This is a genomic window from Brevibacterium sp. p3-SID960 (genome assembly GCF_025144725.1).
Taxonomy (GTDB): Bacteria; Actinomycetota; Actinomycetes; order Actinomycetales; family Brevibacteriaceae; genus Brevibacterium.
Genome location: NZ_JALXKS010000001.1, coordinates 1 through 183,626, shown reverse-complemented (window position 1 = coordinate 183,626; position 183,626 = coordinate 1). Strand labels below are relative to the sequence as shown.

General features: G+C 67.8%; 155 protein-coding genes, 4 tRNA genes, 1 other RNA gene and 2 pseudogenes. 112 read left to right on the top strand and 50 right to left on the bottom strand.

Annotated elements, in window-relative coordinates; translation table 11 throughout:
* Positions 1-19 precede the first annotated feature (19 nt).
* Positions 20-1,852, bottom strand: a complete 1,833-nt coding sequence (locus M3B11_RS00810) for a phosphoenolpyruvate carboxykinase (GTP) (RefSeq protein WP_259874634.1) — start codon at positions 1,850-1,852, stop codon at positions 20-22.
* 330 nt (positions 1,853-2,182) lie between these two features.
* Here M3B11_RS00810 and M3B11_RS00805 point away from each other — a divergent pair.
* Positions 2,183-2,255, top strand: a tRNA-Arg gene (locus M3B11_RS00805).
* A gap of 76 nt (positions 2,256-2,331) precedes the next feature.
* On the opposite strand, the gene M3B11_RS00800 is transcribed toward M3B11_RS00805, so the two are convergent.
* The 5 genes from M3B11_RS00800 to M3B11_RS00775 form a co-directional block, all read right to left on the bottom strand.
* Positions 2,332-3,963, bottom strand: a complete 1,632-nt coding sequence (locus tag M3B11_RS00800; RefSeq protein ID WP_217006644.1) for a cation acetate symporter — start codon at positions 3,961-3,963, stop codon at positions 2,332-2,334.
* The gene (locus M3B11_RS00795) at positions 3,960-4,376 is read right to left on the bottom strand and encodes a DUF485 domain-containing protein (protein ID WP_311197705.1); all 417 of its coding nucleotides are present in this window, start codon (positions 4,374-4,376) and stop codon (positions 3,960-3,962) included. Before M3B11_RS00795 ends, M3B11_RS00800 begins: the two co-directional genes overlap by 4 nt.
* A 187-nt stretch (positions 4,377-4,563) precedes the next feature.
* Positions 4,564-7,413, bottom strand: a complete 2,850-nt coding sequence (locus M3B11_RS00785) for an ExeM/NucH family extracellular endonuclease (RefSeq protein ID WP_311197704.1) — start codon at positions 7,411-7,413, stop codon at positions 4,564-4,566.
* 156 nt (positions 7,414-7,569) lie between these two features.
* Complete coding sequence (locus tag M3B11_RS00780; RefSeq protein WP_259874614.1) at positions 7,570-7,872, bottom strand: cupin domain-containing protein; 303 nt, start codon at positions 7,870-7,872, stop codon at positions 7,570-7,572.
* Between the two features lie 66 nt (positions 7,873-7,938).
* The gene (locus M3B11_RS00775; protein ID WP_259874612.1) at positions 7,939-11,409 is read right to left on the bottom strand and encodes a bifunctional proline dehydrogenase/L-glutamate gamma-semialdehyde dehydrogenase; all 3,471 of its coding nucleotides are present in this window, start codon (positions 11,407-11,409) and stop codon (positions 7,939-7,941) included.
* Positions 11,410-11,555: 146 nt separating this feature from the next.
* On the opposite strand from M3B11_RS00775, the gene M3B11_RS00770 reads away from it, so the two are divergent.
* Positions 11,556-13,220 (top strand): GntR family transcriptional regulator, encoded by a 1,665-nt coding sequence (locus M3B11_RS00770; RefSeq protein ID WP_259874611.1) that lies wholly within the window; start codon positions 11,556-11,558, stop codon positions 13,218-13,220.
* A gap of 90 nt (positions 13,221-13,310) precedes the next feature.
* The gene (locus tag M3B11_RS00765) at positions 13,311-15,308 is read left to right on the top strand and encodes an acetoacetate--CoA ligase (protein WP_259874609.1); all 1,998 of its coding nucleotides are present in this window, start codon (positions 13,311-13,313) and stop codon (positions 15,306-15,308) included.
* A gap of 2 nt (positions 15,309-15,310) precedes the next feature.
* On the opposite strand, the gene M3B11_RS00760 is transcribed toward M3B11_RS00765, so the two are convergent.
* Positions 15,311-16,843 (bottom strand): hypothetical protein, encoded by a 1,533-nt coding sequence (locus M3B11_RS00760; RefSeq protein ID WP_259874607.1) that lies wholly within the window; start codon positions 16,841-16,843, stop codon positions 15,311-15,313.
* Positions 16,844-17,063: 220 nt separating this feature from the next.
* Here M3B11_RS00760 and M3B11_RS00755 point away from each other — a divergent pair, with 220 nt between their 5' ends.
* From M3B11_RS00755 to M3B11_RS00745, 3 genes are all read left to right on the top strand, one after another.
* The gene (locus M3B11_RS00755) at positions 17,064-18,563 is read left to right on the top strand and encodes a malate:quinone oxidoreductase (RefSeq protein ID WP_259874605.1); all 1,500 of its coding nucleotides are present in this window, start codon (positions 17,064-17,066) and stop codon (positions 18,561-18,563) included.
* 228 nt (positions 18,564-18,791) lie between these two features.
* The gene (locus M3B11_RS00750; protein ID WP_259874603.1) at positions 18,792-20,387 is read left to right on the top strand and encodes a PrsW family intramembrane metalloprotease; all 1,596 of its coding nucleotides are present in this window, start codon (positions 18,792-18,794) and stop codon (positions 20,385-20,387) included.
* A gap of 8 nt (positions 20,388-20,395) precedes the next feature.
* The gene (locus tag M3B11_RS00745; protein WP_259874601.1) at positions 20,396-21,622 is read left to right on the top strand and encodes a MarP family serine protease; all 1,227 of its coding nucleotides are present in this window, start codon (positions 20,396-20,398) and stop codon (positions 21,620-21,622) included.
* A gap of 4 nt (positions 21,623-21,626) precedes the next feature.
* Here the strand turns inward: M3B11_RS00745 and M3B11_RS00740 are convergent, their stop codons facing one another.
* The 3 genes from M3B11_RS00740 to upp form a co-directional block, all read right to left on the bottom strand.
* A complete protein-coding gene (locus tag M3B11_RS00740; protein WP_259874599.1) occupies positions 21,627-22,556 on the bottom strand; it encodes an endonuclease/exonuclease/phosphatase family protein in 930 nt (309 codons plus the stop codon).
* A gap of 143 nt (positions 22,557-22,699) precedes the next feature.
* Positions 22,700-23,416, bottom strand: coding sequence for a winged helix-turn-helix domain-containing protein (locus M3B11_RS00735; protein ID WP_259874598.1), 717 nt, complete (start codon positions 23,414-23,416; stop codon positions 22,700-22,702).
* A gap of 400 nt (positions 23,417-23,816) precedes the next feature.
* On the bottom strand, positions 23,817-24,452 hold the full coding sequence (upp, locus tag M3B11_RS00730) for a uracil phosphoribosyltransferase (RefSeq protein ID WP_259874596.1): 636 nt from the start codon (positions 24,450-24,452) through the stop codon (positions 23,817-23,819).
* A 132-nt stretch (positions 24,453-24,584) separates the two neighbouring features.
* Here upp and M3B11_RS00725 point away from each other — a divergent pair, with 132 nt between their 5' ends.
* From M3B11_RS00725 to M3B11_RS00715, 3 genes are all read left to right on the top strand, one after another.
* Positions 24,585-25,130 carry a tRNA adenosine deaminase-associated protein gene (locus M3B11_RS00725; RefSeq protein WP_259874595.1) on the top strand — a complete coding sequence of 182 codons (546 nt, stop codon included), beginning with the start codon at positions 24,585-24,587 and terminating at the stop codon, positions 25,128-25,130.
* A 40-nt stretch (positions 25,131-25,170) separates the two neighbouring features.
* Complete coding sequence (locus M3B11_RS00720) at positions 25,171-25,602, top strand: nucleoside deaminase (RefSeq protein WP_259874632.1); 432 nt, start codon at positions 25,171-25,173, stop codon at positions 25,600-25,602.
* 38 nt (positions 25,603-25,640) lie between these two features.
* Positions 25,641-25,728 (top strand) — tRNA-Ser (locus tag M3B11_RS00715).
* A gap of 155 nt (positions 25,729-25,883) precedes the next feature.
* Here M3B11_RS00715 and M3B11_RS00710 read toward each other — a convergent pair.
* The 4 genes from M3B11_RS00710 to M3B11_RS00695 are packed head-to-tail and all read right to left on the bottom strand — an operon-like array spanning position 25,884 to position 29,801.
* Positions 25,884-26,648 carry a glycosyltransferase family 2 protein gene (locus tag M3B11_RS00710; protein ID WP_259874593.1) on the bottom strand — a complete coding sequence of 255 codons (765 nt, stop codon included), beginning with the start codon at positions 26,646-26,648 and terminating at the stop codon, positions 25,884-25,886.
* On the bottom strand, positions 26,645-27,631 hold the full coding sequence (locus tag M3B11_RS00705; RefSeq protein WP_259874591.1) for a glycosyltransferase: 987 nt from the start codon (positions 27,629-27,631) through the stop codon (positions 26,645-26,647). The genes M3B11_RS00710 and M3B11_RS00705 overlap by 4 nt, the downstream gene beginning before the upstream one ends.
* A complete protein-coding gene (locus M3B11_RS00700) occupies positions 27,628-28,701 on the bottom strand; it encodes a glycosyltransferase (protein WP_259874589.1) in 1,074 nt (357 codons plus the stop codon). The genes M3B11_RS00705 and M3B11_RS00700 overlap by 4 nt, the downstream gene beginning before the upstream one ends.
* Entirely contained in the window at positions 28,701-29,801 is a 1,101-nt protein-coding gene (locus tag M3B11_RS00695; RefSeq protein ID WP_259874587.1) for a glycosyltransferase, read from the bottom strand. Before M3B11_RS00695 ends, M3B11_RS00700 begins: the two co-directional genes overlap by 1 nt.
* 190 nt (positions 29,802-29,991) lie before the next feature.
* Between M3B11_RS00695 and M3B11_RS00690 the strand changes: the two genes are divergently transcribed.
* The gene (locus tag M3B11_RS00690) at positions 29,992-30,978 is read left to right on the top strand and encodes a hypothetical protein (protein ID WP_259874585.1); all 987 of its coding nucleotides are present in this window, start codon (positions 29,992-29,994) and stop codon (positions 30,976-30,978) included.
* The gene (locus tag M3B11_RS00685; RefSeq protein WP_259874583.1) at positions 30,975-32,348 is read left to right on the top strand and encodes a glycosyltransferase family 2 protein; all 1,374 of its coding nucleotides are present in this window, start codon (positions 30,975-30,977) and stop codon (positions 32,346-32,348) included. Before M3B11_RS00690 ends, M3B11_RS00685 begins: the two co-directional genes overlap by 4 nt.
* Here the strand turns inward: M3B11_RS00685 and M3B11_RS00680 are convergent.
* Positions 32,280-33,023 carry a hypothetical protein gene (locus M3B11_RS00680; RefSeq protein ID WP_259874581.1) on the bottom strand — a complete coding sequence of 248 codons (744 nt, stop codon included), beginning with the start codon at positions 33,021-33,023 and terminating at the stop codon, positions 32,280-32,282. The genes M3B11_RS00685 and M3B11_RS00680 overlap by 69 nt on opposite strands.
* Before the next feature lie 131 nt (positions 33,024-33,154).
* Here M3B11_RS00680 and M3B11_RS00675 point away from each other — a divergent pair, with 131 nt between their 5' ends.
* Positions 33,155-33,745 (top strand): isochorismatase family protein, encoded by a 591-nt coding sequence (locus tag M3B11_RS00675; protein WP_259874579.1) that lies wholly within the window; start codon positions 33,155-33,157, stop codon positions 33,743-33,745.
* 73 nt (positions 33,746-33,818) lie between these two features.
* Here M3B11_RS00675 and M3B11_RS00670 read toward each other — a convergent pair whose 3' ends face one another.
* Complete coding sequence (locus tag M3B11_RS00670) at positions 33,819-35,030, bottom strand: PLP-dependent aminotransferase family protein (protein ID WP_259874577.1); 1,212 nt, start codon at positions 35,028-35,030, stop codon at positions 33,819-33,821.
* Positions 35,031-35,192: 162 nt separating this feature from the next.
* On the bottom strand, positions 35,193-36,365 hold the full coding sequence (locus M3B11_RS00665; protein WP_259874575.1) for an alpha/beta hydrolase: 1,173 nt from the start codon (positions 36,363-36,365) through the stop codon (positions 35,193-35,195).
* Between the two features lie 116 nt (positions 36,366-36,481).
* On the opposite strand from M3B11_RS00665, the gene hisC reads away from it, so the two are divergent.
* The 3 genes from hisC to M3B11_RS00650 are packed head-to-tail and all read left to right on the top strand — an operon-like array spanning position 36,482 to position 39,223.
* Complete coding sequence (gene hisC / locus M3B11_RS00660; RefSeq protein WP_259874573.1) at positions 36,482-37,609, top strand: histidinol-phosphate transaminase; 1,128 nt, start codon at positions 36,482-36,484, stop codon at positions 37,607-37,609.
* Positions 37,606-39,093, top strand: a complete 1,488-nt coding sequence (locus tag M3B11_RS00655) for an FAD-binding oxidoreductase (RefSeq protein ID WP_396121508.1) — start codon at positions 37,606-37,608, stop codon at positions 39,091-39,093. Before hisC ends, M3B11_RS00655 begins: the two co-directional genes overlap by 4 nt.
* Position 39,094: 1 nt before the next feature.
* Complete coding sequence (locus M3B11_RS00650; protein WP_259874572.1) at positions 39,095-39,223, top strand: hypothetical protein; 129 nt, start codon at positions 39,095-39,097, stop codon at positions 39,221-39,223.
* Between the two features lie 18 nt (positions 39,224-39,241).
* On the opposite strand, the gene M3B11_RS00645 is transcribed toward M3B11_RS00650, so the two are convergent.
* Complete coding sequence (locus M3B11_RS00645) at positions 39,242-40,072, bottom strand: fumarylacetoacetate hydrolase family protein (RefSeq protein WP_259874571.1); 831 nt, start codon at positions 40,070-40,072, stop codon at positions 39,242-39,244.
* A gap of 179 nt (positions 40,073-40,251) precedes the next feature.
* Here M3B11_RS00645 and tgt point away from each other — a divergent pair, with 179 nt between their 5' ends.
* The gene (gene tgt, locus M3B11_RS00640; RefSeq protein ID WP_259874629.1) at positions 40,252-41,436 is read left to right on the top strand and encodes a tRNA guanosine(34) transglycosylase Tgt; all 1,185 of its coding nucleotides are present in this window, start codon (positions 40,252-40,254) and stop codon (positions 41,434-41,436) included.
* Entirely contained in the window at positions 41,433-42,920 is a 1,488-nt protein-coding gene (locus tag M3B11_RS00635) for a DUF2079 domain-containing protein (protein WP_259874570.1), read from the top strand. Before tgt ends, M3B11_RS00635 begins: the two co-directional genes overlap by 4 nt.
* Positions 42,921-43,230: 310 nt before the next feature.
* On the opposite strand, the gene M3B11_RS00630 is transcribed toward M3B11_RS00635, so the two are convergent.
* The 3 genes from M3B11_RS00630 to M3B11_RS00620 form a co-directional block, all read right to left on the bottom strand.
* Positions 43,231-43,920 (bottom strand): queuosine precursor transporter, encoded by a 690-nt coding sequence (locus tag M3B11_RS00630; RefSeq protein WP_102161760.1) that lies wholly within the window; start codon positions 43,918-43,920, stop codon positions 43,231-43,233.
* A 178-nt stretch (positions 43,921-44,098) separates the two neighbouring features.
* A complete protein-coding gene (locus M3B11_RS00625; protein WP_259874568.1) occupies positions 44,099-44,566 on the bottom strand; it encodes a YbaK/EbsC family protein in 468 nt (155 codons plus the stop codon).
* A gap of 47 nt (positions 44,567-44,613) precedes the next feature.
* Positions 44,614-46,749: a M3 family metallopeptidase gene (locus tag M3B11_RS00620; RefSeq protein WP_259874566.1), complete on the bottom strand. Its 2,136-nt coding sequence runs from the start codon at positions 46,747-46,749 to the stop codon at positions 44,614-44,616.
* Between the two features lie 48 nt (positions 46,750-46,797).
* Here M3B11_RS00620 and M3B11_RS00615 point away from each other — a divergent pair, with 48 nt between their 5' ends.
* The 3 genes from M3B11_RS00615 (at position 46,798) to M3B11_RS00605 (ending at position 50,344) form a co-directional block, all read left to right on the top strand.
* Positions 46,798-48,054, top strand: coding sequence for an MFS transporter (locus M3B11_RS00615; RefSeq protein WP_259874564.1), 1,257 nt, complete (start codon positions 46,798-46,800; stop codon positions 48,052-48,054).
* 173 nt (positions 48,055-48,227) lie between these two features.
* Positions 48,228-49,751 (top strand): aldehyde dehydrogenase family protein, encoded by a 1,524-nt coding sequence (locus M3B11_RS00610; protein WP_259874562.1) that lies wholly within the window; start codon positions 48,228-48,230, stop codon positions 49,749-49,751.
* 134 nt (positions 49,752-49,885) lie between these two features.
* A complete protein-coding gene (locus M3B11_RS00605; RefSeq protein ID WP_259874561.1) occupies positions 49,886-50,344 on the top strand; it encodes a DUF779 domain-containing protein in 459 nt (152 codons plus the stop codon).
* 117 nt (positions 50,345-50,461) lie between these two features.
* On the opposite strand, the gene M3B11_RS00600 is transcribed toward M3B11_RS00605, so the two are convergent.
* Together M3B11_RS00600 and ffs are read right to left on the bottom strand one after the other, a co-directional pair.
* The gene (locus M3B11_RS00600; RefSeq protein ID WP_259874559.1) at positions 50,462-51,952 is read right to left on the bottom strand and encodes an Ig-like domain-containing protein; all 1,491 of its coding nucleotides are present in this window, start codon (positions 51,950-51,952) and stop codon (positions 50,462-50,464) included.
* A 207-nt stretch (positions 51,953-52,159) separates the two neighbouring features.
* An RNA gene (ffs, locus tag M3B11_RS00595) (signal recognition particle sRNA small type) lies at positions 52,160-52,255 on the bottom strand.
* Positions 52,256-52,487: 232 nt separating this feature from the next.
* Between ffs and M3B11_RS00590 the strand changes: the two genes are divergently transcribed.
* The gene (locus M3B11_RS00590; RefSeq protein ID WP_259874557.1) at positions 52,488-52,955 is read left to right on the top strand and encodes a TenA family protein; all 468 of its coding nucleotides are present in this window, start codon (positions 52,488-52,490) and stop codon (positions 52,953-52,955) included.
* On the top strand, positions 52,915-53,181 hold the full coding sequence (locus M3B11_RS00585; protein WP_259874555.1) for a hypothetical protein: 267 nt from the start codon (positions 52,915-52,917) through the stop codon (positions 53,179-53,181). The genes M3B11_RS00590 and M3B11_RS00585 overlap by 41 nt, the downstream gene beginning before the upstream one ends.
* A 134-nt stretch (positions 53,182-53,315) precedes the next feature.
* Here M3B11_RS00585 and M3B11_RS00580 read toward each other — a convergent pair whose 3' ends face one another.
* Positions 53,316-54,809, bottom strand: a complete 1,494-nt coding sequence (locus M3B11_RS00580) for an N-acetylmuramoyl-L-alanine amidase (protein ID WP_259874553.1) — start codon at positions 54,807-54,809, stop codon at positions 53,316-53,318.
* A gap of 277 nt (positions 54,810-55,086) precedes the next feature.
* Between M3B11_RS00580 and M3B11_RS00575 the strand changes: the two genes are divergently transcribed.
* Positions 55,087-55,171: transfer RNA gene (locus tag M3B11_RS00575), tRNA-Ser, on the top strand.
* Positions 55,172-55,371: 200 nt separating this feature from the next.
* Here the strand turns inward: M3B11_RS00575 and M3B11_RS00570 are convergent.
* Positions 55,372-55,812: a hypothetical protein gene (locus M3B11_RS00570; protein WP_259874551.1), complete on the bottom strand. Its 441-nt coding sequence runs from the start codon at positions 55,810-55,812 to the stop codon at positions 55,372-55,374.
* Positions 55,813-56,194: 382 nt separating this feature from the next.
* Between M3B11_RS00570 and M3B11_RS00565 the strand changes: the two genes are divergently transcribed.
* Positions 56,195-56,902 (top strand): DUF1345 domain-containing protein, encoded by a 708-nt coding sequence (locus M3B11_RS00565; protein WP_170273122.1) that lies wholly within the window; start codon positions 56,195-56,197, stop codon positions 56,900-56,902.
* Positions 56,903-56,947: 45 nt separating this feature from the next.
* Here the strand turns inward: M3B11_RS00565 and M3B11_RS00560 are convergent, their stop codons facing one another.
* The gene (locus M3B11_RS00560) at positions 56,948-57,361 is read right to left on the bottom strand and encodes a hypothetical protein (protein ID WP_259874549.1); all 414 of its coding nucleotides are present in this window, start codon (positions 57,359-57,361) and stop codon (positions 56,948-56,950) included.
* 247 nt (positions 57,362-57,608) lie between these two features.
* Between M3B11_RS00560 and M3B11_RS00555 the strand changes: the two genes are divergently transcribed.
* The 3 genes from M3B11_RS00555 (at position 57,609) to M3B11_RS00545 (ending at position 59,993) form a co-directional block, all read left to right on the top strand.
* Positions 57,609-58,451, top strand: a complete 843-nt coding sequence (locus tag M3B11_RS00555; RefSeq protein WP_259874547.1) for an SDR family oxidoreductase — start codon at positions 57,609-57,611, stop codon at positions 58,449-58,451.
* Between the two features lies 1 nt (position 58,452).
* Positions 58,453-59,301 carry a hypothetical protein gene (locus M3B11_RS00550; RefSeq protein WP_259874546.1) on the top strand — a complete coding sequence of 283 codons (849 nt, stop codon included), beginning with the start codon at positions 58,453-58,455 and terminating at the stop codon, positions 59,299-59,301.
* A 104-nt stretch (positions 59,302-59,405) separates the two neighbouring features.
* Entirely contained in the window at positions 59,406-59,993 is a 588-nt protein-coding gene (locus M3B11_RS00545; protein ID WP_259874545.1) for a peroxidase-related enzyme, read from the top strand.
* A 165-nt stretch (positions 59,994-60,158) separates the two neighbouring features.
* Here the strand turns inward: M3B11_RS00545 and M3B11_RS00540 are convergent, their stop codons facing one another.
* Complete coding sequence (locus M3B11_RS00540; RefSeq protein ID WP_311197702.1) at positions 60,159-60,722, bottom strand: hypothetical protein; 564 nt, start codon at positions 60,720-60,722, stop codon at positions 60,159-60,161.
* Positions 60,723-60,773: 51 nt separating this feature from the next.
* A complete protein-coding gene (locus M3B11_RS00535) occupies positions 60,774-61,838 on the bottom strand; it encodes a polysaccharide deacetylase family protein (RefSeq protein WP_259874543.1) in 1,065 nt (354 codons plus the stop codon).
* A gap of 338 nt (positions 61,839-62,176) precedes the next feature.
* Here M3B11_RS00535 and M3B11_RS00530 point away from each other — a divergent pair, with 338 nt between their 5' ends.
* On the top strand, positions 62,177-64,312 hold the full coding sequence (locus M3B11_RS00530) for a VWA domain-containing protein (protein ID WP_259874541.1): 2,136 nt from the start codon (positions 62,177-62,179) through the stop codon (positions 64,310-64,312).
* A gap of 125 nt (positions 64,313-64,437) precedes the next feature.
* Here the strand turns inward: M3B11_RS00530 and M3B11_RS00525 are convergent, their stop codons facing one another.
* Positions 64,438-64,989 (bottom strand): N-acetyltransferase, encoded by a 552-nt coding sequence (locus M3B11_RS00525; protein WP_259874539.1) that lies wholly within the window; start codon positions 64,987-64,989, stop codon positions 64,438-64,440.
* A gap of 46 nt (positions 64,990-65,035) precedes the next feature.
* Between M3B11_RS00525 and M3B11_RS00520 the strand changes: the two genes are divergently transcribed.
* Both M3B11_RS00520 and M3B11_RS00515 read left to right on the top strand, forming a co-directional pair.
* The gene (locus tag M3B11_RS00520; protein WP_259874537.1) at positions 65,036-65,377 is read left to right on the top strand and encodes a hypothetical protein; all 342 of its coding nucleotides are present in this window, start codon (positions 65,036-65,038) and stop codon (positions 65,375-65,377) included.
* 130 nt (positions 65,378-65,507) lie between these two features.
* Complete coding sequence (locus M3B11_RS00515; RefSeq protein ID WP_170273131.1) at positions 65,508-65,978, top strand: SRPBCC family protein; 471 nt, start codon at positions 65,508-65,510, stop codon at positions 65,976-65,978.
* 113 nt (positions 65,979-66,091) lie between these two features.
* On the opposite strand, the gene M3B11_RS00510 is transcribed toward M3B11_RS00515, so the two are convergent.
* The 5 genes from M3B11_RS00510 to M3B11_RS00490 form a co-directional block, all read right to left on the bottom strand.
* Positions 66,092-66,703 (bottom strand): PepSY domain-containing protein, encoded by a 612-nt coding sequence (locus M3B11_RS00510; protein ID WP_259874535.1) that lies wholly within the window; start codon positions 66,701-66,703, stop codon positions 66,092-66,094.
* A gap of 184 nt (positions 66,704-66,887) precedes the next feature.
* Positions 66,888-67,424 (bottom strand): type 1 glutamine amidotransferase domain-containing protein, encoded by a 537-nt coding sequence (locus M3B11_RS00505; protein WP_259874533.1) that lies wholly within the window; start codon positions 67,422-67,424, stop codon positions 66,888-66,890.
* Between the two features lie 304 nt (positions 67,425-67,728).
* Positions 67,729-69,639, bottom strand: coding sequence for a BCCT family transporter (locus M3B11_RS00500; protein WP_259874531.1), 1,911 nt, complete (start codon positions 69,637-69,639; stop codon positions 67,729-67,731).
* A 169-nt stretch (positions 69,640-69,808) separates the two neighbouring features.
* Complete coding sequence (locus M3B11_RS00495; RefSeq protein ID WP_259874529.1) at positions 69,809-69,958, bottom strand: hypothetical protein; 150 nt, start codon at positions 69,956-69,958, stop codon at positions 69,809-69,811.
* A gap of 69 nt (positions 69,959-70,027) precedes the next feature.
* A complete protein-coding gene (locus tag M3B11_RS00490; RefSeq protein ID WP_259874527.1) occupies positions 70,028-70,477 on the bottom strand; it encodes a flavodoxin family protein in 450 nt (149 codons plus the stop codon).
* Positions 70,478-70,546: 69 nt separating this feature from the next.
* On the opposite strand from M3B11_RS00490, the gene M3B11_RS00485 reads away from it, so the two are divergent.
* Both M3B11_RS00485 and M3B11_RS00480 read left to right on the top strand, forming a co-directional pair.
* Complete coding sequence (locus M3B11_RS00485; RefSeq protein ID WP_259874526.1) at positions 70,547-71,467, top strand: Sir2 family NAD-dependent protein deacetylase; 921 nt, start codon at positions 70,547-70,549, stop codon at positions 71,465-71,467.
* Complete coding sequence (locus M3B11_RS00480; RefSeq protein WP_259874524.1) at positions 71,464-72,288, top strand: TIGR03085 family metal-binding protein; 825 nt, start codon at positions 71,464-71,466, stop codon at positions 72,286-72,288. The genes M3B11_RS00485 and M3B11_RS00480 overlap by 4 nt, the downstream gene beginning before the upstream one ends.
* Here M3B11_RS00480 and M3B11_RS00475 read toward each other — a convergent pair whose 3' ends face one another.
* The gene (locus tag M3B11_RS00475; RefSeq protein WP_259874522.1) at positions 72,289-72,582 is read right to left on the bottom strand and encodes a hypothetical protein; all 294 of its coding nucleotides are present in this window, start codon (positions 72,580-72,582) and stop codon (positions 72,289-72,291) included.
* Positions 72,583-72,774: 192 nt separating this feature from the next.
* Between M3B11_RS00475 and M3B11_RS00470 the strand changes: the two genes are divergently transcribed.
* From M3B11_RS00470 to M3B11_RS00405, 14 genes are all read left to right on the top strand, one after another.
* A complete protein-coding gene (locus M3B11_RS00470) occupies positions 72,775-76,098 on the top strand; it encodes a DNA polymerase III subunit gamma and tau (protein WP_259874520.1) in 3,324 nt (1,107 codons plus the stop codon).
* On the top strand, positions 76,095-76,703 hold the full coding sequence (recR, locus tag M3B11_RS00465) for a recombination mediator RecR (RefSeq protein ID WP_259874518.1): 609 nt from the start codon (positions 76,095-76,097) through the stop codon (positions 76,701-76,703). Before M3B11_RS00470 ends, recR begins: the two co-directional genes overlap by 4 nt.
* A gap of 314 nt (positions 76,704-77,017) precedes the next feature.
* The gene (locus M3B11_RS00460) at positions 77,018-77,650 is read left to right on the top strand and encodes a hypothetical protein (RefSeq protein WP_259874516.1); all 633 of its coding nucleotides are present in this window, start codon (positions 77,018-77,020) and stop codon (positions 77,648-77,650) included.
* Positions 77,650-77,892, top strand: a complete 243-nt coding sequence (locus M3B11_RS00455) for a helix-turn-helix transcriptional regulator (RefSeq protein WP_165884519.1) — start codon at positions 77,650-77,652, stop codon at positions 77,890-77,892. The genes M3B11_RS00460 and M3B11_RS00455 overlap by 1 nt, the downstream gene beginning before the upstream one ends.
* A gap of 230 nt (positions 77,893-78,122) precedes the next feature.
* Complete coding sequence (locus M3B11_RS00450) at positions 78,123-79,427, top strand: aspartate kinase (protein ID WP_259874514.1); 1,305 nt, start codon at positions 78,123-78,125, stop codon at positions 79,425-79,427.
* On the top strand, positions 79,424-80,464 hold the full coding sequence (locus M3B11_RS00445; RefSeq protein WP_259874512.1) for an aspartate-semialdehyde dehydrogenase: 1,041 nt from the start codon (positions 79,424-79,426) through the stop codon (positions 80,462-80,464). Before M3B11_RS00450 ends, M3B11_RS00445 begins: the two co-directional genes overlap by 4 nt.
* 351 nt (positions 80,465-80,815) lie before the next feature.
* Entirely contained in the window at positions 80,816-81,844 is a 1,029-nt protein-coding gene (locus M3B11_RS00440) for a metal ABC transporter solute-binding protein, Zn/Mn family (RefSeq protein WP_259874510.1), read from the top strand.
* The gene (locus M3B11_RS00435) at positions 81,768-82,670 is read left to right on the top strand and encodes a metal ABC transporter ATP-binding protein (RefSeq protein WP_259874508.1); all 903 of its coding nucleotides are present in this window, start codon (positions 81,768-81,770) and stop codon (positions 82,668-82,670) included. Before M3B11_RS00440 ends, M3B11_RS00435 begins: the two co-directional genes overlap by 77 nt.
* Positions 82,671-82,684: 14 nt before the next feature.
* Positions 82,685-83,641 carry a metal ABC transporter permease gene (locus M3B11_RS00430; RefSeq protein ID WP_259874506.1) on the top strand — a complete coding sequence of 319 codons (957 nt, stop codon included), beginning with the start codon at positions 82,685-82,687 and terminating at the stop codon, positions 83,639-83,641.
* Positions 83,642-83,672: 31 nt separating this feature from the next.
* Positions 83,673-84,578 carry a metallophosphoesterase gene (locus tag M3B11_RS00425; RefSeq protein WP_259874504.1) on the top strand — a complete coding sequence of 302 codons (906 nt, stop codon included), beginning with the start codon at positions 83,673-83,675 and terminating at the stop codon, positions 84,576-84,578.
* A gap of 200 nt (positions 84,579-84,778) precedes the next feature.
* Entirely contained in the window at positions 84,779-87,091 is a 2,313-nt protein-coding gene (locus tag M3B11_RS00420; protein WP_259874502.1) for a transglycosylase domain-containing protein, read from the top strand.
* 167 nt (positions 87,092-87,258) lie between these two features.
* Complete coding sequence (locus tag M3B11_RS00415) at positions 87,259-87,414, top strand: hypothetical protein (RefSeq protein ID WP_165884527.1); 156 nt, start codon at positions 87,259-87,261, stop codon at positions 87,412-87,414.
* 11 nt (positions 87,415-87,425) lie between these two features.
* Positions 87,426-87,911: a RidA family protein gene (locus M3B11_RS00410; RefSeq protein ID WP_259874500.1), complete on the top strand. Its 486-nt coding sequence runs from the start codon at positions 87,426-87,428 to the stop codon at positions 87,909-87,911.
* A gap of 22 nt (positions 87,912-87,933) precedes the next feature.
* Positions 87,934-88,893 carry a hypothetical protein gene (locus M3B11_RS00405; protein WP_259874498.1) on the top strand — a complete coding sequence of 320 codons (960 nt, stop codon included), beginning with the start codon at positions 87,934-87,936 and terminating at the stop codon, positions 88,891-88,893.
* Positions 88,894-88,959: 66 nt separating this feature from the next.
* Here M3B11_RS00405 and M3B11_RS00400 read toward each other — a convergent pair whose 3' ends face one another.
* Positions 88,960-90,549 (bottom strand): HNH endonuclease signature motif containing protein, encoded by a 1,590-nt coding sequence (locus tag M3B11_RS00400; protein ID WP_259874496.1) that lies wholly within the window; start codon positions 90,547-90,549, stop codon positions 88,960-88,962.
* Between the two features lie 332 nt (positions 90,550-90,881).
* Here M3B11_RS00400 and M3B11_RS00395 point away from each other — a divergent pair, with 332 nt between their 5' ends.
* Positions 90,882-91,658, top strand: a complete 777-nt coding sequence (locus tag M3B11_RS00395) for an MBL fold metallo-hydrolase (RefSeq protein ID WP_259874494.1) — start codon at positions 90,882-90,884, stop codon at positions 91,656-91,658.
* Between the two features lie 229 nt (positions 91,659-91,887).
* Here the strand turns inward: M3B11_RS00395 and M3B11_RS00390 are convergent, their stop codons facing one another.
* On the bottom strand, positions 91,888-92,565 hold the full coding sequence (locus tag M3B11_RS00390; protein ID WP_259832986.1) for a Crp/Fnr family transcriptional regulator: 678 nt from the start codon (positions 92,563-92,565) through the stop codon (positions 91,888-91,890).
* Between the two features lie 383 nt (positions 92,566-92,948).
* On the opposite strand from M3B11_RS00390, the gene nth reads away from it, so the two are divergent.
* Both nth and M3B11_RS00380 read left to right on the top strand, forming a co-directional pair.
* Entirely contained in the window at positions 92,949-93,791 is an 843-nt protein-coding gene (nth, locus tag M3B11_RS00385; RefSeq protein WP_259874492.1) for an endonuclease III, read from the top strand.
* 2 nt (positions 93,792-93,793) lie between these two features.
* A complete protein-coding gene (locus M3B11_RS00380; protein ID WP_259874627.1) occupies positions 93,794-94,495 on the top strand; it encodes a CoA pyrophosphatase in 702 nt (233 codons plus the stop codon).
* 150 nt (positions 94,496-94,645) lie between these two features.
* On the opposite strand, the gene M3B11_RS00375 is transcribed toward M3B11_RS00380, so the two are convergent.
* On the bottom strand, positions 94,646-95,053 hold the full coding sequence (locus M3B11_RS00375; RefSeq protein ID WP_259874490.1) for a phage holin family protein: 408 nt from the start codon (positions 95,051-95,053) through the stop codon (positions 94,646-94,648).
* Between the two features lie 224 nt (positions 95,054-95,277).
* Entirely contained in the window at positions 95,278-97,218 is a 1,941-nt protein-coding gene (gene acs / locus M3B11_RS00370; protein WP_259874488.1) for an acetate--CoA ligase, read from the bottom strand.
* Between the two features lie 283 nt (positions 97,219-97,501).
* On the opposite strand from acs, the gene M3B11_RS00365 reads away from it, so the two are divergent.
* From M3B11_RS00365 to M3B11_RS00330, 8 genes are all read left to right on the top strand, one after another.
* Positions 97,502-99,817: a hypothetical protein gene (locus M3B11_RS00365; protein WP_259874486.1), complete on the top strand. Its 2,316-nt coding sequence runs from the start codon at positions 97,502-97,504 to the stop codon at positions 99,815-99,817.
* A gap of 328 nt (positions 99,818-100,145) precedes the next feature.
* Positions 100,146-101,189: a septum site-determining protein Ssd gene (gene ssd / locus M3B11_RS00360; RefSeq protein WP_259874484.1), complete on the top strand. Its 1,044-nt coding sequence runs from the start codon at positions 100,146-100,148 to the stop codon at positions 101,187-101,189.
* Positions 101,186-102,394 carry a TadA family conjugal transfer-associated ATPase gene (locus M3B11_RS00355; protein ID WP_259874482.1) on the top strand — a complete coding sequence of 403 codons (1,209 nt, stop codon included), beginning with the start codon at positions 101,186-101,188 and terminating at the stop codon, positions 102,392-102,394. The genes ssd and M3B11_RS00355 overlap by 4 nt, the downstream gene beginning before the upstream one ends.
* Positions 102,391-103,119 (top strand): type II secretion system F family protein, encoded by a 729-nt coding sequence (locus M3B11_RS00350; RefSeq protein WP_259874480.1) that lies wholly within the window; start codon positions 102,391-102,393, stop codon positions 103,117-103,119. Before M3B11_RS00355 ends, M3B11_RS00350 begins: the two co-directional genes overlap by 4 nt.
* Entirely contained in the window at positions 103,116-103,841 is a 726-nt protein-coding gene (locus tag M3B11_RS00345; RefSeq protein WP_259874478.1) for a type II secretion system F family protein, read from the top strand. Before M3B11_RS00350 ends, M3B11_RS00345 begins: the two co-directional genes overlap by 4 nt.
* 192 nt (positions 103,842-104,033) lie before the next feature.
* Positions 104,034-104,279, top strand: coding sequence for a DUF4244 domain-containing protein (locus tag M3B11_RS00340; RefSeq protein WP_259874476.1), 246 nt, complete (start codon positions 104,034-104,036; stop codon positions 104,277-104,279).
* A gap of 1 nt (position 104,280) precedes the next feature.
* On the top strand, positions 104,281-104,655 hold the full coding sequence (locus M3B11_RS00335; RefSeq protein WP_259874474.1) for a TadE family type IV pilus minor pilin: 375 nt from the start codon (positions 104,281-104,283) through the stop codon (positions 104,653-104,655).
* Entirely contained in the window at positions 104,655-105,029 is a 375-nt protein-coding gene (locus M3B11_RS00330) for a hypothetical protein (RefSeq protein ID WP_259874472.1), read from the top strand. Before M3B11_RS00335 ends, M3B11_RS00330 begins: the two co-directional genes overlap by 1 nt.
* A 3-nt stretch (positions 105,030-105,032) precedes the next feature.
* Here the strand turns inward: M3B11_RS00330 and M3B11_RS00325 are convergent, their stop codons facing one another.
* On the bottom strand, positions 105,033-107,498 hold the full coding sequence (locus tag M3B11_RS00325) for a DEAD/DEAH box helicase (protein ID WP_259874470.1): 2,466 nt from the start codon (positions 107,496-107,498) through the stop codon (positions 105,033-105,035).
* Positions 107,499-107,562: 64 nt separating this feature from the next.
* Between M3B11_RS00325 and M3B11_RS00320 the strand changes: the two genes are divergently transcribed.
* Positions 107,563-109,374 carry a class I SAM-dependent methyltransferase gene (locus M3B11_RS00320; RefSeq protein ID WP_259874468.1) on the top strand — a complete coding sequence of 604 codons (1,812 nt, stop codon included), beginning with the start codon at positions 107,563-107,565 and terminating at the stop codon, positions 109,372-109,374.
* A 125-nt stretch (positions 109,375-109,499) separates the two neighbouring features.
* The gene (topA, locus tag M3B11_RS00315) at positions 109,500-112,382 is read left to right on the top strand and encodes a type I DNA topoisomerase (RefSeq protein WP_259874466.1); all 2,883 of its coding nucleotides are present in this window, start codon (positions 109,500-109,502) and stop codon (positions 112,380-112,382) included.
* A 98-nt stretch (positions 112,383-112,480) separates the two neighbouring features.
* Here topA and M3B11_RS00310 read toward each other — a convergent pair whose 3' ends face one another.
* On the bottom strand, positions 112,481-113,221 hold the full coding sequence (locus tag M3B11_RS00310; protein ID WP_259874625.1) for a lipoyl protein ligase domain-containing protein: 741 nt from the start codon (positions 113,219-113,221) through the stop codon (positions 112,481-112,483).
* Between the two features lie 252 nt (positions 113,222-113,473).
* Here M3B11_RS00310 and tmk point away from each other — a divergent pair, with 252 nt between their 5' ends.
* Both tmk and M3B11_RS00300 read left to right on the top strand, forming a co-directional pair.
* Entirely contained in the window at positions 113,474-115,942 is a 2,469-nt protein-coding gene (gene tmk / locus M3B11_RS00305) for a dTMP kinase (protein WP_259874464.1), read from the top strand.
* Positions 115,939-117,123: a DNA polymerase III subunit delta' gene (locus M3B11_RS00300; protein ID WP_259874462.1), complete on the top strand. Its 1,185-nt coding sequence runs from the start codon at positions 115,939-115,941 to the stop codon at positions 117,121-117,123. The genes tmk and M3B11_RS00300 overlap by 4 nt, the downstream gene beginning before the upstream one ends.
* A 23-nt stretch (positions 117,124-117,146) precedes the next feature.
* On the opposite strand, the gene M3B11_RS00295 is transcribed toward M3B11_RS00300, so the two are convergent.
* The gene (locus M3B11_RS00295) at positions 117,147-118,247 is read right to left on the bottom strand and encodes a M20/M25/M40 family metallo-hydrolase (protein WP_259874623.1); all 1,101 of its coding nucleotides are present in this window, start codon (positions 118,245-118,247) and stop codon (positions 117,147-117,149) included.
* A gap of 177 nt (positions 118,248-118,424) precedes the next feature.
* Here M3B11_RS00295 and M3B11_RS00290 point away from each other — a divergent pair.
* The 7 genes from M3B11_RS00290 (at position 118,425) to M3B11_RS00260 (ending at position 123,509) form a co-directional block, all read left to right on the top strand.
* A tRNA-Thr gene (locus M3B11_RS00290) sits at positions 118,425-118,497 on the top strand.
* 87 nt (positions 118,498-118,584) lie between these two features.
* Positions 118,585-118,929 (top strand): helix-turn-helix domain-containing protein, encoded by a 345-nt coding sequence (locus M3B11_RS00285; RefSeq protein WP_259874460.1) that lies wholly within the window; start codon positions 118,585-118,587, stop codon positions 118,927-118,929.
* Positions 118,930-119,169: 240 nt separating this feature from the next.
* The gene (locus M3B11_RS00280) at positions 119,170-119,355 is read left to right on the top strand and encodes a hypothetical protein (protein WP_259874458.1); all 186 of its coding nucleotides are present in this window, start codon (positions 119,170-119,172) and stop codon (positions 119,353-119,355) included.
* Positions 119,356-119,590: 235 nt separating this feature from the next.
* Entirely contained in the window at positions 119,591-120,637 is a 1,047-nt protein-coding gene (locus M3B11_RS00275; RefSeq protein ID WP_259874456.1) for a YeeE/YedE family protein, read from the top strand.
* 30 nt (positions 120,638-120,667) lie between these two features.
* Complete coding sequence (locus M3B11_RS00270) at positions 120,668-120,892, top strand: sulfurtransferase TusA family protein (protein ID WP_102161239.1); 225 nt, start codon at positions 120,668-120,670, stop codon at positions 120,890-120,892.
* 125 nt (positions 120,893-121,017) lie between these two features.
* On the top strand, positions 121,018-121,905 hold the full coding sequence (locus tag M3B11_RS00265; RefSeq protein ID WP_259874454.1) for a universal stress protein: 888 nt from the start codon (positions 121,018-121,020) through the stop codon (positions 121,903-121,905).
* 83 nt (positions 121,906-121,988) lie between these two features.
* Positions 121,989-123,509, top strand: coding sequence for an RNB domain-containing ribonuclease (locus tag M3B11_RS00260; protein ID WP_259874452.1), 1,521 nt, complete (start codon positions 121,989-121,991; stop codon positions 123,507-123,509).
* A 41-nt stretch (positions 123,510-123,550) separates the two neighbouring features.
* Here the strand turns inward: M3B11_RS00260 and M3B11_RS00255 are convergent, their stop codons facing one another.
* Together M3B11_RS00255 and M3B11_RS00250 are read right to left on the bottom strand one after the other, a co-directional pair.
* Entirely contained in the window at positions 123,551-124,186 is a 636-nt protein-coding gene (locus M3B11_RS00255; RefSeq protein ID WP_259874450.1) for a TetR/AcrR family transcriptional regulator, read from the bottom strand.
* Between the two features lie 116 nt (positions 124,187-124,302).
* On the bottom strand, positions 124,303-124,782 hold the full coding sequence (locus M3B11_RS00250) for a hypothetical protein (protein WP_259874447.1): 480 nt from the start codon (positions 124,780-124,782) through the stop codon (positions 124,303-124,305).
* A 262-nt stretch (positions 124,783-125,044) separates the two neighbouring features.
* On the opposite strand from M3B11_RS00250, the gene M3B11_RS00245 reads away from it, so the two are divergent.
* The 6 genes from M3B11_RS00245 to M3B11_RS00220 all read left to right on the top strand — a co-directional run bounded on the left by M3B11_RS00245 (position 125,045) and on the right by M3B11_RS00220 (position 132,347).
* Entirely contained in the window at positions 125,045-126,658 is a 1,614-nt protein-coding gene (locus tag M3B11_RS00245) for a carboxyl transferase domain-containing protein (protein WP_259874446.1), read from the top strand.
* A complete protein-coding gene (locus M3B11_RS00240) occupies positions 126,658-128,670 on the top strand; it encodes an acetyl-CoA carboxylase biotin carboxylase subunit (protein WP_259874445.1) in 2,013 nt (670 codons plus the stop codon). Before M3B11_RS00245 ends, M3B11_RS00240 begins: the two co-directional genes overlap by 1 nt.
* The gene (locus tag M3B11_RS00235; protein ID WP_259874443.1) at positions 128,667-129,842 is read left to right on the top strand and encodes an acyl-CoA dehydrogenase family protein; all 1,176 of its coding nucleotides are present in this window, start codon (positions 128,667-128,669) and stop codon (positions 129,840-129,842) included. The genes M3B11_RS00240 and M3B11_RS00235 overlap by 4 nt, the downstream gene beginning before the upstream one ends.
* Positions 129,843-129,951: 109 nt before the next feature.
* Positions 129,952-130,623 carry a GAP family protein gene (locus tag M3B11_RS00230; RefSeq protein ID WP_259874441.1) on the top strand — a complete coding sequence of 224 codons (672 nt, stop codon included), beginning with the start codon at positions 129,952-129,954 and terminating at the stop codon, positions 130,621-130,623.
* A 66-nt stretch (positions 130,624-130,689) separates the two neighbouring features.
* Positions 130,690-131,931 carry an amidohydrolase gene (locus M3B11_RS00225; protein ID WP_259874621.1) on the top strand — a complete coding sequence of 414 codons (1,242 nt, stop codon included), beginning with the start codon at positions 130,690-130,692 and terminating at the stop codon, positions 131,929-131,931.
* Between the two features lie 98 nt (positions 131,932-132,029).
* Positions 132,030-132,347, top strand: a complete 318-nt coding sequence (locus tag M3B11_RS00220; protein ID WP_259874439.1) for a putative quinol monooxygenase — start codon at positions 132,030-132,032, stop codon at positions 132,345-132,347.
* A gap of 386 nt (positions 132,348-132,733) precedes the next feature.
* On the opposite strand, the gene M3B11_RS00215 is transcribed toward M3B11_RS00220, so the two are convergent.
* A complete protein-coding gene (locus tag M3B11_RS00215; RefSeq protein WP_259874437.1) occupies positions 132,734-134,425 on the bottom strand; it encodes an AMP-binding protein in 1,692 nt (563 codons plus the stop codon).
* A 219-nt stretch (positions 134,426-134,644) separates the two neighbouring features.
* Here M3B11_RS00215 and M3B11_RS00210 point away from each other — a divergent pair, with 219 nt between their 5' ends.
* From M3B11_RS00210 to M3B11_RS00165, 10 genes and pseudogenes are all read left to right on the top strand, one after another.
* Positions 134,645-137,254: a sigma-70 family RNA polymerase sigma factor gene (locus M3B11_RS00210; RefSeq protein ID WP_259874435.1), complete on the top strand. Its 2,610-nt coding sequence runs from the start codon at positions 134,645-134,647 to the stop codon at positions 137,252-137,254.
* 74 nt (positions 137,255-137,328) lie between these two features.
* Positions 137,329-137,874 (top strand): MaoC family dehydratase, encoded by a 546-nt coding sequence (locus M3B11_RS00205; RefSeq protein WP_259874434.1) that lies wholly within the window; start codon positions 137,329-137,331, stop codon positions 137,872-137,874.
* Positions 137,874-138,692: a CoA ester lyase gene (locus tag M3B11_RS00200; protein WP_259874432.1), complete on the top strand. Its 819-nt coding sequence runs from the start codon at positions 137,874-137,876 to the stop codon at positions 138,690-138,692. The genes M3B11_RS00205 and M3B11_RS00200 overlap by 1 nt, the downstream gene beginning before the upstream one ends.
* Positions 138,689-139,405, top strand: a complete 717-nt coding sequence (locus M3B11_RS00195; RefSeq protein WP_259874431.1) for a peptide deformylase — start codon at positions 138,689-138,691, stop codon at positions 139,403-139,405. The genes M3B11_RS00200 and M3B11_RS00195 overlap by 4 nt, the downstream gene beginning before the upstream one ends.
* Positions 139,406-139,463: 58 nt before the next feature.
* Positions 139,464-140,435, top strand: a complete 972-nt coding sequence (locus M3B11_RS00190) for a hypothetical protein (RefSeq protein WP_259874429.1) — start codon at positions 139,464-139,466, stop codon at positions 140,433-140,435.
* Positions 140,436-141,233: 798 nt separating this feature from the next.
* A complete protein-coding gene (msrA, locus tag M3B11_RS00185) occupies positions 141,234-141,755 on the top strand; it encodes a peptide-methionine (S)-S-oxide reductase MsrA (RefSeq protein ID WP_259854542.1) in 522 nt (173 codons plus the stop codon).
* Between the two features lie 53 nt (positions 141,756-141,808).
* Positions 141,809-142,342: pseudogene (locus M3B11_RS00180) on the top strand (nitroreductase family protein); the annotation flags it as partial.
* A gap of 198 nt (positions 142,343-142,540) precedes the next feature.
* Complete coding sequence (locus M3B11_RS00175) at positions 142,541-143,797, top strand: MFS transporter (protein WP_259874425.1); 1,257 nt, start codon at positions 142,541-142,543, stop codon at positions 143,795-143,797.
* A gap of 215 nt (positions 143,798-144,012) precedes the next feature.
* The gene (locus tag M3B11_RS00170; protein ID WP_259874423.1) at positions 144,013-147,771 is read left to right on the top strand and encodes an efflux RND transporter permease subunit; all 3,759 of its coding nucleotides are present in this window, start codon (positions 144,013-144,015) and stop codon (positions 147,769-147,771) included.
* Positions 147,768-148,550 (top strand): CPBP family intramembrane glutamic endopeptidase, encoded by a 783-nt coding sequence (locus M3B11_RS00165; RefSeq protein WP_259874421.1) that lies wholly within the window; start codon positions 147,768-147,770, stop codon positions 148,548-148,550. The genes M3B11_RS00170 and M3B11_RS00165 overlap by 4 nt, the downstream gene beginning before the upstream one ends.
* Before the next feature lie 46 nt (positions 148,551-148,596).
* On the opposite strand, the gene M3B11_RS00160 is transcribed toward M3B11_RS00165, so the two are convergent.
* On the bottom strand, positions 148,597-149,238 hold the full coding sequence (locus tag M3B11_RS00160; protein ID WP_217006919.1) for a VOC family protein: 642 nt from the start codon (positions 149,236-149,238) through the stop codon (positions 148,597-148,599).
* A 288-nt stretch (positions 149,239-149,526) separates the two neighbouring features.
* Positions 149,527-150,015, bottom strand: coding sequence for an inorganic diphosphatase (locus M3B11_RS00155; protein ID WP_217006920.1), 489 nt, complete (start codon positions 150,013-150,015; stop codon positions 149,527-149,529).
* 160 nt (positions 150,016-150,175) lie between these two features.
* Between M3B11_RS00155 and dacB the strand changes: the two genes are divergently transcribed.
* The 3 genes from dacB to tilS are packed head-to-tail and all read left to right on the top strand — an operon-like array spanning position 150,176 to position 153,845.
* Entirely contained in the window at positions 150,176-151,618 is a 1,443-nt protein-coding gene (dacB, locus tag M3B11_RS00150; RefSeq protein WP_259874419.1) for a D-alanyl-D-alanine carboxypeptidase/D-alanyl-D-alanine-endopeptidase, read from the top strand.
* Positions 151,615-152,775 carry a zinc-dependent metalloprotease gene (locus M3B11_RS00145; RefSeq protein WP_259874417.1) on the top strand — a complete coding sequence of 387 codons (1,161 nt, stop codon included), beginning with the start codon at positions 151,615-151,617 and terminating at the stop codon, positions 152,773-152,775. The genes dacB and M3B11_RS00145 overlap by 4 nt, the downstream gene beginning before the upstream one ends.
* Positions 152,772-153,845 carry a tRNA lysidine(34) synthetase TilS gene (gene tilS, locus M3B11_RS00140; protein WP_259874415.1) on the top strand — a complete coding sequence of 358 codons (1,074 nt, stop codon included), beginning with the start codon at positions 152,772-152,774 and terminating at the stop codon, positions 153,843-153,845. The genes M3B11_RS00145 and tilS overlap by 4 nt, the downstream gene beginning before the upstream one ends.
* Positions 153,846-153,912: 67 nt before the next feature.
* Here the strand turns inward: tilS and M3B11_RS00135 are convergent, their stop codons facing one another.
* Positions 153,913-155,859: an ATP-dependent endonuclease gene (locus M3B11_RS00135; RefSeq protein WP_259874414.1), complete on the bottom strand. Its 1,947-nt coding sequence runs from the start codon at positions 155,857-155,859 to the stop codon at positions 153,913-153,915.
* Positions 155,860-156,125: 266 nt separating this feature from the next.
* Here M3B11_RS00135 and hpt point away from each other — a divergent pair, with 266 nt between their 5' ends.
* The 20 genes and pseudogenes from hpt (at position 156,126) to M3B11_RS00040 (ending at position 176,424) form a co-directional block, all read left to right on the top strand.
* Complete coding sequence (gene hpt, locus M3B11_RS00130; protein ID WP_259874412.1) at positions 156,126-156,677, top strand: hypoxanthine phosphoribosyltransferase; 552 nt, start codon at positions 156,126-156,128, stop codon at positions 156,675-156,677.
* Between the two features lie 165 nt (positions 156,678-156,842).
* Positions 156,843-159,077 (top strand): ATP-dependent zinc metalloprotease FtsH, encoded by a 2,235-nt coding sequence (ftsH, locus tag M3B11_RS00125; protein WP_259874410.1) that lies wholly within the window; start codon positions 156,843-156,845, stop codon positions 159,075-159,077.
* Between the two features lies 1 nt (position 159,078).
* Entirely contained in the window at positions 159,079-159,642 is a 564-nt protein-coding gene (folE, locus tag M3B11_RS00120) for a GTP cyclohydrolase I FolE (protein ID WP_217006924.1), read from the top strand.
* Positions 159,643-159,668: 26 nt separating this feature from the next.
* Positions 159,669-160,571 carry a dihydropteroate synthase gene (folP, locus tag M3B11_RS00115; protein ID WP_259874407.1) on the top strand — a complete coding sequence of 301 codons (903 nt, stop codon included), beginning with the start codon at positions 159,669-159,671 and terminating at the stop codon, positions 160,569-160,571.
* A gap of 66 nt (positions 160,572-160,637) precedes the next feature.
* A complete protein-coding gene (gene folK, locus M3B11_RS00110; RefSeq protein WP_259874405.1) occupies positions 160,638-161,612 on the top strand; it encodes a 2-amino-4-hydroxy-6-hydroxymethyldihydropteridine diphosphokinase in 975 nt (324 codons plus the stop codon).
* A complete protein-coding gene (locus M3B11_RS00105; protein WP_259874403.1) occupies positions 161,609-162,070 on the top strand; it encodes a DUF3180 domain-containing protein in 462 nt (153 codons plus the stop codon). Before folK ends, M3B11_RS00105 begins: the two co-directional genes overlap by 4 nt.
* Complete coding sequence (locus M3B11_RS00100; protein WP_259874401.1) at positions 162,067-162,633, top strand: PH domain-containing protein; 567 nt, start codon at positions 162,067-162,069, stop codon at positions 162,631-162,633. The genes M3B11_RS00105 and M3B11_RS00100 overlap by 4 nt, the downstream gene beginning before the upstream one ends.
* Positions 162,633-164,501 (top strand): PH domain-containing protein, encoded by a 1,869-nt coding sequence (locus M3B11_RS00095; protein ID WP_259874399.1) that lies wholly within the window; start codon positions 162,633-162,635, stop codon positions 164,499-164,501. Before M3B11_RS00100 ends, M3B11_RS00095 begins: the two co-directional genes overlap by 1 nt.
* A complete protein-coding gene (locus tag M3B11_RS00090; protein WP_259874397.1) occupies positions 164,498-165,397 on the top strand; it encodes a Rossmann-like and DUF2520 domain-containing protein in 900 nt (299 codons plus the stop codon). Before M3B11_RS00095 ends, M3B11_RS00090 begins: the two co-directional genes overlap by 4 nt.
* 81 nt (positions 165,398-165,478) lie before the next feature.
* Positions 165,479-167,011: a lysine--tRNA ligase gene (gene lysS, locus M3B11_RS00085; RefSeq protein ID WP_259874396.1), complete on the top strand. Its 1,533-nt coding sequence runs from the start codon at positions 165,479-165,481 to the stop codon at positions 167,009-167,011.
* A 132-nt stretch (positions 167,012-167,143) separates the two neighbouring features.
* The gene (locus M3B11_RS00080) at positions 167,144-167,398 is read left to right on the top strand and encodes a hypothetical protein (RefSeq protein WP_259874395.1); all 255 of its coding nucleotides are present in this window, start codon (positions 167,144-167,146) and stop codon (positions 167,396-167,398) included.
* Positions 167,373-167,606: pseudogene (locus M3B11_RS13350) on the top strand (histone-like nucleoid-structuring protein Lsr2); the annotation flags it as partial. The gene M3B11_RS00080 and the pseudogene M3B11_RS13350, both read left to right, overlap by 26 nt.
* A 111-nt stretch (positions 167,607-167,717) precedes the next feature.
* Positions 167,718-168,158 (top strand): 30S ribosome-binding factor RbfA, encoded by a 441-nt coding sequence (gene rbfA / locus M3B11_RS00075; RefSeq protein ID WP_259874394.1) that lies wholly within the window; start codon positions 167,718-167,720, stop codon positions 168,156-168,158.
* A 144-nt stretch (positions 168,159-168,302) separates the two neighbouring features.
* On the top strand, positions 168,303-169,103 hold the full coding sequence (locus M3B11_RS00070) for a TSUP family transporter (protein WP_259874392.1): 801 nt from the start codon (positions 168,303-168,305) through the stop codon (positions 169,101-169,103).
* A gap of 174 nt (positions 169,104-169,277) precedes the next feature.
* The gene (locus M3B11_RS00065) at positions 169,278-170,183 is read left to right on the top strand and encodes a ligand-binding protein SH3 (RefSeq protein ID WP_259874390.1); all 906 of its coding nucleotides are present in this window, start codon (positions 169,278-169,280) and stop codon (positions 170,181-170,183) included.
* Between the two features lie 102 nt (positions 170,184-170,285).
* The gene (truB, locus tag M3B11_RS00060; RefSeq protein ID WP_259874389.1) at positions 170,286-171,224 is read left to right on the top strand and encodes a tRNA pseudouridine(55) synthase TruB; all 939 of its coding nucleotides are present in this window, start codon (positions 170,286-170,288) and stop codon (positions 171,222-171,224) included.
* Positions 171,225-171,311: 87 nt separating this feature from the next.
* Positions 171,312-172,259 carry a bifunctional riboflavin kinase/FAD synthetase gene (locus M3B11_RS00055; protein ID WP_259874387.1) on the top strand — a complete coding sequence of 316 codons (948 nt, stop codon included), beginning with the start codon at positions 171,312-171,314 and terminating at the stop codon, positions 172,257-172,259.
* Between the two features lie 103 nt (positions 172,260-172,362).
* Positions 172,363-172,632, top strand: a complete 270-nt coding sequence (gene rpsO / locus M3B11_RS00050; protein ID WP_102162614.1) for a 30S ribosomal protein S15 — start codon at positions 172,363-172,365, stop codon at positions 172,630-172,632.
* 281 nt (positions 172,633-172,913) lie between these two features.
* The gene (locus tag M3B11_RS00045) at positions 172,914-175,133 is read left to right on the top strand and encodes a polyribonucleotide nucleotidyltransferase (protein ID WP_259874385.1); all 2,220 of its coding nucleotides are present in this window, start codon (positions 172,914-172,916) and stop codon (positions 175,131-175,133) included.
* Positions 175,134-175,143: 10 nt separating this feature from the next.
* Positions 175,144-176,424 (top strand): pitrilysin family protein, encoded by a 1,281-nt coding sequence (locus M3B11_RS00040; RefSeq protein WP_259874619.1) that lies wholly within the window; start codon positions 175,144-175,146, stop codon positions 176,422-176,424.
* Here M3B11_RS00040 and M3B11_RS00035 read toward each other — a convergent pair.
* Positions 176,384-177,301, bottom strand: coding sequence for an amidohydrolase family protein (locus M3B11_RS00035; RefSeq protein ID WP_259874618.1), 918 nt, complete (start codon positions 177,299-177,301; stop codon positions 176,384-176,386). The genes M3B11_RS00040 and M3B11_RS00035 overlap by 41 nt on opposite strands.
* Before the next feature lie 203 nt (positions 177,302-177,504).
* On the opposite strand from M3B11_RS00035, the gene M3B11_RS00030 reads away from it, so the two are divergent.
* The 3 genes from M3B11_RS00030 to M3B11_RS00020 all read left to right on the top strand — a co-directional run bounded on the left by M3B11_RS00030 (position 177,505) and on the right by M3B11_RS00020 (position 179,640).
* The gene (locus M3B11_RS00030) at positions 177,505-178,131 is read left to right on the top strand and encodes a superoxide dismutase (protein WP_259874383.1); all 627 of its coding nucleotides are present in this window, start codon (positions 177,505-177,507) and stop codon (positions 178,129-178,131) included.
* Positions 178,132-178,429: 298 nt separating this feature from the next.
* Positions 178,430-179,179, top strand: a complete 750-nt coding sequence (gene dapB / locus M3B11_RS00025; RefSeq protein WP_259874381.1) for a 4-hydroxy-tetrahydrodipicolinate reductase — start codon at positions 178,430-178,432, stop codon at positions 179,177-179,179.
* Positions 179,180-179,193: 14 nt separating this feature from the next.
* Positions 179,194-179,640: a hypothetical protein gene (locus M3B11_RS00020; protein ID WP_259874379.1), complete on the top strand. Its 447-nt coding sequence runs from the start codon at positions 179,194-179,196 to the stop codon at positions 179,638-179,640.
* Positions 179,641-179,647: 7 nt separating this feature from the next.
* Here M3B11_RS00020 and M3B11_RS00015 read toward each other — a convergent pair whose 3' ends face one another.
* Entirely contained in the window at positions 179,648-180,871 is a 1,224-nt protein-coding gene (locus M3B11_RS00015; RefSeq protein ID WP_259874377.1) for a DUF1624 domain-containing protein, read from the bottom strand.
* 101 nt (positions 180,872-180,972) lie between these two features.
* Between M3B11_RS00015 and dapA the strand changes: the two genes are divergently transcribed.
* Positions 180,973-181,893, top strand: coding sequence for a 4-hydroxy-tetrahydrodipicolinate synthase (dapA, locus tag M3B11_RS00010; RefSeq protein WP_259874374.1), 921 nt, complete (start codon positions 180,973-180,975; stop codon positions 181,891-181,893).
* A gap of 8 nt (positions 181,894-181,901) precedes the next feature.
* Entirely contained in the window at positions 181,902-183,617 is a 1,716-nt protein-coding gene (locus M3B11_RS00005; protein ID WP_259874616.1) for a ribonuclease J, read from the top strand.
* The last annotated feature ends 9 nt before the right edge of the window (positions 183,618-183,626 follow it).

The following is a 183,626-nucleotide window of genomic DNA, read 5'->3' as shown; positions in this document are numbered from 1 at the left end:
CTCAGTCAGAGGTGCGGCGTCACTGCACGCCGAGGCGCTGGCGGAGGCTGTCGACCTCGGCCTTGAGTTCGGCCGGGACGTGATCGCCGAGCGAGTTGTACCATTCCTCGATCGAGGCGAGCTCCTCAGCCCATTCCTCGGGCTTGATGGCGAGCGCCTTGCGCAGCTGCTCTTCGGTCACGTCGAGGCCCTCGATATCGAGCGAGCCCTCGGCCGGGGTGTGGCCCAATGGGGTCTCGACGGCCTCAGCGGTGCCGGCCACTCGTTCGAATACCCACTTGAGGACGCGGGAGTTCTCCGAGAAGCCCGGCCACAGGAACGAGCCGTCCTCGTCGCGGCGGAACCAGTTGACGTAGAAGATCTTCGGCAGCTTCGCGCCCTCGGTGCGGCCGATCTCCAGCCAGTGGCGGAAGTAGTCGCCGACGTTGTAGCCGATGAACGGGCGCATCGCCATCGGATCGCGGCGCACGACACCGACCTGGCCCTTGGCCGCAGCGGTCGTCTCCGAGGACAAGGTGGATCCCATGAACACGCCGTGGGTCCAGTCCCTGGTCTCGGTCACCAGCGGCATCGTCGTCTTGCGGCGGCCGCCGAAGAGGATCGCCGAGATCGGCACGCCGTTGGGGTTCTCGTACTCATCGGCAAGCGTCGGGGTGTTGGTGATCGGGGTGCAGAAGCGCGAGTTCGGGTGCGCGGCCGGGGTGCCTGACTCCGGAGTCCAGTCATTGCCCTTCCAGTCGGTCAGGTGGGACGGGGTCTCCTCGGTCATGCCCTCCCACCAGACGTCGCCGTCATCGGTGAGCGCAACGTTGGTGAAGACGTTGCCGCCGGCCTCGATCGCGCGCATCGCAGTCGGGTTGGTGGTGTAGCCGGTGCCCGGTGCCACGCCGAAGAGGCCGAACTCCGGGTTGACGGCGTAGAGCTGGCCGTCGGCGCCGAAGCGCATCCAGGCGATGTCGTCGCCGAGCGTTTCGGCCTTCCAACCCTTAAGCGTCGGCTCGATCATCGCAAGGTTGGTCTTGCCGCAGGCGCTCGGGAAGGCCGCAGCGATGTACTTGACCTCACCTTCAGGGCTGGTGAGCTTGAGGATGAGCATGTGCTCGGCCAGCCAGCCCTCCTCGCGGGCGACCGCCGAGGCGATGCGCAGCGAGTAGCACTTCTTGCCCAGCAGTGCGTTGCCGCCGTAGCCGGAGCCGAACGACCAGATGGCGCGCTCTTCGGGGAAGTGGGTGATGTACTTCGTCGTGTTGCACGGCCACGCGACGTCCTCCTGGCCGGGCTCCAGCGGCGCGCCGACGGAGTGGACGCATTCGACGAACTCGCCGCCGTGCTCCTCGATGGCCTTGAGTTCGGCGGTGCCGCAGCGGGCCATGATCTGCATGGACAGGACGACGTAGGCGGAGTCGGTGACCTCGATGCCGAACATCGGCTGGTCGGCATCGGCACGTCCCATGACGAATGGGATGACGTACATCGTCCGGCCCTTCATCGAGCCGTCGAAGAGGTCGTTGAGGATGGACTTCATCTCATCGGGAGCCATCCAGTTGTTCAGCGGGCCGGCGTCGGCCTCATTGCGCGAGCAGATGTAGGTGCGCTCTTCGACGCGGGCGACATCGTCCGGGTCGGAGGCGGCGTAGAACGAGTCCTTCTGCTTGGGCAGCGGCTTGAGGGTGCCGGCTTCGATAAGCTGGTTCTGCAGTGATCGCTTCTGGTCGTCATCGCCGGTGATCCACTCGATGCGGTCGGGAGTGGTGCGCTCGGCGATCGAGCGGACGAAGCTGAGGATCTTCTCGTTGCCGGTCGGTGCACCAGCAAGCAGGTCGTCGACTGAGCCACGGTCGAGGACGGTCATGAGGATCTCCTGATCTGTCGGGGTTTCGGAGTTCTGCTGAGCGGACGTCGCCGCCAAGCGATGCCTCCACCGTACGAACGGTTCTTCGCAGGCACCGGAGATTCGCGGGCCTCGCGCCTGTGCATTGAGTCACAAGCCGAGGACTTATGCTCAAGAGGCGTCAGATAAGAGACGAACATTCCCATTGGTATGACGTATATTCCCAAAGCCTGGTTTCGGCTCCAGGACGCCACGCCCGAGGCGGTGGTTGGCGGATGTGGAAAGACCGCAGGGTGCGGATTTTGGCTTGCGGGCGATCGTGTGTATAGTTGTTCTGGTCATTGCGACAGTGCGCCACTAGCTCAACGGATAGAGCATCTGACTACGGATCAGAAGGTTGGGGGTTCGAATCCCTCGTGGCGCGCGAACTGAAACCGCCGCCCGGCTTTCGGGCGGCGGTTTCGCTATTCAGTCTCTGACCTGCAGAGATGCTGAGTCGCTCAGTGTTCGACGGCTTTCTCAGCGCCGTAGCCGGTCATCGAGCGGACCTCCATTTCAGCTGCGAGCTTCGGATCCTCACCGCGCTTGTCGGTCAGCGATCCGATGAAGCCGAGCAGGAATCCGACAGGAATCGAGATGATCCCCGGGTTCTGCAGCGGGAAGATTGCGAAGTCGATGTTCGGCCCGAGCATCGCGGTCTCCGTGCCGGAGACCACCGGGGAGATCGCGATGAGGCCGACGGCGGTGATGAGTCCGCCGTAGATCGACCATACCGCACCGCGGGTGGTGAACCGGCGCCAGAACAGCGAGTACAGGATCGTCGGCAGGTTCGCGCTCGCCGCCACCGCGAAGGCCAGGGCGACGAGGAAGGCGATGTTCTGTCCCTGCACGCCGATGCCGCCGAAGATCGCGACACCGCCGATGGCCAGCACGGTGATGCGGGCGACCTTCACTTCGGTCTGCTGCGTGGCGGTGCCGCGCTTGATGACCGAGTTGTAGATGTCGTGCGAGAACGATGCTGCTGCGGTGATCGTCAGGCCGGCGACGACGGCGAGGATCGTCGCGAACGCCACTGCCGATATCGTGCCGAGTAGGATCGGCCCGCCGAGTTCGAGCGCAAGCAGCGGTGCTGCCGAGTTCACTCCGCCTGGGGCGTTCTCGATCGCCTCGGAGCCGACCATGGCGGCAGCGCCGTAGCCGAGCACCAGGGTGAAGAGGTAGAAGATGCCGATGAGCCAGATCGCCCAGACCACCGAGCGGCGGGCCTCAAGTGCGGTCGGAACGGTGTAGAAGCGCATGAGCACATGGGGCAGCGCAGCAGTGCCGAGCACGAGGGCGATCGACAGGGACACGAAGTCGATTGGCAGCGCGCCGTACTTGAGTCCGGGGGCGAGCAACGCCTCGGGTGGGTCAGCAGTCGCATTGGCAACGGCATCGCCGAGCAACTGGGAGAAGTTGAACCCGTTGATCGCCAGCACCCAGATCGTCATGATGCCAGCGCCGCCGATGAGCAGGAACGCTTTGACGATCTGCACCCAGGTGGTGCCCTTCATGCCGCCGAACATGACGTACATGATCATGAGGACGCCGACGACGGCGACGACAATCGACTGGCCGGTCTTGCTGTCGATGCCCAGCAGGAGGGAGACGAGTCCACCGGCGCCGGCCATCTGCGCGAGCAGGTAGAAGAAGCACACGGCCAGCGTCGACATCGCCGCGGCCAGGCGCACGGGGCGCTGCTTGAGGCGGAAGGAGAGCACATCGGCCATCGTGAATTTGCCGGTGTTGCGCATGAGCTCGGCGACGAGCAGCAGTGCGACGAGCCAGGCGACGAGGAAGCCGATCGAGTAGAGGAAGCCGTCGTAGCCGGTCACCGCGATGGCGCCGACGATGCCGAGGAAGGAAGCGGCTGAGAGGTAGTCGCCGGAGATCGCAAAGCCGTTCTGCGGGCCGGAGAACGATCGACCACCGGCATAGAAGTCGGAAGCGCTTGCATTGCGCTTGGCGACACGGAAGACGATCGTCATCGTGATGGCGACGAAGACGAGGAAGATCGCGATGTTGAGGACCGGGTTGTTCTCTGCGGTGGGATTGTCCTGGGCCGCCGTGGTCAGTGCGGCTGCGAGCGTCATCGTTCGCCCGCCTCGTTCTCGGTGGGGGTCTCTGCAGCTTTGCCGACGGCATGGGCGCCGCGGGCATCTGCGGGGCGGTCGGCGAAGCCATCGGCCTGCTTCTCCAGCATCAGGCGGATCTCGTTGGCTGCCGGGTCGATGCGCCGGTTGGCGAAGCGCACGTAGACCATCGTGATGATGAAGGTTGTGGCGAACTGGCCGAGGCCGAGCAGGATGCCGAGGTTGATGTTGCCGAGCACCGGGGTCGCCATGAAGTCATGGGCGTAGGCGCCGAGCAGGACATAGGCGAAGTACCAGAGGAAGAAGAACGCGCTCAGCGGCAGCACCAGCGAGCGGTGCTTCTTCTTCAGCGCTTGGAACTCCGGTTGGGATTCGACTTTTTCGAAGTCGATAGCTGCGGTCGGTGGAGACACTGTGACACCATTCCTTTCGCTGCCGCTGGGTTGGACGCGGCTCTGGCGAAACTTTACGCGGATGAAACTGTGACCGGCACCACATATTTCGGTCTGTTATCAAGATGTTGTGATTTTGCACACAGAAAACGCCGGCTGAGGCCTTTCGGTCTCAGCCGGCGTCTGTGTGGCCAGGAGCCTGCGCGTGTCAGCCCTTGCGGCGGCGGGTCAGTGCGACGGCACCCGCGCCGAGCCCGACGAGCACTCCGGCTACGGCCAGGCTGCCGAGCTCCATGCCCGTGCGCGGAAGGCGACGGGCGTCATTGTCCTGACCCTGGCCGTCGTCGTCGCCCTCATCGTCCCTGCCGTCGTCGGAGGGGTCATCGGTCGGGTCAGCCGTGGGATCCCCGGTCGGGTCGGACGTGGGGTCATCGGTCGGGTCAGCCGTGGGATCCCCGGTCGGGTCGGACGTGGGGTCATCGGTCGGGTCAGCCGTGGGATCCCCGGTCGGGTCAGCCGTGGGATCCCCGGTCGGGTCGGACGTGGGGTCATCGGTCGGGTCAGCCGTGGGATCCTCAGTCGGGTCAGCCGTGGGATCCTCAGTCGGGTCATCACCAGCATCGTCGTCGACGTTGAAGCCGACGATGAGCGGATCATGGTCTGAAGAGCGGAAGACCGAATGGTCGTACAGCTTGCGGACGTTGTTGTTGTAGCGGCTGTACTCCAGCCCGATCGACTCACCGGAGTTGATGTTCCACACATCGGCACCGGTGACATCGCCTGCGAGATCTGCGCTGGCGAGGATGTGGTCGAGGCTGCCGACGCGGCCGCCGAACAGGTAGGTCTGCTCGTCGGTGTGCTCCTCACCGAGGTTGGTGTACCCGGCCTCGTAGAACACCTGCATCGGGTCTTCGAAGGTGTAGGAGTTGAAGTCGCCGAGCAGGAACGCCTTATCGGTACCGGTGGCCTTCTTCTGCTCATCGGCGAACCCGACCAGCGCTTTGGCCTGCTTGACGCGGTCAGCGTTCGAAGCGCCCTGGCCGTCACCGGAATCCTCGTTGCCGTCACCGGAGCCGGAGCCCTTCGACTTGAAGTGGTTGACGATCGCGACGAACTCCGCGTCGGTCTCACCGGGCTTCGCGAAAGCCTGCGCGAGCGGGGCGCGGGCATTCGAGTAAGCCGGGTTGTCGAGGATCGCCGGGGAGCCGACCGGCTCGGCCGCAGCCGGCTGGTAGATGAACGCGGTGCGGATGACATCCTCACCGACGGCTGGGACCTGCTCGGGGCTGGCCGCAGCCGCCCACTTCTCAGAACCGGCAGCAGCGTTGAGCGCGTCGACGAGCTGGTTGAGGGCGTCGTCGCGGTCCTTGCCGAAGGCCGCCGACTGCTCGATCTCCTCGAGCGCGACGATCGAGGCGTCGAGGGTGTTGATGCCGTTGACGATCTTGGCCTGCTGGCGTTCGAAGTTCTCGGCGTTGGCCGCACCGCGGGCAGCGCAGCCGCTGCGCACGGTGATCGGATTGCCCTCGCGGTCGGTGTAGTACTGGCAGCCTGAGAGCTCATCACCGGTGGTCGGGAAGTAGTTGAGCACGTTGTAGCTGGCGATGCTCAGCTGCCCGCCCACCGCCTCGGGAGCGGCCGGACGGTTGTCGGCGAACGTCGCCGGAGCGGTCTCCTCCTCGTTGTCACCGGTGACGGTCGCGGTGGGCTGCAGGCGCCAGGTTTCGTGTCCGTAGCCGAGCACCGCCGCCGAGGTGAAGGTCGCCTCAGCGCCGACGCGCACCGGATTGTCGAGGGAGACGTAGGGCACCGGCACGTCGCTGGCCTTGCCGGTGAAGTCGCGGGTCGCGCCGTCGTCGAGCAGGTAGAAGCGATCGTTGTTCTCCGCTTCAAGCTGCTTGGCCTCATCGGTGCCGGGGCGGTGGGCGTCGGTGTGGTGGCGCAGCGGCTTCGTGCCGTTGGTCAGGCCGACCTCGCCGTAGCGGTTGGCGGTGTAGGTGTCGGCCACGGTGATCGGCCCGGCCGGGTGGACGAGCATGCCCTCGAGAGATTCGCGGGCCTCATCGCCGTCCGGCAGCGCGCCGGTGAACGGCTTGGGAGCCTCGGCCGGCTCGCTCAGCTCGGTCAGGCCGCTGCCGGAGACGGTGATCTGGGTCTGGCCGTAGTATTCGCTCACTGTGCCGGTGACCTCGACGTGGGCGCCGGGCTTGACCGTGCCGACGGTCTCCTTCGAGTACACGAACAGGCCCTCCGAGGCGCCGGGCACCTGGTGGGCGTCGCCGCCGCTGCCGGCGGTCTGGATGAAGTATCCGTCGAGGCCGCCCTCGGGATAGGCAGCGGTGACAACACCGCGGGTGCTGACGGTCGTGCCGTCGAGCGGGCTGGTCTGACCGGTGCCCTGGATCTCGGAGATCGGGGTGAGGTTGGCCGGATCCGTCGGGTCGTCGGTCGGGTCCGGGTTCGGCGCATCGTCGGGGAGCTCGCCGGGTGTCGGCGTGCCAGCGCTCCAGCTGCTGCCGGACTTCTGGATCGACTGGCCCTTCGGCGCCGTCTCCCCGGTCGGGGTCGCCTGTTTGCCCTGGACCGCCTCGGGCAGCAGCGTGCTGGAGCCTGCGGTCACACCGCGACCGCCGGTGGTGCCGCCGACCTGCGCGAAGTCCTGCAGCTCGCCGTCGGCGTCGACGACGAAGGCAGAGGAGCCGTATGCGCCATCGGCGGCGCTGCCGGACTTGACCGAGTTGGTGATCGGCACCATCACCGCGTGCGCGCCGGAGTCCGGGGCCGTGGTGCCGGCCGGCAGGGTGACGACGTGGGCGCCGGAGTTCGGGGTGCCGCCGCGGGTGACTGTGCCGACGGTCCAGCCGGAGAGATCGGTGCCGGGGTCAGCGGCGATCTCGATGAAGTCGGTCTCGTCGGCACCGGCGTAGGCGATCTCGGAGATCGTCGCCGTGCCGTCCGGCGCCGCAGCCGCAGGAATGGCGATGAGCGCACCGGAGGTGCCGGCTGCGATGAGCACGGAACCGGCCACAGCCGTTGCGCGGAGGTGGAGGGAGTGCATGGAGGAATCCTTCGGTCGGAGTGCACCCCGGATGACCGGGAGTGCAGATGAGACTCTTCCACGGTATCCAGGATTCACTCAGAAATCGGGAGCCCGGTCCGAAGTTCTGCTGAACAACACGTAACCTGTCAGCAATCTCGGCCGGCCGACTGCGGCTCAGCTGCCGGTGCGCTGCTTGAACTCGACCTCGACGAAGGCGCATTCGGTGTCGGACTTGTTGATGACGTTGTGCGCGCTGCCCACCGGCCGGGTGTAGCTGGCACCGGGGACGAGCACGTTCTCGAACGTCTCCTCCGGTGTCACCACCGTCAGCGTGCCCGGTTCGGTCGGCACGACGACGTAGTCCATCTCATGGACGTGCATCGTCGTCTCGGATCCGGGCGGAAAGCGCCATTCGGTCACGCGGGCGAACTCGTTGTCGATCTGGACGGTCGCAATCGCCTGGGTGAACTCGCTCATGGAGACAGCATAGCCGCGGGCGCATGCGCTCATGCGTCCGCGGCTACAGCTGCGATCGGGCGGGAATCAGCCCATGAGGTCCTTCGCGAGCTCGTGGAAGTCGCTGCTCGGGTTGCCGAACCGGTGCAGCGTCATCGAGATCGCCTGCTCGTGGACGTAGTAGCGCTGCTCGACGCGGGCTGAGCTGACGACGTCCTGGTCGATGAGCGCGACCTCGGGACGATCAACGGTCGCCTCCCGCAGCTCCGGTTCGACCGAGCCGACGATCCGGATCCGGGCGCCGACGGTGTCGTCGTAGTTGCCGTCAGCTACGGCCGAGGCGAACGCGTCTGCGGTCTCGACGACCACCTCTCTCGCGGTGTCCGTCGCCGAGGCGGTGCTCGCCTGAAGTGCGTCGCGGGCCGCTTCGACGAGCTCACGTGAGCAGTCGGAGTGGACCGAGACGAGCAGCGGGGCGCCGACGGTCCAGCCGGCATGGGCGGTGCGGCGCACATGGTCGCCGGCCGCGTCGGGGGTCACACGGATGGTGACCGGACGGGGCAGGTGGCGGAAGATGTTGGCCTCTGCGTGCAGGCCGGTCGGGTCTGCGGGCTGGCCGAAGAACTCCCGGTAGACCTTCTCGTCATCGCCGTAGGCCTTCGCCAGCCAGTCTGAGCCGGTTCCGGCGGTCGCGTGCGCGTCACCGGGCAGTTCGGCATCGCGCCAGTCGCCGAAGAGCATGAGGTAGTTCGGGCCGCCGGCCTTCGAGCCGAGGCCCACCGAGGACAGCTTCCAGCCGCCGAAGGGCTGACGGCGCACGATCGCGCCGGTGATGCCGCGGTTGACGTAGACGTTGCCGGCCTCGACCTCGTCGAGCCACTGGGCGACCTCGGAGGTGTCAAGCGAGTGGATCCCGGCGGTCAGGCCGAAGTCGACGGCGTTCTGCAGCTGCAGGGCCTCATCGAGGTCACGCGCGTGCATGAGGCCGAGCACCGGGCCGAAGCACTCGGTGAGGTGGAAGAACGAGCCGGGCTTCACCCCGTCCTTGACACCGGGGCTCCACAGGCGGCCGGAGTCATCAAGCATCTTCGGCTCCACCAGCCACGATTCGCCCTCGTCGAGCTGGGTGAGCGCACGCTCGAGCTTCTCGGAGGGCTCCTCGGTCAGCGGTCCCATCTCGGCGAACAGGTTCGTCGGATAGTCGACGACGAGCGAGGACGCAGCATCGACGATCTGTCGGCGGTAGCGCTCGGAGTCGTACACCGAACCGACGAGGATGCCCAGCGAAGCTGCCGAGCACTTCTGCCCGGCATGGCCGAAGGCTGAGGCGACGAGGTCGGCGACAGCGAGGTCGCGGTCGGCGGCCGGCGTGATGACGAGGGCGTTCTTTCCCGAGGTTTCGGCGTTGATCTCGAGGTCGGGGTTGAAGCTCTTGAACAGCGAGGCCGTCTCCGAGGCGCCGGTGAGGATGACGCGGTCGACGTCGGGGTGGGACAGGAGCGTCTTGCCGATGTCGCCTTCGCTCGGGGCGACGATCTGGAGCACCTCGCGCGGCACACCGGCCTGCCACAGGCATTCGACGAGCAGGGCCGAGCAGTGCGGGGTCGGTGAGGACGGTTTGTGGATGACCGAGGCGCCGGCGGCCAGGGCGGCGACGGTCGAACCGGTCGGGATCGCGACCGGGAAGTTCCATGGCGGGGTCACGACGACGAGCTCATCGGGTTCGAACCGGGCGCCGGGGATCTGCTCGACTTCGAGGGCCTGAGATGCGTAGTAGCGGATGAAGTCGATCGCCTCGGAGACCTCCGGATCGGATTGTGCGAAGGTCTTGCCGGCCTCGGCGGCCATCGTCGTGAGGAACTCTCCGCGGCGGTTGGCGAAGATGTCGGCGGCAGCCAGCAGGATCTTCCCTCGGCCGGCGGCACCGAGCTCCCGCCAGCCGGCGGCAGCCGACCTGCCCGCAGCGATCCGGGACTCCATGTCCTCAACCGACTCCACCGCCTCGGGAACAGGGCGGCCGGCCAGCCAGTTTCCGGCGCGTACCGGTTCGATGAGCTGTTCGGCCCACCGCTGGTTGGCCGGCAGTGCCGGGTCGGTGTCGGGTTCGTTGACGAACTCGCCGAGGCGGTGTTCGCCGCGGTAGGTCCGGGTGCGGTCCTGCGTGCGGTTCGGGCGCGGGGCCGACTCGCCGTCAGCGGCGAGGATCTCCTCGAGGTCGGCGACGGCGGCGCGGAAGCGCTCCTCTTCCTGGCGGAAGGCGGCGTTGCCGTTGCGCAGCTCGAAGATCGTCGACATGAAGTTCTCCGGCGAGGAGTTCTCCTCCAGGCGGCGGACGAGGTAGGAGATCGCGACGTCGAACTCGGCCGGGTGGACGGCCGGGACGTAGAGCAGCAGCTGGCCGACATCGGCGCTGATCGCGGCCGACTGCTCGGTCGCCATGCCCTGCAGCATCTCGAACTCGACCCGGTCTGCGACCCCGCGGGACAGCGACAGCTCGTGGGCGAAGGCGATGTCGAACAGGTTGTGACCGGCCACGCCGATGCGCAGCCCGGTCATCCGCTCGCGCTGGAACAGCCAATGCAGCACACGCTTGTAGTTGGCGTCGGTGGCCTCCTTCGACGGGCAGGTCGTCAGCGGCCAGCCGGCGATCTCAGCATGCACCTGCTCCATCGGCAGGTTCGCGCCCTTGACCAGGCGGACCTTGATGCCGGCCCCACCATTGGCGACACGCTCATCGGCGAAGGCGGCCAGACGCTGCATCGCGGCCAGCGCATCGGGCAGGTAGGCCTGCAGCACAATCCCGGCTTCGAGGTGCTTGAGCTCCGGTTCGCTCAGCAGGCGGGTGAAGACCTCCAGGGTGATCTCCAGGTCGCCGTACTCCTCCATATCGAGGTTGATGAACTTCGAACCGGCTGGGGCGTTGGCGGCTTCGCGGTAGAGCGGGCGCAGCCGGTCGAGGACGTACTCGACGGTGTCCTCGAAAGCCCACAGGTTGATCTGCGAGGCGATCGAGGAGGCCTTGATGGAGACGTAGTCGACGTCGTCGCGGGCGAGCAGCTCGTGGGTGCGCTCCAGGTGGCGGTCGGCCTCCTCATCACCGAGGACGGCCTCGCCGAGCAGGTTGATGTTGAGGCGGTGGCCATCAGCGGTCAGCGCAGCGACGGCCTTGCCGAGCTGCTCGGGCCGCGCGTCGACGATCATGTGCCCGACCATTGAGCGCAGCCGGGCCCGGGCGGCAGGCACAACGACCTGCGGGGCGATGGGGGCGAGCGCCGAGCCGGCCTTGATCTGGGCGCGGTCGAGAGCCGAGATCGTCGCCGGGGCCATTTCTGCGACCTCGCGCAGCGCCTGGGCTGCGGAGTGAGAGTCCTCGGTGCGGATGACGCGGTCGACGAAGCCGACGGTGAAGTCCAGGCCCTTGGGGTCGGACAGGATCGCGGCGAGCCGTTCGGCGGCCGGGTCCTTGGCCGCAGGCGTGCCGGCCGAGATCCGCAGCCACTTCCGCACGCGGTCGACGGCGGCCTCGGTGATGGCCGTGAGATTGGTGTCCTCGATCATGGTGCCTCCTTGCCAGGCTGCCCCAGGCAGCCGAACCGAGCGATATGCTCTGCGGCGTCCTGCCGCGTGTGCGCTCAGTATGCGGTCGGCCCGCCGGCCACGTCATGCATCTCACAGCGATCTGCCATACTGGTGAGTCAGAAGTATTGATCGGACCTGAGGAGATGGTCGCCCTGGCCGGACGCGCGGTGCCCGCAGCGGTGCGCCTGCGGGCCGTCGAACAGGTGCTGGCTGGGCAGGCCGTCGCCGAGGCGGCGGCCGCCTGTGGAGTCTCGGGCGCCTCCGTGCGGCGCTGGGTGCGCCGCTGGCAGGAATCAGATTCCTCACTGCCGGCAGAACAGCGGCTGGCCGACCTGCCGCGCAGCGGCCGACCGGGTGTGCAGGCGACAGCGGATCAGGTGGTGGCGGCGATCCTCGCCGGTGCCGGTGCGCGGATCGATGCGCGAGCCTACTCGACGCGCGGGATCGCGGAGATGACCGGACTGAGCCAGCCGATCGTCAGCCGGGCGGTCTCGCGCTTGACCCCCGCGGTGCAGCCGCGTGCGGAGGGGTTCCGGGCATGGCTGCGCCTGGAAGCCTTCGCGGTCGGGTTCCCGCTGGCCGTCATCACCGCCAGCCGGCTTTCGCACTCAGCCCGCATCTCCACGCGCGGCCCCCTCGCCCGGTCCCGCCGCGCGGCCGGCGTGACCGCCGGGATGCACGCAGCAGGCCTGGCCGTCTGGGCTCGGCGTCCGGCAGCCGAATCCCGGTTCGGGCCTGTCACCCGGGCGCTCGCCGTCGCTGCGGAGGTGCATGCCGACCGCGTTCTCATCTTCGACCCGCTCGCCGTTGTGGCAGACGACGACAGCCACCTCACGCCAGTGGCATGGCGGAATGCTGCCGTGGAGCGCATCACCGAACTGGAGGAGTTCAGCACCCGGCTGCGAGCGCTGCTGGCCGACTGCGCCGATGTGCCCGGCGACCTGCTCGATGCCCTGGCTCAGCAGGTCACCCGCGGGCTGGAGGGTCTCGCCTGGATCGCTGAGGCCAGGACCGCACATCGCAACAGTTCTGAATCGAAACGACGTGATGGAGGCCGGAGCCAGGGGGCGGATCTGCCGGCTCCGAACGTGTCGGCTTGGCTGCCGCGCGAACAGCCCTCCCTGACCGAACAGCTTGCCCTCGCCCTGCGCGAGGAGATCATCGACTCCGGCTACACCGTCGGCGACCGGATTCGGCCGGCCCAACTGGCCTCCCGCCTCGGCATCGGCAGAGCGGCCGTCGACGTGCCGCTGCGGCGCATGGTCGATGACGAGCTGCTCGACGGCTCGCACGGTGATGTGCGCATCCCGGTCATCACCTCACGCGATGTGCTCGACGTCTACGCCAGCCGGCAGGCACTGGGCATCGTGCTGCTGCGCAGTCTGATCTCCCGCCCGCGCCGTGACCTCGTGGCCGTCCGGTACGCCCTCGACCGGATCCCGGCCGTCGCCCGGTTCGGACTGCGCACCGGACTCAGCGTCGGCGATGCCGATCTGCGCTTCCAGCAGGAGTTCGCCCGCGCAGCAGGACTCGCCCAGACCGCTCGCACCTTCGAGGCGCTCATCCTCCGGCTGCGGATGTACATCTCGGTGCTGCGCGTCGACTACTCGCCGGCAGCGCGGCGCATCATCTACGACAACACCCGCATCTTCGAGGCCCTCGAACGCGGGGACGCAGATTCAGCGATCGACGCGTGGCGCGGCAAACTCGACAACGCCGTCAGGCACATGGCTGGGATGGTCCAGCACCGCAGCTTCGACATCGACCTGTGGGCGCGGCTGACCGGCTGACAGCAGAAGAGACGCCGGCCACATTCGCTGGCACAATGGCTACGGTGATCGCCAGCGACCCGGCAGGCAGGCCGGGAGGACGGAGCAGAGATGAACCCAGAGACTATCGGCAGTGACGCTGTGCTGTGGACACCATCGCGTGAGCGGGTGGAAGCCAGCCGGATGTATGACTACCAGCAGTGGCTGGCACGCACCCGCGGAGTCGAGACCCGCGGCTACCGTCAGCTGCACGACTGGTCGGTGCGTGAGCTCGACGCGTTCTGGGACAGCATCTGGGAGTACTTTGACGTCATCGGCGACCGCGGTGCCGGCCCGGTGCGCACTGGGACCGAGATGCCCGACGTCACGTGGTTCGCCGGGGCGACGTGCAACTACGCTGAGAACATCTTCCGCCACGTGCACACTCGCCCGGATGTTGAGGCGCTCGTCGGGCTGCATGAGGATGAGCGCCGCGAGTCGTTGACCTGGCGCGAGCTCGCCGGACGCGTCGGGGCGCTGGCCGCCTGGCTGCGCGAGCACGATGTGCAGCCCGGTGACACGGTGTGCGCGGTGCTGCCGAACATCCCGCAGGCCGTCGAAGCGATGCTCGCCTGCGCGACCGTGGGCGCTGTGTGGTCGGTCGTCGGCCCGGACTTCGGGCTCACCGGCATCGCTGATCGCTTCGCCCAGCTGGAGGCGAAGGTCCTCATCACCGTCGACGGATACCTCTTCAACGGCAAACACCTCGACATGCGCTCGATCGTGCCCGACCTGCGTCAGGCGCTGCCGAGCATCGAGCACCACATCCTCATCGACCAGCTCGGCTACGAGCTCGAAGTCCGTGAGCCGGCCGAGGGGACCACACTGTACTCGGCGATCGTCGCGGACCCCGTCGATCCGGTCTTCGAGCCCGTCGACTTCTCCCACCCACTGTGGGTGCTGTACTCCTCGGGCACGACCGGTAAGCCGAAGGGCATCGTCCACGGCCATGGCGGAGTGACGATCGAAGCGCTCAAGGCCAACGCGCTGCAGTACGACTTCACTCCAGATGATCGCTGCTATATGGCAGTGGCGACGACGTGGGTGGTGTGGAACCTGCTCGTCAACATCATGACCGTCGGAGCGACGATCGTCACCTATGACGGATCCCCCGTCGCCGGTGTGCCGGACAAGCAGTTCGAGATCCTCGAACGCGAACGCGCCACCTCATTCGGCACCGGGGCGGCGATCCTCACGCTCGTGCAGAAATCGGGCCTGTCACCGGCAGCACGCTACAACCTCTCCGCTCTGCGCAAGATCCTCTCGACCGGGTCCCCGCTGCCGGAGAGCACCTGGGACTGGATCTACCAGCACGTCCACGACGACATCAACCTGGGATCCGATTCCGGCGGCACCGACATCGCCTCCGGGTTCATCGGTTCGAACCCGTATGATCCGGTGGTCCGCGGGCACCTGCAGGGTGCCTACCTCGGTGTCGATGCGCAGGCCTTCGACTCCCACGGCCAGCCGGTCATCGGTGAGCTCGGCGAGTTCGTCGTCACCCAGCCGATGCCCTCGATGCCGGTGTTCTTCTGGAACGACCCGGATGGCAGCCGCTACCGCGAAGCCTACTTCGATGCGTTCCCCGGAGTGTGGCGCCACGGCGACTGGGTCACCCACTTCGACGACGGCAGCTTCATCATCCACGGCCGCTCGGACTCGACGATCAACCGCGGCGGCATCCGGATGGGCTCAGCCGACATCTGCCAGGTCGTCGATGCCGTCGACGGTGTGCAGTCTTCGATGGTCATCGGTGCCGAGCTCGGAGACGGGGACTACTACATGCCGCTGTTCGTCGTCCCGACGACCGGGCAGACACTGACCGATGAGCTGCGCGGCACGATCGTGACAGCCATCCGCAAGCAGATCTCCCCGCGCTATGTGCCCGACGAGATCATCGAAGCTCCGGCTGTGCCGACGACCCGCACCGGCAAGGTGATGGAGGTGCCGATCAAACGGATCTTCCAGGGCGCTGCTCCTGAGTCGATCAACCGGGCGACCGCGGCCGAACCGCAGGTGCTCGACTGGTATATCGAACGAGCCTCGGCCTTCGCCCGCGATCGCCGGTGAGATCAGCTGTCGCGTCTGAGCCCGCGGGCGACGGTGAGTGCTGCGATGCCGCAGCCGAGCAGGAGCAGCGCCGAGCCGAGTGCTGCGCCGGTGCCGACCGGGCCGGTGCGCGGCAGCTCATCTGAGGTGGGCGCCTCCGCCCGCGGCCGCGTCGTCGGTGGCGGCGGGGGTGCCGCGGTGCGGTGTTCGGGGCTGGCCTCAGGCGGCGTCGTCGGTGCCGGTGGGGGAGGAGTCGTGGAGGTCGGCGGCTGCGTTTCTGCCGGCTGCGTCTGCGTCGGCGGTGCCTGGGACTCAGGAGGCTCCTGGGTTTCAGGTGGGGTGGTCGTCTCTGGTGCCGGCGGTGGTGTCGTCTCCTCAGGTGGTTCCTGCGTCGGCGACGGCTCGGTAACAGGTGTTGATTCGATCGGCGGGACGGTGACGATCGGCGGTGTCATGGGTGGAACCGGGGGAGCGGGTTCGATGGTGTGCTCGGCGTTGGCCGATGCGGTCGTCGGCTCACCGGCGGTCACGATGCTCTGCACGCGCGCAGCCGGTTTGCCTGTCTGCGGGTCGATCGGGTCGTAGACGATGACATCGGTGGCCGGCAGTCCGGTCGCGGTGACTGTGACGGCCACCGGTTCGGTGCTCCCGCGGTCGGGGCGGACGCTGAAGGTCAGCGGTTCGGCAGTCGACCGCAGCTCGGTCTCCTCGACCGCACCGCCGGAGACGTCGACCTCCAGCGGGATGCCGTCGAGGGCCTCCCCAGAGGCAGACACCACGCTGACCCGAGCCTGAAGCGGACGGTAGAAGGGGCCACCGGCGGGTTCGGCGGGTTCACCGGCTGGTTCGACGGCAGGTGGGGTGGCCGGCAGCGGGGTCGCCGGCCCGTCGAGGACGAGCCCATCGGCTTCTTCCAGGCTCAGCTCCACCCGATACGGCCCGGCCAGGTCTGCGGCGTCCTTCGTGATGTGCGCATACGCCTCGGCCGCCTGCTTGAACTCTGCGCCGAGCTCACCCGGCTCGGCAGGCGGGATCGCATGATCGTGCTCGAGGTTCTCATCGAGCCGGGCGATGGCGGCCAGCGCCGCCTGGATCCCCGCATCATCAGCCGAGCTGCGTGTTGAGAGCGCCCACGCCGTCTCCGCAGACGCCACCGTCTGCCCGTCGGCCTGTGTGAAGTACTGCGGATACGGCGACTTCAACCCGGCGTCGATGCAGTAGGCAGCGGCATGGGTGAGCGAACTGCCCGGCAAGGAGAAGTACGCGCCGTACCAGGTGCGTCCGGCCGAAGCGCGATGCCACAGCCCAGGCCCGTACATCCCGGCATTCGTGCTGCGGTAGCGCTCCGGCTGCGGGCCCCCGTCGAGCCCGGCGTCCGGGCGCAGGTCCGGCGGGGCGGACAGGTCCGGTGAGGTGGGCAGCGCGGGCGGCCCCTCACCTCCAGCCAGGCCGGTAGCCAGCACAGGTGGCGCGGCGGCCACCGGGCCGATGGCAGCCAGAACGGACACGGTCGTCACTGCGGCGGCCCGGCGCAGCAGCCGGGCGGAAATGCTCACTCGTCTCATGCCCCCAGTCCAGCGGACGCCCGCCAACGACAGAACACCTCGGGCACGGCTGTGGACACACGCTCGCCATCCACAGTCGCCGCAGCACGCGAGAGCAGGGCCTCCCCCATGTTCGGAGGCGGCGTGGACGAGGAGTAAACTGCGTGATGATCCTCCAATTATCAGCGGCGTGCCCCACAGGGCGGCCTGACCTTACGATCCGAGGGATTTCATGACTTACACGAAGGAAAGCGCCGACGTCGTCCTCATCGGCGGCGGCATCATGAGCGCCACGCTGGCGGCGCTGCTGGCTGAGCTTCAGCCGGAGTGGGATGTCCGCGTCTACGAGCGCCTCGACTACGTCGCCCGCGAAAGCTCGGACCCGTGGAACAACGCCGGCACCGGCCACGCCGCGCTGTGCGAGCTCAACTACTCGCCGGCCGATGCCGACGGCCACGTCGACATCACCAAGGCGATCAACATCAATGAGCAGTTCCACGTCTCGCGCCAGTTCTGGTCGCATCTCGTCGACGAAGGCGTGCTCACCGATCCCTCCACCTTCATCAACCAGGTTCCGCACATCTCCTATGGCCGGGGCGAGAAGGGCCGGGACTACATCCGCGCCCGCTACGAGACGATGGTGCGCAACCCGCTGTTCAAGGAGATGGAGTACACCGACGACCCGGCCGTGCAGGCCGAGTGGCTGCCGCTGATGTTCGAGAACCGCGGTCCCGGCCAGGTCAACGCGCTGTCGAAGTTCGACACCGGCACCGACGTCGACTTCGGTTCGCTGTCGCGCCAGCTGCTCACCCACGCGGGTACGAAGAACGCCCAGATCCTGACCGGCCATGAGGTCGCCGACCTCAATCGCACCGCCGAGGGCTGGCGGGTGCACGTGAAGAACACGACCGCTGGTGAGACCTTCGCCGTCGATGCGAAGTTCGTGTTCGTCGGCGCCGGTGGCGGTGCGCTGCACCTGCTGCAGCGCTCCGGCATCGCCGAGGGCCACGGCTACGGCGGCTTCCCGGTCTCCGGTCTGTTCCTGCGCACCTCGAACCCCGAGCTCGTCTCCCGTCACCACGCGAAGGTCTACGGCCAGGCTGCCTTCGGTGCCCCGCCGATGTCGGTTCCGCACCTCGACACCCGCGTCGTGCAGGGCAAGGAATACCTCATGTTCGGCCCGTACGCCGGTTTCACCCCGAAGTTCCTCAAGAAGGGCCGGTTCACCGACCTGCCGTTCTCGGTGCGCGGCAACAACCTGCCGGTCATGCTCAACGTCGCCAAGGACAACTTCGACCTCGTCAGCTACCTGCTCGGCGAGCTCGCCTCGACGAAGAAGAAGCGCTATGAGGCGCTCGCCGACTTCACCCCCGAGGTCAACCCGGCCGACTGGGAGTTCATCACCGCCGGCCAGCGCGTCCAGGTCATGAAGAAGGACAAGGACAAGGGCGGCGTACTCGGCTTCGGCACCGAGCTCATCTCCGCGGCCGACGGCTCGCTGGCTGCCCTGCTCGGTGCTTCACCGGGCGCCTCGACGGCCGCGCCGATCATGTTCAACCTGCTCAAGAAGTGCTTCCCGCGCCAGTACGACGGCTGGGAGGCGCGCCTGAAGGACATGGTGCCTTCGCTCGGCCGCCAGCTGCACGAGGACGAGGCGCTGCTCGACGAACTGTCCGAGTACACCACCCGTACTCTGCAGATCACCCCGCGCGAGAACCGTGACCTGGACTGAGGCTGCGGCGCACGGAGGCCGCCGGGTGCCGCACTCGGCGGCCTCGGCCGTGCCCGAGGCGGCGGTTCGGTTCCGGCACAGCTCTCCTGCGGCCGGAACAGAGGCGGGTGTGGCAGAGTGTGCCGCATCTGCCACACGAGCTGACCAGCGGTGTCCGTGCGCGTGCGTAGACTGAGAAGATACCGAGACCATCGACCACTTGCGATATGGACTGAGAGGGCGCAGCACATGTCTGACCCGCGTTACCCCGGCCCCCAGGGTCAGCCTCCCCAGCGACCTCCGCACGGCCAGCCCTTCCCGCAGCAGGGTCACCCCCGCCCGCAGCAGGGCCATCCTTACCCTCAGCAGGGCCATCCACATCCGCAGCAGCAACCCGCGCACGCCCGGTTCCGTCCCCAGCCGCAGCCCGGCCCGCACGGCTCCGGTCCGGCACCTCGGCAGCCGGGACCGCACGACCATCCGCACGGCCGGCCCTTCCCGCCTCAGCAGCCGGCGCCGCACGGTCAGCCGGTCGGCCCCGGCGGCTACGGCCAGCCGGAGCAGCGCGCCTATGCGCAGCCGCGGTTCTCCCCGACGGTGACCCAGGAGATGCGCATGCGCGCGCAGCTCCAGCCGCACACCGGCGGGCCCTCGGAACAGCCGTGGGTCACGCAGGCGATCCAGCGTCAGCCCCAGCTGGCCAACCCGACCGAAGGCGCCGATCTCGCCCGCACCATCGTGAGCATCGGTCTTGTCGCACTGCTCGGTCTCGGCCTGCTTCTCATCCTCGGCTTCAGTGCTGTTCTGCTGCCGGCCGGGCCGATCGTCATCCTGCTGGCGGCGGTCCCGCTGCTGTTCATCATGCTCATGGTGTGGTGGTTCGACCGCTGGAAGCCGCAGCCTCTCCTGCTGCTCATCGCCTGCCTGCTGTGGGGTGCAGTCGCCTCGATCATCATGACGCTCATCGCGCAGGTCATCGGCATCAGCGCTCTGGCCCTGGTCGGCATCGACGCGTCCGGCGATGTGCTCGGCGCGGTCGTCTTCGCCCCGCTGTTCGAGGAGACGACGAAGGGCATCTTCCTCGTCGTCATCGTCCTCGCCGCCCGCAAGTACTTCGAAGGACCCCTCGACGGCTGGGTCTACGGCTCTCTCATCGGCGCCGGCTTTGCTTTCACCGAGAATCTGCTCTACCTCTCCTCGTCATTCGAAGAGGCCGCTGTCGGCGGCCTGGCGATGACCTTCATCATGCGCGGGGTGCTCAGCCCGCTGCTGCATTCGACCTTCGTCATCTGCCACGGCCTGTCCATCGGCTTCGCCGCCCGCCGCGGCCAGTGGTGGCTCGTCGTGCTCATGTGGATCCCCGGCCTCATCGCCGGCATGTTCCTCCACGCTCTGTGGAACGGCACCGCCACCATCACCGGCTCGCTGGGCATTGTCGGACTCGCCATCATGGTCGTTCTGTCGGCCATCATGTCCGGCTTCTGGCTCGGCAGCGGACTGCTGCTGCGCCGAAATGAGTCGATCCACACCCGCCAGTCGCTCGGCGACTACGCCAACGCCGGCTGGCTGACCCACGGTGAGGTCGACATGCTCGGCACCTGGAAGGGCCGCCGCGCCGGCAAGCGCTGGGCCAACCAGTACCCCGGCGCGCTTCCGGAGATGCGCCGCCTCATCCGCAAGTCCGCCGACCTCGCCAGCATCCGCACCCGGGTGCTCGCCGGCGTCGGCGGGGAGAAGGAACGGCAGGTCGAGAAGTACGAACTCGACCAGTTCGTCAAGATCCGCACGAACATGATGCGCCGCGTCCAGCAGCCGCAGGGCTTCAACCAGGCAATGCGCAGGTAACCCCACCCGTGGCCGCTGTCGACGCCGTCATCGTTCTGCTCGCCATCGGCGCGCTGCTGCTCGGCTGGAGTCGCGGCTTCCTCGTCGGCGCCTCGACGCTCGTCGGCTTCATCCTCGGTCTTGTGCTCGGCCGACTGCTCGCCGGCCCGGTCGCCGAGCTGCTGGTGAGCACCGACATCGTCCACGACCGCAGCCATCCTGCCGCCGAGGTGCTGCTGCCGCTGCTCCTGGCCATCACCTGCTCGGTGGGGCTCGGGCTGCTGGGCGCCTACCTGCGCACCAGGCTCACCAGCCCCAGCGGCCGCGGACTCGACGCCACCGGCGGGGCCCTGTCGAGCGTCATCGCCACCCTGCTCGTCATCTGGCTGGCCGCCGGCTGGATCCGCACCACCCCGTTCCTGCAGCCCAACCGGTGGGTGGCCGACTCGGCGATTGTCGCCGCAATGGACCGGATGCTGCCGATCACCTCGACCGAGGCGCTCGGCACCCTCGGCACCGCCCTGGCCGACAACGGCTTCCCGCAGGTCTTCGAAGGCCAGCGCGAACGCATCCGCGGGGTCGGCGAACCGAACCCGGCGATGGTCGACGTCGGCCGTCAGGTCGACGGTTCGGTCGTCAAGGTCGTGACCTCCCGCACCGAATGCGGCCGGCTGCAGGAGGGCACCGGCTGGGTCTACGGTGACGGGCTCGTCGCCACCAACGCCCACGTCGTGGCCGGCGCTCAGTCGCTGACCGTGCAGATCGCCGGCACCGGCGAACCGTACAGCGCCGAAGTCGTCGCCTTCGACCCCGGCACCGATGCGGCGGTGCTGCGGGTGCCCGCCCTGCCGGCACCGGCGTTGGAACTCGGCTCCGACCTCGGCGCCGGGGCAGACTCCGTGCTCGTCGGATTCCCGGAGAACGGGCCGTACACGATCTCGCCGGCGCGCGTGCGCGAACAGCTCTCAGCCCGCGGTCTCGACATCTACAACGAGGGCAGCGTCACCCGCGACATCTACTCGGTGCGCGGGGTCGTGCGCTCAGGCAACTCCGGCGGCCCCTTGCTCGACGCCGAGGGCCGAGTCGTGGGAATGGTGTTCGCGCGCTCGGCCACTGAGGCGGAGACCGGCTATGCGCTCACCCTCGATGAGATCGACGGCATCCTGCGCCGCGGCCAGCAGGCTGCGGTACCGGTGAACACCGGCCGGTGCGCTGAGCAGGTGCCGCAGTATCAGCAGCAGACGCAGACCGGCTGAACGCTCAGCCGGCCGGGACGTCGAGGTAGCTGATGATCGCCCGGTGATCGCTTGTGCCTCGCGCGAGCACACGGTCGCCGGCCGGGTCGAGTCCGCGGACGAGCACATGGTCCAGGCGCACGACCGGGAACACGCTGGGCCAGGTGAACCCGAACCCGCCGCCGACTGATTCCCGGGTGTCGGTGAGTTCGGAGCTGAGCTCCTTGAAGTAGCGGTCGGAGTTCGCTGAGTTGAAGTCGCCGGCGACGATGACCCGCTGGGCGTCCTCGGACCTGACCCGCTCAGCCAGCTCGCTCAGCGCCGAATTGCGCAGCGACTCCTGACCCGGGCGCACCGAGGGCATATGGACTGAGTACAGGCGCACATTGCCCTTATCGGTCTTCAGCGTAGTGGCGATGGCGCGCGGCCACTGCATGCCAAGGTCGATCTCCTCGGGCTTCGTCATCGGCCAGCGCGACCAGATCCCGATCGTGTCGGTCACCGCAGTGTGCTCGAAAGCCGAGTCGAGCTGCTTTTCGATGATCCTGCCCGACAGCGATTCGATCTCCTGGACGGCCACGACATCGGGGTCGTGGTTGATGAGGTTCTGCGCGGTGGCTGTCGGCTGCGGCATGCGTGCGCCGACGTTCTGGCTGGCGACGACGATATCGGCGTCATCCGGTGCGTCAGCCGGGCGCAGATACGGGTAGAACATGCCACCCCACACGAGCGCGGGGATGAGCACGCCGAGGATGCCGAAGACGGAGAACCGGATGAGTGCGCCGATGAGCAGCAGGACCAGCAGCACCCACGCCCACGGCAGCATGGATTCGACGATGAGCGCGATCCCGCGGGTCGTCGGGATGAGGGTATGCACCGCGAGCAGGGCGGCCAGCAGCAGCCCCACCACGAAGACGACAATGCCCTTGCCGGGCGAAGACTGACGTTTCTGCATCGGTTGAACTATAGGCCGTCAAGCTGATTGAACGCTTAAGGGCACCCTGGTGAGAGCGCCCGGGCAGGGGACTCACAGCAAGGTCTCACAGCGCCTTCGGGCAGCCCGGCGACTGGGGCTTGCGACCGGCGCCGAGGCGGTGGTCACCGAGAGGCAGTCGCCGTCCAGACGGTGACGTCGGGGTGGGCGTCGTAGCGGTAGCCGGCCCCGCGAATCGTGCGCACGATCGAGGAGAAGGCGCCGAGCCGATTGCGCAGCCTCCGGATGTGCACATCGACGGTGCGCTCATCGGGTCGCTCAGGGCTCTCACCCCACAGCGCGGTGATGAGGTCACCGCGCGAGAGCGTCGAACCGGCCGCTGAAACGAGCGTGGCGAGCAGGTCGAACTCCCTGGTCGTCACGGCCGCCAGCTGTCCGTCGACGGTGACCTCGCGGCGCGGGATGTCGATGCGCACTCGGGTCGCGGCCTGCGGCGCGGACTCCTCGCTCAGCTGGGGTGGGCGCACGCGGGCCGGCACACGGGAGCGCACTGGGCCGTGCCGGCCGGCCGGGGTGCCGGTGGCTGCCGGTGAGCCGGTGGCCACGGCCCGCACGGCGTCGAGGTCGCGGTCCGGCCCATCGGGGGCCAGGGCGATGACGGTCTGCGCTTCGGCCTGCGGGGAGAGTGCGCGGATGTGCTCCTGCAGCGACTGGGCGATGGCGGTGAGGTTGGTGCCGTCTTCGGCTGCCTTGTCCTCATCGAGGCCGATGTAGACGATGATGCCGCGGGCCGGCTTGGGGGCCGGGGCGTCGCCGGTTTGGCGGCTGCGACCGGACGGGCCGAAGACGCGGGGCGCGGTGGCGGGATCAACGGGGGTCAATCGGGCTCCCTGGCGGCGTGTGGCTACGGCGCTGCGTGGATGGAACGGAAGGGGTGAGGCAGTCATGTTCGTCGTCCTTGGGAATGAGCAGTGGAGTCAGGCGCATTGTGCGTCACGTCCGCGGCCCAAGCCTGTCGTCACCGCAGGCCGCGGACGCAGCGCATCATGGCGATGGCGCTGCGCGGGAGGCGGTGACAGGGTGAACGGTGCATGGCTGTCATTATTCTTCACAGATTCCGCGCAATGCAATCGGCGGATGCAGATCTGAGACTTCTATGACGTTTTATGACACGAAGGGCGGGTCTACGTCACAGCTTCGCGGGCGCCGCGCTCCGCGGGCCCCGCGCTCTGCGACGGCCCCGCCGAGCGGATCGGCAGGGCCGCACATCGGCGCCCCGGCTCAGACCACGCCGTACATGCGGTCGCCGGCATCGCCGAGACCGGGCACGATGTAACCCTTCTCGTTGAGCTTGTCGTCCAGGGCGGCTGTGTGGACAGTGACATTCGCGATCCCCTCGTAGCGCCCCTCGATGTGGCGCACACCCTCAGGCGCGCTCACGAGGCAGATCGCGGTGACGTCGGAGACGCCGCGTTCGAGCAGGAAGTCAATCGCCATTGCCAGGGTGCCGCCGGTGGCCAGCATCGGGTCGATGACGAAGACCTGCCGGTCGCGCAGGTCGCTCGGCAGCCGGTTGGCGTAGGCGTGGGCTTCGAGGGTCTCCTCATCGCGGACGAGCCCGAGGAACCCGACCTCAGCCGTCGGCAGCATTTTGAGCATCCCGTCGAGCATGCCGAGGCCGGCGCGCAGAATCGGCACGACCACAGGTCTGGGGGAGGCGAGCTTCGTGCCGGTCATCGGGCAGACCGGGGTGGCGATCTCCTTGTCGACGACGCGGATGCTGCGGGTGGCCTCATAGGCCAGCAGCGCGACGAGCTCTTCGGTCAGTCCGCGGAAGCGGCCGGGATCGGTGCGCTCGTCGCGCAGCACGGTGAGCTTATGGGCGATGAGCGGGTGGTCTGCGATGTGGAGCTCCATGCTCCTGAATTTACCGGATCGACTCCTGGATCTACTGGATCGAGCCGCCCTGCGGTCACCCGATCAGATGTCGAGCTCCTGCATCCGGGTAAGAGGCTGGTCTGCTGAGCCGGCATCGGACAGAATGGAGGCATGGCTTATTACACCGAGATTCTCACCGAGAGCGTGGACGGATACCGGCCCATCGACCTCGACATGCGGGATGCGGCAACGTTGGACGATCTCATCGAGATGATGCGCAACGCTGGTGAAGCCGGCGAAGCGGTTGCCGTCATCGAGCACGAGGATGAGTGGTTCGCCCTCGTCAGGCTGCTTGCCGATGACGAGGTGCGCGTGTTCATCTCCGATATCGCCGCCGCTGGGGAGAGCCCGTACGCCGACATCTTCGCCGACTACCTCGACTCCGGCCCGTCCACGCTCGACGAGTCCGAGCACTTCGACGTCGGTCCCGAACACGATGCTGATGACGATGATGCCGACGATGAAGCCGAAATCGACATGTTCGAACCCGAAGCTGACGCCGTCTGGGGCGGAGATGCCGACATCTACGCCGATCGCGACGTCCCCGCCGATGAGCTCTTGGAGCAGGTCAGCCGCTACCAGTCCGATCCAGCTCGGGTCGTCGCCCACGTCGGGGAGAAGGCCGGCTTCGCCGATGTCCTCGGCTCAGCCGGCTGACCGCGGCGGCATCGCCCACCCGGCGGTCTATCGCGAGTGGATGGGCGCTGCCCTCGCCGCCGCCGCCCGCACCGACGCCAGTGCCGATGTGCCGATCGGGGCCGTCGTCGTCGACGCTGCCGGAGAGATCATCGGCATCGGCTGCAACGAGCGCGAGGCGCTGCACGACCCGACCGCCCACGCCGAGATGCAGGCGCTGCGCGAAGCCGGCCGGCACCTCGGGAGCTGGCGGCTGACCGGTGCGACACTCGTTGTGACCTTGGAACCGTGCGTCATGTGCGCCGGTGCGGCTGTGGCCGCCCGCGTCGAGCGGGTCGTCTTCGGCGCCTACGACGACAAGGCCGGCGCCTGCGGTTCGGTGTGGGACGTCGCCCGGGATCGGGCGAGCCTGCACGTGCCCGAGGTGGTGGGCGGCGTGTGTGCCCAGGAGTGCGCGGCCGGGCTGATCGAGTTCTTCGCCTCCCGCCGCTGATTTGGCCGCACCCGGGCAGCCGTTGTAGAGTATTCCGCGGTAGCGTGTCCGAGCGGCCGAAGGTGCAACACTCGAAATGTTGTGTACGGCAACCCCGTACCGTGGGTTCAAATCCCACCGCTACCGCGCATAAGACATGGGCCCTGACCAGCGAGAACATCGCCGGTCAGGGCCCATGTCATTCCCGCCGAGGGCAGGCGGAACTGCGCTCAGTTCAGGGTCAGAGCGCCCTGGCCTCAGCCATGCTGGATGTGCGCAGGGCGGTGCCAGTCTACGGGGAATCACAGCCAGTCCTGCATCGGCCAGTATCCCCAGCGGGAGTGGAACAGCGCGGCATTGGCGCGGATCGCCTCCCGGTTGCCAGCTGCGGTGTGGCTGGGCGGATGCCACTGGTGGAAGGCGTCGGCCCCGCCGGTCCACAGCATCGGGATGCGGTGGGCGCGCAGCTGCATGCCGAAGTCGGTGTCCTCACCGCCGTATCCGCGGTAGTCCACGCTGAACCCGCCGAAGGCCTTCCGGCAGTCCCGCCACAGTCGGGCACTGAGCGCAAACGACAGCGACCAGAACAACTGGTACTCATCATCGGCAGCCGGCTGCACGGCTCCGTCTGCCGGGGCGGGCCGGCCGGGGTGCGGATTGCGGTACCTGGTGAGCGCGTCGAGCGTGTCTGCGGTGGCGGGCTGGTCTGCGCGCAGGTAGGTGACCGGCCCGCAGGCCACCGCGTCCGGGTGATCGGCCAGCGCGGCCGTGTAGCGGTCGATGAGCCGCGGGCCGGGCAGGCAGTCGGCGTCGAGGAATACGATGATCTCAGCGCCGGCATCTGCGGCGTGGTCGCCTGCCAGGTTGCGGGCGCGGGCGAGCTGTAGCCGGCCGGGCCCGGTGGCGTCGAGCACCGTCGACTCAGGCAGCTCGAAGAGCGTCTGGCCGATCGCCGCTGTTGTGTGGGCGATGGCCGGAGCCCAGTGGGCCAGTGCCGTTCGCTGCAGGCGCACGCGGTCGGCCCGGTCAGCTGAGGCGAGGGTGACGACGTGGATGGCGGGCGTCACAGCGCGCCCTCCACCGGCGGGTGGTGTGCCGCGCGGCTGCGGTCGGCAACCGCGAGGATCTCGCGGGCCGCCCGGCCTGCGGCCCCGCCGGTCTGCCAGCGGTTCCACTCCGGCTGCCGGGACCCGGCTTCGGTGACGATCTCAGGCCACACCTCGGGTGCGGGCAGGTGTGTGATGACCTCGGCCAGGCCAGCCTCGGCGAGGACAGCGGCGGTGGCGGCCTGTTCGTCATAGGGCCGCTGCTGGGGCACGATGATCGCCGGGCGGCCGGTGCAGGCGATGTCAGCGATCGCGTTCTGCCCACCGGCGGAGATGATGACCGAGGCACCGGCCAGGTCGGCGTACGGGTCCTCGCGCCACGACGCAGGCCCCAGCAGTCGGCAGCCGGGCCCGAGGCGGTGCTGGACCTGCTGCCAGTAACTGGCCGGGGCATCGGCCCCGCCGCGGCCGAGCAGGATGACCGGCCCGCGCGCTTCGGTCGCCAGTCTGCGGCCGGCGAACCGGGAGACCCCGCCGACAGCAGCGACCTTTCTGGCATGTGTGCGCAGATGATCAGGCAGCTTCACCCAGTCGGGCCAGGCGGCGATGATCGACTCGCACACCTGGTAGCCGAGCCGGTGGGCGGCATCATCGCGGACTCCCGGCATCGCCAGGGTGGTGACCGGCACGCCGAGCAGCCTGAGGAACACGGCGACCTCGACGGACACGTCGACGTGGACGGCCCGCGGCTGGGCGTCTGCCACCCAGGCGGCCAGAGCCGCCATCCGGGTGCGCAGGCCGGGGTGGTCGCGCGGCACCCAGTGCAGTGCCCCACCGGCGGTGACATCGGCCCCGCGCTCCTCGGCCGGGGCGTCGAGCGGCAGGCCGACATCCGCGCGCGGATGCGAGGACAGGATCGTGGTCTCCTCGGGGATTTCGGCGGCGATCGCCTGGCAGCGGAAGAGATGGCCGGTGCCGTGATGGTGGGCGTAGAAGCCGATCATGAGATGAGCTCGGCGGCGATGCGTCCGGTGCCGATGACCTCGCTGTACAGCCGCAGGTAACCGGCGACCATGTGCCGGCGGTCGAACCGGGTCACCGCCAGCCGGCGGGCGCGGGCGCGGTCGAAGCGGCGGGCCCGGCCGATTGCTGCGGCGAGATCGGCGACATCGCCGGGGCGGGCCAGCAGTTCGGGTGCGTTGGCGAGCACCTCGGGAATCCCGCCGCGGGCGAACGCTGCCACCGGAGTGCCGCAGGACAGCGACTCGATCGTCACGAGCCCGAAAGGCTCATCCCAGCAGGGGGTGACGACCGTGACCGCGGCAGCCCCGACCTCGGCGGCGAGCTGCGCGTCGTCGAGATGCCCGACCCACAGAGCGTCATCGCCTAGGCGCGGCTCGATCTCGGTGGTGAAGTAGCGCGGTTCGGCGCAGCGGCCGATGATGCGCAGCGGCACACCGGCGACCCTGCACGCATCGATGGCAAGGTGCAGGCCCTTCTCCGGGGTGATGCGGCCGAACCACACGGCATGATCCCCGCCGGGTCCGGCGGCGAAGGTGCGGGTGTCGACGCCGTTGTGGACGACGGTGGCCGGTTCGGGCAGCTGCCACTGTCCGGCGGTGAAGGCGCTGACCGCAGCGAACGAACCGGCGCTGCTGCCAGCCCGGCTGATCGCCTCATCCAGGGGCGCCTCTGGCGGGACGTGCAGGGTGGTGAGCATCGGCACCCGGCCGGAGGCACCGGAGAAGAACGCCGGGCTGACCGAGTTGTTGTGGATGAGGTCGTAGGGTCCGTGATGCAGGCGTTCGAACAGCTGCCGGTAGGCGGTGTACTCGATGTCCTGGGCGCCGGGCGGGTAGGCATCGTCGCGGGCGATGTGCTCATGCCCGGTCCAGTCGATGCCCGGCAGCTCGAACCCCTGCCGGTGACCGCGTGAGCCGGCCGAGGCGTACAGGTCGACCTGCACGCCCGCCTCGCGCAGCCCGGCGGTCAGCCGGTCGCAGAACGCCTCGAGTCCCCCGCCGAAGGGCGGGGCGATGGGCATGCGGGCAGGACCGACGACGGCGATGCGCATCAGCTGTCGTCCTCGGTGAGGAACATCGCCGGTGTCACCACCGCCGCAGCAGCACTTCTCGGGGTCATGGCCTGTGCATACGCATCTGCGTAGGCCTGCTGGGCTGCCGGCGCCCGGCCGACGACATCCCCGCGGGCGATGATCCCGCGCCGGATCGCCCACACTGCGGCCTCGGCCGCTGCGGCACCGCTGCCGGTGCGATAGGTGCGCACCGCCTCGGGTGCGTCCGCCTGACCGGCATAGTGCCCGCAGTCCGGGGCGATGACGCTCAGGCCCAGGTCGCGGCACATCTCCAGCCAGCCCGAATGCGTCCCATGCGTATACGGCAGCACCGAAACGGCGCAGCCCGAGAGTGCCCGGTAAAGCACGGCATCCGAGAGCCGGGCGGTCAGATGCAGGTCGAGGCCCGGTGCCGCACCGGAGTCGGTGGCGGCCTGCAGGGCGGTCACCGTCGGGTGGGCGGCACTCGACCGGTGCGCCCACACCTCCAGCCACGCCCCGGACCGATGCAGACCCGAAGCCAGCGACAGGTAGAACGCCGGATCGGTGACGACGTTGGTGCGCAGATCCTTGAGGAACACGGCCGCCGAGCGCCCGCGCCGACCGCTGGCGGTCATGATCTGCGCGGCCTGCGCGGCCGGAACGATGGGCGGGTGGGCGATGACTTCGGCGCAGACGCCGTAGTCGGCGGCCAGTTCGGCAGCCGCGCCCGAGGTGAGGGTGAAGACTGCAGCGGCAGCGGCGGTGAGTGCGCGCAGCCGGTTGCGATGTGCACGCTGATCCCGCAGGTGCGGGTTGGCCAGATCGTGGACGGTGACGACGAGCGCGGCGCGCGCCTCAGCGCAGGCGCGGATGAAGTCGCGGATCTGTTCGAGACTGCGATGCTCGAACCCGAAGTGGACGTGGACGATGTCGAACTCGCCGGCGTGCGCCCGGATCCAGTCGGCCTCCAGCCCGGGGTGCGGGTGCCAGCGTTCGCCGGCGGGCAGCTGAGCGGGCCTGACGGGTTCGGCAGTCGGCGGCCAGGTGGCGTCGACGAATGGGTGCTGGGCGGGGATGGAGAGAACTCGGGGGTGAGCGTCGAGTTCTTGAGTCTTCATCGCCGAACCAGCCTTTCCGATGGAGTCAGCTGCATGCGTGCAGCGCGGTCGCCGCAGGAAGCAGCTCGGGCACCTGCGTAAGCGATGACAAGAGAGCTTGTCGGTGCAGAGTAAGGTGACTTGATAGTATCACCGTGCGGCGCCGATCCGGTTCCGCATACATGATTCCGGGTCAGAGTCGAGGTGAACAGTGGACGTACATGCCGTTGAGCACATTCTCACCGGCCCGCCTGCCCACGGTGTGACCCGATTCGGGCGGTATCTGCACCAGGCTCTGGGACGGGGGCTCGTGCGTGAGGCTCCCAACCCGGCGCAGCTGCCGGCCCCGGCTGCCGACGCCGAGCTCGTCCACATCAGCTTCACCGACCACCTCTGCGGCCCCGACCCGCAAACCGCTGTCGACACAGTGCTGCGCCTGGCCGCCGGTCGGCTGCTGAGCCTGACTCTGCACGACATCCCGCAGCCTGGCGAGGGTGCTGATCGCTGCGCCCGCCGGCAGGCGGCCTACCTCAGGCTCGTGCGCGCCGCTGACGTCGTGGTGACGAATTCTGAGTCTGAAGCCCGCCGGCTGGAATCCGCCGGGGCCATCCACGTCGTGCCCCTGCCGATCGAAGCGCCGCGCCCGTTGGCCGCAGCGCCCGGCCCACCGACGGCCGGATCCTCAGACGGGGGCATCCCGGTCATCGGCATCTTCGGGTTCGTCTACCCCGGCAAGGGCTGCGAGGACGTCATCGACGCGGCTCCGGCCGGGACTCGAATTCTGCTGCTCGGAGACGTCGCTGACGGCCACGCCGGCTACCTTGCCGGGCTGCGCTCGCGGGCGGCAGAGCGCGGCATCGACCTGCAGTGCACCGGCTACATCCCCGACACCGAACTCCCAGCCGCCCTTGATGCGGTCACCGTGCCGGTCTGCGCCCACCGCCACGTCTCCGCCTCCGGCTCCCTCAACACCTGGATCGCCCACAACCGGGTGCCGCTGACCACCACCTCGGACTACACGACCGAAGTCGCCGCGCGCTGGCCGGGGCGGCTGCGCCTCTGCACGCCCAGCACCCTTGCCGAGGCACTCGCCGCCGTCTGCCGCACACCCGCGTCGACATGGGCTGACACACCCCCTCCGGATTGGGGCTGGGCTGAGGTCGCCGCCGCCTACCGCCGTATCTGGAGCACCGTATGACAGTCCCGTCCGTGTCCGTCATCATCCCCTACTACGAGAATCCGACAGGGCTGAGCGCGGTGCTCGCCGGGCTCAGCGCGCAGGACTACACAGGCGACATCGAGATCATCGTCGCCGACGACGGTTCGGCCACCGCGCCCGAGGTGCCGGCCGGCGTGCGACTCGTCCGCCAGGACGACCGGGGCTTCCGCGCCGCAGCCGCCCGCAACCTCGGCGCCGCACACGCCAGCGGGACGATCCTCGTCTTCCTCGACGGCGACACGATCCCGCAGCCTGGCTGCATCGCCGTCCTGGCAGAGGCGCTCGTCGCTGAGCCGTGGACGCTGGCCGTCGGCAGCCGGCGCATGCTCGACACCGACACCACTCCGCCGACCGACCTCGGCGAACCTGCCTGGCTCACCCGCGCCTGGGCGGACACGTCGGACCTGCAGCGCGTCGACGACACCGGCTTCCGGTTCATCATCTCTGCCGTCCTCGCTGTGACCCGCGAGCTGTTCGAGACGATCGGCGGGTTTGATGCCCGCTTCATCGGCTACGGCGGCGAGGACTGGGAACTCGCCTGGCAGGCCCGCCTGGCCGGCGCGGGCTACCGGCACCTCCCGCACGCCCTTGCCCACCACCTCGGCGGCGACTGGGCCCACCGCTGGGGTGCGGATACCGCCGGCAAACGGGCGGAGAAGAACGCCGAGTCGATGGCGCTGGCTGCCAGCATCACGCATCCGATCATGCGCCCTGCCGGCATCGTCTTCTCAGTCCCCGACATCCTCGTCCACCTGCCGAGCAGCGGCGACACGGGCTGCGACGTCGCCGCGATTACCGCGCTGTTGGCCGCCGGCGACGTGCACGTCGTGGTCACCGCAGGCCAGGACGCTGCTGCAACCGGCCCCGAGGTGCCGGGCGTCTTCGCCGCCGACCCGCGGGTCCACGATGTGGTTCCGGAATGGAACCGGGCTCGTCCGCGCTTCGATGTCTGTGCACACCGGGCTTTCTGCCCCGGACCGGGCGAGCTGCAGGCAGTGTGCGAAGCAGCCGCCATGGCCGAGCGCTGCGCAACGGTGACCGATAGCACCGGTCAGCTCTACGCTGAGATCCGGCCGGCTCGCGTGGTGGCATTGGCGGCACGCGGCACGTGCGGTTCCGTGCCGACGAGCGAGCCGGAGTTCGGATCCGAACCCGGGCTGCGGCTCGTGCGTCAATGGGCCCTCCCTCCCGCGCTGCTGGCACTCGAGGACACGTGGCGTCAGGCGGCCGAAGAGGAGCTGAAGGGGTGCCAGGCGGGAAACAGCGGGGGTGAGCCTGGGTCAGCTGGTGGCTTTGTCGTAGGCGCTGACCAGCTCAGTGGTGATGCCGACGGACTTCTCAGTCGTTGAGTCGTGCTGGGCAGAGCCGGTGACGAGCCCGTTCTTGACCACGGCTGAGACTGTGTGCTGCTGTGTGCCCGGAGCCATCGGGCTCGTGGTCACGGTCTCGATTGCCTGGTCGGCGCCGGGGATGTCGACGACGTCCACGGACATCTCCATCTCGATGCGCTCTCCAGCCACCGTCATCGTCATATTCTTGCAGGTGGAGCTCGTGTCGATCATGTTCTGCAGTGCCGCAGCGGCATCGTTGTTCGTCTCATATGACGCGATCGCCGCCGTGTAGCCATTGTCGTCGCTCAGCGCCGACTTGTTCGGGGCATCGGCAGAGGGCTTGGTCACGAGCTCGATGAGGACGTCTTGGCAGGCGGCTGGTTCGACGTCGGCCTGTTCGAACTGCTCGATCGCGCTCTGCACCGCCGGCGGCTCCACGTCGATGGTCGCAAAGCTCTTCCCGTCGTACGTCAGCTCGTTGAGCACTGTGGCAAGCTCGTCTTCGTCCAGCTGCTTGAGGGCATCGTCTGCGGGCGCGGAGGCCTCCTCACCGGCCTGCTCAGTGCCGCCCTCGGCCCGTTCGGCGGACTTGCCCGCTGCGCCGGAGCCGCCGGAGCAGGCAGAGAGGACGAGGGCTAAGCCGGCTGCTGCTGCAAAACCGGCGGCCAGCCGGAAGGGGGACGGGTGCTTCATCGCGGTGCTCCTGGTGTGAGGCGGGTGCTGTGATCCTGAGCCTAAAGGGTGGAACCGGGAGGGGACAACGAGGCTCTGTTGCAGTCCTGCGACAGTCGGCTTCCGCTGCTGCCTGCCATACACTGAAGGATATGATTGCCGAACTCAACCGCGAGAGCACCGCTCTGGTCCTCGTCGACATCCAGAACGACTTCTGCGAAGGCGGCGCCCTCGGGGTCGAGGGTGGGACCGAGGTGGCCCGCCGGGTCGCCGACTTCATCACCGCGCATCGGGACGACTACGCCCGCATCGTCGCCACTGCTGACTGGCATATCGATCCCGGCGATCACTTCTCGGACCGCCCCGACTTCATCAGCACCTGGCCGGTCCACTGCGTGGCCGGCACCGACGGTGCTGCTTTCCACCCCGAGCTCAGGCCGGCCATCGACAGCATCGATGCGGTCTTCCGCAAAGGTGAGCATGCGGCGGCCTATTCGGGATTCGAAGGTCATCTCACCGATGACGACTCGGTCATGCTCGCCGACTGGCTGCGGGCAGAGGGCATCCGCTCGATCGTCGTGTGCGGCATCGCCACTGATCACTGCGTGCGCGCCACCGTGCTCGACGGCCGCGATGAGGACTTCGCCGTCCGGGTGCTCGTCGATCTTGTCGCCGGCGTCGATGAGAACCGGTCTGCCGAAGCGCTGCAGGAGATGAACGCCGCCGGCGCCGAACTCTCCTGAGCCGAAAGCTCCAGAAGAAGCAGCGCCAGAAGCTGAGATCCCCCAGAAGCCGCGCGTTGCACCAAGCGGCAGCTCAGCTTCGCGCGCGCTCCAGCACGCCGGCCAGCCGCCTGACGCCCTCGTCCATCCGCTCGGCCGGCGTACGCGAGAACGACAGCCGCAGGTGGTCATCGATGACCCGGTCGACGAAGAACGGGGCTCCGGGCACATAGGCGACTCCCGCCTCAACGGCAGCCGAGGCGAGTGCCTTCGCATCGATGCCGGGAACCTCCACCCAGGTGAAGAACCCGCCAGCGGGCTGCGTCCACGTCGCTGCGCCTTCCAGGTGCGTGGCGAGTGCGGCCAGCAGGGCAGCGCACCGCTGCGCGTAGGCGCGGCGGATGGCCGGCAGCCCGGCGGTGAAGCGGCCTTCGCGGATGTAGGCGTCGAGCATGCACTGCCCGAGGGCGGAGGCGCACTGGTCGGTCGTCGTCTTGACCTCGGCCATCGCCGCGATGATCGCCTCCGGCCCGCACGCCCAGCCCAGCCGGGTGCCGGGCGTGAAGGTCTTGGAGAACGTGCCGATCTGCACCGTGACGTCCGGGCCGAGCTGATAGAGCGAAGGCAGGTACGAGCCGTCGAAGGCGAGATCGCGGTAGGCGACATCCTCAACGAGGAGAATGCAGGCCTCCCGGGCCGCAGCGACGAGCGCAGCACGGCGCGCAGTCGACAGAAGCAGACCCGAAGGGTTCTGAAAGTCGGGGATGACATAGGCGAACGCCGGTTCCGCGCCCTGCTTGCGGGCGGTCTCACACGCCTCGGCGAGGGATTCGGGAACGAGGCCTTCAGCGTCGTTGCGCATCGCCACCGGCGCCGTCTCATTGGTGGTGAATACCGTGCAGGCCCCCAGATACGTCGGCGCCTCGACGAGGACGGCAGCGCCCGGATCGGCCAGCGCCTTCGTCACCAGGGTGAGCGCGTCGACCCCGCCGGAGGTGACGATGAGCTCGCCGTCGGCCGGTGAATGCTCCTGCGTCTGGGCGATGAGGGCGCGCAGGGACTCGCGCAGCGGGGCCAGCCCGCGGTTCGAAGCGTACTGCAGCGCCACCTCGGGCGCGGTGGAGACGGCCTTGGACGCCAGCTCGCTCAGCAGCTGCGCATCGAACAGGCCGGGGTCGGGGAACCCGCCGGTGAAGTCGATGAGATCCCCGCCCTGGGCTGCGAGCGCGAGGATCGCCGAGAGCTCACCGGGTCCGCCCTGGGCGCGGCGGGCAAGAACATGGGACAGGTCACCGTGCTGTGTCATGCCGACACTCTAGAGCGCTTCCGTGCCGGTAACGACACCGTCCCATCTGCCGGGCAGGGCACAGGACTGGCGGACATGGCAGAGGACTGGCGGGCGTGGCCGGGTCCTGGTGGGGAGCGTCGAGACCCGGCGCGGAGGGCAGGCCCCAGCCAGCCGGCCGGTTCAGCCGAGGGTGCCGTAGAGGAACCGGGCGACTCCGTCATAGGCCTGGCGGCGCGGGGTCTCGGCGGACATGAAGACGTCGTGCATCGCATTCGGGATCTTCTCGATCGTCACGGAACGGCCAAGCGACAGCGCCCGGCGGGCGATGACATCGACGTCGAGGATGATGTCGGCGGTCGCCATCGACGGGGAGAAGGAGCCGCCGCGCAGGGTCGCAGCCGAGGTCTGCACGAGCGCTGGGATCATGAGGTCGAGACCGGCGGCGACCTGCTCATGGCCGGCGAAGATCGCCTGCAGCCACGCCGGGTAGATCGGGAACCCGCCCGGCGGCTTGAGCCGGAGGTCATACGGCAGCCGGCCGAGGGAAGCGCTGGCGAGGGTGTAGAAATTCGGCATCCGCACGCTCAGCGGCTTAAGCGACTTCGAGCGCAGGCTCATCCACGCATTCATGAGCTTGCGGGCGGCGGCATCGTACTGGAACTCCAGCCACGGCGAGTTCAGCAGCAGCGCGCTCGCCTCCTCCGGATGCCGTGCCGCCCAGAGCGACAGAATCAGCCCGCCGGTCGAATGGCCGTGCAACAGGATCCGGCAGCCGGGGTTCTCCTCTCGCGCCACCGCCAGTGCTGCGGCGATCTCCTCGTCGTAGTCGCTGAGATCCTCGATATACCCGGCATGGGTCTCATGCCCGGTGAGCACCCGGGCGGGCAGATCGTCCTCGACCTCCTGAACAGCAGCTGCCGCCAGCGCTTGCGCGGCCGCCTCGTCGGTCAGGGCGGCGTCCGCGCCCGAGGTGTCGGGCGCCCAGCGCTCGGGACCGCCGGCTGCGTCGATGAGCAGGCTGCGGCCGTAGCGGCGCAGATCGATAGCGTAGAAGGCGATGCCCAGCGACGCATAGTAGTCGGCCAGCCGGTGGTGGAAGAAATAGTCCGACCAGCCGTGCAGGTAGATGACCGCGGTGGCCGACGGGATCGCCGGGTGCCCGGCGCCTGCGGGCTGCAGTGCCGGCTGCGCCTGCCGCAGTGCTGCCGGAGCCGGGTCGGCAGCGGGTACCGGGGCCGGGTCGGGCACTGTCGGAGCGATGATGACGGCGTTCTGCCCGTCGCCGACGTCGATCGGCAGCATGCGGAACCGGGGTCCGAGGATGTCCTCACGCCACTGCCGCTGTGCTGCCATCTGTCCAGTGTCTCAGATCAGCCCGCACGTCCCACCCAGCCGACTCTCACCTCGGCGGCGGCCGCGGAACCCGGACATCGCCTCGGGCGCGGGGCACGATATGGCACCATGACGCTATGAGTGAAAAGTTCCGCCTGCGCCCGGCCCTGCAGAACACCCCTGCCTATGTGCCGGGCAAACCGCCGAAAGCCACCGAGGGTCTGAAGACCTTCAAACTGTCCTCCAACGAGCACCACATGGATCCGCTGCCGGCCGTCACCGAGGCGATCGCCGCCGGTGGGCGCACCCCGGCCAGCTATGCCGACCCCTCGACCGCTGAGCTCACCGCCGCGCTCGCCGACCACCTCGGTGTCGGCACCGAGGCGGTGCTGTTCTCCGCCGGGGCCTCCGAGATGCTCAAGGCCCTCTTCCACATCACCGTCGACCCCGGTGACGAGGTCGTCTATCCGTGGCCGTCGTTCGAGATGTACCCGCAGCTGGCCAACCTGTGCGGGGCGACCCACCAGCGCATCAGCGTCGATGCTGGCGGCCGCCACGATCTGCCGGCGATGGCGGCTGCGATCAGCGAGCGCACCCGCCTGGTCATCCTGTGCAGCCCGAACAACCCGACCGGCCCGGCTCTGCGGCAGGGCGAGTTCGATGCGTTCATGTCCCAGGTTCCTGCTGATGTCATCGTCATCCTCGACGAGGCCTACATCGACTTCTGCGACGCCGATGACGCCGCAGACGGCCTGGCAGCGCTCAGCCGGCACCCGAACCTCGTGCTGCTGCGCACCTTCTCGAAGTCCTACGGACTGGCCGGGCTGCGGGTCGGCTATGCGGTGGCTGACCCCGAGCTCATCATGGAGCTGCGCAAGTCGATCCTGCCGTTCTCCGTCAGCGCCTCCGCCCAGCAGGCTGCGCTCGTGTCGCTGCAGCACAGCCAGGACATGGAGGTCCGCGCCAAGGAGGTCGCTCGGCTGCGCGATGACCTGGCTGCCGGGCTGCGCGAGCGCGGCTTCGAGGTGTTCGACGCTCACGGCAACTTCGTGTGGCTCAACCTCGCGGAGCGCTCCGATGACTTCGAACGGGCCTGTCTGGAGGCCGGTCTGGCCGTGCGCAACCTCGGCGAGGGTGTGCGGATCTCCGTCGGCCCGGCCGAGGCGATGCAGCGGGTGCTGCAGGTCGCCGGCGACTTCGCCGCCGCCGGCGGTGCGGTCTCTGATGCCGGCGCTCCCACCGAGGCGGAGGGAGCACCGAAGTGACGACCGGTAGCGCAACCACCGCACATCAGGGTGCCGCAGCGGCTGCAGGTTCCCCGACTGAGCCTGCCGCGACTGAGCCTGCCGCGCTGCCGCTCGACGAGCTGGCCGCTGAGCTGAGTGCCGGGGCGCTGGTGACCGACCGGGATGTCATCGGCACCTACTCGAAGGACTGGGCGCTGTTCTCCCACGTCGGCGAGGCCGCTGCCCTGGTGCGCGCCGCCTCGGTCGACGACGTGCAGGCGACTCTGCGGTTCGCCACCACCCACCGCATCCCGGTCGTCCCGCAGGGTGCCCGCACCGGGCTGTCCGGGGGTGCGAACGCCGTCGAGGGCTGCCTACTGCTGTCGGTGGCGAAGATGAACGAGATCGTCGAGATCAACACCGTCGAGCAGACCTGCACCGTCCAGCCCGGCGTCATCAACCAGGACCTCAAGAAGGCTCTGACCCCGTACGGGCTGGCCTACCCGCCGGATCCCGGTTCGGTGGCGATCTCCTCGATCGGCGGCAACGTCGCCACGAACGCCGGCGGCCTGTGCTGTGTGAAGTACGGCGTCACCCGCGACTACGTCCGCAGCCTCACCGTGGTGCTCGCCGACGGGCAGGTCACCCGCGTCGGTCGGCCCACCCAGAAGGGCGTGGCCGGGCTCGAGCTCTCCCAGCTGTTCATCGGCTCCGAGGGCACGCTGGGGGTCATCGTCGAGATCACCCTCGACCTCATCCCGGCCCTGCCCGACCCGCTCACGGCGATCGCGCTGTTCCCCGAGGCCGCCGATGCCGCGAGCACGGTCTGCGATTTCATGGCCACCGGTGCCAGGCCCTCGATGCTCGAGTACCTCGACGGCACCTCGATCGACATGATCAACGACTACGGCGACTTCGGCCTGCCCTCAGGCATGGGTGCCATGCTGCTCGTGCAGTCCAACGGCGACGGCAGCTTAGAGCATGCGACTGCGGAGATGGAGACCTTCACCCGGGTCGCCAACGCCTGCAACGCCGCCGAGGTCGTCTTCAGCGAAGACCCGGCTGACTCCGAACTCCTCGTCGCCGCCCGCCGCGCGGTCGGCCCGGCCGGGGAGAAGTATGCCAACGCCCATGGCGGCGGCGAGCTCATCGACGACGTGTGCATCCCGCGCGGGAAGATGCGCGAGTTCTTCACCTGCCTCGACGACATCCGCGAGCAGTACCCGCATGTGCTCATCGGCAATGCCGGGCACGCAGGCGACGGCAACATGCACCCGTGCGTGTTCTTCGACGCCGGCGTCGAGGAGGCCACCGAGCAGGCACTCGCCGCGTTCGACGCGATCATGGCCCTCGGCCTCGAGCTCGGCGGCACCATCACCGGTGAGCACGGCGTCGGCTATCTGAAGAAGAAGTGGCTGGCCCGCGAACTCGACCCGGTCTCCCGGGCGATGCACCTGAAGATCAAGGGTGCACTCGACCCGCTCGGCATCCTCAACCCCGGCAAGATGCTCGGCGAATTGTGAATTGAGAATGCAGCAGGCGGCGACGCTGCGGGTGGCCGAGGCGCTCGCGGGGCAGCGCCCCGTCGTCACCAGGTACGGCGGCTCGCAGGAGTTGCCCATCCGCGAATCCTGCGATCTCAATCCCTCCTGAGCGGCTCATCGGCGAAGCTCAGATGTACTCGCCGGCGCCGATCCGGTTGCTGATCTCACCGATCCCGGTGATCTCGACCGACACCTCGTCGCCGGGTGCCAGCCACCGCTCATCGGCCATGCCCACCCCGGCCGGGGTGCCGGTGAGGATGAGGTCGCCGGGCTCCAAGGTGATGATCGCCGACAGATACTCCACAAGCTCAGCTGGGCCGAAGACGAGGTCCCCGGTCGAATCCTGCTGCCGCACCTGCCCGTTCACCCGGGTTGTCAGCGTCGCCGCCGCCGGGTCGAACGCATCAGCGGTGACGACGACCGGCCCGACCGCCGAGGAGGCTTCCCACATCTTGCCCTGCAGCCACTGCTGGGTGCGCAGCTGATAGCCGCGCATCGAGAAGTCATTGGCCACCGTGTACCCGGCGATCGCGGCAGCCGCCGCGGCAGCGCTGGCCCGCCGGACGTGCGTGCCGATGACGATCGCCAGCTCGCCTTCGAAGTCGAGCTTCTCGTCCTCTTGCGGGGCCACCACCTCGGCGCCGGGATCGGTGAGCGAGCGGGCGAACTTCGCAAACACCGTCGGAAACTCCGGGGTGTCCATCCCGACCTCGGCGATGTGATTGCGGTAGTTCAGCCCGATGCACAGCACCTTCGCCGGATGCAGCACCGGCCGCAGCGTGCGCACCTCGTGTGCGGGGATCACCGGCGCCGAGGCGGTGCGCGCCTGCTCAAGACCATCGGCGGCGAGCAGCTGGCCGACGTCGGCGAAACCGTGGATCGGCACATAGCCTTCGCCGGTCTGCAGTGCCGCGGTCGTGCCGCCGGTTGCCGTCAGGGTGATCGTCGCCAGTCTCATGGTGTCCTCCGTCGCTCATGCCGCAGGGACTGCGGCGCCGGTGCCGATACTCGCACCATATATTCCGTCGCTAAACTGTTGAGGTGACTTCTCAGCAACAGGACACCGGCGCCTCGGGTGCGGCAGGAACCGAGGCCGTCTGTCAGCGGGAGGACTTCGGATTCTCCGTGGGCACCCGGATGGAGACCGGCGGGCGGACCGGGACGATCCGCACCCCGCACGGTGAGATCCAGACCCCGGCGTTCATCCCGGTCGGCACGAAGGCGACCGTCAAGGCCGTCAAACCCGACGACGTCGCAGCACTGGGCGCGCAGGCGGTGCTCGCCAACGCCTACCACCTGTACCTGCAGCCCGGCGCCGACTTGCTCGACGAGGCCGGCGGGCTGGGGAAGTTCATGAACTGGCCGGGCCCGACCTTCACCGACTCCGGCGGGTTCCAGGTCATGAGCCTGGGCGTGGGCTTCAAGAAGGTCATCTCGATGGACATCCCCGACTCCCCGGACGACTCGGCGATGGCCGCCGACAAGGAGCGCCGGGCGATGGTCGACGACGACGGGGTGACGTTCAAGTCCCACATCGACGGCACCCTGCACCGCTTCACCCCCGAGGTGTCGATGCAGGTCCAGCATCAGCTCGGTGCTGACATCATGTTCGCGTTCGACGAGCTCACCACGCTCATGAACACCCGCGGCTACCAGGAGATGTCCTTAGAGCGCACCCGGCTGTGGGCCGAACGCTGCCTGGCCGAACACGAACGGCTCACCGAAGCCCGTTCTCACCGGCCGTACCAGGCGCTGTTCGGGGTGCTGCAGGGCGCACAGTACGAGGACCTGCGCCGCAAAGCCGCCCGCGACCTCGGGGCGATGGACTTCGACGGTTTCGGCATCGGCGGGGCGCTGGAGAAGGAGAACCTCGGAACGATCGTCGGCTGGGTGTGCGAGGAGCTGCCCGAGGACAAGCCGCGCCACCTGCTCGGCATCTCCGAACCCGACGACCTGTTCACCGCGATCAAAGCCGGTGCTGACACCTTCGACTGCGTCTCGCCCTCCCGGGTGGCTCGCAATGCCGCTGTCTACACTCGGGACGGTCGGTACAACATCACCGGTGCGAAGTACCGCCGCGACTTCGGCCCGATCGACCCGGAGTGCAGCTGCTACACCTGCCGGAACTACTCCCGCGCCTACCTGCGGCACCTGTTCAAGGCCAAGGAGATGCTTTTCTCAACCCTGTGCACGATCCACAACGAGCACTTCATTGTCGCCCTCGTCGACGAGATCCGCGCCTCGATCGAGGACGGCCGGTTCGATGAGCTCGAAGCCGAGGTGCTCGGCCGCTACTACGCCCCGAAGGCGGCCATGCAGTGAGCGACGCGCACCCCGGCACTGGTGCCCACGCTGCCGCCGGCACTGGTGCCTACGCTTCCGCCGGCGCTGGTGCCCACGCTGCCGCCGGCACTGGTGCCCACGCTGCCGCCGGCACCGAGGAGAGTCCCGCCTCGGGCACGGGAGCTCGCGCCGCCCACGCTGACACCGGGCCTACGCTCGGTAGGCTGCTGACTCAGTGGATGCCGGCGATCGGCACCGCTGCGGCTTTCGTGCTGTACACGGTGCTGTCGATCCTCATGTGGCGGGCGAACTACGCGCCGAGCTGGGACCTGGGGATCTTCACGCAGCTGCTCGACCAGTACGCCCGCGGGCAGACGCCGATCGTCGACATCAAGGGCCCTGGCTTCCATCTGTGGGGCGATCACTTCCACCCGATCCTCGTCCTGCTCACCCCGCTGTACTGGCTGGCACCCTCCGGGCTGACGCTCATGATCGCGCAGGCTGCGCTCTTCGCCGCCTCCGTGTGGCCGATCGCCTCGCTCGCCCGCGAACGCCTCGGCACCCGCGGCGGCTGGCTGGTGACGGGCGCGTACGTATTCTCGTGGGGCCTGGTCAACGCCGTCATCGCGCAGTTCCACGAGATCGCCTTCGCCGTACCGCTGCTGGCCTTCGGGCTCGTGTGGTGGATGCGCGGCACACGGCTGCCGGCGCTCATCGCGATCGCGCTGCTCGTCTTCGTCAAAGAGGACCTCGGCATCACCGTGGCAGTGTTCGGCCTCGTCATCTGGCTGCGCAACCGCGCTGAGACACGCGCGGCGATCTTCCTCGCCGCCTGGGGTGTTGCCTGGACGGTGTTCGCCGTGGCGATCTTCATCCCGGCCTTCAACGTCACCGGCGGCTACGACTACTCCGGCCAGCTCACGCTTGCCGAGACGCTGACCGCAGGGCTGACGACGAAGCTCGGCACCGCCGGGTTCCTTGTGCTCGCCGCCGGTGGGATCGGGGTGCGTTCGCCGTTCATCCTGCTCATGCTGCCGACCCTGGCCTGGCGGTTCCTCGGCAGCGTCGAAGGCTACTGGGAGACGGACTTCCACTACTCGGCCGTCCTCATGCCGATCGCTGCCGTGTGCCTCATCGACGCAGCCGCCCGCCGGCACCGCGTGTTCGCACCGTTCATCGCCGCGATCGCGGCTGCCGCGATGCTCTCACAGACCCAGATCGAGCTGCTGTGGCGCTGGCAGGCCTTCGACCTCAATGCTGATCAGGCGATCGCTGAGGCGTGCAGATACGGCTCCGTCGCCGCCGACGTCCGGCTGCTGGCCCACCTTGTACCGTGCACGCAGACGTTCTGGATCGGCAGTGTCGGCGACACCGTGCCCGAGGCGGTGCTGCGCCGGCCCGATGACGTCGGGCAGCCCGTGGAGATCTGGGCTGAGGAGCGCTTCGGCGGTGACTGGACTGTCATGTACTCAGGCGCAGGCTTCGAACTCGTCGAGCGCGGCGCCCACGGCGCGGCAGGTTGAGCGCCAGCACGGCAGGTTGAGCGGCAGCGCGGTGGAGCCAGCACGGCAAGTTGAGCGGCAGCGCGGTGGAGCCAGCGCGAGAAGTGGTGCTCTGGCTTCAGCAGATCACCTGACCGATCGGACCGTCTGGCCCCTGGGTGGTCCGCCCACTGGGAAAGTTAGAAAAGTTATTCATGGTTTGAGGGCTCCAAACCATGAATAGCTTTTCAAACTTTCAGCCACCGGCACGCGTGACCGGTCTCGCCGGTGTGCAGGTATGGGTCCACTGCGTCGCTTGCCGGCCCGCTGTGACGAGCTTCGCCGTCGGCTCCTAGAGCTTTGCGGCGTTGGCGCGCAGGTGCTCGGTCTCGTCGACGTTGCCGTAGCTGGGCTCGTGCCGCTTGAAGACCTTGATGACCTGGTACGTCAGCGGTAGGCACAGCACCTCGACGGCGACCTTGTAGACGAAGCCGACGACTATGTAGACGATGAAGTCGCTGCCGGGGATGACACCGGCGAAGGCGATGGTGCAGAACAGCAGCGTGTCGGCGAACTCGCCCACGCCGGTCGAGCACATGAGCCTGACCCACAGCCGTTTCTCGCCCATCGCCCGCTTGACGCGCACGAGCACATAGGAGTTCAGCAGCTGGCCGACCACGTAGCCGACGAGAGAGGCGAGCACGATCCGCGGGTAGAAGCCGAGCACGGCTTCGAAAGCCTCCTGGCTCTCATAGCCGGGACCGGGCGGTGAGATGAGGACGAGCCAGAAGACGAAGCTGGCGAGGATCTGGAGCGCGAAGCCGGTGATGACGGCCTTGCGAGCGGCGGCGAAACCGTAGACCTCGCTGATGACGTCGCCGAGGATGTAGGCGATCGGGAAGAGGAAGGCGCCGCCGTCGGTGACGATCGGCCCGAAGCCGATGACTTTGGTCGCTGAGATGTTCGAGACGATGAGCACGACGCAGAAGACGGCGAGCACGATCGCGTAGTACCGACCGCGGGAGGTGGCGAAAGCGGCCAGCCGGGCGCCGGCGCCGCCGGAGTCTGCGCCAGCGCCGCTGGAATCTGTGCCTCGGGCGGTGCTGGAATCCGCGCCCGAGGCGGTGGCTGGGTGGCCGAGTGTGGGGGACTGGGTGTTTACCGCCGGGTGCTCGCTGTGCTGACCCGGCTGCCCAGATGCAGCAGGCCTGTCGGTGTTCTCAGGGTTCAACGGAGATCTCCTGTCCATTCGTCAGAGTGATGAGCTGGTCATAGGTCATGGGCATCATCGAGTCGGCGGTGCCGCCGGCGGCCCACAGTTCGGGGTAATCGCGCAGCGCGACGTCGATGTAGGTGCGCACCGGGGCCGGATGGCCGCACGGGGCGACCCCGCCGATCACCTGGCCAGTCGCGGCCTTCACCAGATCCGCGCTCGCCCGGCCGAGTTTCTCCGCGCCGACGATCCCAGCGACATGGTCGGTGTCGACGCGGTGGCGGCCTGAGGTCATGATGAGCACCGCCTCGCCGTCGGCGTCGAAGATGAGGCTGTTGGCGATCGCCCCGACCTCGACGCCGAGGTACGCGGCAGCGGCCTTGGCGGTGTTCGTCTGCTCGGTCAACAGCGTGATCTCCGTGTCGATGCCGGCGGCTGCAAGGTCCCGGGCGACAGCTGCGTTGCGTGCGTGCATGGTGTCCTCTCCTTCAGGGGTCGCAGAGCAGGTCAGTTGCGGGCAGGTCAGGTGGCAGCGTCATGGCGCGGGGCGAAGCCGCGCCGGCGCAGCAGCGGACCGACATCCGGGCGCTGGCCGAAGAAGTCGGTGAAGGTCTCCATCGGATCAGTCGAGAAACCCGGGGCGAGCACGGCGCGGCGGAAGGCGTCACCTGCCTCGGGGTTGAGTCCGCCGTGCTCCTCGAACCATTCGCTGGCGAAGGCCGCGAGCATCTCGGCCTGCAGATACGCGTAGTATCCGGCGGCGTAACCGCTGGCGAAGATGTGCGAGAAGTACGTGGTGCGGTAGCGCGGCGGCACAAGCGGGGAGAAGCCGGCAGCCTCCAGCACCGCGGTCTCGAAGGTCAGCACGTCATCGACGCGCTCGCCGGCTTCCAGCAGGTGCCAGCTCTGGTCGAGCAGTGCGGCGGCGAGGTATTCGATCGTGTCGAATCCGGCGCCGACGTCATCGGCTTCACGGATACGGGCAACGAGTGCGTCGGGAATCGGCTCGCCGGTCTCCACGTGGCGGGCGTAGTGCGGCAGCACCTGCGGGTGCAGCGCCCACATCTCGTTCAGCTGCGAGGGGAACTCGACGTAGTCGCGCGGCACAGCGGTGCCGGCCCGGTCCGGGTAGGTGCTGTCGGAGAACAGCCCGTGGAAGACATGGCCGAACTCGTGGAACAGGGTGCGCACCTCGTCCATGCTCAGCAGGCACGGCTGCCCGGCCACCGGCCGGGTGATGTTCATCGTCATCGAGATGACCGGCAGCTCACCGGTGAGCCGGCCGGGCGAGACGAGCTGGTCCATCCATGCCCCGCCGCGCTTGCCGGCACGGGCGAAGGGGTCGACGCAGATGAGCCCGATGGCCCGGTCGTTCTCGCACGCCTCGTAGACGGTCACGTCCGGATGCCAGGCCCTCATCGGCTCCCCATTCTCGTCACAGGCGGGGCGGAACTCGACACCGTAGAGGTGGCCGGCGGCGTAGAAGACGCCGTCGTGGAGCACCCGGGTGAGCTCGAAGTAGGCGGCGACCTGCTGCGGGTCGACGGAGTAGCGCTCGCTCTGCAGCCGCTGCAGCCAGTAGCGCACGTCGGCCGGGGCGATCTGCTCGGGTTCGAACTGCTCGTAGATCGCTGAGATCTCGGCCTCGAAGGTCTGACGCGCCGGGTGGAGGACGCCGGCGAGCAGATCGCCGACGGCATCGGGGCTGTCGGCGGTCTCATCGTCGATGGTGTATTCGGCGAAGCTGCGGAAGCCCAGCAGCTGGGCGAGCTCGGCGCGCAGCGCGGTGATGTCGCTGACGATCTGCCGGGTGTCATGCTCCCCGCCGCGGCAGCCGCGGGCGATCGAGTGCTCGAAGATCCGCTGACGGGATGCCGGTTCGTGCAGCTGGGCCAGCTGCGGCTGCTGGGTGAAGTTCAGCAGCGGCAGCGCATAGCCGTCCTGCCCGTCCTGTCGTGCGCGCCAACCTGCGGACTCGACGGCCGCCTCGGGCAGCCCGGCGAGAGCGGCGGCGTCGTCGAAGTGCACGGCCAGCGCCGAGGTGTCGGCGGCCAGGTGCCGCGAGAAGGCCTTCTCCAACCGGTCGAGCTCAGCGGAGATCTCAGCGACCCGGGTGCGCTCAGCGTCATCGAGCCGCACACCGGTGCGCACGAAGTCGCGGATGAGCAGCTCGTGATGGCGTTTGTCCTCCGGATTCAGCTCACTCGTCGGCACCGCTTCGAGCCGGGCGAACAGCTGCCCGTCGAGCAGCAGCTGCAGGCGTGAGCGCACCAGCAGCTGGGAGGCAGCCGCCAGTGCGGTGCCGAACTCCTCGGTCTGCAGGTTCGACTCGAACAGCCGCATGAGCGCCTGCAGCCGAAACGCCGGCTCCTTGGCCTGGTCGATGCGGATCGTCGTATTCGTCAGGGACGGCTCGTCTGCCTGCGCGAGGATCGCGGCGACCGCCTGCCGCTGCTCGGCGACCACCGCCTCGGCGGCGGTCGTGAAGTGACCCGGCTCGATCGCAGCGACATCGGGCAGCCGCAGCCCGACCGGGCCGTGGACGTAGTCGAGCACCGGATTCGCTCCCGGCGCGGTCACCGGCGTCGAGGCCAGCGCCGTTCCATCAGCCGGCGACGACGTGGGCTCGGACGCGGCGGGGTGGCCGTCGGAATGCACTGCGGACTCCTTGTTCTGCGCACGAGGCGCGAGCGTATGCTGGGACTGATGAGTGAGGACGACCGGGGCTTCGAGGGTTATCGGCGCGGGGAGCCGATGACGCGCAGGATCGAAATCGGCCTGCTCATGGCGGGCCTGGCGACCTTCACTCTGCTGTACAACACTCAGGCCATTCTGCCGTATTTCGTCCGCGACTACAGCATCTCCCCGACCAGCGCAGCACTCTCCGTCTCCGCTGCCACCGCCGGGCTGGCGCTCGGGCTCATCGTCGCCGCCCCGGTCAGTGAGCGCATCGGCCGGGTGCGGCTGATCCGCTGGTCGCTGCTTCTGGCCTCCGTGCTCGGGATCGGCGTCGCCGTCGTCGATGACTGGGCGCTGTTCCTCCTCGCCCGCTTCGTCATGGGCGTGGTGCTCGCCGGGCTGCCGGCGACTGCCGCAGTGTACCTGCGTGAGGAGATCCACCCGTCCTACGCCACCTCGGCAACGGGCCTGTACATCTTCGGCACGACGATCGGCGGGCTGTCAGCCCGACTCGTCACTACCGGCACCATCGACCTCCTCGACCGCCTCGGGCTCACCGCGGCGATGCCGCTGAGCCCCGCGCACATGGCCCTGGCCGCCACTGCCGTCGTATCGGTCGTCTGCGCGGCCGCCTGCTGGGCGCTGCTGCCCGAATCCCGCGGATTCGAACCCCGCCGGCAGTCCCCACGCGAACTCATCGGCAGCTTCGGCCGGGCCTTCCGCGACCCGGTGCTGCTGGGCCTGTACCTCACCGGCGGGCTCGGGATGGGCGTGTTCGTCGGCGCCTTCAACGTCCTCGGGTTCCGTCTCGAAGCCGAACCGTATCTGCTGTCGATCGGCGCGATCGGCCTGCTCTACCTCATCTATCCGGTCGCCGGCACCGTCAGCGCGCTCGCCGGCCGGGCCGCCGACCGGTACTCGCTGCGCGCGATCATGCCGTTCGGCTCGCTCATCGCGCTCATCGGCATCGGCCTGCTCATCGCCCGCCCGCTGGTCGTCATCATCGCCGGCATGGCAGTGCTGGCGATGGGCTTCTTCATCATGCACTCGCTGGCCTCAGCCTGGGTGGCCGTGCGTGCGAAGGCCTCGGTCGGGGTGCCGGCGCAGGCGGCATCGATGTACATGCTCTTCTACTACGGCGGCTCCTCGATCAACGGCAACCTGGCGCCTGCCGCATGGGAGCTCGGCGGCTGGACCGGGGTGACGATCCTCAGCGGCGCGATGATGGCTGTTGCCTTCGTCATCGCGCTGCTGCTCGGCCGCTCCCGGCCGGTCGTCACCTGAGGTGTGCGGCAGGTTCTCCACCGCTCCCGAGGCGGTGGCCGGGTTGTGTGCGAATCCCCAGCCGGTGCCTGTTGAGATCTGCATCACACCCTCGTAGGGTGAGGGTAAGCAGCGCCCCTGCGGCCTGCAGTGGTGCTGTCGCACCCCTCCAACCGTCTCAAAGAGGAGCATCCATGACTGTCTACGCGCAGCCGGGATCTGAGGGCGCCAAGGTCGCCTTCGAGCCCCGTTACGACAACTACATCGGCGGCGACTGGGTCAAGCCGGTCAAGGGCAACTACTTCGAGAACATCACGCCGGTCACCGGCCGGGCCTTCACCGAGGTCGCGCAGTCCACTGCCGAGGATGTCGAACTCGCCCTCGACGCCGCCCACAAGGCCGCTCCGGCGTGGGGCAAGACCTCGCCGGCGGAGCGGGCAGTGATCCTCAATCGGATCGCCGACCGGATGGAGGAGAACCTCGAGATGCTCGCGGTCGCCGAAACCTGGGACAACGGCAAGGCGATCCGCGAACCGCTCAACGCCGATCTGCCGCTGGCGATCGACCACTTCCGCTACTTCGCCGGCGCGATCCGCGCCCAGGAGGGCGCGCTGTCCCAGATCGACGAAGACACCGTCGCCTACCATTTCAAGGAGCCGCTCGGCGTCGTCGGCCAGATCATCCCGTGGAACTTCCCGCTGCTCATGGCCGTGTGGAAGCTCGCCCCGGCCCTGGCGGCCGGCAACTGCGTCGTGCTCAAGCCTGCAGAGCAGACCCCGGCCTCGATCATGGTGCTCGTCGATCTCATCGGCGACCTGCTGCCGCCGGGCGTCATCAACGTCGTCAACGGCTTCGGCGTGGAGACCGGCAAGCCGCTGGCCTCGAACAAGCGCATCGCCAAGGTCGCCTTCACCGGTGAGACCACCACCGGCCGGCTCATCATGCAGTACGCCTCCCAGAACCTCATCCCGGTGACCCTGGAGCTCGGCGGCAAGAGCCCGAACATCTTCTTCGCCGATGTCATGGCGGACAAGGACGCCTTCTACGACAAGGCGCTGGAGGGCTTTGCGATGTTCGGCCTCAACCAGGGCGAGGTGTGCACGTGCCCGTCGCGCGCACTCGTGCAGGAGTCGATCTTCGACGAGTTCGTCGAGGCTGGGCTCGAGCGCGTCAGGGCGATCAAGCAGGGCAATCCGCTCGATACTGATATGCAGGTCGGTGCGCAGGCATCGAACGACCAGTTCGAGAAGATCAAGTCCTACCTCGACATCGGCAAGCAGGAGGGCGCCGAGGTGCTCGTCGGCGGCGAGGTGCGCGAACTCGACGGCGACCTGGCCGGCGGCTTCTACATCCAGCCGACGGTGTTCAAGGGCCAGAACTCGATGCGCATCTTCCAGGAGGAGATCTTCGGGCCCGTCGTCGCACTGACCTCGTTCAGCGACTACGACAACGCGATGTCGATCGCCAATGACACCCTCTACGGCCTCGGCGCCGGCGTGTGGAGCCGCAGCGGCAACGTCGCCTACCGGGCCGGACGCGAGATCCAGGCCGGACGCGTGTGGGTGAACAACTACCACAACTACCCGGCCCACGCGGCCTTCGGCGGCTACAAGTCCTCGGGCATCGGCCGGGAGAACCACCTCATGATGCTCGATCACTACCAGCAGACGAAGAACATGCTCGTCAGCTACTCAGAAGACGCCCTCGGCTTCTTCTGATTCTGCCATCTGCGACGGGCCGGAGCGGCGCACAGCACCTGTGCCAGCCTGCGGTCAGACCGCTCGCCGGCCTGGCTGCCGGCCCGGCTCGTCGCAGCAGCACAGTGCACAAATATGCACGGAGATGAGGTCCGATGTCCGATGACACCACCATCGCCGAAGGAGCCGCCGCAGCAGCAGCCGATCCGGCCGTGCTCGACTCCGCCCCGACGATCGAGGGGGAGACCCGTTCACGGGTCGCCCTGACGGAGGCGGCCGTCGAGCTGCTTCAGCAGCTCATCGACCAGCACGGGGATCTGATGTTCCATCAGTCCGGCGGCTGCTGTGACGGGTCGACGCCGATGTGCTTCCCCGCAGGGGAGTTCCTCACCTCGGATGCCGACGTGCTGCTGGGCCGGTTCGAGATCCCACGGCCGGCCGGCACCACCTCGGAGCTGGAGTTCTGGATGTCAGCCGAACAGTTCGACTACTGGAAGCACACGCATCTGACCGTCGATGTCGTGCCCGGGCGCGGCGCCGGATTCAGCGTCGAGACGCCGACCGGCAAGCGGTTCCTCATCCGCTCGACCCTGATGGACGTCGACGAGGGCTGAGCGCCGGGCCGGCTGAGCCGCCGGCCGGACCGCCGGAACACGACTGGGGCCAGGAGAGTGAATCTCCTGGCCCCGCGTCAGCTGTCTGCCCGTCCGCTCTGTGCTGTGGCGCTGCGGTCAGTCGAGTGCGGAGAGCTCCTGCCACTCGTCCCAGTCGTAGACCCAGTCGGCGACGTCCGAGTCCTCTTTCGACAGGGACACCGAGGAGCCTTTGACGATGACCGGGTCGCCGTAGATCGCCGAGTCGTAGTACTCCTTGGCACGCTCATTGGTGAGGTTGATGCAGCCGTGCGAGACGTTCGCCGAGCCCTGCGAGCCGGCAGACCACGGCGCACCGTGGATGAACTCGCCGTTGTTGTGGATGCGCACCGCCCAGCGCACCGGCGTCGAGTACCCCCAGCGCTCCGAGGTCATCGTGTAGTTCGCCGCTTTCGACATGACGATGTGGGTGCCGTTGAACGAGGGTGAGCGTGCTGCGCCGAGCGAGGCGGGATAGTCCATGATCGTCTCATCTCCGCGGGTGACGATCATCCGGTGCGTCTTGGCATCGGCGGTCGTGGTCTGCTCTCGGCCGATCGAGAAGTCCAGCGAGACGTCCTTCTCACCGAAGCGCGTCTGCGAGAACGGCACGTCCTCCAGAGCCATCGTCACCTTGACCTTCGAGTGCTCTGGCCAGAACTCCTTGGGCCGGTAGTGCACCCGCGAGATCCCGTCGGTGTCGTACAGCCAGCCCCACGAGCCCTCGACCTCGCGCTCCTTGCCGTCCTCGTCGGTGACCTCGACGGACAGCCGGTGTTCGATGTCATCGCGGTAGGACTCCGGCACGGTCGCGCCGATGTTCACGATGATCGGGGCGGCCACGCCGACCTCCTGGTCATCGCCGATGACGGTGAAGATCCGCGCCGAGCGGCCCTGCGGTTCGGTCGTCGTGATCGTCCCCGAAGCCTCATGCGTGGCACCGTCCGGGGTGACGGTCGTCGCCGTCCACTCGTAGTCGGCGTTGCCGGCCAGCCCGTAGCTGGAGACCCAGCGGGTGCCCTGGCCCTCGGCATCGTCGCTGCTGGGGGCGCCGCCTTCGTTGGGAGTGCTGCCGCCGTTGGTCGTGCTGTCGCCGCTGGGGACGCCACCTTCGCTGGGAGTTGCGTCTGCGCCTGCGGCGCCGCCGCCGACGTTGGCGCTCTCAGTCTCCGTCGCCGAGGCGGTGGCCGGCTCGCTCGGATCGGTTCCCTGGGTGCCGGAGTCGAAGGTGCCGTCGACACTCACCTCAGGGTGGTCGGCATCGGTGACGGTGACCTCGGTGAATTCGCCGCCGGACACGGTCAGCGCGAAATGCCCGCTGGGGTCGAGTTCGATGCTTGCACCATCAGCGTCGGCTGCACCGGTGGTGCTGTCTGCCTCCGGTGTGCCGCTGGCACCTGCCGCCGAGGTGGGTGTAGCTGAGGCGTCGCCATCGTCGACGACCGAGACCGTCACCTCGGGTGCGGGGTGCGGTTCCGCGCTCGGAGCCGCCGCGGATCCGCGCTCAGCATCGGGTGTCGCCGTGCAGGCGGCGAGGGCGATGGCGAGCGAGACGCTGAGGCCGGCAACGAAGGGGCGGCGACGGAGCATGAGGGACCTTTCTCATGGCAGTGAAGACGATGCACAGTCGCAGAACTGCGAGGGCAGGAATGGGAAGGCGACAGCACAAATAATAGGAACCGCGATGTAACGGCCGTGGAACAATGCGCGCCCTCAGCCTGCGGATCGCCGAGCAGATAGCGTGTGACCAGCACAAACAGTGCGGAGGGATGTTGCGCAATTGTGACAGCGCGTCAATGCGAGGACTCCCCGTGCACCCGCCAGAGCTCGCTTACCCTTGCTGCCTTCCGGCCCTGGGGGAGTTCACAAGATGACGCCACACGGGGAGCCGCATAACAGTCTAGACCAGGCAGGGACCGAACCAAAAACGCCTGAGACGACCAGCGCCTCGGGCACGGGAGACGGGCTACAGCGGGTCGTTGACAGGGGAGTGCCGCCAGCGGTACTGAGCCCACACCGCGCCCACACCGCCATCGGGGGACCCTCACCTACAGATCGCGTTCACAACCTCGCGGGGAAGTACACTTAGGAACCTGATCCGGGTGATACCGGCGGGGGAGATCACATGATACAGATTCAGACGACCATTCACGTCCCGGCCGACTCGCCGGTCGGGCGGCTGCGGCTCGGCGACAGCGCCGGGCAGTGGGACGCCGCAGTCGGGCACCGCTTCGTCGACGAGCTGTTCTCAGGCACCATCGAGGATGCGGTGCTCGCCGGCTGCCTCGTGCAGGACTATCAGTTCTTCGACGCGTTCCTCTCGATGCTCGGCGGATGTGTGGCGCACGCCGATCGGCGCGACTCCAAGCTGCGGTTCGCCGCCCAGCTCGGGATGCTCGCGGCCGATGAGGACGGATACTTCCAGCGGGCCTTCCCGCAGCTCGGCGTCGCCGAGGACGACTGGCGGAACCCGCAGCTGTCGCGCGGCAGCCGGGTTCCAGGCCGAGATGTACGATGCGGTCGCGCAGGCCGAGTACGCAGACCTGCTCGTCATGCTCGTCATCGCCGAGTGGCTCTACCTCGACTGGGGTGAGCGCGACGCCCCGCTGCCTGAACGCTATGTCCACTCCGAATGGATCGAGCTGCACCGCGGGGAGGCGTTCAGCTCGTGGTGCCAGTTCCTCGTCGATGAGCTCAACCGGGTGTGGCCGGCTGCCGAGGCCGCGGGCCGGGCCGCGGAGCTCACCGCCCGCTGGGAGCGCGCGGTGGCCCTGGAGCTCGACTTCTTCGATGTCACCTACGAGGGCCGCGACAGCTGACCGGGGGCGTGCGGCGGCTGACCAGGGGCGTGCGGAGCGAGGTCTCGCTGACCGTGCCGCCACAACGCACGGGCGGGCTGGGGATCGCTCCCAGCCCGCCCGTGCGTGACCTGATGTCGGCCAGCCTGCGCGGTTCAGGCGTTGCGGTCGGTGGCACCCGGCTGCAGACCTGAGTCCTTCTCCGAGCCCTTCTCCTCGCCCTTCTTCTCTTCCTTCGGCGGGTCCTTCTTCACCGGCTCGCCGTTCTTCTGGATCTCGGCGATGTCTTTGCGCATCTGCGGCAGCTTCGCATAGAGCGCGTCGCCTGGGCAGTCGGTCTGGCCGAGGTCGCGGTGGCCGGAGACGACGTTGATCTTCGTGCCCTTCAGGGTGGTCTTGCCGTCGGCATCGACACCGGAGAGCGCGAGCTTCCAGGCGATCGCATGATCGACCGCATCCAAGGTCTCCTGCGGGGGCGCGGACTTATCGTAGCTGCCGATGACCGAGATGCCGAAGCTGCCCTGGTTGTAGCCGACGACGTGCGCGCCGACCGGGTTCTTCTTCAGCCCGCCGCCGCGGCCCTCCCACAGGCGGCCGTACTTGTCGGCGAGCATGTTGTAGCCGATGTCGTCCCAACCGCGGCCCTGCTGGTGGTAGTGCTGGATGCCGCGCAGGATCGCCGGAACGTCTTCAGCCGTGTAGTCGTTCGACCCGCCGGTGTGGTGAACGACCGCGGCCTGCACCTTGCCGGTCATCGCCGGATCCGACTTCGGCTTCGCGGCACCCCAGGCCTTGCGGTGCTCGATCTTCGGGGCCTTCACACCGCTGTCCTTGGCGACAGTCTGGGCTGCCGCGTCGCCGGGTGCGTAGGCCATCGTCGCCGTGCCCGAGGCGGCAGGCGCCTGAGCATCCGAGGCGTCGGCAGCTCTGTCGGTCACCGGGGTGTTGAACTCAACGGCGGTCTCATCGCTGCTCCAGCGCTTCGGGTCGACGCTGAGGATCCTCGCCTCGTGCGGGGTGGCGTCACCGAGGATGCGCAGCTGCGCGGCATCGATCCCGGCCAGCGAGTACGGTTCGGTGCCCGAGGCGCCAGGCTGCTCGGGGTCGTTGTCGGTGTCGAGACCCGACCAGGCACTCCACATACCGTCGGTGCGGGTGCGGATCTCGACCTCGGCGTCCTCTGCCCCGCGCCACACGACCCCGACGATGCCCGGGGCATCATCGGCAGGTTCGACGACATCGGATAGGGCGGCGATCGTGCGGCCGTCCTCGGTGATGTCAGTGGCCGAACCGTGGATCGCATCCCTCGGTGAACCGCCGTCCGGCGCCGAGGTGTCGGCCTGGCTGGCAGGGTAGGCAAGCGGTTGTGCCGGGGCGGTGGTGCCGCTGGTTCCGGGTGCCGGTGTGCGCAGCAGGGAGGGCAGGAACGAGAAGTGATCCGCGCTCTGCTGGGCGGCTGCGGATTCGGCTGCCGCTGAGCGGTCGCGGGCGCCGGGGATCCCGATGCCGGAGTCGCTGATCTCAGCGAGGTCGATGGCGTTCATCTCAGGCTGCGGATCCGCGCCGAAGGCGGCGGACGGTGCGAGCCCGAGTCCGGTCAGCATGCTGGCGGCGACCGCCGTCGCAGCCGCAGAAGCGATGTAGCGCATGTATGCCTTTCGAGGAAGGGGAAGACAGGCATTCCGGCGGCGCCGACGCTGGATGCGCAGGACTCGCCGTGTGCCACTATGACACGCATTCGCCCAGATGTCTCGGGTAGGGGTGCGAGAAGTCGGCAGTCGTTGCCGAATCGAGTTCTTCGTACTCTGCGACGGGAATCGCGCTGTGCGCCCCGGTGTCCGCGGCAGCAGCGCGGGAGGACAGGTGCGCCGCCGGTCGCGCGGGCTCGATTTCGCTTAACGTTCGGGTTCCGGTAAGATTTCCTGCGGAGGATTCGCCTAGCGGCCTATGGCGCACGCCTGGAACGCGTGTTGGGTTAACGCCCTCAGGGGTTCAAATCCCCTATCCTCCGCGCGATGGCGAAGGCTCCTGACCCGAGAAGACGTGGTCAGGGGCCTTCGTCTTGTGCTGGTGGAGCGTGTCAGTCCTGATGCTGGGCCGTACATCGGCTCCAGCGCTGCCAGTGTCATCTGATAAAGCGCGAATCGGCGGTCGCGGCCGAGCGCGAAGTCCCCTGACCAGCACGCTTCGGGGGACTTCAGCATCAGCACATCAGGGCTGGAAGTCATCGGGTCCGTGGAATGCGGCACCGAGCTTCGTCTCCAGGATATCCATGGTGTTCTGCTCAGCCAGGTGTGTGTACGCCGTCCACTTCTCGTCATCATGCGTGAAGAAGGCCGCTTCGTAGTCACCCTGCACCGACGGCATCGTCTGGTGGAAGTCGGAGTCGACATCGGCGCTGTCGGTGAAGAAGCGCAGCAGTACGCGTTCCTTGCCGTCGGGATACATCTCTGTCGGGGCCGATCGAACGCAGTCGACGGCCACCAGCGCTCCCTCCAGTGGCCCGAACAGGCCCTCATCCTGAGGTCCCTCGTCGAGTCGGCTCCACTCACTCAGCGGTGTGCCGGGAGTGAACTCTTCTCGCTCACTGCAGGCGCCGCGACCCATCACCGACTCCACTGCCGCACCGACCTTCTGCTCAACGGCGGACATGGGATCAGCCTTCGAACCCGTGCCTGCACCGTCCTTCTGCGCTGGGCCCGTGGCATCCTCAGCAACGGGTTGCTCGCCACCCTCAGGCGCATCCTCCCCGGCCGTGTCCTCGGGGGCAGGGCTTGGAGTGGAATCGGCTGGTGGCTGCGAACTGCTGCCGCAACCAGCCAGCACCATGAGCGATGTCAGGAGGGCGGCGGAGAGGACTGAGGGCGTGCCAGGGCGCATGAGCGGTGCCTTTCCGGTCTCAGAGTGCTGGTGACGGAGTTCACATCGATCCTATGGCACCCGGACTGGTCACGGCCGATCACCGACGCATACCGCATCTGCCTGGCTACACTGTCCTCAGTGCCGAACCCGCGATCCGAGTGAGGGCGAGCCGTTGAAGACTTCGACCGATGTTGTCCGCTACTCCGTTTCGACCGCTGCGGCGACCCTCCTGACCCTGCTGATCGAAACGGCCGGAATCCTCCTGCTGCGCCCAGACTCGACGGACGGATCGCTGCGGACTGAGCTCGTCGTCCTCTTCTACCTGCTGTTCTGGAACCTTTTCGTCCTCATCTACGTCACGTGGACGATACGGAGCTACAAGCTTCTGCGCGGACCGGCGCTCATCGATCAGGTGCGTCGCGAAGTCCGGGTGCAGAGCCGCTGGTGGGCGCGGGCTTTCGGGTTCAGTGGTGCGACGAACTTCGCTGTCACCGCTGCCGCCTTCGCCATCTTCCTCACCGTCGTGCTCGCCCAGACTGAGGTGGTGCGCCAGTCGCTGCTCTACCTCGCACTCGGCGTCCTCGCCGTTGCCGCCTCCTGGGTGTTCATGGTCTTCGCCTTCGCCGCCGCCTACATGCACCTCAACGTGCCGGCCGTCGAGAGGCGCCACATCCGCTTCCACAGCGAACCGCCCGAGGAGTTCGACGACTACCTTACCCTGGCAGTGCTCGCCTCGACGATGGCCGCCGGCATCTCAGCACAGATCCGCACGAAGGCTGCCTGGAGGCAGGTGCGCACCAATGTCGTCGTCGCCTTCGGGTTCAACTCGCTCGTGCTCGCGATGATCGTCTCGGTCGTCATCTCCGCCCTGTCCCGGTGACGGCGCTGCCGCCTAAGGCACCGGGCCCGAGGCGGCGACTGGCGGTCACTTCCGGCGCGGGGTGAACGACGTGGAGCACTTCCACGTCGTCTTGCCCTTCGTCGCGGTGACGGTGATCTTGACTGCACGGTTCGGGGTCGCGCCCGAGGTGTAGTACTTCAGGCTCGCCTTGCCCTTCGTCGAAGCGGTGGCCCGCTTCTTCGTCTTCGTCGTCTTGTAGTGTGCGACGGTTTCGACCTTGGCCTTAGAGCCGACCTTCGAGACCTCGACCCAGGTGTTCGAATACTGGCGCGGCTGGCTGACCGACATCTTCGCTGAGCAGGCCTTCGGCGCGGCCGCAGCAGGTGCGACATCGGTGAAGACGGAGCCGGAGATGAGAGCGAGCGCGGCAAGTCCGGCAGCCAGTGAGCGGCGAGCCGAGGTGGTGGCAGAACCGCGGGTGAAAACAGCAGCAGTCATGGCAGATCCTTGGAAGAGATGTGAATGAGAAGAAGGTGGCACTGCCTGCGCGTTCGGTAGGTCAAGGCATCATCAGCTGTTTCGTTCCGCAGTGCCGGTGATACAGAGCATCATACGCCCACCGGGGTATCGGCAGAGAATCGGGTCGCACGCGTCTGTGTGCCTGTCCGCCTCACTGTGGCCCCGTGACGGCACCGAGCGCCTGTACGCTGAGTCCAGAGCCGCCAAGTGACGGAAGGAGAGGACGATGAAGCACCCCCTGAGCGGACGCACCGTTCTCATCACCGGCGGCGGCAGCGGCATCGGCCGGCTGCTCGCCGAGGGTGCCGCCGCCCGCGGCGCCCGGGTGGTGATCTGGGATCTCTCGCCCACCTCGGGTGCGGCAGCCTGCGCCTCGATCCGGTCCCGAGGCGGTGCGGCGACCTCCTTCGCCGTCGACGTCACCGACCGGGAGGCAGTCGCCTCCGCAGCGGAGGAGACCGGCCCGGTCGATGTGCTCGTCAACAACGCCGGAGTCGTCACCGGCAAGCGGCTGCTCGACGCTGCCGATGAGGAGATCGAGCGGACCTTCGCCGTCAACACCCTCGCCCTGTACTGGGTGGCCCGAGCGTTCCTGCCGGGCATGATCGACCGCCGGTCCGGGCTGGTGGTGACGATCTCGAGTGCGGCGGGCCTGGTCGGGATGGCGAAGCAGACCGACTACTCGGCCAGCAAGTTCGCCGCTGTCGGATTCGCCGAATCGCTGCGCGTCGAACTGGCCAAGGACAACACCGGTGTCGATTCCTTCGTCGTGTGCCCGTACTACATCGACACCGGCATGTTCGCCGGCGTGAAGACGAAGTTCCCCCGCCTGCTGCCGATCCTCAGCCCAGACTATGCCGCTGGCCGGATCCTCGACGCGATCGAGTCCGGGCGCGTCCAGCTCATCATGCCCCGGTTAGTGCGCACCCTGCCGCTCGTGCGGATGCTGCCGGCCGCCTGGTTCGACCAGATCATGAACGCCCTGGGCGTCAACAACACGATGGATGCCTTCACCGGGCGCAGCCAGCAGGCACAACCCGATGTCGCAACAGCAGATCGGCAGGTCTGAGATGAGCTATCCGCCGCACCAGCCGGAACCTCCGCCGCTGCCCGGGCCAGGGCGGCCGCCCTGGCCGCCGCAGTCGCAGCCACCGCCTCCGTTCCGGGCCTCCGAGCCGCGAGTCCCGTACCCGCGCCCCGACAAGACTCCCGGCCCGGACAAGACCCCCGGCCCAGGCCCTGCCGACCGGCGTCAGCCGCGCTGGACCTCCGACGTCGGCCGCTGCGTGGGGATGGCGATCGTGTGGCTCGTCATCGGCACTGTGTTCGTCATCGGTGTGCACTTCAGACTCGTGCGCCACAACAACGGCACAACCGTTGACAGCACGGAAGTCTTCGCGGCGATGTGGCTGGGACTGCTCGGCATGGTGGTGCCGTTGGCCTTCATCGGAGAGAAGCGCGTCGATCGCGGAGTGCGCTTCGACGGGCTCGTCTCGATGTTCACCGTCAGCTCCGTCCTCGTTGCGCTCATGGGACTCATCGCCGCGGTCGCCTGGAAGCCGATCATCGGCTCCGAAGCCGTGCCCGGCAGCGTGCTCGACGAGCTCTTCTCCACCCTCGCGGCTGCGCTCATCATCTTCCTCTTCCTGCTCACGGCGACCGCCGTCGCGATCGCCGCGGCCATTCCGCTGGCGGCTGGTGCGTTTCCGCGCTGGGTGAGCGCCGGGATCGGTCTACCGGTGTGGATCATCGCCGGCATCGCCAGCGGGTTCGCGGCGATCTTCGTCTTCGGCGGCCCGCCGACACTGCTGCGGCTGGTGCTGTGGTTCCTCGCCGCCCTCGTGAGCCTGACGGTCATGTGCCTCGTGCTCGTGCTGGTGCAGCGCTGGCGGGTCAGTCACGGCAACATCCCACGCTGAGACTCTCAGACTCTTCGGCCGCAGGCGCCAAGGCGCTGAGACTCTCTGCTGCTGAGGCGCTGAGACGACGGGCCGGAAGCTGCCGGAGCGCCTATCGTATGAGTATGACGCACACCACAGATCGCTATCCCGCCGCTGAGCTCACCGACCTACCCGCCGATATCCGCACCCGCATCGAAGAGGTCGGTCAGCAGACCGGCTTCGTGCCCAACGTCTTCATACACCTCGCGCGCCGGCCCGCGGAGTTCCGCGCCTTCTTCGCCTACTACGACGCGCTCATGGAGAAGGACACAGGCAACCTCACCAAGGCCGACCGGGAGATGATCATCACTGTCACCTCGGCGGCCAACAGCTGCCTGTACTGTGTGGTCGCCCACGGGGCGGTGCTGCGGATCTTCGAGAAGGACCCCTACATCGCCGATAAGGTCGCGCTGAACTACCGGCACGCCGATCTGCCCGCGCGGCAGACGGCGATGCTCGACTTCGCAATGAAGGTCCAGCAGACCCCGTGGCTCATCTGCGATGACGACTTCGCGACGCTGGCCGTCCACGGGTTCGACGACGAAGATGCCTGGGACATCACCGCCATCACCGGGTTCTTCGGACTGTCGAACCGGATGGCGACTGTCACCGGGATGACCCCGAACCCGGAGTTCTACCTCATGGGCCGGGCGCCCCGCGACAAACGGTGACACCTCAGTCGGCCGGCGGCACCTCAGTCGGCGCCGCCACGGTCGGTGACGGCCCTGTCGGTGACATCTCAGCACCCGCCGAGTCCTGACCAGATATCGCGCACCCGTTCTTCACGCTCGCGCCAGCAGCGCCGGGCGCTGCACATGCGGGTGGGCAGGGCCCAATCAAGAAGATCGAATATGATTCCCCGCTGGTCGAGAGCCGCCTGCATCCGTGCCTGTCGCATCCGCCCCGATCCCAGCCGCACCCGCCCCGATCCCAGCCGCACCCGCCTGCACCCTAGTCACGGCGGGGCTGACGAGTGCGCGGGCCTGCACCCAGGTGAAGGCGGCGAGCACACAGAACAGCGCCGCGTCGAGGGCGATGTAGATGAGGTGCACCGAACTGCCCGCCTCTGCAGTGCCGGCGAGCACGGCTTCGGTGCGCGCATTCAGCAGCGGGCGCACAAGCGCGACCTTGACGATCAGCAGCCCGGCAATCGTCGCCAGCAGCGTCCAGGCCGGGCGAATCTGCCGGGTCATGACGACGGCTGAGATGAGCATGATCGCGAGCACGCCTTCGACGATGTTCATCCCAGTGAACACGAGCCGCCCGATCCCCAGCCCCAGCGGGATCGTGATCCCGGGGGCCTGGAACTTCAGCGGCGCTTCGATGAGGTCGATGGCGATGATGAGGCCCAGCCAGATCGCAGGGATGACGAGCCGGGCAGTCAGGGCAGCAGAGCGCATGACGGCAGTCTACGCCCGGCCGGCGCCACCGCCGTCAGCTGACCAGCATGCTCAACCGATGATCCCAAAACGGTAGCCGGCGTCCTGGTAGTGCTTGATGATCGCCGGCAGCGCCTTGGTCGTCAGCTGCTTGTTCTGCGCATCGTGCATGAGCACGACCTCGACGTTCGGGTTCCCCTCAGCGTCCCGGCGCTGGGTCAGCCGGTCGAGCTGACCGGCCACGTCGTGGGGTCTGCGGCTGGCGGGTTCGGCGTCGCCGTTGACGGTCGACCAGTCGATCCACGTCGCGCCGCGCTGTGCGAGTGCGGCATCGGCAGCCGTGATGTTCTTCCACGACATGTGTCCGCCGGGATACCGGTAGGCCGTCGAGGCGTAGTCCTCCCCGAGCACCCCGCGGACAGCGGCAAGTGCATGGTCGTAGTCCCTGCCGATCTGCTCGGCAGCGGCCTGCTTGCCGGGATACAGCCGCTCGTAGTCATGCGAGTGCGAGTGGATCGCCACCGCGCTGCCCTGCTCGATGACGTCGCGGACGATCGGCGCGGTGGACTCGTCGATCTGCTTTCCCACCTGGAAGAACGTCGCGTGCACGCCGTGATCGCGCACCACCGTCAGGCTCTCCGCCGTCTGTGCCGTCGGCCCGTCATCGAAGGTGAGGAACACGATCTTCTCATCCGGGTAGCCTGGGGCCGTGCTGCCCTCGCGCAGCCATGTGCTGACCTGGGCGGCGGGGTAGGCGTAGTCCTCGGCTGCTGCAGCATACGCCTTGCCCGGTGCCACGTTCGAGGCGGTGGGCGCCTTCTCACCCAGCTGACCCGGCGGCCGGGTCGGGGTCTCCTGCGGGGCGGTGAGCTCAGGCTGCGGAGCCGAGTCCGGCTGCTTCTCATCTGCGTCGCCGAGGTGGGCGTCCGGAGCGGTCTGCGGGCGCGACTCGCGACCTTCGGCAGTGGAGTGCGAGGCCGGCTGGGCCCGGTGCGTCTCGGCATAGTCGGCCGAGACCGTGCGTGCCGACTGCGTATCATGCAGCAGAGTGTGGGCGGCGGCTGGGGCGACGGTCAGGGCACCGAGCCCGACGGCGGTAGAGGCAGCCAGAGTCGCCAGCCGCTGACGCGAAGTCATGGGGAAGTCCTTCCGCGGTTGCGTTCTTCTCCGCATTCAACTCCCGATCCGCCGTGATTGCCAGCACCCAGGCCGATCACACAGCGACTTTCCGTCCGACGCCCCGAACCGGGCCATCGGGGCCGGGGCCATCTGGGCCCGATCGCTGTCATCGGGGCTTCACCGATCGCTGTCATCGGGTTTTCACCACAGTGTCACGAGACTGTCACACGGGTGCGCTGTTCGATCACCTGAGCGTGCGCTGGGGCAGGGTACATTGGCTCCCAACCGCACATCCAGTGCCCGCCCGGCATCGCTGCCGGCAGCGCACAGGCCATGACCGAGACGAAGGACATCCGATGAGACTGCCCACTCGCATCGCAGCCGCACTCGCCGCGTGCGCCCTGACCCTGAGCATCCCGACCGTCGGTTCCGCTGCCACCACCGTCGACAGCGCCGCGGACGCGGCCGCTGCCGAGGCGGCCACCGGTGCGGCCGCTGCCCACATGGCCACTGACGCGACCGCTGCCGAGGAGACCGCCGCCTCGGGCGCGAGCAACCCAACGGCTGGTCCACCTGCCGATCCCGCCACCGCCGGCGGTTCGACCGCCGGCAGCGGCGGCGGCAGCCAGCCGGTCATGCTCATTATCGACGGTTCGGGCTCGATGAAGGCAGCCGACGTCGACGACAAGGGCACCACCCGAATGGATGCTGCGAAGGATGCGGCCAAGGAGGTCATCGACAACCTCAACGACAGCGCCCAGGTCGGCCTGACCGCCTATGGTATGAACACCGGCAGCGCTGATTCGGAGAAGGCCGCCGGATGCAAGGACATCGAGGTGCTCTCCCCGGTCGGGCCGATCGACGCCGACGGGCTGAAGAAGCAGGTCGACTCGATCAAGGCCTCCGGCTACACGCCGATCGGCGAAGCGCTGAAGAAGGCCGCCGCCGAGCTGCCCGGCGACGGATCCGGCGGCATCGTGCTGCTGTCCGACGGTGAGGACACCTGCGCCCCACCGCCGCCGTGCGATGTGGCCAAGGAACTCGTCGAGGACGGCGTCGACCTCAAGATCCACACCGTCGGCCTGCGCGTCGATGAGGAGGCCCGCACGGAGCTCACCTGCATCGCCGATGAGACGCAGGGCACCTACGCTGATGCTGAGGACACCACCAGCCTGCAGGCCTCGATGCAAGCCGCTGCGCGTACCGCGCTGACCGGCTACGAGGCCCAGGGCACCCCGATCACCGGCGGTGAGGACCGCGCGTCCGCCGTCGACATCCAGCCCGGCCAGTACCTCGACAGCCTGCCGACCGGCTCCGGTGAGATCACCGAGTCGACCGGCGTCCGCAGCTACAGGTTCCATCTTGACGAAGGCCAGCGCGGTCTTCTCTCAGCGACGATGATCCAGCCGTGGTCGGACTCCGGCAGGGTCGACTATGACGCGGTGAAGATGGTCGTGAGCTCTGCGCAGAACGAGTACTGCATGCGCAACGACACCACGCTGGCCAGCGCGATGAATCTGGGCGACCTGCCGCCGAGCGCCTTCATCGACACCGGGGCGATCGGCCCGGACAACGCCCGCGTCGAAGGGTCCGATTGCTTCACCGAGGCCGGGGACTACATCGTCACCGTCGAGCGCACCGGCGGCAGCGACCAGACGAAGGACACACCGTTCCCGCTTGAGCTCAACCTCGTCGTCCAGCCCGGAACCGACCCCGCTGACTTCCCGGAGCCTGCGACCGGCCCGGAGCAGCTCGACTTCCTGCCCGCACCCGGTGATCAGGCGAGCCCGCTCGGCGGGGGCACCTCTTTCGGCACCGCCCCGGAGCTCAAGGACCCGGTGGTGACCTCGAGCATCAACGTCGGCGAGGTGCAGTACTTCAAGGTGCCGGTCAAGTACGGCCAGCAGATCCGCGTACGCGCCGACTTCGAAGTCCCCGGCAAGGACAAGGCGGTAACGGGCAACCCGAACCTGTGGATCCTCAACCCGCTGCGCCAGGAGGTCACCTCGGTGCGTCCCGGTGAACCCGGCGCACACGACTTCGACAACCAGGAGGACATCTTCGGCGACGAGGGCCACGCCTATACCGGCAGCCGGCAGGCCACGGTGCTGGCGCTCAACTCCGCGGTGCCGGTCAACCCGCGCAACCTCGACGGCGAAGACGACCCGAAGTTCAAGACCTCACCGGTGAGCTTCGATGGGTTCTACTACTTCGCCTTCAGCTACTCAGACATCCACGGCGAGTCCTTCGGCACACCGGGGGAGTACACGCTGAGCTGGGATGTCGTCGGCGACCCGACCGACGGCCCGGGTGCTGAAGGCGCAGGGGATACCGGTGATGACGGCGACGATCAGGCTGCTGGCGGCGGCCAGTCGGTGTTGATGAGTGCACTCACGTGGGGCGGCATCGCCCTCGGAGCGATCGTGGTCATCGGCGCGGCGCTGGTCACGATCCTGCTGCTGCGCACCCGCCGCGCACGCCTCGGCGGCTGACATACACCGTGCTGAACCGCCTCGGGGCCGGAAGATCCGCGCCCGAGGCGGTTCCTGCGTTCCGCCCGCTGGTGCGGTGGGCGGGTCGTACGGAGACTGGTCGGTGCGGTGGCCGGGCTCTCAGGTCATTGGGCGCCGCGGGTCATGCGGATCTCGGCCAGGTCATCAGCGGCCGCGTCGACCTCGCGGGTGCCGTCGGGTGTGAAGCCGTTGCGGGCGTAGAAGCTGCGGGCGCGCGGATTGTCCTCAGCCACCCACAGGGTGGCCGGCGCAGTGCCGATCGCCGCATCCAAAAGCGCCTGGCCGAGACCGGTTCCGTAGTGGCTGCTGAGGACGTACAGCGCCCACAGCTCCAAGCCGGTGCGGTCGTCATCGCGGGCCTCACCGACGCTCGCGAACCCGATGACATCGGTGCTCGGCAACAGGCCCGGTGCCGTGACCGGGGCGCCGGCATCTGTGCGAACGGCTAGGCGCGTGCGCGCACATGACTCCGGCTGCGTCAGCCACTGTGCCCACTGCTCGGAGCGGGTGGCCAACACCGCATCGTCGTAGAAGCGCTCGTCCAGCAGGTGGCCGTAGGCCTCCCGCCATCCCGCGACGTGCACGCGCGCAATCGCGGCCCCGAGCTCAGCGTCGGGCTCCGGATCGGGCTGTGGGGTGATGATGGCGAACGGCATGACAGCACCCTAGAGGAGGGGCTCGGGCTCGTCTAGACTCAGGGGCATGTCCTTCTCGATCATCGACGTCGGCAACGAGCTGCTCGAACGCGCCGCCGACGAGCCGACGAAGCTGGCAACCAAACGGATCCCCTCGGACAATGCCGCGATCGTGCGCATCCTCATCGCGATGCGCAGCGGCGCGCAGCTGTCCGATCATCCCAACCCCGGTGAGGCAGTCATCACGATCCACCGCGGAGCTGCCACCCTGACCGGCGAATCCGGTGAGGCGACCGCCCTCGACTCCGGCGAGACCGCCGACATCCCGCAGGAGACCCATCGGCTTGATGCCGACCGTGACACGATTGCTGTGCTCACCCTCATCCACCGCAGCCGCCTGCAGTCCTGAACCATCGCCGGTCAGCGCGCCCGTCAGCCGGCAGACGGGCTGGCTGGCCGGTCAGCAGATCCTGGCAATCCGCTCCAGGTGACGGCCAGGTCCCTTGTCCCCGCTGGGCAATGTTGGCAGAGTTGGAGACATGACTGAGAACGCTACGAACATCACCGTCACCCGCACGATCGATGCCCCGGCCAAGGAGATCTTCGACCTGCTGAGCCTGCCGGAGCGCCACCACGAGTTCGACGGCTCGGGCATGGTGCGCTCCGATGACAAGTCGGATCGCATTCAGGCGGTCGGCGAAGTATTCGTCATGAACATGCACGCCGAGCACATGGGTGGGGACTACCAGACGTACAACCACGTCACCGCCTTCGACCGCGACAAGATGATCGGCTGGCAGCCGGCTCCGGAGAAGAACAAGGACAACCCGGACGGCTGGGAGTGGCTGTACGAGTTGCGCCCGCTCAGCGCCGACTCGACCGAGGTGACGCTCACCTACGACTGGTCGAAGATCGACGATGAGAAGCTCGCCTCGATCTTCCCGCTGGTGAGCGAGGCCGAACTCGACGACTCCCTCAATCAGCTCGCAGCCGCCGTCTCCGGAAGCTGAGCCACCGCCTCGGGAGCGGAAACCCCCCTGCATGAGGATCGCCCGGTCGCTGTCAGCGCAGCGCCCGGGCGATCGTCATGCAGGGGCGGCCTCACGGCCGCACGGGCAGCAGATCAGTCCTCGGTAACCTCACCGGTATCGGCATTGACGGCGACCTCTTCTGAGTCGCCGTTCTGCTCGATGTCGAACTGGTACTCCAGGCGGTTGTCGTCCCAGCTGTAGGACCATTCCGTGATCCGGCCGTCACGCACCTCCAGGGCCTTGTCGCGGGCCTCTTCGAAGGTCATCGGATCATTGAGATCGATGGCCTTCTCCTTGTCGTTCGTGCTGTCCTCTTCGGTCTCGACGATCTCACCGGTGTCGGCGTTGACGTCGACCTCGTGGTCGGTGCCGTCGACGAGCGTCGTGACGGTCCAGACCCAGGCGTTGTGGTCGTCCTCCCAATCGATTTCGATGGCATGGACAGTGCCCTCGCCGGCCTCCTGGGCGGCGGCGTCGATGGCATCCTGGGCGCTGGTGGCGAACTCATGGGTGGCCAGGTCGGCGTCCTTGGGGGTGCCGTCACCGGAGTCCGCGCCCGAGGTGTCCCCGCCGGTGGCCTCGGAGGTCGCCTCCGCGCCTGCGGGCTGGGTCGGGCTGTCTTCAATCGCGTCGTCGCCTCCGCTGCAGCCGGCGAGGACTGCGGCGAGGGACACTGTTGCGATACCTACCAGAACTCTGCGCATAAGGTGCTCCTTGGTCGGCGGATTGATTGGCTTCAGGATAACAACGCCGGATCAAGGCGCCTTGTGCAGCCGATGCCGACGTGGGAGCCGTTCTGAGCTGCGCATGACGGTGCCCGGGGCAGCAGAAGCGCTGCCCCGGGCACCGGTGTCACTGCCGCCGGCCGAGCCGGTCAGCAGCTGAGCGTCACTTCGAGAGGGTCTCGATGAGTGCCTTGTTGAAGACCTCCAGATCACCGGGATTGCGAGAGGTGATGAGGTTGCCGTCGACGACGAGTTCGGAGTCTTCCCAGGTCGCCCCGGCGTTCTGCAAATCGACCTTGAGCGACTCGTACGAGGTCAGCCTGCGTCCCTTGGCCAGACCGGTCTGGGCGAGGATCCAGGGAGCGTGGCAGATCGCAGCGACGGGCTTCCCGGCTGCGAAGAATGCCTCGACGAGTGCGCCAGCATCGGCATCAAGGCGCAATGAGTCGGCGTTGAGCGTGCCGCCGGGCAGCACGAGCATGTCGTAGTCATCGGCATCGGCATCGGCGACCGGAACGTCGACGTCGAAGACCTCGGCGTGCTCCCAGTCGCCCTCCATCGCCTGCAGAGTGCCCTCGCTGGGGGACACGATGAATGTCTGTGCGCCGGCCTCGTCAAGCGCCGTACGTGGGCTGGTGAGTTCGACCTGCTCGACGCCGCGCGTGAGCAGGAATGCAATCTTCTTATCGGACAGGGCCATGGTGCTCCTTCCATCGGGTGTGTGATCCACATCTGCATAAACGACGCAGCCCAGGCGAGTATTCCGTGCCCGAGGCGGTGGCGCCCGAGGCGGTGGTGCCCGTGCCCGAGGCGGTGGTGCCCGTGCCCGAGGCGGCGGCCCGACGAGACCAGCCCGCTGCCGCCTCGACCTCGATCGGCTGCTCATCTGCGATGCCCTGCTGGGAGGCCTACGACACTGAGCCGAGGCCGGGCACCACGACGCCCCGCACAGCCGGAACTGTGCGGGGCATGCTGCGTCGATCGCGCAGGTCAGCTCACGGAGCTCACCGTCCGCCCGGCTGCTGAGGGCTGGCCTCACCGGCCCGGCGGGCGACATCGGACTGCCCACGATCGTCTCGGCGGGTGAAGAGATTCTTTGTCGCTGAGAGCCGGTAGTCGATGCGGTTGTCGACGCGGTGATCGACCTTGTCGCCGAGCACATCGTCGAATTCATCAGTGAGGTACTCCGACATCTGCTTGCTCTCGATGATGCGCTTGATCGCGACCTGGCGGGCGTCTTCCTTGCGGAAGGCCCGCACTGTGGCCAGCGCGATGAGGATGAGCACGACTGAGAACGGCAGCGCTGTGGCAAGGGATGCCGCTTGCAGCGCCTCCAGACCGCCTGCCAGCAGCAGACCGATGGCGATGGCGCCTTCGAGCACGCAGAAGAGGATGCGCGACCACAGCGGTGGGTTCGGGTGTCCGCCGGAGGCGAGCATGTCGACGACGAGCGATCCGGAGTCCGATGAGGTGATGAAGAAGACCGTCACCAGGATGATCGCCAGGACGGACATGATCGCACCCATCGGCAGCCCGGAGAGCACGTCGAACAGCGCCTTCTCAGCGACCACGCCCTCCTCCGGGTCGACGAGTCCGCCGGAGCCGAACAGCTCCTGGTGGATGCCGGTGCCGCCGAGCACGGAGAACCAGAAGAAGCCGACGAGCGAGGGCACCACGAGCACACCGGCGATGAATTCGCGCACGGTGCGCCCACGCGAGATCCGGGCGATGAACACGCCGACGAAGGGCGCCCAGGAGATCCACCAGCCCCAGTAGAAGAGCGTCCAGGCCGAATTCCACTCTGCGCCCTCAGCGCCGGTGAAGGCACCGGCATCGAAGGTGAGGTTGAAGAAGTTTGCCAGGTACACACCGAGGGACTCGATGAAGTTCTCGAACAGGAACAGCGTCGGCCCGAGCATGAGCACGGCGATGAGCAGCAGGCCGGCGACGGACAGGTTGATGTTCGACAGCCACTTGATGCCTGCGCCCACACCTGAGACCACCGACAGGGTGGCCAGGAACGTGATGCCGGTGATGAGGATGATGAGGAAGGTGTTGTCGACGGTGTCGACGATGCCGATCTCCTGCAGACCCGAGGAGATCTGCTGGACGCCCAGGCCCAGTGAGGTGGCGATGCCGAACACGGTGCCGAACACGGCGAGGATGTCGATGAGATCACCGGCCCAGCCGCGCACGCGGTCGCCGAGGAGGGGCTCGAGTGCCCAGCGGATCGAGACCGGGCGGCCGCGGCGGTGGATGGCGTAGGCCAGCGCAAGACCGATGACGGCATAGATCGACCACGGGTGCAGTCCCCAGTGGATGAACGTCTGCGCCATCGCCAGATGCTGCTGCTCGACTCCGTCGGTCGGCCAGCCAGGTTTGGGCGTGGTCGTCGCATAGGTCAGCGGCTCGCCGACGCCGTAGAACACCAGGCCGATGCCCATACCGGCAGCGAACAGCATCGCAAACCACGACAGCAGCCCGAACTCCGGCTCCTCGCCGTCGTCTCCAAGCCGGATCTTGCCGAACTTCGAGATCCCGATGCCGATCGAGAAGAACACGAACCCGCCGATGACGAGCATGTAATACCAGCCGAGGTTGTTCACGATCCAGCTCTGGGTGGCTGTGAGCACCGCGCCGGTGGTGTCCTGGAAGACGATCGCCAGGATCGCGATGAGGCCGATGAGGATGATCGACGGCCAGAACACCGCCGGGGCGATGAGCCCCTTCTTGTTGATCCGGACGCCTTGGGCGACGAGCTTCGCAGCGATCCGCGAATCGGCGTCCTCATCCTCGATCTGCAGGTGGTCCGGCAGTCGCAGCTCCTCGGCTTCCTGCACCTCGTCGCGCAGATGGTCGGGGGCCGCGTGGACGGTCGCTGTGCTGCGATCCTGTCCGGTGTTGTCGTCAGTCATCACTGTGGTTCTTTCCGTGTTGTCAGCGTGTCTGCGTATCGAATTCCGTCACTTACCTTCTCGGATTGCCCCAGCAGCGGCAAGTTCTCCTGGCAGTCCAGTGATGTTCCTCATATGTCGCGGCCTGGTTTCAAGGATAGCGTGCCGGCCATCTGCCACTCGTCCGATCTCAGCGGCGCTGCTGGGCATCGTCGGCGCACTCGCCGTCGGCGGACTGGCCGGACTCATCCCGGCCCTCGTCGCCACCCGCATCCGGATCATCGACGCGATCCGCACCCGGCTCGGTCATCGCCTCGGGCACGGCTCCGACCACTGCCACAGGCGCGGCTCCGACCATCGCCTCAGGCGCGGCTCCGACCACTGCCACAGGCGCGGCCCAGCGTCCGCCTCACATCACGGTCGCGGCAACCGTGGCAGCCATCTCGGTGACCTGCTCGAGATGCTCCTCACCGACCCCGCCGGTGAAGGTGACCGGCTCGAAGGCCTTCTCCCACCCGAATCCGCTGGTGATCGCCTCCATCGCCTTCTCGGCACCCGTTGTGTCGTAGCCGCCGTGGATCCAGTAGGAGAACGGCCGCCCGGCGGTCTGCTCGCGGGTCCCGTAGTAGGTGGTATCGAAGAAGTGCTTGAGGGCACCGGAGATGTAGCCGAAGTTCGCCGTCGTCCCGAGCACATAGGCATCAGCTGCGAGCACATCTTCTGCTGTCGCCTCCAGGGCGGCGCGCTCTATGACCTCGACGCCTTCGAGTTCGGGCATATTCAGCCCCTCCCGCGCAGCCGCAGCGAGCTTCTCAGTCGCTGGAGAGGGCGAATGGTGGACGAGCAGCACACGTGCCATACCTCCACTGTAGCGAGCACCGCGCCCGAGGTGAATGCTCGGTTTGCGCGGATCGATAGACTGCCGTGCATGGCAGTCATCCGCGATCCGCTGCGCGGCGCGCGCACTCCGCAGCCGAGTCACAGCGACGAGCAGATCGCCGCAGTCATCGCCGAGCTGGCAGACACTGCGCCGGCTGGTGAGCACCCGTGGACGGTGCTCACCGGAGCCGGAATGAGCACCGATTCCGGCATCCCCGACTACCGCGGTCCCGGCTCCCCGCGCAGGACTCCGATGACCTACCAGGCCTTTCTGTCGCATCCGCGCCAGCGCGCCCGGTACTGGGCGCGCAGCTGGGTCGGCTACCCCCGGATGCGCCTGGCCGAACCGAACCGCGGGCACGAACTCCTCGCCCGCCTCGGGCTCGGACCGCTCATCACGCAGAACGTCGATGGACTGCACATCGCCGCCGGCTCCGATCCGGTCATCGAGCTGCACGGCAGCCTCGCCCGGGTGGTGTGCCTGCAGTGCCGGCGGATCTTCGACCGCAGCTGGCTGCAGGAGGAGATGACGGCGCTGAATCCCGGCTTCGGCGAGCAGCTCGAGGTCGACCTGGCCGATATCGAGACCGCTCCCGACGGCGACGTCGAACTCGATGAGACCGCCGGGTTCCGCTACCCGGACTGCCCGATCTGCCGCGGCATCCTCAAACCCGATGTCGTGTACTTCGGCGAATCCGTCCCGCGTGAGCGCGTCGAGGCCGCCACCGCCGCCGTCGACGCCGGGTCAGGGCTGCTTGTGGCCGGCAGTTCGCTGGCGGTGCACTCGGGACTGCGGTTCGTCCGTCGGGCGGCCAAGGCCGGCAAGCCGATCGTCATTGTCACCGACGGTCCGACGCGCGGCGATGACCTCGCCGATTACCGCTCCACCAGTCGCATAGCGGACTTTCTGCAGACACTCAGCGAGAAATGTGGACGCCCCCGCACAGCAGACGGCAGACTGAGTCTATGAGGAAGAACTACGCACGCGACGAACGGCTCAGCCTTGCTGCGCTGATGTTCGATGTCGGCCCGGACGCACCCACCCTGTGTGAGGGATGGACGGTGCGGGATCTGGCAGTTCACCTCGTCATCCGCGACCGTCGGCCCTTCGCGCTGCCGGGCAACGCCTCCCCGCAGCTGGCCGAGCGCTTCCCGTCGCTGGATCGGTACAAAACCTCGGTCGAGACGGAATTCACCGAGATGCCGTTCGAGCAGCTCGTCGGTCTCATGGCGGAGGGCGCGCCGATCTGGTCGCCGGCGAAGTTGTCGTCGGTCGACCGGTTGATGAACACCGCGGAGTTCCTCGTCCACCACGAGGACGTCCGCCGGGCCGCCGATGACTGGCAGCCGCGCAGCCTGTCATGGGACATGCAGATGAGTGTGTGGCCGCTGCTGAAGATGCTCGCGCTGCCCCAGGCTCTCTCAATCGGCAAGCACCTGATCTTCGACGCTCCTGGGTTCGCCGGCACCACCGCCGGGCCCAAGACCAAGGGCATCATGAAGATCACCGGCAAGCCGCTGGAGATCCTGCTGTGGGCTTACGGCCGCAAGGACCATGCGATCGTCGAGGTCGAGGAGTTCGACCCGCCTGAGGGAACCGATCCCGAGGCGGCAGACGATGTGCGGACCGGTACCCTTCCCGTCGTAGAGCCGTGTCCAGGCGACGTGAGTGCCGACGGCCGTGACGACAGCGAGCACGGTGACACTGCCGGGAGCGGTGATGCTGCCGGGAGCGGTGATGCTGCCGGGAGCGGTGATGCTGCCGGGAGCGGTGATGCTGCCGGGCGCTGATCAGCGCTCGGGCAGCTGATCCTCCGGGCCGTGCGGGCCCCACAGGTCGCGTGGGCTCGTCGCGTCGTGGTCGCCTGTCGCGCTGGCTGGATCGGTCTCGCCCGCAACCGGCGCCGCACCTCCCGCGCTGTCCCGCTCTTGCTGGAGCCGACGCTGCTCCTCAGCGTGCATGCGCGCGCCGATATAGGAATTCGGCCGGTTCATCGTCCGGTAGATGAGGTATCCGCCGCCGAAGAGCGCGATGAAGAAGAAGGCGATGACAATGAGCACCGCCAGAAGCTGCGGCTCATCCATCTTTCGGCCTCCTGACCTGGGGAGAAGAGAACGCGGTTCGGAAGTATGCGCCCTGCGGTGCACGGGCGCCGTTCCGCCACCATGGTGCCACACCTCGTCCTCTGCGCAGCATCCGACCCAGCCACCGCCTCGGGAGCGGGGATCTACAGCGTCAGCTGAGCGATGTCCGCGGTTCGCAGTAGGGTAGGGGATGTGTCTACTGCACTGTACCGCCGCTACCGCCCGGAGACTTTCGATGAGGTCATCGGCCAGGACCATGTGGTCACCCCGCTCATGGCCGCGATCGCCAATGACCGCATCAACCATGCCTATCTGTTCTCGGGTCCGCGCGGCTGCGGCAAGACCACCTCAGCGCGCATCCTCGCCCGCTGCCTCAATTGTGTTGAGGGCCCGACCGCGCAGCCGTGCGGGCAGTGCCCCAGCTGCCGCGATCTCGCCAACGACGGCCCCGGCTCACTCGACGTCGTCGAGATCGACGCAGCCAGCCACAACGGTGTCGATGACGCTCGTGACCTGCGCGAACGCGCTGTCTACGCCCCTGCCCGTGACCGGTTCAAGGTCTTCATCCTCGATGAGGCGCACATGGTCACCCCGCAGGGATTCAACGCCCTGCTCAAGCTCGTCGAGGAGCCGCCGGCGCATGTGAAGTTCGTCTTCGCGACCACCGAGCCGGAGAAGGTCATCGGAACCATCCGCTCGCGCACGCACCACTACCCCTTCCGGCTCGTCCCACCCGAGGTGCTCACCGGCTATCTCGACGAGCTGTGCACGCGGGAGAACGTGCCGGTCTCCAAAGGTGTGCTGCCATTGGTCGTGCGCGCCGGCGGCGGATCCGTGCGCGATTCGCTCTCCGTGCTCGACCAGCTCATGGCCGGCGCCGGAGCTGATGGCGTCGACTACCACACGGCGATCGCACTGCTGGGCTATACACCCGATTCGCTGCTCGGCGACATCGTCGATGCATTCTCCGCCGGGGACGGCGCGGCTGTGTTCCGGGTCGTCGACCGCGTCATCGAGTCCGGTCAGGATCCCCGCCGGTTCGTCGAGGATCTGCTGGAGCGGTTTCGCGACCTGGTCGTCGTCGGTGCCGCTCCCGAGGCGGCGGCCTCGTTCCTGCCGGAGGTCCCGGCTGATCGGCTGGAGCGTCTCGTCCAGCAGGCCCGGTCGTTCGGGCAGGCGGAGCTGTCGCGAGCAGCCGATCTGTTCAATACGGGGCTGTCGGAGATGACCGGTGCGACCTCGCCGAGACTGCAGCTCGAGCTCATCTGTGCGCGCGTGCTGCTGCCGGCTTCCGAGAAGTCCCGGCGCTCGACTCTCAGCCGCGTCGAGCGGATCGAACGCCGCATCGGCATGAGCGGCACCGGAACCCTGCCACCCGGAGCTGTTCCGGCTGCCGCATCCGAGGGCAGTGAGACGGGTGCCGTCGAAACAGGTGCGGGCGGAACCGGCAGCACGGCTGGAAGCGGTGCCGCAGCTGGTGCTGCTGCTGGAACTGGCGTGCCGACCGACAGCGGGCAGCCGGCGAAGCCAGCACCTGCACGCAGCGTCGACGACGATCTCGACGAGTTCGCAGCCGCTGCCGCAGCTGCCGAATCCATGCTCAGCGACGAACCAGACGCAGACAATGCTGCAGAATCCGGTACAGCTGCAGCTGACACGTGGGCGCCCGAGCCGACTGCATCTGAGTCGCCTGCGCCTGAGGCTGTCGCATCCGAGGCGGCCGCGCCTGAACGTGCCGCATCTGAACCGGCTGCCCCCGCTGCCCCGAGCGCCGCGAAATCGGCAGCTCCTGCAGTCGCAGACGCCACCCAGCAATCCCAGCCGCAGCCATCTGCCCGGCGACAGGATTCCGCCCAGCGCGAGCAAGCAGGATCGCACGCAGGTCCGGCAGCCCAGGCCGCGCAGCCGACGCAGGCGCAGGGCTCGCAGCAGCCCTCCCAGCCTCAGCCCGGATCCGGACCGGCACAGCCGCCGACCCCCGCCTCGGGACCGGGGCAGCCAGGAGCGGAGATCGATGCGATCCGCCGCGCCTGGCCCGACATCCTCGACGCGCTCGGCCGCACAGCGAAGCTTGCCCGCGCGATCGTAAGCAACAGCGCGGTGCCCTACGGATTCGCCGACGGAGTCTTCTACCTCGGATTCGACAACCCCGGCGCTCTCAACTCCTTCAACCGCGGCAACAACGCCCAGAAGCTCAGCGAAGCGCTCAACGATGTGCTCGGGATCCACGCCCGCGTCGAGGTCGGACCTGCGACTGGAAACGTGCCCGGCGGCCACAGCGACGGCGCACCAGCAGCCAATCCAGGTAGCCCCGGTGGGGGAGGCGGCGCGCCGCAGCAAGCCCGCGCGCCCGAACAGCAGAGCACGGTCAACCGCCCGCGACCCACGCGGGAGGAAATCGACTCCGTCGTCGGCCCCCGCGAGGCTGACCGCGAGCCGATCGACCATGAGCGCTTCTGGCAGAGCCCCGGCGATACGGCAGCTGCCGAATCCGCTGAGGACGATGCGGAGGAAGGGCAAAGTCTAGACCAGCCCGCAGCTGAGACCCCCGCCACCGCTGGCGAGAAGCCGGACGCAGCGCAGCCCGGACCGGAACCTCAGCAGCGCTCTGAGCGCCAGGCGCCGGTCGCCCACGATGTCGAAGAGCCTGACGACGGGCCCGAACCGCCGCCGGAGGACGACTACTACGCCGGTGCCGCGGCCGGAGATCCCTACGAGGACGGCGGAGATCCCTACGAGACAGACACGAGTGCAGGCTCAGGTGCTGTCGACATGCCCGCAGTCGTGGTGCCGCCGCCGGCGGCCATCGACGATGAGTCTGAGGCATCCGGTGCCGACCGAGACCACCCTGAGACGACCGACGCTGAGGGCTCCGCCCCAGCCGATCTTGGTGAGACCGCAGCCCAGAACGCACCGCCGACCGGCAGTGCGGCTGGCGGTGACGATGACCTTGACTTCCTCGGTGCCTACGCCGACCCGAGCATCGCCTTCACCACCAACGATGGCCCCGACGCCCCGCTGCCGAAAGGTGAGCAGCCGGCGGAATCAGCCAACCCGTATGCCAGCTATGCGCAGCGCTTCGCCCAACGCGCCCAGCAGAACGGCAACGGCAGAACCCCCGGCCACGGCGCGCACTCCGGGGCTCCCGGACAGCCAGCCCATACCTCGGGACCGGCCCACACCTCGGGACCGGCCCACACCTCGGGACCGGCCCACACCTCGGGACCGGCCCACACCTCGGGACCGGCCCACACCTCGGGGCCGGCCGACGGCTTGGGGCCGGCCGACGCCTCAGGCCCAGGACCGGCAGCCGAGAGCGGAGGCGCACCGGCACGCACCGCGAACGGCGACGGGCCAGCGGTCCAGGACCGGCAGACCGACACCGGCCGACCCGATGAGGGATACGAGGACTTCGACCCCGATACGGATATGGACATCACCGAGGCCCCGGACGTCGGCGTGCCCGTCGTTGAGCGCATCCTCGGCGGTGTCGTGATCGAGGAGACCGACGCATGAGCATGCTCTACGAAGGCGCCCTGCAGGACCTGGTCGACGAGTTCGGCAAACTTCCGGGCATCGGCCCGAAGTCCGCCCAGCGCCTGGCGTTCCACATCCTGCAGAGTCCCACCGAGGACGTCTCCGGGCTGGCTCGCGCGCTGACCGAGGTGAAGAAGCGGGTGAAGTTCTGCGAGACCTGCGGCAATGTCGCAGAGGACACCGAATGTGTCATCTGCAAGGACCCCCGTCGTGACCAGAGCGTCATCTGCGTGGTCGAAGAGCCCAAGGACGTCGTCGCCATCGAACGCACCCGCGAGTTCCGCGGGCTCTACCACGTCCTCGGCGGCGCGATCGACCCGATGGCCGGCGTCGGCCCCGATGAGCTGCGCATCAAGAGCCTGCTGCCGCGCCTGCAGAGCGGGGAGGTCACCGAATGCGTCATCGCCACCGACCCGAACCTCGAAGGCGAGGCGACAGCGACCTACCTCGTGCGTCTGCTCTCCAGCCTCGGCATCACCGTCAGCCGCCTGGCCTCCGGGCTGCCGGTCGGCGGTGACCTCGAATACGCCGACGAGGTCACCCTCGGCCGCGCCTTCGAAGGCCGCCGGCCCGTCGCCCAGTGACACCAGGGGCCCAGTGACACCAGGGGCCCAGTGACACCAGGGGCCCAGCCGCAACGGGCGCTGAGCGACAGCAGAAGCTCAGCGCCGGAGCGGGCGCAGCAGCCCCAGCAGACCCGCACGCACAGCCCAGCCCGGCCGGAACCCCGTCCGGGCTGAACTTCTTTTCCGGGGCCTCACCAGGCACAACGCGATTTATCGACTATCGATATGCCCCAGGCTCTTGACTCCTTATCGAGACTCGAGAAACATATTGATTACCGATATATCGAAAGTCGATAAACAGCGAAGGCAGCCCCCGATGAATGGAGAATCCCATGAACACCCAGGGCACACCGCAGAACACAGCACCCGCAACCACCGCCGGCCGCCGCAAGAGCCGCGGAGGCCTGGAACTTCTCAGCCTCATGGCCCTGGCCGTCATCCTCGTCAACGCCGTGACCGGCATCGTGCGGGCGATCATCTCCCATGAGCTCACGGTCTCCCTCGAACTGCCGGACCAGACCGAAGGCCTCATCCCCGGCCTCCCGGCCCGTGCCGACGGAATGATGAGCTTCGTCATCCCCTTCGACGAGCTCAGCGCCTGGGCGATCACCCACGTTCTTATCGCGCAGGTCCTCCTCGTCCTCGGCACCCTCGCCGCAGGCTGGTACCTCAGCCGGGTCATCAGCGTCTTCGCCGAAGGCAAGCCGTTGTCGCAGCGGGCCTCGCGCGACCTGAGCATCGCCTTCTGGATCGCCTTCGGCACCGGAGTGGCCGTCGGGCTCAACCTCATGCTCGGCGGCAACCTCGTGACCCGCGACCTCGACATCTTCGAGGCCGGCTTCGACAACGGCGTCACCACGATGGGCACCTTCGTCTGGCTCGGCGTCCTCGGCCTCATCCAGGTCTTCCGCCAGGCGCTGCTGCGCGGCCAGCGTGCCGAGGATGAGCTCGAAGGAGTCATCTGATGAGCAGCGAGACCACCACCCGCGCGGTGCGCTGCCACCTCGATGAGCTGCTCACCGCCCGCGGCAAGACCCTGACCGAACTGGCGAACGAGGTGGGCGTGACACTGGCCAATCTCTCGGTGCTCAAGAACAACCGCGCTAAGGCCATCCGCTACACCACTCTCGTGGCCCTGTGCGACGCGCTGGACTGCCAGCCCGGTGATCTCTTCACCGTCGCCGAGGTGCCGGTTCCGGCCAGCTGACCTGTCCCCTCGCGGCAGCGGAAGCTCCGCCTCGGGACCGGCGCGCAACCGAAGACCCAGCCCCCGCCTCGGGGCCGGTGCACCCCTCGAGTACCCCGCCCCCGCCTGAGGTGCGGCAGGCCCCGTCATCGTCCAGATGGCGGGGCCCGCCGTTGTGTGCACAGGCCGGTGTTTACAATGGGCCGAGGCGTTGGGAGCAACGCGACTGTACCCGGACGAAAGTGATTGCTGTGAGCCTAGTTGTGCAGAAGTTCGGCGGATCCTCCGTGGCCGATGCCGACTCCGTCAAGCGCGTGGCCAAGCGGATCGTCGAATACCGCCAGGCCGGCCATGATGTTGTCGTCGTGGTCTCGGCGATGGGTGACAGCACCGATGACCTCATCGATCTGGCCAAGGAGATCTCCCCGGTCCCGCCTGCCCGCGAACTCGACATGCTGCTGACTGCCGGCGAGCGGATCTCGATGGCCGTGCTCGCCATGGCGATCGCCAACCTCGGCTACCACGCGCAGTCCTTCACCGGCTCGCAGGCCGGCGTCATCACCGACGAGTCCTTCGGCAAGGCCCGCATCATCGACGTCACCCCCGGGCGCATCCGCTCCGCCCTCGACGACGGCAACGTCGCGATCGTCGCCGGATTCCAAGGCGTGTCCCAGACGACGAAGAACATCACGACGCTGGGCCGCGGCGGCTCGGACACGACCGCCGTCGCCCTCGCCGCAGCACTCGAAGCCGATGTATGCGAGATCTACTCCGACGTCGACGGCGTCTTCACCGCCGACCCGCGCATCGTGCCGAGCGCGCACAAGATCAGCATCATCAGCTACGAGGAGATGCTGGAGATGGCCGCCTCGGGCGCGAAGATCCTGATGCTGCGCTGCGTCGAGTACGCCCGCCGCTACCGGGTCCCCGTCCACGTGCGCTCCTCGTTCTCCCAGCACCAGGGTACCTGGGTGACCGATGCGCCCATTCCCGAGGCGTTCCGCACCGCACAGACAGAAGAAACGGAAGAGAACATGGAACAGGCAATCATCTCCGGTGTCGCGCACGACCGTTCGGAGGCCAAGCTCACGATCGTCGGCGTGCCCGACATCCCGGGCAAGGCAGCCGAGATCTTCCGTACGGTCGCCCGGCAGGAGATCGACATCGACATGATCGTGCAGAACATCTCGACCCGCGATCCCGGCCGCACCGACATCTCCTTCACCCTCCCGATGGACGACGGGGCGAAGGCCATCGAGGCACTTGAAGTCGCCAAGGCGAGCGTCGGCTTCGACCACATCCAGTACGACGACCAGATCGGCAAGCTCTCCGTCGTCGGCGCGGGCATGCGCTCGCACCCGGGTGTCACCGCGACGCTGTTCGACGCGCTGGCCGACGCCCACATCAACATCGACATGATCTCCACCTCGGAGATCCGCATCAGCGTCGTCACGAACGCCGAGCTGCTCGACGACGCGGTGCGCGCAGCCCACACCGCCTACGGCCTCGACGCCGAGGACACCGAAGCGATCGTATACGGAGGTACCGGACGATGAAGGCACTCAACATCGGCGTCGTCGGCGCCACCGGCCAGGTCGGCGAGGTCATGCGCGACCTCTTGGCAGATGATCCCGGCTTCGAGATCGCCTCGATCCGGTTCTTCGCCTCGGCGCGCTCGGCCGGCCGCGAACTCGACTTCGCCGGGCAGACCGTCGTTGTCGAAGACGCCGCGACCGCAGACCCCACCGGCCTCGACGTCGCTCTGTTCTCCGCCGGCGGGGCCACTTCCCGGGCGCAGGCGGCGCGCTTCGCCGAGGCCGGGGTGACGGTCATCGACAACTCCTCGGCCTTCCGCGCCGATCCTCAGGTGCCGCTTGTCGTCAGCGAGGTCAATCCTGAAGCCATCAACGACATCCCCAAGGGCATCATCGCCAACCCCAACTGCACGACGATGGCCGCGATGCCGGTCATCAAGGCCCTGCACGACGCCGCCGGGCTGGAGCGCATGACCGTAGCGACCTACCAGGCGGTCTCCGGCTCCGGGCTGGCTGGGGTCGACGAGCTTGCCGGGCAGGCGCGCGCCGTCATCGACGATGCCGAGCGGCTTGTGCGCAACGGCGCGGCCGTCGACTTCCCCGCTGCCGAGGTGTATACGGCTCCCATCGCGTTCAACGTTCTGCCGATGGCCGGGTCGATCGTCGACGACGGCGAAGGTGAGACAGACGAGGAGAAGAAGCTGCGCAACGAGAGCCGCAAGATCCTCGGGCTGCCTGAGCTGCGGGTGGCTGGGACGTGTGTGCGCGTGCCGGTGTTCTCCGGTCACAGCCTCGCTGTGCATGCCGAGTTCGCCCGTGAGATCACCCCGGAAGCCGCTCGCGAGGTGCTCGCTGACGCCCCCGGCGTCGAGCTGGCCGATGTGCCGACTCCGCTGGGAGCCGCCGGCCGCGATGCCAGCTTCGTCGGCCGCATCCGCGCCGATCAGTCGGCACCTGAAGGGCGCGGTCTCGTGCTGTTCATCTCGAACGACAACCTGCGCAAGGGCGCAGCGCTCAACACCGTGCAGATCGCCCGCCTTATCGCCGAACGCGGCTGACACGACAGACAGCCGCAAAGGCGGCTGTCGTCACCGTGACTGGCCGCACGACGGCTATCGGCCCGGCGGTTGTCAGCACGGCGGCTGTCTGCGCAGGGGATTCAGTCCTCGCGGCTGTCTGCGGGCGGGAGCTCCTGACCGCAGCAGCCGCATGCGGTGGACGCAGCCATCTGCATGCAGTGCATGCGCGCGCGTGGGACGCTCGCGCATGATGCCCGTCTGAACGGCGGAACGCACAGATGAATGGCATCTCAGAACCATAAAGAAATTGCAATAGATCCATTAGTGATGAGTTGATGTGTAGGAGTAACGTTCGACGAGATCGACAATCTTCGCCTGGAAAGGTGTCTTATGCGCTCGCTCCGCACTCCTGTACTTGCGGGTCTCGCCGCTGGTTCCCTCGTCGCGCTGGCCGGCTGCGGTGGTTCCGACAGCTCCGCTGAGGCCAGCGAGGGCTTCACCGTTGTGACCTCCACCAACGTGTACGCCGACATCGTCAAGCATGTCGCCGGTGACGCAGCTGAGGTGACGCCGGTCATCGATGATCCGACGCAGGATCCCCACGACTACGAGGCCACCGCTCAGGACCAGCTCAAGCTGTCGAAGGCCGATATGGTCGTCGTCAACGGCGGCGGTTATGACGCCTTCATGACGGCGATGCTCGAAGCCGCTGATCACAAGCCGGCCGTCGTCGACACCGTGGCCATCTCGAGCCTGCCGGGCTCCGACGGTGGGGCCAACGAGCCGCACGACCACGACCACGGCGATGAAGACAGCCACGATCACGGCACCGAGGACGCCCACGACCACGATGAAGAGGGCCACGATCACGACCATGACCACGGCGCCTTCAATGAGCACGTCTGGTACTCCGTGCCGACGATGACGAATCTCGTCGACGAAGTCTCCTCGAAGCTGAGCGACGAGCTGCCGGACAGCGCCGACGACATCAAGAAGAACGCCGAGGACTACAAGACCGAACTCGGCAAGCTGCAGTCCCAGCTCGACGAGGCGAAGTCCGAGCACGACGGTGAGAAGGCTGCGGCCACTGAGCCGATCGCTCTGTGGCTCTTCCACGACATGGGTATCGACAACATCACCTCCCAGGACTTCCTCTCTGCCGTTGAACACGGCGACGATGTGCCGCCTCTGGTGCTGAAGAAGGCCAAGGAGCAGATCGCAAACAAGGAAGTCGTCGTCCTGGCCTACAATTCGCAGAACGCCGGTCCGCAGGCCGACGAACTGAAGAAGACCGCCGAAAGCGCCGGTGTGCCGGTCGTGGATCTGGCGGAGACCATGGACAATGACGAGAAGTACATCGACTGGATGGGCGGCTGCATCACGGACGTCCAGGAAGCGCTGGCAGGTCACGATCACTGATTCCGATTCACACAGCACCAACCCGGTCCTCGAGCTCAGCGACGCACAGCTGCGCTTCGGGGACCGGGTGCTGTGGCACAACCTCAACATCGACGTCGAGCCCGGCGAGTTCATCGCCATCCTCGGCCCCAACGGCTGCGGCAAGACCTCCCTGCTCAAGGTGCTCCTCGGGCAGTATCAGCTGTATTCCGGCACGGCCCGCGTCAACGGCCACCGCGCCCGACGCGGCGACCCGGACATCGGCTACGTCCCCCAGCAGCGCGGCATCGACGACGACACCCCGATGCGCGGCCGCGACCTCGTGCGCATGGGACTCGACGGCCACCGCTGGGGACCGGGCTGGTTCTCCCGCTCCCGCAGCCAGAAGGTCGACGCGCTGCTCGAAGAGGTCGGCGCCCAGACCTATGCCGACTCCCCGGTCGGAATGCTCTCCGGCGGCGAACTCCAGCGCCTGCGCGTCGCGCAGGCTCTCGGCTCGGATCCGCACCTGCTGCTGTGCGATGAGCCGCTGCTGCACCTCGATATGACCCATCAGCGGCTCGTCGCCCGCCTGCTGCACGAGAAGCGCCAGGCCCGCCGGACTGCGATCCTCTTCGTCACCCATGAGATCAACCCGATCCTGCCCTACGTCGACCGGGTCCTCTACATCGCCGGCGGACACTTCCTCGTCGGCACCCCAGACGACGTCATCAACTCCGCGGCGCTCAGCGAGCTCTACGGCTCACCGATCGACGTCGTGCGCGCCGGCGGGCGCATCGTCATCGTCGGCAGCGACTCCGACCATCACCCGATCCATCACGCCGAGCCCTCGGCCGGGGCGATCTGAGGAGCGCAGGCACCATGACTCATCTGGCAGCGAACATCCTCACCGAGTACTTCACGTTCGAAAACTACGGCGAGCTCATCGTGCTGCTGCAGAACTCCCTGTTCGCAGCCGCACTGCTCGGCGTGGTCGGCGGCCTCATCAGCGTCTTCGTCATGGCCCGCGACATTCCGTTCGCCGTCCACGGCGTCGCCGAACTCTCCTTCGCCGGAGCCTCCTTCGCGCTTCTCATCAGCTTCGACGTCGTCTACGGTTCGATCATCGGCTCACTCGCTGCAGCCCTGCTCATCGGCATCGGCGGTGCACGCAGCAGTGAGAAGAACACCATCACCGGCGTCCTCATGCCCTTCGGCCTCGGCCTCGGCATCCTCTTCCTCGCCCTCTACGACGGCCGCGCGGCGAACAAGTTCGGACTGCTCACCGGCCAGATCGTGGCGATCAACCCTAGCCAGATCCGCACGCTCGTCATCTGCGCGGTCGTCGTCCTCGTCGTCCTCCTCATCATCTGGCGCCCACTCACCTTCGCCAGCATCGACCCGGCCGTGGCCCGCGCGAAGGGCGTTCCGGTCACCGCGCTCACGATCATCTTCATGCTCGCCCTCGGGCTGGCCGTCGCGCTGTCCGTCCAGGTCGTCGGCGTGCTCCTCGTCCTCGCTCTGCTCGTCACCCCGGCGGCAGCCGCCACCCAGATCTCGGCCTCCCCGGTCCTCGTGCCGGTCCTGTCGACGCTGTTCGCCGTCATCTCCTCGGTGGGCGGCATCCTCATCGCGCTCGGCTCACCGGTCGTGCCGATCAGCCCCTTCGTCACGACCATCAGCTTCCTCATCTACCTCATCTGCCGCCTCATCGGCCACCGCCGCAAATCCCGCCACACCCGCGCGCGGATCCGCCGTGAAGCCGATGTCCACCGTCACCCCTCGCTGGTGAGCACCGCTGGCGAGGCGAGGGACGCCTCGGGCACGGACACTCGCTGACCTGTCCGCGGTTGCCGCTAGGATGGGGCAGATGAATCGAACGCTCGCCACTACTCTCGCGGCAGCCGGGGCCGTGTCCGCGGCCGGGCTGGCCGGGGCTGTCTGGGCTGCCGGAATCGAACCGGCGCTGTTCCGCATCCGCCGCAGCACTGTGCCCGTGCTGCCGCCGGGGGCCGAGGACCTGCGCGTCCTCCACATCTCCGACCTGCACCTGTGCGCGTGGCAGAAGCGGAAGATGGCGTTCGTCTCGCAGCTGGTCGAGCTCGAGCCCGACCTCATAGTCAACACCGGTGACAACCTCGCCGCCCCGATGCTCGAGCGGCTGCTGGAGGTCTACGATGAGCTCCTCGACGTTCCCGGGGTGTTCGTTCTCGGGTCGAACGACTTCTTCGCCCCGCAGCTGAAGAACCCGCTGCGCTATCTCGGCGCACCCTCAGAGGTGAAGCATTCGAAGAAGAATGCGACCCTGCCGACGATGGAGCTCGTCGACGCCTTCGCTGAGCGCGGCTGGGCCATCCTCGACAACCGCGGCTCCGAGATCGAGCTACGCGGCACCCGCCTGGCCTTCGCCGGCACAGGAGATGCGCACATGAACCGCGACCGGATCGATGAGGAATGGCCGCGCTTCGACGACCCGACCGCCGATGTGCGCATCGGCGTCACCCATGCCCCGTACCTGCGCGTGCTCGATGCCTTCGCCGCCGCCGAAGCGGACCTCGCCTTCGCCGGTCACACGCACGGCGGGCAGGTGTGCGTGCCCTTCTACGGTGCGCTGGTGACGAACTGCGACCTGCCGGCCCGGCACGCCAAGGGCACCTTCGACTACCACGGCATGACGGTCAATGTCTCGGCCGGGCTCGGGTTCTCGCCGTTCGCCCCAGTGCGCTTCGCGTGCCCACCGGAGGTCTCCCTCATCACCCTGACCGCCCGCAGCTGAGGCCATCTGGGCCTTCCGCATCCGACCGTGCGGGCCATCTGGGCCTTCCGCATCCGACCGTGCGGGCCATCTGGGCTTTCCGCATCCGACCGTGCGGGCCAGGAGGGGCGTCGGCCGCCCCACTTGGACTCCCGTGATTCCCAGGTTCATTTGGCGAATGCTGAGGGAATCGACTTGCGCTCTTCGTTAAAATGATCCGCATGGTGTCATCTGTCTCAGAATCCCCGAACAAGGTCGCGGCGCTGTTCCAGTTCATCGCCGTCAGCGTCATCGCCGGCGTTGTCGGTGCAGGACTGGCGATCCCCTCCGTCGGCGTTGCGTCGATGGGAGCCGACGCCGGCGTGGAGCTTTTCAGCGCGCTGCCTGCCGAGCTCGACGAGCGCCCGCTCGCCGAGCAGTCCCGCATGCTCGCCTCTGATGGCTCGGAGATCGCGACCTTCTACTGGCAGAACCGCAAGGAAGTCGCCCTCGAGGATGTCTCCGAGCAGATGCAGCAGGCGACTGTGGCCGTTGAGGATGAGCGCTTCTTCGAACACGGCGGTGTCGACCTGCAGGGCATCGCCCGCGCAGTGGTGTACAACCTGCTATCCGATGACACTCAGGGCGGTTCGACACTGACGCAGCAGTACGTCAAGAACGTGCTGAGCGAGAACGCCAACGCTGAGGACGAGAGCAACCGCGAAGCGATCGAAGAGGCGACCGAGAGCTCAGGTGCAGCCGGATACGCCCGCAAACTCCGCGAGGCGAAGCTGGCTGCGGCTGTGGAGAACAAGTACAGCAAGCACGAGATCCTCAACCGCTACCTCAACATCAACAACTACTCAGGCACCCCGCGCGTCTACGGTGTTGAAGCCGCGGCTCAGCGCTACTGGGGCATCCCGGCGAAGGACCTGAATATCCAGCAGGCCGCCACACTGGCCGGCATCGTGAAGAACCCGGCTGCCTACAATCCGCAGACCAAGCCGGAGAACGCCATCGAACGCCGCAACACCGTGCTCGGGCTCATGCACAAGCAGGGCAAGATCACGCAGGAGGAGTACGACGAAGCGCGCAACTCCGATCTCGAACTCGACATTCACGAGACCCCCAACGGATGCGCGGCTGCCGGCAACAAGGGCTACTTCTGCGATTACGTCCAGCGTATCGTGGAGAACGACCCGATCTTCGGTGAGACGAAGGAGGAGCGCCGCAACCTGCTGCAGCGCGGCGGCCTGACGATCAAGACGACGCTCGACCCGAAGATGCAGAACGAAGCCGACAAGGCCGTGAAGAAGCAGGTTCCGGTCGGCGACCCCTCCGGTGCCGGTCACACCGTCGTCTCCGTCGAGCCTGGTTCTGGCAAGGTGCTCTCGATGGCGCAGAACCGCAACTACACGGCGTCGGAGGGCGAGAAGGGCTCCGACACCCAGATCAACTTCAACGTCGACAACTCCCACAACGGCGCCAACGGCTTCCAGGTGGGTTCGACGTGGAAGCCGTTCGTCCTGACCGAATGGCTCAAGGAGGGCAAGACCCTCGGCTCGACGGTCAACGCGACCAAACGCGAGTACGCCGCCGGGTCATGGAAGTACCGTGGGTGCGACAACAACGGGGCGAAGTGGAACCCGAACAACGCCGGCGACGGCGGTGGCAGCTCCGCGATGACCGCACTCGACGCCACCCGCAAGTCCGTCAACACCGGTTATGCGGCCATGGCCAACCAGCTCGACATGTGCGGGATCATGAAGACCGCCACCGACCTGGGCGTCAAGTACGGCAACGGATCGCCCCTGGACACGAAGCTCCAGGACGGCACGACCGACGCACTCAAGCCCGCCTCGGTGCTGGGCATCGTGCAGGTCGCGCCGATCGACATGGCCAGCGCATACGCAGTGTTTGCCTCTGGCGGCACCTACTGCCGCCCGACCCCCATCACCGAGATCACCGATTCCGAAGGTGAGAAGGTCGACGTGCCGAAGGCCGACTGCAAGAAGGTGCTCGAGAAGAATGTCGCCGGCTCGGTTGCCTGGGCGCTTTCGCAGACGTTCAACGGCGGCACCACCTCCTCGCTGCGGATCGGCGCCCCGGCTGGTGCAAAGACCGGTACGACGAACTTCGAAGTCGGTTCGACCTGGCTCGTCGGCTTCACCCGGAAGATCTCGACTGCGGTGTGGACCGGTCATCCGGACAAGAACATGGACTGGCGAAAGAACAGCAAGGGCAAGGTCCGCGGCCGGATCTACGGTGCGACCATCTCCGGCAAGACCTGGCAGTCCTACATGAGCAAGGCCGTCAAGGAGACGAAGGGCAACACCGGATTCTCCCGCCCGTCTGGCACCAAGTCCGAAAGCAGCTCCAAGTCCGGTGGCAGCCGCAGCGGAAACAACGGCGGCGGCAACCGCGGCGGAGGCGGTAGCAATAACGGCGGCGGAGGCGGCGGTAACAATGGCGGCGGCAACGGCGGCGGAGATGGCGGCGGCAACAACGACGGCGACGGTGGTGGCGATGACGAGCCGCCATCGCTCGGCGGCTGACGTCTGATGCTGGCTGAGGCGGTGCAGGAACACATTTCCTGCACTGCCTGCCCACACCTCGGGAACGGAGCCCACACCTCGGAAGCGGAGCCCACACCTCGGAAGCGGTAGCCGCGTGTGAGGCGGCTGAACTAGGCTGAAGGCAGTCGAACAGAAAGGGCTCGCACATGCAGAAGTGGGAGTACGTCACCGTACCGCTCATCGTCCACGCAACGAAGCAGATCCTCGATCAGTGGGGCGAAGACGGGTATGAGCTCGTCCAGGTCATCCCTGGTCCCGACGGCAACGGTCTCGTGGCCTACCTCAAGCGCCCGAAGGCATAAGGAGACGACAGATGGCACGCATTGAACAGCAGCTGGACAAGCTCGGAGTCGAACTTCCCGAGGTGGCGAAGCCTGCGGGTGTGTATGTCCCGGCCGTGCGGTCAGGTGACTACGTGTACACCTCCGGGCAGCTCCCGTTCGTCAATGGTGAGCTCAAGGTGACCGGCAAGCTCGGCGGCGGGGTGAGCATTGAGGACGGCTATGAGGCGGCCAAGCTCGCTGCCGTCAACGGACTGGCCGCGGTCAAGGCCGTCATCGGCGACCTCGACGAGGTCGAGCAGATCGTCAAGGTCACCGGATTCGTCAACTCGGCAGCCGACTTCGCCGACCACCCGAAGGTCATCAACGGCGCCTCGGAGTTCCTCGGTGAGGTCTTCGGCGCTCGCGGTGAGCACGCCCGCAGCGCCGTCGGCGTGGCCGCGCTGCCGATGGATACCCCGGTCGAGGTGGAGATGATCGTCAAGGTGCGGCCACCTGAGGCGAAGCCGGGTTTGTGACCACCTGGCTTTCGGAGACTCCGTGAGTCCCCACCGTCTGACACGGCATCGCCCGGCGCGAGAACTTCCGGTTTCGCAGCAGCTGTCCCATCTGCTCAACCTGTTCGCGTCGGGCGAGACCGTGCCCACCCCCTCGGTGCCGATCCCAGCCGCGGCTGTCGTCTGCGTGCGCGACACCCCTGGAGGCATCCAGGTGTTCGTCACGCGGCAGGCTGATGCGCCAGGACTGACCGATAAGAACCGCTGGGCATTCCCATCGGCGGAACTGCATCCCGAGGACATTCATCATCTGCCGCTGGCAGTCTGGGATGCGCACAAGTGCGCGCGGGTGCTGCGGATGGACAACACCACCAAGGCGCTCAACTACTTCGCTACTGCCGCACGTGCGGCACTGGAACTGCTCGGTGTGCTGCTGGCCGAGGATGTCGACGGGCGGATCATCTCGTCGACGGATACCCCGCTGTGGGAGGACAGCCGACATAAGCTGGTGACCGGCAGGGCGCGGCTCGGGCAGCTCGTCGCTGAGCGCGATCTCAAGATGCGCCTGGACCTGCTCTCGCCGTGGATGCGGTGGGTGAACACGCCCTGGCAGCTGCGCCGCCACGACACGATCTTCTTCATCTGCGCTGTGCCGCACGGGCAGACCGTCTCGTTCCGATCGGTCAACGAATCGTGGGGTGGGTGGATGGCTCCGGCGCAGGTGCTGGAGAACGCCGACCCCGAGCATGCCGAGTACATCCCTGCTGCCACGCGGCTGGTGTGTGAGAGCCTCGCCCAGACGCCGACAGTCGGTTCAGCGATGGCGCGGGTGCGCGATGTCTCGCCGATCCTGCCGGAGATCGTCCGGCACGACGACCAGTGGTGGGTCTCGCTGTCCGATCGGGCTGACCCTTCGGAGCGCGGACGCATCCGAGACGTCGGCAAGGTCGTGACGGAATCCGATCTGGAGAAGAGCTCGGGACTGTTCGGCGCCGAGAGCTGACGCTGGTGGAGCCGACGTATCGGCGCTGACGCTGCGGTCGCGGCCCAGACCGGGCCGGCCCGCATGTCACTCGGGGAAGAGCGTGATCGGATCTGCCAGTTCGGCTTGGAACCGAGAGTGGAAGAGAGGTCGCTGCCCTCGATCCAGGGTCTGTGGCGGTATCCAGGCGGGCAAGCCGTTGACCAGCACTGAGCGCCAGCCGTGACGTTCATGCCAGCCGTGGTGGAAGCGGCACAGCAGTGTCAGATTGCTCAGATCCGTCGGCCCGCCGTGGCGGTGGGCGCGCATATGGTGGGCTTCGCACCAGCCAACCGGGATATCGCAGTCAGGGAAGCTGCAGCCGCGATCGCGGGCCTTCAGCAGCGTCATCTGAGTGGCGGTGGCGAAGCGGCTCTCCGTGCGCACCTGCACATCGCGGGTGCCCGGCCCGGTGGCTGAGTAGTAGAACTTGCCACCGGGGGAGAGCTGCAGGACGTCTTCGAGTCGCGTATGTCCGCCGGCGGCTTCAACCTCGCCTTCACCGCGTGCCAGCTGCTCAGCCGTAGCGGTGACGACGAGAGCGTAGGAACCAGCACCGGTCGGTTCGCACGCACCGCGCGTGATGAGCACGGAGAACCGGTCGTGGCGCCGCGCACCGTCGGGACGGCGATCGTCGAAGACCGGCGCGACTGCCGGGCTGCCGTCGCTGGTGGACGCGTTCGGGCGGCAGCCGGTGTCGTCCCAGGTGTTCACGAACGGATCCAGGGCAGGAGGGCCGAACGATGCGCCAGCTGCATCGAGGTATCCAGCACCGACTGCGGTGGAGCCATCCTCATCAGGTGAGCCGGGGGCGTCGTGTGAGTCTTCTGCTGCGGTGCGGGAGGCATTGACGATGTCGGCAGGACCCTGCTGGCGGTTGGTGAGCAGGGCGTTGAGAGTCAGACCGGTCGTCGAGTCGAGCAGTCCGCGCAGGATCCAATCGCCGTTGGCCTTTTGGTTGACGGTGACGAAGTAGTCATCGGGGTGGCCGGGTTCGGCCCCGAGCTTCCCATCAGGATCGAGGTAGTCGAGAATGCGCTTGCCGAGCACACGGAACTCCTCGACCCGCAGGCTCGGGGCGTTTTCGACCAGCACACGCTCGACGGCGGGTTCGTGCTCGGCGCGCACGCGAGGTGGCAGCGCATCAATCTGCTTGATGATCGCCTGGGCCTGGTCGACTGAGATGGTGCCGGCCTGCAGGCAGGCGGCGACCTCCGGCAGCTGGGCGGGGATCGGCTGGCCGGTGGTGCTGTGCTTCTGCGTCAGGCAGCGGGCCATCGAAACCCTGCGGCGGGCCTCGTGGGTGGTGATGCGCATCTTCTGCTTCAGCAGCGCCGGCAGCTTGCGCACACCGTAGTGGCTGGGCTCCAGCTGCTCAGACATGAGGCGCGTGCTGTGCGCGGTGGCCGATTCGAGCTTCCGCCGGACAAGCTCAAGGCCCTTGCCGATGGCGATCGCGGCGGCGCTGTCGAGAGCCGCATTGTGCTGGATGTTCGCTGTTGTCGCCTCCAGTGCCGTGACCGCGGCAAGCAGCTCGGGGCAGTGCGCAGTGAGCTGTGCGATGTCAGCAGCATCGAGGAACTCCGGATGGGCTTCGGCCGGGTGGGTGCCTTCAGCCGGAACGGACTCGGCGGTCATGGCAGATCACCTCCTTTGGTGCATCTGCTTCCAATCTAGAGTGAGGCACGGACGTCGCCACCGCAGATCCGCCCGGAATCGACGCCTCCCGGCACACCGCATACAGGAAAGACGCTGTCGTTCCTGGTCAGCGTGCTGAGAAAAAGTTCGAAGAATTTTTCCCTCGGTGGTGGCTGGGTCGAGAACCAGCCGCCGGATGCGGTGTCCGAGCGTGCCGATAGACTGTCGAGCACACGGGATCCCAGCGCTTTCGGGGTCGCCATACAGTTCAGTCGGCCGAAGCCGCACACGCTCCGGCAGAAGCCGCACACGCTCCGGCAAGGGAGGCAACGATGCCCGCGCGCACGCTGCGGATCACCGCAGACAATCCTTCGGCGATGACGCTAGAGGGAACGAACACCTACCTGCTGACCAGTGCTGACAATGCTTCAGCCCTGCTCATCGACCCTGGCCCGGAGCTCGCCGAGCACCGAGCGAACATCCTCGATGCGATCGCCGGACGGCGCCTCTCCGCCATCGTCTTCACCCACCGGCACGCCGATCACACGGAGATGTTCCACACGGTGGACGAATGGGCTCCGGACACCGCCTGTCATGCCGTGCTGCCAGAGTTCTGCCGTGGAGCGGCCCCGCTCATTGACGGCCAGCAGCTGTCCTTCGGATCCGACCATGGAGATACCGTGACGATCCTCGCCACCCCAGGGCACACCTCGGATTCGGTGAGTCTGCTCTTCGGCTCCTCGCTCTTCACCGGCGACACGGTGCTCGGGGAGGGCACGACCATGATCGCCCACCCGGAGGGCTCGGTGGGGGACTACATGGCCAGTCTCGCGCGCCTGCGCGGGCTCGTGAGCGATGGGGTGGTCGAGCGCATCGAACCGGCCCACGGGCCAGCACGCACGGATCCCGCCGCGGTGCTCGACTACTACATCAGCCACCGCCACGAACGCATCGAGCAGGTGCGCGGGCTGCTGGAGGACGGCCACACCTCGGCGGAGGAGATCTGTGACGTCGTCTACGCTCAGGTGCCCGACTCGGTGCGCCCGGCGGCCCTGCAGATCGTACGGGCGCAGCTGGCCTATATCAACGAGCTCGGCTCGGTCTCGTAACCGGCGACCCAGCCGCGGCCCACCCGCGGCCCACCCGCATCCGAGCCGCAACCCAGCCGCGGCCGAGCCGCAACCCAGCCACATGCGCTCACGGATGCCACGCGCCTCACCGACATCACGCGCCTCCAGGGACAGCTGATCGGCCTCATGGACAGCTGATCGGCCTCATGGACAGCAGAACGCCCGGACGTCATGCCCGGGCGTTCGCAGCTGTGTTCAGCAGCTCAGATCAGTGGGCGCGGTTGCTCAGGCGCTCCTGGTCGAGGATGACGACGGCGCGCGCCTCCAGACGCAGCCAGCCGCGAGCGGCGAAGTCGGCCAGGGCCTTGTTGACGGTCTCACGCGAGGCGCCGACCAGCTGGGCGAGCTCTTCCTGCGTCAGGTCGTGGGCGACAAGCGTGCCGTCGGGGCCCTGCTTGCCGAAGCGCTCGGCCAAGTCGAGCAGCGCCTTGGCCACGCGGCCGGGCACGTCGGAGAACACGAGGTCGCCCACGGTGTCATTGGTGCGGCGCAGGCGCTGAGCCAGCGCGCGCAGCAGGTTCATCGCAGCCTGCGGGCGTTCTTCGAGCCAGGTCATGAGGTCGTTGTGCTCCAGGCTCAGCAGCTCGGTCTGCGACACAGCGGTCACCGTCGTCGAGCGGGAGCCCGGATCGAACAGTGTCAGCTCACCGATCATCTCACCAGGGCCGACGACCGACAGCAGGTTCTCGCGGCCGTCCGGCGATTCGCGGCCGACCTTGAGCTTGCCGGTGGAGACGATGTAGAGCTCGTTGCCGGAATCACCCTCGCGGAACAGCACGGTGCCCCGTCGCAGGCTGCGCGGCTTCATGAATTTCAGCAGCGCACTCGTCGATTCATCATCAAGACCCGCAAACAGCGTGGCATTCCGGACTACTTCGATATCCACAGTTCCTCCTGAGGTCTTCCCTCACATACGTTTGTCGCCGATGTGTCCCACCGCACACTCTACTTGATGCCGGTGCCGGCGTCATGCCTGCGTCATGCCTGTTACCGGCCCGTGGAGCATGTGCGATCCTAACAGGCGCCCGGTTCGCGAGCGCGGGTTTGGCCGCGCTGCGGAACAGAGTTCTCCACAAGCTGAAATGCACCGTGACCGAGGCGGTTGCCACCCCTGCTCCAGAGCCGGTGGACTCCCCGTGCCCGAGGCGGTCCGCACCTCCGCTCGGGCGCTGTGACCCCCGTGCCCGAGGCGGTGGCGACCTGAGTGGGGCGGGCGACCTACGCCTCGGGCGGCAGGGATCGACCGCGGGGATCGATAAGGTGGGAGGCATGCTGAGTGTCGCGGAGAAGAGTGCGCGCCGGTTCGCCAAGGAGACGCCGCTGGGGCGGACGCGGCGGGCGCGGAAGATCCACCGGATTCTGGCCGAGGTGTACCCGAACGCCCGCTGCGAGCTGGACTTCGAGACCCCGTTCCAGCTGCTCGTGGCGACGGTCCTGTCGGCGCAGACGACCGACATCCGGGTGAATTCGGTGACCCCGGGCCTGTTCGCGGCGTTCCCCGACGCCGAGGGGCTGGCCGCTGCCCGGATCGAGGACGTTGAGCAGCTCATCCGCTCGACCGGGTTCTACCGGTCGAAGGCGAAGAACATCGTGCGGCTCGCAGGCGAGCTCGTCGACCGGTTCGGCGGCGAGGTCCCGGCGAACCAGAAGGACCTCGTGAGCCTGCCGGGCACAGGAGTGAAGACGGCCAATGTGGTGCTCGGCAACGCCTTCGATATTCCCGGGCTGACCGTCGATACGCATCTGGGCCGGCTCGCCCGCCGAATGGGGTTCACCACGCATGAGGACCCGGCGAAGGTCGAAGCCGATGTCGTGGCGCTGTTTCCGAAGAAGGACCTGACACTGCTGTCGCACCGGATGATCTTCCACGGACGCCGGATCTGCCATTCGCGCCGCCCGGCCTGCGGAGCGTGTCCGATCGCCAAGCTGTGCCCGAGCTTCGGCATCGGCGAGCTCGACCCCGCCAAGGCGGAGAGGATGCTGCGCTTCGAGATGGCCCCAAGGGCCGAGCCCGAGCAGCCGCGCGTCGACGCTGAATCCGACGGTGATGCCGGCCCCGGGATCGCTGAACAGCCCGCGGCCGGCGCCTCTGACCCCGAGGTGCGGGCGTGAGCATGTGGGTGCCGAGCCCCGGTGACCCGGTCAAGTCCGCGCTCGCGCGGCTGGCCGAATCCGGCGGAAACGAGGAGTGGATGCGGCGGGCGCACAAAAAGGACGATGCACCGGTGCGCGACGCCTCCGTGCTCATGCTGTTCGGCCGCGGGCAGGCCCCGCGCACACTCGCCGGCCGCCGGGAGCAGGACCGGCTCGAACGCCTCGGTGTCGCCGATGTCGACGTGCTGCTGCTGCAGCGCTCAGCGAAGCTTCGTCACCACCCCAACCAGGTCGCCTTCCCCGGCGGCGCGCGCGATCCTGAGGATGCCGACGAGATCGCTGCGGCGCTGCGTGAGGCGGAGGAGGAGACCGGACTCGATCCCGACGGCGTCGAAGTCGTCGGCACACTCGACCCGCTCTACATCCCGGTCAGCTCCTTCGAGGTCACCCCGGTCCTGGCGTGGTGGCAGAACCCCTCGAACGTGTGGGTCGTCGACCACGGGGAGTCCTCCCGCGTCTACCGGGTGCCGGTCGCCGACCTCGTCGCTCCGGAGAACCGCGGCACCTTCACCGCACCGGATCGCTCGTATCGCACCCCGGCTTTCGATGTCGGCGTGCTGCGTGTGTGGGGCTTCACCGCAGCGCTGCTGGAGTTCGCTCTCGAGGAGATGGGCTGGGCACGCGACTGGGATCGCGCCGCCCAGATCGATATCGAGCTCTGACCTGCACCTCAGAGACGACTGAAGCCTGCATCCGTACAGGATGCAGGCTTCAGCCGCAGGCTCTCACAGGCTTACAACGTGGGAGCCGGAACCCGCCTCAGGACCGGGACCGCCGCCTCGAGAGCGGAACCGGCGCCTCGGGAGCCGAACTCAGACGCGGGGGCCCGAGGGGTTGGTCAGAGCGCGCTTGAACGCGTTGAGCGTCGACTTGCCGGAGCTGATCGCCGACTGCGGGGTCGGGTTGCCGTTCTTGAGGAACGGCACGGCGATGCCGACGAGGATGAGCGCGAGCACGAGCAGGATGCCGAAGACGATGAGGGCGCTGAGCCACCACGACAGCCCGACGCCCTCGTGGAAGACGGCTACGAGCAGGAAGGTGACGACAAGCGAGCCGAGGAACAGCAGGAACAGTCCGGCGATCGCCAGACCGGCACCGATGCCAAGCTTCTTGACACCCTCGGTGACCTCGGCCTTCGCGAGGGCCGACTCCTCCTGGACGAGTGCTTGGCCATCAGCTTGGATGTCTTTGATGAGCTGGGAGATCGACCGCTCGGACATGCTGGCTCCTTCATAGATGAGGAATGGGTAACGCTGCTTGTGCTCTAGCCTAATGCGTTCTGCCCGCCTGACAAACGCCGGGACGCGCAGAAATCTGCGAAACCACCGGTCAGCGGCCCGCTCCCAAGGGCTCCGGCGCTGGCGTGCCGCCTTTCGGGCGCGGGCTGGGACCAGCTGCTGCGGTCCCGGCTCCGTGCCCGAGGCGGCGGCTGGCCGGGTAGATCTCAGCCCTCGGCGACGCGGCTGGCGATGACGTCCATGACCGAGGCGTCAGCCAGGGTCGTCGTGTTGCCGATGCCGCGGTTCTCCGCGACGTCCTTGAGAAGGCGGCGCATGATCTTGCCGGAGCGGGTCTTGGGCAGCTCGTCGACGATGAACACCTGCTTGGGCTTGGCGATCGGACCGATCTCGCGGCGCACGTGGTTCTGCAGCGCCTCGGCGGTGTCGTCGTCCTCGGTGGCCTTGCCGCGCAGCACGACGAAGGCGATGACGGCCTGGCCGGAGGTCTCGTCGGCGGCGCCGACGACAGCGGACTCGGCGACGTCGGGGTGGGAGACGAGCGCAGACTCGATCTCTGCAGTCGACAGGCGGTGGCCGGAGACGTTCATGACGTCGTCGATGCGGCCGAGGAACCAGATGTCGCCGTCGGAGTCGAAGCGCGCGCCGTCACCGGCGAAGTACTGGCCTTCGACCTGCGACCAGTAGGTCTCCTTGAACCGCTCGGGGTCCTTGTAGATGCCGCGCAGCATCGCCGGCCACGGTTCGGTGATCGTGAGGAAGCCGGCGGCATCTGCCTCACACGGGTGGCCAGCTTCGTCGACGACCTGGGCGCTGATGCCCGGCAGCGGGCGCTGGGCCGAGCCCGGCTTGAGGTCCAGGGCCCCCGGAAGCGGGACGATCATGTGCGCACCGGTTTCGGTCTGCCACCACGTGTCGACGATCGGGCAGCGCCCGCCGCCGATCACCTCGTGGTACCACAGCCACGCCTCGGGGTTGATCGGCTCGCCGACCGAGCCGAGCAGCCGCAGCGAGGACAGGTCGAACTTCTGCGCGTGCTCCCGACCCCACTTCATGCACGCCCGGATTGCGGTCGGTGCGGCGTAGAAGATCGAGACCTTGTACTTCTCGACGACCTCCCACCAGCGGCCGCGGTGCGGGGAGTCCGGGGTGCCCTCGTAGATGACCTGGGTGGCACCTGCGGCCAGCGGGCCGTAGGCGACGTAGGAATGGCCGGTGATCCAGCCGACGTCGGCGGTGCACCAGAAGACGTCGGTCTCCGGTTTGATGTCGAAGCTCGCCTGCATCGAATACAGCACCTGGGTGAGGTAGCCGCCGGAGGTGTGCAGGATGCCCTTGGGCTTGCCGGTGGTGCCCGAGGTGTAGAGGATGAACAGGGGATGCTCGGAGTCGAAGAACTCGACCTCGTGGGTTTCCGGCTGCCGGCCCATCAGATCGTGCCAGTACTGGTCGCGGCCGGAGACCATCTCGATGTCGTTCTTCGCGCGCTCGACGACGACGACGTGCTTGACAGGGGTGTCACCCTTGGCGAGCGCCTCGTCGACGGCCGGTTTGAGCGAGGACGGCTTGCCACGCCGGTATCCGCCGTCGGCGGTGATGACGACCTCCGCCTCGGCGTCCATGATCCGCGAGTGCAGCGCATCGGAGGAGAACCCGCCGAAGACGACCGAATGGGCGGCGCCGAGGCGGGCGCAGGCGAGCATGGCGATCGTCGCCTCCGGCACCATCGGCATGTAGATGGCGACCCGGTCGCCGGACTTCACACCGAGACCGGTGAGCATGTTCGCGGCCTTGCACACCTCGGCGGTGAGCTCGGCATAGGTGTAGGTGCGCGAGTCGCCGGGCTCGCCCTCGAAGTGGATGGCGACGCGGTCGCCGTTGCCGGCTTCGACGTGGCGGTCGAGGCAGTTGTAGGCGACGTTGAGGCGGCCGCCGACGAACCACTTGGCGAAGGGCGGGTCGGACCAGTCGAGCGTTTCGGAGAAGTCGGTCTCCCAGTCGAGCAGCTCACGTGACTTCTCCGCCCAGAAGGCGAGTGGGTCAGCTGCAGCTCTGTCGTACTCGTCTGCGGTGACGTTGGCGCTGCGCTTGAACTCCTCCGGTGGCGGGAAGGCCTGGTCTGCGTGCTGCGGGCTCTGGTCTGTCATGTGTGCCTCCGACATCATTGGCGAGTTGGAACAAATGCCTCTGTGGTGCACCTTACATCGAATTCTCTCACCGGTTAAGACTGCCGATCTCATTCGGCCACAGTGTGGGAAACGGCAGCAGGCTGGCGTCGACAAGGGGTGATGTCGGTAAGCTAGCCCTCGACATGCTTACGTCCAGCGAAGGACCGCGGGGCGCCGGGAGGCCGAGCAGGCCGGCGGTGGGCCGTGGGACTGAGACTCGGCCACCGTGCCAGGTCACAACGACTGAGGAGAACTTCCGATCATGAGCACCCCCTACCAGCCTGGTGGACAGCAGCAGGATCCGCACCAGCCGGTGTCTGCCTACGGCAGCCAGCCCGGCGCTGGATACGGCGCCGGTTACGGCGGACAGGATCCCGCAGCCTACGGCAGCCAGAACCCGGGCGCGTACGGCAGCCAGGGTCAGACTTACGGCCAGCCGCAGGGCCAGGCGCCGCAGCCCGCGCAGTGGGATCAGCAGCAGGCTGGCTACGGCAGCCAGATGCCGGCCGCCTATGGCAGCCAGCCCGGCGCCGGATACGGCCCTGGAGGCTACCCGCAGCAGAGCGCGGCCCCGCGTCGGCCTGGTGGCGGACTGCTCGGGCCGCTGACGCTGCGCGACATCCTGCTTCTCGTCGGTGCGCTCTTCGGGCTCATCTCGCTCATCACTCCGTTCTGGCGCGATATGTACGGTTTCGGCTACGGGCTTGAGAACACCTTCCTCATGACGAGCAGGTACGGCTGGCAGATCGTTCTCATGTGGCCGCTGCTGCTCATCATCGCCGGGGTCATCACGCTGCTGAATAAGACGGTGCGCGGCTTCCCACAGCGCATCGGCTCGCTCAGCCCCGATCAGCTCATCTCGGTGCTGACATCGGTGGCTTTCGCCACCTGCGCCCTCGAGATCGCACTGACGGTGTTCTCGATGTCTGCCTGGCACATCGGAGCCTACTTCGCCTTCGTCGGAGCGCTTGTGTCCTTCTTCGCCGGTGTCTTCACGATGCTGCCGTTCTTCGCCGCTGAGTTCGCCCAGCGGCCGGACAGTCAGGCACACCCGAAGGCCCGCCCGGTTTCGCGCGATGCCGCGTCGACCGCTCCGGGACTCAGCCAACAGGCCCAGCCGCACGTTCCGCACGTTCAGTACGACCAGTACGGTGCTCAGTCCCAGATGGACCAGCAGGCCGGCCAGGACCAGTCCGGTCAGGGCCAGTTCGGCCAGCAGGACCAGTTCGGCGCTCAGCCAGGCTACGCCGCTGCCGACCAGCAGCAGGCTGGCGCGATGTCCGCTGGCTACGCCGACCCGCAAGCCTACGGTTCGCAGCCGCAGGCCTACGGCTTTCAGCCGGCCGGTTCTGACGCGCAGCAGCAGGCATACGGCTCTCAGCCGGCAGCCGGTGAGGCCCCGGGTGCTGATTCCGGCACCCAGGGCTCTGATGCCATCGCCGGTGCCGTTGGGGCCGGCGCGGCTGGAGCCGCAGCCACCGGCATCGGCATGAATGCCAGTGACACCGACGGGCAGGCCGGTGACTTCGCCGCCGGTGAGGAGCCGCGTCAACAGCAGGTGTCAGGCGACGGCCAGGCCTACCTCGGGAGCCACAGCGCTGATGCTCCTGAGCACGCGCAGAGTGAGCCGACTCAGGCGTTCATGGCCGGTGGCCGCACCCACAGCGCAGACGTCAGTGATGCTGCAGTCGCTGAACCGGCAGCCGAGCACGACGCTGGCGAAGCGGCTGCACAGAGCCCGGCAGGCGCTGACCTCGACGATGCCGATCGCACCGTCGTCGCCGACACCGTCCGCGGTGCTCCCGCTGAGACCGTCAGCGAAGAATCGGCCGCGTCCGTAAGCGAGGCGCCTGCTGAGAGCACGGATCCGACCGAGACCGAGCGCACAGCGGCAGCTGCCGGTGATGAGACCGCAGCGACCGCCGAGTCAGGCGATACTGCTGACCAGACCGAGACCGAGCGCACAGCGGCAGCTGAAGCCGACCGCCAGCCGGTCGACGCCAGCGGCTTCGGCACCGCAGCTGCCGACACCTCGGGCGCGGATACCGCGGTGCCGGCGGCAAGCGAACCGGCAGCCGACCAGCCGGCCACCCGCCGGGAGGCGCGTGTGCGCGGCGAGCAGCAGGCCAGCGATGATCCGAACGAGCCAACCCAGTGGTTCCGGGCCTACGAGCGCGACACCTCGGGTGCGGCAGTGACCGGTTCTGGCAGCACCTCCGGCAGCACCGCCGCCAGCGATCTCGTCGACAGCGAGCAGACCGTTGCTGCAGGTGAGCCTGTCGTCACCGACGATCCGTCGCTCGACCAGCCGACCCAGGCGTGGAGCCCGGCAGCCGAGTCGACGACCGACACCGGCGAATCGGCCCAGGCCGTGCCCTCGGGCCAGGCTCAGCCGTTCTGGTTCGCCGTCCCGGAGCCGCGCGAAGCGATCGACCCGAGCACCGGCCGGCCGCTGTTCACCGTCACCCCCGGTGAGTGGTTCCTGGCGCTGTCGGACAACGGCACCACCTTCACCGTCCGGGATGCCACCGGGCAGGAGGGACTGCTGCGCAACCTGGAGGGCATCCAGCGCGGCTGACCAGCCGCCAGCACCCTGAAGCACACGGCGCGCCCTGGCCTGCATCACCGATGTGGACCAGGGCGCGCAGTCGTGTGTGCAGGACGATGGGCGGGATGCGACGTGCGCGCAGAAGCTGTGGACGCGTGAGCCGATGCTGGCGCGCCGGCGGGTCCTGCACCCGGGTCCAGCGCCGATGAGACCCGCGATTCAGCGGTCTCACCAGCATTGACGCTGACAGCTGTGGACGCCGGTGACCTGTGGTCACAGGCGCTTGGTGTCGCCGTCGTCATCCACAGCCGAGGCGGTCTGCGTCCTGGGGAGAGCCGGCTCGGGTGAGCCTGAGGGCATGTCCCGCATCGCGCTCGTCACCCAGCTGACCAGTCTCGCCGAGCAGTGCGCCGCACTCGCCGACGGCATCGGCATCCGCCTCGACGTACTGGCCCCGCACTCCGGCGGCTGGCAGGACGCCGTGCTCGTCCTGCTCGGTGAGGACGTCACCGACCCGCTGCCGGCACTGTCCGCGCCGACGGTGCTCGTCGCCGTCGACCACGCCGCCGAGGTGTGGCAGCAGGCCGCGAGGCTCGGTACCGACACCGTCGCCGTGCTGCCGGCTGCCGCCGAATGGCTCGCCCAGCGGATGATCCACGCCGTCGAACCACCCGGCAGCCCGGCCACCACGATCGGGGTCGTCGCCGGTTCCGGGGGAGCCGGTGCCTCGGTGCTGGCGTGCGCGCTCGCCCGCCATGCCGCGACCGAGGCGGTCGAGACGGTGCTGCTCGACGCCGACCCGCTCGGCGGTGGCGTCGACCTTGTGCTCGGCTACGAGAACATCGACGGGCTCAGATGGCCTGCGCTGACGACCTCGCGTGGGCGGCTGAGGCCCTCGACGCTGCCGCAGGCGCTGCCGCGCAGTGAGGGACTCTCCGTGCTGTCCTGGGATCGAGAGACCCACGCCGATCTCTCCGGGGACGTCTTCGACGCTGTCATCACCGCAGCTCAACAGGCCTTCGACCTCGTCATCGTCGACCTGCCCCGGCATGCTCCGGTCGAATGGGCCTCCAGCTGCCACCATCTCGTTCTCGTCACCCCCGCCCGCGTGCGCGCGGTCATCGCTGCCTCGTGCGTGGCCAGCCGGCTGCGGGCCGTCCACCCGGCTGTCGGTCTGGCCGTGCGCGGTGTCGACCGGCAGGGTCTCGATCCAGCACTCGCAGCTGAGAGCATCGGGTTGGAGCTGCTCGGCAGCTACCGCGACGACCCGTCGCTGGCCGCCCAGGTCGACCGTGGGGAGGGCATCCCCTATGCGCGCACCCGTCTCAAGCGGTTCGCCGCCGAAGTGCTCGACGGGATCCTCACAGACTCACCGCACTACGCCAGCGCAGGTGGCCGATGAGTGAGTGGCTCGAACCCGGACTCATCAACGATGTGCGCGCTCACCTGCTCGATCATCCCGGCCCGATCACCGCCTCGGCAGTGGCGACGGCAGTCCAGCGCACCGGGCGGGTGCTCGGCTCGGCGGCACTGCTCGAACTTGTCGCCCGGATCTCCGCGCAGCTGGCCGGGGCCGGCCCGCTGCAGCCGCTGCTCGATGAACCAGGGGTCACCGATGTGTTCGTCAACGGTCCGCGCGACATCTGGGTCGACCGGGGCGCGGGCCTGACGCGGGTGCGGCTGTCGCTCGGCGGTGAATCCGATGTGCGCGCGCTGGCCGTCAGGCTGGCAGCTCTCGGCGGCAGGCGGCTGGACGACTCGACCCCTCTCGTCGACGTGCAGCTGCCCGATCGCGTGCGGCTCAACGCCGTCATCCCGCCGCTGTCCGGCGAGCACACGGTCATGTCCTTCCGCATCCCGCGCCCGCGCGGATTCACCCTCGCCGAACTCATCGACACCGGTGCGGTCCCGGCCGCCATCGCCGAGCTGCTGCACCAGATCCTGACCCGGCGGGCGAACTTTCACATCTCCGGTGGCACCGGATCGGGCAAGACTGCGCTGCTCGGGGCTCTGCTGGCCGAATCGGCAGCCGACCAGCGACTCGTCATCGTCGAGGACTCCCGCGAACTCAGCCTCGACCACCCGCACGTCGTGCAGCTCTCGGCCCGCCAGTCCAATGTCGAAGGCGCCGGCACGGTGTCGCTGACCGACTTGGTGCGAAACGCGCTGCGGATGCGCCCGGACCGCCTCGTGGTCGGGGAGTGCCGCGGAGCCGAGGTGCGTGACATGCTCACCGCGCTCAACACCGGCCACGAGGGCGGTTGTGCGACGATCCACGCCAACACCGGCGAAGCGGTGCCGGCCCGGCTGGAGGCCCTCGGCGCGCTGGCCGGGATGACTCCGGCCGCAGTGCGCTCCCAGGTCGCCAGCGCCATCGACGTCGTCATCCACATTCGCCGGCAGCGGACCGGCGAGACAGCCGGGCCAGGTGCGGGTGTGGGTGCATCGCGGCAGGTGAGCGAGCTGAGCGTGCCGCGTGCCGAGCCCGATGGCCGCATCGCCATGCACCCGGTCTGGCACGTCGGCACCGGCTTCGACACCACCGGCCTCGACATGCTCACCACCCTCCTCGCCGAACGCAGCGGCATCACCGGGCCACACCGATGACCGCCGTCGTCCTCACGCTCATCGGCAGCCTGACGGCCGCCGGCTGGTGGCTGCTGAGCGCTGACACGGCAGCCAGGCGGCTCACCCAGCTGCTGCCGGGCAGCCCGGGCCGCAGCCAGACCCCAAACCGGCCGAGACTGTTCGCCCGCTGGCGCGGTCAGGGGAGCACCGCCTCGGACCCGGACGATGAGTCCGCAGCGATCGCGATGATCGACAGGGCCGCCGCGCTGCTGCGCGTGGGTATGCCGCCGGAGGCGATCATGAGCCAGCTCGGCGAGCTCAGCGACGACCCCGTCAGCGCCGAGGTGCTCGGCCGCATGGCACGCTCGCTGCGACTGGGCGAGCGCCCGCACGAGGCGATCCGCCGGCATGCCGGGCAGTTGCCGGCGGCCCAGCATGACATCTTCGATGGAATGGCCGCCGTGTGGTTCGTCGCCGAGACCGCCGGCGCACCGGCAGCCGACATGCTCGCCCGCTACGCGACCTCCTGCCGCGAGAAGGCCGACGCCGCCCGCGAACGAGCAGTGGCGTTGGCCGGCCCGAAGTCGACGGTGCGCGTGCTCACCTGGCTGCCGGTGTTCTCCCTCGGCCTCGGCGCGTTCATCGGCGCCAACCCGCTGCGCCTGGGGCTCACCGTGCCCGGGGCGCTCAGCCTCGGCGGCGGCATCGCATTGCTGCTGGCCGGCCGCGCCTGGATGCGCACGATGCTCAGGAGGGCGCAGTGAGCGGGTTCGTCATCGCTGTCATCGGCGCGCTCGTCGCGGCCGCCGTCGCGCTCTTCGATCCGGGTACCGCCGGCCGGCTTGCGCGGCTGAGCGGCAGCCGCGCCCATCCCCGCACCCGAGGCGGCGGTTGTGATGGCCGTGAGCCAGCCTCGGGCACCGGGTCGGGTGGCAGCGACTCGGCTGTCGACCGGCTGGCCTTCGACTTGGAGCTGGTGGCGATCTGCCTGCAGAGCGGCCTGACCCCGGAGCGGGCGCTGATCCTGGCCGCACAGGCCGCCGGTGACCGAAGCGGGCTCGGCAGACTGGGCCACGCGATCGCACTCGGGCAGTCGACCGAGAACCAATTGACCGAAAAGCAGCCGGCCGACAGCAGGCAGCCTGGGTCCGTGCACGCGGCAGCGCAGGGGGAGGACCGCATCACCGGTGGCGGCTCAACCGGGCCGATCGCCTCACGCCTGCCCGATATCGATGAACGCCTGCGCCCGGTCGTCTCGCTCATCGACTTCAGCCGCCGCACCGGTGTTGCCCTGGCGCCGCTGCTGCGCGGGCTGTCAGCGGATCTGCGCCGCAGCGAGCACCGCCGCCGCCAGCTGGCCGCCGCACGGCTCGGCGTCACCCTCGTCATCCCGCTGGGCGTGTGCATCCTGCCGGCCTTCATCCTGCTCGGCATCGTCCCCGTCGTCCTCACCCTGGTCTCGGACATGGCCGGAGTGTTCCAGTGAGCGCGGCTGTGGATCACGGGATCGCGTCTGCGCACACAGGTGTGGACGCACAACGGCCATCCACACCTGAGAGGCGGTATCTGGAGACAGCCAACCGGTCACCGGAGGCTGGAATCAGCTCGCCGACCCCTGGGTGCTCAGCCCGTGGGCAGCGCAGCTGGAGTCCGCAACGGCACACAGTGAGGAGACACCATGGACACGACACACGACCGCACAGCACCGGCGCGCAGCCTGGACCAGCAGATGACAGGCGGCGAGCAGACCCGCCTGCTGGCCCAGCGCATCAGCTCCGATGAAGGCGCCACGACTGCTGAATACGCGATCACCACGCTGGCGGCCTGCGGGCTGGCGGCACTGCTCGTGACTCTGCTCAAGAGCGAAACGCTGCTCGAGCTCGTCACTGGCGTCATCAGCTCGGCATTCGGGCTCGGCAGCTGATATGACCAGGCCAGCCTGCGAAGCGCGCCTGCGGCGGATCGCCAGCGACCGGGGAGCGGCGACCGCGGAGTTCGCCATGGTGCTGCCGGCCCTGGTGCTGCTGCTGGCGCTCTTCGCAGGCGCGGCCACCGTCGGGATGACCCAGCTGCGCGCCTACGACGCCGCCCGGGCCGCCGCCCGCGAGGCGGCGCGGGGAGAACCGCAGCACTCGGTTGTCGCCGAGGCTGAGAAGCGCGCCGGGCCAGGATCGAAGGTGACGATCAGGACCGACGGCGGATACACCGAGGTCGCCGTCGTCATCAGTCTGCCGCGGCCGGTGAGCGTAGTGCAGCAAGAGGTCGCATCGTCAGCAACAGCGAGGACGGAGGGCGGCTGATGAGCAGTCCAGCTTCAGTTCTACGCGAGTCTGATGCGGGATCGACGAGTGTCGCGGCAATCATGATCGCCGCTGCGGCTTTCGCATTGGTGGCAGGACTCGGATTGGGCGGCAGGGCCTTCCTCATCCACGCCCAGGCCGCCGGGACAGCTGACCTGGCAGCGCTCGCCGCCGCTGATGCCGCACGCGGCATCGCACCGGGGGACCCCTGTGAGACTGCCGCCGCCACGGCCGCGAAGGCCGATCTCAAGGTCACCGAATGCATCGCCCGTTCCGACCTGGGTGCGGCAACCGTGACGGTGAGCGCCCCTCTGCCGGCTCCGCTGCCGGCGATCAAGGTCAAGGCCGTCGCCGGCAGTTCGGGAGGACCGTAGGGATCAGATCCCGCGCAGCAAGGCGGTGAGGATCCGCGCGGCAGCATCTTTGTCCAGTGGGTTGTTGCCGTTGCCACACTTCGGCGACTGCACGCATGACGGGCAGCCGGTCAGGCACTCGCATGCCTCGATCGCCTCGAGTGTCGCGGTCTGCCACTCATCGAAAGCGCTGAAGCCGCGTTCGGCGAAGCCGGCGCCGCCGGGCTGGCCGTCGTAGACGAACACCGTGGTCTTCCCGGTATCAGCATGCCGGTCGGTCGACACACCGCCGATGTCCCACCGGTCGCAGCCGGCGAACAGCGGCAGCAGGCCGATCGAGGCATGCTCGGCGGCATGGACCGCACCGGGCAGATCCGGTGTCACGATACCGGCCTCCTCGACCAGGGACTCGGGCACCGTCCACCACACAGCCGAAGTCCGCAACGTCCGCTCGGGCAGGTCGAGGGTGTGTTCGGAGAGCACGACGCCGGTGCCGTTCTGCCGGATCTGATACCCGGTGACCTGGTCGAGCACCTCGACCATGCCCAGGTGCACGCCCCCGCCTGAGGGCAGCGGGCGAGAGGCGGTGACCGATTCGATGCTGATCTCGGTGACGGACTTCGGCTGGGTGGTGTAGTCGACGGTGCGCGGTTCGACGAGGGCGACCCGCTCATCGAGATCGAGATCGGTGACAACGAAGGTCTGGCCCTGATGGACGTACACGGCCCCGGGATGGGACTGCCGCAGCGCTCCGGCGTCATCGACGGTGCCGAGCACCGTGCCGGTCGCGGCATCGACGAAGCGCACGATGCCGCCGCCTGAGCCGCGGATGTCGGTCAGTGCCGCAGCCGGCTCGCGCTTCGTCCAGTACCAGCCGGTCGGCCGGCGGCGCAGCAGATTCGCAGCCGTCAGCTGCGCGACCGTCTGCTCGGCAGTCGCGCCGAAGAGCGCGAAGTCGTCCTCGGTGAGCGGCCGTTCGGCAGCAGCCGCGCACAGATGCCCGCCGAGCACATACGGGTTCGACGGATCGATGACCCCGCCGTCGACCGGTGAACCGAACACCGACTCCGGATGATTGACGACATAGGTGTCGAGCGGGTCGTCGCGGGCGATGAGGACGGCCAACCACTCCGAACCGGCGCGCCCGGCCCGGCCGGCCTGCTGCCACAGCGAAGCCAGGGTACCCGGCCAGCCGGCCATGACGACGAGATCGAGACCGGCGATGTCGATGCCGAGCTCGAGGGCATTGGTCGAGGCCACCGCCCGCAGCCGGCCGTTGCGCAGACCGGTCTCCAAAAGCCGGCGCTCCTCAGGCAGATAACCGCCGCGATAGGCGGCGACCGTGCGGGTGAGCTCCGGGAACGACCGCGAGACCGCCGCACGCGTCGCCTCAGCCAGTGCCTCGGTGCCGCGGCGGGAGGCGATGAAGGCGATCGCTGAGAAGTCCGAGCACACCGCGTCGGCGAGCAGATCGGCGGACTCGGCGATCGTCGAACGCCGCTGCGGTCCATCGGTGAGCACGCCGAGCGGGTCCCCGGCCTCAGCGCCGAGCCCCTGCGGATCACCATCGGGCCCCACACCGATCCCGAGCGGGCCATCGACACCAAGCGGGCCATCGACGCCGAGAGCGTCGAAGACATCGGCATCCGGGTCCCCGGTGGCATTCGGCACGAGCGGCGGCTCCCACAGCACGAAATGCCCGGCCGCCCGCGGCGACCCGTCCTCGGTCACCGCCGTGCACTCCCGGCCGGTGAGCCGGGTGAAGGCGGTAGCCGGATCGGCCATCGTCGCCGACGCCCCGATCACCACAGGCTGAGCGCCATAGTGGGCGGCCAGGCGCAGCAGCCGGCGCAGCACGAGGGCGACATGCGAACCGAACACCCCGCGGTACCGGTGAGCCTCATCGACGATGATGAACCGCAGGTTCCGCAGCCACCGAGCGAACCGGGCATGCTGCGGCAGGACCGTCCGATGCAGCATGTCGGGATTCGTGTAGATGAGATTGGCGTGCGCCCGGGCCCAGTCCTTCTGCGCCTGCGAGACATCCCCGTCATAGGCCGCCGGGCGCAGCCCCGCGAGCACGAGCTGGCTGACCTTCCCCATCTGATCGTGGGCCAGTGCCTTCGTCGGCGACAGATACACCGCCGTCGCCTGCTGACGGGGCAGTGCATCACGGGTCGCAGCGAAGGCCTCGAGGACCGGCAGCAGGAACCCGAGGGTCTTGCCCGAGGCAGTCCCGGTCGAGATGACCGTATCCTCACCGGCGTGGGCCGCCTCGGCTGCAGCCGCCTGATGCGTCCACGGTCGGGTGATCCCAAGCGACTGCCAGGCCCCGACCACCTCGTCAGGCACCCAGTCCGGCCAGTCGGCGTATTCGGCCTGACGCGCCGGCAGGGTCTCGACATGGCGGATCCGGTCCTCACGCTGACCGAACCCGCCGACCAGGTCGAGCAGCCGCCGTGCCGGCGCCGCATCCTGCCGCTGAGCCATAGGCCCCATTGTCCCACCCGGCCAGGACACCACCGCACCCAGCCGGTCTCGTACAGTGGGGCACGTGAACACCACGCCCACCTCCGCCTCGGTCCCGGTCCCGGCTTCCCACGAGACCACCCTGCGCCGGCTGGCCGAGCTGCTCAGAGAATCCTTCCCGTTCAGCCCGGAGGCCGCGCCGCTGTGGGACACCCACGCCCAGGCGGCGATCGAGCGGTCGAACGCCGCTCCGGCGATCGTACAGACCCAGGCCCGCGTGGCTGCCGGTGAGATCCCCGCGCCCGAGGCGGTGCTCGCCCTGCTCTTCACCCTCGACCAGGCCGTGGACGCCGGTGACGTCGCCGAGGCGTGCGGGCCTGAGCTGTATGGCGCGCTGCGCGCAGACGGCTGGCTCATCGACGCAGGTGAGACGGGCAGCAACGCCTCTGGCAAGACCTCCGGCGAGGCCACCTCCACCGGCACCGGTGGCACCACCGGCGGCGCCAACGGCAGCGGCACCACCGGCACCGGCGGCACCGGTGACGGTCATGTGCGTGCGGCGCTGACGATCACGACCTTCGACGGGCTGCTCATCGCCGCCGACTGGGGCACCCTGACCCGCGGCGAACCGCTGGCAGGTGACCACGTCCTCGGGCTCGGGGGAGCAGGCCGGACGCTGGCGGCGATCACCCCGCGCATGCCCGTCGAGCTGTCCTGCGACATCGGCACCGGCTGCGGTATCCAGGCGCTGCTGCTCGCCGCCCACAGCCAGCGCGTCATCGCCACCGACATCTCCGGCCGGGCGCTCGCCATCGCCGAGCTCAACGCCGGGCTCAACGGCATCGAGTCGATCGAATTCCGGGCAGGCGACATGCTCACGCCGATCGACGAACCGGTTGACCTGCTCGTGGCCAATCCGCCGTTCGTCATCACCCCGCAGGGCCAGACCCAGGCCTTCGAATACCGCGACGGCGGGCAGCCAGGCGACACGATCATGGCCGGGCTCATCGCCGGCATCCCCGAACGGCTGCGCCCGGACGGCAATGCGGTGCTGCTGGGCAACTGGGAGTACCACGCCGCCGGCAAGCACAGCGCACCCGGCGATCCGTCCGGCGGGCTCACCGTGCCCGAGGCGGTGGTGACCGAGGTGCCGGCACCGATCCGCTGGTGCGAGGAGCTGAGCACGCCCGGCAGCCCGGCAGCCGAAACCTCGATGCTGCTCATCGAACGCGAGCACCTCGACCCCGTCGCCTACGCCGAAACGTGGATCCGCGACGGCGGAGTGGCCCGGATGAGCGACCGGTGGCAGGTCGACACCGCCGCCTGGCTGCACGACTTCGGCACCCGCGGGGTCGCACGCATCGGATTCGGGTGGATCCGCATGCACCGAGCACCCACACCTTCGCACCGGGCACCCACACCTTCGCACCGGGCACCCACACCTTCGCAACGGGCGCTGCACCATCTCCGGGAGACCGGGCCGCTCGCCGGCGACACCGCCACACTGGCTGCCGTGCTCGACACCCGGCTGGCCGTCCTCGAATGGCTCGCCGGCACCGACGACGCGGGCCTGGAGCGCACTGCGTTCATCCGCGGCCAGGATCTCGTCGAGCACCGCCACCACACCCCCGGTGAGGACGAACCGCACACCATCACCTATGAACAGGGCACCGGATTCGGGCGCACCATCACCGCCGACACCGCCCTGGCCGGACTCCTCGGCGTCAGCGACGGCAGCCTGACACTCGGCGCCATCAGCGATGCGCTCGCCCAGCTGCTCGACGCCGACCCGGCCGCCCTGCGCGCCCAGCTGACCGGGCAGGTCCGCCGGCTGCTGGCCGACGGATTCCTGTTCCCGGTGCTCGAACCCGGCGATCGGGAGTTGAGCACGCGCTGAGGGTCGCCGTGAGCGGCGGATGCTAAGTTCTGTAAGGTGTAAGCCACTGTGCGGCCAGTCAAGGACCGTCCGGCCGCTGCGGTGCCGCCCGTCGCTCCGCGCACATTCCGTCGAAAGGGAACCTCGTGGCACAAACGGCTGCTCAGCCGCGCCGGCTCGTCATCGTCGAGTCTCCGACCAAAGCCCGCACCATCGTGGGCTACCTCGGGGACGGCTACGACGTCGAAGCCTCGGTGGGCCATATCCGAGACCTGCCGCAGCCCTCGGAGCTGCCTGCGGATATGAAGAAGGGCCCGTTCGGCAAGTTCGCCGTCGATGTCGACTCCGACTTCGAGCCGTACTACCGGGTCGCCCCGGATAAGAAGAAGAAGGTCACCGAGCTCAAGCGGCTGCTCAAGGACGCCGACGAACTCTATCTGGCAACAGACGAGGACCGTGAGGGTGAGGCGATCGCCTGGCACCTGCTCGAAGTCCTCAAGCCCACGGTCCCGGTTAAGCGGATGGTGTTCCACGAGATCACTCCCGAGGCGATCGCACGCGCCCTGGAGAGCACCCGCGAACTGGACTACTCGCTGGTCGACGCGCAGGAGACCCGCCGCATCCTCGACCGGCTCTACGGCTATGAGGTCTCGCCGGTGCTCTGGCGCAAGGTCCGCGCCGGGCTCTCAGCCGGCCGTGTGCAGTCGGTGGCCACCCGCCTCGTCGTCGAACGCGAACGCGAGCGGATGGCCTTCGTGCCTGCCCACTACTGGGACCTCGACATCGACCTGGCTGTGCCCGGCTCGGGCGCCGAGTTCGCCGCCCGCCTGACGACGTATCACGGCCAGCGGGTCGCCGGCGGCCGTGATTTCGACGATGCCGGGCAGCTGAAGGAGAAAGCCGCCTCCGAGGTCGTCGTCCTGACCGAGGACATGGCGACCGAACTCGCCGGCCAGCTCACCACCTCGGCGAAGGACAGCCTGCGTGTCACGGCGCTGGAGACGAAGCCGTACTCGCGCCGCCCGGCTGCGCCGTTCACCACTTCGACCCTGCAGCAGGAGGCCGGCCGCAAGCTGCGGATGACCGCCCGTCAGGCGATGCGCACCGCCCAGTCGCTGTACGAGAACGGCTACATCACGTACATGCGAACCGACTCCTCGGCGCTGTCGACGCAGGCGGTGACCGCCGCCCGGAATCAGATCGCCGAACTCTACGGCCCCGAATACGTCCCGGAGTCGGCCCGGGTGTACGCGCAGAAGCAGAAGTCTGCGCAGGAGGCTCATGAAGCGATCCGTCCTGCCGGTGACTCCTTCCGCACCCCGGCCCAGGTCTCCGGGAAGCTCTCCGGCGATGAGTTCCGGCTCTACGACCTCATCTGGAAGCGCACCCTCGCCAGCCAGATGGCCGACGCCAAGGGCAAGACGGCCACGATGCGCATCACTGCCGACCTCGGTGAGGACAGGACGGCGGGCTTCACCGCCTCGGGCACGGTCATCACCTTCCGCGGCTTCCTCGCCGCCTATGAGGAGGGCCGTGACGCTGAACGCTACGCCGCCAAGGAGGGCGGCCGGCTGCCGGAGGTCGAAGAAGGCCAGGCGATCTCCGTCGCTCGCGCCGAGGCCGACGGCCACACGACTGCACCGCCGCCGCGCTTCACCGAGGCCAGTCTCGTCAAGCGGCTCGAAGAGCTCGGCATCGGCCGGCCGTCGACGTACGCGGCGATCATCTCGACGATCCAGGATCGCGGCTACGTCACCGAACGCGGCAGCGCGCTGGTGCCCAGCTGGCTGGCGTTCTCCGTCGTCCGGCTGCTCGAAGAGCACTTCGGAGGGCTTGTTGACTACCAGTTCACTGCAGCTCTCGAAGCCGACCTCGACGCGATCGCCGGAGGTGCGAAGGAGCGCAGCCAGTGGCTCAGCGAGTTCTACTTTGGCACCGGGGCTGACCACGACGGTCTCAAGCCGACAGTCGACGACTTAGGCGACATCGATGCGCGGGCGATCAACTCGATCGACATCGCTGAGGGCATCGTGCTCAGGGTCGGCCGGTACGGGCCGTATCTGGAGGTCTCGCCGGAGGCAGCTGCCGGGGCTGGGGCGAAGGCCGCAGCCGAGCAGGCCGGTGCGAAGGCTGCTGCCAAGGGTGAGGGGGAGTCTGGGGAGCCGGCACCGATCCGCGTCTCCGTGCCCGATGACCTGGCCCCCGATGAGCTGACTGCCGAGAAGGCCCGTGAGCTCATCGCCGAACAGGGACAGGGCGATCGCGAGCTCGGTGTCGACCCGGAGTCCGGCCACACGATCGTGGCGAAGTCCGGCCGGTTCGGCCCCTACGTCACCGAGATCCTGCCCGAACCGGAGGAGAAGCCCAAGCGCGGGGCCAAGAAGCCCAAGCCGCGCACGGCCTCGCTGTTCAAGTCGATGGACCCGGCCACAGTCGACCTGGCGACGGCGCTGAAGCTGCTGAGCCTGCCGCGCGAGGTGGGAGCCGACGCCGAGGGCGAGGTCATCACCGCGCAGAACGGCCGGTACGGTCCCTACCTGAAGAAGGGCAGCGATTCGCGGTCGCTGGAGACAGAAGAGCAGATCTTCAACATCACCCTGGAGGAGGCGCTGGCGATCTACGCCCAGCCCAAGCAGCGCGGCCGCCGTGCGGCCGCCGCCCCGCTCAAGGAGTTCGGCGAGGACCCGGAGTCGAAGAAGCCGGTCGTGCTCAAGGACGGCCGCTTCGGCCCCTACGTCACCGACGGGACGACGAACGCGACCCTGCGCAAGGACGACGCCGTCGACTCGATCACCGCCGAGCGGGCCTTCCAGCTGCTTGCGGAGAAGCGGGCGAAGGGACCGGCGAAGAAGCGCACGACCGCCAAGAAGACGACGGCGAAGAAGACGACGGCCAAATCGTCCTCCGCGAAGAAGTCGACGGCGGCGAAATCGACGACTGCGAAGAAGTCGACGACCGCGCGCACGACCGCTGCGAAGAAGACCACGGCTGCGAAGAAGACGTCTACGGCCACGCCGAAGACGCCCTGATCTGAGCGAGCGCAGAGCCCCGTCAGCCCCACCGGCTGGCGGGGCTCAGCCGTTGCTGCGGCGTTTCAGCGGCGCCGTTGCTGCGGCGCTTCAGCCGCTTACAGCTCGTGCTTATTCCGGTACTCAGCAGCCGCGGCCAACGTCTCCTCACCGATCTGGCCGGCCACCACCTCATAGGCGGTGCCATAGGCGGCGTCGAAGGCCTCGGTGACCGCCTCGACCGTCACCTCGGGATGCACCTCGCTGATCGACCCGCCGGTCGCCGGATCCCACTCGACACCAAGGGCCGCTTCGACATCGGTGAGCACCGCTCGGATCGGATCCGGGTCGGTCACGACGATCGACGACGAGAACAGCCAGCCGGCTGCCGTCACCCGCTGCGCCGTGCCGATCGCCTTGATCCTCCCTGCAACGTTGACGCTGTGCTCACCGGGGCAGTACTCGCCCGGGATCTCGCCGAGGCGCGCGTCGATGCCGAGCGAGCGCAGCACCTGGGCGTACATCGCCCCGAAGTCCGTGAACCGGCCCTGCGTGCCTGAGAGCAGCGTCGAGGCCGGCTCGATGTGATCGATGACGAGGCTGCCGCGGTGATACGGGGCCACCCGCCCGCCGAGCGAACGCAGCACCGGCGTGAACCCGTGAGCACGCGCCGCCTCGACGGCGGCGGGAAAGCCGGGCAGGAACCGGTCGCGGGCACCGAAGGCGACTGTCGGCTCCGGCCGGTAGATCCGCAGCACACCCGGCCGCTGCCCGGCCCGCACCTCATCGAGCAGCACTCGAGCCAGGGAGAGCGCATCGACTGGGTCATCGGTCCCGCGTCCGAGGCGGTGCAGCCGGATGCGGGCAGGCGCGGGCCGGCCGTCGGTCAGGGGAGCGGCCCCGGCCGGCACGGCAGAACCAGCAGGCCGGCCGGCTGCGTCACGGGAGTCGGTGTCGGTCACCTAGACAGGATAACCGCGGCCGCACCGTGCCGTGTCCCCTGCAGGATTCCGTGCTCGCGCGGTGCGCACCAGCACGTCCAGCAAGCCGACAGGTGGGCCTCGTAGGCTGACATCGTCGATGTCCGAGCCGATGAGTATCGTGGAGATGTGATGACAACTCCGAATCCCCCGAGCGGCGCGTCCGCAGCCGCACCCGCGGCGCCCAGACGGCATCCGCTCGCACCGCTCGTCCCGCTCGGATTGGAGATCGGCGCCTGGCTGCTGCTGCTGGCCACCGGCGCGATCGCTTTCGGTCTCGCTGGCGTCATGGGCTTCTTCGACACCGGCCTGCCAGCTGACCTGCACAGCGTCCAGCCGGTCTGGGAGGTCGGCGAGTTCAGCGTCCGCCGCGGCGCGATCGCACTCACGGTCCTCCTCGTCGTCACATCAGCCGGCCTGTTCCTGCCGACGTCGCTGCTCGGCCCACGCCTGTCGACCACCGGCGGCCGAGTGCTGTCCTCTGCAGCCGCAGCCGCCGGAGTATCGGGCCTGTTCCTCTTCTTCTTCCCCTCCGTCTGGCTCGCCTGGCTCACTGGCCTGCTGCTGGCAGTTATGGTCGCCCTGCTCGTCCGCCAGGCCCCGGGAGTGCACCGGAAACCGTGGCGCTCGGTTGGTGTCGCCGCCGGCCTCGGCCTGTTCGTCACCTACATCGCCCAGATCGCCTCGGGCGTCTCCGCCGGCGTGCCCGCCCAGCGCTGGCTGCTGCTGTTGGCCGCCCTCGTCTTGCTCGCCGGGGCGATCGCCTCCTTCCTGCTGCCGGTCTCCGCCGACTCCGTCGACCAGACCACCGGCGCGTTCCCTGCTCAGCACCACGGCCGCGGCGAGGCCGAGATCGCCCGCCCCTGGGCCTGCTACGTCCTCTTCGCCGGGCTCGGCGTCATCGTCGCGCTGCCCCAGATCGTCGTCGCCGACCTCAGCTTCGGCCAGGCCGGCACCTACGCGATCCTGTGCGCCGCCCTCGTCGGCTGGGCCGCCGGCTTCGAAGCCGGGCCGACCTTCGCCCCAGGCATGACGCGCCCACGCCTGACCTCTTTCGCCGTGCTCATCGTCGGCGTGCTGCTCGTCCTCATCGGCGCGCTCAAAGAGCTCTCGGGCATAGCGATTCTCTCCGGCGCCGCAGCATTCGTCGTCGGCATCGGCGTGCGCGCCCAGCCATATGCGTTCTCCCGCCGCATCGGACTCGGCATCGGCGCCTTCGCCGCGCTGCTGCTGACCTGGCTCGGCACCGCGCTCGACGTCCCGGTGACTGCCTTCTTGGTCTGGGAGGTCACCACCACCGCGGTCGCCTACATCGTCCCCGGCCTGCTCACCATCGTCGCCGGCATTATCGCGATCGTGACGTTCTCCCCGCTGGGCGTGCGCGGCCTCGGAGTCGACCTCGTCCACGCCTTTCGTGCACCCGTCACCCGCACGAGAACTCCCGCGGCGCCGTTCGCCGGGCCCGAGGCGGTGGCCGGCCCCGAGGCGGTAGCCGGCCCCCAGCCGGGTGCGGTCGACGCTGTCCGCAGGCTCGCCGAGCGCGGGCTGTTCATCGCCTTCGAAGGCGGCGACGGGGTCGGCAAGACCACCCAGATCCGCAAGCTCGGCGAGCACCTGGCCGCCCGCGGCTTCACCGATGTCCACACCACCCGCGAACCCGGCGGCACCGAGGCCGGACAGCGCATCCGCGACGTCCTGCTGGGCGGCAGGGGAGTGGCCCAACGCGCTGAGGCACTGCTCTTCGCAGCGGATCGCGCCCACCACATCGCCGACCGCGTCGACCCGTGGCTCACCGCCGGCGGTGTCGTCATGACCGATCGCTACATCGATTCCTCGCTGGCCTACCAGTCAGCCGGCCGGCAGCTCTCGGTCGCCGAGGTCGGGGCGATCTCCCGCTGGGCGACGACCGGGCTCATCCCGCACCTGACGATCATCCTCGACATGGATCCGGCGGCAGCGAACGCACGCACCGAATCCCGCGGCGGGGCCAACCACCTCGACCGGGCCGGCCTCGAGTTCCATTCTCGGGTCCGGCAGGCGTTCCTCGACATGGCCGCGGCAGAACCGCAGCGCTACGTCGTCATCGACGCCGACCGCGACCCCGATACTGTGGCCGCCGACATCGCCGCAGCCGTCGACCGGACGCTGACAACCCAGGGCATCCGCCCCCAGCCCCCGGTCGTGGGTCAGCCCGCGACCGCCGGTGAGCAGCCGGCAGACGGACACCAGCGGGCGGACGCTGCGAGGGAAGCTGGCCCTCAGCTGGAAGCTGAATCACCAGCTCCCGACGAGGACGCCACCACGGTCCTGCCCTCAGCCAGCAGCAGAACCGGCAGCCACGCGGCCGGTGAGGACGAGACGACTGTCCTGCGCACCTCAGCAGCCGGGGAGGACGACGATGACTCGGCCACCACCGTGCTGACACCCCAGCCGGGAGCCGAGCCGGATCCCGGTGACGCCGAGACGACCGTGATGCCGCGCCAACAGCTGCACAACTCCTCGCGGCAGAAGCTGCAGGCCCAAGCTGAGATCGAACGCCAGGCTCGTGAGCGCCTGCGCGAAGCCCGCTTGCGCGGCATGCGCCGAGGAGACCAGCAGTGACCGGCGTGTGGAGTGAGCTCGTCGGCCAGGACGCGGCGATCGAACAGCTGCGCCGCGCCGCCCATGCCGCTGGCCGCATCGCCGCCGGCGACACCTCGGGCACCGCCTCGATGACCCACGCCTGGCTCATCACCGGCCCGCCGGGCTCGGGCCGGTCGAATGCCGCCCGGGCCTTCGCCGCCGCGCTCTTCAGCCCGTCCCACGGTGATGAGCTCGATGCCGAATCGCACCGCGCGCTGGCCGGCACGCACGAGTCGATGACCGTCATGTCGACGCAGAAGTCGCTCATCTCCATCGACGAGGTCCGCGACCTCGTCTCCCAGGCCCATTCCGCCCCGGTCAACGCCCCCTGGCGGGTGATGATCATCGAAGACGCTGACCGGATGGCCGAACGCACCTCCAACGTCCTGCTCAAGGCGATCGAGGAACCGCCGCCTGCAACCGTGTGGATTCTGTGTGCGCCGAGCACCCAGGATGTGCTCACGACGATCCGCTCACGCTGCCGCAACGTCAACCTGCGGATCCCGCCGACCGAGGCGATCGCCGAGCTGCTCACCACCCGCGACGGCGTCGACCCGGAGAAAGCCGCCTGGGCTGCCGCAGCCGCGCAGAACCACATCGGCCGGGCCAAGCGCTTCGCCCTCAATGAGGCGGCCGCTGCCGAACGGCAGCGCACGCTGGACATCCCGTCCCGGCTCACCTCCCTGGGCACCACCGTCCGGCTGGCCGGCCGGGTCGTCGACAGCGCTGCCGAACGCGCCAAAGAGCGCACGGCTGAACGCAACGCCGCCGAACGCGAGGAGCTGCTCACCACCCTCGGCGTCGAACCCGGCAAGGCCCCGCCGCCAGCCGTGCGCGCCCAGGTGCGCCGCCTCGAAGAGGAACAGAAACGCAAGAACGTCCGCGCCCGCAACGACGAGATCGATTCGATGTTCTTGGAGCTGCTCTCGCTGTACCGCGATGTGCTGCTGTGCCAGCTCGGGCTCTCGGACGGCTGGATCAACACCGGCGAGGACGAGCGCATCCGCGCACTGGCCGAGGGCAACACGGCCACGAGCACGCTGCGCCGCATCGACATCCTCACTCAGGCTCGCCAGCGACTGTCGACGAACATGGCTCCGCTGCTCATCGTCGAAGCTGCGTTCATCGGGCTCGTGAACCCCTGGCTGCTCGACGAGTGAGCCTGCCGGCAGGCTGAATGCGCTCAGTCGTCGAGCAGGCTGCCGACGAGGTCCCTGACGAGTTCGATCCGCCTGGGAATCCACGCCGCCACCGCATGCTCGCTGTCGGCATGCGACCCGCCGCCGATCGTGCCGAGCCCATCGAGGGTCGGCACACCGATGCCGGCGGTGAAGTTCCCATCCGAACCGCCGCCCACAGCGATCGACCGCAGCGGCGGGTGCCCGAGCCTGCCGGCGATCCGCTGGGCGCGGGCGTAGAGGTTCATCGAGTGCTTCGTCTCGAACGGCGGCCGGTTGATGCCCCCGCGCAGCAGCAGCTTCGCACCCGGGTGCTTCGGCTTGAGCATGCGCAGCGCGGCGTCGACCCGACGCTGCTCCTCAATCTGCACCGCACGGGAGTCGATGCCGACCTTCGCGGCAGCCGGCACCGTGTTCGTCGTCGTACCCGAGCTCATGACCGTCGGCACCACCGAGGTACCGGCTGAACGATCGCCGATCGTGAGGATATCGAGCACCTGGGCTGAGACCTCGGCGGTGGCATTGATGCCCTTCTCCGGCTCGACACCGGCATGCGAGGCACGGCCGCGCACCTCGAGCTCATAGATCGCCACACCCTTGCGCGCGATCTTGACCGCCCCGTCGGAGCCGCCGGATTCGAAGACGAGCGCGGCCTTCGCCCCGCGCGCCTCCTCCTCGATGAGTGAGCGCGAGGTGATCGAACCGAGCTCCTCATCACCGGTGATGAGCACCGAGACGCCGTCGAGACTGCCGCGGCGGGCCAGCAGCAGGCCGAGGGCGTGGAAGATGATGAGATCCCCGCCCTTCATGTCATCGGCACCTGGGCCGCGGATGATCCCGTCGATGAAGGAGAACGGCAGCCGGCGGATCGTGCCCAGCGGCCACACCGTGTCGTGGTGGCCGATGAGCACCACCTCGCGCGGACCCGAGCCGAAGCGCCAGAGTGCGTGGGTGGCCTTGTCGATGCGGATCAGCCGGGCGGCGCTGCCGAGGTGGGAGGCACCGATCTTCGAGACGAGACGGGCGCTGCGGGCCACCGCATCAGGATCCGCGGACGGGGACTCGCATTCGATGAGCTCCTCGAACTCGCGCAGAAAGCGATCCATATCCACGGCCACGTTCTCTCCAGGTCCTCTCGTCTCTCGGTGGGGCGGTATGCGATGGCAGGCGGAGCTGCCGGGCAGCGGTGTGCGCCACCAGCTTCACTGTATCGCGCCGGCGAGTGCAGCGCCGGGATGTTCTTTTGACGCTCGGCTGAGTGAGCCGCTATCCTTGTCCAGGTTGCCTCCTTAGCTCAGTCGGCAGAGCGTCTTACTCGTAATAAGAAGGTCGCCGGTTCGATTCCGGCAGGAGGCTCTCTGCTTGTCAGAAAACGCGCGGATGCCACCAGATGGCATCGGCGCGTTTTTGCGTTCTCACGCTGGATCCGCAGCGTGCGGCTTAATGCTCGAAAAGGCGGCGGTGACGGCTGTAGAGACGGCTACTGCTGATCCGGTCCGTTCACTGAAGGACTTTGTCGCCGAGCATCCCGTGGACCGGGAGCGCGTCGACGCGCACAAGGAGCGGATGCTCGCCGAGGTGCGTGCGTACCGGCTCCGCGAGCAAGCTGGCCTAACACAGGCTCAGCTCGCGGAGCGCATCGGCGTAGGGCAACGCCAGGTCTCCAAGATCGAGCGTGGCGACCTTGATAACGCAAAGGTTGGAACGATCCGCAGCTACCTTGAAGCAATCGGCGGTGGCCTGGCTATCGAGTACGTGCTGGGAGACCAGCGTATCCAAGTGGCCTGATCGAAGCCGACGCCGAACGCGTCTGGATCGCGTGAGTCGGCCTCATGCTCGAGCCATGTCCAGGGTTTTCAGCGCGACTGCAGCAGCTGCCGATCGGTCCAACTGATGTGGATACAACAGCGGCCGACCCCGATCCCGCCCGCGTCGCAGCCGGGGCTGCTCAACTGTGCGCCGGTGCGGTTGCCGGTGTGCAGATGTCATATGTGACACAGTCATGACACTTCGGCGATCGGTTCTGCTATGGTCATCATCGTCCGCAGCGAGCGGATCTTTGCAGACGGTGCGGATCACCTGCACCACAGCGTGCGGCGAACGGCCGCACTTTTCTCGGAAGAAGGGAGAGCCAGCGCGATGTTCCGCCTGCACCTGTTCTCCCGCCGCGTCATCGATCTGATGTACGTGTGCACCTGCGGTTGTTGCTCCTGATATCTCCACGCCGCCCCGGCATGACGGGCATCCTTGTGCCCTGACCGGGCAGGAAACCCTGCTACCTGTGCCGCCTGCGGCTGTCTGTCGCACCCCTGATGCGCGCTGTCTGCGGCGCCATCCGGTGCCTGCGACGCGAATCGTCTCTCACCACTGCCGAACCGCCGCCCGGATACATCCGGCCAGCCTGTGATGTCAGGCCAGCCGGCGCCTCGGCTCTGCACAAAGGACTTCCATGATCATCACTGGACTTCTCGTCGGCCTCGCTCTGGGCTTCGTCTTCCAGCGTGGCCGCTTCTGCGTCACCGGAGCCTTCCGCGACATCTTCATCGCCGGCAGCACCCGCTGGTTCTCCGCGTTCATCCTGCTCATCGCCGTCCACGCCGTCGGCCTCATGGCGCTCAACACGCTGGGCATCATCACCCTGGAGACCGACCCCTTCCCGTGGCTGGCCTCGATCGTCGGCGGTTTCATCTTCGGGTTCGCCATCATCCTCGCCGGCGGCTGCGCCACCGGCACCTACTACCGCTCCGGCGAAGGACTCATCGGAAGCTGGTTCGCCCTTATCTTCTATGCTCTCTTCTCCGCGTTCATGAAGGCAGGACCGGCCGCCGGGTTCACCGAATGGATCCGCGGCATCACCCTCGAGCAGGGGTCCCTGCCGGCGACCTTCGGCCTCTCCCCATGGGTGTTCGCCGTTGTGCTCGCAGCCGTCGCCGCAGCAGTCGTCGTCCACCACCAGCGCAAAGCGAAGGCTCCGCTGGCCGCCCTGCCGCCGCGCAAGTCCGGACTTGCCCACCTGCTGACCGAGAAGCGCTGGAACCCGTTCGCCACTGCTGCGGTCATCGGCATCATCGCCACGATCGCCTGGCCGCTCTCAGCCGCCACCGGACGCAACTCCGGTCTGGGCATCACCACCCCGTCATCGAACCTCGCGCAGTACCTCACCACCGGTGACGCCGACCTCATCGACTGGGGTGTCATGCTCATCCTCGGCATCCTCACCGGCTCGTTCATCGCCGCCAAGGCCTCAGGCGAGTTCCGGCTGCGGGTGCCCGACGCACCCACCGTGGTCAAGTCGATCGGCGGCGGTGCGCTCATGGGCGTCGGTGCTGCGATCGCCGGCGGCTGCACCGTCGGCAACGCAATGGTCGAGACCGCCCAGTTCAGCTACCAGGGATGGGTCTCACTCATCTTCATGGTGCTCGGCACCGGACTGGCAGCCAAGCTCACAATCAAACCAGCCACCGCCTCGGCGCCGGCCGCCCGCGTCAGCGCCTGACAGCCACCACATATCGAAAAGGAGACCACCATGCAGCATGTGCTTGAGACCAACGGACTCGTCTGCCCATTCCCGCTCGTCGAGGCCAAGGACGCGATGAACGGCCTGCCGGCCGGTGACGAACTCGTCATCAACTTCGACTGCACCCAGGCAACCGAGTCGATCCCGCAGTGGGCAGCCGACAACGGCTACCCGGTGACCCACTTCGACCGGACCGGCGAGGCCTCCTGGACCATCACCGTGCAGAAGGCCTGAGGGCCCCGGAGACGGAACCGGCGCTGGGCGCGCGAGAACCGCGCGCCCAGCGTCAATTCCGTCTGTCGAACACGCAGCGAGACCCGGTAGGGTACGCAGTGAGGGTTTGAACCGAGGCAGGTGCGATGCAGATCAACGGCGACATCATTGTCGGAATCGACGGCTCAGAGGCGTCATGCGAAGCCGCAGCCTGGGCGCTGAAGGAATCCCGGCGCTCCGGCCAGCCGCTCCGGCTCATCTCCGTCGCCTCCTCAGCCCACCCCAAGTTCGCTGACCTTGCCGAAGCCCGGCAGGCCGCCGAGGCCGCACTCGCCGAGGTGGGCCGCAGGCTCACCGAGCTCATGGCAGGCCAGGAGACCCCGGCGGTGTTCACCACCGAAGTCCACCACGGCGACCCTGCTGAGGTGATGGCCGAACTGAGCGAGGACGCCGGCCTGCTCGTCATCGGCCATCACGGCTCCGACCAGCCGCCGACCGGCCGGATCGGCACCGTCAGCTCCGGACTGCCCGGCCACGCGCTCAGCCCCGTGCTCATCCACCGGGCCACCCGCGGCAGCGAATTCGACTCCGTCGATGTGCACCCGCGCGGTGAAGCCGGCGTCGTCATCGGACTCGACACCTCCGACTACTCCGGGGTCGCTGCCCTCAACGCGGCAGGCTACGCGGTTGCGACGAACGCGACCCTGCACATCGTCGTCGGCACCGCCCGGCTCGACGGCGACGAGATCGTGCGAGCCCAGACCGAACTCGACATGACCTGGCTGCGCTCACACTTCCCGGGCCTGCGGGTTGACGCCGCCTACCACGACGCCGACCCCGTCGACCTGCTCATCGAACAGTCCCGCGAGGCTGACATGCTCGTCATGGGCAAGCGCGGCATGGGCCGGTTCGCCAGCATGCTCGCCCAGCTCGGCCGCACCACCTCGCAGGTGATGTCGGGTGCCGAATGCTCCCTGCTCGTCGTGCCCTTCCGCGACGACCCGAAGCTCGGCGACCGCCGCCTGGCCGACTGAAGAAGCTCGGCGCCGACTGAACGAGCAGGCCCAGCCAGCTGCGGTTGCGCGGTTCCACGGGCGGTTCCCGGTAACCTGATCCCATGCTCACCCGCCTGCGTCTGCCTGCCTCACTGTCGCCTCGGCGCCGGGACCCGGCCCCCGGCCCGCTCGCCGCGCACCTGCGCGAGGCCTACGCCGCACTTGCCGCCGACCTGCCGGAGGGGTACCCGGCAGCCGCGCTGGCCGACGCCGAGGCGGCGGTCGCCGAACTCGGAGGCGACCCCTTCGCGCTCGGCCGGGACGGCGTCGACACCGAGCGGGCCGACCTGCGCGAGATCCCGTTCGTCACCATCGACCCCCACGGTGCCACCGACCTCGACCAGGCGATGCACCTCGAAGCCCTCGACACGGCTGAAGACGGGGCAGCCTTCCGCGTCCGCTACGCGATCGCCGACGTCGGCCGGTTCATCACCCCTGGTGGGCCGCTCGACGTCGAGACCCACGCCCGGGGGCAGACGATCTACCTGCCCGACCGGCGCATCCCGCTGCACCCGGAGATCATCTCCGAAGGCGCGGCCTCCCTGCTGCCCGGCGAGGACCGGGCCGCCTACGTCTTCACCGTCGAACTCGCAGCCGACGGCACGATCGCACGCCAGGACCTCGAGCGCGCGGTCGTGCGCTCCCGCGCCCAGCTCGACTACGACACCATCCAAGCCGACGCCGATGCCGGCCGGCCGCTGCCCGAGGCGATCGCCGCGCTGCCGGCGATCGGCGCGGCCCTCAAGGCCGATGAAATCGCCCGCGGCGGCCTCGACCTTGCGATCCCGGACCAGGAGGTCACCGAGACCAACGGCGACTACACGCTCAGCTACCGGCCCAGGCAGGGCATTGAGGATGACAACGCGCAGATCAGCCTGCTCGCCGGCCGGGTCGCAGCCGATTTCATGCTGCGCGCCGACCACGGGGTGCTGCGCACGATGCCGCGCCCGGATGAGGAGACCATCAGCGCATTCCTCGCCATCGTCGCAGGCCTTGGCTTCGATGCCGCGGCGCCGTACCAGGACGTCATCCGCAGCATCGGTCACCAGGATCGCAATCCGCGTGCGCTCGCCGTCCACTACGCCTCACCCTCGCTGTTCCGGGGAGCAGGCTACACGCTCATCGGTGCGGAGACCGGTGAGGATGAGCTGCTGCAGGCCGCCGTCGGCGCTCCTTATGCGCACACGACCGCTCCGCTGCGCCGGCTTATCGACCGCTACGTGCTGCCGATCGCTGAAGCCGCCTGCCGGGAAGCCGATGCCCCGGCGTGGGCGCTCGACGGGCTGGCCGAGCTGCCCGCGGTGATGAAGGAGACCGGCCGGCTGGCCGGCCAGATCGACAAGCAGGTCATCGAATACACCGAAGCCGTCCTGCTTGCCGAGCGCACCGGCGAGGTCTTCGACGGGGTCGTCGTCGGCTCGCGGACCACGAAGGACGGCACCCAGCTCGTCGAGGTGCATGTGCCCGAACCTGCCGTTGTTGTGTGGGCTGCCGGCAGGGCACCGGTGGGCGAGCCGGTGCAGATCCGGCTGCGCTCAGCTGAACCAGAGACAGGCACGCTGCTCTTCGACGTCGTCGCCTGAGCCGCAGCTCCAACCCGGGTGCAACGGGTTCCGCCGCCGCTTCAGCCGCGGGCCGGCAGCCCGAGCGAGGCGCGCGCACCGGTGAGCAGCTGGACGCGGACGATGTCGTGGTCGATGCGCCGGGCGACATAGGGTGTCGAGTTGATCATGCCGAACACGGCATGAATCCGCACTGTCGCCTCATCGAGGCTGAGTGCCGGGTCGAGGGCGGTGAGCTGCTCGGCCCACAGGGTCACGTACTGCCGCTGCAGCTGCCGCACCCGGCGGCGGGCCTCATCGGGCAGCGCGGTTAAGTCACGGTCCTGAATCCGGATGAGCTCCGGTTCGCGGAGGGCGAAGTCGACATGGAAGTCGATGAGCCGGCCGATGAGCGCAGCCGCGCCCGAGGCGCCGGTCGCCTCGGCCAGCAGCTCGCGGCCGCCGGTGCGCAGGTATTCGGAGATCCCGACGAGCAGCTCGATGAGGATTGCTTCCTTCGACGCGAAGTGCCGGTAGACCGCCGGCCCGGAGATCCCGGCCCCGGTGCCGATGTCCTCGATGCCGACAGCGTGGAAGCCGCGCCGGGCGAACAGCCCTTTGGCCGCCTGCAGGATCGCTTCGCGGCGCTGAGCCTTCGCAGCAGCGCGCACACCACCGCTGGGGGAGTGGGTGGCAGCCGGGACAGCAGAGGCGTTCATGGCTGACAGCCTAACTCAGTGAGTCACCGCTAACCGAATCATCTCAGCCCCGCCGGAGCAGATGCCCTCAGCGCCGCCGGAGCCGATGCCCTCAGCGGCAGGAGTTCGCGCGCGGATCAGTGCGGGCGCTTCCAGTTGTGCGCGGTGGGCAGTGAGGCACCCCGGTAGGTGATGCCGGATTCAGCGGCGGCGAAGAAGCGCAGATCTCCCAGCGGCATGCGCGCCTCGGGGCTCGGATGCAACAGCGCGGCGACAGCGGGGACGACGCACAGGGTACTGGCGGCGACGCAGATCTTCCAGTCATCGGGTTCGTATCCGCCGTGGACGTTCGGCAGGCCGTCAACGCTGCGGGCCAACCGTCCAGGCTGGCTGCTGGCCCATTCGAGCACTGTCTCGATGACCCTCGCCTGGTATCGGTCAACTGCCCGCATTTCGACGCCGCGACTGAGGGTTGCCGCGATGAGGATGCAGAAGCCGGTGACCACCGTTGCCCCGCCGATGGTGCTGCCGGAGCCGGGGGAGCGGTGATCGAGCCAGAACGCGAGCGCGATCACCGCCCAGGAGGCGACCCACAGCCAGATCAGCGTCATCGTCACGCGCCTGAGGAGTCGGCCGCGCCGCCAGGCGCGTCCGCAGGCGGCAGCGAGGACTCCACACTGATGTCCTGCCGCCGTGCCGATCGGTGCACGCAAGTGGCAGGACTGCCACTGCCGGGGAGCCGGGCAGCCGCGGGTGTCAGCCGGCAGCAGCGCGCGCCGTCAGAAGCGCTGGCCGGCAGCTGTGTTGTCCCTCACGTGAATCGTTCGCTACCATAAGACTCGGTTAACGATCATTAACTGAACTGTCGGGAGATCACATATGCCAGTCATCGGCTCACCGGTCAATCCCGCCACCGCAGAGGCCAACGCATCCGCCCACGCTGAGCTCATCGCCGAGCTGCGCCAGCGGATCGAAGCCACTGCCCACGGCGGCTCTGAGAAGTCACGCGAGAAGCACCTCGCGCGCGGCAAGCTGCTGCCGCGTGACCGCGTCGAGAACCTCCTCGATCCCGGTTCGCCGTTCCTGGAGCTCTCCCCGCTGGCCGCCGGCGGCATGTACGACGACGCCAGCCCGGGAGCGGGCATCATCACCGGCATCGGCCGGGTCGCCGGACGCGAATGCGTCATCGTCGCCAACGACGCCACTGTCAAGGGCGGCACCTACTATCCGATGACGGTCAAAAAGCACCTGCGCGCTCAGGAAGTCGCACGCGAGAATCGCCTGCCCTGCATCTACCTCGTCGACTCCGGCGGGGCGAACCTGCCCAACCAGGACGACGTGTTCCCCGACCGCGAGCACTTCGGCCGGATCTTCTACAACCAGGCGACCCTCTCAGCCGCCGGGATCCCGCAGCTGGCCGCCGTCATGGGCTCCTGCACCGCCGGCGGGGCCTACGTCCCGGCGATGGCCGATGAATCGATCATCGTCCACGAACAGGGCACGATCTTCCTCGGCGGCCCGCCCCTGGTCAAAGCCGCCACCGGCGAGGTCGTCACCGCCGAAGAGCTCGGCGGAGGCACCCTGCACTCCCGCACCTCCGGTGTCACCGACCACCTGGCCGCCAATGACTCCCACGCCCTGGAGATCATGCGCGACATCGTCGCCACCCTCGGGCCGAAGGACGCCCCGGCCTGGCAGCGCACCGAACCCGAGGCACCGGCCCATGACCCGGCCGAGCTCACCCAGGTCGTCCCGACCGACTCGAAGGTCCCCTACGACGTCCACGAGGTCATCGCCCGGATCGTCGACGGCTCGAAGTTCCACGAATTCAAAGCCGAATACGGCACTACGCTCATCACCGGCTTCGCCCGCATTGACGGCCACCCCGTGGGCATCATCGCCAACAACGGCGTGCTGTTCGGCGAATCGGCCATGAAGGGCGCGCACTTCATCGAACTGTGCGATCAGCGCGACACTCCGCTGCTGTTCCTGCAGAACATCTCCGGCTTCATGGTCGGCCGCGACTACGAAGCCGCCGGCATCGCCAAGCACGGCGCCAAGATGGTCAACGCCGTGGCCACCGCCCGGGTGCCGAAGTTCACCGTCGTCATCGGCGGCTCCTATGGTGCTGGCAACTATTCGATGTGCGGGCGCGCCTACAGCCCGCGCTTCCTGTGGATGTGGCCCAACGCCCGCATCTCCGTCATGGGCGGTGAGCAGGCCGCCAGCGTGCTGGCCACCGTGCGCCGCGATGCCATCGAAGCCCGCGGCGAGGACTGGCCGGCCGAGGCGGAAGCCGAGTTCAAGGCCCCGATCCTCGACCAGTACGAAGCCCAGGGCAACCCGTACTACTCGACCGCCCGCCTGTGGGACGACGGCATCATCGAACCCGCCGACACCCGCCAGGTGCTCGCACTCGCCCTCGAAGCCTGCCGGTATGCGCCCCTTGCCCGCCCGCTCGACGCGCCAGGCTATGGCGTCTTCAGGATGTGATGACCGTGAAGCTCTTCGACACAATCCTCATCGCCAACCGCGGCGAGATCGCCCTGCGCGTCATCCGCACGTGCCGGCGCCTGGGCATCCGCACCGTCGCCGTGTACTCCGATGCCGACGCCGAGGCCGCCCACACCCGGGCAGCCGATGTCGCCGTGCACCTCGGCCCGGCTGCCGCGAACGAGACCTACCTCGTCATCGACAAGGTCATCGCCGCAGCCCAGGCCACTGGTGCGCAGGCGATCCATCCCGGCTACGGCTTCCTGTCTGAGAACCCCACATTCGCCCGTGCCTGCGAAGAGGCCGGCATCGTGTTCCTCGGCCCGAGTGCTGCTGCGATCGAGACGATGGGGGACAAGATCGCCGCCAAGCAGGCGGTGGCCAGCCACAGCGTGCCGCTCGTGCCCGGTGTCTCCGAAGGCGGGCTGAGCAATGAGCAGCTGGCCGCCGAGGCGGTGAAGATCGGCTTCCCGGTCCTCATCAAGCCCTCGGCCGGAGGCGGCGGCAAGGGCATGCACGCGGTGTTCGAGGAATCCGAACTGGCCGACAGGCTCGCAGCTGCCCGCCGTGAGGCGGCAAGCTCGTTCGGCGATGACACCCTGTTCCTCGAGCGCCTCGTCGCCGCTCCGCGCCACATCGAGGTGCAGGTGCTCGCCGATGAGCACGGCAACGTCATCCACTTAGGCGAACGCGAATGCTCCCTGCAGCGCCGCCACCAGAAGGTCATCGAAGAGGCCCCATCGGCGCTGCTCGACGAATCCACCCGCGCCCGGATCGGTGAGGCCGCCTGCAACACCGCCCGCTCGGTCGGCTACTGCGGGGCCGGCACGGTCGAGTTCATCGTCGCTGCCGATCAGCCCGATGAGTTCTTCTTCATGGAGATGAACACCCGCCTGCAGGTCGAGCATCCGGTGACCGAGGAGGTCACCGGCATCGACCTCGTCGAATGGCAGATCCGGATCGGCGCTGGTGAGGAGCTCAGCCTCACCCAGGACGACATCACTCTGGACGGCCACGCGATCGAGGCCCGCATCTACGCTGAGGATCCTTCCCGCGGCTTCCTGCCCACCGGCGGCCAGGCCATCGACGTCATCACCCCGGCAGGGGAGGGCATCCGCGTCGATGCCGGACTGACCGCCGGGCAGTTCATTGCCTCGGACTACGACCCGATGATCGCCAAGCTCATCGTCCACGCCCCGGACCGGGCCAGTGGGGTGCAGAAGCTCTACGACGCTCTCGGCCGCACCGCAGTGCCCGGCATCGTGACGAACATCGACTTCCTGCGCACCCTCATGAGCCGCGAGGACGTCAAGGCGGGCGAGCTCGACACCGGGCTCATCGACCGGATGAGCGAGGACGAACTCTCCCATGCCCCCGCTGAGCTCGACCTGCTCTTCGCGGCTGTGGCGATCATCGACCGCCAGCAGCGGGCGGCGACTGCCGCTGGTGCGGTGACCGTCGACGGCGCCGACCCAGCCGGCGCCTCGGCGTGGGACCGGCCGACCGGCTGGCGCACCTCGCGCCCGGTCGAGGTCACGATGCCGCTCGTGCACGCCGGGACCGAATACGAGGCGATCTGGCGTGGCGAGCAGGTGCGCTGGTCTGCAGACGGCCAGTGCCGCCTTGTCAGCGGTGGGCAGACCCACCGCGCGCGGGTCGCCGTCAGCGGCGAGAGCGTGTGGGTGATGAGCGAACGCGGCATCTTCGCCTTCACCCGCCCGCAGGCCGACACCGCCCTTGACCCCGGTGCCGCCGGGGCCGACATCACCGCCCCGATGCCCGGCGCGGTCATCGACGTGCGCGCCGCAGACGGCGCCGAGGTGACCGCCGGCACGCCGGTCGTCGTCGTCGAGGCAATGAAGATGGAGCACGTGCTCACCGCCCCCGCCGACGGGATCGTGCACCTGAAGACCCAGGTCGGCACTCAGGTCGCACTCGACGAGGTGCTCGCCACCATCGTCGACACTGACGCAGAAGAAGACAACCAGGCTGACAGTAAGGAAGAATCATGACGCAGACATTCACCCCCGGCATGCTGCCCGAGGAGTACGAGGACCTGCGCCTGCAGGTCGCGAAGTTCACCGACACTGAGGTCGCGCCGGTCAGCGCCGAGCTCGATGCCAAGCGCGAGTTCCCCTATGCGCTGGTGAAGAAGATGGGCCAGATGGGCCTGTTCGGCCTGCCGTTCGACGAGGAGTACGGCGGCATGGGCGGCGACTACTTCGCCCTGTGCCTGGCGATCGAGGAGATCGCCCGGGAGAACCAGTCGCTGGCCATCACCCTCGAAGCCGCCGTGTCGCTCGGTGCGATGCCGATCTACCGCTTCGGCACCGAGGAGCAGAAGCGCGAATGGCTCCCGCAGCTCACCGACGGCTCCGGCCTGGCCGCCTTCGGGCTGACCGAGCCGGAGGCCGGATCCGATGCCGGTGGGACGAAGACGAAGGCCACGCTGGCTGACGGTGAGTGGACGATCAACGGCGGCAAGTGCTTCATCACCAATTCCGGCACCGACATCACTCGGCTGGTGACCGCCACCGCGGTCACCGGCACCCGCACCGGCCGGGACGGTGCGCAGAAGCCGGAGATCTCGACGATCATGATCCCGGCGGGCACCCCGGGCTTCACCGTCGAGCCGAAGTACGACAAGGTCGGCTGGAACTCCTCGGACACCCACCCGCTGACCTTCGAAGACGTCAAAGTCCCGGAGGAGAACCTGCTCGGCGAACGCGGCCGCGGCTACGCGAACTTCCTGCGGATCCTCGATGAGGGCCGCATCGCTGTCGCTGCACTGTCGACCGGTGCCGCACAGGGCTGTGTCGATGAGTCGGTCGGGTACGCCAAGGAGCGCACGTCGTTCGGCAAGCCGATCTCGGAATACCAGGGCATCTCGTTCAAGATCGCCCGCATGGAGGCCCGTGTTGTGGCCGCCCGTGCGGCCTACTACCTGGCTGCCTCGCGGATGATCGCAGGGCTGCCGTTCAAGAAGGAAGCCGCTGTGGCGAAGATGATCGCCGGTGAGGCCGCGATGGACAACGCCCGCGACGCCACCCAGATCCACGGCGGCTACGGCTTCATGAACGAGTACCTCGTCGCCCGCCACTACCGCGACTCGAAGATCCTCGAAGTCGGCGAAGGCACCACTGAAGTCCAGCTCATGCTCATCGCCCGCGATCTGGGGCTGTGAGGAGGGGCTGACTCGCCTCTGACGGCGGGTGCCTCCTGTTCGGGAGGTGCCCGCCGTTGTGGGTCTGCCGCGCCCGAGGCAGGTCTCCGGTCGTGCTTGAATGGTGACGATGACTGCCACGCTGCTCCTCCTCGCCGGGCTCGCACTGCTCGATGCCACGAGCATCGGCACACTCGGCATTCCGCTGTGGATGCTGCTGGCCCAGCGGGTGCGCATCAGCCTCGTGTTCGTCTATCTGGCAGTTCTTGCCGCGTTCTACTGGCTGGTCGGCATCGCGCTGTACTACGGCGGGCTGGCGGCCTTCAGCTGGATCGGTAAATGGTCAGCCATCCCGTGGATCGAACTGGTCCTCGGCGTCATCTGCCTCGCCTCGGCATTCCTGCCCCGCAGGCTGTGGGAGGGCCAGGTGGGCTTCGCCAACCGATTCCAGGACAAGGTGGCCGTCACCGGCACCTTCGCCACCGCCTCGGGCCTGGCGCTCATCGCCGGTCTCATCGAGATCACCGGCATGTACCCCTATCTGGCCGGTATCGGCATCACCATCAATGAGGGCCTGCCCGGCATTCTGACGCTGGCAGCCTACGCGGTGGTCATGGTGCTGCCGGCCCTCATCCTCACGATCATGCGGTTGCTGGTCCACGAGCGGATCGAACCTGCGCTCGCCGGTTTCCGCGCCTGGGTTGAGCGCAACACCGGCACTGTCACCGCGGTGACCTTCTTCGTCATCGGCGTGCTGCTCATCTTCGACGCGGTGGTCAATCGGTTCGGGTGGATCGGGTAGCGCGGCAGATAGGCTGAAGGGACGCGCATGAACAGCGCTGACCACGGAAACGGAGGACCTATGCCCATCGACGCGCCGCTCACCTCAGCCGAGATCGACCGCCAGCTCAGCACCTTGCTGCCGCAGCTCGAAGAAGAGTACCGGGAGTTCCACGCGCATCCAGAACTGTCGATGCAGGAGGAGTGGACCGCCGCCCGCATCGAGGAGCACCTGCGCGCCCTCGACCTGACCCCGCAGCGCTTCGGCGGCACCGGCGTTGTCGCCGTCATCGACAACGGCACCGGACCGGTGGTCGCCTACCGGGCGGACACCGACGGCCTGCCGATCGCCGAGGACACCGGCCTCGACTACGCCTCGACCGCCCGGGGCACCCTGCCCGACGGTACCGAATCACCGGTCATGCACGGCTGCGGGCACGACACCCACATCACCGTGGCGCTCGGCATCGCCCGGCTTTTGACCGCAAACCGCGGGGCCTGGTCCGGCACCGTCGTGATGATCTTCCAGCCCGGAGAGGAGACCGCCCAGGGCGCACTCGCGATGCTCAACGACGGGCTGTGGGATCAGGTGCCCAGGCCGCAGGCCGTCTACGGTCAGCATGTGTGGCCCGGCCGGGCCGGCCACGTCAGCCTGTCGGTCGGCACTGCGATGGCGATGTCGGACTGCCTGCGCGTGACAGTGCACGGCAAGCAGGCGCACGGCTCCCAGCCCGAGGCGGCGATCGACCCGATCGTGTTGGCGGCGTTCATGATCACGCGTCTGCAGACGGTCGTGTCCCGCGAGATCTCCGCACGCGAAGCGGTGGTGGTGACGATCGCGACGGTCAAGGGCGGGCTGAAGGAGAACATCATCCCGGACTCCGCGGAGTTCACGATGAACATCCGCACCTTCAGCGAAGGGATCCGCGAAGAGGTCCTCGCCGCGATCGAACGGATCATCAAGGCCGAAGCGCAGGCCTCGGGGGCGCCGGAGCCGTCGATCGAAGAGATGTACCGCTTCCCGCGCTGCTACAACAGCCCCAGCCATGCCGAGGAGCTGTTGGAGGTGTTCGCTGAGACGATCGGTGAAGAGAAGGTCGAGCAGACCGATCCAGCGACCGGGTCCGAGGACGTCGGCTTGTTCGGCGACACCATCGACGTGCCCTACGTCTACTGGTTCTTTGGTGCCTTCTCGGAGGAGAAGATGGCCACCGAAGGCGGCCCGGCCGGCAATCACTCGCCGTTCTTCGCCCCGGATGAGGTTGGTACGACGCTGGGGACCGGTGTGCGGACCGGGATCGCTGCGATCCTGCACGAACTGCGGCGCTGAGCGAGCTGCTGGCTGCGCGGACTGCTGGCCGCAGTGGGTCAGATGTGCGATTCTTGCAGGTGAGACCGTTTGATCGAGTGTCGCGCCGAGGAGGCATCGTGTATTTCATCGTCGTCAAGTTCCCCGTCAAGGATGAGAGCGTCGAACAGTGGCCGGAGATCGTCCGCGAATTCACCGAGGCGACGCGCGCAGAACGGGGCAACCTGTGGTTCGAATGGTCACGCAGCCTGGAGAACCCGAACGAGTTCGTCCTCTGCGAGGCATTCACCGACGACGGCGCTGAGCCGCACGTCACGAGCGACCATTTCGCCAAGGGCCTCGAAGCGATGAAGCCGCACCTCACCGCGACCCCGAAGATCCTCTCCCGTCAGGTCGACGGCGACGGCTGGGACGAGATGGGCGAGTTGAAGGTGTGAGCTGACTGCATAGTGCAGTCGAACGGCTAGCGTCCAATAGTGAATGTACTTCGCTAGAACAATAGGTATCATTCCTGATCAAGAAGTATGCTCCCCGCGCACGCGGGGAACAGTGCATCTACGCAAGCAGCCAAGGGCTCAACTCCGATCGGTCGGAGGGGGAGATGCGTCACTTACTGTACACCGAAGGGAACGAGCGCCTTGATCCTCTTGGCGTAGGTGAAACGCCATCATTGCCCCACGCACGTGCAGGCTCTTCCTCCTCGGGCACTTCGGGAATTCATGCCAGCGAACGCGAAACCGGACGACGCGAACCACTTCGGGATCGGCCAGCACAGACGCCTTGGACGGTTGTCGTGTGTCTACCGGGCAGTTCACTGCTGTTCTTACCCCACCAGTTCCTCGGCTTTCGCCCGCAGCTCGACCTTGCGGATCTTGCCGGAGACGGTCATGGGGAACTCGTCGGTGATCTGCAGGTAGCGGGGGATCTTGTAATGCGCCAGCTGGCCGGAGCAGAACTCGCGCAGCCGGTCGATCGTCAGCTCCTCAGCACCGTCGCGCAGGATCACCCAGGCCATGAGCTCCTCGCCGTACTTCTCATCGGAGACCCCGACCACCTGCACGTCGCGGATCGCCGGATGCTGGTAGAGGAACTCCTCGATCTCACGCGGGTAGATGTTCTCTCCACCGCGGATCACCATGTCTTTGATCCGGCCGGTGATGTTGAGGTACCCGTCGTCGTCCATGATCGCCAGATCCCCGGTGTGCATCCAGCGCGCGGCGTCGATCGCCTCGGCGGTCTTGTCCGGCTCCTGCCAGTACCCGAGCATGACGCAGTAGCCGCGTGTGCACAGCTCGCCCTTCTCACCGCGCGGCACCGTCAGCCCGGTGACGGGATCGACGACCTTGACCTCGGTGTGCGGCATCACCCGGCCGACGGTCTCGGTGCGGCGCTCCAGGCTGTCATCGGTGCGGGTCATCGTCGACACCGGCGCAGTCTCAGTCATGCCGTAGCAGATCGCCACCTCGGACATGTGCATGTCGCTGATAACCCGCTTCATCACCTCTACAGGGCAGGTCGAGCCGGCCATGACGCCGGTGCGCAGCGTCGAGAGGTCGAAGTCGGTGAAGTTCGCCAGCTCCAGCTCAGCGATGAACATCGTCGGCACACCGTACAGCGATGTGGCCTTCTCATCGGCGACGGCCTGAAGGGTCGCCTGCGGGTCGAAGCCGGGGGAGGGGATGACCGCGCACGCCCCGTGGGAGTAGATGTCGAGGTTGCCGATGACCATCCCAAAACAGTGGAAGAACGGCACCGGCAGGCACACGATGTCCTCTTCGGTGTAGCTGAGCAGCTCGCCGATGAAGTAGCCGTTGTTCAGGATGTTGTGGTGGCTTAAGGTCACGCCCTTGGGGAAGCCGGTGGTTCCCGAGGTGTACTGGATGTTGATCGGCTCGTCGGCTCCCAGCTCGGCACCGAGTGTTGCCAGCCGCACATCGGCTTTGACCGCTGGACGCTCCATGAGCTCCCGGCCGCGCTCGAGCAGGTGGGCGAAAGATTCCGACTCGTCGAGGCCACCGGCAGGCTTGGTGACCACCGCCTCGGCGGCGGTGTCGATGAAGACCAGCTGCAGGCCCGGCACGCTGCCGGCCACCTCGCGGGCGAGGGCCACGAAGTCCGAGTGCGGGGCGGCCATCTGCGAGATGAGCAGCGTCGTGCCCGACTGCTTGAGCACGTACTCGAGCTCATGGGCGCGGTAGGCGGGATTGATATTGACGAGGATCGCGCCGATCTTCGCCATCGCGTACTGCACGATCGTCCACTCCGGCAGGTTCTGCGCCCAGATGCCGACCCGGTCGCCCTTGGCGATCCCGCGGTCGATGAGGCTCATCGCCACCGCATCGGAGTCGCGATCGAGTTCGGCGTAGGTCCAGCGGCGGCCGGTCGGGGCGTCGACGAGGGCTTCGCGGTCGGCGAACCGGGCGACGTTCTTCTTGAAGTTCGCACCGATCGTGTCGCCGAGCAGCGGCTGGGACGACGTGCCCGAGGTGTAGGAGAGTTCTCGTTGCGCGCTCACGTGATGGCTCCTCTGAAGGATCGGGGTGTGACTGCCGTCACCAGGTTGTGGTGCTCATCATAAACACCCGATACGCGACTGACGAGTGCGGGGAGGGGTGGGGTGCTGGAAGGGCTTCGGTGAGCGCTGCGTGCCGGAGTGAGTGTGATGTCTGTCAATCCGCATACACTCACTTATAAGACGGCTGATATAGGTCGCCGGTTAAGAAATGAGGTTGCGATGACCATCATGGATCCCACGCCGATCAGGCGGCAGCCCTCGGGGCGCCTTGACGAAATCGAGGCTGTGTTGCCGAGATTGCGAACAGAACCGGCTGAGCCTCACGACCCGTTCCTTGCTCTCGTGCGCGGACGGCCAGCGCGAGAGGTGAACCCCGGCCTGTGGGATTGGCAGGCAGAGGCGTTGGATCGCTGGCACGCATCAGATTGTCGAGGTGTCATCGAGGCAGTGACCGGTGCCGGCAAGACGATGGTCGGCATCACCGCTGCATACGAGGCGTGCCGAATGGGAGTCAAGGTCCTGGTGCTCGTGCCGACTATTGAGCTGCAGGAGCAGTGGTTTTCGCGACTGAACACGACCCTGCCCGATGCTCTCGTCGGCATGTTCGGCAACGGGCGCCGCGATTCGCTTCGGGACTGCGACATCGTCATTGCAGTCGTCCACTCTGCTGCCCGCAGCGAGCAGCTGGCAGACCACCACAGTGGTCTTCTCATCGCTGACGAGACTCATCGCTACGCGGCCCCGTCCTTCGTGCGTGCGCTCAGTGAGCGCTTCTCCTACCGACTCGGTCTGACTGCCACCTATGAGCGGCCGGATGAAGCACACAAGCACCAATTGGATCCCTACTTCGGCGGAGTCATCTTTCGCCTGTGGTACGACCGCGCGCTTGAAGACGGCGTGATCGCCCCGTTCGATCTCGCCTTCGTGAGCATCGATCTGAACGCCGACGAACGCTCAAACTATGAGAGCTTCAGCAGCAGGATGAACAAACTCGAAAGTCCCCTTCGGCACAAGCTCCGGCTGGTCGGTGCTCCTGTGGGGAAGTTCTTCATAGCAGTCTCCCGCCTCGCCGGTCGGCGAGACGATACGAGTCCGGCTGCTGTGATGGCGCGCCGCTATCTCGACGCGATGAACCGCAGGCAGTCTGTGCTGTCGAATGCCCGAGCCAAGCTTCGGCTTTTGGAGGAGCTTGCTCCGGTTGTCGCGAAATCGGATGGAACCCTCGTTTTTGCCGACACGATCGACAGCTCAACTCAAGCCGGCGCTGTCCTCAGTTCGGCAGGGGTCAAGTGTGAGTCGATCAGCAGCGACTCGCCGCCGGAGACCAGGCGCGGGGCTCTCAGCCGCTTCGGCCATGGTCATGCGCAAGCGCTGTGCGCGCCCCGGATCCTCGACGAGGGAATCGATGTGCCCCGAGCCGACCTCGCGATCGTGGTTTCCGGGTCGAGACAGGCCCGTCAGACCATTCAGAGGCTCGGCCGAGTCATCCGGCGCAAGCCGAATGGCGGCAGAGGGCGCTTCGTTCACGTCTTCGCCGCACGGACTGCTGAGGATCCATTCGAGCGCAAGAGCCGCCAGTACGCTGACATCGAACAGTTCGCAGATCGTGTCGGACATTTCACCGGTGACGAAGTCCGAAGGCTCAGGCGCTTTCTCCTCGAAGGTCTGCGTCAGATGCCGCCACCGGCTGCTGAACCGCGCGCCGAAGCGGAGGAGCCGCTGGCTGTCGATACGGTGCTCAGGCCTGAGCCTGTCGTGGTTCCGGAAGCTGGGGACCCAGAGCCGAATGAACCTACGTCGTTACCGACGGACTCCGGGCCCGCTGAAGACGGGGCGTTTGAGATCGTCCTTCGGATACCGGATGGACGGAAAGCTGACGCAGACGAGTTGAGGCCGCAGCTCGGCGGCAAGAGCTTGCACGACAGCACCAAGCTCTATCTGATCGGCATCGGCAAGGTGCCGTTGCTCACCGCTGAAGATGAGGTCGCGCTGGCGAAGACCATCGAAGCGGGGCTGTACGCGGAGTACCTCTGGCGGAACGAACATTACTCCACACGACGAGAACGTCATGACCTCGAAGCGATCGTGCGCGAGGGCCGGGAGGCGAAAGAGAAGTTCATCGTCGCCAACCTCCGCCTGGTGGTCAGCGTCGCGAAGCAGTATGCGTCGTACACAGATAAGCTGGAGTTCCTCGACCTAATCTCTCACGGAAACTTCGGATTGGTCCGGGCCGTTGAGAAATTCGACTACACCCGATCGCAGAAGTTCTCGACCTATGCGATGTGGTGGATTCGGCAGTCGATAACGCGGGCGATGGCCGACGAGGATCGCACTATCAGGCTGCCGGTTCATGTCGTCGAGGATCTCAACGCACACCGAAAATGTGAGCCCGGCCGTGCCTGTGGGCACGCCGCGGATCGCTTGCACCGGGTTCAGCAGATACAGCCTCGTTCGCTGGATCTCATCCTCGACGACGAAAAGCTCGTGGGGCTCTTCGCCGAAAGGTTCAGTCGGATCGAGATGCAAACGCGGGACAGCCACCACACTCTTCCGCACCCGGAGGACGAGATGCTGCTGCGCGAGCGCAAAGCAGCGGTCAATGCAGTCATCGACCAGTTGCTTGGACCCCGCGAGGCTGACATCATCCGACGCCGATTCGGATGGAGAGGCGAGCCGCAGACCCTCGAGGTCATCGGCCAGGCGTACGACGTGACGCGGGAGCGGATACGGCAGCTAGAGCGGGACTCGCTGAAAACCCTCAAGGAGTTCATGACGCGGCACCTTTCGGTTGTCTTCACTAGCGATGAAGAAGACGTTCCGGCTGGCTGATGCTCGGTCGGAGCCGGCCCCAGCATGGGAGCCACCCGAGTGCCCTGTGTCACCCCGGCTTGTACGCTTGAGCCATGACTGAGAACACGCCATCGCCTGAGCAGAGCGGCACCGCTGACGCCGCCGAGCCCACCCACGTCATCCAGCAGCGTGGGCTGTGGTTCGAGGAGTTCGAGATCGGCGCGGTGTACAAGCACGCCCCCGGCCGAACGATCACCGAGGCTGACAACACCTGGTTCACCGCCGTGACGATGAACACCCAGGCACTCCACCTCGACGCCGCTTTCGCTGAGACCGAGCCGTTCGGCCAGCGCCTGGTGAACTCGATGTTCACCCTCGCCACCCTCGTCGGCCTCTCTGTCTCCCAGCTGACCCAGGGCACGATCGTCGGCAACCTCGGCTTCTCCGAGGTCGCGTTCCCTGCACCGCTGTTCCACGGCGACACCCTGTATGCGGAGACGAAGATCGTCGACAAGCGTCTGTCGAACTCCCGGCCTGGCCAGGGCATCGTGAGCCTGGAGCACATCGGCCGCAACCAGCACGGCGAGATCGTCGCCAAGGCCGTGCGCAAGACTATGGTCTTCACCTCCGATCACGCCACCACAGGCAAGGAGGTGTGATGTCCTTCACGTTCGCTCCCGCCTGGCTGTTCGTCCCGGCCGATCGCCCGGACCGCTACCGCAAGGCCGCTGACCGCTCCGATATCGTCATCGTCGACCTCGAAGACGCCGTCGCCGAGGCGGACAAGGCTGCCGCCCGCAAGGCGCTGGCTGAGCACTGCGCCGGCGACGATGCCCTCGATCCTGCCCGCACCGTCATCCGGGTCAACGCCCCAGACACTGAGCATTTCTCCGCAGACCTGGAGTTGCTCGGAAGGCTGCCGTTCACTCACGTCATGCTGCCCAAAGCAGAAGACGCCACCGGGCCCGAGGCGCTGGCTGAGTACCAGGTCATCGCCCTCATCGAGACGGCCACGGGCGGCATCAACGCCGCTGAGGTCGCCGCCGCCGACAACGTCGCAGCCCTCATGTGGGGTGCCGAAGACCTGACCGCCGACTTGGGCGGCGGGTCCTCCCGCAAAGCCGATGGCACCTACCGCGACGTCTGCCGCACCGTGCGCTCGCTGACCCTGCTGGCGGCGAAGGCCCACGGCAAGCTCGCCCTCGATTCGATCTGGGCGGCCATCGACGATCTCGACGGCCTCGCGGTCGAGACCGAGGATGCCGTCGAATCCGGTTTCGACGGGAAGGTCTCGATCCACCCCAAGCACATCGCCGTCGTGCGTGAGGCGTTCGCCCCGACGGAGGAGCAGCTGACCTGGGCGCGTGAGGTGCTCGCACTCGCTGAGACCTCCTCGGGCGCCTTCAGCTACGAGGGCAAGATGATCGACGCCCCACTGCTCAAGCACGCCCAGACGATCGTGGCCCGCGCCCGATGACCGCACGCACAGCCAGCGCCGCACCGGCCACGGACTTCGAACCGCCCAGCCGCGCCGAGCCGACTACCGTCGCCGAACAGGTTGAGGCCGCACTGGCCGCAGCAGCCGACAACGACGGGATCATCCCGATCGTCGAAGCCGGGCACCCGGTGCTGCGCCAGACGACCGAGGAGGTCGACGGGCAGATCGACGACGCGACCCTGCAGGGACTCGCTGCAGCGATGCGTGCCACGATGCAGGCCGCACCCGGTGTCGGGCTCGCCGCCCCGCAAGTCGGCATCAGCCTGCGGATGTTCGTCATCGAAGACCCGGCGCCGGTGCTCGGTGAGGTCGCCCGCATCCGCGAGCGCACACCGACACCGTACGCGGCGATCGTCAACTCCCATTACCAGGCCGTCGGTGATGAGCAGGTGGCCTTCTATGAGGGCTGCCTGTCGATTCCCGGTTACCAGGCCGTCGTCGCCCGCCCGCGCACGATCGCACTCACCGGCCACCACCTCGGCGGCGGCAGCATCGAACGGGAGATCACCGGCTGGCAGGCGCGCATCGTCGCCCACGAGACCGACCACCTCGATGGGGTGCTCTACACCGACCTGGCCGAGATGCGCTCGCTGGCCACCTCAGCGCAGGTGGCGCGCTGGTGGAGCCAGCCGAGTGCTGCCGAGGCCGCCCGCGCGCTCGGCTTCGACCTGCCGGACTCCCCGATCCTGTGACCCCGGATTCCCAGCCCCCTGCCTTCTGGTCCCGCGACCCCTGCCCGAGGAGCACCCTATGCGTCTGAATCCCTTTGTGGCCGCCTCCGTCGACCTCGGTTTGGCGGCACTGTCGGCCTTCCGCCCGTGGTGGGTGCCGAAGAAGCACCAGCAGACCGCCCGTCTTGTCTACGCTGGCGCCACCGGTGTGCTGTCTGCCGCTTCGGGAGCGGAATCCTACACCGGCGTCAGCACGCCGCTGGACCCGAAGAAGGAGAACGCGGTCAATGCCGCGATCGGGATCGGCAGCGCTGCGCTGACGTATGCGGGTTGGCCGCTGCTCACCCGCTTCAACCGGTGGGCCGATGACAAGCTGGGCAGCTGGGGTGTGAAGAATCCGCCGCTCGTCAGCGCTGCCGTCTCCATCGGCGCGACGGCCCTGGCCCACGTGGCCGTCCTCGCACTCGACCACACGATCGACTGGGATGGCGACGAGGACTGGGGTGACGCCGCCGAGCAGAAGATCGTGCTGCCGGTCCACATCCGCGATTCCGTTCTTGCGGTGCTGGACGACACCCATGCCCTCGACCCGCACACCGCACAGGTGCTGCGCGATCAGCTCGCTGCAGCCGAGTTCTGGGTCGCGCGTGACCACGAGGCCGGCAGCGACGAGCCTGGTGAGTGGCTCGTCAGCACCATCACCGTGCAGGTGCCCGCCGACGCCGAGCGCGTTGTGCCCTCCCGCCAGACCTACCCGGTGCGCGGGCACATCGTTGCCCCGGACGGCACTGACCTGTACCTCAGCATCGAGACCGCCGACGGCCGAATCGCGAGCATCGACCTGGCCGAGGACTTCGACATCTACCCGGACCGTGCCGCTGAGGCGAACGGCGAGGCCTTCGGGATGATCGATGACGGCGACGCCGAGGACTGGGACGACGGTGACGCCGGCTGGGAGGCCCGCGAGGCCCTGTTCGTGCTGCGCAACTGGCCGCGCGCCGGCGAGTTCGAGATCGTCTCCGACGCCGACCGGATGCCGAACCTGAGCTGAGCGCAGTCTGCTGCGCCCAAGATCCGCATGGTAACTGTCGTTGACAACTTGAGTTCCGGTAACTAGAATTACCAAAAAGTAGAGTGTAGATGGAAGTCAAGGGCAGTGCTCTCAAGCACGGGGTTCGGCCCGAGGACATTCGTCATGCTCTTGTCAATGTGATAACCGTGCATTTCTTTGATGACTACAGGATGGTGGTCGGGTCTGCTCGGGACGGTTCGCTTCTAGAGGTCGCGGTGAACCGGTCAAGTGGGGTCTTCCATGCGATGCCGGTTCGGCCCAAGTTCCTGCGGCGAAAGTGGGGGATCAGCGATGCGCAGCGATGAAGACCGGCTCGCAGAAATCGAATCTGGAGATGGCCCGGATCCGATTGCCTCAGTGTCGGGAGAACTGGCGCGTGTTGCGGTGGCTGCGATGGACGTGGAGGGTGCGGAGGCGTCGCTTAGAGATGCTGTTGCTTCTGCCCGACGGGCAGGACACACGTGGCAGTCGATCGGCGATGTGCTCGGCATGACTCGGCAAGGTGCGCTTAAACGATTTCGGGTGGCCTGACTGTTGCACCATGCATCACTGGTTCTCATCGGTTGCACGGTGCTGATGTTCGAGTCTTGACAGTTGCCGCTTTGAGCCGAAACCCTTACTCGTCCTGCCGTGGCCGCGGCAACTTAGGTTGCATCATTGGTGTTGCGCTTCCGCGTTCAGATGACAAGCACACTCGTCCTGGTCTGCAACTTTCGAGTCGTGCGTCGACTGCAGCACCCCTGGAATAACCCGCCGGCCGGCGTGGTTCCGACGAATATGCAGACTTTGACTCTGGCCGCAGGGTGCTTCTGGTGCTTGGAGGCCATCTACCGGCAGACCCGCGGCGTCGACTCCGTCATCAGCGGCTACACCGGCGGTCACACCCCCGACCCGGACTACTACTCCGTGTGCTCGGGCACCACCGGCCATGCCGAAGCCCTGCAGGTGACCTTCGACGAGGACATCATCAGCGATGACGTGATCCTCTCGATGTTCTTCACCTCGCATGACCCGACGAGCCTCAACCGGCAGGGCAACGACGTGGGCACCCAGTACCGTTCGGCGATGTTCTACCGCAGCGAGGACGAACGGCAGCGCTTCGCCGCCGCCATCGAAGACGCCCAGGAGCTCTACGCGGAACCGATCGTCACCACCCTCGAACCGCTGGGCGACTTCCACGTCGCCGAGGACATCCACCAGGACTTCTACCAGCGCAACCGGTTCAATGGATACTGCATGTTCATCGTCGACCCCAAGCTCGCCGCCGCCCGGCGCGCCTACGCTGAATGGATGCAGTGATGAGCCACCCACAGCCTGCCGCCGCTCGCTTCGACGACCCGGTGCTGGCCGCGATGGCCGCCCGCCGTTCGATCTCGAAGGTCGGTCCGCAGACCCCGAACGACGACGAGCTCCTCACCCTCCTCGACGCCGTCACCCCGGTCGCCGATCACAAGGCGCTCAGACCGTGGCGACTGCTGACGATCCGCGGTGACGACCGCCTCCGGCTCGGTGCGGCCCTCGACGCAGCCGCCGGACGCGAACCCGGTGACAAGCCGAACCCCAAACCGCTGCGTGCCGAGCTGCTCATCGCCGTCATCGCCTCACCGACCGAGCACCCGAAGGTGCCCGTATGGGAGCAGCACGCCACCGCCGCCGGTGCCGCCCACTTGCTCGAGCTCGCCCTCTGGCAGGCCGGGTGGGGCGTGATGTGGCGCACCGGACTCGACGCCAACGCCCCGGCCGTGCGCGCCCTGCACGGGCTGAACGAGAACGAACTCCTCATGGGCTGGCTCTACGTCGGCGACATCGACCCGGCCTTCCGCAAGCGCCTGGAGACCTCCCGCCGCCCACCGAAGGACCCCAGCCAGTTCCTCTCCACCCTGCCCGGGCCCGAGGCGGTGGCTGCGGAGAGCGCCGACGCCGTCCATCCAGCAGGGGAGCGCGCCGACGAGAAGGCGGCCACGACGGCCGCGAAGAAGACCGCCAAGAAAGCTGCGAAGAAGGCTGCCAAGAAGGCTGAAGAACAGGCGAAGAAGTCCGCCCAGAAGGCGAGGAAGAAGGCGAAGAAGAAGGACCGGCGGTAGGTGAGCCACCCCGCATCTGCCACCTCCCGGCAGCCGCTGCCCGGTGAGATCACCGTTCTCGTCGCAGCGGCCTTCACGGTCGCCATCGGCTACGGCATTATCGCCCCGGTGCTGCCGCAGTTCGCCGAGAGCTTCGATCTCGGCGTCACCGCCGCGACCATCGTCGTGAGCTCATTCGCATTCTTCCGGTTCGTCTTCGCCCCTGCCGGCGGCAGCCTCGTCAACACACTCGGCGAGCGCCGGGTCTACATCACCGGCCTGCTCATCGTCGCCGCCTCCACCTTCGCCGTCGCACTCGCCCAGAACTACTGGCAGCTGCTGATCTTCCGCGGCCTCGGCGGACTCGGCTCAACGATGTTCACCGTCTCGGCGATGGCCCTCATCGTCCGCATCGCCCCGGTCCGCCAGCGCGCCCGGGCGACCAGCGCCTACGCCACCGCCTTCCTCGTCGGCAACATCGCAGGCCCCGTCGTCGGCGGTCTCATGGCAGGGTGGGGGATGCGCGTGCCGTTCATCGTCTACGCCGTCGCCCTCGTCATCGCTGCCGTGATCGTGTGGCTGCGCCTTGACGCCACCCGCATCGACGCGCTGGCCACCAGCGCGGACCGCGACGAGGAGCGAACCGCCTCGGGCGCCAAGGCTTTGGACACCTCGCGGATGGGCTTCCGCGAAGCCTGGCGCGACTCCGCCTACCGGGCGGCTCTGCTGTCCGGATTCGTCCACGGCTGGGCGTCGATGGGAATCCGCGTGGCCCTCTACCCGCTCTTCGCCCTCCACGTGCTCAGCGCCGGACCCAAGACCGCCGGGCTGGCGCTGACGTTCTTCGCCCTGGGCAACTTCGCCGCCGTGCGCGTCGTCGGTCGCTACTCCGACTTCCACGGTCGCAAGCCCTTCATCGTCACCGGCCTCATCATCATGGGCGCGGCCACGATCGTGCTGGGCCTCAGCCCGTCGGTGTGGGTGTTCTACGCCCTCTCCGTCATCGCCGGCATCGGCGCAGGCCTGCTCAACCCCGCCCAGCAGGCCGCGCTGTCCGACATCGTCGGCTCGACCCGCAAGTCCGGCACCGTGTTCTCCCGCTACCAGATGGCGATGGACGCCGGCGCCATCCTCGGCCCGATCCTGGCCGGCATGCTCGTCGACGCCAGCGGCTACGCCTTTGCCTTCGCACTCACCGGAGTGCTCGCACTGCTCGCGGCACTCGCATGGGCTCCCGGCCGGGAGACTTTGCCCACCGCCGAGGCACCGGCCCGGTGAGCGACGGGCGGCCAGCCGGCAGAACCTCCGGTTGAATGGTTCACTAGTGCAGCAACTAACATGGGGGTGGTCAGGTGGGGAAAACCCGACCCACCCGGCCGGACACCCGCAGTGTCGCTGTGGCAAGCTGTCCGTAGGCTGAAGACAACAGTCCCCGCCGCTGGAGGCCGGCCCTCAGGCAGCCGAACTCCAACACCCACATGTGAAGGACACATATGAACCTGCTCACCCGTGTGAGTCTGCGCAACCGGGCGCTCATCGCGCTCATCTCCGTCATCGCGATCGGGTTCGGCCTCATCGCCACCGCCCAGATGAAGAAGGAGCTCTTCCCCGACCTGCAGATGCCGCAGGCCTTCGTCACCACCTCCTACGACGGTGCCAGCCCCGAGGCGGTAGAGACGGAGGTCACCGAGCCGCTCGAAGCCGCACTGAACAATGTCGCGGAGGTGGAGAAGGTCTCCTCCGTCTCGACGGCCGGGTCCTCCCAGGTCATCGTCGAGACGAAGTACGGAACCTCCTCTGATGAGATCGTCCGGCAGCTCCAGCGCGCCGTCTCCCAGGCCCAGCCGCAGCTGCCCGACGGCTCCGAGCCCGAGGTGTTCTCCGCGTCGACAGCCGACATCCCGATCGCGATGCTCACCGTCACCGGCTCCGATGATCCCGAGGCGCTCGCTCAGGAGCTCGACGACGTCGCCGTGCCTGAGCTCAAGCGCGTCGACGGCGTCCGTGCCGTCGACGTCACCGGCGCACCGGTCAAGGAAGTCTCGATCGAAGCCGATGAGGACAAACTCGAAGACGAGGGCTTAAGCCCAGATGCACTTGCGGGGATCCTGCAGGCCAACGGCATCCCCACCTCGGCAGGCGACCTCGTCGATGAGGGCAAGACCACCCCGGTGTCCGTCGGCGCCCGGCTGACCAGTGTCGACCAGATCGCCAACCTCGCCCTGCCCGGTAAGGACGAACCGGTGCTGCTCAAGGACGTCGCGACAGTCGAGCTGCGGGAGGCCGACTCCCAGTCGATCTCGCGCACCAACGGCGAACCGGCGCTGTCACTGATGGTGATGAAGAAGCCTGATGGCAACATCGTCGAAATCTCCGATGCCGTGGCTGAGAAGCTGCCGGATGTCACGGAGCGGATGAGCGACAACGTCGAGTTCCATACCGTCTTCGACCAGGCGCCCTTCATCAAACAGTCGATCGACGATCTCGTCAACGAGGGCGTCTTCGGCCTCATCTTCGCCGTCCTCGTCATCCTCGTGTTCCTGCTCTCGGTGCGCGCGACGATCATCACCGCGATCTCGATCCCGCTCTCACTGCTCGTCACCCTCTTGAGCCTGTGGCTGAGCGGCTACAGCCTCAACATGCTCACCCTGGCGGCGCTGACGATCTCGATCGGCCGCGTCGTCGACGACTCGATCGTCGTCATCGAGGCGATCCGCAGACGCCACGCCCAGGGCGGGACGAAATTCACCTCGATCATGGGAGCCGTCTCCGAGGTCGCCGGCGCCATCACCGCCTCGACCCTGACGACGATGGCCGTGTTCGTGCCGATGATCTTCGTCTCCGGCCAGACCGGTGAGATGTTCCGGCCCTTCGCCTTAACCGCGGCGATCGCGTTGGCCGCCTCACTGCTCGTGGCACTCACCATCGTGCCGGTGCTCGCCTACTGGTTCCTGCGCGACCGCGAATCCCGCGTCAAGCTCACCCGCGCGCAGAAGCAGCAGATCCGCGCCGACCGCAAGGCCAACCTTCGGCAGTGGAAATCCGAGCGCAAAGCCGTCCGCAAGCGCCCGGTCTCCATCGAGGCCCCAGCCGGGCGGCATGCGACGAGCGAACTGCCGATCATCGGCGAATCCGACGGAACCGCACCCACCCGAACCGCAGCCGGTGGCACTGCCGCGACCGCCGCCCCGACAGCTGCCACCGCCTCGGGCACGGCCGCCGGTGCACAACCCGGCAGTGACGTCGACGAGCTCGCCGCGCTGCGCTCGCCGGTCACCCGGCTGCAGAAGACCTACGTTCCGTTCATCTCCGCCTCGACGAAGCACCCGGTCATCACGCTCATCATCGCGGTGCTTGTGCTCGCCGGCACCGTGTTCATGATCCCGCAGCTGAAAACCGAGCTGTTCCCCGACACCGGGCAGGACTTCCTGCAGGTCGAGCAGAGCTTCGACGCCGGCAGCTCACTGGAGGAGTCCGGCGAGCAGGCCGCGATCGTCGAGGACGTGTTCGAGAACTACGACGAGATCGAGTCCTACCAGCTCTCGATCGGTGACGATTCGATGGGCGGCGACGCTACGGTCGGCACCCACCTGCTCAACCTCAAGCCCGGGGTGAGCATCAAGGACCTGTCGGCGAAGCTGGAGGAGGACTTCGAGGATCTCGACGGCGCCGGCGAGCTCACCATCCAGAGCGAGGGCGGCGGCATGAGCAACGACATTGAGGTCTCGGTCACCGGATCGGACAACGACAAGCTCGCCACCGCCAGCGAGGACATCGCTCATGCGGTGCGCGACCTCGATGAGGTGCAGTCGGTGACCACCGACCTGGAGGCCACCCAGCCGACCCTCGAAGTCGACATCGACCGCAAGAAGGCCGCCGAAGAGGGCCTCGATGAGGCGACAGTCGGCCAGGTCGTGCAGCGGGCGATGAACGGTCAGCAGATCGGCAACGTCGTCATCGACAACCTCGGCCACCGCGTCGTGCTGCACGCCGGCGACGTCTCGACAGTCAAGGAGCTCGAAGACCTCGAGATCCCCGTGACGGCCCAGGCGTCCGCCGGTGCTGGTGCCTCAGGCACCGGCCAGGACGGTGCCGGTGACATGGGCCAGGACACCGACGCGGGCATGATGCCCGGCGCTCCGGCCCCAGCCCCCGTGCCGGAACCGGAGACCGAGACGGTCAAGCTCTCAGAGATCGCCGAGGTCAACCGCACCGAGACGCCCGCTGAGATCCGCCACACGGAGGGCCAGCGTTCGGTCACGGTGACCATCACCCCGGCCGGCAACGACCTGGGTGCGGCCAGCCAGGCGGTGCAGAAAGCCGCTGCCGATGTCGACACCCCGCAGGGTGTGACCGTCGACTTCGGCGGAGCGACAGCCGAGCAGCAGGAGGCGTTCACGCAGATGGGACTCGCGCTGCTGGCGGCGATTCTCATCACCTTCGTCATCCTGGTGGCAACCTTCAAGTCGCTGCTGCAGCCGCTCATTCTGCTCGTGTCGATCCCGTTCGCGGCGACCGGCTCGATCGGCCTGTCGCTGCTGACGGACACGCCTCTGGGTATGACGTCGATGGTCGGCCTGCTCATGCTCGTCGGCATCGTGGTGACGAACGCGATCGTGCTCATCGACCTCATCAACCACTTCCGCCGCCACGGCGTCGAGCTGCGGACTGCGGTCATCCACGGTGCGCGGTTGCGCTACCGGCCGATCCTCATGACTGCTGCGGCGACGATCTTCGCGCTCGTGCCGATGGCGCTGGGGATCTCCGGTGAGGGCATGCTCATCTCCAAGCCGCTGGCGATCGTCGTCATCGGCGGCCTGGTGAGTTCGACGCTGCTGACCCTCATCCTCGTGCCGGTGCTGTACCTGCTGCTCGAAAGCGTCAAGGAGCGCCGCAGCGAACGCCGGACCATCAAGGACATGAGCCGCTCGCACGTCATCGACCAGGCCGAGGCCGAAGCCGAGCAGAAGAAAGCAGCTGCCGCCGCCGCGGCTGCTGGACGCTCGGCGGCAGGCAGCACCGCGGCAGGCAGCACCGCGGCTGGCGAGGCAGCGAGTGAGGTTCGAGCTGACACCACGGTCGACGCCTCTGACGAGGCCCCAGCCGATGCACCCGCCGCGTCTGCGACCGACGCCGAGGCGACCCGCACCTCGGGCACGCACGCAGCCTCGGGCACGGACGGTTCTGCGGACGACACCACCTCGGACAGCGGCGAGACCGGCACCTCGGGAGCGGGGGAGAAGCCGGAGTGATCCGCCCGCGCTTCGGTGTCGAGCTGCTCGTCGTCGCTGCGCTGTCGCTGGGGAAGTCGGCGGCGTATGCGGTGGTGAACCTGCTCGACACCGTCTCGCGGGGGCCGCTGGCTGAGGCGCAGGCGAAGCTCAACACTGAGGCCTCGCCCCGGCCGTGGTTCGACCTGACCTACCAGCTCATGGGCATCGGGTTCGCGCTCGTGCCGGTGCTGCTGGCGATCTGGCTGATGAACCGCGATGTGCTCTACAAGCAGTCAGGCAGCCTCGATCCCTCCGCCGACACCCGCCCGGCGCTCACCCGCATGGGCCTGGACTTCCGGGCACCGGGCCGGGATGCCGGGTGGGGACTCGGGCTGTTCTTCATCATCGGCATCGGCACGCTCGGGGTGTACTTCGCCGGGCGGCTGGCCGGGGTCACCGCCGAGGTGCTGCCGAACAACCTCGGCGCCTACTGGTGGACGATCCCGGTGCTCATCCTGTCGGCCGCCAAGAACGGCATCCTCGAAGAGGTGCTGCTGCTCGGCTACGGCTTCGACCGGCTCGCCAAGCTCCGCTGGGCACCGTGGGCCATCATCATCGCCCTCGCGCTCGCCCGCGGCAGCTACCACCTGTACCAGGGCGTCGGCCCGTTCATCGGCAACGTCGTCATGGGCCTCATCTTCGGCGCGGTCTACCTGCGTATCCGCCGGGTCATGCCCTTCGTCGCGGCTCACACGGCCATCGACATCGTCGGGTTCCTCGCTCCCGAGGTGCTCGCCATGGTCGACCCGCGAGGCTGACCGCGCGCACAGCATGAGCGGCCGGTGCGTTCTCCGGCGAAGCTGATCAGATCGTGACGGTGCCGTTCGGGGTCTCGAAGGTCACCGACATGAGACCGGGCGTGCCGTGCGGGGAGTCCCAGTCGATGCCGATCTCGGAGATCGGCTTCTTGTCCTGGGTGCCGAGCCAGTCACGCAGCCGGTCGCGGTCGCCGGCGATCTTGAGCGAGGTGATCGACACCCCGCAGCCGGCGCCGCGGGCAGACGGATGCTCGTCCGCCGAGGAGACCCAGCGGATGAAGAAGGGCAGCTGCGGATCGGCGATGAGGCCTTTGATGCCGATCTGCTTCCACAAAAGCTCGACACCGGTGTCGGGCGTGCGGTTGCCGTCCACCGCCTTGCGCTCAAGCCGCTCCTCGATCGGGTCGAGGTCATCGACGGCCACGCACCAGCCCATCCAGCCGCCGCCGAGTTCGCTGCGGGCGCGCACAGCCTGACCGAACGGCGTCGACAGTGCTGCGGGATGTTCGAGGGCTTCGACGACCTCGACATAGTGCCCGTCGGCGAGCGGGAAGATGAGGTTGCGGGTGCCGAAGCGCGGATGCACGCCGCCGTCGTAGGCCTCGATGCCCAGCTTTTCGGCGATTCTGGCCGCGGTCTTCTCGTAGCCGTCGGGTTCGCTTGCGAAGGAGACGTGGTCAAGATGCATACGTGAAGAATCCCACACTGACAATACCTGTGCTCCTTAGCCTAACCTAAGTCGCCTGCCGGTGGCGGAGCGCGTCGTCACGGCTCACCGGGGCCGAGGCGGTGAAGCCCCAGGTGGCACCGGCACCGTGGCTGCCGGCTGCGGCCTGCAGACGGGGCGGCGGCCTGTCCGCCTCGTGGAACAGGCCGCCGGATCAGGTGCGTCTCAGCGCTGCAGCGGGCTCTGTCAGCGCTGCAGCGGGCTCACTGGGGGCTCAGCGGCCGTCGAACTGTCAGTGCCCTCGGGCTGTCAGTGCCCCTCGGACTGGAAGCGTTTGATCGAGGCCTCGATCTCCGCCTCGGCTTCGGCGCGGCCGACCCACGAGGAGCCCTTGACGTACTTGCCCGGCTCCAGGTCCTTGTAGTGAACGAAGAAGTGCTCGATCGCATCGAGGGTGAACTTATCGACATCCTCGACGTCGGTGTAGGAATCCCAGCGCGGGTCGCCTGCGACCACGCCGAGGACCTTGTCATCGCCGCCGGCCTCATCTTCCATCTTGAACATGCCGATCGGGCGCACATCGACCTGGCAGCCGGGGAACACCGACTCGGTCAGCAGCACGAGCACATCGAGCGGGTCGCCGTCTTCACCGAGGGTGTCCTCGAAGTAGCCGTAGTCGGCCGGGTACTCCATCGAGGTGTAGAGGTAGCGGTCGAGCTTGACCCGGCCGGTCTCGTGGTCGACTTCGTACTTATTGCGCGACCCCTTGGGGATCTCGACAGTTGCGAGCAGTTCCATTGCGTCTCCTTGGTCAACTCTGAGGTGACATCGGTCGGATGGGCGGTCGGCGGCGCTTCGGCAATCGCACCGAACTCACCTAGCATAGTGAATGCGCCGCCGGCACACAGCACCGCCCCACAGGCCGCGCTCCCTGACCGCAATGCGAAAGAACCCGACAGTGGCCCACACCCGATCCACCCGGCGCACAGCCGGCAGCCGTCGCCGGCTCACCGGCGGCATCGCAGCCGGAGCTGCGCTGGCGCTGCTGGCCGGGTACGGAGTCGCTGACGCCTACGACCGGGTGCCCGGCATCCTGACGGTCACCGAACCGATCCACATCGACCCTGTGCCCAAACCCGAAGCGAACGCCGGCCAGCAGCAGCTCGCCGGCCCGCTGAACACCTCGGCGCCGGTGCCGGCAGACCTGACCAGCCGACTCGATGAGCTGTTCGACGACGAGCGGATGACCGGCAAACTCAGCATCGACATCCGTGATGCGGCCACCGGCGACGTCCTCTACACCCGCGGGGAGGCCAGCGCGAAGACCCCGGCCTCGGTGACGAAGGTGCTCACCGGTGCGGCCGCGCTCTTAAGCCTCGGCGGCGAATCCCGGTTCACCACCACTGCAGCGCTCACCAGCACAGACGGCGCGCCTGCCCAGCTGCACCTGATCGGCGGCGGCGACGTGCTGCTCGGGCCCGGAGAGTCCGATCCCATGCAGGTGATGGGCCATGCCGGCCTGGCGACCCTAGCTGAGGAGACCGCCGAACAGCTCAAAACGCGCGGCATCGGCTCCGTGCAGCTGTCAGCCGACGTCTCGCGCTACACCGGCCCGACCTTCAACGACGGCTGGGAGCCTGCCGACATCGGCCACGGGTTCATCACCAACATCAGCCCGCTCATGACCGAATCCGGCTGGACGAATCTGCAGCGCGGGGCACCCCGGCACGCCGACCCCGTGCAGGTGGCCGTCGACCAGTTCGCCGAGGCGCTCGCCACCCACGGCATCGACGCCGAGGTGGGCGAACCCGCCGCGGCCGGCGACGGTGCCGAGGAGCTCGCCCAGGTCGAGTCCGCGCCGGTGTCCGCGGTCGTGCAGAACATGCTGCTCGCCAGCGACAACGTCTCCGCCGAGGTGCTCGGCCGGGAGGTCGCGCTCGCCGCCGGCAAGCCCGGCTCCGGTGCCGAGGCACCGCTGGCGGTCATCGAGACGCTGCGCGGCGCCGGACTCGACACCGGGTCGATCGCCCTGGAGGACGTCTCCGGGCTCAACTACGGCAACCGGATCTCCGCCCACGACCTCACCACCCTCATCCAGGCCGCGGCCGCCTCCGACGGCGACCTCTCCCGGCTGATCCCCGGCATGCCCGTCGGAGGGCTGTCGGGCACCCTGGCCGAACGCTACGAGGACCCGGAGACGACCCCGGCCGCCGGGCGGGTCAACGCCAAGACCGGCACGCTGCGCACCGTCACGAGTCTGGCCGGCACCGTGCTCACCGCAGACGGCCGGCTGCTCGTCTTCTCCCTCATGGCCGATGACCTCTCCCCGGGCACGGCCGGACGCGGACGCGAGGTCTTCGACGAAGCCGTCACCCTGCTCGCAGAATGCGGCTGCTCATGACCACCCTCGGCGGTCACGAACAGGCGGCCCGCGAGCAGGCGGCCGGCGAGTCGTCGGCCTCCGGCTGGGTGTCCGTCGACGCCGTCCGCCAGACCGCAGCCGAACTCCTCGGCGCCGGCCGGCTGCCCGGACCGGCAGATGCGGCAGCGCTGGTCGAGGAGCTGCGCGAGGACGCTGAGACCGCCGTCGACCTCGTGCTCACCGTCATGCGGATGGACACCGAGACCGATACCCGGATCAGGCGCCGGCTCGCCGAAGGCAGCACGCTCATCGTCGACCGGCTCAGCTGGGTCGAAGCCAACGCCCAGTCCTTCGGCCGCGTCCTCGCCGACGCCGCAGCAGCCACCGGGACAGGCGATCCCAGCCGCACCCAGAGGTGGGCCAGCTCGGTGGAGATGGGCGCAGCTCTGGCGATCGTCGGTTCGCGGGTGCTCGGCCAGTTCGACCCCTTCACCGCTGGCGGCCGGCTGCTGCTCGTAGCCCCGAACATCCTCACCGTCGAACGCGAACTCAAAGTCCCCGCCCGGGACTTCCGGCTGTGGGTCGCCGTGCACGAACGCACCCACCATGTCCAGTTCGCCGCCGCCCCCTGGCTGCAGGCTCATCTGCAGGAGCGGATGCAGGCCTTCCTCGCCCCTGTCATCGCCGGCGGCCTGCCCGGCACGTCCGATCAGCCCGACGGCATCGAGAATCCCGGACTCGTCGAGACCCTTGCCGCGCTCGCCCGCGCCCTGAGAGACGACACAAGCATCATCGACACGCTCATCGGGCCCCGGCATGCCGAACTGCTCGATGAGGTCACCGCGCTCATGAGCCTGCTCGAAGGCCACGCCGATGTCGTCATGGACGCCGTCGGCCCCGGCGTCATCCCCAGCGTGCGCCGCATCCGCGCTGCCTTCGACACCCACCGGCACTCGGCCACCGGCATCAAAGCGATCATCAACCGAGTGCTCGGCATCGACGAGAAGCTCGCCCAGTACACCCGCGGTGCCGCGTTCGTCCGCGCCGTCGTGCGCACGCGCGGCCACGCTGGGCTCAACCGCGTGTGGGAATCGCCAGGCAACCTGCCGAGCCTGCATGAGATCGAACACCCCGCCGACTGGGTCGCCCGCGTCCTCGACGCGCCGGACAACCCGAACCCGCCGGAGCAGACGTGAGAAGCAGGCGCCCGCGGCTCGATGCGGCCACGGCCACGATCCGGAATGCGCTGCTGGGCTTCCTCGACGCCGCCGTCGCCGCATTGCCCGCCCCCGGACCCGAAGCAGAAGAAGTCCCGGTCCGGCTCATCATCGCCGTCTCCGGGGGAGCCGACTCCCTCGCCCTTGCCGATGCCGCCGCTTTCTTCACCACCCGGCCCGCCGGCCTGACAGCTGCCGGCCGGGCAGTCGAGATCACAGCAGCGACCGTCGACCATGGGTTGCAGCCGGCCAGCGCCGATGTCTGCGCCCAGGTCCGCGATCACCTCACCGATCGCGGCCTGCCGACGGCCGTCCTCACTCACCCGGTCACCGCCGGGCCAGAGGGCCTCGAAGCCGCCGCCCGCACCACCCGCTACACCGCACTGGACGACCACCGCCGTAAGCTTGGCGCCACCGCCGTGCTCACCGCCCACACCCGCGATGACCAGGCCGAAACCGTCCTCCTCGGGCTGGCCCGCGGCTCCGGTGCCAGGTCTCTGGCCGGGATGCGGGCTGTCAGCACCGTCGCCGACTGCCCGGTGTGGCGGCCGCTGCTGGAGATCACCCGCGCGCAGACTGCGGCCTCGGCTGCGGCCCGGCACCTGCCGGTGTGGCACGACCCGATGAACGACGACGCGGCCTACACCCGGGTGCGCGTCCGCCAACAGGCGCTGCCCGCACTCGAAGCTGCGCTCGGCCCCGGTGTCGCCGACGCCCTCGCTCGCACCGGCACGCAGCTGGCCGCCGACACCGATGCCCTCGATGACTGGGCGGCCGAGGCCACCGCCACCCACACCTCGGGCACGGAGACGCACCCGAGGCTTGCCGATCTGCCCGCAGCGATCCGCACCCGCGTGGTGCGCGCCTGGCTGCATGAGTGCACCGGCCGCGCCCAGGAAGTCACCGCCGCCCACATCGCCGCTGTCGACGCGCTGGCCACCGGCCGCAGGCTAGGCGCCGTCTCGGTCCCAGCCGCCGCCGAGGTGGTGCGCACGGTGCGCGGGCAGGGCCCGGCGGGCCTGCGGTTCCTTCGACCGCAACTAAGGTGAGGTCGAAGGTAGAGTCCTTGAAAACTAGGAGGATTGCTCGCTTTATCGGTCGAGCGCTTCTTTAGCTTTAACAGATGTCGTTCTCCTCGTTATCGGCCCTGTTGAGGCGAGGAACGAATACCGCTCCCGGCAGTTTCTGTTGGACACGTGCATCCACACTCTCTATACGTGCGGTACCAGTCTGTGAGTCGTTGTTAACGACCGCATTCACGAGGTTAATCAACCGGTTTAACTCGCTGGGTCTTATCGCCGGATTTCGTCGAGCTGTTGTGACCAGCGATTCGGCGAATAGATCCTTTGTTCGGAAGTGTCTAATGGCGCCGTGAACAGCGCCCATCAGCTTTTTGCCGTCGACATAGTGAGTACTGTGATTGTGAGCGTCTCTTTGTATCTCGTCAGCGACTTCGCCGGCTATGGTTTCACGCATTTGCAGTCTGTGGTTCCAGGTCGCGACTTGGTGCTCGAGATGGTTTTGCAGTCCTTCGTCGGATTGTGGTTCTTGTGCGAGAGGGAGACTGCAAACGCGGTTTACAGTAAATGTCTTGATTGCATCGTCCAGAAGTTGCGTGGTGCACGAAGCTATCATGCTACGCGCTTCAGAAACTTTAATATTGCAGCTTTCGGCGACGAGGGCTGGATTGAGAAGTATGTTTTCCATGGCGCGTGCATTCCAAACGAAGATCCCCTCTCGTTCAAGGTTGCCGACATCTTCGGGCGTCGAAAAGTCTCTATCGATGACGCATATGTGCGGCACTCCGATAGAAACTCTGTTTAAAGTTCTTGCTGCGTTGATGACCTGTTCTCTGCTACCGGCTTCAATGATTTTGACTCTCGCAAGTTCCTCAGGAAACATCATACTGAGGCGTTTAGCGTCGTCCGCGCCTTCGACAACAAGAAGCGCGCTCATTTGGAGTAAGTCTGTAGCGCTGATTCCGATTTCGCTTAATGGCTCGAATCCGTCGGTGTCATCATGAGCCCACTTGACTTGGTTGCCGTCCAGCTCCCAGGCTCCCCTGACGGAGCAGATCTGGCTCGTTGGCATCGAGCCAATAATCGATGGAGAGTGTGTCACGATTATCGCCTGCCCCTGGGAAGCGAGAGTCGAGATCGCCTCGATGACTGCAGTTTGCAAGCTTGGGTGTAGGTGCGACTCGGGTTCGTCCAGTAGCAGGACGCCGCCACGTGAAGAGAGTTGAGTGATGTAGTAGAACATCCCGATCATTTCGCGTTCGCCGTTTGAAAGTTCGACGAGAGAATGTTGTTTTCCAGACGGGAGCTTCACGTGGATCTCGGGACGGACGGTATGCGAGTCGAAGGTAGGTCTGCTAATCTTCTTGCCGGTGGCGCGCTCGAAAATGGCCTGAAGTCGCTCGTATTCGCTAGCCACCTCTCCTTCATCGCGGCGAGCGACGTATTCCCTATAGTCAAGAGAAGCCAGGTATGAGCCGATGTCGGGCATGTACTGTGGTTGTTTCCAGCGAACTTCGTCTTGAATATTCTCCCGGCGTGTTTGAGCGTTTTCCGAGGCGTCAAGGAGAGAAAGATCGACTCCAATATCTAGCCCTAGATTTGGTTGTCGGCGAGCGGATAGGAGATCAATATTGCCGAATGCGAACCGTCGAGTAAAATACGGGTTCTGCAGAGCGGTGATCACGGCGTCGGTTTGAGCGTATTGTCCTGATTCGTGTGTCGAAGTTGCTATGGCCTCTAAAATATGCTCGGACGATCTTTCAATGGGGTCTTGACCTGTTTCATCGAGCCAAGTCTCAAGTAGCGAGTACTCTCGTTCTGATAATTCAATACCGATCTCTACCGAGAGTGAATTTGCGTACGGTCCGACGTACTCTGGGAGATTCACTTCTGCGGCCCAGGCGACAGCTAGTGCCTCAAGTATTAAACTCTTCCCTGTTCCGTTTCTCCCTGTTAACGCGATCAGCGGGTAGTCGGCAAGATCCTGGGCATGCGCTTCCCTTATGCCGCGGTAGTTCTCAATCCTGAATTTTGTAAGTTTCAATGGCGCCCTCCTGTTTCTTCTATTTGGTAGCTTACTGCATGCGTTTCCTTCTGGGTGTGGGTTGCTTTGCCTGCGCGGTGGTGATTTCTTCTAAGGCTTAGTTTCTCTTCGGGTTGGGTAACTAGTGGGGCGCGAATTGCTGGGTTGGATTGCTGGACTCGGACAAAGGCGCCACCGGCTGCCGATAGGCGCTAGGGTTGGTCACGAACGGCAACAGGCATCAGTGCAGGGCGAGGAGTCGCCGGCGGACAAGGAGCTGACCCACTGTGGATGAAAAGGACCTCGGCACCGACATCGAGCGGATTCTCGTCACCGAGGCACAGATCAAGCACCGGCTCGTCGAGCTGGCAGCCGACATCGACCGCGATTACGAAGGCAAGGACGTCCTGCTCGTCGGCGTGCTCAAGGGCGCGGTCATGGTGATGGCCGACCTCGCCCGCGCGCTGCGCGCGCCGCTGCGGATGGACTGGATGGCGGTCTCCTCCTACGGCTCGGGCACCAAGTCCTCCGGCGTCGTGCGGATCCTTAAGGACCTCGACACGGACCTCAAAGACCAGCATGTGCTCATCGTCGAGGACATCATCGACTCCGGCCTGACCCTCTCGTGGCTGCTGGCGAACCTGCGCTCGCGCGGGGCCGCCTCGGTCGAGATCTGCACGATGCTGCGCAAGCCCGAGGCCCTCAAGGTCGACATCGACGTCCGCTACGTCGGCTTCGATGTGCCCAACGAGTTCGTCATCGGCTACGGCCTCGACTACGCCGAGAAGTACCGCAACGTGCCCTTCGTCGCGACCCTGGCGCCGCACGTCTACGCCTGAGCCGAAGCGGCGGCCGGCCTGCCGGAGCAGGTGCGGGTGTGTTTCAGCGGCTTCCCGGAATATCCCACTGGGCTGAGCTCTTGTATCCTCAGGGGGTCACCCCTCAGCGGGTCCTGCATCCCGGCGCACCTGAGCCATGAGCACACATGAGTCCTGGAAGGATCAATGGCAGAAACGAAGAAGAACCGCCCGACGATGAAGAAGCTGGCGCGCGGACCGCTCGTCTGGATCCTGCTGGCGATCATCATCGTCTCGATCGGCACCATGCTCATCGGCGGTGGCGGGTTCCAGCGCATCGACACCAACCAGGGCCTCAAGCTGCTCGCCGATGACAAGGTCGAGCAGGTCAAGATCATCGACAACGACCAGCGCGTCGACCTGGTGCTGACCGAGGAGTTCAAGCACGAGGACAAGAACTACGGCAAGAACGTCCAGTTCTTCTATGTCGAACCCCGCGGCGAGGATGTCGTCAAGGCCGTCAACGACGCCGCACCTGAGAAGGGCTACACCGACGAGGTGCCCAAGCAGGGCTGGTTCACCAGCCTGCTCATCAACCTGATCCCGTTCGTCATCATCTTCCTCGTCTTCTGGTTCCTCCTGTCCCAGATGTCGGGAGCCGGGCGCGGGATCATGAACTTCGGCAAGTCGAAGGCCAAGCTCGTCAACAAGGAGCACCCCGACGTCACCTTCGCCGATGTCGCCGGTGTCGATGAGGCTCTCGAGGAGCTCGAGGAGATCAAGGAGTTCCTCGCCGAGCCGAAGAAGTTCCAGGACGTCGGAGCGAAGATCCCCAAGGGCGTGCTGCTCTACGGTGCACCCGGCACCGGCAAGACCCTGCTGGCCAAGGCCGTGGCCGGTGAGGCCGGGGTGCCGTTCTACACGATCTCCGGTTCGGACTTCGTTGAGATGTATGTGGGCGTCGGCGCCTCGCGCGTGCGCGATCTGTTCGAACAGGCGAAGAACAACTCACCGTGCATCATCTTCATCGACGAGATCGACGCCGTCGGCCGTCAGCGCGGCGCCGGCATGGGCGGCGGCCACGATGAGCGCGAGCAGACGCTCAACCAGCTGCTCGTCGAGATGGACGGCTTCGACGCCACCACCAACGTCATCCTCATCGCCGCGACGAACCGGCCCGACGTCCTCGACCCGGCGCTGCTGCGCCCGGGCCGCTTCGACCGGCAGGTCCAGGTTGAGGCCCCGGATATGAAGGGCCGCCAGCACATCCTGCAGGTTCATGCCCGCAACAAGCCCCTGGCGCCGAATGTCGACCTCGCAATGGTCGCCAAGCGCACCCCGGGCTTCTCCGGTGCCGACCTGGCCAATGTGCTCAACGAAGCAGCCCTGCTCACCGCCCGTTCGTCGAAGACCGTCATCGACATGGAGATCATCGACGAGGCCATCGACCGGGTCATCGCCGGCCCGCAGAAGCGCACCCGCCTGATGAACGACAAGGAGCGCCTCGTCACCGCCTACCACGAGGGCGGGCACGCACTTGTGGCGGCTTCGATGAACGACACCGACCCGGTGACGAAGGTGACGATCCTGCCGCGCGGCCGGGCGCTGGGCTACACGATGGTGCTGCCGAGCGAGGACCGCTACTCGACGACCCGCAACGAGCTGCTCGACCAGCTCGCCTACGCGATGGGCGGCCGGGTGGCCGAGGAGATCGTCTTCCACGACCCGACCACCGGTGCCTCGAACGACATCGAGAAGGCGACCTCGATCGCCCGGAAGATGGTCACCCAGTACGGCATGAGCGAGAAGCTCGGCATGGTCAAGATCGGCGACGAATCCTCTGAGCCGTTCGCCGGCAAGGGCTACGGCCACGACGATGTCTACGCCGATCGCACGATGCAGACCATCGACGCCGAAGTCCGCACCCTCATCGACGACGCCCATGCCGACGCCTACTGGGCGCTGACGGCCAACCGCGACGTCCTCGACCGGCTCGCCTACGAGCTGCTGGACAAGGAGACCCTCGACCAGCACCAGCTGCAGGAGATCTTCGCCGAGGTGCGCAAGCGCGATAAGCGCGAGGTATGGCTCGCCCACGACGACCGGCCGGTCTCCGACCGCCCGCCGATCGAGGTGCCCCCACGCCGCCAGACCGACGAGAGCACCCATACCGGCTCGCACGGCGGCGACCACGGCGCACCCGGTACCCCCGGCGCACCTGCCGGACAGCCAGGCCAGCCGCCGCAGCCCGGGCACGGCCAGCCGGGCTACCCGCAGCCGGGGCACCCGCAGCCCCCGCACGACGGCCAGCCGGGCACCCCGGGACAGCCGGGGCCGGCCCAGCCGCCGCAGCCCCCGCACCCCGGTCAGCCGGGCCAGCCCCCGCATCCGGGTGAACCCGGACAGCCCGGCTCGCAGGGCCCCTGGCAGGACGGGCGCTGAGATGGTCGACCAGCCGCGCATCGAGGCGGCGGTCCGGGAGATCCTCCTCGCGGTCGGGGAGGACCCCGACCGCAATGGCCTGCGCGACACCCCTGCCCGGGTGGCGCGCTCCTATGAAGAGGTCTTCTCCGGCCTGCACAAGGACGCCGCCGATGTCCTCAGCGTCGTCTTCGACGTCGGCTACGACGAGATGGTCCTCGTGCGCGACATCGAGATGTACTCAACTTGCGAACACCACCTCGTGCCCTTCCACGGCTCGGCCCACATCGGCTACATTCCCGGACCGGAGGGCAAGGTGACCGGGCTGTCGAAGCTCGCCCGCCTCGTCGAGATCTACGCCCGTCGTCCGCAGGTCCAGGAACGGCTCACCAGCCAGATCGCCGATGCGATCGTCGAGCACCTCGAACCCCGCGGTGCGATCGTCGTCATCGAAGCCGAGCACCTGTGCATGTCGATGCGCGGGGTGCAGAAGCCCGGCGCGACGACGATCTCCTCAGCCGTGCGCGGCCAGCTGCGCGACGCCGCCTCCCGGGCAGAGGCGATGAGCCTCATCCTCGGCCGCTGAGCCCACCTCAAGCGAAGGAGCAGCTGATGCGCACCCAGATCATGGGCGTCCTCAACGTCACCCCCGATTCGTTCTCCGACGGCGGCCGGTGGTTCGACTTCAGCGCCGCCGTCGACCACGGCATGCAGCTGCTCGCGAATGGTGCCGACATCATCGACATCGGCGGTGAATCGACCCGGCCCGGCAGCACCCGCGTCAGCGCCGAGGAGGAAGCCCGCCGCGTCATCCCCGTCATCAGGAAACTCGCCGCCCAGGGCGCGGTCATCAGCATCGACACGATGCGCGCTGACATCGCCCGCCAGGCCATCGACGCCGGTGCTGCCATCATCAACGACGTCTCCGCCGGCCAAGCCGAAGCCGAGATGCTCACGGCCGCAGGCGAAGCCGGCGTGCCCATCATCCTCATGCACTGGCGCGGACTGCTCAGCGACGCGACCGCCCGCTACCACTACGACGACGTCGTCGCCGAAGTGCAGGCCGAGCTCACCGAACGCATCGGCGCGGCCCGTGCTGCCGGTGTCGCCGATGAGGACATCATCATCGACCCCGGCATCGGGTTCTCGAAGAACGCCGAGCACAACTGGCAGCTGCTCGCCCAGATCGAACGCTTCACCGAACTCGGCCCCCGCCTGCTCGTGGCCGCCAGCCGCAAACGCTTCCTCTCCACCCTGCTCGGGGCCGACCAGCCCGCCGACATCCCAGTCGCCGACCGTGACGCCGCCACCGCTGCGATCACCGCACTCTCCGCACACGCAGGCGCCTGGGCTGTGCGCGTGCACGAACCGCGCGCCTCCCTCATCGCCGCTCAGGTCGCCGAGGCGATCAGCGCCCACCGCCCCCGCACCCGCCCGCTGCCCCTCGACCTGCCGGAGACCCCAGCCACCGACTCGGGCACGGGCAGCGAACACCGGCCCTCCTGGCCGACCTGAGCGCACAGCACGAAACCGCCGAGCGCAGTACGGTAGAGACCAACGACGACACGACAGGGAGACACAGTGGCCGACCGCAGGCGCGCAGGCGACGCCATCACGCTGACCGGGCTGACGGTCTACGGCTACCACGGCGTGTTCGACTTCGAGCGCCGCGAAGGCCAGAACTTCATCGTCGACATCACCCTGCACGCCGACACCCGGACCGCAGCCGCCTCCGATGCGCTCATCGACACCGCCGACTACGGCACGCTGGCTGAGGACATCGCCGCGATCATCACAGGTGAGCCGCTCAACCTCATCGAAACTCTCGCCGAGCGCATCGCCGAGCACTGCCTCACCGTCGCCGCGAGCGCCACCGTCACCGTGCACAAACCCGCCGCCCCCGTGCCGGTCGCCTTCGACGACGTCAGCGTCACCATCACCCGCCCCGCACCCGAGGCACCGGCCGGCGTCCTGCCGGACACCGCGCCCGAGGCGCCGGTCGCCCACGCAGAGACGGCTGGCCTGCAGGCGGTGCTGGGCCTCGGCGCCAACCTCGGCCAGCCGCTCGAGGCGCTGCGCGCAGCCCTCAGCGCACTTCACGCCCACCCGGACATCAGCGTCGATGCCTGCTCGACGGCCTTTGCGACCACGCCGGTCGGCGGGATCGACCAGCCCGACTTCACCAACGCGGCCGCGATCGTGACGACCGAGCTGAGCCCCCTGCAGCTGCTCGGCGTGTGCCAGGGCATCGAACTCGCCCACGGGCGCACGCGTGAGATCCGCTGGGGCCCGCGCACCCTCGACATCGACCTCATCCGCTGCAGCCGGCCCGGCGCCCTCGATGATGCGGCCGCCGAGATCACCTGCGAGACCGGCCAGCTCGTGCTGCCCCACCCCAGGGCAGCCGAACGCGCCTTCGTCCTCGCCCCCTGGGCGCAGCTGCGCCCTAGGGCTACGGTGACCACCGCCTCGGGCACGGCGCCCATCACTACCGCACTCACCCGCGCCGACGACGGCGGCGGGCTGCGCGATACCGGCGAGGCGATCGGGCCATGACACAGACGAAACCAGCCCAGCTGCTGACCTGGGGAGTGCTCGGCATCATCGCGGCGCTGGGCTTCAACTACATCTGGGAGTCCCTCGGCCAGGCGCTGCCGGGGCTGCCGTGGCCGGCGATCCTCGGCATGCTCGCGCTGTCGATCGTGCTGCTCATCCTCGGCTGGCCGATCAAGAAGTGGAACGACGGCGACCGCACCAAGGAACTCGACCACGTCAGAGCCGCCCGCGTGGCGATGATGGCCAAGGCCGCGGCACTTGCCGGGTCGCTGCTGACCGGGTGGTACCTCGGCGGCGCCATGTACCTCGTCGTCAGCGCCGCCGGCGTGCGCGCCGAACAGGCCGGCGGGATGCTGCTGGCCGTCGCAGCCGCCGCCATCGTCATGGTCGTCGGACTCGTCGTCGAATCCTTCTGCCAACTCCCACCCGACGACACCGCAGGAGCAGATGCCGCATGAGCACCCCCGCCCCGCCGCCCCAACCGCCCCGCCAGCCGCAGCCGCAACCCCAGCCGCACCAGCGCGCCGCGCAGCCGGGCCCGCTGCCCCCGCCCGAGGCCGGGGTCTCCTTCCAGCCGGTGGATCGCCGGTACGCCTACGCGCGGCTGCTGACCGAGAGCATCTTCCTGCTCGGCGCCCTCACCGTCGTCCTCGCCGTCGGCATCCTGTTCTGGAAGCCGCTGATATGGATCGGACTGCCGGTCATCGCCGCCTGGGCGATCTTCGCCGTGTGGCTCATCTTCCGCCAGACCAAGGCCCTCGGCTACGCCGAACGCACCTTCGACCTGCTCGTGCGACACGGCATCATGTTCCACACCACCTCCGTGGTGCCCTATGGGCGGCTGCAGTACGTCGAAGTGTCCTCCGGGCCGATCGAGCGGATGTTCGATCTGGCCGGGGTTGAGCTGCACACCGCCTCGGCCTCGACTGATGCGACGATCCCCGGACTGCCCCGTGCCGAGGCCGAACGGCTGCGCGATGAGCTGGCCGCCCGCGGTGAGTCCCAGCTGGCAGGACTGTGATGGCCCAGCCCGCATCCGGCCAGCCTGAGAGCGCACAGCCCGGCAGCCCCCTGCCGCCGGCCGCCGGCGCCCCGACCGGCGACGCCGGCTGGAAGCGCGTCCACCCGCTGACACCGGCGATCAACCTCATCGCCGTGATCCTCGCGATGATCGCCGGCCTCATCGCCTTCGGCCAGTCCGTCGTCGACGATGTCATCGCAGCGATCCGCGAAGGCCGCACCCCGGACATGGGCTTCTTCGCCTGGCTGGGAGAGAACCGGCTGCTGTGGGTTGCCGCGGCGGTCGTCGCGTTCTTCCTCATCGCCGGGCTCATCAACTACCTGCTGTGGCGGGCGATGAGCTACCGCGTCGACGACGAGGCCGTCTACCTGCGCGAGACCCTCATCAGCCGCAAGCTGCGCTCCGCCCGCCTCGACCGCGTCCAATCCATCGACGTCTACCAGAAGATCGTCCCGCGCCTCTTCGGGTTGGCCGGCCTCGTCTTCGACGTCGCCGGCGGTTCGGACTCGAAGATCGAGATCGCCTACCTCACCCGCAGCCAGGCCGAGTCTCTGCGCGCTGACATGCTCACCCGGGTGCGGGCAGCCAAGCAGCGCACCGCTCCCGAGGCGCCGGGCGCCCGTGCAGGTGAGCCCACCCCAGCAGAGGGTCCTGCCGACGGCCGCGCGGGCACCGCCTCGGGCGCGGGCGAGGGGACCGCGATCGCCCAGCCCGGCGTCCACGCTCGTGAGCTGCGCACCGGCGACACGCTCGGCGCCCGCGTCATGCGCGCTGTCCACGGAGCCGCCGGCGAGGTCACCGCCGATGCCGAGCAGACCCTCGACGAGGTCCTGGCCCCCTACCGGGTGGCAGCTCGCACCGATGCCGAAGGGCGGATCCTCAGGATCCCCGCTCACATCGTCATCCTCTCCCAGCTGTTCACGCTCGGGATGATCCTCACGGTCGTGCTGCTGGCCGCAGCGGTGGGATTCTTCACGATCATGACGGTGTTCTTCCCCGGCCAGATCAGCCTGACGGTCGGGCTGAGCTTCCTGCCGGTGGTCTTCGGGCTGTTCGCCGCCGTGCGCAGCACGCTCACCAACGCGAACTTCTCCGCCAGCCTGTCCGAGGACGGACTGCAGGTGGCCCGCGGGCTGCTCTCGACCTCCCGGCGCACGATCCGTCTCGAGCGCATCCAGGCGGTGCGGCTGAGCCAACCGCTGCTGTGGCGGCTCACCGGCTGGTGGAAGGTCGAATTCAACATGGCCGGCGGGGAGACCGGCGACGGGGACGGCGACAACGTGCTGCTGCCGGTCGGCAGTCGCGAGCAGGCGCTCATGATGCTCGCCCTCGCCCTGCCCGACCCGCAGCCGGCCGACGGCATCGATGCGCACACCCTCTTCGCCGCGGCGATGTACGCCGACCATGCCGCAGAGATCACCGACACCGACCCAGCCGCTCTCAGCGCCGTCGAGCAGCGCTTCGTCCGCCAGCCGGCCTCCAGCCGGTGGCTCGACCCGCTGACCTATCGGCGCAACGGGTGGACGGTGACCGGCTCGATGCTCATCATCCGCTCCGGCTGGTTCATCCGCCAGGTCACCTGCACCCCGCACGCCCGCGTGCAGTCGATGCGCTGGCACCAGGGACCCCTGCAGCGCCGCTTCGATCTCGCCAGCATCAACCTCGACTCAACCGCCGGGCCGATCGCCGCCTGCGTGCTGCACCAGTCGATCCCGGTCAGCTGGCAGTTCTTCTTCGACCACGCCGAACGCACCCGGTCTGCCCGCGCGGTCCTCGACGGGCGGGCACCGGCAGCAGCACAGCAGATGACCGGACAGCAGCTGGTCGGACAGCACACTCCACCCCAGCCCGAAGGAGGAACACCGTGAACCATGAGGACCCGACCCGGCTGGGCATCGGCATCGTCGGCTGCGGACGCGTCGGAGCGGTGATGGGTAATGCGCTGCGCGCCGCCGGCCACGCGATCATCGGTACCACCGCCTCCTCCCAGGCCTCCCGCGACCGGGCAGAGGCGATGCTGCCCGAGGTGCCGATCCTCGAGATCGAGACCCTCGTCGAACGCGCCGAACTCGTCCTGTTCACCGTCAGCGACGATGTGCTGCCCGAACTCGTCGCCGGGCTGGCGAAGCTCGGCTGCTTCACACCCGGCCAGATCGTCATGCACTGCGCGGGCATGTACGGCACCGAGGTGTTCGGCCCCGCCACCGCTTCCGGGGCCTTCGCCATCGCCCTGCACCCGTCCCTGTCATTCACCGGCACCTCAGTCGACCTGCCCCGGCTGCGGGAGGCGACGATCGCGGTGACGGCGGCCAAGCCGGTGCTGCCGATCGGCCAGGCGCTCGTCGTCGAGATCGGTGCCGAACCGATCATCGTCGCCGAAGCCGACCGGGCGCTCTACCATGCAGCCATCGCCCATGCCGCCAACCACACCGTCGCCACCCTCAGCCAGTCACTCGACGTGCTCACCAGCCTCGGCATCGAGGACCCCGCCCGGGTGCTGCGCTCCCTGGTCGAGGCGAGCGTGTCGAACACCCTGCAGGCCGGGCCCTCGGCACTGACCGGGCCGGTCAGCCGCGGTGACACCGGCACGGTGGCCGCCCACCTCGACGCCTTGGCTGAGTACAGTGTCGCCGCAGGCTCCCTCGACGTCGCTGACGCCTACACCGCGATGGCCAAGGCCACGATCGCCCGGGCGCTGACCAACGGAACCATCACCACCGAGCAGGCCCGGGCCATGCACGAGCTGCTGACCGAACGCGACTGACGCCTCGGCAGCGGAGCCTGCAGCCGGTCAGCCGAACCTGCGGATTCGTTGACAGGCGGGCGCACTTAGTACCCTGGAGGCATGCCAGAGAACGTCACGGCACCGGCTGGTGCGCCCGAAGAGACCCCAGAACACCTCGATCCCGAACAGCAGCGCATCCGCAAGGACAAGCGCGCCCGGCTGCTCGAGTCCGGTCAGCAGGCGTACCCGGTCACCGTCGAACGCACCCACACGCTCGCCGAGGTGCGCGCCGCCCACCCGAATCTCGAACCCGGCGAGGAGACCGAGAACCTCGTCGGCGTGGCCGGCCGAGTCGTGTTCGTGCGCAACACCGGCAAGCTGTGCTTCGTCACCCTGCAGGCCGGTGACGGCACCCGCCTGCAGGGGATGCTCTCGCAGAAGATCGTCGGCGCCGAGCGCCTGGAGGACTGGAAGTCCGACGCCGATCTGGGCGACCACGTGTTCCTGCACGGCCATGTCATCAAGTCCAAGCGCGGTGAGCTCTCCGTCATGGTCGACGAGTGGGCGATCGCAGCCAAGGCGCTGCGCCCGCTGCCGGCGCTGCACACCGAGCTGACCGACGAGACGCGGATCCGCCAGCGCTACCTCGACCTCATCACCCGCGAGCAGGCGCGCACCACCGTGCAGACCCGGTCGAACATCATGAAGTCGCTGCGCGCCACCTTCGACGACGCCGGCTTCACCGAGGTCGAGACGCCGATGCTGCAGACGCTGCACGGGGGAGCGGCCGCCCGGCCGTTCCGCACGCACATGAACGCCTACGACATCGACCTGTTCCTGCGCATCGCCCCGGAGCTGTACCTCAAGCGCGCTGTCGTCGGCGGGCTGGAGAACGTCTTCGAGATCAACCGCAATTTCCGGAACGAGGGTGCCGATTCCACTCATTCCCCGGAATTCGCCATGCTGGAGGCATATCAGGCATACGGCGATTATCATTCGATCGCCAAGCTCACCCAGGAGCTCATTCAGAATGCCGCCACGGACGCCGTCGGATCGCTCACCGTCACCCTGTCCGACGGCACCGAATACGACTTCGGCGGCGACTGGGCTGTCGTGAGCATGTACGAATCGCTGTCCGAGGAAGCCGGGCGCGATGTGACTCCCGACACAAGCATTGAAGAGCTCTCTTCTATTGCCGATGAGCACAATGTCGATCTCGAAGGCGTGTTCCGCACACACGGCAAATACGTCGAAGAGCTGTGGGAGCACTTCTATTCCGACCGCCTGTGGGCACCGACATTCGTCGTCGATTTCCCGGTCGACACCTCACCGCTGGTCCGCGCCCACCGGGACAAGCCCGGCGTGGTGGAGAAATGGGATCTCTATGTGCGCGGCTTCGAACTGGCCACCGGCTACTCCGAGCTCGTCGACCCGGTCGTGCAGCGCGAGCGCTTCGAAGCCCAGGCCAATGACGCCGCGCGCGGCGACGACGAGGCGATGCGCCTGGACGAGGACTTCCTCATGGCGATGGAATACGGCATGCCGCCCAGCGGTGGAATGGGCATGGGAATCGACCGCCTCATCATGGCGCTCACCGGCCTGGGAATCCGCGAGACCATTCTCTTCCCATTCATCAAGCCGATTGAGAATTGAACCCAGCCGGGCAGATGAAAGACCGATGCACTTTCAGTCCGACGACCGGGAGCTGAACGATATTCGTGTGATTCACACCCCGACATTGTCGACAAAGATATGCACAAGAGCCGTTTAGGGTTAGGATCAGTTGTGGAATACATCAAAGTCCTTCTGCCATCGCTGTGTGTGGCGCTGCTGTTCTGGTACGTTATTCGTGCCATCATCCGCGCCGACAGCATCGAACGGCGAGAAATGGACCGGTATTACGCCGATCTAGAAGATTCGGAGAAACAGGGCGAGAACCGCCCGGGCGATTCCGCTGCTGCAGCGCCGAACACGGTGACAGAAACAGAACCTGAATCCGGCTCCGTGACCCGGGATGGAGAGGACACCTCGCCTCATTGACCAGCATCGACGAAAGGCTCTTATGGCACGCGAAATGAAGCTTGTGCTCACCGACGACTTCGACGGCACTGACGCAGCCGAGACGGTGTCGTTCTCCATCGACCAGGGACACTACGAGATCGAGCTCTCGAGCGAGAACGCAGCCAAGCTGCGTGAGGCTCTCGCACCGTTCATCGAGCGCGCCCGCCGGGTCGCCAACCCGGCCCGGGGGGGCCGCCGGCGCCCCCCCCCCCCCGCCGGCGCCGCCGGCGCCCCCGCCGGCCCCCCCCCCCCCCCGGGTCCACCGAAGAGGCCCGGCACACGAAGAGAAGGAACCACCATGGCTGATGCCACCCGCGCCAGGAAGATCGCCGACCGCATCAAGGTCATCGTCGCGCAGACGCTGGAGAAGCGGATCAAGGACCCGCGCCTGGGCTTTGTCACCGTCACCGACGTCCGCGTCACCGGCGACCTGCAGCACGCCTCGGTCTTCTACACCGTCTACGGTGACGAAGATCAGCTCGTGTCCACGCAGGCTGCGCTGAATTCGGCCAAGGGGCTCATCCGCTCCGAGGTCGGCAAGGGACTGCAGATCCGGCTGACCCCGTCGCTGGAGTTCATCGCCGACTCGGTGCCGGCCGCTGCAGCCGAACTCGAAGAGCTGCTCGCCCAGGCGGCAGCCCGCGATGCCGAAGTCGCAGCGCTTGCCAAGGACGCCGCTCCGGCAGGGGAGGCCGATCCGTACCGCAAGCCGCACGAGGACGAGGAGTCCCGCGACTGAGCTGCGGGTCCGCGTCTGCGACCGCGCGCCGCACCACAGAGCCGAACAGCAGCAGGCAGGCACCGGAACCCATCCGGTGCCTGCCTGACTGTCTGTCGTGAAGAACAACCGTCTGCCGACAGACACAGGGGAGGAGCAGCCTGCATGGACTGGCTGATGGACACCGGCAGCATCGACGTGACGCTGACACTCGTGCTGCTGCTCCTGGCTGCGGGCCTGCTCGCCGGGTGGATCGACGCCGTCGTCGGCGGCGGAGGCCTCATCCAGCTGCCGGTTCTGCTCATGGTCCCCGGCATCACCCCGGTCCAGGCGCTGGCGACGAACAAGCTCGGCTCCATCGCCGGCACCACCGCCTCGGCGCTGACCTATCTGTCCCGGGTCAGACCGGACAAGTCAGCGACGATCCCCGCCTCGGTCACCGCCCTGCTCGGAGCGATCCTCGGGGCGCGCGTCGCCACGCTGCTGCCGACCAGCGTGTTCGAATCTGTCATCCTCACCGCCCTCATCGCGGTAGCGGTGTTCACACTGCTCAAACCCCAGCTCGGCCTGGCCGCCCAGCTGCGCTTCGGCGAGCATTCCAAACGCCACCATGCGATCTCCTGGCTCATCGGACTGCTCATCGGGTTCTACGACGGGCTGCTCGGGCCGGGCACCGGTTCCTTCCTCGTCATCGCCTTCGTGTCCATCATCGGCTTCGACTTCCTCCATGCCTCGGCCATGGCGAAGGTCGTCAACTGGGCGACCAACCTGGGGGCGCTGCTGTACTTCGTCCCGAGCGGCCACGTCATCTGGGCACTCGGCGCGGCCGTGGCCGCCGGCAACGTCGTCGGCGGGTTCATCGGCGCCCGAACCGCGATCCGGTTCGGCAGCGGCTTCGTGCGCGTCGTGTTCCTCATCGTCGTCTCCGCGCTCATCCTCACACTCGGATTCGACTTTCTCGCCTGAGACGACATCCGCGCTGGTGAGCTATCGCCCGTGAACGAGACGGAAACGCCCTGCCCCGAGGTGTGAGGCAGCTCGCGGGTATGAGTTTCCGTCATTGTTTTGTTATCGACTGGGTTGCCGTTACACTTTTACGAGATCACAGAACGATTACAGCTTTGTTAAGGGATAGTCGAATTGGGTAAGCACTCTGATCCGAACCAGTCGTCCTGGGCCTCCAGCGCCCGCACGCTCGTCCGCGATCTCAGCCGCCTCGGGCGCTCCGGCAGCGGACGGCACTCTGCCGAGCAGGCCTCGACGGCCACCGGCGTCATCAAGACCGTCAAGCGCAAGCCGATGGTGGCCGCCATCGCCATTCCGGCCGCTGCCACCACTGCGATCGTCGCCTCCTCCTTCGCGCTCGGACCCAACAGCGAGTCCGGCGTCGTCAAGACCGAGCAGCAGGCAGCCTCCTCGCCGGAGCCCGAAGAGGACATCAGTCTCGTCGACGAAGACGCGCTCGACCAGCAGCGCGAGGAAGCCGCCAAGGCCTACGAAGAGGGTCTGAAGGACAACAAGGACTACCAGAGCAAGTCCGGTGCCGTCAGCGCAACCACCCCGAAGCCGAAGCCGGAGCCGAAGCCGGAGCCGGAGTCGGCCGCCGCGTCGAGCAGCTCGGCGAAGTCGACGACCCAGCGCGGCGGCGATGACACCGCCTCCCGCTCGAAGGGGCGCGACACCAACGTCTCCTACGAAGTCTGCAGCGTGTCCTCGAGCATCGAATCCGGTCTGCAGCCGGCGGCCGTCAACGGCTACCGTGCGATCTGCGCGAACTTCCCCGAGGTCAAGTCCTACGGCGGGCACCGCAACCAGGCCGGCTCGGATCACAACAGCGGCTTGGCCGTCGACGCGATGATCCGCGGCTCGGTCGGCGACCAGATCACGAAGTTCCTCATCGACAACCGCCAGGAGCTCAACGTCAAGTACGTCATCTGGGAGCAGAAGTACTACGCCTCGACCAACGGCTGGAAGGGCAAGCCGATGGAGAACCGCGGCGGCGACACCGCCAACCACTACGACCACGTGCACGTGTCCTTCAAGTGACGTGACCGGCGGGCCGCCCACCCGCACCCGACTCTCCCACAGCAGGCTCAAGCGCTAGGCTTGAGCCTGCTGTCATGTCCGCCAAGAGCCCGGAGAACCCTCATGGCCAAGCGCACCGACTCGCCGGTCAACGGCATCCTCGTCATCGACAAACCCACCGGCATGTCGTCCCATGCGGTGGTCTCCCGGCTGCGCCGCTGGTACGGCACCCGGCGGGTCGGCCACGCCGGCACGCTCGACCCGATGGCCACCGGGGTGCTCGTGGCCGGCCTCGGCCGCGGCACCAAGCTGCTGACGTACCTCATCGGGCTGGACAAGACCTACACCGCCACCATCCGGCTCGGCGCCTCGACACCGTCTGATGATGCCGACTCGGCCGCCGACCGGTTCGCCGCCCCCGCCGCTCTGGCCGCCGTCAGCGACGAGCAGATCGCCGGCGGCGTTGCGGCCCTGCGCGGGACGATCGAACAGGTGCCCAGCGCCGTCTCGGCGATCAAGGTCGACGGCAAGCGCGCCTACCAGCTCGTCCGCGCCGGTTCCGACGTCGAGCTTGCCGCCCGGCCGGTGACGATCACCGGCTTCGACATCCACGACATCCGCCGGCACCTCGACTCCGACCGGCCGGCCATCGACCTCGACGTCACCGTCTCCTGCACCTCGGGCACCTACATCCGCGCCCTGGCCCGCGACCTCGGCGGGGGCCTCGGCGTCTACGGCCACCTCACCGCGCTGCGCCGCACCCACGTCGGCCCCTTCGCGCTGCCCGGCCACCAGCTGCCCGAGGACCTCACCGACCCCGAGGCGGTAAAGCCGCCGGCACCGATCGACCTCGCCACCGCAGCCGCGCAGGTGCTGCCGGTCCGCGCGCTCACTCGCGAGGAATCGCGAGCCCTGCTCAGCGGCCAGTTCATCGACCCGGTCACCGCCTCGGGACCGGGACCGTGGGCTGGCATCTGCTCAGGAGAGCTCATCGCCGTGATCGAACGCCGCGGTGAGAAGCTCAAGACCGCCGCTGGCATCGCGCAGCAGCCCCCGGCGTGAGCAGGGCAGGGCTGGGCGTGCGGTAACGTTGTGGCGGTATTCGACTCCAGCGATATGAGACCAGCGACGCCTGGGAAGGGGCGAGAAGTGGAAGTTCTCTGGGACATCGACCAGATCCCACCCGATTTCGGTCACACCGCCGTCACGCTCGGCAACTTCGACGGCGTGCACCGCGGCCACCAGGCCGTGCTCGGCCAGCTCGCCGAGCTCGCCCGCGCACGCGGCCTGCGGTCCCTCGCCATCACCTTCGACCCCCACCCGCGCAGCGTCCACGCCCCCGACTCCGCACCCGAGCAGATCACCGGGCTGACCGAGCGGCTGGCCCGGATGGCAGAGACCGGCATCGACGCGGTGCTCGTGCAGCGCTACTCACTCGACTTCGCCGACCAGACCGCTGAGGACTTCGTCGACGCTTACCTCGTCGGGCGGCTGCGCGCCAAGCTCATCGCCGTCGGCCGGGACGTGCGCTTCGGCCGCGGCAACCACGGCACCATCGACACGCTCGAACAGCTCGGCGCGGACAACGGCCTGGAGATCGTCACCATCGACGACGTCGGCCACGCTCCCGGCGCCACCGGCCGGGACTCCTCGACGCTGGTGCGCCAGCTGCTGGCCGAAGGCCGTGTCGATGACGCAGCCGAGGTTCTCGGCTCCCCGCACACCGTCGTCGGCACCGTCGTCCACGGCGATGCCCGTGGCCGCGAGCTCGGCTTCCCGACCGCCAACCTCGGCAAGGACAGCGAGGGCATGGTTCCCGCCGATGGCGTCTACGCCGGCATCGCCCACTTCGACTCAGACCCCGAGGGTTACCCGGCGGCGATCTCCGTGGGCACCAACCCGACTTTCGACGGTGTCTCGCGGCGGGTCGAGGCCTATGTGCTCGACAAGGAGTTCGCCGACTTCGACGTCTACGGATCGACCATGAGCTTGGAGTTCGTCAAGCTCATCCGCGGCCAGATCACCTTCGACGGAATGGAGGACCTCATCGCCCAGATGCACGAGGATGTCTCCGAAGTCCGCAGTGTGCTAAGCTGAGCGACGCTGTCTTTTCAGCATGCCGTCACGCCGGCCGCGGTCTGACAGGGCCGGAGCAGAAGGCTCCGGCGCCGCGCAACGACGTGGAAGAAGGAGAGATCTCATGGCACTTGATCCGAAGGTCAAGCAGGACATCATCAAGGAATATGCAACTCACGAAGGCGACACGGGATCTCCCGAGGTTCAGGTCGCGATTCTGACCAAGCGCATCACCGACCTGACCGAGCACTTCAAGGAGCACAAGCACGACCACCACTCGCGTCGTGGCCTCCTGCTGCTCGTCGGTCAGCGCCGCCGCATGCTCAAGTACCTGCAGCAGATCGACATCGAGCGCTACCGCTCGCTCATCGCTCGCCTCGGCCTGCGCCGCTGAGCGAAAGCGATCTGCACGACGCGAAAGGGAATCGCCGGGCACGGCGGTTCCCTTTCGCGTTTTCAGTGCAGGTGACCTGCTTGTTACACTGACTGAGAGTCTGGAACCGGCAGCTGACGAAGCTCCGGTGGTCGGTAGTGGCCTCCGCACCTCGTGCGTGGGTCTCGATCGATGACCGGATCCCTTGCAGCCGGCTCGCGTGTGCGCAGCCCTGCCCACCCGCCGCATATTTAGCGCAGGCGATCCGCGCGCCGGGCAGAGAGCCCGAGCGCAGAACCCGAATGGAGAAACACTTGGGAATCAATCCCGAATCTGCTGTTGCCCACATTGACAACGGGCGCTTCGGCTCCCACACTGTCCGCTTCGAAACCGGCCGCCTGGCCCAGCAGGCCGCAGGCTGCGCTGTAGCCTACCTCGACGACGAGACGATGCTGCTCTCGGCGACCGCCGTGAGCAAGAACCCGAAGGAGCACCTCGACTTCTTCCCGCTCACCGTCGACGTCGAAGAGCGCATGTACGCCGCCGGCCGCATCCCAGGATCGTTCTTCCGCCGCGAGGGACGCCCCTCGACCGATGCGATCCTCGCCTGCCGCCTCATCGACCGGCCCCTGCGCCCGTCGTTCGTCAAGGGCCTGCGCAACGAGGTGCAGATCGTCGTCAACGTCATGTCGATCCACCCCGACCACATCTACGACACCCTGGCCATCAACGCCGCCTCGATGTCGACCCAGCTCTCCGGCCTGCCGTTCTCCGGCCCGATCGGCGGCGTGCGCGTCGCCCTCATCGACGACCAGTGGGTGGCGTTCCCGAACCACTCGCAGCTGGAGAACGCCGTGTTCGACATGGCTGTTGCCGGCCGAGTCGTCGGTGACGACGTCGCCATCATGATGGTCGAGGCCGAAGCGTCGGAGAACGCCTGGAACACGATGCGCGCCGGCGGCACCGTGCCGACCGAGGAGATCGTCGCCGAAGGTCTCGAGGCCGCCAAGCCGTTCATCCAGGAGCTGTGCCGCGCGCAGCAGGAGCTTGCTGACAAGGCCGCCAAGCCGGTCGCCGAGTTCCCGGTGTTCAAGCCCTACGAGGACGACGTCTACGCCGCCGTCGAGTCCGCCGCCCGCGAGCAGCAGACGAAGAACTTCCAGATCGCTGACAAGAAGGAGCGCGAAGCCGCAGGCGACGAACTCCTCGCGAAGGTGCTGACCGACCTCGGCGAGCAGTTCGAAGGCCGCGAGCAGGAGATCGTCGCAGCCCTCGATGCCCTGACCAAGGACATCGTGCGCAAGCGCATCCTCACCGACCAGATCCGCATCGACGGCCGCGGGCTCAAGGACATCCGACCGCTGACCGCCGAGACCGGCGTCATCCCGCGGGTGCACGGCTCGGCGCTGTTCGAGCGCGGTGAGACCCAGATCCTCGGTGTCACCACGCTCAACATGCTCAAGCTCGAGCAGCAGATCGACTCGCTGTCGCCGGTCACCTCAAAGCGCTACCTGCACCACTACAACTTCCCGCCGTACTCGACCGGTGAGACCGGCCGTGTCGGCAGCCCCAAGCGCCGCGAGATCGGCCACGGCGCGCTCGCCGAGCGCGCGCTCGTGCCTGTGCTGCCCAGCCGCGAGGAGTTCCCGTACGCCATCCGCCAGGTCTCCGAGGCCCTCGGGTCGAACGGTTCGACTTCGATGGGCTCGGTGTGTGCTTCGACTCTGTCGATGCTCGAAGCCGGTGTGCCGCTGCGCGCCCCGGTCGCAGGCATCGCCATGGGCCTGGTGTCCGACGTCATCGACACCGCTGACGGACCGCAGACCGCCTACGCCGCCCTGACCGACATCCTCGGCGCCGAAGACGCCTTCGGCGACATGGATTTCAAGGTCGCCGGCACCAAGGACTTCATCACCGCCATCCAGCTCGACACCAAGCTCGACGGCATCCCGGCCTCGGTCCTGGCTGCGGCGCTCAAGCAGGCCAAGGACGCCCGCCTCGTGATCCTCGATGTCATGAACGAGGCCATCTCCGCACCGGCTGAGATGAACCCGACAGCCCCGCGGATCATCTCGGTCAACATCCCGGTCGACAAGATCGGCGAGGTCATCGGCCCCAAGGGCAAGATGATCAACCAGATCCAGGAAGACACCGGCGCGGAGATCAGTATCGAAGACGACGGCACGGTGCTCATCGGCGCCACCGACGGCACCTCGGCTGAAGCGGCCCGCTCGGCGATCAACGCGATCGCCAACCCGCAGGTCCCCGAGGTCGGTGAGCGCTACCTCGGCACCGTCGTCAAGTGCATGTCCTTCGGCGCCTTCGTTTCGCTGACCCCGGGCAAGGACGGTCTGCTGCACATCTCCGAGCTCAAGAAGCTCAACGGCGGCAAGCGCGTCGAAGACGTCGAAGACGTCCTCGGTGTCGGGCAGAAGATCCAGGTCGAGATCACCAAGGTCGACGACCGCGGCAAGCTCTCGCTCGTCCCGGTCGCAGAGGAAGAGGAAGAAGCAGACGAATAGGAGTAATCCTCTGCACACCGAACAGCTCCTGGGGGAGGACAGCAGCGTCTGGCGCTCTGTCCTCCCTTCGGGTATCCGCGTCATCACCGAGACCATGCCCTCGCTGGCATCGGAGACCGTCGGCGTGTGGGTCGATTCCGGTTCCCGCGACGAAACCGAGCTGACCGCCGGCTCGACCCATTTCCTCGAACACATGCTGTTCAAGGGCACGACGAGACGGTCGGCCAAGCAGATCGCACAGATCTTCGACCGCACCGGCGGGGAGTCCAACGCGGTGACCTCGAAGGAGTACACGTGCTACTTCTCCCGCTGCCTGGTCGACGACCTGCCGCCGGTCACCGACCTGTTGTGGGACATGGTGCTTCACGCCACGCTCGATGCCGGCGAGTTCGAACGCGAGCGCGGCGTCATCATCGAAGAGCTCGCGATGGCCGCCGACGACCCGACCGATGTGCTGTACGAGAGGTTCGACGCCCTCGTCTACCCCGGCCATCCGCTCGGCCGTCCCGTCGGGGCGACGAAGGAGCAGATCCGCACACTGGCCCACACTGTGCTGCGCGAGCACTACGAGACCGCCTACATCGGCCCGCGGCTGGTGTTCACCGCAGCCGGCGGGGCCACGCATGAGCAGATCGTCGAGCTCGTCACCGCGGCGACAACGCATCTGCCTGCCGCCGCGCCCGAGGTGGTGCGTCCCTCGCGCAGTGTCCCGACCTTCGCCTCGGGAACCGCGTGCATCGGCAAGGACACCGAACAGCAGGGCATCATCATCGGCATGCCCGGGCTGAGCGAAGGCGATGAGCGGCGGTTCGCGTTCTCCGTCATGTTCTCGCTGCTCGGCGGCGGCATGTCCTCGCGGCTGTTCCAGTCGGTGCGCGAAGACCGCGGGCTGGCCTACTCCGTCCACGGCATCGCCTCCCGGTACTCGGATTCCGGCCAGTTCGGCATGTACGCCGGCTGCGCCCCGCAGGCCGCCCAGGACGTCATCGACCTGTGCGTCGTCGAGTTCGAACGGCTCGCCGCCGAACTGCCCGGTGAGGATGAGGTCGCCGACATCGTCGCCCAGGCGGCCGGGTCGATGATGCTGAGCCTGGAGAGCTCCGCGGTGCGGATGAACCGGCTGGCCCGCTCCGAGCTCGCCGGCCTGCCGCTGGAGTCCCCGCAGAACCTGCTCGACACCGTCCGTGAGGTCACCCCAGCCGAGGTCACGGCGGTCGCCGCCGACCTCGCTGCCGGCCCACGCGCCCTCGTCACCCTCGGTCCGCGCGAGGACCTGCGCCTGCCGCACTGACACAGGCTCCAGAGGCAGTGGCGCGGGCTCCAGAGGCAGTGCCGCGGGCGCCAGGAGTGGCGGTGGCATGGGGTGCTCGGCTGAGGTCGGAGCAGACCCTGCCGCTGTGGTCTGCGCGCAGATAGAGACCTGCCGCATTGCTCCACAGTGCGGCGTGCGCCTGCTCGGCAGTCAGCGCCTCCCGGATGAGGGAGAGATCTGCGTCTGCGAATGGCCGCGGTGCCCGTGTCGAGGGCAGGTCGGTGCCGGCCATGAGCGCCGTCGGGTTGGCCTCGGCGATCTGCCGCAGAGCGCGGGCCGGGTCGAGATCGACCCGGCCGAAACCCGTGGCCTTGACCTTCGCGCCAGCCTCGGCCAGCCGCAGCAGCTGCGGAAACCCTGCCTCCGAGAGCCCGAGATGGTCGATGCTCACCTGCGGCAGGCGGGTCAGCAGCGGGCCGAGCTTGCCCAGAGCCTCGGCGTCGAGATAGAACTCGGCATGCCAGCCGGCACGATCCCAGACCCGCCTCGCGAGCTGCTCGACATCCTCGATGCCAGCCGAACCGCCGCGGCGCAGATTGAACCGCACCGCCCGCACCCCAGTGGCATCGAGCGCATCGATCTCAGCATCGGTGACGCTCACCGGAACCTGCGTGACCCCGACGAAACCCGGCCCGAGCGCGGCAAGGGCTGCCACGAGATAGGTCTGGTCGAAGCCCTGGAACGACCCGGAGACGACCGCGCCGCCCGTGACCGCCATGCCGGCAGAGACCGGCAGGCCCGCGATGCGCTGCCGGTAGTCGGCGACGGTGAAGGGCTCGGGCAGATACCCGTCATTGGCGGTGAGTGGGAAGCCGGGGGCAATGATGTGCAGATGGGCGTCGAAGACCGACTGCATGGTCACTCCTCATCTCAGGTGATCCGGTTGCCAGCCATCGTAACCGCCGGCAGACCCCGCGTGTCTTCGGACTCTGAGCAGATATTCACTTCCTCACTTCTGAAACTCATGGAGCGATGGAATAAGGTGGAAAGCGAGCCCGTTATGCCGGACAGAGCCTGGCGCAATCGACGGGCCGCAATCCACGTATGAGGAGGATTCTCATGGTTGAGCAGTACACGCTCCCGGACCTGCCCTATGACTACGCAGCACTTGAGCCGCATATCTCGGCCAAGATCATGGAGCTGCACCACGACAAGCACCACGCCACCTACGTCAAGGGCGCCAACACCGCCCTGGAGCAGCTGGCCGAGGCCCGCGAGTCCGGCGACCTGTCGAACCTGCCGAAGCTCACCCGCGACCTGCAGTTCAACCTCGGCGGCCACGTCAACCACTCGATCTTCTGGAACAACATGTCCCCGGACGGCGGCGACAAGCCGGTCGGCGAACTCGCAGCCGCCATTGACGACGCCTTCGGCTCGTTCGACAAGTTCCGCGAGCAGTTCACCACCGCCGCGACCACCATCCAGGGTTCGGGCTGGGCTGTGCTGTACTTCGACGCCCTCGGCGGCAACCTGCTCATCGGCCAGCTGAAGGATCAGCAGTCCGACATTCAGCTCGGCGGTGTGCCGGTGCTGCAGCTGGACATGTGGGAGCACGCCTTCTACCTCGACTACCAGAACGTCAAGCCTGACTACGTCAAGGCCTGGTGGAACGTCGTGAACTGGGAGGACGCCGGAGCCCGCTTCGAGCGCGCCCGCCAGCAGACCAAGGGCATGCTGCTCGGCTGAACCGCCGCTCACTGAAACCCCGGCGGCTCGGATCCACCCGGATCCGGGCCGCCACTGCATTCAGCACAAGGTGCCGTGCCTTGTCACGATGACCGGTTCGCCGCGCCTGCCGAGTTCCTGCGCGAAGGCACCGAACGGCAGCGGCTGACCTACGGAAGGCAGCGCTACGATGTCCACCGGTGGGCCAGTTCGGCCGGCGATCTCCGGCCACGGCAGCGGAGTCGCGAAAGCCACACCGCCTCGGACGCGGCCGGGCACTAGACTGAATCTCACGCACCCGCGACCTGAAAAGAGGAACATGAGCGCAATCCGCGTCGCCGTCATCGGAGCTCACGGACGCATGGGCAGCCACGCCGTCGAAGCGATCGAAGCCGCAGACGGACTCGAACTGGCCGCCGCACTCGGCAGCTCCGACTCCCTCGACTCCCTCACCGACGCCGATATCGACGTCGCCGTTGAGCTCACCGTGCCCAAGGCGACCGCCGACAACGTCGCCTTCCTCGTCTCTCACGGCATCGACACCGTCGTCGGCACCACCGGCTGGGCTGTCGAACGCCTCGAGGCACTGGAGAAGCAGCTGGCCGATCAGCCGGACACCGGCGTGCTCATCGCCCCGAACTTCTCGATCGGCGCGGTGCTGGCGATGCACTTCGCTGAGATCGCCGCCGCCTACTTCGACTCCGCTGAAGTACTCGAGATCCATCACCCGCGCAAACTCGATGCGCCCTCGGGAACCGCCGCCCACACCGCCCAGCGGATCGCCGCCGCCCGCCAGCGAGCAGGCCTCGGGCCCGCCCCGGACGCCACCGAATCGGATCCCGACGGCGCCCGCGGAGCAGTCATCGATGGCATCCACGTCCACGCCGTCCGGCAGGCCGGTATGAACGCCAGCGAAGAGATCATGTTCGGCTCCCAGGGCGAGGCGCTCACCATCCGCACCGACACCTTCGACACAGAGGCCTTCATGCCCGGCATCATCGCCGCCGTGCGCGCCATCGGCGACAAGCCCGGCCTGACCGTCGGGCTCGAGCACTTCCTGTCGATCTGAGCACCGCAATACGCATGTCGAAAGCGAAGCTCGGCGCACTCATCATCTCAGCGCTGCTGGTTCTGTACCTCTTCTTCATGCTCCAGCGCGCCTGGATCATGCTGAGCGACCCCAACCTCATCGCCAAAGCACTCGGGATCGCCCTCCTCGTCCTGCCCATCGTCGGGGCATGGGCGCTCATCCGCGAACTGCTCTTCGGGTCCGCGATGGAGCGCCTGGCCAGGATCCTCGGCACGGAGGGCGGACTGCCGCCGGACACGCTGCCGCGCACCCCCGGCGGGAAGATCATCCGTGCAGCGGCCGAGGAGGAGTTCGAGAAGTACCGCGCCGAAACCGAAGCCGCCCCTGACGACTGGCGCAGCTGGTTCCGCCTCTCCTGCGCCTACGATGCCGCCGGTGACCGGCGCAGGGCACGCGCGGCGATGCGGCACGCGATCAAGCTGGAGAAGACAGCAGCCTGAGACCGGCTCACGCCCGTAAGGCCGGTGGGTTCGGCAGGAGGCCTGCTCGCACCCGGGAGACCAAACGGCTGAGCGGCCACTCCAAGGGTCCGCGCGGACTGACGAACCGCACCCACAGGCTGGCGAAGACCAGTGCGGCAATGATGTGCACTGCGAGTCCGGCCAGCGGCGGCAGGAGCGCATCGGTGATCTCCACACCGACGACGTGGACGGTGTAGACGCTCAGCGGCATGGCACCGGCTGCGATGAACGGGGCCAGCCAGCGCAGCGCCGGCCCGCGGGCGGCGAGCATGCACACCGCCAGCACCGCAACTGCTACCCCTGAGGTGTGCAGCAGGTCCAGGGGAGTGGCCGAGTGCGGACCGGCGATCACCAGCCACCACCACGAGCCCGGCGGGGTTGTGCCGTAGTTGCCGACCGTGAGCAGATACTCCAGGTCGGAGCCGAACGGGTCCGCGCCTGAGGCGAGCTCGGCCTCAAGCACGGCCCGCCCGCCCATCGTCAGCAGCAGGGAGGACGCGAACAGCGCCAGCGCCGCCACCGCCGAGCCGATGAACGCCAGCCCGGTCCACAGGCTGCGTGACGTCCAGTCGAGCCGGGCGATGAACATGCCCAGCAGCACGAACCCCATCCACTGCAGCACCGGGTAGTAGCCGGTGATCGCGAGCTCCGTCAGCAGCAGCCCCGGATCGGCGAGCATGAACACATCCGGAACGTCGTAGCTGGGGGACAGATCCTGCCCGGTGCGCAGCGCATGGCTGAGAAACGGGGTGACAACGAGCCACAGCGGCGCCAGGATGCCCAAGACCAGCCGGGGCATGCGCAGCAGGAACGAGGCGATGATGAACATCAGCCCGTAATTCGCCAGGATCACCGCCACCGATGATCCGAGCGTGGCCAGCAGCAGGCCGAGGGCGAAGATCACCGCCCCGCGCACCCACAGCCCGGAGGCCGCCGCCAGCCAGGCGCGCGCCCCGGGCACAGACAGCAGCCTGCGCGTCGAGAGCACCACTGAGACACCTGCGAGCACCGCGAACAGGGCAGAGGACCGACCGGCGAAGAGCGTCGCCCACGTCGGATCCGGATCATCGAGCGGGATGATATGTGTGATCATCATCCCCAGCAGCGCGATCGACCGCGCCAGGTCCACACCGAGCAGGCGCATCCCGGCAGCCGCGCCCGAGGCGGTGGCCGGCCTGGCAGCAGGCGGGCCGGCAGGCGTGTCGGTCATGGTTCCTCCCGGTGGTGCAAGGCGCAGAACATCGAGCCCGATTCTTCCACAGCCGCCGTGCCTGTCGTCTCAGGCGCAACCGGCGGCGGTAGGATGAGACCATGGCTATGGTGAACTCTGCGCAGGCACACGACGCCGCCGCGGCCTTCGGCACGGTCGGCACCGCAATGGTGACCCCCTTCTCCGCCTCGGGAGAGGTCGACTACGACACGGCCGAGGCGCTCGCCGCCCACCTCGTCGACCTCGGCAACAACATGCTCGTCATCTCCGGGACCACCGGCGAATCACCGACGACGACCGATGCCGAGAAGTCTGAACTGCTCACCGCCGCCCGCCGCGGCGCCGGTGATCGCGCCAAGCTCGTCGCCGGGATCGGCACGAACAACACCACCCACTCGATCGAACTCGCCCGGCAGGCCCGCGACGCCGGTGCCGACGGGATGCTGCTCGTCACCCCGTACTACTCGAAGCCGCCGCAGGACGCCATCGTCACCCATATGCGCGCCGTCGCCGATGCCACCGACCTGCCGGTGATGCTCTACGACATTCCCGGCCGCTCCAGCGTCCCGCTCGAACCGGCCACCCTGGCCGCACTCGACGCCCACCCGAACATCCTCGCCGTCAAGGACGCCAAGGGAGATGTCGCCTCGGCCCTGCAGGTGATGAGTGAGACGGGCCTGGCCTACTATTCCGGCGAGGACGCACTCAACCTGCCGCTCATGAGCTGCGGGGCGATCGGCGTCGTGTCCGTCGCCGGGCACATCTGCGCCGACCGGCTCGCCCAGATGACCGACCATGTCGGTGCCAACGATCTCAACGCTGCCCGCGATGTGGCAGCGGGCCTCGTCAGCCTCATCGACGCCATCATGAACCACATGCCGGGAGTGATCTCCGCCAAGGCGGCGCTTGAGCTCCAGGGTGTGCTTCCCACCCGCGCAACACGCCTGCCGCTGCTTGAGGCATCGGAGGACCAGGTGGAGTTCCTGCGCCGCGAAATGACAAGGAGCGGTTACCTCACGTGACCAACCAGATGACGAACTACGCGATCGATCCCGGCGACCCACCGAAGACAGACCCCGAGGCGATGCGCATCGTCGCCCTCGGCGGCCTCGGCGAGGTCGGCAGAAACATGACCGTCTTCGAGTACCGCGGCAAGCTGCTCATCGTCGACTGCGGTGTCCTCTTCCCCGAAGAGGAGCAGCCTGGCATCGACCTCATCCTGCCTGACTTCAGCTACCTCGATGACCGGATGGACGACATCGTCGGCCTGGTCCTCACCCACGGGCACGAAGACCACATTGGCGCTGTGCCCTACCTGCTCAAGCGCCGCGAGGACATCCCCGTCCTCGGCTCCTCGCTGACCCTGGCACTGGTGGAGGCCAAGCTCAAGGAGCACCGCCTGCGCAAGACCGTCACCCGCGTGGTGCGCGAGAACGAAACCGACCAGCTCGGGCCCTTCGACCTCGAGTTCGTCGCCGTCAACCATTCGATCCCCGACGCCCTGGCCGTGTTCATCCGCACCGGTGCGGGCACCGTGCTGCACACCGGCGATTTCAAGATGGACCAGCTGCCGCTCGACCGCCGGATCACCGATCTGCGCGCTTTCGCCCGCCTCGGCGAAGAGGGCGTCGATCTGTTCCTGACTGACTCGACCAACGCCGAGGTTCCCGGCTTCACCGCCCCGGAGAAGGAGATCGGACCGGTCCTCGACTCCGTCATCGCCACGGCGACCAACCGGGTCATCGTCGCCTCCTTCGCCTCCCACGTCCACCGCGTCCAGCAGGTCCTCGAAGCCGCCCAGGCGCACGGCCGCAAGGTCGTGCTCGTCGGTCGGTCGATGGTGCGCAATATGAAGATCGCCCAGGACCTCGGGTTCCTACACGCCCCGCGCGGGGTCATCATCGACATGAAGGACCTCGACAAGTACCCCGACGACCAGATCGTGCTCATGTGCACCGGCTCCCAGGGCGAGCCGATGGCAGCGCTGTCGCGGATGGCCAACGGCTCGCATCCGAAGGTCGAGGTCAGCGCCGATGATACGATCATCCTCGCCTCCTCGCTCATCCCCGGCAACGAGACCTCGGTCTACCGCGTCATCAACGGGCTCATGAAGCTCGGCGCCCGCGTTGTGCACAAGGGCAACGCGAAGGTCCACGTCTCCGGCCACGCCTCGGCCGGGGAGCTGCTGTACTGCTACAACATCGTCAAGCCCAAGGGCGTCATGCCCGTCCACGGCGAATGGCGGCACATGCTCGCCAACGGCAAGCTCGCCGCCCAGACCGGCGTGCCGGAGGAGAACATCGTCATCGCCGATGACGGCTGGGTCGTCGACCTCAAGGACGGCCGCGCCCGGGTGGTCGGAGCTGTCGACTGCGAATACGTCTTCGTCGACGGCTCTTCGGTCGGCGAGATCACCGAAGCCGACCTCAAGGACCGGCGCATCCTCGCCGGCGAGGGCTTCGTGTCGATCTTCATGACCGTCGACACACAGGCGCAGAAAATCATCACCGGGCCGGTCATCAACTCCCGCGGCATGGCCGAAGACGACAATGTGTTCGACCACATCAAACCCAAGATCGCCGACGCAGTGGCCGAAGCGCTCACCGACGGGGTCAAGGACCAGTACAAGCTCCAGCAGATCATCCGCCGCACCATCGGCCGCTGGGTCTCCTCACGGCTGCGCCGCCGGCCGATGATCGTGCCGATGGTCGTCGTCGTCCCCGGAGCCGAGGCCGCCGTGCAGTGACCGGGGGCG

Excerpts from the sequence above, each read along its gene's own strand:
- M3B11_RS00685 (WP_259874583.1), top strand. The coding sequence starts at position 30,975 with ATGACAGTCCCGTCCGTGTCCGTCATCATCCCCTACTACGAGAATCCG.
- M3B11_RS00485 (WP_259874526.1), top strand. The coding sequence starts at position 70,547 with ATGGCAGTCATCCGCGATCCGCTGCGCGGCGCGCGCACTCCGCAGCCG.
- M3B11_RS00785 (WP_311197704.1), bottom strand. The coding sequence starts at position 7,413 with ATGCACTCCCTCCACCTCCGCGCAACGGCTGTGGCCGGTTCCGTGCTC.
- M3B11_RS00475 (WP_259874522.1), bottom strand. The coding sequence starts at position 72,582 with ATGGATGAGCCGCAGCTTCTGGCGGTGCTCATTGTCATCGCCTTCTTC.
- M3B11_RS00445 (WP_259874512.1), top strand. The coding sequence starts at position 79,424 with ATGAAGGCACTCAACATCGGCGTCGTCGGCGCCACCGGCCAGGTCGGC.
- rbfA (WP_259874394.1), top strand. The coding sequence starts at position 167,718 with ATGGCTGATGCCACCCGCGCCAGGAAGATCGCCGACCGCATCAAGGTC.
- M3B11_RS00505 (WP_259874533.1), bottom strand. The coding sequence starts at position 67,424 with ATGGCCCTGTCCGATAAGAAGATTGCATTCCTGCTCACGCGCGGCGTC.
- M3B11_RS00420 (WP_259874502.1), top strand. The coding sequence starts at position 84,779 with ATGGTGTCATCTGTCTCAGAATCCCCGAACAAGGTCGCGGCGCTGTTC.
- M3B11_RS00615 (WP_259874564.1), top strand. The coding sequence starts at position 46,798 with ATGAGTGAGGACGACCGGGGCTTCGAGGGTTATCGGCGCGGGGAGCCG.
- M3B11_RS00550 (WP_259874546.1), top strand. The coding sequence starts at position 58,453 with ATGAGCTATCCGCCGCACCAGCCGGAACCTCCGCCGCTGCCCGGGCCA.
- M3B11_RS00590 (WP_259874557.1), top strand. The coding sequence starts at position 52,488 with ATGATACAGATTCAGACGACCATTCACGTCCCGGCCGACTCGCCGGTC.
- M3B11_RS00570 (WP_259874551.1), bottom strand. The coding sequence starts at position 55,812 with ATGTCCGCCGTTGAGCAGAAGGTCGGTGCGGCAGTGGAGTCGGTGATG.
- M3B11_RS00755 (WP_259874605.1), top strand. The coding sequence starts at position 17,064 with ATGACTTACACGAAGGAAAGCGCCGACGTCGTCCTCATCGGCGGCGGC.
- M3B11_RS00415 (WP_165884527.1), top strand. The coding sequence starts at position 87,259 with ATGCAGAAGTGGGAGTACGTCACCGTACCGCTCATCGTCCACGCAACG.
- M3B11_RS00440 (WP_259874510.1), top strand. The coding sequence starts at position 80,816 with ATGCGCTCGCTCCGCACTCCTGTACTTGCGGGTCTCGCCGCTGGTTCC.
- M3B11_RS00695 (WP_259874587.1), bottom strand. The coding sequence starts at position 29,801 with ATGAAGACTCAAGAACTCGACGCTCACCCCCGAGTTCTCTCCATCCCC.
- M3B11_RS00020 (WP_259874379.1), top strand. The coding sequence starts at position 179,194 with ATGTCGAAAGCGAAGCTCGGCGCACTCATCATCTCAGCGCTGCTGGTT.
- M3B11_RS00285 (WP_259874460.1), top strand. The coding sequence starts at position 118,585 with ATGCTCGAAAAGGCGGCGGTGACGGCTGTAGAGACGGCTACTGCTGAT.
- M3B11_RS00160 (WP_217006919.1), bottom strand. The coding sequence starts at position 149,238 with ATGCATCTTGACCACGTCTCCTTCGCAAGCGAACCCGACGGCTACGAG.
- M3B11_RS00800 (WP_217006644.1), bottom strand. The coding sequence starts at position 3,963 with ATGACGCTCGCAGCCGCACTGACCACGGCGGCCCAGGACAATCCCACC.
- M3B11_RS00555 (WP_259874547.1), top strand. The coding sequence starts at position 57,609 with ATGAAGCACCCCCTGAGCGGACGCACCGTTCTCATCACCGGCGGCGGC.
- M3B11_RS00665 (WP_259874575.1), bottom strand. The coding sequence starts at position 36,365 with ATGGCAGCACAGCGGCAGTGGCGTGAGGACATCCTCGGACCCCGGTTC.
- M3B11_RS00430 (WP_259874506.1), top strand. The coding sequence starts at position 82,685 with ATGACTCATCTGGCAGCGAACATCCTCACCGAGTACTTCACGTTCGAA.
- M3B11_RS00260 (WP_259874452.1), top strand. The coding sequence starts at position 121,989 with ATGCTCACCCGCCTGCGTCTGCCTGCCTCACTGTCGCCTCGGCGCCGG.
- M3B11_RS00380 (WP_259874627.1), top strand. The coding sequence starts at position 93,794 with ATGTGGGTGCCGAGCCCCGGTGACCCGGTCAAGTCCGCGCTCGCGCGG.
- M3B11_RS00275 (WP_259874456.1), top strand. The coding sequence starts at position 119,591 with ATGATCATCACTGGACTTCTCGTCGGCCTCGCTCTGGGCTTCGTCTTC.
- msrA (WP_259854542.1), top strand. The coding sequence starts at position 141,234 with ATGCAGACTTTGACTCTGGCCGCAGGGTGCTTCTGGTGCTTGGAGGCC.
- dapB (WP_259874381.1), top strand. The coding sequence starts at position 178,430 with ATGAGCGCAATCCGCGTCGCCGTCATCGGAGCTCACGGACGCATGGGC.
- M3B11_RS00740 (WP_259874599.1), bottom strand. The coding sequence starts at position 22,556 with ATGCAGAAACGTCAGTCTTCGCCCGGCAAGGGCATTGTCGTCTTCGTG.
- M3B11_RS00455 (WP_165884519.1), top strand. The coding sequence starts at position 77,650 with ATGAGCAGCGAGACCACCACCCGCGCGGTGCGCTGCCACCTCGATGAG.
- truB (WP_259874389.1), top strand. The coding sequence starts at position 170,286 with ATGGCCAAGCGCACCGACTCGCCGGTCAACGGCATCCTCGTCATCGAC.
- M3B11_RS00675 (WP_259874579.1), top strand. The coding sequence starts at position 33,155 with ATGATTGCCGAACTCAACCGCGAGAGCACCGCTCTGGTCCTCGTCGAC.
- M3B11_RS00515 (WP_170273131.1), top strand. The coding sequence starts at position 65,508 with ATGACTGAGAACGCTACGAACATCACCGTCACCCGCACGATCGATGCC.
- M3B11_RS00325 (WP_259874470.1), bottom strand. The coding sequence starts at position 107,498 with ATGGCTCAGCGGCAGGATGCGGCGCCGGCACGGCGGCTGCTCGACCTG.
- M3B11_RS00530 (WP_259874541.1), top strand. The coding sequence starts at position 62,177 with ATGAGACTGCCCACTCGCATCGCAGCCGCACTCGCCGCGTGCGCCCTG.
- lysS (WP_259874396.1), top strand. The coding sequence starts at position 165,479 with ATGCCAGAGAACGTCACGGCACCGGCTGGTGCGCCCGAAGAGACCCCA.
- M3B11_RS00580 (WP_259874553.1), bottom strand. The coding sequence starts at position 54,809 with ATGCGCTACATCGCTTCTGCGGCTGCGACGGCGGTCGCCGCCAGCATG.
- M3B11_RS00810 (WP_259874634.1), bottom strand. The coding sequence starts at position 1,852 with ATGACCGTCCTCGACCGTGGCTCAGTCGACGACCTGCTTGCTGGTGCA.
- M3B11_RS00585 (WP_259874555.1), top strand. The coding sequence starts at position 52,915 with ATGCTCGTCATCGCCGAGTGGCTCTACCTCGACTGGGGTGAGCGCGAC.
- M3B11_RS00210 (WP_259874435.1), top strand. The coding sequence starts at position 134,645 with ATGACCATCATGGATCCCACGCCGATCAGGCGGCAGCCCTCGGGGCGC.
- tmk (WP_259874464.1), top strand. The coding sequence starts at position 113,474 with ATGACAACTCCGAATCCCCCGAGCGGCGCGTCCGCAGCCGCACCCGCG.
- hisC (WP_259874573.1), top strand. The coding sequence starts at position 36,482 with ATGAGTGAAAAGTTCCGCCTGCGCCCGGCCCTGCAGAACACCCCTGCC.
- M3B11_RS00510 (WP_259874535.1), bottom strand. The coding sequence starts at position 66,703 with ATGCGCAGAGTTCTGGTAGGTATCGCAACAGTGTCCCTCGCCGCAGTC.
- M3B11_RS00780 (WP_259874614.1), bottom strand. The coding sequence starts at position 7,872 with ATGAGCGAGTTCACCCAGGCGATTGCGACCGTCCAGATCGACAACGAG.
- M3B11_RS00525 (WP_259874539.1), bottom strand. The coding sequence starts at position 64,989 with ATGCCGTTCGCCATCATCACCCCACAGCCCGATCCGGAGCCCGACGCT.
- M3B11_RS00355 (WP_259874482.1), top strand. The coding sequence starts at position 101,186 with ATGAGTGAGTGGCTCGAACCCGGACTCATCAACGATGTGCGCGCTCAC.
- M3B11_RS00070 (WP_259874392.1), top strand. The coding sequence starts at position 168,303 with ATGGACTGGCTGATGGACACCGGCAGCATCGACGTGACGCTGACACTC.
- M3B11_RS00645 (WP_259874571.1), bottom strand. The coding sequence starts at position 40,072 with ATGAGACTGGCGACGATCACCCTGACGGCAACCGGCGGCACGACCGCG.
- M3B11_RS00680 (WP_259874581.1), bottom strand. The coding sequence starts at position 33,023 with ATGAAGCACCCGTCCCCCTTCCGGCTGGCCGCCGGTTTTGCAGCAGCA.
- M3B11_RS00375 (WP_259874490.1), bottom strand. The coding sequence starts at position 95,053 with ATGTCCGAGCGGTCGATCTCCCAGCTCATCAAAGACATCCAAGCTGAT.
- M3B11_RS00005 (WP_259874616.1), top strand. The coding sequence starts at position 181,902 with ATGACGAACTACGCGATCGATCCCGGCGACCCACCGAAGACAGACCCC.
- M3B11_RS00340 (WP_259874476.1), top strand. The coding sequence starts at position 104,034 with ATGGACACGACACACGACCGCACAGCACCGGCGCGCAGCCTGGACCAG.
- acs (WP_259874488.1), bottom strand. The coding sequence starts at position 97,218 with ATGACAGACCAGAGCCCGCAGCACGCAGACCAGGCCTTCCCGCCACCG.
- M3B11_RS00600 (WP_259874559.1), bottom strand. The coding sequence starts at position 51,952 with ATGCTCCGTCGCCGCCCCTTCGTTGCCGGCCTCAGCGTCTCGCTCGCC.
- M3B11_RS00410 (WP_259874500.1), top strand. The coding sequence starts at position 87,426 with ATGGCACGCATTGAACAGCAGCTGGACAAGCTCGGAGTCGAACTTCCC.
- M3B11_RS00235 (WP_259874443.1), top strand. The coding sequence starts at position 128,667 with ATGACGCAGACATTCACCCCCGGCATGCTGCCCGAGGAGTACGAGGAC.
- M3B11_RS00460 (WP_259874516.1), top strand. The coding sequence starts at position 77,018 with ATGAACACCCAGGGCACACCGCAGAACACAGCACCCGCAACCACCGCC.
- M3B11_RS00750 (WP_259874603.1), top strand. The coding sequence starts at position 18,792 with ATGTCTGACCCGCGTTACCCCGGCCCCCAGGGTCAGCCTCCCCAGCGA.
- M3B11_RS00560 (WP_259874549.1), bottom strand. The coding sequence starts at position 57,361 with ATGACTGCTGCTGTTTTCACCCGCGGTTCTGCCACCACCTCGGCTCGC.
- M3B11_RS00725 (WP_259874595.1), top strand. The coding sequence starts at position 24,585 with ATGGCTTATTACACCGAGATTCTCACCGAGAGCGTGGACGGATACCGG.
- M3B11_RS00700 (WP_259874589.1), bottom strand. The coding sequence starts at position 28,701 with ATGCGCATCGCCGTCGTCGGTCCTGCCCGCATGCCCATCGCCCCGCCC.
- M3B11_RS00480 (WP_259874524.1), top strand. The coding sequence starts at position 71,464 with ATGAGGAAGAACTACGCACGCGACGAACGGCTCAGCCTTGCTGCGCTG.
- M3B11_RS00230 (WP_259874441.1), top strand. The coding sequence starts at position 129,952 with ATGACTGCCACGCTGCTCCTCCTCGCCGGGCTCGCACTGCTCGATGCC.
- M3B11_RS00670 (WP_259874577.1), bottom strand. The coding sequence starts at position 35,030 with ATGACACAGCACGGTGACCTGTCCCATGTTCTTGCCCGCCGCGCCCAG.
- M3B11_RS00280 (WP_259874458.1), top strand. The coding sequence starts at position 119,170 with ATGGTCATCATCGTCCGCAGCGAGCGGATCTTTGCAGACGGTGCGGAT.
- M3B11_RS00200 (WP_259874432.1), top strand. The coding sequence starts at position 137,874 with ATGTCCTTCACGTTCGCTCCCGCCTGGCTGTTCGTCCCGGCCGATCGC.
- M3B11_RS00145 (WP_259874417.1), top strand. The coding sequence starts at position 151,615 with ATGACCACCCTCGGCGGTCACGAACAGGCGGCCCGCGAGCAGGCGGCC.
- M3B11_RS00240 (WP_259874445.1), top strand. The coding sequence starts at position 126,658 with ATGACCGTGAAGCTCTTCGACACAATCCTCATCGCCAACCGCGGCGAG.
- M3B11_RS00015 (WP_259874377.1), bottom strand. The coding sequence starts at position 180,871 with ATGACCGACACGCCTGCCGGCCCGCCTGCTGCCAGGCCGGCCACCGCC.
- M3B11_RS00605 (WP_259874561.1), top strand. The coding sequence starts at position 49,886 with ATGTCCGATGACACCACCATCGCCGAAGGAGCCGCCGCAGCAGCAGCC.
- M3B11_RS00705 (WP_259874591.1), bottom strand. The coding sequence starts at position 27,631 with ATGATCGGCTTCTACGCCCACCATCACGGCACCGGCCATCTCTTCCGC.
- dapA (WP_259874374.1), top strand. The coding sequence starts at position 180,973 with ATGGCTATGGTGAACTCTGCGCAGGCACACGACGCCGCCGCGGCCTTC.
- M3B11_RS00350 (WP_259874480.1), top strand. The coding sequence starts at position 102,391 with ATGACCGCCGTCGTCCTCACGCTCATCGGCAGCCTGACGGCCGCCGGC.
- M3B11_RS00425 (WP_259874504.1), top strand. The coding sequence starts at position 83,673 with ATGAATCGAACGCTCGCCACTACTCTCGCGGCAGCCGGGGCCGTGTCC.
- M3B11_RS00540 (WP_311197702.1), bottom strand. The coding sequence starts at position 60,722 with ATGCGCTCTGCTGCCCTGACTGCCCGGCTCGTCATCCCTGCGATCTGG.
- M3B11_RS00155 (WP_217006920.1), bottom strand. The coding sequence starts at position 150,015 with ATGGAACTGCTCGCAACTGTCGAGATCCCCAAGGGGTCGCGCAATAAG.
- tgt (WP_259874629.1), top strand. The coding sequence starts at position 40,252 with ATGGAGACCGGCGGGCGGACCGGGACGATCCGCACCCCGCACGGTGAG.
- M3B11_RS00045 (WP_259874385.1), top strand. The coding sequence starts at position 172,914 with ATGGAGAAACACTTGGGAATCAATCCCGAATCTGCTGTTGCCCACATT.
- M3B11_RS00535 (WP_259874543.1), bottom strand. The coding sequence starts at position 61,838 with ATGACTTCGCGTCAGCGGCTGGCGACTCTGGCTGCCTCTACCGCCGTC.
- M3B11_RS00265 (WP_259874454.1), top strand. The coding sequence starts at position 121,018 with ATGCAGATCAACGGCGACATCATTGTCGGAATCGACGGCTCAGAGGCG.
- nth (WP_259874492.1), top strand. The coding sequence starts at position 92,949 with ATGCTGAGTGTCGCGGAGAAGAGTGCGCGCCGGTTCGCCAAGGAGACG.
- M3B11_RS00330 (WP_259874472.1), top strand. The coding sequence starts at position 104,655 with ATGAGCAGTCCAGCTTCAGTTCTACGCGAGTCTGATGCGGGATCGACG.
- M3B11_RS00335 (WP_259874474.1), top strand. The coding sequence starts at position 104,281 with ATGACCAGGCCAGCCTGCGAAGCGCGCCTGCGGCGGATCGCCAGCGAC.
- M3B11_RS00035 (WP_259874618.1), bottom strand. The coding sequence starts at position 177,301 with ATGCAGTCGGTCTTCGACGCCCATCTGCACATCATTGCCCCCGGCTTC.
- ssd (WP_259874484.1), top strand. The coding sequence starts at position 100,146 with ATGTCCCGCATCGCGCTCGTCACCCAGCTGACCAGTCTCGCCGAGCAG.
- folE (WP_217006924.1), top strand. The coding sequence starts at position 159,079 with ATGGTCGACCAGCCGCGCATCGAGGCGGCGGTCCGGGAGATCCTCCTC.
- upp (WP_259874596.1), bottom strand. The coding sequence starts at position 24,452 with ATGGAGCTCCACATCGCAGACCACCCGCTCATCGCCCATAAGCTCACC.
- M3B11_RS00395 (WP_259874494.1), top strand. The coding sequence starts at position 90,882 with ATGCCCGCGCGCACGCTGCGGATCACCGCAGACAATCCTTCGGCGATG.
- M3B11_RS00195 (WP_259874431.1), top strand. The coding sequence starts at position 138,689 with ATGACCGCACGCACAGCCAGCGCCGCACCGGCCACGGACTTCGAACCG.
- M3B11_RS00255 (WP_259874450.1), bottom strand. The coding sequence starts at position 124,186 with ATGAACGCCTCTGCTGTCCCGGCTGCCACCCACTCCCCCAGCGGTGGT.
- folP (WP_259874407.1), top strand. The coding sequence starts at position 159,669 with ATGCGCACCCAGATCATGGGCGTCCTCAACGTCACCCCCGATTCGTTC.
- M3B11_RS00100 (WP_259874401.1), top strand. The coding sequence starts at position 162,067 with ATGAGCACCCCCGCCCCGCCGCCCCAACCGCCCCGCCAGCCGCAGCCG.
- M3B11_RS00625 (WP_259874568.1), bottom strand. The coding sequence starts at position 44,566 with ATGCACGCACGCAACGCAGCTGTCGCCCGGGACCTTGCAGCCGCCGGC.
- M3B11_RS00545 (WP_259874545.1), top strand. The coding sequence starts at position 59,406 with ATGACGCACACCACAGATCGCTATCCCGCCGCTGAGCTCACCGACCTA.
- M3B11_RS00775 (WP_259874612.1), bottom strand. The coding sequence starts at position 11,409 with ATGATCGAGGACACCAATCTCACGGCCATCACCGAGGCCGCCGTCGAC.
- M3B11_RS00205 (WP_259874434.1), top strand. The coding sequence starts at position 137,329 with ATGACTGAGAACACGCCATCGCCTGAGCAGAGCGGCACCGCTGACGCC.
- M3B11_RS00720 (WP_259874632.1), top strand. The coding sequence starts at position 25,171 with ATGGGCGCTGCCCTCGCCGCCGCCGCCCGCACCGACGCCAGTGCCGAT.
- M3B11_RS00095 (WP_259874399.1), top strand. The coding sequence starts at position 162,633 with ATGGCCCAGCCCGCATCCGGCCAGCCTGAGAGCGCACAGCCCGGCAGC.
- M3B11_RS00190 (WP_259874429.1), top strand. The coding sequence starts at position 139,464 with ATGCGTCTGAATCCCTTTGTGGCCGCCTCCGTCGACCTCGGTTTGGCG.
- M3B11_RS00270 (WP_102161239.1), top strand. The coding sequence starts at position 120,668 with ATGCAGCATGTGCTTGAGACCAACGGACTCGTCTGCCCATTCCCGCTC.
- M3B11_RS00295 (WP_259874623.1), bottom strand. The coding sequence starts at position 118,247 with ATGGATCGCTTTCTGCGCGAGTTCGAGGAGCTCATCGAATGCGAGTCC.
- rpsO (WP_102162614.1), top strand. The coding sequence starts at position 172,363 with ATGGCACTTGATCCGAAGGTCAAGCAGGACATCATCAAGGAATATGCA.
- ftsH (WP_259874410.1), top strand. The coding sequence starts at position 156,843 with ATGGCAGAAACGAAGAAGAACCGCCCGACGATGAAGAAGCTGGCGCGC.
- M3B11_RS00490 (WP_259874527.1), bottom strand. The coding sequence starts at position 70,477 with ATGGCACGTGTGCTGCTCGTCCACCATTCGCCCTCTCCAGCGACTGAG.
- M3B11_RS00400 (WP_259874496.1), bottom strand. The coding sequence starts at position 90,549 with ATGACCGCCGAGTCCGTTCCGGCTGAAGGCACCCACCCGGCCGAAGCC.
- M3B11_RS00170 (WP_259874423.1), top strand. The coding sequence starts at position 144,013 with ATGAACCTGCTCACCCGTGTGAGTCTGCGCAACCGGGCGCTCATCGCG.
- recR (WP_259874518.1), top strand. The coding sequence starts at position 76,095 with ATGAGCATGCTCTACGAAGGCGCCCTGCAGGACCTGGTCGACGAGTTC.
- M3B11_RS00030 (WP_259874383.1), top strand. The coding sequence starts at position 177,505 with ATGGTTGAGCAGTACACGCTCCCGGACCTGCCCTATGACTACGCAGCA.
- M3B11_RS00105 (WP_259874403.1), top strand. The coding sequence starts at position 161,609 with ATGACACAGACGAAACCAGCCCAGCTGCTGACCTGGGGAGTGCTCGGC.
- M3B11_RS00245 (WP_259874446.1), top strand. The coding sequence starts at position 125,045 with ATGCCAGTCATCGGCTCACCGGTCAATCCCGCCACCGCAGAGGCCAAC.
- M3B11_RS00500 (WP_259874531.1), bottom strand. The coding sequence starts at position 69,639 with ATGACTGACGACAACACCGGACAGGATCGCAGCACAGCGACCGTCCAC.
- M3B11_RS00520 (WP_259874537.1), top strand. The coding sequence starts at position 65,036 with ATGTCCTTCTCGATCATCGACGTCGGCAACGAGCTGCTCGAACGCGCC.
- M3B11_RS00435 (WP_259874508.1), top strand. The coding sequence starts at position 81,768 with ATGACGAGAAGTACATCGACTGGATGGGCGGCTGCATCACGGACGTCC.
- M3B11_RS00765 (WP_259874609.1), top strand. The coding sequence starts at position 13,311 with ATGAACCCAGAGACTATCGGCAGTGACGCTGTGCTGTGGACACCATCG.
- M3B11_RS00365 (WP_259874486.1), top strand. The coding sequence starts at position 97,502 with ATGAGCACCCCCTACCAGCCTGGTGGACAGCAGCAGGATCCGCACCAG.
- M3B11_RS00610 (WP_259874562.1), top strand. The coding sequence starts at position 48,228 with ATGACTGTCTACGCGCAGCCGGGATCTGAGGGCGCCAAGGTCGCCTTC.